This window comes from Pseudarthrobacter sp. MEB009 (assembly GCF_030208875.1).
Classification (GTDB): Bacteria; Actinomycetota; Actinomycetes; order Actinomycetales; family Micrococcaceae; genus Arthrobacter.
On the sequence record NZ_JARVTC010000003.1, the window covers coordinates 1 to 177,234 of the forward strand.

The 177,234-nt window shown below is 67.2% G+C and carries 157 protein-coding genes, 5 tRNA genes, 1 other RNA gene and 1 pseudogene; 84 read left to right on the forward strand and 80 right to left on the reverse strand.

Annotated features, from left to right (window positions below):
* Positions 1–164 precede the first annotated feature (164 nt).
* Complete coding sequence (locus QRN07_RS01150; RefSeq protein WP_285240241.1) at positions 165–962, forward strand: ABC transporter permease; 798 nt, start codon at positions 165–167, stop codon at positions 960–962.
* Between the two features lie 17 nt (positions 963–979).
* Here the strand turns inward: QRN07_RS01150 and QRN07_RS01155 are convergent, their stop codons facing one another.
* From QRN07_RS01155 to QRN07_RS01170, 4 genes are all read right to left on the reverse strand, one after another.
* On the reverse strand, positions 980–1,900 hold the full coding sequence (locus QRN07_RS01155) for a cation diffusion facilitator family transporter (protein ID WP_050684945.1): 921 nt from the start codon (positions 1,898–1,900) through the stop codon (positions 980–982).
* 10 nt (positions 1,901–1,910) lie between these two features.
* A complete protein-coding gene (locus QRN07_RS01160) occupies positions 1,911–2,339 on the reverse strand; it encodes a metallopeptidase family protein (RefSeq protein WP_056599984.1) in 429 nt (142 codons plus the stop codon).
* A 9-nt stretch (positions 2,340–2,348) separates the two neighbouring features.
* The gene (locus QRN07_RS01165; RefSeq protein ID WP_056599987.1) at positions 2,349–3,323 is read right to left on the reverse strand and encodes a DMT family transporter; all 975 of its coding nucleotides are present in this window, start codon (positions 3,321–3,323) and stop codon (positions 2,349–2,351) included.
* Between the two features lie 61 nt (positions 3,324–3,384).
* Positions 3,385–4,428 (reverse strand): PHP domain-containing protein, encoded by a 1,044-nt coding sequence (locus QRN07_RS01170; RefSeq protein WP_285240177.1) that lies wholly within the window; start codon positions 4,426–4,428, stop codon positions 3,385–3,387.
* Positions 4,429–4,593: 165 nt separating this feature from the next.
* On the opposite strand from QRN07_RS01170, the gene QRN07_RS01175 reads away from it, so the two are divergent.
* The 13 genes from QRN07_RS01175 to QRN07_RS01235 all read left to right on the forward strand — a co-directional run bounded on the left by QRN07_RS01175 (position 4,594) and on the right by QRN07_RS01235 (position 14,108).
* A tRNA-Glu gene (locus QRN07_RS01175) sits at positions 4,594–4,666 on the forward strand.
* 91 nt (positions 4,667–4,757) lie between these two features.
* Positions 4,758–4,831 (forward strand) — tRNA-Asp (locus QRN07_RS01180).
* A 48-nt stretch (positions 4,832–4,879) separates the two neighbouring features.
* Positions 4,880–4,955 (forward strand) — tRNA-Phe (locus QRN07_RS01185).
* Positions 4,956–5,172: 217 nt separating this feature from the next.
* Positions 5,173–7,017 carry a BCCT family transporter gene (locus QRN07_RS01190; protein WP_082178233.1) on the forward strand — a complete coding sequence of 615 codons (1,845 nt, stop codon included), beginning with the start codon at positions 5,173–5,175 and terminating at the stop codon, positions 7,015–7,017.
* 108 nt (positions 7,018–7,125) lie between these two features.
* Complete coding sequence (locus QRN07_RS01195; RefSeq protein WP_050684941.1) at positions 7,126–7,587, forward strand: Asp23/Gls24 family envelope stress response protein; 462 nt, start codon at positions 7,126–7,128, stop codon at positions 7,585–7,587.
* A complete protein-coding gene (locus tag QRN07_RS01200) occupies positions 7,584–7,775 on the forward strand; it encodes a hypothetical protein (protein ID WP_050684940.1) in 192 nt (63 codons plus the stop codon). Before QRN07_RS01195 ends, QRN07_RS01200 begins: the two co-directional genes overlap by 4 nt.
* Complete coding sequence (locus tag QRN07_RS01205) at positions 7,772–8,152, forward strand: hypothetical protein (RefSeq protein WP_050684939.1); 381 nt, start codon at positions 7,772–7,774, stop codon at positions 8,150–8,152. The genes QRN07_RS01200 and QRN07_RS01205 overlap by 4 nt, the downstream gene beginning before the upstream one ends.
* A complete protein-coding gene (locus QRN07_RS01210; protein ID WP_050684938.1) occupies positions 8,149–8,802 on the forward strand; it encodes an Asp23/Gls24 family envelope stress response protein in 654 nt (217 codons plus the stop codon). Before QRN07_RS01205 ends, QRN07_RS01210 begins: the two co-directional genes overlap by 4 nt.
* Complete coding sequence (locus QRN07_RS01215; protein ID WP_056599993.1) at positions 8,799–9,410, forward strand: hypothetical protein; 612 nt, start codon at positions 8,799–8,801, stop codon at positions 9,408–9,410. Before QRN07_RS01210 ends, QRN07_RS01215 begins: the two co-directional genes overlap by 4 nt.
* A 143-nt stretch (positions 9,411–9,553) precedes the next feature.
* Positions 9,554–10,891, forward strand: a complete 1,338-nt coding sequence (locus QRN07_RS01220; RefSeq protein WP_285240178.1) for an ABC transporter substrate-binding protein — start codon at positions 9,554–9,556, stop codon at positions 10,889–10,891.
* Positions 10,892–10,989: 98 nt separating this feature from the next.
* On the forward strand, positions 10,990–11,955 hold the full coding sequence (locus QRN07_RS01225) for a carbohydrate ABC transporter permease (protein ID WP_050684935.1): 966 nt from the start codon (positions 10,990–10,992) through the stop codon (positions 11,953–11,955).
* Positions 11,952–12,932, forward strand: coding sequence for a carbohydrate ABC transporter permease (locus QRN07_RS01230; protein WP_050684934.1), 981 nt, complete (start codon positions 11,952–11,954; stop codon positions 12,930–12,932). Before QRN07_RS01225 ends, QRN07_RS01230 begins: the two co-directional genes overlap by 4 nt.
* Before the next feature lie 123 nt (positions 12,933–13,055).
* Positions 13,056–14,108, forward strand: a complete 1,053-nt coding sequence (locus tag QRN07_RS01235; RefSeq protein WP_050684933.1) for a LacI family DNA-binding transcriptional regulator — start codon at positions 13,056–13,058, stop codon at positions 14,106–14,108.
* Between the two features lie 39 nt (positions 14,109–14,147).
* Here QRN07_RS01235 and QRN07_RS01240 read toward each other — a convergent pair whose 3' ends face one another.
* The gene (locus QRN07_RS01240; RefSeq protein WP_050684932.1) at positions 14,148–15,050 is read right to left on the reverse strand and encodes a DUF8083 family protein; all 903 of its coding nucleotides are present in this window, start codon (positions 15,048–15,050) and stop codon (positions 14,148–14,150) included.
* A 34-nt stretch (positions 15,051–15,084) separates the two neighbouring features.
* Positions 15,085–15,891 (reverse strand): exodeoxyribonuclease III, encoded by an 807-nt coding sequence (locus QRN07_RS01245; RefSeq protein ID WP_050684931.1) that lies wholly within the window; start codon positions 15,889–15,891, stop codon positions 15,085–15,087.
* 225 nt (positions 15,892–16,116) lie between these two features.
* Between QRN07_RS01245 and QRN07_RS01250 the strand changes: the two genes are divergently transcribed.
* The 3 genes from QRN07_RS01250 to QRN07_RS01260 are packed head-to-tail and all read left to right on the forward strand — an operon-like array spanning position 16,117 to position 18,991.
* The gene (locus tag QRN07_RS01250; RefSeq protein WP_285240179.1) at positions 16,117–17,259 is read left to right on the forward strand and encodes an enoyl-CoA hydratase/isomerase family protein; all 1,143 of its coding nucleotides are present in this window, start codon (positions 16,117–16,119) and stop codon (positions 17,257–17,259) included.
* Between the two features lie 2 nt (positions 17,260–17,261).
* Entirely contained in the window at positions 17,262–18,218 is a 957-nt protein-coding gene (mmsB, locus tag QRN07_RS01255; RefSeq protein WP_285240180.1) for a 3-hydroxyisobutyrate dehydrogenase, read from the forward strand.
* Entirely contained in the window at positions 18,215–18,991 is a 777-nt protein-coding gene (locus tag QRN07_RS01260; protein WP_056600002.1) for an enoyl-CoA hydratase, read from the forward strand. Before mmsB ends, QRN07_RS01260 begins: the two co-directional genes overlap by 4 nt.
* Here QRN07_RS01260 and QRN07_RS01265 read toward each other — a convergent pair.
* Positions 18,978–19,955: an NAD(P)/FAD-dependent oxidoreductase gene (locus QRN07_RS01265; RefSeq protein ID WP_285240181.1), complete on the reverse strand. Its 978-nt coding sequence runs from the start codon at positions 19,953–19,955 to the stop codon at positions 18,978–18,980. The two genes, QRN07_RS01260 and QRN07_RS01265, sit on opposite strands and share 14 nt — an antisense overlap.
* Positions 19,956–20,021: 66 nt before the next feature.
* Here QRN07_RS01265 and QRN07_RS01270 point away from each other — a divergent pair, with 66 nt between their 5' ends.
* Both QRN07_RS01270 and QRN07_RS01275 read left to right on the forward strand, forming a co-directional pair.
* Complete coding sequence (locus tag QRN07_RS01270) at positions 20,022–20,627, forward strand: helix-turn-helix domain-containing protein (RefSeq protein ID WP_050684927.1); 606 nt, start codon at positions 20,022–20,024, stop codon at positions 20,625–20,627.
* A 61-nt stretch (positions 20,628–20,688) separates the two neighbouring features.
* Complete coding sequence (locus QRN07_RS01275) at positions 20,689–21,342, forward strand: DedA family protein (protein ID WP_050684926.1); 654 nt, start codon at positions 20,689–20,691, stop codon at positions 21,340–21,342.
* A 48-nt stretch (positions 21,343–21,390) separates the two neighbouring features.
* On the opposite strand, the gene QRN07_RS01280 is transcribed toward QRN07_RS01275, so the two are convergent.
* From QRN07_RS01280 to QRN07_RS01300, 5 genes are all read right to left on the reverse strand, one after another.
* A complete protein-coding gene (locus QRN07_RS01280; protein ID WP_285240182.1) occupies positions 21,391–22,197 on the reverse strand; it encodes a MerR family transcriptional regulator in 807 nt (268 codons plus the stop codon).
* A gap of 68 nt (positions 22,198–22,265) precedes the next feature.
* On the reverse strand, positions 22,266–22,586 hold the full coding sequence (locus QRN07_RS01285) for a hypothetical protein (protein WP_050684924.1): 321 nt from the start codon (positions 22,584–22,586) through the stop codon (positions 22,266–22,268).
* 122 nt (positions 22,587–22,708) lie between these two features.
* Entirely contained in the window at positions 22,709–22,912 is a 204-nt protein-coding gene (locus tag QRN07_RS01290; RefSeq protein ID WP_013599688.1) for a cold-shock protein, read from the reverse strand.
* 130 nt (positions 22,913–23,042) lie between these two features.
* On the reverse strand, positions 23,043–23,669 hold the full coding sequence (locus tag QRN07_RS01295) for a response regulator (protein ID WP_285240183.1): 627 nt from the start codon (positions 23,667–23,669) through the stop codon (positions 23,043–23,045).
* The gene (locus QRN07_RS01300; RefSeq protein WP_285240184.1) at positions 23,666–24,865 is read right to left on the reverse strand and encodes a sensor histidine kinase; all 1,200 of its coding nucleotides are present in this window, start codon (positions 24,863–24,865) and stop codon (positions 23,666–23,668) included. The genes QRN07_RS01295 and QRN07_RS01300 overlap by 4 nt, the downstream gene beginning before the upstream one ends.
* Before the next feature lie 197 nt (positions 24,866–25,062).
* On the opposite strand from QRN07_RS01300, the gene QRN07_RS01305 reads away from it, so the two are divergent.
* A complete protein-coding gene (locus QRN07_RS01305) occupies positions 25,063–25,665 on the forward strand; it encodes a GlcG/HbpS family heme-binding protein (protein ID WP_050684921.1) in 603 nt (200 codons plus the stop codon).
* A gap of 10 nt (positions 25,666–25,675) precedes the next feature.
* Positions 25,676–26,416: an ankyrin repeat domain-containing protein gene (locus QRN07_RS01310; RefSeq protein WP_056600024.1), complete on the forward strand. Its 741-nt coding sequence runs from the start codon at positions 25,676–25,678 to the stop codon at positions 26,414–26,416.
* A gap of 125 nt (positions 26,417–26,541) precedes the next feature.
* Here QRN07_RS01310 and QRN07_RS01315 read toward each other — a convergent pair whose 3' ends face one another.
* Genes QRN07_RS01315 through QRN07_RS01325 form a run of 3 tightly spaced genes read right to left on the reverse strand, consistent with a single transcriptional unit; the run spans position 26,542 to position 29,159 of the window.
* Positions 26,542–27,735, reverse strand: coding sequence for an acetyl-CoA acetyltransferase (locus QRN07_RS01315; protein ID WP_050687849.1), 1,194 nt, complete (start codon positions 27,733–27,735; stop codon positions 26,542–26,544).
* Positions 27,732–28,406, reverse strand: a complete 675-nt coding sequence (locus QRN07_RS01320) for a 3-oxoacid CoA-transferase subunit B (protein ID WP_050687848.1) — start codon at positions 28,404–28,406, stop codon at positions 27,732–27,734. Before QRN07_RS01320 ends, QRN07_RS01315 begins: the two co-directional genes overlap by 4 nt.
* Positions 28,407–28,442: 36 nt before the next feature.
* Complete coding sequence (locus QRN07_RS01325) at positions 28,443–29,159, reverse strand: CoA transferase subunit A (protein ID WP_050687847.1); 717 nt, start codon at positions 29,157–29,159, stop codon at positions 28,443–28,445.
* Positions 29,160–29,332: 173 nt separating this feature from the next.
* Here QRN07_RS01325 and QRN07_RS01330 point away from each other — a divergent pair, with 173 nt between their 5' ends.
* Positions 29,333–30,127: an IclR family transcriptional regulator gene (locus QRN07_RS01330; RefSeq protein WP_050687846.1), complete on the forward strand. Its 795-nt coding sequence runs from the start codon at positions 29,333–29,335 to the stop codon at positions 30,125–30,127.
* A gap of 107 nt (positions 30,128–30,234) precedes the next feature.
* Here QRN07_RS01330 and nadE read toward each other — a convergent pair whose 3' ends face one another.
* Positions 30,235–31,059, reverse strand: coding sequence for an NAD(+) synthase (gene nadE, locus QRN07_RS01335; protein WP_050687845.1), 825 nt, complete (start codon positions 31,057–31,059; stop codon positions 30,235–30,237).
* A 74-nt stretch (positions 31,060–31,133) separates the two neighbouring features.
* Here nadE and pyrE point away from each other — a divergent pair, with 74 nt between their 5' ends.
* The 4 genes from pyrE (at position 31,134) to QRN07_RS01355 (ending at position 34,399) form a co-directional block, all read left to right on the forward strand.
* Positions 31,134–31,718, forward strand: a complete 585-nt coding sequence (gene pyrE, locus QRN07_RS01340) for an orotate phosphoribosyltransferase (RefSeq protein WP_285240185.1) — start codon at positions 31,134–31,136, stop codon at positions 31,716–31,718.
* A 106-nt stretch (positions 31,719–31,824) separates the two neighbouring features.
* The gene (locus tag QRN07_RS01345; RefSeq protein ID WP_050687843.1) at positions 31,825–32,589 is read left to right on the forward strand and encodes a GAF and ANTAR domain-containing protein; all 765 of its coding nucleotides are present in this window, start codon (positions 31,825–31,827) and stop codon (positions 32,587–32,589) included.
* 86 nt (positions 32,590–32,675) lie between these two features.
* On the forward strand, positions 32,676–33,290 hold the full coding sequence (locus tag QRN07_RS01350) for a hypothetical protein (RefSeq protein ID WP_285240186.1): 615 nt from the start codon (positions 32,676–32,678) through the stop codon (positions 33,288–33,290).
* A gap of 68 nt (positions 33,291–33,358) precedes the next feature.
* Positions 33,359–34,399 (forward strand): alpha/beta fold hydrolase, encoded by a 1,041-nt coding sequence (locus tag QRN07_RS01355; RefSeq protein ID WP_285240187.1) that lies wholly within the window; start codon positions 33,359–33,361, stop codon positions 34,397–34,399.
* On the opposite strand, the gene QRN07_RS01360 is transcribed toward QRN07_RS01355, so the two are convergent.
* Positions 34,396–35,226, reverse strand: a complete 831-nt coding sequence (locus QRN07_RS01360; RefSeq protein ID WP_050687840.1) for an HAD-IIA family hydrolase — start codon at positions 35,224–35,226, stop codon at positions 34,396–34,398. The genes QRN07_RS01355 and QRN07_RS01360 overlap by 4 nt on opposite strands.
* A gap of 62 nt (positions 35,227–35,288) precedes the next feature.
* On the opposite strand from QRN07_RS01360, the gene QRN07_RS01365 reads away from it, so the two are divergent.
* The 4 genes from QRN07_RS01365 to QRN07_RS01380 all read left to right on the forward strand — a co-directional run bounded on the left by QRN07_RS01365 (position 35,289) and on the right by QRN07_RS01380 (position 38,645).
* The gene (locus QRN07_RS01365) at positions 35,289–35,954 is read left to right on the forward strand and encodes a TrmH family RNA methyltransferase (protein WP_050687839.1); all 666 of its coding nucleotides are present in this window, start codon (positions 35,289–35,291) and stop codon (positions 35,952–35,954) included.
* A gap of 243 nt (positions 35,955–36,197) precedes the next feature.
* The gene (locus QRN07_RS01370; protein ID WP_285240188.1) at positions 36,198–37,031 is read left to right on the forward strand and encodes a putative endonuclease domain-containing protein; all 834 of its coding nucleotides are present in this window, start codon (positions 36,198–36,200) and stop codon (positions 37,029–37,031) included.
* 171 nt (positions 37,032–37,202) lie between these two features.
* Positions 37,203–38,222 carry a class II fructose-bisphosphate aldolase gene (gene fbaA, locus QRN07_RS01375; RefSeq protein WP_050687837.1) on the forward strand — a complete coding sequence of 340 codons (1,020 nt, stop codon included), beginning with the start codon at positions 37,203–37,205 and terminating at the stop codon, positions 38,220–38,222.
* Positions 38,223–38,645, forward strand: coding sequence for a DUF3151 domain-containing protein (locus tag QRN07_RS01380; protein WP_285240189.1), 423 nt, complete (start codon positions 38,223–38,225; stop codon positions 38,643–38,645).
* A 138-nt stretch (positions 38,646–38,783) separates the two neighbouring features.
* Here QRN07_RS01380 and QRN07_RS01385 read toward each other — a convergent pair whose 3' ends face one another.
* On the reverse strand, positions 38,784–39,413 hold the full coding sequence (locus QRN07_RS01385) for a uracil-DNA glycosylase family protein (RefSeq protein ID WP_050687928.1): 630 nt from the start codon (positions 39,411–39,413) through the stop codon (positions 38,784–38,786).
* Between the two features lie 378 nt (positions 39,414–39,791).
* Here QRN07_RS01385 and QRN07_RS01390 point away from each other — a divergent pair, with 378 nt between their 5' ends.
* The 5 genes from QRN07_RS01390 to QRN07_RS01410 all read left to right on the forward strand — a co-directional run bounded on the left by QRN07_RS01390 (position 39,792) and on the right by QRN07_RS01410 (position 43,758).
* Positions 39,792–41,081, forward strand: a complete 1,290-nt coding sequence (locus QRN07_RS01390; RefSeq protein ID WP_050687929.1) for an adenylosuccinate synthase — start codon at positions 39,792–39,794, stop codon at positions 41,079–41,081.
* Between the two features lie 235 nt (positions 41,082–41,316).
* Complete coding sequence (locus tag QRN07_RS01395) at positions 41,317–41,652, forward strand: YegP family protein (protein ID WP_285240190.1); 336 nt, start codon at positions 41,317–41,319, stop codon at positions 41,650–41,652.
* Positions 41,653–41,837: 185 nt separating this feature from the next.
* Entirely contained in the window at positions 41,838–42,389 is a 552-nt protein-coding gene (locus QRN07_RS01400; RefSeq protein ID WP_285240191.1) for an RNA polymerase sigma factor, read from the forward strand.
* Positions 42,386–43,288, forward strand: coding sequence for a hypothetical protein (locus QRN07_RS01405; protein ID WP_285240192.1), 903 nt, complete (start codon positions 42,386–42,388; stop codon positions 43,286–43,288). Before QRN07_RS01400 ends, QRN07_RS01405 begins: the two co-directional genes overlap by 4 nt.
* 44 nt (positions 43,289–43,332) lie before the next feature.
* Positions 43,333–43,758 carry a CoA-binding protein gene (locus QRN07_RS01410; protein WP_050687933.1) on the forward strand — a complete coding sequence of 142 codons (426 nt, stop codon included), beginning with the start codon at positions 43,333–43,335 and terminating at the stop codon, positions 43,756–43,758.
* A 34-nt stretch (positions 43,759–43,792) separates the two neighbouring features.
* Here the strand turns inward: QRN07_RS01410 and QRN07_RS01415 are convergent, their stop codons facing one another.
* Positions 43,793–44,821 (reverse strand): isopenicillin N synthase family dioxygenase, encoded by a 1,029-nt coding sequence (locus QRN07_RS01415; RefSeq protein ID WP_056595475.1) that lies wholly within the window; start codon positions 44,819–44,821, stop codon positions 43,793–43,795.
* A gap of 45 nt (positions 44,822–44,866) precedes the next feature.
* On the opposite strand from QRN07_RS01415, the gene QRN07_RS01420 reads away from it, so the two are divergent.
* Genes QRN07_RS01420 through QRN07_RS01435 form a run of 4 tightly spaced genes read left to right on the forward strand, consistent with a single transcriptional unit; the run spans position 44,867 to position 46,454 of the window.
* Positions 44,867–45,274, forward strand: coding sequence for an MmcQ/YjbR family DNA-binding protein (locus QRN07_RS01420; RefSeq protein ID WP_050687935.1), 408 nt, complete (start codon positions 44,867–44,869; stop codon positions 45,272–45,274).
* Positions 45,267–45,809, forward strand: coding sequence for a DUF1990 domain-containing protein (locus QRN07_RS01425; protein ID WP_285240193.1), 543 nt, complete (start codon positions 45,267–45,269; stop codon positions 45,807–45,809). Before QRN07_RS01420 ends, QRN07_RS01425 begins: the two co-directional genes overlap by 8 nt.
* The gene (locus QRN07_RS01430; RefSeq protein WP_050687937.1) at positions 45,806–46,123 is read left to right on the forward strand and encodes a putative quinol monooxygenase; all 318 of its coding nucleotides are present in this window, start codon (positions 45,806–45,808) and stop codon (positions 46,121–46,123) included. The genes QRN07_RS01425 and QRN07_RS01430 overlap by 4 nt, the downstream gene beginning before the upstream one ends.
* Positions 46,124–46,160: 37 nt before the next feature.
* Positions 46,161–46,454: a DUF503 domain-containing protein gene (locus QRN07_RS01435; protein WP_285240194.1), complete on the forward strand. Its 294-nt coding sequence runs from the start codon at positions 46,161–46,163 to the stop codon at positions 46,452–46,454.
* A gap of 93 nt (positions 46,455–46,547) precedes the next feature.
* Here the strand turns inward: QRN07_RS01435 and purL are convergent, their stop codons facing one another.
* The 3 genes from purL to purS are packed head-to-tail and all read right to left on the reverse strand — an operon-like array spanning position 46,548 to position 49,880.
* Positions 46,548–48,857, reverse strand: a complete 2,310-nt coding sequence (gene purL / locus QRN07_RS01440) for a phosphoribosylformylglycinamidine synthase subunit PurL (RefSeq protein WP_285240195.1) — start codon at positions 48,855–48,857, stop codon at positions 46,548–46,550.
* Positions 48,854–49,627, reverse strand: coding sequence for a phosphoribosylformylglycinamidine synthase subunit PurQ (gene purQ / locus QRN07_RS01445; protein WP_050686717.1), 774 nt, complete (start codon positions 49,625–49,627; stop codon positions 48,854–48,856). The genes purL and purQ overlap by 4 nt, the downstream gene beginning before the upstream one ends.
* Position 49,628: 1 nt before the next feature.
* Complete coding sequence (purS, locus tag QRN07_RS01450; protein WP_050686715.1) at positions 49,629–49,880, reverse strand: phosphoribosylformylglycinamidine synthase subunit PurS; 252 nt, start codon at positions 49,878–49,880, stop codon at positions 49,629–49,631.
* Between the two features lie 255 nt (positions 49,881–50,135).
* Here purS and QRN07_RS01455 point away from each other — a divergent pair, with 255 nt between their 5' ends.
* Positions 50,136–50,318 (forward strand): hypothetical protein, encoded by a 183-nt coding sequence (locus QRN07_RS01455; RefSeq protein ID WP_050686714.1) that lies wholly within the window; start codon positions 50,136–50,138, stop codon positions 50,316–50,318.
* A gap of 456 nt (positions 50,319–50,774) precedes the next feature.
* Complete coding sequence (locus tag QRN07_RS01460; RefSeq protein ID WP_285240196.1) at positions 50,775–53,867, forward strand: S8 family serine peptidase; 3,093 nt, start codon at positions 50,775–50,777, stop codon at positions 53,865–53,867.
* 114 nt (positions 53,868–53,981) lie between these two features.
* Here the strand turns inward: QRN07_RS01460 and QRN07_RS01465 are convergent, their stop codons facing one another.
* The 4 genes from QRN07_RS01465 to QRN07_RS01480 are packed head-to-tail and all read right to left on the reverse strand — an operon-like array spanning position 53,982 to position 56,326.
* A complete protein-coding gene (locus QRN07_RS01465) occupies positions 53,982–54,329 on the reverse strand; it encodes a hypothetical protein (RefSeq protein WP_050686711.1) in 348 nt (115 codons plus the stop codon).
* Positions 54,313–55,260 carry a 3-methyladenine DNA glycosylase gene (locus QRN07_RS01470; RefSeq protein ID WP_285240197.1) on the reverse strand — a complete coding sequence of 316 codons (948 nt, stop codon included), beginning with the start codon at positions 55,258–55,260 and terminating at the stop codon, positions 54,313–54,315. Before QRN07_RS01470 ends, QRN07_RS01465 begins: the two co-directional genes overlap by 17 nt.
* Complete coding sequence (locus tag QRN07_RS01475; protein WP_285240198.1) at positions 55,247–55,825, reverse strand: SSI family serine proteinase inhibitor; 579 nt, start codon at positions 55,823–55,825, stop codon at positions 55,247–55,249. Before QRN07_RS01475 ends, QRN07_RS01470 begins: the two co-directional genes overlap by 14 nt.
* 15 nt (positions 55,826–55,840) lie before the next feature.
* Entirely contained in the window at positions 55,841–56,326 is a 486-nt protein-coding gene (locus QRN07_RS01480) for a MarR family winged helix-turn-helix transcriptional regulator (RefSeq protein WP_056595454.1), read from the reverse strand.
* 79 nt (positions 56,327–56,405) lie between these two features.
* Between QRN07_RS01480 and QRN07_RS01485 the strand changes: the two genes are divergently transcribed.
* Entirely contained in the window at positions 56,406–56,648 is a 243-nt protein-coding gene (locus QRN07_RS01485) for a hypothetical protein (protein ID WP_050686706.1), read from the forward strand.
* A gap of 140 nt (positions 56,649–56,788) precedes the next feature.
* The gene (locus QRN07_RS01490) at positions 56,789–57,004 is read left to right on the forward strand and encodes a hypothetical protein (RefSeq protein ID WP_050686730.1); all 216 of its coding nucleotides are present in this window, start codon (positions 56,789–56,791) and stop codon (positions 57,002–57,004) included.
* Between the two features lie 41 nt (positions 57,005–57,045).
* Here QRN07_RS01490 and QRN07_RS01495 read toward each other — a convergent pair whose 3' ends face one another.
* Complete coding sequence (locus tag QRN07_RS01495; RefSeq protein ID WP_050686704.1) at positions 57,046–58,404, reverse strand: aspartate kinase; 1,359 nt, start codon at positions 58,402–58,404, stop codon at positions 57,046–57,048.
* A 217-nt stretch (positions 58,405–58,621) separates the two neighbouring features.
* Between QRN07_RS01495 and QRN07_RS01500 the strand changes: the two genes are divergently transcribed.
* A complete protein-coding gene (locus QRN07_RS01500; RefSeq protein WP_285240199.1) occupies positions 58,622–59,404 on the forward strand; it encodes an IclR family transcriptional regulator in 783 nt (260 codons plus the stop codon).
* 63 nt (positions 59,405–59,467) lie between these two features.
* Here the strand turns inward: QRN07_RS01500 and QRN07_RS01505 are convergent, their stop codons facing one another.
* Positions 59,468–60,262 (reverse strand): IclR family transcriptional regulator, encoded by a 795-nt coding sequence (locus QRN07_RS01505; RefSeq protein ID WP_285240200.1) that lies wholly within the window; start codon positions 60,260–60,262, stop codon positions 59,468–59,470.
* Positions 60,263–60,463: 201 nt separating this feature from the next.
* On the opposite strand from QRN07_RS01505, the gene QRN07_RS01510 reads away from it, so the two are divergent.
* A complete protein-coding gene (locus tag QRN07_RS01510) occupies positions 60,464–61,537 on the forward strand; it encodes a hypothetical protein (protein ID WP_285240201.1) in 1,074 nt (357 codons plus the stop codon).
* 39 nt (positions 61,538–61,576) lie between these two features.
* Here the strand turns inward: QRN07_RS01510 and recR are convergent, their stop codons facing one another.
* From recR to ffs, 3 genes are all read right to left on the reverse strand, one after another.
* Complete coding sequence (gene recR / locus QRN07_RS01515) at positions 61,577–62,176, reverse strand: recombination mediator RecR (protein ID WP_050686699.1); 600 nt, start codon at positions 62,174–62,176, stop codon at positions 61,577–61,579.
* A gap of 60 nt (positions 62,177–62,236) precedes the next feature.
* Positions 62,237–65,833, reverse strand: coding sequence for a DNA polymerase III subunit gamma and tau (locus QRN07_RS01520; RefSeq protein ID WP_285240202.1), 3,597 nt, complete (start codon positions 65,831–65,833; stop codon positions 62,237–62,239).
* A gap of 51 nt (positions 65,834–65,884) precedes the next feature.
* Positions 65,885–65,981, reverse strand: an RNA gene (gene ffs / locus QRN07_RS01525) — signal recognition particle sRNA small type.
* Between the two features lie 361 nt (positions 65,982–66,342).
* Between ffs and QRN07_RS01530 the strand changes: the two genes are divergently transcribed.
* Both QRN07_RS01530 and QRN07_RS01535 read left to right on the forward strand, forming a co-directional pair.
* Positions 66,343–66,427: transfer RNA gene (locus QRN07_RS01530), tRNA-Ser, on the forward strand.
* 171 nt (positions 66,428–66,598) lie between these two features.
* Positions 66,599–67,042, forward strand: coding sequence for a hypothetical protein (locus tag QRN07_RS01535; protein WP_285240203.1), 444 nt, complete (start codon positions 66,599–66,601; stop codon positions 67,040–67,042).
* 44 nt (positions 67,043–67,086) lie between these two features.
* Here the strand turns inward: QRN07_RS01535 and QRN07_RS01540 are convergent, their stop codons facing one another.
* The gene (locus QRN07_RS01540; RefSeq protein WP_050686728.1) at positions 67,087–68,010 is read right to left on the reverse strand and encodes an oxygenase MpaB family protein; all 924 of its coding nucleotides are present in this window, start codon (positions 68,008–68,010) and stop codon (positions 67,087–67,089) included.
* Positions 68,011–68,648: 638 nt separating this feature from the next.
* Between QRN07_RS01540 and QRN07_RS01545 the strand changes: the two genes are divergently transcribed.
* The 3 genes from QRN07_RS01545 (at position 68,649) to QRN07_RS01555 (ending at position 71,433) form a co-directional block, all read left to right on the forward strand.
* On the forward strand, positions 68,649–69,710 hold the full coding sequence (locus QRN07_RS01545; protein ID WP_285240204.1) for a M23 family metallopeptidase: 1,062 nt from the start codon (positions 68,649–68,651) through the stop codon (positions 69,708–69,710).
* A gap of 140 nt (positions 69,711–69,850) precedes the next feature.
* Entirely contained in the window at positions 69,851–70,336 is a 486-nt protein-coding gene (locus QRN07_RS01550; protein ID WP_050686694.1) for a glutathione peroxidase, read from the forward strand.
* 164 nt (positions 70,337–70,500) lie between these two features.
* Positions 70,501–71,433, forward strand: coding sequence for a phosphodiesterase (locus tag QRN07_RS01555; RefSeq protein WP_056595437.1), 933 nt, complete (start codon positions 70,501–70,503; stop codon positions 71,431–71,433).
* 95 nt (positions 71,434–71,528) lie between these two features.
* Here QRN07_RS01555 and QRN07_RS01560 read toward each other — a convergent pair whose 3' ends face one another.
* Together QRN07_RS01560 and QRN07_RS01565 are read right to left on the reverse strand one after the other, a co-directional pair.
* Complete coding sequence (locus tag QRN07_RS01560; protein WP_082178353.1) at positions 71,529–73,139, reverse strand: stealth family protein; 1,611 nt, start codon at positions 73,137–73,139, stop codon at positions 71,529–71,531.
* Between the two features lie 93 nt (positions 73,140–73,232).
* On the reverse strand, positions 73,233–74,162 hold the full coding sequence (locus QRN07_RS01565; RefSeq protein ID WP_285240205.1) for a Cof-type HAD-IIB family hydrolase: 930 nt from the start codon (positions 74,160–74,162) through the stop codon (positions 73,233–73,235).
* A 149-nt stretch (positions 74,163–74,311) separates the two neighbouring features.
* Between QRN07_RS01565 and QRN07_RS01570 the strand changes: the two genes are divergently transcribed.
* Both QRN07_RS01570 and QRN07_RS01575 read left to right on the forward strand, forming a co-directional pair.
* Complete coding sequence (locus QRN07_RS01570; protein WP_197273594.1) at positions 74,312–74,611, forward strand: type II toxin-antitoxin system VapB family antitoxin; 300 nt, start codon at positions 74,312–74,314, stop codon at positions 74,609–74,611.
* Complete coding sequence (locus QRN07_RS01575) at positions 74,604–75,272, forward strand: LytR C-terminal domain-containing protein (RefSeq protein ID WP_050686686.1); 669 nt, start codon at positions 74,604–74,606, stop codon at positions 75,270–75,272. The genes QRN07_RS01570 and QRN07_RS01575 overlap by 8 nt, the downstream gene beginning before the upstream one ends.
* Before the next feature lie 75 nt (positions 75,273–75,347).
* Here the strand turns inward: QRN07_RS01575 and QRN07_RS01580 are convergent, their stop codons facing one another.
* Genes QRN07_RS01580 through QRN07_RS01595 form a run of 4 tightly spaced genes read right to left on the reverse strand, consistent with a single transcriptional unit; the run spans position 75,348 to position 78,313 of the window.
* On the reverse strand, positions 75,348–75,998 hold the full coding sequence (locus QRN07_RS01580; RefSeq protein WP_050686685.1) for a TetR/AcrR family transcriptional regulator: 651 nt from the start codon (positions 75,996–75,998) through the stop codon (positions 75,348–75,350).
* Positions 75,999–76,032: 34 nt separating this feature from the next.
* A complete protein-coding gene (locus QRN07_RS01585; protein ID WP_050686724.1) occupies positions 76,033–76,737 on the reverse strand; it encodes a DsbA family oxidoreductase in 705 nt (234 codons plus the stop codon).
* Between the two features lie 28 nt (positions 76,738–76,765).
* Positions 76,766–77,341 (reverse strand): GNAT family N-acetyltransferase, encoded by a 576-nt coding sequence (locus QRN07_RS01590; protein ID WP_285240206.1) that lies wholly within the window; start codon positions 77,339–77,341, stop codon positions 76,766–76,768.
* A gap of 12 nt (positions 77,342–77,353) precedes the next feature.
* Complete coding sequence (locus QRN07_RS01595; protein ID WP_285240207.1) at positions 77,354–78,313, reverse strand: D-2-hydroxyacid dehydrogenase family protein; 960 nt, start codon at positions 78,311–78,313, stop codon at positions 77,354–77,356.
* Positions 78,314–78,449: 136 nt separating this feature from the next.
* On the opposite strand from QRN07_RS01595, the gene QRN07_RS01600 reads away from it, so the two are divergent.
* Positions 78,450–79,643, forward strand: a complete 1,194-nt coding sequence (locus QRN07_RS01600; RefSeq protein WP_056595418.1) for an MFS transporter — start codon at positions 78,450–78,452, stop codon at positions 79,641–79,643.
* A 164-nt stretch (positions 79,644–79,807) separates the two neighbouring features.
* Here QRN07_RS01600 and aceB read toward each other — a convergent pair whose 3' ends face one another.
* Positions 79,808–81,460 (reverse strand): malate synthase A, encoded by a 1,653-nt coding sequence (gene aceB / locus QRN07_RS01605; protein WP_050686678.1) that lies wholly within the window; start codon positions 81,458–81,460, stop codon positions 79,808–79,810.
* Positions 81,461–81,571: 111 nt separating this feature from the next.
* Positions 81,572–82,888, reverse strand: coding sequence for an isocitrate lyase (gene aceA / locus QRN07_RS01610; protein ID WP_285240208.1), 1,317 nt, complete (start codon positions 82,886–82,888; stop codon positions 81,572–81,574).
* 177 nt (positions 82,889–83,065) lie between these two features.
* Between aceA and QRN07_RS01615 the strand changes: the two genes are divergently transcribed.
* Positions 83,066–84,553, forward strand: a complete 1,488-nt coding sequence (locus QRN07_RS01615) for an XRE family transcriptional regulator (protein WP_050686675.1) — start codon at positions 83,066–83,068, stop codon at positions 84,551–84,553.
* Positions 84,554–84,559: 6 nt separating this feature from the next.
* Here QRN07_RS01615 and QRN07_RS01620 read toward each other — a convergent pair whose 3' ends face one another.
* From QRN07_RS01620 to QRN07_RS01635, 4 genes and pseudogenes are all read right to left on the reverse strand, one after another.
* The gene (locus QRN07_RS01620) at positions 84,560–85,051 is read right to left on the reverse strand and encodes a hypothetical protein (RefSeq protein WP_285240209.1); all 492 of its coding nucleotides are present in this window, start codon (positions 85,049–85,051) and stop codon (positions 84,560–84,562) included.
* A 111-nt stretch (positions 85,052–85,162) separates the two neighbouring features.
* Positions 85,163–86,121: pseudogene (locus QRN07_RS01625) on the reverse strand (TAXI family TRAP transporter solute-binding subunit).
* 25 nt (positions 86,122–86,146) lie between these two features.
* A complete protein-coding gene (locus QRN07_RS01630) occupies positions 86,147–87,616 on the reverse strand; it encodes a sensor histidine kinase (protein ID WP_285240210.1) in 1,470 nt (489 codons plus the stop codon).
* Positions 87,613–88,281, reverse strand: coding sequence for a response regulator transcription factor (locus tag QRN07_RS01635; protein WP_285240211.1), 669 nt, complete (start codon positions 88,279–88,281; stop codon positions 87,613–87,615). Before QRN07_RS01635 ends, QRN07_RS01630 begins: the two co-directional genes overlap by 4 nt.
* A gap of 242 nt (positions 88,282–88,523) precedes the next feature.
* Here QRN07_RS01635 and QRN07_RS01640 point away from each other — a divergent pair, with 242 nt between their 5' ends.
* Positions 88,524–89,915, forward strand: a complete 1,392-nt coding sequence (locus tag QRN07_RS01640; protein WP_056595406.1) for an MFS transporter — start codon at positions 88,524–88,526, stop codon at positions 89,913–89,915.
* Between the two features lie 122 nt (positions 89,916–90,037).
* Here the strand turns inward: QRN07_RS01640 and QRN07_RS01645 are convergent, their stop codons facing one another.
* Positions 90,038–90,325, reverse strand: a complete 288-nt coding sequence (locus QRN07_RS01645; protein ID WP_056595404.1) for a putative antibiotic biosynthesis monooxygenase — start codon at positions 90,323–90,325, stop codon at positions 90,038–90,040.
* 100 nt (positions 90,326–90,425) lie between these two features.
* On the opposite strand from QRN07_RS01645, the gene QRN07_RS01650 reads away from it, so the two are divergent.
* From QRN07_RS01650 to QRN07_RS01660, 3 genes are all read left to right on the forward strand, one after another.
* On the forward strand, positions 90,426–91,043 hold the full coding sequence (locus QRN07_RS01650) for a TetR/AcrR family transcriptional regulator (protein WP_056595487.1): 618 nt from the start codon (positions 90,426–90,428) through the stop codon (positions 91,041–91,043).
* A gap of 157 nt (positions 91,044–91,200) precedes the next feature.
* Positions 91,201–93,663, forward strand: coding sequence for a carboxypeptidase regulatory-like domain-containing protein (locus QRN07_RS01655; RefSeq protein WP_285240212.1), 2,463 nt, complete (start codon positions 91,201–91,203; stop codon positions 93,661–93,663).
* Positions 93,664–93,829: 166 nt separating this feature from the next.
* Positions 93,830–95,578, forward strand: a complete 1,749-nt coding sequence (locus tag QRN07_RS01660) for a pyruvate dehydrogenase (RefSeq protein ID WP_285240213.1) — start codon at positions 93,830–93,832, stop codon at positions 95,576–95,578.
* An 84-nt stretch (positions 95,579–95,662) separates the two neighbouring features.
* Here QRN07_RS01660 and QRN07_RS01665 read toward each other — a convergent pair whose 3' ends face one another.
* A complete protein-coding gene (locus tag QRN07_RS01665) occupies positions 95,663–96,517 on the reverse strand; it encodes a hydroxymethylpyrimidine/phosphomethylpyrimidine kinase (RefSeq protein ID WP_056598134.1) in 855 nt (284 codons plus the stop codon).
* A gap of 188 nt (positions 96,518–96,705) precedes the next feature.
* Between QRN07_RS01665 and QRN07_RS01670 the strand changes: the two genes are divergently transcribed.
* The gene (locus tag QRN07_RS01670; protein ID WP_285240214.1) at positions 96,706–97,431 is read left to right on the forward strand and encodes a queuosine precursor transporter; all 726 of its coding nucleotides are present in this window, start codon (positions 96,706–96,708) and stop codon (positions 97,429–97,431) included.
* Positions 97,432–97,543: 112 nt separating this feature from the next.
* On the opposite strand, the gene QRN07_RS01675 is transcribed toward QRN07_RS01670, so the two are convergent.
* The 6 genes from QRN07_RS01675 to QRN07_RS01700 all read right to left on the reverse strand — a co-directional run bounded on the left by QRN07_RS01675 (position 97,544) and on the right by QRN07_RS01700 (position 103,256).
* Complete coding sequence (locus QRN07_RS01675; protein ID WP_285240215.1) at positions 97,544–98,467, reverse strand: hypothetical protein; 924 nt, start codon at positions 98,465–98,467, stop codon at positions 97,544–97,546.
* A 143-nt stretch (positions 98,468–98,610) separates the two neighbouring features.
* Positions 98,611–99,933, reverse strand: a complete 1,323-nt coding sequence (tgt, locus tag QRN07_RS01680) for a tRNA guanosine(34) transglycosylase Tgt (protein WP_502934773.1) — start codon at positions 99,931–99,933, stop codon at positions 98,611–98,613.
* 33 nt (positions 99,934–99,966) lie between these two features.
* Positions 99,967–100,692, reverse strand: a complete 726-nt coding sequence (locus QRN07_RS01685; RefSeq protein ID WP_050684484.1) for an SRPBCC family protein — start codon at positions 100,690–100,692, stop codon at positions 99,967–99,969.
* Positions 100,693–100,774: 82 nt separating this feature from the next.
* On the reverse strand, positions 100,775–101,773 hold the full coding sequence (locus tag QRN07_RS01690; protein ID WP_056598127.1) for a DUF6707 family protein: 999 nt from the start codon (positions 101,771–101,773) through the stop codon (positions 100,775–100,777).
* 88 nt (positions 101,774–101,861) lie between these two features.
* Positions 101,862–102,401 (reverse strand): NUDIX hydrolase family protein, encoded by a 540-nt coding sequence (locus tag QRN07_RS01695; protein ID WP_050684486.1) that lies wholly within the window; start codon positions 102,399–102,401, stop codon positions 101,862–101,864.
* A 9-nt stretch (positions 102,402–102,410) separates the two neighbouring features.
* Positions 102,411–103,256, reverse strand: a complete 846-nt coding sequence (locus QRN07_RS01700) for a VOC family protein (protein WP_200933636.1) — start codon at positions 103,254–103,256, stop codon at positions 102,411–102,413.
* Positions 103,257–103,435: 179 nt separating this feature from the next.
* On the opposite strand from QRN07_RS01700, the gene QRN07_RS01705 reads away from it, so the two are divergent.
* Positions 103,436–104,035, forward strand: a complete 600-nt coding sequence (locus QRN07_RS01705; RefSeq protein ID WP_050684487.1) for a YdeI/OmpD-associated family protein — start codon at positions 103,436–103,438, stop codon at positions 104,033–104,035.
* A gap of 15 nt (positions 104,036–104,050) precedes the next feature.
* Here the strand turns inward: QRN07_RS01705 and QRN07_RS01710 are convergent, their stop codons facing one another.
* The 4 genes from QRN07_RS01710 to QRN07_RS01725 form a co-directional block, all read right to left on the reverse strand.
* Entirely contained in the window at positions 104,051–105,208 is a 1,158-nt protein-coding gene (locus QRN07_RS01710) for an ABC transporter ATP-binding protein (protein WP_285240216.1), read from the reverse strand.
* Positions 105,205–106,794 carry an ABC transporter permease gene (locus tag QRN07_RS01715; protein ID WP_082484173.1) on the reverse strand — a complete coding sequence of 530 codons (1,590 nt, stop codon included), beginning with the start codon at positions 106,792–106,794 and terminating at the stop codon, positions 105,205–105,207. Before QRN07_RS01715 ends, QRN07_RS01710 begins: the two co-directional genes overlap by 4 nt.
* Positions 106,795–106,799: 5 nt before the next feature.
* Positions 106,800–107,855: an iron ABC transporter substrate-binding protein gene (locus QRN07_RS01720; RefSeq protein WP_050684488.1), complete on the reverse strand. Its 1,056-nt coding sequence runs from the start codon at positions 107,853–107,855 to the stop codon at positions 106,800–106,802.
* 166 nt (positions 107,856–108,021) lie between these two features.
* A complete protein-coding gene (locus tag QRN07_RS01725) occupies positions 108,022–109,356 on the reverse strand; it encodes a glycoside hydrolase family 76 protein (protein WP_056598121.1) in 1,335 nt (444 codons plus the stop codon).
* 144 nt (positions 109,357–109,500) lie between these two features.
* Between QRN07_RS01725 and QRN07_RS01730 the strand changes: the two genes are divergently transcribed.
* Both QRN07_RS01730 and QRN07_RS01735 read left to right on the forward strand, forming a co-directional pair.
* A complete protein-coding gene (locus QRN07_RS01730; protein ID WP_050684490.1) occupies positions 109,501–110,292 on the forward strand; it encodes an SDR family NAD(P)-dependent oxidoreductase in 792 nt (263 codons plus the stop codon).
* Positions 110,289–111,512: an acyl-CoA dehydrogenase family protein gene (locus QRN07_RS01735; RefSeq protein ID WP_056598119.1), complete on the forward strand. Its 1,224-nt coding sequence runs from the start codon at positions 110,289–110,291 to the stop codon at positions 111,510–111,512. The genes QRN07_RS01730 and QRN07_RS01735 overlap by 4 nt, the downstream gene beginning before the upstream one ends.
* Positions 111,513–111,522: 10 nt before the next feature.
* Here the strand turns inward: QRN07_RS01735 and QRN07_RS01740 are convergent, their stop codons facing one another.
* The gene (locus tag QRN07_RS01740; protein ID WP_056598117.1) at positions 111,523–112,404 is read right to left on the reverse strand and encodes a DUF1684 domain-containing protein; all 882 of its coding nucleotides are present in this window, start codon (positions 112,402–112,404) and stop codon (positions 111,523–111,525) included.
* Positions 112,405–112,629: 225 nt separating this feature from the next.
* On the opposite strand from QRN07_RS01740, the gene ppc reads away from it, so the two are divergent.
* Together ppc and QRN07_RS01750 are read left to right on the forward strand one after the other, a co-directional pair.
* On the forward strand, positions 112,630–115,440 hold the full coding sequence (gene ppc / locus QRN07_RS01745; protein ID WP_050684492.1) for a phosphoenolpyruvate carboxylase: 2,811 nt from the start codon (positions 112,630–112,632) through the stop codon (positions 115,438–115,440).
* Between the two features lie 104 nt (positions 115,441–115,544).
* Positions 115,545–115,850, forward strand: a complete 306-nt coding sequence (locus QRN07_RS01750; protein WP_056598116.1) for a hypothetical protein — start codon at positions 115,545–115,547, stop codon at positions 115,848–115,850.
* Between the two features lie 13 nt (positions 115,851–115,863).
* On the opposite strand, the gene QRN07_RS01755 is transcribed toward QRN07_RS01750, so the two are convergent.
* A complete protein-coding gene (locus QRN07_RS01755) occupies positions 115,864–116,481 on the reverse strand; it encodes a DedA family protein (protein ID WP_056598114.1) in 618 nt (205 codons plus the stop codon).
* Entirely contained in the window at positions 116,462–117,439 is a 978-nt protein-coding gene (locus tag QRN07_RS01760) for an RluA family pseudouridine synthase (RefSeq protein ID WP_285240243.1), read from the reverse strand. Before QRN07_RS01760 ends, QRN07_RS01755 begins: the two co-directional genes overlap by 20 nt.
* Before the next feature lie 88 nt (positions 117,440–117,527).
* On the opposite strand from QRN07_RS01760, the gene QRN07_RS01765 reads away from it, so the two are divergent.
* Together QRN07_RS01765 and QRN07_RS01770 are read left to right on the forward strand one after the other, a co-directional pair.
* Positions 117,528–118,145 carry an ArsR/SmtB family transcription factor gene (locus tag QRN07_RS01765; protein ID WP_050684496.1) on the forward strand — a complete coding sequence of 206 codons (618 nt, stop codon included), beginning with the start codon at positions 117,528–117,530 and terminating at the stop codon, positions 118,143–118,145.
* On the forward strand, positions 118,138–118,830 hold the full coding sequence (locus QRN07_RS01770) for an SRPBCC family protein (protein WP_050684497.1): 693 nt from the start codon (positions 118,138–118,140) through the stop codon (positions 118,828–118,830). The genes QRN07_RS01765 and QRN07_RS01770 overlap by 8 nt, the downstream gene beginning before the upstream one ends.
* A 49-nt stretch (positions 118,831–118,879) precedes the next feature.
* On the opposite strand, the gene yczR is transcribed toward QRN07_RS01770, so the two are convergent.
* The gene (yczR, locus tag QRN07_RS01775; RefSeq protein WP_050684498.1) at positions 118,880–120,337 is read right to left on the reverse strand and encodes a MocR-like transcription factor YczR; all 1,458 of its coding nucleotides are present in this window, start codon (positions 120,335–120,337) and stop codon (positions 118,880–118,882) included.
* Between the two features lie 60 nt (positions 120,338–120,397).
* On the opposite strand from yczR, the gene yczE reads away from it, so the two are divergent.
* A complete protein-coding gene (gene yczE / locus QRN07_RS01780) occupies positions 120,398–121,087 on the forward strand; it encodes a membrane protein YczE (RefSeq protein WP_082178197.1) in 690 nt (229 codons plus the stop codon).
* Positions 121,088–121,094: 7 nt separating this feature from the next.
* Here the strand turns inward: yczE and QRN07_RS01785 are convergent, their stop codons facing one another.
* The 6 genes from QRN07_RS01785 to QRN07_RS01810 form a co-directional block, all read right to left on the reverse strand.
* Positions 121,095–121,964, reverse strand: a complete 870-nt coding sequence (locus QRN07_RS01785; protein WP_056598108.1) for an Fpg/Nei family DNA glycosylase — start codon at positions 121,962–121,964, stop codon at positions 121,095–121,097.
* A complete protein-coding gene (locus QRN07_RS01790) occupies positions 121,957–127,116 on the reverse strand; it encodes an ATP-dependent helicase (protein ID WP_285240217.1) in 5,160 nt (1,719 codons plus the stop codon). The genes QRN07_RS01785 and QRN07_RS01790 overlap by 8 nt, the downstream gene beginning before the upstream one ends.
* A gap of 45 nt (positions 127,117–127,161) precedes the next feature.
* Positions 127,162–127,812, reverse strand: a complete 651-nt coding sequence (locus QRN07_RS01795; RefSeq protein WP_082178198.1) for a DUF4232 domain-containing protein — start codon at positions 127,810–127,812, stop codon at positions 127,162–127,164.
* 101 nt (positions 127,813–127,913) lie between these two features.
* A complete protein-coding gene (locus tag QRN07_RS01800; protein ID WP_050684503.1) occupies positions 127,914–128,648 on the reverse strand; it encodes a YcnI family copper-binding membrane protein in 735 nt (244 codons plus the stop codon).
* 84 nt (positions 128,649–128,732) lie between these two features.
* Complete coding sequence (locus QRN07_RS01805) at positions 128,733–129,365, reverse strand: hypothetical protein (RefSeq protein WP_285240218.1); 633 nt, start codon at positions 129,363–129,365, stop codon at positions 128,733–128,735.
* A gap of 90 nt (positions 129,366–129,455) precedes the next feature.
* Positions 129,456–130,529, reverse strand: a complete 1,074-nt coding sequence (locus tag QRN07_RS01810) for an NAD(P)H-dependent flavin oxidoreductase (RefSeq protein WP_285240219.1) — start codon at positions 130,527–130,529, stop codon at positions 129,456–129,458.
* Between the two features lie 163 nt (positions 130,530–130,692).
* Between QRN07_RS01810 and QRN07_RS01815 the strand changes: the two genes are divergently transcribed.
* The 11 genes from QRN07_RS01815 (at position 130,693) to QRN07_RS01865 (ending at position 143,403) form a co-directional block, all read left to right on the forward strand.
* A complete protein-coding gene (locus QRN07_RS01815; RefSeq protein WP_285240220.1) occupies positions 130,693–131,037 on the forward strand; it encodes a hypothetical protein in 345 nt (114 codons plus the stop codon).
* A gap of 175 nt (positions 131,038–131,212) precedes the next feature.
* A complete protein-coding gene (locus tag QRN07_RS01820) occupies positions 131,213–132,256 on the forward strand; it encodes a DUF6226 family protein (RefSeq protein WP_285240221.1) in 1,044 nt (347 codons plus the stop codon).
* A gap of 143 nt (positions 132,257–132,399) precedes the next feature.
* Entirely contained in the window at positions 132,400–132,729 is a 330-nt protein-coding gene (locus tag QRN07_RS01825; RefSeq protein WP_050684508.1) for a GYD domain-containing protein, read from the forward strand.
* 57 nt (positions 132,730–132,786) lie between these two features.
* Entirely contained in the window at positions 132,787–133,278 is a 492-nt protein-coding gene (locus QRN07_RS01830; protein ID WP_050684509.1) for a MarR family winged helix-turn-helix transcriptional regulator, read from the forward strand.
* 83 nt (positions 133,279–133,361) lie between these two features.
* Complete coding sequence (locus QRN07_RS01835) at positions 133,362–134,834, forward strand: MFS transporter (RefSeq protein WP_285240222.1); 1,473 nt, start codon at positions 133,362–133,364, stop codon at positions 134,832–134,834.
* A 114-nt stretch (positions 134,835–134,948) separates the two neighbouring features.
* Complete coding sequence (locus QRN07_RS01840) at positions 134,949–136,010, forward strand: LacI family DNA-binding transcriptional regulator (protein WP_285240223.1); 1,062 nt, start codon at positions 134,949–134,951, stop codon at positions 136,008–136,010.
* 77 nt (positions 136,011–136,087) lie between these two features.
* Positions 136,088–137,512: a glucuronate isomerase gene (uxaC, locus tag QRN07_RS01845; protein ID WP_285240224.1), complete on the forward strand. Its 1,425-nt coding sequence runs from the start codon at positions 136,088–136,090 to the stop codon at positions 137,510–137,512.
* A 98-nt stretch (positions 137,513–137,610) separates the two neighbouring features.
* Positions 137,611–138,933 carry a mannitol dehydrogenase family protein gene (locus QRN07_RS01850; protein WP_285240225.1) on the forward strand — a complete coding sequence of 441 codons (1,323 nt, stop codon included), beginning with the start codon at positions 137,611–137,613 and terminating at the stop codon, positions 138,931–138,933.
* 97 nt (positions 138,934–139,030) lie between these two features.
* Positions 139,031–140,260: a D-mannonate dehydratase ManD gene (gene manD, locus QRN07_RS01855; protein ID WP_050684512.1), complete on the forward strand. Its 1,230-nt coding sequence runs from the start codon at positions 139,031–139,033 to the stop codon at positions 140,258–140,260.
* Positions 140,250–142,514: a gluconokinase, GntK/IdnK-type gene (locus QRN07_RS01860; protein ID WP_285240226.1), complete on the forward strand. Its 2,265-nt coding sequence runs from the start codon at positions 140,250–140,252 to the stop codon at positions 142,512–142,514. The genes manD and QRN07_RS01860 overlap by 11 nt, the downstream gene beginning before the upstream one ends.
* Positions 142,515–142,671: 157 nt before the next feature.
* Positions 142,672–143,403, forward strand: a complete 732-nt coding sequence (locus QRN07_RS01865; RefSeq protein WP_050684514.1) for a FadR/GntR family transcriptional regulator — start codon at positions 142,672–142,674, stop codon at positions 143,401–143,403.
* Positions 143,404–143,425: 22 nt separating this feature from the next.
* Here QRN07_RS01865 and QRN07_RS01870 read toward each other — a convergent pair whose 3' ends face one another.
* From QRN07_RS01870 to QRN07_RS01905, 8 genes are all read right to left on the reverse strand, one after another.
* Complete coding sequence (locus QRN07_RS01870; RefSeq protein WP_285240227.1) at positions 143,426–144,112, reverse strand: N-acetylmannosamine-6-phosphate 2-epimerase; 687 nt, start codon at positions 144,110–144,112, stop codon at positions 143,426–143,428.
* Between the two features lie 20 nt (positions 144,113–144,132).
* The gene (locus QRN07_RS01875) at positions 144,133–145,077 is read right to left on the reverse strand and encodes an ROK family protein (RefSeq protein ID WP_285240228.1); all 945 of its coding nucleotides are present in this window, start codon (positions 145,075–145,077) and stop codon (positions 144,133–144,135) included.
* A 142-nt stretch (positions 145,078–145,219) separates the two neighbouring features.
* Entirely contained in the window at positions 145,220–146,134 is a 915-nt protein-coding gene (locus QRN07_RS01880) for a dihydrodipicolinate synthase family protein (RefSeq protein WP_285240229.1), read from the reverse strand.
* A gap of 38 nt (positions 146,135–146,172) precedes the next feature.
* Positions 146,173–146,979 (reverse strand): ATP-binding cassette domain-containing protein, encoded by an 807-nt coding sequence (locus QRN07_RS01885; RefSeq protein ID WP_056598090.1) that lies wholly within the window; start codon positions 146,977–146,979, stop codon positions 146,173–146,175.
* Entirely contained in the window at positions 146,976–149,147 is a 2,172-nt protein-coding gene (locus tag QRN07_RS01890; protein WP_285240230.1) for a dipeptide/oligopeptide/nickel ABC transporter permease/ATP-binding protein, read from the reverse strand. The genes QRN07_RS01885 and QRN07_RS01890 overlap by 4 nt, the downstream gene beginning before the upstream one ends.
* A 3-nt stretch (positions 149,148–149,150) precedes the next feature.
* Positions 149,151–150,107 (reverse strand): ABC transporter permease, encoded by a 957-nt coding sequence (locus QRN07_RS01895; protein ID WP_124091717.1) that lies wholly within the window; start codon positions 150,105–150,107, stop codon positions 149,151–149,153.
* A 20-nt stretch (positions 150,108–150,127) separates the two neighbouring features.
* On the reverse strand, positions 150,128–151,768 hold the full coding sequence (locus QRN07_RS01900; RefSeq protein ID WP_050684521.1) for an ABC transporter substrate-binding protein: 1,641 nt from the start codon (positions 151,766–151,768) through the stop codon (positions 150,128–150,130).
* A 71-nt stretch (positions 151,769–151,839) separates the two neighbouring features.
* Positions 151,840–153,534 carry a sialidase family protein gene (locus QRN07_RS01905; RefSeq protein WP_285240231.1) on the reverse strand — a complete coding sequence of 565 codons (1,695 nt, stop codon included), beginning with the start codon at positions 153,532–153,534 and terminating at the stop codon, positions 151,840–151,842.
* Positions 153,535–153,676: 142 nt separating this feature from the next.
* Between QRN07_RS01905 and QRN07_RS01910 the strand changes: the two genes are divergently transcribed.
* On the forward strand, positions 153,677–156,628 hold the full coding sequence (locus QRN07_RS01910) for an exo-alpha-sialidase (protein ID WP_285240232.1): 2,952 nt from the start codon (positions 153,677–153,679) through the stop codon (positions 156,626–156,628).
* A gap of 64 nt (positions 156,629–156,692) precedes the next feature.
* Here the strand turns inward: QRN07_RS01910 and QRN07_RS01915 are convergent, their stop codons facing one another.
* The 4 genes from QRN07_RS01915 to QRN07_RS01930 form a co-directional block, all read right to left on the reverse strand.
* A complete protein-coding gene (locus tag QRN07_RS01915) occupies positions 156,693–158,669 on the reverse strand; it encodes a serine/threonine-protein kinase (protein ID WP_050684537.1) in 1,977 nt (658 codons plus the stop codon).
* Positions 158,670–158,768: 99 nt separating this feature from the next.
* Positions 158,769–163,160, reverse strand: a complete 4,392-nt coding sequence (locus tag QRN07_RS01920) for a type VII secretion EssC family protein (protein ID WP_285240233.1) — start codon at positions 163,158–163,160, stop codon at positions 158,769–158,771.
* A 62-nt stretch (positions 163,161–163,222) separates the two neighbouring features.
* Complete coding sequence (locus tag QRN07_RS01925; protein WP_285240234.1) at positions 163,223–164,566, reverse strand: hypothetical protein; 1,344 nt, start codon at positions 164,564–164,566, stop codon at positions 163,223–163,225.
* Complete coding sequence (locus QRN07_RS01930) at positions 164,563–167,418, reverse strand: hypothetical protein (protein ID WP_285240235.1); 2,856 nt, start codon at positions 167,416–167,418, stop codon at positions 164,563–164,565. The genes QRN07_RS01925 and QRN07_RS01930 overlap by 4 nt, the downstream gene beginning before the upstream one ends.
* Positions 167,419–167,665: 247 nt before the next feature.
* On the opposite strand from QRN07_RS01930, the gene QRN07_RS01935 reads away from it, so the two are divergent.
* From QRN07_RS01935 to QRN07_RS01945, 3 genes are all read left to right on the forward strand, one after another.
* Positions 167,666–167,938 (forward strand): pyrophosphorylase, encoded by a 273-nt coding sequence (locus tag QRN07_RS01935; protein ID WP_231686007.1) that lies wholly within the window; start codon positions 167,666–167,668, stop codon positions 167,936–167,938.
* Between the two features lie 239 nt (positions 167,939–168,177).
* Positions 168,178–173,934: a DUF6531 domain-containing protein gene (locus tag QRN07_RS01940; RefSeq protein ID WP_285240236.1), complete on the forward strand. Its 5,757-nt coding sequence runs from the start codon at positions 168,178–168,180 to the stop codon at positions 173,932–173,934.
* Entirely contained in the window at positions 173,928–174,353 is a 426-nt protein-coding gene (locus QRN07_RS01945; protein ID WP_285240237.1) for a hypothetical protein, read from the forward strand. The genes QRN07_RS01940 and QRN07_RS01945 overlap by 7 nt, the downstream gene beginning before the upstream one ends.
* 810 nt (positions 174,354–175,163) lie before the next feature.
* Here QRN07_RS01945 and QRN07_RS01950 read toward each other — a convergent pair.
* Positions 175,164–175,415 carry a hypothetical protein gene (locus QRN07_RS01950; RefSeq protein WP_285240238.1) on the reverse strand — a complete coding sequence of 84 codons (252 nt, stop codon included), beginning with the start codon at positions 175,413–175,415 and terminating at the stop codon, positions 175,164–175,166.
* Between the two features lie 70 nt (positions 175,416–175,485).
* Here QRN07_RS01950 and QRN07_RS01955 point away from each other — a divergent pair, with 70 nt between their 5' ends.
* On the forward strand, positions 175,486–176,133 hold the full coding sequence (locus tag QRN07_RS01955) for a hypothetical protein (RefSeq protein ID WP_285240239.1): 648 nt from the start codon (positions 175,486–175,488) through the stop codon (positions 176,131–176,133).
* A 31-nt stretch (positions 176,134–176,164) separates the two neighbouring features.
* Complete coding sequence (locus tag QRN07_RS01960) at positions 176,165–176,677, forward strand: hypothetical protein (RefSeq protein WP_285240240.1); 513 nt, start codon at positions 176,165–176,167, stop codon at positions 176,675–176,677.
* A gap of 91 nt (positions 176,678–176,768) precedes the next feature.
* Here the strand turns inward: QRN07_RS01960 and QRN07_RS01965 are convergent.
* Positions 176,769–176,858: transfer RNA gene (locus tag QRN07_RS01965), tRNA-Ser, on the reverse strand.
* Between the last annotated feature and the right edge of the window lie 376 nt (positions 176,859–177,234).

The following is a 177,234-nucleotide window of genomic DNA, read 5'->3' on the forward strand; positions in this document are numbered from 1 at the left end:
CGGGAAACCAAGGCGCCGGCAGCCCCGACGCGGGAAACCAAGGCGCCGGCAGCCCCGACGCGGGAAACCAAGGCGCCGGCAGCCCTGGCACGGACCGCCGGAATGCCGCCGGCCCGGCCGCAGTCGCCACTGCCAAGCCCCCGCGCGGCTCCGCGTGGTCCCTCCTGGGCTCCGAGCTCAAAGTGCTCTTTGGCCGGCGGCGGACGTGGGCCCTGCTTCTGGCACTGGCAGCCATTCCGGTGCTCATTGCCGTGGCCGTCAGGCTTTCCTCCACCGTTCCCGCGGGGCGGGGACCGGCCTTCCTTGACCGGATCTCGCAGAACGGCCTTTTTGTGGCCTTCACGGCCATGCTGGTTTCCGTTCCGCTGTTCCTGCCGCTCACGGTGGGGGTGGTGGCCGGCGACACGATCGCGGGTGAAGCAAGCCACGGGACGCTGCGCTACCTCCTGGTGGCGCCAGCGGGCCGGATCCGGCTGCTCCTGGTCAAATACGCGGGGGCGCTGGCTTTCTGCGTTGTGGCCCCGCTGGCCGTGGCCCTGGCCGGCGGCGCCATCGGGGCTGCGCTGTTCCCGGTGGGGCCCGTCACGCTGTTGTCCGGTGACGTGATCCAGCCGCCGGAGGCTGCCCTGCGGATCCTCCTGATCGCCGCCTACCTGGCCGTATCGCTGGCGGGGCTGTCAGCGATCGGGTTGTTCCTGTCCACCTTGACCGTGGTCCCCGTGGGCGCCATGGCCGCCACCGTGGTGGTTTCGGTGGTGTCCCAGATCCTGGGCCAGCTGCCCCAGCTCGAGTGGCTGCATCCGTGGCTGTTCAGCCACTACTGGCTGGGGTTCGGTGACATCCTGCGGCAGCCGGTGCTGTGGGATTCCTTCGCCTCGAACGCGGTGCTGCAGGCAGGGTACGTGGCGGTGTTCGGAGCCCTGGCCTACGGCCGGTTCGCCACCAAGGACATCCTGAGCTGAGCCGTCCGGGCGTACAGCTAGGCGTGCTGGTTAGCCTCGTGTTCGGAGTGGCTGGCCGGTTCGAGCTGGAAGGTGCAGTGTTCGGTGTCGAAGTGGGAGCCCAGGCAGGTGGTGAGCTGGTCCAGGATCTGGTCGGCGCCGTGCGCATTAAGCACACCGTCCTCCACCACCACATGGGCTGAAAAGACCGGAACACCGGACGTAATGGTCCAGATGTGGATGTCGTGGACATCCGTGACGCCGTGCACGGACAGGATGTGCTCGCGGATCATCTGGACCTCCACGCCCTTGGGGGTGGCTTCCAGCAGCACATCCACCACGTCCCGCAGCAGGCTCCAGGCCCTGGGCAGGATCATCAGGGCGATGACCACCGAGGCGATGGTGTCCGCGGCCTGGAACCCGGTGACCATGATGACCACTGCCGCGACGATCACGGCGAAGGAGCCCAGGAGGTCACCCAGGACCTCGAGGTAGGCGCCGCGCACGTTGAGGCTGTGCTCCTGCGCGCCGCGGAGGATCAGCAGCGAGACCAGGTTTGCCGCAGCGCCCAGGATGGCGGCGAACAGCATGATGTCCGTCTGCACTTCCGGGGCGGTGCCGATCCGGCGGATGGCCTCGGTGAAGATGATGACGGAAATGACGATCAGGATCAGGGCGTTGGCCAGTGCTGCCAGCACTTCTGCGCGCTGGTAGCCGTAGGTCCGCTGGTCACTGGCCGGGCGGCCTGCGATCCACGCGGCCAGCAACGCAATGGTTACCCCGGCGGCGTCGGAAAGCATGTGCCCGGCGTCCGCCAGCAGCGACAGCGAGCCGGAAAGGAACGCGCCCACCAGTTGGATCAACACCACGGACAGGGTGATCACCAGGACCGCCACCAGGCGTTTCCGGTGCCGGCCCGTTGCGGTCAGGCCATGTGTGTGGCTGTGGTCGTGTCCCATGCTCCTAAGGCTATCCCCAGCCGAGCTCGTGCAGCCTGTCATCGGAGATGCCGAAGTGGTGGGCCACCTCGTGGACCACTGTCACGGCGACTTCGTGGATGACGTCTTCCCGGGAGGAGCAGATCTCCAGGATGGGCCCGCGGTAGATGGTGATCCGGTCCGGCAACGAACCGGCATCCCACCAGGAATCCCGTTCGGTCAGCGGCACACCCTCGTAGAGTCCCAGCAGGACCGTATCCGGGTCTTCCCCGGGACCCGGCACGTAGTCGTCCTCGATGAAAACGGCCACGTTGTCCATGGCCTCTGCCAGCTTGGCCGGGATGCTGTCCAGGGCGTCCTGGACAGCGGCCTCGAATTCGTCGGCGGCCATGCTGAAGCCATAGGGCTCGTGCGGGCCGTCGGGAATGATGGGAAGGCCGGGCGGGAGGCTGGCGTGCATCCTTCGACCTTAGCGCTGAACGGCGGCAGCCGTAACGTGCTTGTTCCGGGTCCGGCGCCGGGTCAATGCCACCCCCACCAGGCAGATCAGCCCGCCCACCAGGCCCCACACCGTGGGAATTTCGGCGAGCAGGAACCACGAGATCAGCACGGTGGTCCCGGGTACCAGGTACGTGGTGGCCGCCAGCTTGCCGGCGTCGATGAGCGAGAGGGCATAAGCCCAGGTGGTGAACGCGATGGCAGTGGGGAACACCCCGAGGTAGGCAAGGCCCCAGGTGGCCTCCGGCGGAGCGGCCTGCAGTTCGTCGACCAGCTGGCCGGTGAACGGCAGGCAGCAGAGCGCCCCCACCAGGATGCCGAACCAGGTGGCCTGGGCCGCCGGAAACTTCCGCAGGACCGGCTTCTGGATGATGACGCTGACGGCGGCGAGCACGGCGGCAAGGAGGCAAAGCGCCACACCCGCCATGTCCGCCGTCGGCCGGTTCCCGCCGCCGGACCCTTGGCCGGACCCGAGCGCAATCACTGCCACGCCGGCGAACGCGACAGTGCTGCCGATCAGCAGCCAACGCGGAAAGCCCTCCTTGAGGAAGATACCGGCCATCACGGCCACCAAAATGGGGTTGACGTTGATGAGGAGGGCACTGGTTCCGGCATCCAGGACATGTTCCGCCGCGTTCAGCGCCACGTTGTAGCCGCCGAACCACATCACGCCGTACGCCAGGATGGGCAGCCATTCCCTGCCGTGGGGGAGGAGCCTGCTCTTCATGAGTTGCGGGACCACCAGCAGGCCCAGGACGACCGCGGCAACCGCCAGCCGGCCCAGCGTCAGCGGCCCGGGTGAAAAGTGCGGGCCGATGGCCCGGATCCCCACAAACGCCGACGCCCACAGCACCACCGTCACCACCATGGCGGCGATGCCCAGCGCTTTGAGTGGGGCCTGGGCGGTGGGCGGTGCGGGTGTGCTGGCGGGACCTGTGGTTGGCATACAGCAAATCTAGCCGTGCCGACGGGGCAGGGGCTCGCGGAAAACGGTCACGTCACGGCGGCTACCCGTCGGGGGCAGCCCAGGCCAGCAGTTCCGCCAACGGCCAGGTGGTGATGATGCGTTCTGCCGGGACGCCGTTGCTGGCGGCCCGTTCGGCCCCGTACTGGAGGAAATCGAGCTGGCCGGGGGCGTGGGCATCGCTGTCGATCGAAAACAGGCAACCGGCGTCCATCGCGAGCTGGATCAGGGCGTCCGGCGGGTCCTGCCGTTCCGGCCGGGAGTTGATTTCCACGGCGACACCGTATTCGGCGCAGGCAGCAAAGACTTCCTTGGCGTCGAAGTCCGACGGCGGCCGGGTTCCGCGGGAGCCTTCCACCAGCCGGCCGGTGCAGTGGCCCAGCACATTGGTGTGCGGGTCCCGGATGCCGCCCAGCATGCGCCGGGTCATGGTTTTACCGTCGGCCCGGAGCTTCGAGTGGACGCTGGCCACCACGATGTCCAGGCGGTCCAGCAGTTCCGGCGCCTGGTCCAGGCTGCCGTCCTCGAGGATGTCCACCTCGATGCCGGCGAGGAGCCGCGGGGGCACCTTCTTGCCAGCGGACCCGTCCGGGCCGCCGGTGTTGATGGCGGCCACCACCTCCAGCTGCTCGGTAAGGCGTTCGGCGGAGAGCCCGTTGGCGATGGTCAGGTTCGGCGAATGGTCCGTCAATGCCAGGTATTCGCGGCCCAGGATTCCGGCGGCGGCCACCATCAGGTCGATGGGGGATCCGCCGTCGGACCAGTCACTGTGGCTGTGCAGGTCGCCGCGGAGCGCCTGCCGCAGCTCGTGGCCGCCGGATACCAGCGGCTGGGCCCCTTTGTCCCGCAGGTCCGCAAGATACTCCGGCACCCCGCCCGCCAGTGCTTCCTGGATGACCTGGTGGGTCCGGTCGCCGATGCCCTTCATGGATTTGAGCCGGCCTGTCCTGGCCCGTGCCGCAAGTTCGGCCGGCTCCAGCGGCCCGATGGCGGCGGCTGCCTTCCGGAAGGCCTGGACCTTGAACGTGGCGGCCCGGCTCCGTTCCAGCCAGAAGGCAATTTCGGACAGTGCTGCAACGGCATCCATCACTCCATCTTGGCCCAACCAGGCGCCAGGAGGCGGGGTTTGTGCCGATTTTGGTTAAATCGAAACTAGGCCCTATAGTTTTAGAGTCCAGTTCGGAGACAACGCAAACGATAAAGACTAAAAGCCTCGGCTCGAAGCCTTTTCTTTTGTTCCGAACGGGTTCTGGCCCCCATCGTCTAGCGGCCTAGGACACCGCCCTTTCACGGCGGCGGCACGGGTTCGAATCCCGTTGGGGGTACGCAAGGAACTGGTCAAGCAGGCAGAAATTGTCTGGTAAGCTTGAAGCCTTGAAAAAAACGGTAGCGATGCCGTAAAAGCAAGAAACGCAAGGCCCTGTAGCGCAGTTGGTTAGCGCGCCGCCCTGTCACGGCGGAGGTCGCGGGTTCAAGTCCCGTCAGGGTCGCTCTGATTGTTGGAAGTAATTCCGGCTCTCAAGGTGACTAGTCACCTAGGCTCTGTAGCTCAGTTGGTAGAGCGTTCGACTGAAAATCGAAAGGTCACCGGATCGACGCCGGTCGGAGCCACCACTGGGAAGCATCAGTTCTTCGGAACTGATGCTTTTCTTCTTTAACAAGCCGTTCCCCGCGCCGCCGGATGGCCGAAGAACGTATCAATCCCGCATCGTTGTGCCAACGGATCCTGCCTTCCCGGCCGCGCTGCGCCCACGGTCAGTAAACTTGCAGGCTGCACGTTGAACCTCGAAGAGCAGTCTGAGCATTGCACAGCGCATAAGGAGCAACCTGAATGTCCGCCACACCAGGCGCAAGGACCACCAGCCAACCACAAAAGGGCAATCCGCCGGGAGCGGAGAAAGCGGCTTCCCAGCCGCCCGGAGGTGGTGGCCAGAAAATTGCCACCTGGGTCTTTTGGCCCGCCGCGGCCGTCATTTTCCTTTTTGTCCTGTTCGCGACGCTCTTCCCCGGCACAGCCACCGAGGCCTTCGGGGCCATCCAGACCAACGTCATTAAATGGTTCGGCTGGTACTACGTTGCAGCCATCGCCGTTTTTGTGGCGTTTGCCCTGTGGATCGGGCTGAGTCGCTACGGCGACATCAAACTCGGCAAGGACGACGATGAGCCCGAATTTTCGGTCGTGTCCTGGTTCTCCCTGCTCTTCGCCGCAGGCATGGGCATCGGGCTTGTTTTCTTCGGCGTGGCCGAACCCCTGAACCACTTCGCCGCGCCGAGGCCCGGTGTTGAAGGAACCCCGGTGGCGCTGGCGCAGCAGGCGCTGACCCAGACCTACCTGCACTGGGGGCTGCACGCCTGGGCCATCTACGTGGTGGTGGGTGTCTCCATCGCCTACGCGGTGCACCGCAAAAACCGGCCCATCTCCATCCGCTGGACCCTTGAACCGCTGCTGGGGCACAAGCGCGTTGCCGGCGGCTGGGGCAACCTGATCGACGTGATCGCCCTGGTGGGCACCCTCTTCGGCGTCGCCACCTCCCTGGGCCTGGGCGTCCTGCAGATTTCGGCGGGCCTGGAACACGCCAACATAGCGCAGGCCACCACGATGACCCAGATCGGCCTGATCCTCTGCATCATCACCTTGACGATCCTTTCGGTGGTCTCCGGCGTGGGCAAGGGCATGAAATGGCTCTCCAACACGAACCTGCTGCTCGCCGGGGCGCTGATGATCGTGGTGCTGTTCACCGGGCCCACGCTGTTCCTGCTCCGCGAGTTCGTCCAGTCGATCGGCAACTACCTGCAGAACGTGGTGGGGCTGACCTTTAACACGCTGGCATTTTCCGGCGCCGAAGGCGAAGCCTGGCAGGCCGCCTGGACCACGTTTTACTGGGGCTGGTGGATTTCGTGGGCACCGTTTGTGGGCATCTTCATCGCCCGCATCTCCAAGGGCCGCACCGTACGCCAGTTCGTCGCCGGCGTGCTGCTGGTCCCCACCATGATGGGCTTCCTGTGGTTCTCCGTCCTGGGCGGCGCCGCCATCCACCGCGAACTCTTCGGTGCCGGCGGGCTGGTCAGCGCTGACGGCACAGTGGACACCGAGGGGGCGCTGTTCTCCCTGCTGGGCAGCCTTCCGGGCGGGATGGTCCTCACCATCGGGGCGATTGTCCTGATCGCCATCTTCTTTGTCACCTCGGCAGACTCCGGCGCGCTGGTCATGGGCATGATTTCCACCGGCGGGAACGTGGAGCCGAAGAACTGGATCCGCATCTTCTGGGCGCTGGCCGCAGCGGCAGCAGCCATCGCGCTCCTGCTGGCCGACGGGCTGCAGGCGATCCAAACGGCCGCCATCCTCACCGCGGTGCCCTTCAGCGTGGTGATTCTGTTGATGTGCGTGGCCACGGCCAAGGCATTCCACCAGGAACACGCGGCGCTGATGCGGGCCCAACGGAAGCTGGCCCGCGAACAGATGACCGCCCACGTGACGGAAAAGGTGCAGGACTCCGTGAACGATTCCGTCCAGGAGCACTACCAGGAACACCTGGCGGACCAGGTATCGGACCAGGTGGCGGAGGCCGTCCAGGCGCAATTCACCGAACACCTGGCCCACGGTGACGAGGCCGGTGCGGAACATGTCACGCACGACGCCGACAAGGCCGGTTCTGGCGCGAAGGGAACCCGCTAGCCCGGCCGCCTGCATCGGGGGCGCTTCAAGTCCCCGACGCAGGCCCGTTCCAGCACATCGGCGCGGGCTAGGGATAGGGTAATGAACAACAGAAGGGGGAGTTCTTCGATGGAGTACCAGAACCCGCAGCCCGGCCAGGGCGGCCTGGGCCCTGCCCCGTTGGTTCCTGCCGCAGGGGCAGGGTCGGGCAGGACTGTCATTTCCGAAACCGCCGTGGCGAAAGTGGCCGGTATTGCCGCCCGCGCCGTCCCCGGCGTCTATTCGCTGGGGTCCGGCCCGTCCAGGGCCCTCGGCGCGATCCGTGATGCCGTGGGCAGCACGGACCATGCCACCGGCGTCCATGCCGAGGTGGGCGAAACCCAGGTGGCGGTGGACATCAACCTCGTCGCCTCCTACGGCACACCCCTGCATTCGCTTGCCAACCAGGTGCGTGCCGCTGTTTACGGGGCCATCGAGGAACTCGTGGGCCTGCAGGTCATCGAGGTGAACGTGGAAATCACGGACGTCTTTGTTCCGCCGCCCGTCAAACCAACGGCATCCGGCACCACCGAACGGGAGGCGCTGCTGTGAACCTCACTCTCGCAGGAACGGCACTTGGCGCGTTCGTGGCGTTTATGTCCCTGCAGTTCGGCCTGTGGGGCTTCCTGATCTCGCTCCTGTTTATGGCCATTGGCGCCGTGCTGGGCCGGGCAGCGGAGGGCAAACTTGATCTGCGCGGTGTGCTGGACGCCATCACCGGCCGGCGCTCATCCTCATGAACCCGGGCGCGCCGGCCGTTTCCGGGCAGGTGCTCAGCGGCCACAACCGGATTAGCACCCAGGCCCTGACCAGCCTGGCGAAAGCCGCAGCGGCGCAGGCCCTGGGATGCGATGCCCAGGACGTGCGGGCCGACTGGGCGGACGACGGCGGCCTGCTGGCGCTATCGCTCGTGGCGCCCATCAGCATCCCGCCGCTGCGCGCGGCCGCGGCTGATCCGGCCAGGCTTCAGGCCTTCGGCGGCTCCATCTGGGAACGAACCGTCACGGCGAAAGCCCGGATCCTTGCCACGGTCACCGAACTCAGCGGTGCCCAGCTGAGCCGGGTTGACATCAGGATCAGCGGAGCCAGGATCAGCGAAGGAGGACGGGTCAAGTGACCACCGTCGACACCGGTCCTGAGGGGACCCGCAAAGCCAAACGGCACGGTGCCGCGGAACCGGACCCCGTCCTGCGCAGGATTGTGCACCGCGAAACCCACTCAAACCGGGCGGGCATTGCCATCTTTGCTGCCGTGCTGGTGGCCGGCCTGGCCGCGTACGGCCTGCTTGAAGCAGCCGTGCACGCCATCGGACAGCCCGCCTGGCTGATCGAGCCCCAGGTGGCAGCCGAACGGCTGGTCGACCTGCCGGCGGGGATCACTCCGCTGCTCCTGGGCGCCATCGGCGCGGTGATCGCCATGGCCGGCCTGATCTTCTTCCTTAACGGTGTCCTGCCCGGGCGCCGGGCCCGGCATCCGCTGGCCCTGCCAGGCCGCCATGCGGGCCACCATGCCGTGGTGGTGGATGACGAGGTCATCGCCTCATCGTTGGCCCGGCGCGCCCGGCTGGCCGCCAATGTCACCCCGGGACAGGTGATGGTGGTGGTCTCGCACCGGCAGGTCCTGGTCAACGTCCGCCCCACCTCCGGCGTGCCGGTGGAACAGGACGCCATCCTGGCGGCCGTGGCGGACGAGCTTGAGCAGATGGACCTGCAACCGGCCCCTGAGGTCCGCATCAACCTGACCCCGTCCGGAGTGATCGGCGCATGAACAGCACCCCCGGAACATTAAACCGGATCCTCATCACCCTCCTGGGCCTCGCGATGCTGGCTTTGGGCCTGCTGCTGGTGCTCCTGGCCGCAGTGCCTGCCGTGGCGTCCTGGTGGCATCCCTGGGCGGACGGAACCTGGAGCTCCGTCAACACCGCCTTCAACGCCACGCGTTTCCCGGGCCGCGCGGAAAGCTGGCTGTGGCTCCTGGTGGCCCTGGCATTGCTGGTCCTGATCGGCCTGATGGTGGCGTGGATCGCGCAGCAGGGCAAAGGCAGGTCCAACCTCCTCGCCTCCGAATACGATCCAGGCGAGGTCGCGGGAGATATCCGCATCGGCGGGGGAGTGGCGGAGCAGGCCCTTAGGCAGGCCCTCGCAGGGCGGCCGGACCTGGCAGGAGCCACGGTGGCGACCTACAACGTCAAGGGCATGCCCGCCCTGAAGGTCAAGCTCCTGCCGCGCCAGGGTGTTGCCCCGCACCTGCTGGCTGCCGAAATCTCTGACCTCCTCGGCGCGCTGGACGCCGTGGTGGGCCGCGAAACACCCGTGCTGATCCACATCGGCGCAGGCGCCCGGACCCGGTTTGGACGGGCGGAACGGGTCCGCTGAGGGGGCCGGTCCGGCGTTTGATCACCAATTGGACACAGCTGGTGTAAACGCTTGCATTTCTTGCTGGGAGTCCACTACTGTGATGGTCACCACGTCAATCGCACCAGGCGTAAGGTCCGTAACTCAGCGAGGAGTCACCAGTAATGAAGAACCGCAAATACCTGCTGCCGATTGCAGCCACCGGAATTGTGGCCCTGGCACTCACAGGATGCAGTAGCTCGGACAGTGGATCCGGAGACGCTTCCGTCGATTGTGCAAAGTATGAAAGCTACGGCAAGCATGACGGAAAGACCGTTTCCGTCTATTCCACGATCGTTGACCTTGAAGCCACCAACCTTGAAAAGACCTGGGCCGCTTTCGAGCAGTGCACGGGTGCAACCATCAAGTATGAGGGCAGCAAGGAATTCGAGACCCAGATCGGTGTCCGCGCGAAAGCCGGAAACGCCCCCAACATTGCCATCTTCCCGCAGCCCGGCCTGATGGCGGACCAGGCCCGCGCCGGCAACCTCAAGAAAGCACCGCAGGCCGTCTCGGACGCCGTGGACAAGAACTGGTCAGCGGACTGGAAGAAATACGGCACCGTGGACGGTGTCTTCTACACCGCTCCCATGCTCGCCAACGTCAAGGGCTACGTCTGGTACGCACCGAAAACGTTCGAGGATAAAGGCTGGACCGTCCCCAAAACGTGGGACGAAATGATGGACCTCTCCAAGGAGATCGCCGATGAAGGCGCCATGAAGCCTTGGTGTGCCGGTTTCGAGTCAGGTGAAGCCACGGGCTGGCCCGGCACGGACTGGATCGAGGACGTTGTCCTCCGCGCACAGGGACCGGAGGTTTACGACCAGTGGGTCAGCCACGGAATTCCCTTCAACGACCCCAAAATCGTTGACGCCTTTGATAAGGCAGGCGACATCCTGCTCGATGACAAGATGGTCAACGGCGGCTTCGGCGACGTCCGTTCCATCCTGACCACCGGATTCGCCCAGGCCGGCCAGCCGGTACTTGACGGCCAGTGCGCAATGCACCACCAGGCCAACTTCCAGGCCTCCAACTGGCCCGAAGGCACCTCCGTTGCACCCGACGGCGACGTCTGGGCGTTTATGACGCCACCGATCGACGAGTCCAAGGGCCAGGCCATCACCGGCGGCGGCGAAATGGTCGGCGCTTACAGCGACGCCCCCGAAGTCCAGGCTTTCCAGGCCTACCTGGCGAGCTCTGAATTCGCCAACGACCGCGTGAAGCTCGGCGGCGTCATCAGCGCGAACAAGGGCCTGGACCCGGCCAACGCGCAGACCGAGCTGGATAAGCTCTCCATCCAGCTCCTGCAGGACGAGAACACCGTCTTCCGCTTCGACGGTTCGGACCTCATGCCGGGCGCAGTAGGATCCAACTCCTTCTGGAAGGGCATCGTTTCGTGGATCAACGGCACCCCCGCCAAGCAGGTTGCCGACAGCATCGAAGGCAGCTGGCCCAAGAGCTGACCTCCCAGCTGTACGCTGCGCCCCAGCCACCGGTAGGTGCTGGGGCGCAGTGCTCCCCACTCTTCATTCTGATCCACGCACACCCCGGAGGTTGAGCCTTGGAATTCATCGGAGGAAAGCTCCTTCAGGTCGTGATCGCGCTGGCCATTTTTGCCGCGATCATTGGACTACTCATGTTGTTGGTGGACAGGGCCCCCAAGTCCGCCAAAGATAAGGTCACGGTGATCGGGTTCCTCGCACCGGCCGCGATCCTGCTGCTGGTTGGCCTGGTTTACCCGGCAGCCCAGACATCATTCCTGGCGTTCACGGATTCCGGGGGAAAGCTGAACGGCGTCGATAACTTCGTCTGGATGTTTACCCAACCGGAGGCCCTCGCCACGCTTCGCAATACCGTCATCTGGACCATCCTGGTCCCGTTGCTTTCCACCGTTTTTGGCCTTGCCTACGCCGTCTTCATTGACAAGGCCCGCGGCGAAAAGGTCCTGAAGGCCCTGGTCTTTATGCCTATGGCCATTTCGTTTGTCGGTGCCGGCATCATCTGGAAGCTGGTGTACGACTACCGCGGCCCTGGCATTGAACAGACCGGTGTGCTGAACGCACTCCGCGTTGCGTTGGGCCTGGACCCCAAGCAGTTCCTGCTGGACGCGCCGGGAAACACGATCTTCCTCATCATCGTTATGGTCTGGATCCAAACCGGGTTCGCCATGGTGATCCTTTCGGCCGCCATCAAGGGCGTCCCCGCTGAAATCGTCGAAGCCGCCCGCCTGGACGGTGCCAACCCGTGGCAGCAGTTCCGGAACGTCACCATCCCCGGCATCCGTGGCTCCCTTGTTGTGGTCCTAACCACCATTACCATCGCCACGCTCAAGGTCTTCGATATTGTGCGGACCATGACAGCCGGCAACTACGACACCTCGGTTGTTGCCAATGAAATGTATACGCAGGCGTTCCGCGCCGGTGAACCTGGCAGGGGTGCGGCCCTCGCGCTGATCCTCTTTATCCTGGTTCTGCCTATCGTGATCTACAACGCCCGCGTCCTCCGCCAGCAGAAGGAAATCCGATGACCGTCATGCCAGCGCCGGATGAGGCGGCGAAAAACACCCGCACCGCGACCAAAGCCAAGAGTGGTGGCCGGCCCTTGGATCCGGAAGATACCGGCCCCATCATGCGGCGGGTCAAGAACAGGCTGACGTCCCGCTGGGCCACCGCCGCGGCGGTGATCATCGCCGTTATCTGGACCATTCCCACCTTCGGTTTGCTGGTGTCATCGGTCCGGCCCGCGGCGAAGCAGGTGGGTCCACGCTCAGACGGCTGGTGGAACTTCTTCTCCGACTGGGACTTCACCTTCAAGAACTACGTGGACGTCACTGCTGCAGCTGGTTCGCAGTCCGCCAACCTCTCGCAGTACTTCGTCAACTCGCTGGCAATCGTTGTGCCCGTCACCGTGTTTGTCCTGGTGCTGGCCTCCATGGCGGCCTACATCTTCGCGTGGGGCAACTTCCGGGGCCGGGAAGCAGGATTCATCTTCGTCTTCGCGCTCCAGATCATCCCGCTCCAGATGGCGTTGATCCCGCTGCTCCAGTTGTTCACCCAGGTGCTGCAGATTCCGCCGGGCTCCTACACCCAGCTGTGGATCGCGCACACCATCTTTGGGCTGCCGCTCGGTATCTTCCTGCTGCATAACTTCATCTCGGAAATTCCGGGCGAAGTCATCGAGGCAGCCAAGGTCGATGGCGCCGGACACACCACCATTTTCTGGCGGATCATCCTGCCGCTGTCCGTCCCCGCTTTGGCGTCACTGGCCATCTTCCAGTTCCTCTGGGTCTGGAACGACCTGCTGGTTGCGTTGGTGTTCTCCGGCGGCACAGCGGACGTTGCACCGATCACCCAGCGGTTGGCTGAGATCTCGGGTACCCGCGGAAACCGGGACTACCTGAACCCGGCCGCCGCATTCGTGTCCATCATTGTGCCGCTGGCCGTGTTCTTCGGCCTCCAGCGCTACTTCGTCCGCGGTCTGATGGCCGGCGGGCTCAAGGGCTGACAAGAAGGTAGTGCTGCCATCCGGCGGGTGCGCACGTAACAGTGCGCCTCCGCCGGGCGGCCCTGCTATAACGTGGCGGGTGGCGGGGGCCTGGTAATCGTTAGGGACCGAAGAGGATATACAGTGGCAGGCAGTTCTGAGAGGTCGCAGCGAGGCGGCCATACGGGCATCAGCATCGAGGATGTGGCCGCCGCAGCCGGGGTATCAACCGCAACGGTGTCCAGGGCCGTCCGTGGACTTCCCAAAGTCTCTCCGGTTACCAGGCAAAAGATCCTTGAGGTCGCAGCCAGCCTGGGCTACGTGGCGTCGTCATCGGCTTCCGGCCTGGCCACCGGCCGCACCAGGACCATTGGCATCCTGGCGCCGTTTGTGAGCCGCTGGTTTTTCTCCAAAGCCATCGAAGGCGCCGACCGCGAGCTTTACGCCCGGAACTACAACCTGTCCCTTTACAACCTGGGTGGGCACGGCGGGAACAGGGTAAGGCTCTTCGACAAGACGATGGTCTACAAACAGATCGATGCGCTCTTGGTTCTCTGCATGGCGCTGAGCCACGAGGAACTGGAACATCTGCATAAAATCGAGATCCCCCTGATTGTGGTGGGCGGACACGTCGAGGAATGTTCCTACATCGGAATCGATGACTACGCCGCGGCATCCGTTGCCGTGCAGCACCTGGTGGACCTTGGCCACAGGGACATCGCCCTGGTCCACGGTGACAACCAGACGGACCTGAACTTCGATGTCCCGCGGGTCAGGATCCTTGCCTACCACGATGTGATGCGCAAGGCCGGCCTGGACCCACAGCCCGGGTGGGAACAGTGGGGCGACTTCACCCTGCTGAGCGGCCAGGACGCGTTCCGAAGAATCTGGAACCTGCCCGGCCGGAAGCCCACCGCCATCTTTTGTGCATCGGATGAGATGGCCATGGGGGTGATATTCGAGGCCGCCCGCGCCGGCGTGAACGTACCCGGCGAGCTGTCGGTGATAGGGATAGATGACCACGACTTCTCTGAAGCCATGGGCCTGACGACGGTTGCCCAACGGCCTGACGAGCAGGCGGAGCTGGCCACCAAAATGCTTCTCGATGAACTTGACGGCCACGTGGGTGCCGTGAAATCCGCCGTCGCACGCCATGAACTGATCCTCAGGGCAACCACAGCTCCCCCGCGGGCCTAAGGTCGAGGCGGCCAGCCGTACCGGCGGCCGGGGAGAAGCTCAGGAAGCCCGGGCCAACTGGCGGATGGGGATCCAGCGGGATGCCAACCGCCGGTAGGCGGCTGCGGCGCCGGTCATGTCGCCTTCCGCCAGGCATTCGATGCCAAGCCGGATATCCATGGGCGAATCGTCCGGGTACACCTTGTCCGCTACGGCGCCGTAGTCCAGTTCCACCATGGACCCCACGTGGAACAGCTCCAGCCATTCGGTCAGCTGCGCCAGGTCATCCAGCATGTCCAGGTCCGGGGCCGCCAGCGTCAGGTTGGCCACCGCGTACCGGGCGCGCTCCAGCGCCTCCGTAATGGGCGCCCAGACCCGCACCGTCAGGATCCGCCCGGCAGATTCCACCACATCCTTGTGGTCAGACTCCGAAAACAGCGAAAACCAGCTGAACGGGATGCCCCACGTGGAAGCCCGGGTATGGACCCGGATGGACCCGTCCCTGGCCTTCACCTGGTCGATGCGCTCCTGGTGCCGGTCGCGCTGCTGCTCGGGAATCAGCAGTTCGGCGAGCGGCCCATGGATGCCTTCCATCAATGCGTTGGCCGCAAGGCCCGCCCGCAGGACCAGCTGGCTGGGGCAGTAGAGGAGTGCCGGGCCGGCGGCGTCTTCCGGAGCGGCGGCCGCACCCGACGGTTCACCGGTCCGGGGCGCGGCGGGCGCCGTCGTCACCCGGACGGTGTCAGTCCTGCCCGTGGGGAAAGGATCCCCGCCGGTCCGCGTGATGCGGCCCAGGGAGGCCAGCAGTTCGGCGTTTTCGACGGCGGCTCGCGAGGCGGTGCGCGCCCCGGCCGACTGGATGGCCGGGCGTTGTTCCGGCGGGAACGCGGACAGGGGCTCGTAGACCCGCAGGGTGGAGGAAAAGGGCAGCCCGGCTTGGCCCCGGTAGAGATTTCCGGTCACAGTGGCCTCCTGCGGCGGCTCCGGGGCTGGCTCATCAGTCCGCCAGGTCCACCAGGACGGGCGCGTGGTCCGAAGCGCCCTTGCCCTTGCGCTCCTCGCGGTCGATCGCCGCTCCGGTGACGCGGGAGGCCAAGGCGGGGGAGGCGAGGACAAAGTCGATGCGCATGCCTTCCTTCTTGGGGAAGCGGAGCTGGGTGTAATCCCAGTACGTGTACACGCCAGGGCCCGGGGTATAGGGCCGCACCACGTCCGTGAAGCCGGCGGTTTCAAAGGCGTGGAAGGCTTCCCGCTCCGGGGGGCTGACATGCGTGAAGTTGTTGTTGACGAACAGGTCGATGTCCCAGACATCGTCGTCGAACGGGGCGATGTTCCAGTCGCCCATCAGCGCCACCTGGGCCTGCGGATCCTGGTCAACGAGGTCCTGGGCGTGGGTTTTGAGGCTTTCGAGCCACTTGAGTTTGTACGGCATATGCTCGTCGTCCAGGGACCGGCCGTTGGGGACGTAGAGGCTCCAGATCCTGACGCCGCCGCAGGTGGCGGCGATGGCGCGGGCCTCCTGGACGGGGTCCTTGCCGGCTTTGCCGAACGCGGGCTGGTCCAGGAAGGTCCGCTCCACGTCGGCCAGGCCCACCCGGGAAGCAATGGCCACGCCGTTCCACTGGCTGAGCCCGAAGTGGGCCACCTCGTAGCCCATCCGCTCAAACAGCTCCCAGGGAAAGTTTTCGTCCTTGCACTTGGTCTCCTGGATGGCCAGGACATCGCAGTCGCTGCGCTGGAGCCAGGCTTCAACACGGTCGGCACGGGCACGGAGCGAATTTACATTCCAGGTAGCGATCTTCACACCCCTAACTTACCTTGGCGGTGCGGAGGCCGGTATTGACCCGCCGTCCCGTCCGCGCCGGCCTGCCGCGGCGGATGGTTGCGCGGCGCCGGCGGCGGGTATATTCGCAACCAGACATGACCTGGATCACCTGCTGCGCCTCGGCGGCCATGGTTCCCCGGCCCCGGAAGGCACCGGAGCCGGGCCAGTCCGGCGGTGCAGCGCCGCCACGTTGGAAGGAAACAGATGACGGACAGCCCCAGCAGGACGGACCAAGGCGCAGTTCCGGCGGGTGCCGCGGCAGCCGCGGCGCAGCCCGAAGCGGCCGCAGAGGTGCTCTTCGAACGCCGGGGCTCCCTCGCGGTGGCAACGCTCAACCGGCCGCGGGCCGTCAACGCCCTCACGGCCGGCATGGTGGCGGAGCTCCTGGAAACCCTCGCCGGATGGGCAACGGACGACGCCGTAGCCACGGTCCTGATCCAGGGCGCCGGTGGGCGCGGGCTCTGCGCCGGCGGGGACATCGTTGCGATCTACGAGGACATGCTGCACGGCGGCAACCGGACAGCGGACTTCTGGCAAACGGAGTACCGGCTCAACGCCCTGATCGCAGCGTATCCCAAACCCTACGTGGCGCTGATGGACGGGCTGGTCCTGGGCGGCGGCGTGGGGATCTCCGCCCACGGGTCCGTCCGCGTGGTCACCGAGCGGACGCGCATGGGCATGCCGGAAACCACCATCGGTTTTGTCCCGGACGTGGGCGGTACCCTGCTCCTGGCCCGTGCCCCCGGCGAAACAGGAACCCACGCAGGCCTGACCGGCGCCCACCTGGACGCGGCCGACGCCCTGTTCCTGGGCCTGGCCGACCACTTTGTCCCCTCAACCAGCCTGCCCGGGCTCGTGGCGGCGCTGGAACACGAACCCGCGGCAGCCGCCGTCGGACGCTTCACGACGGAGGCGCCGCCCTCGGTGCTGGCCGGGCAGCGCGGCTGGATCGATACCTGCTATGCCGGAACGGATGCGGTGGAGATTGTCCGCAGCCTGCGCACTTACGCCAAGGACGGGGACGGGGACGCGGCTGCCGCGGCGGATGCCATCGAGTCCAAGTCGCCCACCGCGGTCGCCGTCACCCTGGCCGCCCTGCGGCGGGCCCGCGGCCTGGACCTGGCGGAAACCCTGGCCCAGGAATACCGGGTAGGCCTGCGTTTCCTGACGGCACCTGACTTCCGCGAGGGCATCCGGGCCCAGGTGGTGGACAAGGACCGGAACCCGCAATGGAAGCCGTCCACCCTGGCAGAGGTCCACCCGGACCGGGTGGACCGGTTCTTCGCGCCCCTGCCGGGGGCGGAACTGGACCTGCAGCCGGTCCCGTCAGACCGCAGGAGAGCCTGATCATGCCGGAATACCGCAGCATCGCCTTCCTGGGCCTGGGCCACATGGGCACGCCCATGGCCGCCAACCTGGTTAAGGCCGGCCACCGGGTGGCCGGGTTCGATGTGGTGCCGGCCGCCCGCGACGCGGCCCGCGCGGCCGGGATCCCCGTCAGCGGCAGCCCCCGCGAAGCCGTAGCCGGTGCGGACGTGGTGCTGACCATGTTCCCCAGCGGAGAGCACGTGCTGGCCGCCTACCAGGGTATTGACGGGGAGCCGGGGCTGCTGGCCGCCGCAGCGCCGGGCACGGTCTTCCTGGACTGCTCCACCATCAACGTCGCGGAGGCCCGGGAAGCTGCAGCGCTGACCGGCGCGGCGGGCCACACCTTTGTGGACGCGCCGGTGTCCGGGGGCGTGGTGGGTGCCGGAGCCGGAACCCTGACCTTCATGGTGGGGGCCCCGGCTGCCGGCTTCGCGGACATCCTGCCGCTGCTGGAGGTCATGGGCAAGCGTGTGGTCCACTGCGGGGACCACGGCGCCGGGCAGGCCGCCAAGATCTGCAACAACCTCATCCTGGGGGTGTCCATGATCGCCGTCAGTGAAGCGTTTGTGCTGGGGGAGGAGCTGGGCCTGAGCCACCAGGCCTTGTTTGATGTGGCATCCGCAGCCTCCGGGCAGTGCTGGGCCCTGACCACCAACTGTCCCGTCCCGGGGCCTGTCCCCGGCAGCCCAGCCAACCGGGACTACCTGCCCGGGTTCGCCGGATCCCTCATGGCCAAGGACCTCAACCTGGCCGTCAACGCGCTCCGCAGCACCGGGGTGGCCGGCCGGCTGGGACCACTGGCGGCGGAAATCTACGATACGTTTGCCGCAGAAGGCGGTGCCTCCCGGGACTTCTCCGCGATCATCACGGACATCCGTGCCCGCTCGGAGCAGGAGCGTGGCGCCGCACCGGCACACCACGACGGGAGCCCTGAATGAGCGAATACAACAACATCCTGGTGGAACAGCGGGGCCGGGTTGGCTTGGTCACCCTCAACCGGCCGGAGGCGTTGAACGCCCTGGACAAGGCCACCATGGATGAACTGGTGGCGGCGGTGTCAGCCATGGATGCGGACCCCGGTACCGGTGCCGTGGTGATCACCGGCTCCGGCAAGGCCTTCGCCGCCGGCGCCGATATCAAGGAAATGGCGTCCCAGGGCTACATGGACATGTACGCGGCTGACTGGTTCCGGGGCTGGGAGGACTTCACCCGGTTGCGGATCCCCACTATCGCCGCGGTGTCAGGCTTCGCCCTGGGCGGCGGCTGTGAGCTTGCCATGATGTGCGACCTGATCATTGCCGGCGACAACGCGAAGTTCGGCCAGCCGGAAATCAACCTGGGCGTGCTGCCCGGCATGGGCGGGTCCCAGCGGCTCACCCGGGCCGTGGGGAAGGCCAAAGCCATGGACCTGATCCTGACTGGAAGGTTCATCGACGCCGCGGAGGCTGACCGCTGCGGCCTGGTGTCCCGCGTGGTCCCGGCCGGCGACGTGCTGGCTGAAGCCCTCAAGACGGCCGACCTGATAGCGGCCAAGTCCAAACCCGTCGCCATGGCCGCCAAGGAGGCCGTGAATGCCGCCTTCGAAACAGGCCTCGCCCAGGGTGTCCTGTTCGAGCGCCGGCTCTTCCACTCCCTGTTCGCCACGGAGGACCAGAAGGAGGGCATGGCGGCATTCACGGAGAAGCGGCAGCCGGAGTTCAGGCACCGGTAAGGGCTAACGCCTCCCGGTACGCGCGGAGGTCGCGGTCCATTTCGTCGGCCATCAGGGAGTTGTTGATCACGACGGCGGTCCACGCAGCCGCTGCGGCCGACGCCATCACCTGCGCCTTGATGTTCGTGACGTTCCCGGCCGCCCAGACGCCGGGGACGGCGGTGGCCCCCTCGGCATCGGCCGGGAGGTAATCGCCGATCCCCATCGGATGCGGCTCCGCCGCCAGGCCCAGCCCCGTAAACCCGTCAAGGCGGGCGTGAACCCTGGCACCCACCACCAGGGCGTCCACCGCAACTTCCGGCCCGCCGGCCAGGGCAACCCCCTTGAGCGCATCGTCCGCCACCCGGAGCGACTCCACCGGACCGGCCACGAGCTTGATGCCCCGGGCGGCCAGCTGCTCCAGCTCCGTGTCCGTAGGGGTGACGGTGTTGTTGAGGAACAGTGTGACGTTGCTGCTCCACTGCCGGAACAGCAGGCTTTGGTGCACGGACCAGGGCCCGGCGCCCAGCACTCCGATGGCCCGGTCCCGGACTTCCCAGCCGTGGCAGAACGGGCAGTGCAGCACATCCTTGCCCCAGCGTTCGCGGAGCCCTTGGAGCTCCGGCAGTTCGTCCACCAGCCCTGTGGCAATCAGGAGCCGACGGCCGCGGAGCCGCTCGCCGCCGTCGAGCTCCACGTCGAAGCCCTGCTCCAGCCCACCGGCTGCGGACACCACCGCGCCGCGGACAATCCGGGCGCCATAGTTTTCGGCTTCCGCCCGTCCGGCGGCCAGCAGCTCCGCGGGGCTGACGCCGTCGCGGGCCAGGAAGCCGTGCACTCCCGCAGCCGGAGCGTTGCGCGGCTCCCCGCTGTCCACCACCGCCACGGACCGCCGGGTGCGGCCCAGCATCTGCGCGGCGCTCAGGCCGGCGGCGCCCCCGCCCACAATCACAACGTCATACATTGGGTTCTCTTGATTCGTCATGTTCCAAGGCTCCCGTCGCCCGGGCCGTTATGGCAAGCTTCGTTGCTGGTATGGCAAAATAGGCCCATGGGAGAGAACACGGAAGAGAGCCTCGATGATGTCCTGGCCGCGGTGGGCCCCCGGCTCAAGGCCCTGCGGCTCAGCCGCGACGTCACGCTGGCCGCGCTCGCCGACATTACGGGGATCTCCGTCAGCACCCTTTCCCGGCTGGAATCCGGCCAGCGCCGGCCCAACCTTGAGCTGTTGCTGCCGCTGGCCAAGGCGCACCAGGTTCCACTGGACGAACTGGTGGGCGCCCCGGCGACGGGCGACCCGCGCGTGCACCTGCGGCCCATCGAGGCGTACGGCATGACCATCATTCCGCTGACCCGGAAGCCCGGCGGCATCCAGGCCTACAAACACATTCTTCCCGCAGGCCCGATGCTGGCGCCCACCCCGCAGGTCCACGAGGGCTACGAGTGGCTGTACGTCCTCAACGGCAGGCTCCGGATGGTGCTGGGTGCACGCGACCTGGTGCTGGGGCCGGGCGAAGCCGTGGAGTTCGACACCCGGGTGCCGCACTGGTTCGGCCGGGCGGACGGCCGCGCGGTGGAATTCCTGAGCCTCTTCGGTACCCAGGGGGAACGCATCCACATCCGGGCCAAGCCTGCCAGCAAACAGCCAGCCACGTGAGGTAGAAAGGAGCAGGCGCGCATCGCGCCCCAGCCGCAGACCCAGGGGGAGCTCTTTTAGAATGTGGGCAGCAGCAGCCGTAGGATCCAGCGCCACTGACGGCCTCACCGGGATTGTGGGCGTCGCTGCCCGGGCCATCGAGAGCCTCGGGGAATGGGGTGTTGGCGCGTTCACCCTCGCCGAGACGGTGGTTCCACCCATCCCCAGCGAAGTGATCCTTCCCCTGGCCGGCTTCCTCGCCAAGCAGGGTTCGCTGAACCTGCTGCTGGTTTTCCTCACCAGCACCCTGGGCGCCTACCTCGGGGCGCTCCTGCTGTACTGGCTGGGCGCCAAGCTGGGGCTGGAACGGTCAATCCGGGGGCTGTCCCGGCTGCCGCTGGTGGACCGCGAAGACTTCGAACACGCCGCCGGCTGGTTCCGCCGCCACGGCCGGTCCTCCATCTTTTTTGGCAGGCTCCTCCCCGGCGTGCGGAGCCTCATCTCGCTGCCGGCAGGAGCCGCCGCGATGCCGCTGGGCACCTTCAGCCTGTTCACCCTGGCCGGCAGCGGCCTGTGGAACGGGGCCCTGATCGGACTGGGCTACCTGTTGGGAACCCAGTACCACCTCATTGAGCAATACTCGAAGTTCCTCAACTACGCTGTCTACGCCGCCATCGCCGTGGCGCTGGCACTGCTGATCATCCGGCGGGTCAGGCGCGCCCGGGCGAAAAGCTGACAGGCGCCGCGAGATCAACTCTCTCCTGGTGGGCCGGGCCGTGACCGGCTACTCGGCCTTTCCCTGACCGGACCCTGCCCCGGGCAGGTGCGCCCCGGCGTAGATCCGCAGCGCATCCCGGACGAAGGCGGCGCCTGCAGTGCCGCCGTAGTTCGCAGCAAAGCGCGGATCCGCCACGTACATGTCCGCCAGTCCCAGCACGTAGCCGCGGGTATCGCCGCCGTCGTCCGACGCCGGTGTGCCCGGGATCGACGTCAGCCAGGCCACGTGCCGCCGGGCCAGGTCCTGCGCACCGGCGCTGCCCGGGTCCACTCCGCCGGTTGCCGCGGCAATCCAATCCCTGCCGAGGCCGGCAACCCTGGCTTTCCAGGCCTGCTGTTCAGCCGGGCCCATGCCCCGCCACCAGGCGTCACTGCGGGCATAGGTGTCCTTGCCCCAGCGCTCCTCCACCTCGTCCTTGTACTGCGTATGGTCAAAGCCGTCAAACATTTCTTCCGCCACCGGGTCGCCTCCTGTTGATACTGTCCTGATCGTTTTCCTGACGGATGCCATCTGCCGGGCCAACCGCTCCTGCTCCTGGCCCAGCCACTCCAGGTGCCGGCCCAGGGCCGTCACGGTGTCCGTCTGGTTCCGGAAGACCTCCGCGATGGCAGGCAACCCCAGCCCCAGTTCGCGCAGCAGGAGGATCCGCTGCAGCGCAAGGAGAGCGTCGCCGTCGTAATAGCGGTACCCGTTGCTGCCCACCCTGCTGGGTTTCAGCAGCCCCACATCGTCGTAGTGGCGAAGGGTGCGGCTGGTGGTGCCGGCCAGTTTTGCGATGTCCTGGATGGGCCAGTCCCGCCGGAGTGCTTCCATGCTCTGAGCGTACGGGTTGACGCTGCGTCAACGTCAAGAACTCTTTTTCCGGAAGTTCCCGCAGGCGCTCAGCGCCGGTGCCGGCGGCGTGCCTGGCGGGCCAGCCGGGTGAAGGAAAAAACGAAAACTGCCTCAATCAGGACCATCAGCCCGGCCGGCAGCCACTGGCCCATGGCGACGAAGAAGATGAAGCCCGTAAGCACCAGCGCGGTACCCAGCGCCAGCGTGTAAATGGCGAAGCCCAGCGCCACCCTGCCGCTGCGGACGCCCGTCCGGAAACCGAAGCCGTGGGGTTCGCCGCCGGGCTGGCCGGGCACACGGTCGGGAACGGCAGGCCCCAGCCTGTCGAACTCCTCCCACGGGTCCCTTTCCGGGTCCTGTCCGGTCATGCTCCGATTATTGCAAACCGGGGCTGGTGGTGTGCCGGGCACAAAAAAGCGGCCCCGCCAACGTGATGTTGACGGAGCCGCCTGACGGGCGTGCCCCGGCCGGAGCCGGGAGTACCTAAGTCTTAGAGCGGGCGGATGTTCTCTGCCTGCGGGCCCTTGGGGCCCTGGGTCACATCGAATTCGACCTTCTGGTTTTCGTCCAGTGAGCGGTAACCGCTGCTGGCGATTGCCGAGTAGTGTGCGAAAACGTCAGCGGACCCGTCATCGGGGGCAATGAAGCCAAAACCCTTTTCGGCGTTGAACCATTTAACTGTGCCTGTTGCCATGGCTGCATTCCTTCATGTGACTCTGATTCTCTCTCCGGGTATCAACCCGAAGTGTGCGGAGAACGTCCCCCGCCATCCCAACGTACGGGGCGGAAGGCCTGCGTGCAAGGGTTTGACGTGTTTGGCGTCGTCAACGCATGCCTTCGCGGCGGATTGCGGTGGCAATCGCAGCGGCCCGGGTGTCCACTCCGAGCTTGCCGTAGATGTGCGCCAGGTGCGTTTTGACGGTGGCTTCCGAGATAAAAAGCCGCTTGCCCAGCTCCCGGTTGCTCAGGCCTTCGGTGAGCAGGCTGAGCAGCTCGGCCTCCCGCGGCGTCAGGATCTCCCCGGGGTTGCGCAGCTGCTGGAACAGCCGCGACGCCACCGGGGGACTCATCACGCTTTTACCCTCGACGGCGCCGCGGACGGCTGCAAAAATTTCACCCGGTGCCGCGTCCTTGAGCAGGTAGCCCATGGCGCCGGCGTCCACCGCCCGGACAATATCCGCATCCGAGTCATATGTGGTGAAAACCAGGATGGCCTGCTGGGGGTTGGACGCACGGAGCTGCCGGATGGCCTCGATGCCGTCCATGCCCGCGCCCATTGCCAGGTCCATCACCACCACCGCAGGCTGGAGTTCCGGCACCAGGGCCAGGGCTTCCTCCCCGGACGCCGCTTCACCCACCACCTCGATGCCGGGCTGGGTTCCCAGCAACGCCCGCAGTCCGCGGCGCACCACAAGGTGGTCGTCCACCAGCAGCACCCGGATGGCCGTCACAAGGCACCGCCCCGGTTTTGCTCTGCCAGCGGGGCGGCCGGCAGCTGGGCTGCGACGATTGTGCCTTCCCCGGGGCCGCTTTCCACTGCGAAAACGCCGCCCAGCTGCTCCACCCGTTGCCGCATGGCGCGCAGGCCGTACCCGCCCGCGTCCGACGGCGGTGCTGCCGCCAGCGGATCGAAGCCCGCTCCGTCGTCGTAAATGTCCAGCGTGACGGCCCCGGGCAGGTAACCGAGGGTCACGGTTGCTGCCGTGGCGCCCGCGTGCAGGCGGGTGTTGGCAGCTGCGCTCTGCACCACGCGCAGGAGGGCGTGGCGGACCTCTGCCGGGACCTCCCGCTGGTCTCCGGTGACCAGTAGCCGGGCCGCGGGCATGTACTGGCGGGCCGCGATCAGCAGGGCCTCGGGCAGGGGCGAAGTGTCCAGGCCGGGGGACGCCAGTTCATGGACCAGGCTGCGGGTCTCGGAGAGGTTGCTTCGCAGCAGGCCGGTGGCCTGGTGCAGGCCCGCTTTCGCCGCAGGGTCGGGCCAGGCCCGGTCCGCGGCTTCAAGCAGCAGCAGGCTGCTGGCCAGGCCCTGCGTCACGGTGTCGTGGATCTCCCGGGAGACGCGCTCCCGTTCGGCGATGGTGCCGGCACGGCGCTCGCTGGCCGCCAGGCCCGCCTGCGCCTGCGAAATTTCCGCGTGCAGGCGAACCTGTTCGTTGGCATCATGCGCGATCCTGTCGTGGACAAGCGTGAGCATCAGGCCCACGGCCAGCGGGCCCAAAACCATTGCCGGATCCGTGCCGTCGCTGAGCCGGAAGAGCCCCGCGGCCGTGGCAAACGCCGTGGCGCCGGCCGCGACGTACGCAGCGGTGCCGGTCAAAGCCCGGCGGGCCAGGAAAAAGAGCGCAAAGGAGCACCAGGCGAAGCTGGGCGCCGCGATAACCAGGCCGGACCAGACGGCCACGAGTGCGAACATCCACGCCATACCGGGCCGGCCGCGTTCGGCCAGGACGGCGACGGCCGCGTAGAGCAGGCACGCAGCGGCCGCCAGTCCCAGGACCAGGACGTTGTCCGTGGCGCTGTGCCGCATAAGATACCGCACCGCGGAGGCCACCAGCAGCACAGCGAAACCAAGATGCACGGCCGCGCCGATGCTGCCCCAGCGGGTGCCGGGAGTGCCGGCGGAGCCGGTGCTGGGGAAGGGAGCCATGAGGTTTTCCGATGCTGTTGCGGGACGTCCCCTCCATGCTAGGGCGCCGGGTCCGCCCGGGTCTCTCAGCCATTTGGCTGATTCCAGGCGCCATAAGTGGCAGCCTGCCACAGACCAACGCCCGATGGCAGGCGTCCGATGCGCCGGAAGGATTGAAGCCAGCACCCGCTCCTCCTCCTCCGACCAAGGGAAACACCATGAAAAAGTCCACAAAAACGTTTGCGGTCGCAGCCACGGCACTGCTGCTGGCCACCGCCGGCGCCACGGCCGCCGCCAACGCCGGTGCCACCGCGGGGCCCGCTGCAGCCGGGGCCGTTGCCGGCGCTGCAACTGTTCCCGCGGCCCTCCCGGCGGCTGACGTCCAGCCGGTCCCCGCCAACGCGGTGCAGCAGGACCGGATCACGGCCGGTGCCTCAGCTGCGGCGGTGGGCGCTGCCCTGGCCAAGTGCCAGGCGGACAAGCTCCCGTTTGTGACGGTGGCGCTGGTGGACCGGTTCGGGACCGTCCAGGCGGTGCTACGGGGCGATAACGCCGCGGCGCACACCATCGAGGCCGCCAAGCAGAAGGCCTACACCGCCGCCGCGTTCGGTGCCCCCACCAGTGAACTGGCCCGGCGCATCAACGGCCCCGGCCCGTCCATTGCGGACCTGCCCGGCACGCTCTTCCTGGCCGGCGGCGTGCCACTGAAGGTCAACGGGGTTTCTGTTGCCGGCATCGGCGTGGGCGGCGCTCCGGACGGTGCGCTGGATGAGGCCTGCGCATCCGCCGGGGCAGCGGTGCTGGCCGGAACCGGCAAGTAGGCTGGGCGGCATGCGGCACTACCTGACCTGGACCCGGCCCCTGGCCTTCGCCCCGCTGGTGGCCGCCGCCGGGCTGGTTTTGTGCCTGTCCGGCTGCGAGGCGGGTTCCTCCTCGCCCGGTACCCCGTCGCCCGGTGCCGCCACGGCGGAGCCCACAGCCACCCGCCCGGTTCCAGCAGTGCCGGCCCCCTCAGCGGCTGATTCCGGCACTGCGGCTGCACCCGTCACCACTGCGCCGGTGCGCTCGCCCGACGCCCAGGCGCAGCTGGACCGGGACCTGATTACAGCGGCCAAGGCCAACAACGCGCCCCTGGTGCAGGAACTCATCGGCCGAGGAGGAAACGTCAATGCCAAGGATGACATCTCGGATTCGGCGTTCCTCTACGCCGGCGCCGAGGGGTTCAACGAGGTGCTCCAGCTGACCCTTGCTGCAGGGGCCGATGTGGCCAGCACCAACAGGTACGGCGGCACAGCCCTGATCCCGGCCAGCGAGCACGGCCATGTGGAGACGGTGCAACTTCTGCTCGCCGCCGGGGTCCCCGTCAACCATGTGAACAACCTGGGCTGGACCGCCATGCAGGAAGCGATCCTGCTCAACTCCGGCGGCCCCAACCAGCAGGAAGTGGTGCGGCTGCTCCTCGCGGCAGGCGCCGACCCCAACATCCGGGATCCGGAAGGCCGCACCGCCCTGCAGAACGCCGAGCGGCTGGGCTTTGGGCAGATTGCAGCCCTGCTCCGGCCGGCTTCCTAGCAGCCGCCCGCCCCGCTGACGTTACCCATCTTTGCCGGCCCACGACGGCGGTGCGCCGCCTTTTGAAGGCGGCGCGCCGCCGTCGTGCTCCCAAGGTGGGGAAGTCCAGTGGCAGGTGCGGACGCTCAGGTGGCTTCGAGGACGCTGACGTAGTTGGCGATGCCAACCCCGCCCATGTTCTGCACGGCAGCCCGGCGAGGGGTCGCCAGCTGCATGCCGCCGGCCGTCCCGGTGAGCTGCATGGCGGCGATGACGTGCTGGGACACGCCGGTGGCGCCCACCGGATGGCCCTTCGCCTTCAGCCCGCCGGAGACGTTGATGGGCAGTTTGCCGTCTTTGTGGACCCAGCCCTCCCGGACGGCGCGGGCGCCCTGGCCGGGTTCGGTGAGGCCCATGGCCTCGTACATGATGAGCTCGGCGATGGTGAAGCAGTCGTGGACTTCGGCGAAATCCAGGTCCTCAAGTCCGACGCCGGCCATCCCCAGGGCGCGCTGCCAGGACATCCGGGTCGCTTCGAAAGCCGTGGGGTCGCGGCGGTCGGCAGGGAAGAAGTCGTTGGCCTGGCCGAAGCCTGCCAGCCGGACAGGGTCCGTGGCTCCTCCCGTGGGTGCCGTGGACAGGACCACGGCGGCGGCACCGTCCGAGACGGGGGAGCAGTCGGTGCGGCGCAGCGGATCGGCCACCATGGGGTTGCGGTCCGAGACGGTGCGGCAGAACTCCTCGCCGAGGTCCTTCCGGAGCTGCGCGTACGGGTTGTCCACACCGTTGCGGTGGTTCTTCGCGGCGATGGAACCCAGGACGTCACCCAGGTTGCCTGCCTCGCCGTAACGCTTCCCGTAGTGCTTGGCCACCTCCGCAAACAAGCCGGTGAAGCCCGTGCTGGAAGCCTTACCTGCCATGTCATAGTCCGCGCCGAGGAGGGCCGCGCCCACCACGTCAGCGCCGGCATGGGTCATCTTTTCAGCGCCGATCACCAGCACCGTCTTCGCCGTTCCGGCCAGCAGGGACTTGGTGCCCTGCTGGAACGCCGCCGAGCCCGAGGCGCATGCGTTTTCCACCCGGGTGGCGGGGACGTTGGCCAGCTGGTCCGAAACCTGCAGGGCCAGCGAGGACGGGAACGCCAGCGGCATCATGCCGGAGTTGAACTGGCCCAGGTAGATCTCATCGATCCGGCCGGGCTCGATGCCTGCAGTGGTGATCGCCTCGGTGGCCACCTGGACGATGAGGGACTCAAGCGTCTGGTCGGTGAGTTTGCCGAACTGGCTGTGGCCCCACCCGGTGAGGAGGACGTCCTTGCCGAACTGTTCCTGCAGGCTCATGCCGGGACTCCTTCACTGTCCAGCGCCACGGCGAAGTCCGCCCCCGTCTTTTCCCGGATCCCGGCCACGGTGACCCCCGGCGCCAGCCGGGTGAGCGTGAGGAGCCGCCCGCCGCCGTCGTCCGCTGCCGGCAGGTCAAAGACGGCGAGGTCGCTGATGATCCGGTCCACGCACGCCAGCCCGGTCAGCGGCAGGGTGCATTCCGGCACGATCTTGGCGGTACCGTCCTTGGCGTTGTGTTCGGTCAGGACCACCACGCGCGGCGTCCCGGCGACCAGGTCCATGGCCCCGCCCATGCCTTTGACCATCTTGCCGGGGATGGTCCAGTTGGCCAGGTCCCCGGCGGCGGAGACCTGCATGGCCCCGAGGATGGCGACCTTCACGTGGCCGCCCCGGATCATGCCGAAGGAGGTGGCGGAGTCGAAGATGCTGCCGCCCGGGAGCACTGTCACCGTCTGCTTGCCGGCGTTGATGAGGTCCGCGTCCTCCTCGCCCTCGAACGGGAACGGGCCCATGCCCAGCAGGCCGTTTTCACTTTGCAGGACCACCCGCACGCCCTCGGGCAGGTTGTTGGCCACCAGCGTGGGGATGCCGATGCCCAGGTTCACGTAGTCGCCGTCGTTCAATTCTTCGGCCGCAATCGCAGCCATCTCATCCCTGGTCCAGGCCATGGGGTCTCCTTTTGTGTGGGTGGAAGCGGGTGTTGTTCAGGCGGGGACGGCTGCGGCGGCGCGTGTCCTGACGGTGCGCTGCTCGATGTCCTTGACCCGGTTGGCGGCCTGCACCAGGTGCTGGACAAAAACGCCGGGCGTCACAACGTGGTTGGGATCGAGGGCGCCCGGTTCCACCACCACTTCCGCCTCTGCGATGGTCACCAGCCCTGCTGTGGCCACCACGGGGTTGAAGTTCCGGGCCGTGTAGCGGTACACGAGGTTGCCGTCGGTGTCCGCGGTGTGCGCGTGGACCAGGGCCACGTCCGCCCGGATGGCGAGCTCGCGGACATAGGTGGCGCCGTCGAAATCCTCCAGCGGTTTGCCCTCGGCCACAAGCGTGCCCACGCCGGTCCGGGTGTAGAACGCCGGGATGCCCGCGCCGCCGGCGCGAAGCCGCTCCGCGAGGGTTCCCTGCGGGGTGAACTCCACCTCGAGCCGGCCGGCCAGGTACTGCTCGGCGAAAAGCTTGTTTTCGCCCACGTAGGAGGCAATAACCTTCCGGACCTGGCCGGATTCGATCAGGATACCCAGCCCCTTCCCGTCCACGCCCATGTTGTTGGACACCACCGTCAGGTCCCGGACGCCGGAATCCCTGACGGCCTCAATCAGGTCAGCGGGAATACCGCTGAGCCCAAACCCGCCCACGGCCACGGTGATCCCGTCCTGCAGGACCCCCGCCAGGGCAGCGGCGGCGGATGTTTGAAGTTTCATGGCGTCTCCTCATTGAGAATGGGTATCCATTTTATGGACATTTCGTCTGGAGATGGACGCTACGGGCCGGGCTGAAGCGCTGTCAAGGATGCCAGAAGCCTATTCAGAGCCAGTTTTTACAGTGTGGACGCTACACTGACAACTATCCATATTGTGGACAGAAAGTTGGATTTATGAGTAACGGACCCGTGCAGGGAGCCCAGGTTGTCGGCCGGGTCGCCGGACTGCTCCGGCTGGCCGGACGCAGTGCGGGGGGCATGTCCCTCGCCGGTATGGTCCGGGAATCCGGACTGACCCGGCCAACCGTGCACCGGCTGCTGTCCTCGCTGGCCGCCGAAGGGCTGCTGGACCACGACCCCGCCACCGGCAACTGGACGCTGGGGCCGGAAATCCTGCTGATGGGTTCGGTGGCTGCGACCCGATTCCCGTTGGAGGACCTGGCCCGCCCCGGCCTGCGCCGGCTGGCCGAGGCCACGGGGGAGAGTGCGTTCTTCTCCATCCGGCGGGGCACGGAAACTGTGTGCCTGCTGCGGGAGGAAGGCAGCTTCCCGGTCCGCTCCTTTGTGCTGCATGAGGGCGTCCGGTTCCCGTTGGGGGTGGCATCGGCCGGGACGGCGATCATGGCCTTCCTCCCCGAATCCGAGCAGGCGGAGCTGCTGGGAAACTGGCCCGCCCACGCAGGAACGTTCGCCGACCACCACACTCCGGCGGTGGTCCGGGACAACCTGGCCAGGACCCGGCAGGCCGGCTATTCGGTCAATCCCGGGCTGGTCCTGGAAGGCAGCTGGGGCATGGGAGCGGCCGTCTTCGACAGGTCCGGCCAGCCTGCGTGGGCGTTATCCCTGACCGGCATTGAGCAGCGGTTCCGCAGCGGGCGCCAGGAGGAACTGGGCGGACTGTTGATGGCGGAGGCGCACCGGATCAGCCAGCAGCTCGCCGGCGGGGACCCCGGCCAGCCGCCCCGCTGAGTCTCCCCGGCTTTGCCGGCCCCCGACGGCGGCGTGCCGGCTTATCGGGCCAACCCGCCGCCGTCGGGCACCAAAGATGGGGAATCCAGCGGCAAGTCAGCCCTGGCCTACTGCTTCCACCAGGAGTCGAAGATGGTCACAGGAACGGTGCGCTTGTGGCGGGTCCGCAGGTACTTCTGCTCGATGGCCTCCGCCGCCGCTTCCGGAATCTCCCGGCCCTCAAGGTAGTCATCGATCTGGTCATAGGTCAGGCCCAGTTCGTCCTCGTCGGTACGGCCGGGAGTGCCGTCCAGCAGGTCCGCGGTGGGCACCTTTTCCCAGACCCGCGCCGGGGCGCCGAGCTCGGCCAGCAGTGCCCGGTTCTGCCGTTTGTTCAGGCCGAACAGCGGCAGGATGTCAGCCCCGCCGTCGCCGTACTTGGTGAAGAACCCGGTGACGGACTCGGCGCCGTGGTCAGTGCCGATCACCAGGTAGTTGTGCTCACCGGCCAGGGCATACTGGGCGATCATCCGGGTCCGGGCCTTGGTGTTGCCCTTGTGGAAGTCGGAAATTCCACTTCCCACCGTCTTTTCGAACTCATCCTCGAAGCCGTCCACGGCCGCGGAAATGTTGAAGGTCCACTCCGTTTTGGCCTTGATGAAGTCCAACGCAGCCTGCGCGTCCGCCTCGTCATGCTGGACACCGTAGGGGAGCCTGACCGCCACAAAATTGGCTTCCAGGCCCTCGGCCTCAAGTTCCTGGACGGCCAACTGCGCCAGCCGGCCCGCCAGCGACGAGTCCAGCCCGCCGGAAATGCCGAGCACAAAGCCCTTGGTGGAGGTGGCGCGGAGGTATTCCTTCAGGAACGTCACGCGCCGGCGCACCTCCCCGGCGGGATCAATCCGGGGCAGCACGCCCATTTCTTCGATGATGGTGGCCTGGAGTTCGCGCATGCCACCCAGCCTAGCCAGCAATGTCAACAGCACCCAACCTCCTGCACCGGCCGGCCCCGACTAAACTGGAGCCCATGACTTCACCCCGTGACACTGCCGCAGACGCTGCCGCCGCCCGCACCCGCCTCCTCGAACTGATCAAGGAACTCGCCGTGGTCCGCGGCAAGGTGATCCTCTCCAGCGGCGCCGAAGCCGACTACTACATCGACCTGCGCCGCATTACCCTGCACCACGAGGCCGCCAAGCTGGTGGGCCAGGTCATGCTGGGCCTGGTGGACGACGCCGGCATCAGCTTCGAGTGCGCCGGTGGCCTGACCATGGGCGCCGACCCCGTGGGCACCGCCGTGATGCACTCCGCCGTTGACGCGGGACGCAACGTCGACGCGTTTGTGGTCCGCAAGGCGCAGAAGTCCTATGGCATGGGCCGGCAGGTGGAAGGCCCCTCAGTGGAAGGCCGGAACGTGCTGGTACTTGAGGACACCTCCACCACCGGCGGGTCGGCGCTGGCCGCCGTCGAGGGTGTGCGGAAGGCCGGCGGCAACGTGGTGGCAGTCGCCGTCATCGTGGACCGGGACACCGGCGCCAAGGAAAAGATCGAAGCCGAAACCGGCGTCCCTTACCTGTTCGCGTTCGGCAAGGACGAGCTGGGACTTTCCTAGCCGGCGCCGGCCGGGCACTACGTTGCCCGCCCGGCGGGGTTGGCCTGGGGCTGCCCGCTGATTTATCATGTGCTTTACCCGTGCGTAGCCCTTGGAGAACGTGACCATGCCCAGCCCCCAACAGCCTTTGACTGCCAATGACCAGGTTCAGAACCTCATCCTGGACAGCGCGGATTTTGAGGACTTCCTCAACGAACTGGCACGCTTTTCAGCACACCAGGTAGCCGGCACCGGCGACGACGCACTGTGCGGCATCACCCTGCTCCGGGACCGCAAAGCCGCCACCATCGGCTGGAGCAGCGATTCCGCACGCGAAGTGGACGAAATCCAGTACTCCCTTTCCCAGGGCCCGTGCCTCACGGCGGCCAAGGAGGAACGCGAAGTCCACGTCCCCGACCTCCACCGCGAAAACCGCTGGGGCCCCGATTACGCCACGGCGGTGGCCTCCCACGGGCTGCGTTCCGTCCTGTCCGTGCCGTTCAACCTGCAGGGCGAAGCCAAGGCAGCCCTGAACCTGTACTCCGACGTGCCCAACAAGTTTGATGAAAAAGCCACCGCCAAGGCCCGCGGCTTCACCCGGGAAATTTCCCAGGCGCTGCGGCTGGCCGTCCGCTTCTCGCTGCACACGGACAGCGCCGCGAACCTCCGGGCCACCCTGGAATCGCGGACCATCATCGACATCGCCGTTGGCATCGTGATGGCCCAGAACCGCTGCAGCCAGAAAGCAGCGGTCACCATCCTCACCGAGGCGGCCAGCAACAGCAACACCAAGCTGCGGGACATCGCCCGGTCCCTGGTGGACTCCGTGGGTGGCATGGGGACGCGCACCCACTTCCAGGAGCCGGGCCTGCAGGCGGACCAGCCGGCCTGACCTGTGAGGTTGTGCCCGGCTGCGCCGGAGGGTTACGCTTACCGAGGTTGAGCCGTCGGCCATAGACACCCTTTTTTGGAGTACCTATGGACCGTTCCCTCGACGCCCTCGTTAATCTGGACGTCCCCGCTGACCTCGTCCGCATCGAGATATGCGGCAGCCTCAACCAGGATTCCCGCGCCGACCTTGTCCACATGATCCGGCGGGTCCGCCGCATGGGCATCCGCTCGCACATCCGCGTGGACCTTTCCCGTGCCATCATCGTGGAGTCCTCGGCCCTGGCCGGACTCCGCAGCGACCTCAACTCGCTGGAGTCCAACGCCTTGACGGGGACCGCCGGCTCAGGCGTGGCTTTGCATCTCACCCCAGCCGCCGAGGACTGGACCGGCGGACAGCACAGGACGCCCCTGACCGTGGTGGACGACGACGTCCCCACCCCCACGGACGGGCCGGACTTTTCGGGCGCCTTCAGGGTCCCCGTCGAGCGGTTGGAAGGGCTGTACGGCCGGAATTTGGCGGAATATTCGAACGACGAGCTGCTGGCCGCCAGCGATTCCCTTTTCGCACTGCTGGACGTCCCGCAGGCGTTTTCCGGCTCCGACCTGCTGGGCAGATACGACGACATCTGCGCGGAGCTGCAGCGGCGGCAGGAAGACCACGATTCCCGGGTCCCGGCCGTGGAGAGCCAAAGCGCCAGCTGACCCGCACGCCGCGGCCTGATAGCCCTCCCTATGGCGTCGGCATCGCAGGGTGTGACTACGGTAGAAGTGTGCCGTATGAGGGGGAGGTCAATCCGCAGGACAGGCGTGGGTCCGCAGCGGCCCGCTACCTGGCGGAGGCCGCTGCCCTGAAACGCTTCTCCCGGCGCGGGTTTTTCGCCGGCGCCGGCGCCTCCGGCGTGCTGGCGGCGGACATGCTCTTCACCAGGCAGGTCCAGTCCCAGCGCCGCGTCAACAAGATCCTGGGCGTCCCAGACGACTTTGCGGACGCCTACTATCCGGATGCCGGCTGGTTCCTCTTTCCCGGCTACAAAACCAGCTGGGAGGAAGCCCAGTGGATCCTCAATGTCCTCCGGGGAGCGTTGAATAAACGGGCCCGGCTGGCCGCCGTCGGCTATTCGAACGTCGGGCTGGACATCAACGACGTGGTCATCGCCGTCATCGAATACGTCCGGGCCCGGAAACTGACCAAGCTTTTCTTCTACGGGCACAGCTTCGGCGGGATGGTGGCCACCCAGGTGGCGGCCCGGCTGCTGGAGATCCACGGTGTGCAGGTGGAGTTCATCCTGCTGGACTCCAGCCCCTTTAACCGGACGGACGTGCTGGACCAAAGCTGGTTCGACGGCGTTGTGTACCTCTACGAGCACGGCTTCCGGTTCCCGTCGGCCCTGCGCGGCAGCTACGAGCTGGGGGAGCGGGTCATCCACAAGAACGAACGGAGCTGGCGCCAGATCCTGGACCAGACGCTGGAGCAGCTGTCGCCGATCGCACCCTCCAGCGTCCTGGTGCAGACCGAATCGGCGTACATCTACCACTTCGACGGCACCAGGTTCGCCGGGAAGCTGGGCACCGCGAAGATGGCCTTCATCGGCAGCCCGGGCGACCGGACCGTTCGCTACCAGACCGCGGTGGCCAGTTGGGCTTCGGTGTTCCGGGACAACATGGTTTCGTCCGGCCTGCAGACGGTGGGCGCCGCCCCCGCCCACGCCAGCCCGGGGTGGAACCCCAACATCTACCGCCCCATCATCACGGAGCTGCTGGACAGCAACTTTCCGCTGCCGCGGGGCGGCGGACGCGTCTCCGTGTTCTAGATCTGGTCCTTCAGGTCCGCCACGGAATTGAGGACCTGGTTGGGCCGGAAGGGGTAGGCGGCGATTTCGTCGCGCTGGGTGATGCCGCTGAGCACCAGGACCGTGTGCAGGCCGGCTTCCATCCCGGCGATGATGTCCGTGTCCATCCGGTCCCCGATCATGGCTGTGGTCTCGGAGTGGGCGTCGATCTGGTTCATGGCGGACCGGAACATCATGGGGTTGGGCTTGCCCACCACATAGGGCTCCCGGCCCGTGGCCTTGGTGATGAGGGCTGCGATCGCCCCGGTGGCCGGCATGGGACCGTCCTTGGACGGACCGGTGGCATCGGGATTGGTGGCGATGAAGCGCGCTCCGGCCAGGATCAGGCGGATGGCCATGGTGATGGCCTCGAAGGAATACGTGCGTGTCTCGCCGAGGACCACAAAGTCCGGGTCCTGGTCGGTAAGGATAAAGCCTGCCTCATGCAGCGCCGTCGTCAGCCCTGCCTCACCGATCGTGTAGGCGCGGTTGCCGGACCCGGAACCCTGCACCTGGTCCTTGAGGAACTGGGCGGTGGCCAGGGCCGAGGTCCAGATGTTTTCCTCAGGGACGTGCAGCCCCGACGCGTGCAGCCGTGCCGCCAGGTCGCGGGGCGTAAAAATGGAGTTGTTGGTCAGCACCAGGAAGCGCTTGGACGTGTCCACCCAGCGCTGGATCAGCTCGGCGGCCCCCGGAACCGCCTGGTTCTCGTGCACCAGCACCCCGTCCATGTCCGTGAGCCAGCACTCGATTTCCAGGCCGTTGCGATACACCGCCGGTGATCCCTTGACCTCGTCCGCTTCTGCCATGCCTAACCTCCGAATGTGATGGAACCCCGAAAGGTCCAGTCTAGTGTTGAGGGGTGAATCAAATGCCCGGTACCACCGGCGGACCCCAGCCCGAACCAGAGGACACGCACGAGGCCAAGGCGGAGGTCGGCGTCGGGCCCTGGGAAGGTGAGCTGCCCGACGGGGACCACTGGGACCCTGACCTCCTGGCGGACGGCGACCGCCGTAACGTCCTGGACAAGTACCGGTACTGGAAGCACGAGGCCATCGTGGCGGAGCTGGACTCCCGGCGCCACAACTTCCACGTGGCCATCGAGAACTGGCAGCACGACCTGAACATCGGGACTGTGGTGCGCACCGCGAACGCGTTCCTGGCCAAGGAAGTGCACATCATCGGGCGGCGCCGGTGGAACCGGCGGGGCGCCATGGTCACCGACCGGTACCAGCACGTCCGGCACCACCCCACCGTTGACGACTTTGTGGCCTGGGCGCAGGGCGAGGGCCTGGCCATCATCGGCGTGGACATTTTTCCGGACTCCGTGCCGCTGGAAACCTACGAGCTGCCGCGCGACTGCGTGCTGGTCTTCGGCCAGGAGGGCCCGGGCCTGACCCCCGAAGTTCACGAGGCCGCCGTCGCCACCCTTTCGATCGAACAGTTCGGTTCCACCCGGTCCATCAACGCGGCCTCGGCGGCCGCCATCGCCATGCACGCGTGGGTTCGCCGGCACGTGTTTGGCCAGCCCACCTGACAACCGATCCCCCGCGAGATGGCACTTCGCGGCAGTCGCAGCGCCCGGGACTGCCGCGAAGTGCCATCTCGCGGTGCTGGCGACGGCTTGGGCTGTGGATAACTCAGGCACTTTGCTTTGGGCAGGCCACAATGAGGCATGCGCAGGGTCCCGCTTCCAGCCCATCTGACCACAGGTTCCTTTTCACTGCGGGCTTCGGACAAGGCTGGAGTGACCCGCACGCGTACGGCTGCGGGAGACTTGGTGACCGTTTCCCGGGGCGTCCGGGTTCCGTTGCTTTCGGCAGTGGCCGGAGCGGCAGCACTGCGCGCCTACACGGACCTGGACGACACCTCGATCCTCGTCTCTCTTTCCGCAGCGCACGTGTGGGGTGCACCGCTCCCGCCCGGCTGCGGTGCTGATTGGCGCATCCATCTTGCCCGGCGCCGCGGCTTCAGTTTTCCGCGGCGGGTCAACGTGGTGGGACACGTGCTGACGTTCCTGCCCGGGGAAGTGGTGGAGTACGACGGCGTCCGCCTCACCTCGCCTGCCAGGACCTGGCTTGACCTGGCTGCCCTGCTGTCGCTGGAAGACCTTGTGGCCGTGGGCGATTTCCTTGTGTGTGCCCACGGGAAAAGCTTCCCCGTACCCCGGGACGCCATCTGCAGCGCCGAGGACCTGCGCGCCATCGCCGCCCGGCACCCGGGGATGCGGGGCATCAAGACTGCCCGGGCGGCGCTGGACATGGTGCGGGTGGGCGCCGACTCCGCGGCGGAAACCAGGATGCGGCTGGCACTGGTGGAGGCCGGGCTTCCTGAGCCGACCCTTAATCACGTCCTCTGGGGTCCGCGGGGCGCGCCCGAGGTGTGGCCGGACGCTGCCTACCCGGAGTGGGGTATCGCCCTGCAGTATGACGGCTCGCACCACGCCGGCCGGGAACAGTACCTGCGGGACCTGGTCCGGCACGATCGGACGGTTGCCTTGGGCTGGATCGAAGTCCGTGTGGGGCGCCACCACCTTGAAGGCGAGCGTCCCGCCGTCGTTCCCTTGGTCCGGCGTGCGCTCCAAAGCCGCGGCTGGGCGCGAGATGGCAGTTAACGGCAGTCCCTGACGCAGCGACTGCCGCGAAGTGCCATCTCGCGAGGGAGTGTTACCGGAGCCGGACCCGAAACGTTGCGCCGGAGCGGATATCGCTAGGATGGTGCCTAGCCGTAAGCGGTCTACTCCAGGGCCATCGGCCCATAGACGAATCACAGCATAGGAGTCAGCATGCCCATTGCAACCCCAGAGATCTATTCCGAGATGATCGACCGTGCAAAGGCGGGCGGCTTCGCGTTCCCCGCCGTCAACGTGACGTCCTCGCAGACGCTGAACGCCGCCCTCCGCGGCTTCGCTGACGCCGAGTCTGATGGCATCATCCAGGTCTCCACCGGCGGTGCCGCGTACTGGTCCGGCGCTTCCACCAAGGACATGGTTGCCGGTTCCCTGGGCTTTGCGGCGTTCGCCCGCGAAGTGGCCAAGAACTACGGCGTCAACGTGGCCCTGCACACCGACCACTGCCCCAAGGACAAGCTGGACGGCTTTGTGCTGCCGCTGCTGGCTGCTTCCGAAGCTGAGGTCAAGGCCGGCCGGAACCCGCTGTTCAACTCCCATATGTGGGACGGCTCCGCTGAAACCCTGCAGGAAAACCTGCGGATCGCACGCGAACTGCTGGAGCGCACCGCTGCCGCGAAGATGATCCTCGAAGTTGAAATCGGCACCGTTGGTGGCGAGGAAGACGGTGTGGAGAACGAGATCAACGAAAAGCTCTACACCACGGTTGAGGACGCACTGGCCACCGTTGAGGCGCTGGGCGCCGGCGAGCACGGCCGCTACATTACCGCCCTGACGTTCGGCAACGTCCATGGCGTCTACAAGCCCGGTGGCGTAAAGCTGCGCCCGGAGATCCTCAAGGACATCCAGGCCCAGGTGGGTGCACGGATCGGCAAGGAAAACCCGTTCGACCTGGTGTTCCACGGCGGTTCCGGCTCCTCGGACCAGGAAATCGCGGACGCCGTCTCCTACGGCACCATCAAGATGAACATCGACACGGACACCCAGTACGCCTTCACGCGTCCCGTGGCGGGCCACATGCTCAGCAACTACGACGGCGTCCTGAAGGTCGACGGCGAAGTCGGCAACAAAAAGACCTACGACCCCCGCGTCTGGGGCGCTGCCGCCGAAGCCGGCCTCGCTGCCCGCGTGGTCGAAGCGACCAAGCAGCTCGGTTCGGCCGGGAAGACCTTCTAAATGTCGGATGAGTTCCGCCGCAACCTCATGGGCCCCGAGCCCACGCTGCTGCCTGCCGAGACCGAGGTCAACGAGCAGCTGGCGGCCGGCCACGAAGCGCTGGACCTGGTGGCGCAGCACCCCACGTCGTCGCTGCTGTGGGCCGTCCTGGCCGAGGAGGCGTGGGCCGAAGGGCGCACCATCGACTCCTACGCCTACTCGCGGGTGGGCTACCACCGCGGGCTGGACACGCTGCGCCGCAACGGCTGGCGCGGGGTGGGCCCCATCCCGTGGGAGCACGAGCCCAACCGCGGTTTCCTGCGGGCCCTGCACTCACTGGGCCGGGCCTCGGCTGCCATCGGCGAAGCCGAGGAGCCGGAGCGGATCGCGAAGTTCCTGACGGACTCGGACCCCACAGCGAAGGCTGCCATCGAGGGCAAGTAAGCAAAAACCAGGCGCGGAGCCCTCAGGGGCTCCGCGTTTCGGCGTTAAAGAGTACGACGGCGGGCGGTGACCTTTGGAAATCAAGGTCACCGCCCGCCGTCGTGCGTTCGAAACTGCCAGCCGAAGCGGCGGGTGGGATTAGGCCTTGGCCAGTCCCGTGCGCGCCATGGCGTCCGCGTAAGCAACACGCATGTCTTCTAGGAACTCCTCCTGGCGGACCGGGGACCCGGCAAACGCGCGGCCGGACAGGGATCGGACCTTGTAGGTCTTCAGGCCGCGGCGCCAGATCATGGGCACTTCGGTCTTCAGCAGCAGGTTGGCCAGCCGGTTGGCTTCGGTGCCATGCGCCACGATCACGGAGGCGCGGGGAACCAGGGCCAGGAACTTCAGCAGCGGCTTCAGGCCCGCCGAGATCTGGTCCGGGGTGAACTTGCCGTTGGGCTCGCCCGCTGTGTGCCACGGGTGGACGTTCCACGGCATCACGAACTCGGGGCGCAGGCCCAGCTTCCACTGGATGCCCAGCATGCGGGTGGCGGCGTCACTGTCGCCGGGGGTGATGAAACCCGTCCCGTCAGCCTCGCCGATGTTGGAGTAAAGGCTGATGATGCGGCACTCGTCCACATCGTGCATGGGATCCACGTAGGGGACCATGGTGCCGGGCTTGGCCGCCTGCAGGGTGTCGCACAGTTCGTTGACAACCGCCACGTTGGGTTCGTAGCGGCGGCTCAGGAGCTGTTCGTGGAATGATTCGGGGGCCAGGGCTGTCATAAAGGGCTGGATCTCCTGCAGGGATTGGCGTTGCTGCCGCCAGCCGGCGCGGGCGCAGGGAAGCGCACACGCCGGAAGCGGTTGAAATGGGGTGGACCGGCTCCTGGCCGATCCTGTCCAGTCTACCAAGCCCGGAGGAACGAAACGCCGGTGGGTTGTGGGCAATCTGCCGGGGCCCGCACCCGTATTGCCCCGCAGGTCAGCCAGCGAGTGGACAAACGCCCCGATCGGCTAAACTTGGGTGGTAAGAGCCCCGGAACTCTTGCGCCGGCGTGCCGCCGGCACCTGTCCATCCGGGGCGTTCTCATGAACGGCGCCGCGCCGGGACCGCCACCTTGTGGCGGCACGGGGCTGCCCGAACGAATGGGGGAGGATCCCATGCCAGCAATCGTGATCGTAGGAGCCCAGTGGGGCGACGAAGGAAAAGGCAAAGCGACCGACCTTCTGGGCGGCCGCGTTGACTACGTCGTCAAGCCCAACGGCGGCAACAACGCCGGGCACACCGTCGTCGTAGGCGGTGAAAAGTACGAGCTCAAGCTCCTGCCGGCAGGCATTCTCAGCCCCAACGCCATCCCCATCATCGGCAATGGCTGCGTGGTCAACCTCGAGGCGCTCTTCCAGGAAATCGAAGGCCTCCAGGCCCGTGGCGCCGACACCTCCAAACTGCGGGTCTCGGCGAACGCACACCTCGTGGCGCCGTACCACCAGGTCCTGGACAAAGTCACCGAGCGTTTCCTCGGCAGCCGCGCGATCGGCACCACCGGCCGCGGGATCGGCCCCGCCTACATGGACAAGGTGGCCCGGCTGGGCATCCGCGTCCAGGACGTTTTTGACGAGTCCATCCTCCGCCAGAAGGTGGAAGGGTCCCTGCGCCAGAAGAACGAACTCCTGGTCAAGATTTACAACCGCCGCAGCGTGGTGGTGGACGAGATCGTGGAATACTTCCTGTCCTTCGCCGACCGGCTGCGCCCCCTGGTCATTGACAGCACCCTGGTGCTGAACACCGCCCTGGACGAGGGCAAGGTTGTGCTGATGGAAGGCGGCCAGGCCACGTTCCTGGACGTGGACCACGGCACCTACCCGTTCGTCACCTCATCCAACCCCACCGCTGGCGGCGCGTCGGTGGGTTCCGGCATCGGCCCCACCCGGATCTCACGCTCCATCGGCATCATCAAGGCGTACACCACCCGCGTGGGCGCAGGTCCGTTCCCCACCGAACTCTTCGATGACATGGGCATGTACCTGCAGAAGACCGGCGGCGAATTCGGCGTCAACACCGGCCGGCCCCGCCGTTGCGGCTGGTACGACGCCGTCCTGGCCCGCCACGCCTCCCGCGTCAACGGTTTCACGGACTACTTCGTCACCAAGCTGGACGTCCTGACCGGCATCGAGCAGATCCCCGTCTGCGTGGCCTACGACGTTGACGGTGTGCGCCACGACGAAATGCCCATGACGCAGACCGAGTTCCACCACGCCAAGCCCATCTTCGAGTACTTCGAAGGCTGGACCGAGGACATCACCGGCGCACGGACGCTCAGCGACCTGCCGGAGAACGCCCGCAACTACGTGCTGGCCCTGGAGAAGCTTTCCGGCACCCGGTTCTCCGCCATCGGCGTGGGCCCGGACCGGGACCAGACCATCGTGGTGAACGACCTCATCAACGACTAATACCTGGGCCCACGCCCGCAGGGTTCCCTGGCCGAGCTTGCGAGGCTGGGGAGCGGGTGGGGACGACGGCGGCGGCTCACCTTTGGGTGGGCCGCCGCCGTCGTCTGCCCAGGCCGCCGGCCCGCTGTTGACATGCAATTTACACAGGGTTAACCGCGCGGCTCTTGTTGGTGTCTTCCGCGTCGGGGAGGGTTGGAGGACCAGTTGAGGGGCAAGGATGCCAGGAGGATTTGTGATGGCGGGCAATTTCGAGGTTTTTGTTGATCCAGAGTCGATGTACAGGTTCCGGCTGCTGGCTGCTGACGGGACGGTGATGGCGGTCTCCGGAGCATTTGCTGACAAACCAGCCGTAGCTGCCGGCATAGCCGCGGTCCGTGAGTGCGCCGGCACCGGCCTCGTGACGGACCTGAGCCGCCGGCCAACCGCCCCGCAGGTCCCGGCCCTGCCGGTCGAAGCGCCGCGCGCTGCCGTCGACACTACCCGCGCCCTCCGGGGCCACGTGTTCCGGGTGGCGCTGGGACCGGGCGCACCGGCCCGGAAACCGCGCTGGATTGTGGCAGCGGGCCGCTGAGCCTGAAAGTTTTTCCAGCGTCTGCGTAACCCCGGGAAGCCCCTGGACGATTACCCCTTTGTAGAGCCGGCCCGGAACTTGTCCCCCATCACGTTCCGGACCGGCTCTTCCCTGTCCCGGAACCATGGTTACCGGCGGGTAAAGTAGGCACGGAAAAAGCCCTCCTGACCGAAAGCGCTGCGTCCGTGACTGATGCCCTGACCGATGAGCTGCTCCCGGAGAGCGCCAGCGGGACCAATGCCTTCAGCCTGGTTTACCGGACCTACGCCCCGCAGGTGCTGGGATACCTGGTGGCCCGCGGCGTGGAGGACCCGGAGGCGGCCATGCAGGAAGTCTTCCTGGCGGTGCTGCCCCGGCTGGAATCGGTGCACGGCGGGGCGGCCGGGCTGCGGACTTTCATCTTCTCCGTGGCGCACGCCCGCATGGTGGATGACCACCGGCGGCAAAGCCGGGCGCCCGTCACCCTGCCGTTCGACGCGGACCTGGACCAGCGGTCCACCGCCTCCGCTGAAGCTGCCGCCCTGGACCGCATGGCGCCCCGCGAGGTTGTGGCACTGCTCAACGTGCTGCCGGCAGACCAGCGTGAAGTGCTGGCACTGCGCCTGGTGGCCGGACTTTCCGTGGACCAGGCCGCCAAAGTGATGGGCAGGTCCGCCGGCGCAGTGAAGCAACTGCAGCGGCGGGCGCTCCTTAAACTGCGGGAAACCACTGACGTGAAGGAGTACCTCAAGCCATGAGCGCCCACGACGGAAACCTTCGCCGCACCGTGGCGGAACTGCTGGACGACTCCGGCCAGCAGGACAATGAGGCCCTCGAGGCTGCCCTGATGTCCCTGGGCGGGCTGGCCCACACGCCGGCTCCGGCCCCCGGGCCTGGCCTGGCAGCCCTCCTTTCCGACGTCCCGGACGAAGTGGCCCGCCACCGCAGGCTGGGCCGCGGCAAATCAACGATCGTTGGACTGGCCGTCATCGCCGGCATGGGACTCGGCGCCACAGGCGTGGCCGCCAGCACCGGCGGACACGCAGGAACAGGCAGCTTCTCCGTCCAGCAGCTACTGGGTCCGTGGGTGACAGGCCCGGCTAACCCTGCCCCTGCACCCATTCCTGATCCTGCGTCCGTGCCTGTGCCTGCGCCTGCGCCTGCGCCGCAGCCCGGGCACGTCACGGCCGGTGAACCAGGCGGCCCGTCAGGCGGGGACAGCACCCGGCAATCCGCATCAACTCCCGGGTCCGTGCCTGCGCCGTCCCCGGTTCCGCCTGCCGTCGCTGATGCTGGTGCAGATTCCGGTGCCGCGGTGCCGGCCCCGGCGGCTGCAGCAGCGGGAGCCGGGAGCCTGGGGCTGCCGGACGCCGTCCAAGGCAACGGCCCCGGTGCGGCCGGAACCGAAGCGCGTGAACCCGCCGCCCCGGCGCTGCCGGCCCCGGCGGCACCACCCCGGGCAGCGCCAGCCGCGTCCCCGCCTGCCGCCGCGTCCCCACCGGGGGACTCCCCGAAATCCGCAGAGTCGCCAGGCACCGCCCGGAAAGCCGACGGCACCCACCCCAGGGACCAGCGCCGGGTCAAACAAAAAGACGGCGAGAGGCTCCAAGCCCCTGCCGGCAAGGACAAGCCGGGGCCCGGCGGTCCGCGCGGCTAAGCCGGGTCCGCAGGCGTACGCGCCCACCGGCGTAGGCTGGGGCAATGAGCCACACCAACGACCCCGCAGTGATTGAGCGCCTCATGAGGACCAAGGGGCGGTGGGCCATCGTGGGCCTCACCACCAATGAATGGCGCGCAGCTTATGAAACTTCGTTGTTTATCCGGGACAGGCTGGGAATGGAGATCATCCCCGTCAACGTGCCGGGCGATCCGGTGCACGGCGAAACCGGGTACAGCACCCTGGCCGGCATTCCTGCGGACAAGCAGCCCATCGACGTGGTGGACTGTTTCGTCAATTCGGAAAAGGTCGGCGCCGTGGTTGACCAGGCCATCGCTGTGGGCGCAAAGGCCGTGTGGCTGCAACTGGGCGTTATTGACGAGGCAGCGGCGCAGCGCGCCAAGGACGCGGGCCTGGATGTGGTGATGAATACCTGCCCTGCTCAGCAGGCGTGGAAATTCGACCTCTGAAACCCGGGTCCCGGCGTCGTGCTGCTCAAGCGTCTCAGCCCGCCCGCAGCTCCGGATAGTGGCGCTCTGTCACGTCCGGGTGGGCCCGCATCCGGCCCTTGAGCATGTTGCGGCCAAACGAGGCCAGCAGGGGATTATCGGGATTGTCCGTGATGCCCCGCGCCGCGGCCTTGAGCTCCGGCGGAAGGGGTACGGGCCCGATGACAGCGTCCAGCCTTGGCGACCAGAAAAACGGGACGGAGTAGCGGTCCACGCCCGGCGGCGGGGCCTGCACCCGGTGGATGGTGGCCGCCAGATACCCTTCGGTAGCCACTTCCAGCATCTCGCCGAGGTTCACCACCAGCGCCCCGGGCAGGGGCTCCACGGGGAGCCATTCCGCCGTGCCGGGCGGCAGCACTTCGAGCCCGCCCACATCGTCCTGGAGCAGAAGGGTGACAAACCCGTAGTCAGCGTGCGAGCCCACCCCCTGGTTTCCCGCGGCCGTCACCACCCCGCCCACGTAGTGGACCAGCTTCCCCATCCAGGCCGGGGTCCCGTGGAACGGTTCGTCGAAGTAGTCCTCCGGCTGGTGCAGGGACACAGCGATGGCGCGCAGCAGGTCCATGCCCACGGACGACATCAGCTCCGCCCAGGCCATGGCAGCCGGTTTCAGGCCGGGAAAGCCCTGGTCCGGCCAGAGGTTGGGGCCCTGCAGCAGCCAATACGGTTCATCGGCGGGGTGCCCGGTGGCCGGTTCCCGCTCGGGGGAGTAGTCGATCTGCTCCCGCGCGTCCGCCCTGCCCTGGGTCACTTCAGTGCCCATCCTGGTATACCCGCGGAAATGGGGGGACAACCGGTTATCCAGTTTCATCCGTTCCGCCAGCGGGAGGTTGAAGAAGTCCCGGATGACGGACAGCAGGTGTTCGGCCTGGCCGGGGGCGGCGCCGTAGCCGGTGACCTGGAAGAAGCCGATGTCGTGGGTGGCGTGCCGGAGCTGTTCAATGAATTCCGGATTGAACGTCCCGCCGGGCAGCCGGGCTGTGGTGAGGTCCAGAACGGGGATGGCTCCCGGATCGTGTGCCATGTCCGCAGACTAGCACCGCCCGGTCCGGCTTTGTAGGGTCTAGGTATGGATCCAGCCTACTTACGGAAAATCTGCCTGGCGTTCCCGGGGAGCTACGAGGACTACCCCTTCGGGCCGGAGACGGCGGTGTTCAAAGTCCGGGCCCACATTGCCGGTGGCGCAACCCACGAGTCGCGGCTTTTTGCGCTGTCTTCCCTCGATGCGGCCGACTTTTACGTGAACCTGAAATGCGAGCCGGCGCTGGCAGAGCAGTTGCGCGCCGCCCACCCGGAAATCACCGGTGCCTGGCACATGAACAAAACCCACTGGAACGGGGTCCGGCTGGACGGCGCTCTGCCGGACGGCATGGTCAAGGACATGGTGGAGGATTCGTACGACCTGGTGGTGGCACGGTTCAACCGGAAGCAGCGGGAACAGCTGGGCTGGGCCGGACTTGCAGGTGGCAATGAGTAAGCGCGGCACGCTGGACTATCCGGGCGTCGGTGGGACTGAACATGGTGTTGCGCCTGCCGGCTACCACCAGGTCCTGAAGGAAGTAAGGCTGGGCAGCGGCCAGGACCTGTACCGGCACGTTGCCGCGGGAATCCTTTCCTGGGAGCTGCAGCGGCGGGCCGGACTCCGGGTCCGGGCCGACGTCCCAACCGTCCGGCCGGGCGCACGGGTGGTGAGCGGATTCGGCGTCGGGCCCTTCCGCATCAACGCGCCGTGCGAGGTGGTGTGGGTCCGCGAAGCCGTGCCGGGCGGCTCCCCGCAGTCGGCCGGATTCGGCTACGGGACCCTGCCGGGCCATCCGGAGCGCGGCGAGGAGTCCTTCGAGGTGCTGATCGACGCCGCCGGGGCCGTGCACCTGCGGATCCGGGCCTTCAGCAAGCCCGCCAACTGGTTCTATACCGCAGGTGCAGTGGTGGCCGGCGCTGCCCAGCGGTACGTGACCGCCCGGTACATTGAAGGGGCAAAAGCACTCGCCACGGAAGGAACACCCCAGTGATATTCATTGTCGTCAAGTTCAAGGTCAAGCCCGACTGGTCGGACCGCTGGCTCGACCTGGTGGACGGCTTCACCACGGCAACCCGCCAGGAACCCGGCAACCTCTGGTTCGACTGGTCCCGCAGCACCTCGGACGCCAACGAGTTTGTCCTGGTGGAGGCCTTCAAGGACGACGCCGCCGGCGACCACGTCAACAGCGCCCACTTCCAGCAGGCCATGGTGGACATGCGCCAGGCCCTGGTGGAAACGCCGCGGATCATCAGCCGCCAGGTTGACGGCGAGGGCTGGGACACCATGGGCGAACTCAGCATCTGAGCCGCTCCGCCGGATCAGGCGGCCGTTACGATGAGGCATGTGGATCGGCTGGATCGAGTTCGACATTCTCCTGGGCGATGTTCACAGCCTGAAGGAAAAACGCTCCGTGATCAGGCCGCTGCTGGCCGAGACCAAACGACGTTTCGAGGTGTCGGTTGCGGAAGTCGGGGACCACGACCAGTACCGGCGCTCCCGTATGGGGGCCGGGCTGGTGGCGGCTGACCGGGCGCACCTCGTGGCGGTGCTTGACGCCGTCGAACGTTTTGTGGCGTACCGCCCGGAGATTGAGGTGCTGGGGGTCCGCCGGCGGGATCTGCACAGTGAGGACTGAGTCCCCGCTCGTAACAGCAGCGCGGGGCCACCTCCGGCCCGGTCCCGAAGGACCGGTGGGCCGGAGGCGACCCCGCGCTGGCGGTGTTACGGTTCAGCCGAAGTACTTCGGCAGGGTCGCTTCGTGGGCTTCGCGGAGTGCGTCGAGCGCCAGTTCGTCCACGCCGTTGATGGCAAGGGTTCCGCTGTCCGCGTCCACCACGCCGATCCGGGTGTGCGCGAAACCGCGGGCGGTGCACATGTCCGTGAAGCGGACTTCCTCGGAGCGGGGGACGCCCACCACGGCGCGGCCCTGGGTTTCGGAGAAGAGCGCCGTGAACAGGTCCACGCCGTCCCGGTCCATAACATCCTGCAGGGCGATGCGGGCGCCCACGCCGTAACGCAGCGAGGACTCCACCAGGGCGGCTGCGAGGCCACCTTCGGAGAGGTCGTGCGCGGAGTCGACCATGCCGTCGCGGGAGGCGTTGATCAGGATCTCGCCCAGCGCCCGTTCGGCGCCGAGGTCAACCTTGGGCGGCAGGCCGCCCAGGTGGCCGCGCATGTTGGCCCATTCCGAACCGTCCAGCTCCGCGGCCGTGGTGCCCAGCAGGTAGATGGCCTGGCCGTCTTCCCGCCAGCCCGACGGCGTGCGGCGGGCGACATCGTCGAGCTTGCCCAGCACAGCCACCACCGGTGAGGGGTGGATCGGCGTGGTGCCGGTCTGGTTGTACAGCGAAACGTTGCCGCCGGTGACCGGGATGCCCAGCACCATGCAGGCGTCGGACAGGCCGCGGATGGCTTCGGCAAGCTGCCACATCACGTCCGGGTCCTCCGGGGACCCGAAGTTCAGGCAGTCGCTGACGGCCATGGGGACGGCGCCGGAGGTGGCGACGTTGCGGTAGGCCTCGGCCAGGGCCAGCTGGGCGCCGTGGTACGGATCGAGGTAGGTGTAGCGGCCGTTGGCGTCCGTGGCCAGGGCAACGCCCAGGCCGGATTCCTCGTCCACGCGGACCACGCCTGCATCGTCCGGGAACGCCATGGCGGTGTTGCCGCCCACGTACCGGTCGTACTGGTTGGTGATCCAGGCCTTGGAACACATGTTGGGGGACGCCACCAGTTCGGTGACTGCCGCCGCAAGCTGGGCCGGGGCGGCGGGCCGCCCGGCGTCCTGCACGGACCCGGTGAACAGGTCAGCCTGGACGGCGTCCTGCCAGTCGGGACGGGCAAACGGGCGGTCGTAGACCGGGCCGTCGTGCGCCACGGTACGGGGGTCGACGTCGACAATCACCTCGCCCTCCCACGTGATGATGAGGCGGCCGCTGTCGGTCACTTCACCCAGCCAGGCGTATTCCACGGCCCACTTGTCCATCACGGCTTCGAAGGCCGCGACGTTCTCCGGGGTGACCACTGCCATCATGCGTTCCTGCGACTCTGACATCAGGATTTCGCCCGGGGTCAGCGTGGGGTCGCGGAGCAGCACCGATGTCAGCTCGACGGCCATGCCGCCATCGCCGTTGGAGGCCAGTTCCGAGGTGGCGCAGGAGATGCCGGCTGCGCCCAGGTCCTGGATGCCTTCCACGAGGGAGCCCTTGAAAAGTTCAAGGCAGCACTCGATGAGGACCTTCTCCGCGAAGGGGTCGCCCACCTGCACGGCGGGCCGCTTGGAGGGTTTGGTGTCGTCGAAGGACTCGGAGGCCAGCACCGAGGCGCCGCCAATGCCGTCGCCGCCGGTGCGTGCACCGAACAGGACCACCTTGTTGCCCTTGCCGGACGCGTTGGCCAGGCGGATGTCCTCGTGGCGCATCACGCCCACGGCGAGGGCATTGACCAGCGGGTTGCCCTGGTAAACGGCGTCGAACACCATTTCGCCGCCGATGTTTGGCAGGCCCAGGGAGTTGCCGTAGCCGCCGATGCCGGCCACGGCGCCGTGCATAACGCGTGCGGTGTCCGGGTGGTCGATGGCGCCGAAGCGCAGCGGATCCATCACGGCAACGGGCCGGGCGCCCATCGAGATGATGTCGCGGACAATCCCGCCGATGCCGGTTGCGGCGCCCTGGTAGGGCTCCACGAACGACGGCGAGTTGTGCGATTCGATCTTGAAGGTCACGGCCCAGCCGTCCCCGAGGTTGGTCACGCCGGCGTTCTCGCCGATACCCACCAGCATGTCCTTCTTCATCTCCGGGGTCACCTTCTCGCCGAACTGGCGCAGGTGGTTCTTGGAGGATTTGTAGGAGCAGTGCTCGCTCCACATGACCGAGTACATGGCCAGTTCCGCGCCGGTGGGGCGGCGGCCCAGGACCTTGAGGATGTCATCGAACTCGTTCTGCTTCAGGCCCAGCTCGGCCCAGGGCAGCTCGGTGTCCGGCGTCTTTTCGGCGTTCGCCACCGTGTCGATGTTGAACTTCTTGGTGGTTTCGGTGCTCACTTGTCGCCTCCCACAATCTTGGTCAAAACGGAGGTAAAGAAGCCCAGCCCGTCCGTGTCCGCGCCGCCGATGCCGTCCAGCGACTCGGGGCCGAAGCCGGTTTCCACTGCGTGCTCCGGGTGCGGCATCAGGCCCACCACGTTGCCGGCCGCGTTGGAGATGCCGGCGATGTCCCGGCGGGAGCCGTTCGGGTTGAAACCCACGTAGCGGAACACCACGCGGTTTTCGGCCTCCAGGGCGTCCAGCGTCTTTTCATCGGCGAGGTACTGGCCGTCTTGGTTCTTCAGCGGAACGGTGATTTCCTGGCCCGCCTGGTAGTCAAGCGTCCAGGCGGTGTTGCTGTTTTCGACCCGCAGCACCTGGTCGCGGCAGAGGAACTTCAGGTGGTCGTTCTTGATCATGGAACCGGGCAGCAGGTGCGACTCGGTCAGGATCTGGAAGCCGTTGCAGATGCCCAGGACGGGGAGCTTCGCATCGGAGTTGGCGGCGTCGATGATCTTTGACATCAGCGGCGCGAACCGGGCGATCGCACCGGCGCGCAGGTAATCGCCGTAGGAGAAGCCGCCGGGAATCACGACGGCGTCCACGTCACCGAGGGCGGTGTCGGCATGCCACAGCGGGACGGCGGTTCCGCCGGCCAGCCGGACGGCGCGGGCGGCATCGCGGTCATCAAGGGTGCCGGGGAACGTGACGACGCCGATCCGGGCGCCTGCCAGGCGCGGCACCGCTGCGACGGCGACGGCTTCGCCGATGAGGGGAAGTTCAGTCATGTCAGGCCTCGACGACCTCGACGTTGACAACGTCCTCAATAACGGGGTTGGAGAGCAGCGTCGCGGCGGCATCGCGTGCCTGGGCCAGGATCTCCTCGGTCACCTCGCCGTCCACCGTCAGTTCGAACCGCTTGCCCTGGCGGACAGAGCTGAAGCTGGTGAAGCCCAGCCGGGGGAGGGCGCCTACGATTGCCTTCCCCTGCGGGTCCAGAATCTCGGGCTTGGGCATGACGTCAACAACGATCCGGGGCATCCGGCAACTCCTGTGCGTGAGCTTGGGTAAGGGCGCAGCGGAGTGATGCCGTCTCACGCCGTTCCGAAGGTGGGATCTGCCGGCAATGGACAGTGAGGACGGGCGCTCCGCGAGCTTGCGTACCTATTCTACCGGCCGCAGCGCCCCGTTCCGCATCCGGCTGCTTCCGCCGGCCGGCCCGTGACGGCCGCCTCGTTTCCGGCGCAGCGACTGTTGGGTCTGGAGTTGTTGCAGGGCCTTCATTAGGATGGCTGGATGGCCGAGAAATCGAAGTCGCTCCTCCTGCCCGTGATGGCAGCAGCCGTGTTTGCCGGGCTGGGACGGATGGTGCTGCAGAAGGTCAAAGCGGACCGTCTGTCCCGGGACAGCAAGCTGGCTGGCCCCGTTGACGAGAAGACCCGCCAATGGATCAGCGACGTGGTGCGCACTCCGCGCTAAGGCACCTTCCGGCAATCAGGCCCCGGCCCCGCCTTCACGGCACGCTGAGGACCGGCTGGCCGCGGCCTGCCCGGCGTATGCCGGCGGCCGCTTACGCAAGCCCTGACCCCTCTCCGGCCTGCAACCGTGCCCGGGCCCGCCGCAGGAGACTACGCCCACCGGCTGTGTAAAGGCTGTGTAAATTCACGTGACACCGTATGAATCTTGCGTGTTACCTATGTCATATTTAGCTCTCAGTCTGTAGTGTGAGTTCGGCCAGCCTCGGGAAAAGGCCGACAAAATCTGTCACATCGTCAGGCTGGCTTCGTGTGCCCGGCACCGCCGGGAGCGTTCCTTTAGGAAAGGTTCAAACCACCCGTGAAATCAGCAGGCAAGAGCTTCCTTCGAAGCCCAGGGGTCCGGAGGGCGGCGGCGCTCTCCATCGGCATTCCATTACTCCTCACATCAGTAGCCGTCATGCCGGCCACCGCGGCCCCCGCCGCGGGACAGGTCCCGTCCGTCCAGCAGAAAAACGTTGACCCGAAGGACTACCAGGCGGGCCGGTACATCGTAGTGCTGGCCGAAAAGCCGGCGGCCACCTACGATGGCGGCACCGACGGGCTCAGCGCAACCAAGCCCCAGACCGGCAAAAAGCTGGACGCTTCCAAGCCCGAGGTCCAGCGGTACCAGCAGCACCTGGAAACCCGGCAGAAGGAAGTGGCCAAGGACGAAAGCGTCCAGATCAAGCGCACGTTCACCGCGGCCATCAACGGGTTCACCGCCGACCTGTCCGCGGATCAGGCGCTGAACCTGGCCAAGGACCCCAAAGTCCTGATGGTGGCACCGGACACCGAAAACGCCCCTGACTACTCCACCACCGACTTCCTCCAGTTGTCCGGTCCACAGGGCATCTGGAACACGTCATTCGGCGGTACGGAGAACGCCGGCAAGGGCGTGGTGGTCGGTGTCATCGATTCCGGCTACACGCCCTCCAACCCCTTCTTCGCGGGCGCTGACGTCAAGCCGCTCGAGGGCGCACCCGTCGTCGGGATTCCCTACCGCAACGGCGACGGCAACATCGCCATGCTGAAGTCCGACGGCGACACGTTCGTTGGCGAGTGCCAAAAGGGTGAGGGCACCGGCGCTGACTTTGACGGCAGCGCCTGCAACTCCAAGGTCCTGAGCGCCCGCTACTTCGCTGACGACTTCAAGGCCTACGTCCCGGTCGAGGACCGAGCACCTGAAGAAGTCCTGTCGCCCGTTGACGTGGGAAGCCACGGCACCCACACCGCCAGCACTGCGGCCGGCAACGCCAATGTCCGGGCCAACCTGGGAGCCCGCGACATGGGCATCACCGGCGGCGTGGCCCCTGCCGCCAAGCTGTCCATCTACAAGGTCTGCTGGGAAGACACGGATCCCAACACCGGCGGCTGCTACAGCTCCGCTTCCGTGGCCGCCATCAACCAGGCGATCCTGGACGGCGTGGATGTATTGAACTACTCCATCTCCGGCAGCACCTCCACAACCACCGACCCGGTGGCGCTGGCGTTCCTCTCGGCAGCCTCGGCCGGCGTGTTCGTCTCTGCCTCCGCAGGCAACTCCGGCCCCACGGCCAGCACCGTGAACCACGGTGCTCCGTGGCTCACCACAGTCGCCGCAAGCTCCTTCTCCACTGAGCTGCAGGGAACCGTCGAATTCGCCGACGGCACCAAGTTCCGCGGCGCCAGCCTGATGGCCAACAACGTCCCGGCCAGCCGGCTGGTCCTGGCCGCCAACGCTGCTGCCGCAGGCGCAGCCAGCCCGGAACTGTGCGGACCCAACACCCTGGACCCCGCCAAAGCGACGGGCCGGATTGTGGTCTGCGACCGCGGGGTAGTGGACCGCGTCGCCAAGAGCTCCGAGGTCAAGCGTGCGGGTGGTGTGGGCATGATCCTGGTCAACGTCACTGCATCCTCCGAGGACGTGGACCAGCACGCAGTACCCACCGTGCACGTGAACCCGCCGGCAACCCAGCAGATCAAGGACAAGCTGGCGGCCAATCCGGAGATCACGGCGGCCCTGGTTAATAAGGACACCACCGGACTGCCGCAGGCACCCCAGCCGCAGATCGCCGGGTTCTCCTCACGCGGACCGCTGCTGGCCACCGGTTCGGATCTGCTCAAGCCTGACGTTGCCGCTCCCGGCGTCGCTGTCCTGGCTGGCGTTTCACCCATCGCCGAAGGCGGCGCTCAGTTTGGCATGATGTCCGGCACCTCAATGGCCGCCCCGCATGTGGCCGGTTTCGGTGCCTTGGTCCTGGCCAAGAACCCCACCTGGTCACCGGCCACCGTGAAGTCGGCAATGATGACCACGGCCGCTGACGTCAAGAACGCGGACGGCAGCAAAAACACTGACGTCTTCGCCACCGGCGCCGGCCAGGTCTCCGTGGCCAAGGTCCTCGATCCGGGCCTGGTGTACGACGCCAACGAAAACGACTACCTCAAGTTCATCCAGGGCACAGGCCTCGACCTGGGCATCCCGGACCTGGGGAGCACCGCTCCGCGGGACATGAACGTGGCATCCTTCGCCCTCGGCGCACTGACCGGCAAAACCGAAGTGACCCGGACCGTCACCGCCCTGACCCCGGGCCTCTACCGGGCGCAAGCCAATGTGCCGGGCGTCAAGGTGACCGTCACGCCGTCGATCCTGAACTTCAGCGCCGCCGGCGAAAAGCGGACGTTCAAGGTCAAGTTCGAAAACACCTCAGCACCCACCGGCCAGTTCGCCATGGGCAGCCTGGTGTGGCAGGGCGCCGGCAAGAACGTCGCATCCCCGGTGGCCGTCCGGCCGCAGTCGGCAGTGGCCCCGGCCAACGCCGCCTTCAGCTCGGTGGGTGGCAATGGACAGGGGAAGATCCCCGTGGTGTCCGGCACCAACGCGCCGATCAGCATGACCGTGGATGGGCTGTCCAAGGCGGACTCCACCGCCATTGAACTGGTCCCCGGCCCGCTGGCCCTGGCCAACAACCCGGCCAACGCCGTGAAGCAGGTTACTGTGGCTGCAGGGTCTCCGCTGGCCAAGTTCTCCGTATTCTCATCGGACGAGACCGCTGACTTCGACCTGCTGGTCTTCGCCCCGGACGGACGGCAGCTTGCCGCCCAGACGGTGTCCGCCAGCGAGTCCGTGTCCGTCGTCAACCCGCCGGCAGGTGTCTACACCATGTTCGCCAATCTCTATGCAAGCCCCAACGGGCAGCCCACCAAGGCTTCCCTGGACGCTGCGGTGCTGGGCGCCAACGTGGGTAACGCAACGGTGAGCCCCAACCCGCTCCGGCTGGCCAACGGTTCCGCCGGTGAGGTGACGCTGGACTGGAAGAACCTGGCACCGGGTTCCTACATCGGCCGCGTGAACTACTCCGGCGGCGCCCAGCCCACCTTCGTTTCCGTGGTGGTTACCCCGGGTGCACCGGTTGTCGTCCCTGACGACGAGCAGACGGACCCGTCCAAGAAGGACAAAAAGGACAAGGTCAAAAAGGAGAAGAAGAAGCAGGAGCTGCCGGAGAATTCCGGCAACGCAGACCTGGGGGTGTAGGCGGCACTGACCGCTGAAATTCCCCAGCTTCGCCAGTGAACACCAACGGCGCGCCGCATTTTCCAAGCGGTGCGCCGTTGCTGTTCCCTCGAAGGCGGGGAGATTCGGCGGAGCCTAGGTGGCGGTTCCGCCCAGCAGGGGCGCCAGGGCACGCCACCGCGCAATTTCGCAGCCGTCCGTCAGGGAGAGCTCGGTGTGGACCTGCCGGCCCCCGAACGTGCCGGTGATAACGGCCCGCTGTGGGCCGCCGTACTGCTGGGTGCAGATCCTGGGCGGTCCCGGCTTGGGAAAGAAAATACCTTCGCCGTACCGGAGCACCGCCGCGAGGGCTGCCTGCGGATCCGGGACGGTGGAGCCGTCGGCCAGCACTCCCTCGCTGGCCACCAGAGAGAAGTCATGGTGCGGGCCGTCAGGGGTGTCACTGAGGCGGATGGCCAAACGAAGCTCAAGCGGTGCGGGCATGGTCAACGTCCCTTTCCCCGACGGCCGTTGCCGTGTGGAGGGCGGCAGCCAGCCTGCTGCGGAGGACAGCTGCCTCCTGGGCAAAAGCGCGCTGCCGGGCCACGTAGTCCGCCTTGCCGTCAGGTGTTTCGATCCGGATGGGCGGGTAGCCCCACTCGGCCAGATCGTATGGGGAAGCCTTCATGTCCATGGCCCGCACCCGCCAGGACAGTTCGAAGCAGTCCATGACCAGCTCGCTGGGCAAGGCCGGCGTCAGCTTGTACGCCCATTTGTAGAGGTCCATGTTGGCGTGCAGGCAGCCGGGCTGTTCCAGCTGCCGCTGGTTTTCCCGGGTCGGTTCGAGCTCGTTGAGCGGCGTGGCATCAGGGGTGTAGAACCGGAACGCGTCAAAGTGCGTGCAGCGGATCCGGTTGTCCTCCACCACCTTGTCCGTACCTTTGGAGCCGAGCCGGAGCTGCAGGTACTCGTGGCGCAGGTCAAACCTGTCCTGGTGGTACACCATCGCCCATTCATGCAGGCCGAAGCAGCCGAACTGGGCGGGCCGGGCAGCGGTGCCCCGCAGGATGACGTCCGCGAACACCACAGCGTCCCTGCGGTCGGCCAGGAAGGCGGCCCGGTCCATGGTGACAGCGCTGGTTCCGGCGGCAAGCCCCAGCCCGGCGAGTTCGCCGTCGTCAAGCGTCCGGTAATGCTTCCAGCTGCTGCGGGCAGCAGCCGGTGGGCCGAGCAGCACGGTGCCCGCGCCGGGATGCCAGCGGCGCAGCTGGCCCGGCTTCTGGGTGTAATAAGTGAAAAGGAAGTCCTCCACGGGATGCTTCCGGCCCGCGGACCGGCGGGCAAGGTAGGGGTCGGCGTAGCGGCTGACGCGGTCCTGGTGGCTGCGCTCCAGCGCCTGCCATTGGTCCGGCGCCAGGACGCTAAACTGCTCCACCGGCGGGACCCAGGATGCTGCGGGCGGCGTTCCAGGCGCCAATGGCGCAGCCGTCGTTGCGGCTGTAAGCGGTGTCAACGGGCACGCCGTCCACCACCCCGGTCACGGTGGCCTTCTGGGGGCCGCCGTACTCTTGGGTGCAGCCCACCGCGGCCGTGGGTTTCGGCGGACTGAGCAGCGCCGCGTTGGCCTTCAACGCGGCGCAGGCGGCCTGGGCAGTGGGATGGCTGCTCTCGGCGGCCGGAACTCCCGCCCGGCACACCAGGGTGTAGTTCACGGGTTCCTGGCCCACGTCAGGAACCACGGAAATGGCAAGTTCCGCGTCGCCCTGCCCTGGGCCGGCCGACGGCGGCGGGCTGGCTTCCGGCGACGGCGCAGGTACTGTGCTCCCGGGATCAGGCAGCGGGTCAGGGTCTGCTGGAGCTGAGGCTGAGGCTGAGGCTGAGGCTGAGGCTGAAGCGGCAGGAGCTGACGACGGGGCGGCCGTGCCAGGACCGCCGGAGCAGGACGCCAGCAGGCCCGCAGCCAGCACCAAGAGTGCCAGGTGCCACCGCGCGCTACGCATCTGCAGGTACTTCCGTCATTGTTCAATTCTAGCGGTGCGCGCCTCCGGCGAACCGGCCGTGGCGGCGATGAGGCCCATCATGGACGCGTGCAGGCCTGCCACCTCGCTGCGGGTCAGGCCCAGCCTGTCCATCATGGTGCCCGGGACCTTGAGCGCTTCGGTCCGGAGGTCCGCGCCCGCGGGCGTGAGGTCGACGGCCAGGGCACGTTCATTGCCGTCGGCGCGGCGTCGGGTGATCAGGCCGGCGGCCTCAAGCCGCCGCAGGAGCGGTGAAATGGTGGCGGGTTCCTGGGCCAGGGCGTCGCTGATGTTCCTGACCGTACGCGGACTGGCCTCCCACAGGCACAGCATCACCAGGTACTGCGGGTGGGTGAGGTTCAGTTTCTCCAGCACGGGTTTATAGGCCCCCACCACACTCCGGGCGGCAACTGTCAGCGCGAAGCACAATTGCTGTTCCAGGAGCAGGTCATCCTCAGCCGGGGCGTCGGCGCGGTTGGTCATCAGACCTCCAATTGTTAGTGCACTAATTATTAGCCTACACTGGGATTAGGTAGTCGGTGGATGAAAGGAATCCAGGTCCATGGGTAAGTCCAGCCCCGAAGGCAGGGAAAACGCCTCGCAGCGGTTCATGCGGGCCACCGGAAAGCTCCGGGCCGTGTTCGGCCCGGCAAACCGTTCGTCGCTGGGCCACGCCATGACGGAGGACAACCGGAAGCTGCTGGCCGAACGCCAGGCGGAGAGCCAGCAATGGGAAACGCTGACCCGGCCGGATGGCAGCACCTACGTGGTACCCCGAAACCCGGACGACAAATCCCTCCGGTGACAGCCTGAGGTCCCCCCTCCCGGCGTCTTCCGGCCGAGAGAAGCCCGGTCCTTTTCGCTGGTCCAAGCGTAAAATGGGATCACTGGCTCGCCCATGATGGCGGCCTCGCGTCCTACCCTGCAGGGAAGGGGGTGGAAACAGTGGCACACGCACTCAAGGGGTTTATGGGCCTCACCGACAGGCTCCGGTTCGTTTTCGGTCCCGCCACCAGGCTCGACGCCGATACACCGGTGGTGCACCGGCACGACGAATTCGAGCAGGCCTCGGAAGAGGACCTGTCGCATTTTGTTGTGGAATCAGATTCAACCGGACATCACTACGCCGTCCGGCGCGAGGACACCGGCGGGACCCGCTGACTGCCCGGTTGCCGGGCCGCCAACGGGTCAACGCCGCAGCGTCAGCGTCCGGTGCCGCCGTAAACGGTGGCTTCGCTGTCGCTGTCCAGGTCGAAGGCGTTGTGGATGACGCGCACGGCCTCATCCAGCAGGTCCGCGTGGGTCACCACGGAGATGCGGATCTCCGACGTTGAGATCATGTTGATGTTGATCCCGGCGTCGGAGAGCGCCTTGAAGAACGTCGCGGAAACGCCGGGATGTGAGCGCATGCCGGCTCCGATCAGGGACAGCTTGCCGATCTGCTCGTTGTACTCGATGGTCTCGAAGCCGATCTGGTCGTGCGCCGCATGCAGCGCAGCCAGCGCGTCGGCGCCTTCCACGATGGGCAGCGTGAAGGAGATGTCCGTCCGGCCGGTGCCGTGGGTGGACACGTTCTGCACAATCATGTCGATGTTCGAGTGTGCGTCGGCGATGACCTGGAAGATCGCTGCGGCCTTGCCGGGAATGTCCGGGACGCCAACAACGGTGACCTTGGCTTCGGAACGGTCATGTGCAACGCCGGAGATGATTGGCTGCTCCAAGGCAACTCCCTCTTGAGTGGTGATCTTGTCTTCGGCGCTGGGAATGACCCAGGTGCCTTCGTGCTGGCTGAATGAGGATCGGACGTGCAGCGGAACGCCGAACCGGCGTGCGTACTCAACACACCGCAGATGCAGGATCTTGGCGCCTGACGCTGCCAGTTCCAGCATCTCCTCGCTGGAGATGGTGTCGATTTTCTGGGCGGAGGGAACCACGCGGGGATCGGCGGTGTAGATGCCGTCGACGTCGGTGTAGATCTCGCAGACATCGGCTTCCAGTGCTGCGGCCAAGGCCACAGCCGTGGTGTCGGAGCCGCCGCGGCCCAGGGTGGTGATTTCGTTGGTGGTGCGGCTCATGCCCTGGAAACCGGCGACGATGGCGATGTTGCCCTTGTCCAGGGCGGTCCGGATGCGGTGCGGATCGACGTCGATGATCCGGGCCTTGCCGTGGATGCCGTCGGTGATCATGCCCGCCTGCGAACCGGTGAACGACTGGGCAGAGGCGCCGAGTTTGTTGATGGCCATGGCCAGCAGCGCCATGGAGATCCGTTCGCCGGCAGAAAGGAGCATGTCCATTTCGCGGGCGGGAGCGGAATCGGTGACCTGTGAGGCGAGGTCCAGGAGCTCGTCAGTGGTGTCGCCCATCGCGGAGACCACCACCACAACCTCGTTGCCGGCGGCCTGGGCGTCCACCACGCGTTTGGCCACGCGCTTCACGCCGGCTGCGTCGGAGACTGAAGAGCCACCGAATTTCTGCACGATGAGCTGTTTGGTCACCGCACGGCCGGTGGGCAGCACTTGCTGCTCGGTTGCGTTGTGCACTTCGGTAGTGGGCGTACTCATGCGCATACCTTCACTGGATCAGTTGGAATTCTGGAGGCCTGGCAGCCTGACGCCGGCATGGCGCGACTTCCTCCGACAGTTTATCGCCGCCCGCAACGCGGCGGACAATTGTGACCGCATCCCGGCCATCGGGCCTTTCCGCGGTCACGGAAGTGCCGGATTCCGGCCCGGGCGCGAGGGCATTCCGGCGACGCAGTGCGGGGCTAGAATCGGAGCCATGCCTACGACATCCAGCATGGGACGGGGGATCATGGCCGTCCTGGCGGTCGGTGCCCGCGCCGCCAAGGGCTTTCCCGGCGGAACGGTCGCCGGCGTAGCCGCGGATCTGGGCAAGGATCGAAGCCAGGTCTCCCGGAGCCTGCGCGGTGCGCAGCAGGAAGGCTTCCTGGAGCGCCGGGATCAACGGTCCTACGCCTTGGACTGGTCGCTTTTCACCGACGCCCAACTGCTGACTGAACAGCGGCTGCAGACGGACGGTGCCATCGCCTTGGAAGGCCTGGCCCGGGAGACGGATGAAGGATGTTTCCTGGGAGTGCTGCATGGGGACAGCACCGTGACCATCGGCGAAAATGTTCCGGCAAGCAGCAACATGGTGGGCTCCTGGCTGGGCCGGCCGTACCCCGCCTACTGCAGCGACGCGGGCCAGGCTTTGCTGTGGGAAGCCTCGGATACCGAGGTCCGGACCGTGCTCGCCGCAGCCGACTTCGTTCGGCACGGCCCCAGCACACCCGTGGACGCCGAGGATTTCCTCAGCCGGCTGCGGGAAGCGCGGGCCCGAGGGTACGCCGTGGTCGACGAAGAAGCCGAGCCAGGCCTCTATTCCCTGGCTGTTCCGATCCGGGATTTCAAGGGCGAGGTGGTGGCTGCGCTGCAGATCGTGGGGTCCAAAACACGGCTTGAGCCGCGGCGGGAGGCCTGCGCGGCGGCTCTGATTTCGTGGGGAAAGTGGCTTGAGTCTGCGCTTGGCCATGTGATGCCGGAGCAGGCCGAAGCACAATGATAAGCGCCGGGGGATGACCCGTGAGCTGGTGGATGCCCGCGCGCGCCGGGCAAGGAACGCGGTTCAGTCAGACGCCGGGCCGGCGCCGTCCAGGGTAGGGCTGGCACCGGATCCCAGCCGTTCGGCGGCCACCAGCAGGGCGCCGGCGAGGCGGCCGGTGCTGTCGTGGAGCGCGGGACCGCTGCCGAGGACGCTGAGCGAGGCAAGGATGATGCCCTCAGGATTCCGGACGGGAACTGCCAGTTCATGGATGCCGTGCTCGAATTCTTCGGCAGCCGTGACGAAGCCGCGGGGCCTGTCACGTTTCATCAGTCCCCAGACTTCGTCCGGCGAATGCGCCGCACCCGGACCGCCGATGCCGATGAAGTTCACCCCGCGGAGCAGGTCCGCAACCGCTGCCTGTCCGTGGTCCCAGAGCAGTGCCCGGCCCGCTCCGGTACACCAGACGGGTGTCACCATGCCCGGCTTCACAAAGCTTCCGGGCAGCGCATCGTTGCTGGACGTCCGCAGCAGAACCACACGGTAGCCATCACGCACGGAAATTCTGAACCTGAACCCGGACATGGCCACGAGGGCCTCCAGCTCGGTCCGGGCTCCGCGAATCCAACCGGTGTTGAGCGAGGCTGCCAGCGTGAAGAACCGCGGCCCCGTCCGGAATGGTCCTCTCTCTACGCGTTCCAGCAGCCCCAGTTCACATAGTTCCTGGGCCAGCCGGGAGACGCGGCTTGGCTCCATGTGAAGCTCCGCGGCGAGCTGGGAAACGCCCAGCAGCCGCCTGCCCCGTTTTTCCCGATCCGCCACCATGCGGACGATCCGAAGGCCTTGGGCCATGGACGAAGATTCCGAAGGTACTTCCACTGCCGGTGCTCCTTCCATCCGCTGGCCACGCCCATTCTCACATGCCGCCAGGGCGCGCCAGGACCCGCTGTGGTCCGCCCGGCCGGTATGGCATCTGCCGGTACTGGACACGGACACCACAGCGGATCACGATTGGAACAGCCAGTGGGACGGCCATCTAAAAAGTGGGTTGGGCCTGTCCAACCGGGAGGGAGGGGCACCATGACTGACGGTGACAACCCGGCTGCCAGTGAGCCCCGGTACGAGCCGATCGGGGATGGCAGTCCCGGCGTTGGTGACGCTGACGACGTCAGCGGCGGGCCGCCGTCGCCCGCGGCACCCCATATCTGGTTCCTCCTGCGTCGTGGTTTCGCTGCCGGACTCAAGGGCACCCGTTCGCGCTGGTTTTGGGGGTGGAGCGCGGCCGTCCTCGCCGTGTGCTGCTGCGCGGGCGCCTTGCTGGTGAGCGCCGCACTTGCCATCGGTGGCCTGCCACCGGATTCCCACGGCTGGACCTACATCCTGACCGCCGCAGCCCTGGTGGTGGCGTGCTGCGTGCTGGCCATCAGGTGGGGTGCGGTTCCGGTGCTACCCGGGCCGCCCGACGGCCGGGCCGATGGTCCGTGGCGGGGCTGGGCCCAGGCAACGGTCAAAGGAACAGTGTTTGCTGCAGCCGCCGGGCTGCTCCTTACAGTGTTTGCGGCCTTGACGGGCTCCGGCCCTGCCGTCGCCGCAGTTTCGTTTGGACTGATGGTGGTGGAAGCAGTGGTTTTCGCCGGTATTGGTGCCGGCGCCGCGTGCTGGTTCGAGGACTGGCGAGGCCGGGCCTTAGCCTGGGGGATGGCGGGACTGCTCCTGGTCGGAAACGTCGGAGCGGTTGTGGCGTTGTTGCCCACGGTCCGGGCGGAGGAATTGGTCCTGGTGACCATCAATATCCAGCGGGATGAGCTGGGGCGGGTCACATCGTACAGCTGCTCTTCCGAGGTAAGCGGCACCAGCGTGGTTGACCATACGGAACGGATAATGTGGCTGGCCACAAGCCACCCGGTGGTGCTCCTGGCACTGCTGGCAGGGGAAACCGATCCTCGCGTGGATGCCATCAACTGGGTGCCGGGGGAGTTGCAGGCCGCCGCGGAGGGCACGCAGGTTCCGTGCGTGGCGGGGAACGACGGCGAGGAGGCCGGTAGCGGGGTGCCCCTGGCTCCGGTGGGGTTTGGGACGCAGTTGGCCGCCGCAGGTGTCGTGCTGGCGGCCGGCCAGCGGGCGGCGGGACGCAGCCGGAAGCTTCCGGTCTGAGGAATCGGCTCAGTCCTGTGCTTCGCCAACCAGGTGTTGCTACGTCAGGGCGTTCCGGCGGCCCTCGAAGGCGCGTCCCAGCGTGACCTCATCGGCGTACTCCAGGTCGCCGCCCACCGGCAGGCCAGATGCCAGCCGCGTTACGGCGATACCGATGGTTTTCAGCATCCTGGCAAGGTAGGTGGCGGTGGCCTCGCCTTCCAGATTGGGGTCCGTGGCGATGATGACTTCCTGGATGGCGCCATCGTTGAGCCGGGTCAGCAGTTCCCGGATCCGCAGCTGTTCCGGGCCTACGCCGGCGATGGGGTTGATGGCCCCGCCCAGGACGTGGTACCGGCCCCGGAAGGAACGCGTGCGCTCCACGGCGAGGACGTCCTTGGATTCCTCAACCACGCAGATCATCGCGGGGTCCCGGCGGGGGTCCCTGCAGATGTTGCAAAGTTCCTGCTCCGTGACGTTGCCGCACACTGTGCAGAACTTGACCCGTTCCTTCACCGTTGTGATCGCCTCCACCAGCCGTTTCATGTCCTGCGGGTCGGCTTCAAGGATGTGGAAGGCCAGCCGCTGCGCGGATTTGGGGCCCACGCCGGGAAGGCGTCCGAGCTCATCGATCAGCTCCTGGACAGCACCTTCGTACACGATTTCCTCTTAACTTGGTGTGGATTGTGGTCAGCCGGCCCGCGGCCAAACCGTGCGGGGTCAGTATCTTGGTGCGATGGGGCTGCCATCGGCTGAGCGCTCTTCAATGAGTTTGCCGCCCAGGATGCGTTCCACTGCGGCCCGGCCAAATACCCCGGACTCTTCGATGGTCTCATCATCTGCGCTGGGGACATCCTGGACGTAGGTGGCGGTGGCCACTGCGCGTGCCGGCGCCTTGGCCCGGCCGGCCTCGGCTTCCGGACTGTTGGACAGCCGCTGGTAGAGGCTTTGCCGGGTTTCGACGGCGGCCGGTGACTGGGCCTGGGCCGCAGTTGCAGCTGCAGTCGAAGTCGGGGCCGCAGCTGCCGCGGCCATTGCGTAGGCGGGTTCGCGCCGCTCGGACACGGCTGGAGCGGCGGCAGCGGACGGCGCGGCAGGAGGTATGGGTGCAGGCTCTGCCTCCGGAGCGGACGCAGACGCACGCGCCGAAGCGCTCGCCGGTTCAGTGGCCGGCGCAGGCGCCGGCGCCTGACCCGGCGCCGGGTCAGAGCCCGTGACAGCGCCCCATTCCGGCCCTGATGATGTTCCCGGCAGGCCAGCTGGAATTGAGGGTGGAACAGAAGCGGTTGCAGGCTCGTAGTGCGGCTGCGGGTCCGAGGTGCCCGATGCCGAAGTACCCGGTGCCGAAGTGCCCGGTGCCGAAGCGCCGGATTCCGAAGTACCCGATCCCGGACTTCCCGGTTCGGAGGTTTCCGCGGTGGCGCCCACATTACTGGTGTCGCCCACCACCCAGACTCCGGGGGCCTGCTCCACGGCGCGGGCCCAGGGGTCGCGGGCCAAGGGGTCTGTCCCGCTGTCAGCCTGGGCGGACTGCTGTGCCGAAGATTTGTTCTGTGAGCGATCCGGAGCATCCGCGATCGGTGCCCTGCCGCGACCGGTACCTGAGCCGGAGCTGGCGGCAGCAGCGGACGCCGGGGGCGTGGACTGGCGCGGCGGCGCCCAGTCCATGGGCGGCTCCTCCTCCAGCGGGGGAGCGTCCTCATCCCGGGGCGGTCCCCAGTCGTCGTCGGAGTACGAATAGTCGCCTGCCACGCCGTGGGTGTCCTGTTGCACCGGCTGAGGCGATTCCGGAACAGGGGTCGCTGCCGCCGCGGTGCGTCCGGTTGGCAGCTCCTGAGCGGCCGCCGCTGTCCCGGCAGGACCTTCCGGGGCAGCAGTTGCCGTGGCAGCATTGGCCCCAGTCGCTACCGTAGGATCCGCAGGTGTCGGCTGATTGGTGGAAGCGGTGTCATCGGGGCGTGAAAGATCCTGGCTGGTGACTGGCCAGCCTGACAGGCCGTTCGCTGAACCGGCGCTGCCTCCCGCCGCGGGTGAATCTGCCGGCGCGGCAGGTCCCGTTGCTGCCGCGCCGGTAGGCCCGGTGTGGTCTGGTGCAGTTGCAGGTGCCTGGGCAGGTCCCGCTGTGTGCGGCTCCTCCACAGGGGCAGCCGCAGACGTAGATACAGGCGCAGCCGCCGACACCTCCGCTGCAGTTGGAGCGGGTTCCGCGCCCGGTGCGGGCGCAGGTGCCAGGCCCCAGGCGACGTCAGCCGAGCTGGCGGCCGCCGGGGTACTGGGGGTGGCCGGGGGCGTTGCCTTGGCCGGTGCTTTTGGGTTTGGGTCAGAGCTCGACTGTCCGCCGCCGGCAACAGCGGTGATCTGGCAGTCGATGCCCAAGGTCTTGTGAATGGCCTGGCGCAGGTTTTCCGCGTGGTCCGCACGCCCGAAGGCGCCGGCCAGTCCCTGCGTGGAGAACGAGAGCGTCAGGATGGTGCCATCGAAGGCGCTGACCTGTGCGTTGGGTTCGACCAGCGCCCACGTGCTGCGCTTGATCTTCGACAGTGCCTGAAGCACTTCAGGCCAGGCCCGGCGCAGCACTTCGACGTCGCCCAATCCGGAGGGCGCACTGCGGGACACGGTGGGCGCCGAATCCCCGCTGCCGGTGCCGCCGCTGCCAGCCGCCACGCTGGCGTCGCGGGTACTGCCTGCGCTGGTGCCACTGGTGGACGGGGATGCGGGGGATGCCTCGGTGGCCTGGGGCCGGCGGCCAGCTGTGTCCTCGACGGGCCAGTCGGCGGTGCTGACCCTGGGTGGTGTCAGCGGCTGCCGGGTTGCACCTTCAGCCTCATCCGGGTTGGCGGACGAAGGTTCCGGGGCGGCCGTCCCGGCGTTGGTGTCCGGGGCTGCCGGCTGCCCAGCTTGGGCTGCGGACTGCCCAGCCTGGGCCGACGGCGCGGTTGCTGCCGGCGGCGTGGCCCGCGGGGTGGAGTTGGCGGACGGGCCTGCCAGGGAGGTCGAAGACGGGGCCGGACCCGGAGTCGCGGGCGGAGCCGTGGCGGCTGCAGCCCTGGGCGCTGCCGCTGCCGGGGCAGAGCCGCTCGGGCCCGCGGCAGGGGCAGTTGCGGTGCCGTCCGGACCCGCGGTGGCGGCAGCCCCGACGTCGTTCCCGGCGTAATTGAGGCGGCGTTCCACCCTGTCGATCCGCGCGGCCATGCCGCGTTCGTTCTGTTCGGAACTGGGCAGAAGGATCCGGGCGCATAGCAGTTCGAGGTGCAGGCGCGGGGACGTGGCCCCGGTCATTTCGGTCAGGGCGGTGTTGGTGACGTCAGCCGCGCGGGACAGTTCAGCTGCACCCAGGTTGTGGGCCTGGTTCTGCAGCCGGGCAATCTGGTCCGCAGGCATTCCCCGAAGAATGGTCTGCGCACTTTCGGGCATGGCCTGGACAATGATGAGGTCGCGGAAGCGCTCCAGCAGGTCCTCAACGAAACGGCGGGGGTCGTGCCCGGTCTGGATGACCCGGTCCACTGCGCGGAAGACGGTAGCTGAGTCAGATGCCGCCACCGCTTCCACAACGTCGTCAAGCAGCGATGCGTGGGTGTAACCCAGCAAGGCAACAGCCAGTTCGTAGTCCAGGCCGTTGGGGCCGGCTCCGGCCATTAGCTGGTCCAGGACGGACAGCGAGTCCCTGACGGAGCCGCCACCGGCCCTGATCACCAGGGAGAGGACGCCGGGGGCCACGGGCACGTTCTCCTGGTTGCAGAGCAGTTCAAGGTAGGCCATCAGCGGTTCTGGCGGAACCAGGCGGAACGGATAGTGGTGGGTCCGTGACCGGATGGTGCCGATCACCTTGTCCGGTTCCGTGGTGGCGAAGATGAACTTGATGTGTTCCGGCGGCTCTTCGACGATTTTCAGCAGCGCGTTGAAGCCGGCCGACGTGACCATGTGGGCCTCGTCAATGATGAATATCTTGTAGCGGTCGCGGACCGGGGCGTAGGTGGCCCGCTCGCGAAGATCGCGCGCATCGTCAACGCCACCATGGCTCGCCGCATCGATTTCGATGACATCAAGCGATCCGGAGCCGCCCCGGGCCAGTTCGACGCAGCTGGGACAGGTGCCACAGGGGGTGTCCGTGGGGCCTTTGGCGCAGTTGAGGCAGCGGGCCAGGATGCGCGCAGAGGTGGTCTTGCCGCAGCCGCGGGGGCCGGAGAAAAGATAGGCGTGATTGACGCGGTTCTTACGCAGGGCCGTCATGAGCGGCTCCGTGACGTGTTCCTGCCCGATAACGTCTGCAAAGGAATCCGGACGGTATCTGCGGTAGAGGGCGGTAGTAACTGTCACAGAGAAAACCCTACCAATCCGGGCCGACAACCTGCCGCCCTGTGGGGGAAAAGTAAAGACCCCCCATGCACCCGCCAGAGCCCATTTACCCTTGCTACCTTCCGGTCCTGGGGGAGTTCAACAGGATGACGCCACATGAGGGGCCGCCAGTTACTTTACCCGAACATCCGGCGTGACTCGAATCGGCGGGCGCGGGCCCCGGTGGCGGCTGCTGAGTCCGGCCAATCAGCGAATTTGATTGCTTATCCCCCCGCCACCCCCGATCATGGGTATGTACACCGATTGGGGCAATCTCAAGGTTGTGAGCTGCGGGGCCTGGGAGAACGGGGCCGGACCCGGCAGCTCAACGGTGGCACACGGGAATGGGCGCATTGGGGGCGTCCATTTCGGTTTTAAGCGCCGGCCCTCCGGACACTGCCAGGCCCCGTACGCAAACCGGAAAAGGCGCCAATTGGGCGATGGGGAAAAGTTCAGGTAATCTAGTATCTGCTTTTGATTCAGAAGCAGTTGGAGAATTCGCCTAGCGGCCTATGGCGCACGCCTGGAACGCGTGTTGGGTTAACGCCCTCGGGGGTTCAAATCCCCCATTCTCCGCCGAACGGAAATCCGGTCCCATCATGATGGGGCCGGATTTCCTGGTTTAACCGCCCCGCGGCTTACGAGGCCTATGCGGCTTGGCCGCTCAGGCCTTCCCGCGTATGGCAAGACCTGCCGATAGCCGTGCGCTAGCATCCTTGGCAAGGTAACTAACGGGGGAGACAGGCGATGAAGCTCAAACCAGCGGCAGCGATGGCAATACTGACGGTTCCACTGCTGCTCGGAGGCTGCGCCGGCGACGGGTCAGGTATTGCTGCACTGACAACTCCTGCCGGACCTGAAGACGAACTCCCAAGCGATGCGCACTTTCAGTTTCCTGAACACATTGATGCCACAACCCTGCGGTTCCTGGTCGAAGATAACGGCCGGCAGTTCTTTGCAGCGCAGAGTACCGATGGCGCCCAGGCATGCCTGGCGGTGGTCAATGCCGATGGGCACGTCACCGATTACGCGGGATGCGCAGCTGCAGCCGGCAGCTCCAGCAACAAGATCGTGACCGTGACCGGGTCAGACAGGAGACCGGCCGTCCTGGCGCGGGACAACGCGGACGCCGCCCAACTCGAGTCTGAAGGCTTGAAGCGGGTTCACCAGAACGTGTACGTAGGCAAATGAGCGGAAGGGCCGGCCGGAGATACCCCCGGTGCTTCCGGGGCCCATTACGGCCGGTCCGCCGCCGGGGAGCCCAGCCGGCGCAGCCGCTGCCGGGCAGAGACTTCGCTTGGACCCATGGGTCCCAGGGCAAGGCGGACGACGCCGAGAACGGCTTTGGTGGCCAGCTTTACCGGCAGGGGGAACGGCCCTAGCCGGGGAACAGTCAGGCCCAGCATCCGGCGGTATTCGGGCTCCAGGCTGTAGACCGCGCCGGCAAACAGAATCCGGTATCCGGGCCGGAGCATGGGATGCAGTGGTGCATCACGGATGAAGGCAACAGTTTCCTGGACCCTGGCATCCACGCGGAGGTCGCCGTTACGGTGCCATGTGTCGAGTTGGCGCCGCATGTCGGCTTCTGTGCGGGGCGGATGTTCCACTCCCATCAGCGTTCCTGCCTGTGACCACTCCCGGACGTAGGCGTCGGCGCCGCCAGGGATGGGGCCGCCCCAGAGCTTGTGGGCCGCGAGGAATCCGTCCGTGAAGGCGATGTGGATCCAGTTGGCAAGATCCGGATCGTTGGCGCTGTAGCTTTGGCTGGCACCCTGGTTGTCCTGGTAGCTGCCCTGCACCGGTTCATGCAGTCGCCGTACCCGTCGGGACGCTTCCCGGGCGGCTGCCTGCGACCCGTAGGTGACCGTGAAGATCCATCGGATGGTGTTTGCCAGCCGGCCCAGCGGGTCTTCCCTGAAATTTGAGTGCTCGTGGACGCCGGCCAGCGCGCCAGGATGCAGGGACTGCATCAGCAGCGTCCGGATGCCCCCGACAATGGGGGACATGGAACCATGTACTGCCCAGACTGCCGACCCCGGCAGGTGGTAGCCCGGATCATCGCCGTCGGCCAGGCGCAGCGTCCATTCCGGTGGCGCCCCGGACTTGCCCGAGAAGGTTTTCCGGACTTCGTCACGCCATTCGCTGAAGAAATTCCGCATGCCCCATTGTTGCCCAGCCGCGGGCGAATGCGGCGGTTGGACCCAGGACAGGGTGGTGTTGGTCCGCGTGGAACCGGCGGGGGTGGCGTATTTCCACAATTATTGCCACACCTCAGCCCATCAGGGTTCACACGCCGCCGGAGGTGTGTTCCCATGGGAGAACGCGCAAGGGCAACATGCGCTGGATCACCATCGGAGTCGATCTATTGGGCAAGCATTGGGGCGCCGGAAACGGCCAGGAACGTCGACGTTCCTTCCGCGCTGCCAGTCGTGCTGCCGCAGGTTCTGCCGTGTTGGCCGCTGTGGTGTGTGTGGTCAGCCAGTCGGGCGCCCCTGCCGGCGGCCCCAACCTTCGTGACGCGGCGGCCCTGTCCCGCGGGTCCGTTGACCCGGCCGCGAGTTTCAATGGAGCCGCTACGGGCGCTTTTGGTTCTCCCGGCTCCGGCGCTGCAACCGGTGACTCCGGCCAGCCCGCCTCCGGCACCGTGGGCGCGGGTGCGCTTGCGCCGGTCATTTTTTCGGATCCCACTGCGGCAGTACCCTTCACCAGATCGCCGATCACCGGCCAAAGCACCGCCGGCATCTTGCCTTCGGCCATCGGCACGAGCGGAGTCGGACGCCCTCCAGCGGGTTTCCTCATGGCTCCGCTTGCGGCGCTTAGCCCCAGTTCGCCCTTCGGCTTCAGGGTCAGTCCGCTCACCGGCGGAGGCGGCGATTTCCACCTGGGCCAGGACTACGCCGCGGCCTGCGGAACCCCGGTGTACGCGGCCGACCGGGGTGTGGTCCGCGCTGCCGGCTGGCACCCGTGGGGCGGCGGCAACCGCGTGGAGATCGACCACGGCAACGGGCTCGTCACCACGTACAACCATCTGCAGTCCATCTCGGTTCGCGCCGGAGATCCGGTCCGGATGGGCCAGGCCATCGCACACGTTGGTTCCACCGGCTGGTCCACCGGATGCCACCTGCATTTCGAAACGATCGTCAACGGAAAATACGTGAATCCGCAGACGTGGGGCCTGGTTCCGCTGAGTGCGGTGACGGGCGGCGACTCCACCCCGGCGCAGTCGTATCTTCCCGGCAGCGGTCCAGCCACCGGCGGATCCATCATCTGGACCATTCCCGGCGGGCAGGCTGCCGCGATTCCGTCCACAAGTGAGGAACCCGGCGACGAAGACGTGACCGGGCCGTCGGGCAGCACTTCGCCGTCGCCGGCAGTCATTCCGACGCCCAGCCCCTCGCCGTCGCCGACAGTTACACCGCCGCCCAGCCCTTCACCAAGGCCAACGCCGACAGTTACACCGACGCCCAGCCCTTCACCGACGCCGACAGTTACTCCGACGCCCAGCCCTTCACCGACGCCGACGCCGACAAAACCGACGCCGACTCCTACTCCGACCCCGACAAAACCGTCGCCGTCGCCCACTGCAACTCCGGCGCCAAGCGCTACTTCCACGTCTTCACCTACGCCTTCATCCACGGCAACGCCGACCCCCACTCCAACGAAGGCGGCGGTGCCGGCGACATTGCCGGCCCCAACCCCGCCGGCAACTGCCACGGCCACGACTACGCCGACCACAACGCCACCTCCCGCGCTGAAACAGGCCGTCACGCCGTCGTCGGCCCCTGCCCGCTCGGAAACTGAACCAGCTGCAACGCCGGGGCCAACACTGACGCCGACGCTACGTCCCACGCTCGGGTAACTGCGCCCCTGCTGCCCCGCCTCCCGCAACGGTCCTTCGCCGCACCGAATTCCGCGTACAGGAAACCACCAGCACCCACCAGTACGTTGGGTCTTTGGTAACGAACACCCTGTATGGACAACTTTCTGAGGACGAGACCCGTGGCATCTTTGTACCCGATCCCGCTGACCCTTAACGACGGAACCGAGACCGAATTCGGCAGGTTCAAAGGCAACGTGGTGATGGTGGTCAATGTGGCCTCGAACTGCGGCTTCACCCCCCAGTACGCTGGCCTTGAGGCGCTCTATGGGAAGTTCCAGGACCGCGGCTTCGAGATCCTGGGCGTCCCCTGCAACCAGTTCGCCGGACAAGAGCCCGGATCGGACAGCGAGATCGCCGAGTTTTGCGAGCGCAACTTCGGCGTCACCTTCCCGCTGACGGTCAAGGCTGATGTCCGCGGCAAGAGCCAGCACCCGCTTTACTCGGAGCTCACCACGTTCAAGAAGGGCCTGTTGCCGGGGATGGTGAAGTGGAACTTTGAGAAGTTCCTGGTCAACCGCGACGGCGAGATTGTGGACAGGTTCGCCCCCACCACGGAACCGGACTCGGCGGAGGTCATTGACGCCGTCGAAAAGGCCTTGGGATAAGAAAAACCGCGCGTTCCGCGAATTTGCGGCGCAGAAGCGCAGTTTTTTTACCTTTTTCCACATGGGCGTCGGCGATTTGCCCAAAGTTTGCCGGATGTCTGGTTGGATAAACGTTACTGAAGGTAGAAGGGAAACGCCGTTTCCCACCGACCACAGAGGCAGCAATGGAGCACATCGAGGCCGAACATCCCCGGCCACGCCACTTCCTTCTCCACCTGAGCGATCCCCACTTGTTGGGAGGACCGGACCCCCTTTATGGCGTCGTTGACAGCGAAGCCAGGCTGATTCAACTTTTTGAAGAGGTCAAGGCATCAGGGGCGCGGCCGGAGGCGGTCATCTTCACCGGTGACCTTGCAGATAAAGGCGATCCTGACGCCTATACAAAGTTGCGGGCCATCGTTGAACCCGCGTGTGAAGAACTGGGCGCCAAGATCATCTGGGCCATGGGCAACCATGACAACAGGGCTAACTTCCGGCGCGGACTGCTGGACCAGCCCGGGACGGATGAGCCGGTTGATCACAGCTACTTCATCGAAGGCCTGCGGGTCATCACCATGGACACCACGGTGCCAGGTTTCCATCACGGAGAACTAAGCCCCGATCAACTGGACTGGTTGGCCCGGGAGCTGGAAACGCCGGCACCGGATGGGACCATATTGGCGTTGCATCACCCGCCCGTCCCGTCGGTGCTGGATCTGTCGGTGCTGGTGGAGTTGCGGGACCAGGCCTCACTGGCGGCCGTGGTGCGGAACTCGGACGTCCGGACCATCCTCGCCGGGCACCTGCACTACTCCACCACCGCCAGCTTCGCCGGGGTACCGGTTTCGGTGGCATCGGCCAGCTGCTACACGCAGGACCTGAATGTCCCTGTCGGCGGCACCCGGGGCCAGGACAAGGGGCAGTCCTTCAACCTGGTCCATGTCTACGAGCACACCATTGTGCACTCGGTGGTGCCGTTGGGCAGCGCCGCGACGGTGGGCGAATACGTTCCTGCGGCCGAGACAGCCAGGCGGCTGGCCGCCGCGGGCGTCCGGATCCCGGAGACCCGCAAGCAGGCGGTCGGCCCCAAACTCGGCCAGCCATCCCGGTTCACGTAGTTCCCCGGCAGGTCCGGCGCAACAGTCCCGATTGGAAGAAAGAGGCCGGCACCCAGGTGCCGGCCTCTTGGGTTAAACGGAGGGACGACCAGCGGTTACTTCTCCCACGGTGCCTTGATGGGGTAGTACTTCTCCAGGAAGTCCGTCACCAGCTGCGCGCGCTCATCGGAGCTTACTTCGGGGAAACTGCCATCGTTCAGGCAGAAGAAGTCCATGTTGCGCTTGGACAGGAGTTTGGGCAGGTAGTTCAGCCCGCTCCGCATGGTGGTATCCACGTAGCGGACCTTCGCCGCGGTCTGCGTCACCGCACGCCCGGTGAGCAGGGCGTAATAGTGGTAAAACGAGTTGGTGACCGAGATGTTGTCGGCGGCCCGGAACCGGCTGGCCGCTGTTTTGCGGAACTCGTCCGGGAACTCCTTCTCCATCCGGGAGACTACGCTGCGGCGCAGCGGAGCAGCGGTGTGTTCCAGGTGCCGGGTGGTGATCCGCCCGAACCTGTTCCACAGGAGCTTCCTGTTGACCCTCGCGGCGTTCTCGAAACCGCTGCGTTCGGCGGCGTTGTCGCCCAGGCCGATCCGGGTTTCGGCTTCGATGAACTTGGTGATGCCGCCGGGCGTGAAGAAGAGGTCAGGGCTGACGGCACGGCCGAAGAACATGTCGTCGTTGGAGTACAGGAAGTGCTCCGACAAGCCATCGATATTGTGCAGCTGGGACTCCACGGCCTGCGAATTGTGCGTGGGCAGGACCGACGGGTCGGAGAAGAACTCCTCACTGCGGACAATGGTCACTGCCGGGTGCTCCTCCGCCAGCCATGACGGCGCGGGGGAGTCGGTGGCGATGAAGATCCGGCGGATCCAGGGCGCAAACATGTACACCGAGCGCAGCGCGTATTTGAGCTCGTTGATCTGCCGGAAGCGGGCCTCGTGGTCGTCGCCTTCGCCCAGCACCACGTCCTTCTGCTGGGAGCGACGCGCCGCGATGTATTCGGGGGAACTGCCGTCCACCCAGGAGAACACCAGGTCAATGTCGAAGCTGATGTCGCTGGCGTGGTCGGCAAACATGTTCTCGATGGTGGGCCAGGAGTGGCCGTAACGCTCCACCGTGCCGCGGACCGCGTCCTGGCGCAGGAGGGTGCGGCGGGTGAGCGAGTTCTCGATGGGCAGGGTGAGCTCTTCCCCTTCGAAGGACCACAGCTCAATCTGGACGCCCGCGGAAGCGCCGAACTCGAAGCCGCCCACGGGTTCCACCCGGGGCCGGTACAGGCGGAAGATCCGGGCCTGCCGGTTGGAGGACAGTTCCCCGTCAGCCACCAGGACCGACGTTTTCTTTTTGGCGTCCACCGTCATGGAGTAGAACGGCTCGTCCCGGCAGGATTCAACCAGCGCCGCCCGCAGCTTCTTCCGGTCTTTCCAGTCCAGGGCGATGACGGGGCGGTGGTTGTTGCCACGGACCAGCAGATAGGCCAGTCCGGCGTCGGTGAGCACGTTGCGCAGGAAGACCAGATCCTCCACCATGGCCTGGTAAGGCGTCCTGGTGTCGTTGATCAGGGCGTAGCGGCCCTTATGCCGGACAACATCGGGGCGGTGTTTCAGGCGCTGCTGCGCCTCGGCCGATGTGACCTCTGCATGGAATTCTTCTGCTGCCGACGCCTGTCCACCGTAGTAGACCTCGTCCTGAACCGTTGCTTCTGTAATGGTTGTCTCCATGCTGGTATATGTTGCGTTCCTACCTGCATGATAGTCCTGCCGGGCTAACGCAATGTTTACCGGACCGATCCTGACTGCCCGGGGCCACCCGGTTCAGCGGCTGGATTCCTCCCGCCAGCTGCGCAGGAATGCTCCGCCGGCGTCGTCGTGGATGACGTCTTCGGCAAGTCCCAGGTCCGCCGCGGTAAGCACTGTGTACGGTTTGACCGGGACGCCGTCTGCGGGGCGGACATCAACGTGTTTTACGGCATGGCCGTTGTGGTGCAGCCAGTCGGCCATGGCGTAGTCCGTGCGGGAATCGCCCACTGTCCGCCAGGCCTGCGGCGTGATGCCCTGCGCGGCCAGCAGCTCCACCGCCCGGCTGGCGCCCAGGTCCTTCCCAAGCCGGACCGACTCGATGTCGGTGGAAATGATGGTGGGGTCCACCCGGTAGTCCACTGCATCATCGGAATCGGGGACGTGGTGGTCCAACCGGACCACACCCAGGCCATGGCGCGTCATCAAATCCATGGCATCGGCGTCGAACAGCTTCTGCTCGGCCAGGTAGTCAGCGCTGGCCACCCCGATGTGCTGCTCCACGGACACCATGGCCCGCTTTGTTTCATCAAAGAACATGTGTTCCGCGTATTTGTCAGCCACCAGGGTCCTGACGTCGTTGCCGTAGGCGGCAGGCACGGCAAGTTCGTGGTCCACATGCAGGGGGCCCGCACCGGCCGCCGTGTACGTGAACCACACGGCTCCCTTCTCGCAGATGGCATGGATCAGGGTGCCGGCCGGGATGCCGGCCTGGATCATGGGGTCCATAACCTGCTCGCGGATAAAGGCGTCCGACCGTCCCGTGTTGAAGATGACGGGGATGCCCGCGGCGGCCAGCGCCAGCAGGTCGTTGATGATTTCCGGTTTGACCGAGCGCGTGACGGGGCTGGCCACGGGCCCGTCGACGTCGAGCAAAAGCGCCAGCGGCGGCGCTGCCGGGTGGTGGGCTTCGGCGGTGGGCACGGCGGGGGACTGGAAACCTGTCATGGGTCCCATTCTGTCAGGCGGGCGGCGCCGGGCAGGCCCCCGTTACGGGCCCGCCCGGGACGTGGCCAATGGTTGCTTTTTGGCTACAACCTGCCCGCCGCCGGCGCTGGAGACTTTCGCTGGGCTGGCAGGATGCCTAGGGTGGCATGGTGATATTCAAAGCTGTGGGCGAGGGCCGCCCGTACCCCGACCATGGTTACACCACGCCCAAGGAGTGGGCTTCGCTTCCGCCCCGCCCGGTCCGGCTGGACGAGCTGGTGACCACCAAACGCACCCTGGACCTCGAAGCCCTGCTGGCCGAGGACTCCACGTTCTTTGGCGACCTTTTCCCGCACGTGGTGCAGTACCAGGGGATCCTTTACCTTGAGGACGGCCTGCACCGGGCCGTCCGGACGGCACTGCACCAGCGCACCGCGATCCACGCCAGGGTCCTGGTGCTCGATGGCTAGGAGAAAGCCGCAAGACACCACGGTCCTGCACGGCCATCATGTGGTCAGCGGACCGGAGCTTCGTGCCGCGCTGGATGCGGTCCGGGACGACGACGGCACCGCCAAGGTGCGTCGCCGCGCGGTGCACGGGGCAGTGCTGGTGCTCCTCGTCGGCATGATCGCGGCAGCCATCATCACCGCCATGGCCATCATGAACGGACAGCTCAAGATCCCGGCGGCCGAGGCAGCCAGGGAAACTGCTGCCACCTGTCCTCCCGCCACCTTTGACTACGCGCCCAACGAGACCATCAACGTCAACGTGTACAACTCCACCAGCCGCCCCGGCCTGGCCCGCGCCGTGGCGGATGAGCTCCTGGCCCGGAAGTTCGTGGTGGGCGCCGTGGCCAACATCGACGCCGGCTACCGGGGCATCGCCGCCGTGGTCTCCGGCCCCACCGGCCAGTCCTCGGCCTTCAGCATCCAGCGCAACCTGCCGGGCTCGGACTACTTCCAGGACGGCAGGACCGATGGCAGCGTGGACGTGATCCTGTCCCAGGCCTACAGCGCACTGACTGCGCCGGAGGTTGTGGACCAGACGCCCGGCCGGCTCAGCTGCCCGCGGGACAGCCGCCGGATCGCCGACGACGATAAGTCACCCGTCGTCCCGTCCGCCGCTCCCTAGGCCCCCGCCCTCGCGTTGAGCTATCAGTCCTGGTCGTTAAACCGGGGCGATGGGGACCACATCTGATAGCGCAAGTCAGGGGAGGGGTGCGGGGTCCAGCCCCTGGCGGACGGGCCGGCCGCCGTCGTCAAACCTGGCGCCGGCACCGAGCTGGATGAAGCGCACCGTCCGGGCCACGCGTGCCTCCAGTTCCGCGGCCTCGTCGCTGCCGCGGGCCGCGCTGGAGGACAGCGTCCCCAGGATCAGCTGCGCCTGCTGGCTGATGTCCGCGGCCGGCAGGAAGCCCTGCTCCATGCCGTCGCGCAGGATGCCCTGCAGCAGCACGCTGAGGTCGCCCACGTGATGGGCCAGTTTGGCAAAGGACGACGGCGACAGCACAGCGCCCATGGCAGGGCCCGGCGGGAGGTGGCGGCGGGAGAGGTCCACCACCTGGGCGCGCACGTACAGTGCCAGCCGGTCCACGGGGTTCTCGAGCGTGGCCAGCGAGTCACGGAGCTCGGTGAGGAACTTCTCCGTCTCATCCAGCGCGTACGCGATCAGCAGTTCCTCGATGTCCGCGTAATAGTTGTACACGGCGGTGCGGCCAACCCCGGCGTGCCGGGCCACATCCGTCATGGTCAGGCCGGGCAGGCCGTGGGAAAACAGGAGCTCACCGAACGCCGTCTGGATCCGGCGCTGCGTGTCCGCGCGCTGGTCTGCGTTGCTGGCGGCTGTAATCCGTGGCATACAGACACTTTACCCCGATGTGTCAGTAAAACGGTCAGTTGGTGGCGCAGCCGTCCGGCCCGCAGGCTTCCCCGGCGTTGGCAGCGTCTACCAGCACCAGCGGGTTGGCGTCCTCCCAGGCGCGGGTCAGCGCCTCCGTGAACGTGGCCGCGGGCTGGGCGCCGGACAGTCCGAACTTCCGGTCGATCACGAAGAACGGCACACCGCTGATGCCCAGGGCCCGGGCTTCCTCGAAGTCGAAGCGGACGTCCGCTGCGTACTTGTCCGAGGTGAAGAGTTCCGCCACCTCAGCCTGGGGCAGGCCAAGGTCGTGGCCCAGTGCGGCCAGGTAGTCCTGGTTGCCGATGTCCCTGCCGTGCTCGAAATGGTCGCTGAGCAGGCGCTCCTTGGCGGCATCCTGGACGCCCTGCGTGGCGGCGAGATGGATGAGCCGGTGGGCGGTGAAGCTGTTGGCCACCACCACCGAGTCGAAGTCATACGCCAGGCCTTCGCCCTTGGCCACCTCGGTGACATGGCTGAACATCTGCTGTACCTGGTCCGGCGCCATACCCTTGCGGGTGCTCAGGTAGTCCTGTTCGGTGCCGTCGTAGTGTTCCGGCAGTGCCGGATCCAGCTGGTAGCTGCGCCACTGGACGTCCACCGCGGCACGGTGCGGGAACTCGGCCAGCGCGGCCTCGAAGCGGCGCTTGCCAATAAAACACCAGGGACAAGCAACGTCTGACCAGATCTCTACCTTCATGGTGGGCACAACCGCACGGCAGCGGCGGCTATTCCTCCTGCCGCTGTTGGATATCCCACACCGGCGGTTCAGGGGTGAGGGCACGCTCCAGGACGAAGTCGTGTTCCAGGGTGGTGCCCAGCCGGAACGACTTGGTTCCCACTTGCCGGAAACCTGACTTGGTGTAGAACCGGAGCGCCCGCTCATTCTGGTTGTTGACACCCAGCCAGATGCCCGCAGCGCCGGTAGCGGCGGCTGCGGCCAGCGTGGCGCACATCAGTTCGGCGGCGGCGCCGAGGCCGTGCTGGGCCGGATGGACGTAGCACTTGCTCAGCTCCACCGAAGGGTGCAGGGTCAGGGCGGCCGCCACGTCGGGGTCGGTGGCGGGCCGGGCCACCAGGAGGCTGTAGCCGTCCAGCGCACCCTCGGAGTCAATCACCGTGATGGTGATGTCCGGGTCCGCGAGGTAGTCGTCGAAGCAGGCTTCGCTGAGGGTCGCCGCGAGGTGCGCGGCGATGTCAACAGCCGACGACGACGGCGGGCAGGCCAACGGAAAGGTGACGGCCGCCAGCTCCGCCAGCGCGCCGGCGTCGTCCGCTGTTGCCTGCCGAAGGAGGTGGCTCATGGGATCTTCCTGTCAGGCGGTGATGGTGCGGACGGGCGAACCGGCCAGCCAGGCGGTGACGTCCTCGAAGGCGCCGCCGTAAAACTGGCGGTAGCTTTCCGTGGTGACGTAGCCAAGGTGCGGGGAGAGGACGGTGTTGGGTGCGGTGAGGAGCGGGTGGCCCGCCTGCAGGGGTTCCTGGTCGAAGACGTCGAGGGCGGCGCCGCGGATCCAGCCGCCGTTCAGCGCCCTGACCAGCGCGTCCTGGTTGACCAGCGGCCCCCTGGCGGTGTTGACCAGGAGCCCTTCCGGCCCCAGGAGCCGCAGTTCCGGTTCGTCCACAACGTTCTCGGAACGGGCTGAGAGCCTCAGGTGCAGGGTGGCCACGTCTGCGGCGCGGAACAGTTCCTCCTTGCTGACCAGCCGGGCACCGGCGGACGCAGCAGCCTCTGCCGTCAGGTTCTGGCTCCAGGCCACCACGTCCATGCCGAAGGCCTTGCCGTAGCCGGCCATCCTGCGGCCAATCTTGCCCAGGCCCACAATCCCCAGGGTCTTGCCGGCGAGTTCGAAGCCCACCGTGGACTGCCAGGTGCCGGCACGGAGTGAACGCTCCTCCGCGGGCAGGTGCCGTGCGAGGGCAAGCAGCAGCCCCCAGGTCAGCTCCGGCGCGGCGGCAGGGGAGCCCGGCGTCCCGCACACGGTGATGCCGAGGTCGGCTGCGGCCCCGGTGTCGATTGCGGCGTTTGCCATGCCGGTGGTGACCAGCAGTTTCAGCGCCGGGAGCTGTTCCAGGACCTCGTGGGGGAATGCGGTCCGCTCGCGCATGGCGATGACAATTGTTATGCCGGCCAGCGCCGACACCAGGGCCTCCGGGGACGCGAACGGCTTGCGGAACGTGGTGACCGTGATGCCTTGGGCTTCGAGCGCGGCCCAGTCGGCGAAACCGGAGGCCACGTCCTGGTAGTCGTCGAGGATGGCTAGGCGGTGCTTCATGGCGGTGTCCTTTGTCCCGGAATGGCGTGATGTTCATCGTAAAGCAGGCCCTCACGGGGCAACACTCTGAAGCGGGGAAGGGCGCCGTGATAGCAATGGGGGTGATGATTTTTCGGCCCCGACCCGCCCGCCGCCCATGACCGGCCGGCTTTCCGCCAGGATTCCTGCCGGCTGGATCCTGCTGGCATGCATTGGCCTGCTGGCGCTGAACCTGCGCGGGCCGTTTGTGGCCGTAGCGCCTGTGGTGGACCTGATGCAGGCGGAACTGGCGTTCTCACCGGTGATGCTTGGGCTGCTGACCAGCATCCCCGTGCTCTGCTTCTCGCTCGCGGCGCCGCTGGCATCCCTCGCGGCCAGAAAATTCGGGGCCGAGTTCGCGGTGACGCTGACCATCCTGGGGGTCCTGGCCGGTGTGCTGCTGCGGTCCGCCGGGGGGCCGGTGCTGGTGGTGGCCGGCACCGTGCTGATCGGCGTGGCCATCACGGTGGGCAACATTGCGGCGCCGTTGATCATCCGGCGTGATTTTGCTCCCGGCCGGCAAGGCACCGCTATGGGCATCTACACGGCCGCCCTGAACGTGGGGTCCTTTCTGACGTCCGTGGTGACCGCCCCGCTGGCAGCCGCGGCAGGATGGCGGACGGCGCTCGCGGCCGTGGCGGTCCTGGCCGTCCTCGCCATCGTGGGGTGGACGCTGGCGGTGGGACCGCGGAACGCCTTCCTGGTGTCCGGCCAGGTGCCTGCAGTTGCGCCGTTGCCGCCGGTGAAGGGCGCGGGCTGGGTCACGGCAGGCCTGACTGCCGGCTTTGCAGGCCAGGCTTTCTCTTATTACGGGGTGACCGCCTGGCTGCCCAGCTACCTGCACGACGAACTCGGCATGTCCGCGTCCGGAGCCGGCGCGGCCTCCTCGATTTTCCAGATCCTGGCCATCGTGGGCGGCCTGGGCGTTCCGTTTGCCGCCAAGTACTGGAGCATGAAAACGGTGGCCATCACCCTGGGAGTGCTGTGGGTCGCGGTTCCTGTCGGGTTGCTGCTGGCGCCTGGGCTGTGGTGGCTGTGGAGCGTTTCCGGCGGTATCGCCCAGGGCGGCGGCATCACTGTCGTGTTCATCGCCGTCATCCGGCTGGCCCGGGACCAGGCGTCCGCCGGGCGGATGTCCGCCACGGTGCAGGGCCTGGGCTACTGCTTCGCGGCCCTCGCGCCGCCCCTGGTGGGCTTCGTCCATGATGCGTCCGGTTCCTGGACCCTGCCCCTGCTGCTGATCCTTGGTTCCGTACTGGTCTTCTTCGCCGGCACCACCTTGTCCGTGCGCCAGGTGCCGCGGGGCCGCTGAGCCGGGTGCCGCCGTCGTACGCGACCCCGAACGCCCGCCAGCAAAACGGGATTGTCCCACCCACTCAGGGAGGGGGTGGGACGGGGGTTCCGTGCCGGCCCGGCGCCCCGGATTTCGGGGTGCCTTGTTGCGAGGGGCGTGCCGGGCCGGCGGACGGAAGGATGTCAGGCCGCGGCGAGTTCCTCCACGGTGGCCTTTTCGCGGGTCTCGGTGAGGTAGCGGGCGTAGGCGGGCAGCGTCAGGAAGGACGGGAAATCCTGGGCCAGGGTGACCTCTTCGAAGATGTCCCGGGCATCCTCGAAACGGTCGCCGTCGAAGCGCTCCAGGCGGGCGAATTCCTCATCGAGGAGTTCCTCCACCCACTGCTGGGTGATGATCTCGCCCTGGTCCGTGATGGCGTGGGCGTACATCCACTGCCACAGCTGGGAACGGGAGATTTCGGCGGTGGCGGCGTCTTCCATGAGGTTGTGGATGGCCACGGCGCCATTGCCGCGGAGCCAGGATTCGATGTAGCGGATGCCCACTTCGATGTTGATCCTGATGCCGTGTTCGGTGATGGTCCCTTCCGTGGCGGCCACGTTGATCAGGGCCCGGTCATCGGGGGTGACGTCCGCCCGGAGCCGGTCCAGCTGGTTGGGCTTGCTGCCGAGGGCTTCGTCAAAGACCTCGCGGCAGACCGGAACGAGGTCCGGGTGGGCCACCCAGGAGCCGTCGAACCCGTCAGCGGCTTCGCGTGCCTTGTCGGCACGGACCTTTTCGAAGGTGATGCTGTTGGCGGCCTCGTCCTTGCGGTTGGGCACTGCTGCCGCCATCCCGCCGATGGCCATGGCGCCGCGCTTGTGGCAGGCACGGACCAGTTGCTCCGTGTAGGCCCGCATGAACGGCTGCGTCATGGTCACCTGGGCCCGGTCCGGGAGGACGAACCGGGGGCCGCGGGTGCGGAAGTTCTTGATGAGGGAGAAGATGTAGTCCCAGCGGCCGGCGTTCAGGCCGGCGGCGTGGTCCCGCAGTTCATAGAGGATCTCCTCCATTTCGAAGGCGGCGGTGATGGTTTCGATCAGCACGGTGGCACGGATGGTGCCCTGCGGGATGCCCAGCAGGTCCTGGGCCAGGATAAAGATGTCGTTCCAGAGCCGGGCCTCGAGGTGGTTCTCGATCTTGGGCAGGTAGAAGTAGGGGCCTTTGCCCTGGGCGAGCAGGCGGCGGGCGTTGTGGAAGAAGAACAGCCCGAAGTCCACGATTCCGCCGGCGATGGGGGTGCCGTCGACCAGCATGTGCTTTTCCGGCAGGTGCCAGCCCCGTGGCCGGACCACCATGGTGGGCAGCTCGGTGGCGGGGCGGAGCCGGTATTCCTTGCCTTCCTCCGAGGTGAAGTCGATGCGGCGCTCCAGGGCGTCGGTCAGGTTCAGCTGGCCCTTGATGACGTTGCGCCAGGTGGGGGTGGAGGAGTCCTCCATGTCCGCCAGCCAGACCTTGGCACCTGAGTTCAGGGCGTTGATGGTCATCTTTTTGTCCACCGGGCCGGTGATTTCCACGCGGCGGTCCTCCAGGCCGGGGGCCGGGGGAGCCACCCGCCAGGTGGGGTCGTTGCGGATGTCCTCGGTTTCGCGGAGGAACCTCGGGTCCTGTCCTGCTGCGATTCCGGCGCGGCGTGCCCGGCGGGCCTGGAGCAGTTCCTGGCGGCGTCCCGCCGTGGCCCGGTGGAGCCTGGCGAGGAACGCCAGCGCGTCAGGGGTGAGGACCTCGTCCTGCCGGCACACGGGCTGCGCGGTCAGGGTGATTCCGTTGATGCTGAAGTTGTCGGTGAAAGTGTTCATGGGAGTTGCTCCTTGGCTGTCCACCCCGTTGCCCTATCACTTATGGCTCCCAACAGCTGTCGATAGGGACCATAGGTGATAGGGCAAGTGGGTGGGAAAGGCGGCTGGGGATTAGTGGAACTGGCCTTCTTCTGTGGATCCCACGAGGGCGAGTGTTGACGCGTTCGGGTTGAGCGCGGTGGCGATGCTGTCGAAGTAGCCGGTGCCGACTTCGCGCTGGTGTTTCGTTGCGGTGTAGCCGCGGGACTCGGAGGCGAATTCCTTTTCCTGGAGCTCGACGTAAGCGCTCATGCCGTCCCGGGCGTAACCGTGGGCAAGGTCGAACATCGAGTAGTTCAGGGCGTGGAATCCGGCCAGGGTGATGAACTGGAAGGTGAAACCCATGGCGCCGAGTTCACGCTGGAACTTGGCGATGGTGTCGTCATCCAAGTGCTTGCGCCAGTTGAAGGAGGGCGAGCAGTTGTAGGAGAGCATCTGGTCCGGGAAGTCGGCTTTGACGGCTTCGGCGAATTTGCGGGCCAGGTCCAGGTCCGGGGTGCCGGTTTCCATCCAGATCAGGTCCGAGTAGGGGGCGTAGGCCTTGGCGCGGGCAATGCAGGGTTCGATGCCGTTGCGGACCTTGTAGAAGCCTTCGGCCGTGCGTTCGCCGGTGATGAATTCCTGGTCGCGTTCGTCGACGTCCGAGGTGATGAGGGTGGCGGCCTCGGCGTCGGTGCGGGCGATGACCACGGTGGGGGTGCCGGCGACGTCGGCGGCGAGCCGGGCAGCGTTCAGGGTGCGGACGTGCTGCTGGCTGGGGATCAAGACCTTGCCGCCCAGGTGGCCGCATTTCTTTTCAGAGGCGAGCTGGTCTTCCCAGTGCACGCCGGCCGCGCCCGCCTGGATCATGGATTTCATGAGTTCGTAGGCGTTCAGCGGCCCGCCGAAGCCTGCCTCGGCGTCGGCCACGATGGGCACCAGCCAGTCCTCGACGGTCTGGATGCCTTCGGAGAACTCGATCTGGTCCGCCCGGAGCAGGGCGTTGTTGATCCGGCGCACCACGGTGGGGACCGAGTTGGCCGGGTACAGGGACTGGTCCGGGTAGGTGTGCCCGGAGTTGTTGGCGTCCGCGGCGACCTGCCAGCCGGAGAGGTAGATGGCGCGCAGCCCGGCCTTGACCTGCTGCACGGCCTGGTTGCCGGTGAGTGCGCCGAGGGCGTTGGTGTAGCCGCAGGTCTGGCGCTCTTCCGTGAGCTGCTTCCACAACTTTTCCGAACCGCGACGGGCCAGGGTCTGCTCTTCGGTGACCCGGCCGCGGAGCTTGACGACGTCGGAGGCTGAGTAGTCGCGGGTCACGCCTTCCCAGCGGGGGTTGGCAGCCCACTCAAGTTCCAGGGCCGCTGCCTGCTGGCCGGGCGTCTGCTGGGCGGGCTCAAAAGCTGCAGTCATCGTTGTCTCCTCGTTTATGCGCCGGGGTTCCGGCCGCCGGGCCGCTTCGCTGCGGTTGCCGGCGGGCCGGTACGGTGGTGCAAATCTTTTCCGTGAACAACACTTTTCCGTAGTTGCAATCCGGAAAATAGATCAAAAGACTGGAAAGAAATGCGTTTCTTCGCTTATCCTGCATAAATGCCGCCTACCAGCTGGAACCGCAACGTTGCGCCGTCCACCGTCCCCGCCGCCGTCCCCGAACTGGACGTCATCAGCCTGGGCCGCAGGGTCCGCCACCTGCGGAAAGCTGCAGGCCTGACCCTTGACGGCCTGGGTGCCGCGGTGGGAACCGCGCCAAGCCAGCTGAGCCTGATCGAGAACGGCAAGCGGGAACCCAAACTCGGGATGCTGCAGCAGCTCGCCGCTGCCCTGGGGGTGGGGATCGAACAGCTGCTTGGGGCCGAACCGCCAAGCCGCCGGGCGGCCCTGGAGATCGAGCTGGAACGCTACCAGCGGGGGCCCTTGTATGAGACCTTGAACATCCCCAAAATCCGCATCAGCTCAAGGCTTCCGCTGGATGTGCTGGAAGCCCAGGTGGGGCTGCTGCACGAGCTGGAACGCAAGCTGAACGAACAGGTGGCAACCCCCGAGGAGGCCCGGCGGGCCAACGGCGGATTGCGGGCCATGATGCGCGAGCGCGGCAACTACTTCCCGGAGTACGAGGCGGAGGCGAAGAAGGTGCTGGCCGCCGTGGGGTACACCTCCGGTCCGTTGTCCCAGCACGTCATCGCGGACATCGCGGAGAACCTGGGTTTCAGCCTCCACCACGTAGGGGACCTGCCGCATTCCACCCGGTCGGTGACGGACCTGAAGAACCGCCGAATTTACCTGACGCAAAGCCAACGGCAGGACCATGACCCCCGTTCCGTGCTGCTGCAGGCCTTGGGCCACTACGTGCTGGGGCACGAGACGCCGAAAAACTACGGTGATTTCCTGGCCCAGCGCGTGGCCACGAACTATTTCGCGGCGGCGCTGCTCCTGCCTGAGCAGACGACGGTGGACTTCCTGCAGAAGGCCAAGGCGGCGAAGGAGATCGCTGTTGAGGATATCCGGGACGCGTTTGCGGTTTCCTACGAGACGGCCGCGCACCGTTTCACCAACCTCGCCACCCGGCATCTGGGGATCACCACCCATTTCCAGAAGACCCACCAAAGCGGCATCATCTACAAGGCCTATGAGAACGACGGCGTGACGTTCCCGCAGGACCATACCGGCGCCATCGAGGGCCAACCGTCGTGCAAGGCGTGGACGTCGCGGGCCGTCTTCGATGTGCCCGACAAGTTCAGTGCCTACAGCCAGTACACGGACACGCCGTCCGGCACGTACTGGTGCACAGCGCGGACGGAGCGCTCCGCCAACGGCGAGTTCTCCCTGTCCATCGGGGTGCCGTACCAGCACGTGAAGTGGTTCCGCGGACGGGAGACCACCGCACGGGAAAAGTCGCTGTGCCCGGACCCCAACTGCTGCAAGCGGCCGCCGGCGGCGCTGGCGTCCGAATGGGCGGGAAACGCCTGGCCGTCCGCCCGCGCCCACTCGCACCTGCTGGCCGCGATGCCGCCCGGCGCGTTCCCCGGCGTGGACGAAACCGAGGTGTACAGCTTCCTGCAGGCGCATTCGGGAAGCTGAGCCGGCTTAGCCGCGGCGTACTGCCCTGTCCAGGCTTTGGCGCGCCGCCCTGAGATCGATGCAGATGAAATCGGTAAGGAGCCCGTGGACTGCCCGGAACGATTCCTGGTCGCCGGTCCACCGGCTGGAATCGCGGAGAAATTCCACAAAGTGCATCAAACAGTACATGGCCACAATTCCTTCCTGGACCGTATGCAGAAGGAGCGAAGCCATCTTCGCGGCCACATCCCCCGGATGCAATGCAGTGATGGAGGATGTTTCTTCGTCCCGCGGGTAAAAGCGAAAGAAGAAGGCCAGATGCTCGACGACAAACGTCGCGTCAGGATTACCGGGGCCCGCCCGGAACCAGCGGATAAAGGCCGGAGTGAGGGCTTCCAGTTCGCGTACATTAGCGGGCGAGGGCAGAACCACGTGTTGGTCTGCGTTGACGAAGGGGTTTCCCGGCTGACACCTGGCATGATGCCGTTGACCCCTCGCGTTGCGTGATTTTGTGGCCATCGTTTCCTCTCCTGCGCTGTCAGCATTGACAGGCTGTGCTCCAAAGCTAGGCCCGAAGATATCCGGCAGCCACGACCCATCGGACGTATGTGGAAAACACCGCGAAACGCCCTAGCCGTGCAACTCCCGGTACGCGGCAGCGGCCGCCGGATGCAGGGTGATGCCGGCCGTGTTGATTCCGGGCTGAGGAACTGCACCCCGAGGCTTGATTCCGGGATCAGCTCACTGGCGTTGTCCACCAGCAGTTTCACGGTCCGCTGCACTGTTGCGGCGTCCAGGTCGGGCCGGCACAGCAACAGGTTCGCGGCGCCCACGGTCCACGCCGCCGGCACGCCCGGGTAGCTGTCGGCGGGGATCAGCACCCTGTCGTACACCGCCCCGTGCTGCCGGCGGAGCTCCGGGAGCACCGCGGACAGGTCCAGCAGCCCGAGCGCCACGTCCTGCCCCGCAACGGCGATGGCCGCCGTGGGCACACCGCCGGACCAGAACAAGGCGTCCACGGAGCCAGCCCGCAGGGCGGCCAGTCCCTCGTTGAGCCCCAGGTTGAGGACGACGACGGTCCCCGCCTTCGATGCCGCACCTTCCGGCGAGGCGGACAGGCCGGCAGCCGCAAGGATCCTTGGTGTGGTCAGGGAGGTGCCGGAGCCCGGCTGGCCCACGGCGATCCGGCGGCCGGCCAGCTGGCCGAGTGCACTGATGCCGCTGTCCCGCCGCACCACGCAATGAACGTAGTTTTCATAAACCCGGCCCAGGGCAGCAAGATCCGTCCCGGCCTCAACCGGCGTTCCGGTGCCCGCGGCGTCCGCCAGGGCCACGGCAAACGTGGCCCGGCCCGCCCGCAGTTCCGCCAGGTTGTCCAGGCTGCCGCCGGTGGGGACGGCAGTGGCTTTGCCGGCCACCCCGTGCCGCTCCAGCGCAGCGGCCAGGAGGGCAGCGAACTCAAGGTAGAAGCCGCCAGGCTCACCACCGGCAACGGTGACCAGATCAGGGCGGCCGGCACCTGTGCAGCCGGCCAGCGCAGCCGGCAGTCCCAGGGCGAGTCCTGCGGCAAGCCCGCCCCGCAGGACCATCCGCCGTGAAAGCCCCGCACCGGCGTCAGCCACGCCTGGCTCCCGGGTCCGTGGCCAGCCGCTGATCCGGCAGCACCGGGAACTCCAGCCGCACCGCCAGGCCATGGGGTTCGACCGCGGCCAGCACCAACCGGCCGCCGTTGGCTGCCGCCAGCTCACCCACAATAGTGATCCCCAGCCCCGTCCCCCGGACCGCGGAGTGCTGCGCCGTCCCCCGGACCGCGGAGTGCTGCGCCGCCCGCCAGAACCTGGTGGCGGCGGCGGCCCGGTCCGGCGCGGAAAGCCCTGGACCGTCGTCGGAAATTTCCACCACTGCAGTGCCGGGGTCAACTTGGAGGCTCGCTGTGACCGTTGCAGTCGGCGCATACTTGACGGCGTTGTTCAGCAACTCAGCCACCATCTGCGCGAGTTCCGCCGGATGGCAGCCCACCAACGCGCTGGGCGCCGGCGGCGGGGCCAGCACCAGGCGGCAGCCCGCCCGCTCCGCCGCCGGCAGGGCCCGCTCCACTTCCCCCTGCAGGACCGGGTACGGGTCCATGGTCTGGGCCGGCGGCCGGGCCGGACCGCTGAACGGCCGGGCGGCGTCCTCGGATGACCGGTGCTCGGCGGCGGCAAGCTTAAGCACGCCGTCCAGGATTTCCTCCACACGTTCCAGCTCCACCATGACACTGTCCGCGGCGCCGCGTTCCCGGGCCGTTGCCAACTCCAGTTGGAGCAGGTCCATCCGCAGCCGCAGGGCTCCCACGGGATTCCGGAGCTGGTGGGATGTGTCGGCGATCAGCTGGCGTTGGGAGTCGAGGCTGGCCGTCAGCGTCCCGGCCATGGCAGTGAAGGACCTGCCCAGCTGGCGGAGCTCCGGCGGGCCGTCCTCCGGCAGCCTGCCTGCCCGGCCTGTCCGTTCCAGCTCGGTCACGGCGGAATCCAGCCGCAGGACGGGCCGCAGGACCCAGCCGGTCAGCCGTGCGGCCCCCAGCAGCAGGACGGCTGCCAGCGCCAGTGCGGCAGCTCCCACCAGCAGCCAGCGTTCCCGGAGTTTTTGGCGGGCGGCGTCCAGGTCAACTTCCAGGACCACCGCCCCCAGCACTTGGCTGGCACTTCCGAAGGGCCGGAACATGAGCTGGGAACCGGCACCGAACGGCTCAATCGGCGCCAGCGAGGTGCCGTTTACGTTGAGCCTGGCCTGCGACAACGCAGCAGCGACGTCCGCCCGGTCTCCGTCCAGGCCGCCGGACCGCAGCGTGGACTGCTGGACCCGGACCACAATGCCCTCCCCGTACAACCCCGAGTACGTGTCCATGTCGCGCTGCAGCCGGGCGGTGTCGCCGTCGGACGAGGCATCGAAGGCCACCTGCGCCAGCCGGTTCAGCGAGGCTGCGCGGTTGATCTGCAGTTCCTGGGTCAGCTCCCGGGACGCCGAGGTCAGGATGGTCCCGGTGACCAGGAAAACCACTGCCAGGCACAGCACGCTCAGGATGCCCAGGACCCGGATCCTCACGCCGGATCAGCCTCCACCCGATAGCCCACCCCACGCACGTTGATGATAAAGCCGGGCTTCTGCAGCTTGGCCCGCAGCCCGGTAAGGTGCACGTCGAGCGACCGGGACGAGGCCAGGAACGCATCGCCCCACAGCGCGTCCAGGATCTGTTCCCGGGTGACCACGGATCCGGCATGGCGGGCCAGCAGGGCCAGCAGGTCGAACTCCGTGGCCGTCAGCGGCAGGACCGCGCCGTCGCGGGTGGCGGACCGCCGGTTCACGTCGATCTCCAGCCCGGCCAGGGAAATGGTGGCCGGCGCGCTGTCCCGGGCGCGCCCTGCCCGGCGGGTCACCGCCTCGATCCTGGCCAACAACTCCACCAACTTGACGGGTTTGACCAGGTAGTCGTCCGCGCCGGAGCGCAGGCCCAGGACCACACTGCGTTCATCATCGCGGGCGGTCAGGATCAGGATGGGGCAGTCCGTGACCTGGCGGAGCTTCCGCAGGACCTCCAGCCCGTCCATGTCCGGCAGCCCCAGGTCCAGGAGAATCACCTGGAAGTTCCGGTGCAAGAGCAGGGCGTCGGCTCCGCGGGAGACCCGGGTGGTATGCAGTCCGGCTGAGCCAACCGCGGCGGTCAGGGCAGCGGCCATGGCGTCGTCGTCCTCGACGATCAGCACATCCATTGCCTGTCCTTTTCTGCGCTGCCGGGTGGAAGCGTCACTGGAGACTATCGCGTGCGGGCCGGAATTACCCGGGGCGGGCCATTGCCGGATACCTGCGGCGGCATGGGCGGGGCCCGGCTGGGCGAATCCTAAGGAAGTGTTAGGAAAGCCGTCCCGGCGTTGGTTGTGCGCCGCATCACCCCTAACTTGGTGGAAGTCCTCCAACCGTTCGGGAGACTGTCCACGCCAAGGAAGGTTCACTGATGAGCACCCAACACGCAACGCCGCGTAACGAGGCGGCCCAGACCCGGAGGGCCGTGGGCAACATCCTGAAAGGATCCGCCGGCAACCTCGTTGAATGGTACGACCTCTACGTCTACACCGTCTTCGCCGCCTACTTCCAGTCCCACTTCTTCAGCTCCGAAAGTGACCTCCAGGCGGGCCTTGAGGCCATGGCGGTGTTTTCCACGACCTTCCTGATGCGGCCCATCGGAGCCTGGTTCTTCGGCCGGTACGCCGACCGGAAGGGACGCAAGGCCGCCCTGACCCTGAGCGTGACCATGATGTCCGCCGGCTCGTTCGCCATCGCCATCCTGCCCACCAAGGACGTCATCGGGATCTGGGCGCTCATCATCCTCGTGTTCATCCGCCTGGTACAGGGTTTCTCCGTCGGTGGCGAGTACGGCACCAGCGCAACCTACATGTCGGAAGCGGCAACGTCCCGCCGTCGTGGGTTCTTCTCCAGCTTCCAGTACGTGACCCTGGTGGGCGGCCAGATGCTGGCGCTGCTGGTCCTGATCATCCTGCAGAACAGCATGGGCGGCACCGTGCTTACCGAATGGGGCTGGCGGATCCCGTTCGCGATCGGCGGGGTGGCGGCACTGGTGGTTCTCTGGCTCCGGCGCTCCATGGAGGAGACGCTGTCCTCCGACCAGCTGCGCGCCGCACACGTGAAGGTTGCCGGCGAGGCCCAGCCCGGAACGATGCGCCTCCTGCTGACCAAGCACCTCAAGCCATTGCTGATCTGCATCGGCATCACGCTGGGCGGCACCGTTGCCTTCTACACGTACACCAACTTCATCCTGAAGTTCATGAACGATACCTCCGGCATCGCCAAGACCGAGACGTCCGTGATCAACTTCTGGGCGCTGCTGATCTTTATGTGCCTGCAGCCGGTCTACGGCATCATCTCCGACAAGGTGGGCCGCAAGCCGCTGCTGCTGTGGTTCGGAATCACCGGCGTCCTGTTTACGTGGCCGCTGCTGTCCGCGCTGGGCGGGACCCGGGATCCTTTCACGGCCTTCCTGCTGATGCTCGGCGGCCTGGTCATTGTGGGCGGCTACACGTCCATCAACGCACTGGTGAAGGCCGAACTCTTCCCGGCCTCCATCCGCGCCCTCGGCGTGGGCCTGGGGTACGCCATCGCCAACTCCCTGTTTGGTGGAACGGTTCCCCTGATTGGCGCGGCGCTGCAGAAGGCCGGCAACATCGAGCTCTTCTTCACCTACGTCACGGTGGCCATTGCCTTGTCGCTGCTGGTGTACATTTTCGCGCTGAAAAACAAGAAGCCCACCCAGCTGGATGAGGAACAGGGCCACGCCTGGGACGTTGCCAAGTCCGACGACGGCGCCGACCTCCTCGAGGCAAGGCGCTAGTTCACGCCCGGTTGCCCCAGCCGGGGTTACCGGAAGATGCAGGAAAAGGTGCGGTGCCGGCTTTCGCCGGCACCGCACCTTTGGCGTTTACGGCACCGCACCTTTGGCGTTTACGGCAGCTGTCAGCGTGCCGCGCGGCGACTTGCCAGGGCCCCGTGCAGCCGGAAGAACCGGGGGAGCACCACGTAAACGGCGCACGGAACCACCAGAAGGGTCAGCCCCATGGCCCGGAGCACCGGGTGCCAGCTGTCCATCAGCGGACCGAGGACCAGCATGCCGATGGAAACGAGCGGAAAGATGGCCAGCCAGGTCATGACGGCGCGGGTGTGGATGGACGGCGGTGCGGGCGGCAGAGGCGTCAGGGCAGCCGCGGGAGGGGTGTCGGTGGCGGGCTGTGGCACGGCAGTCATCGAAATCTCCAACTGGTTAGTTGCTTATGTTGATGGCGACACTACGGGGACGTCCGGCCAATTGCAACTACTTGGTTGGAAATTGCGTAGGATGGGTGCCATGGCCTGGAATACCGAACGCACCAAAGAGCTGCTGCTGGCTGCCGCCACCGCGGAATTCAGCGCCAACGGACTCGCCGGAGCCCGGGTGGACCGGATCGCCGCCGCCGCGGGCGTCAACAAGGAGCGCATCTACCAATACTTCGGCAAAAAGGATGACCTGTTCGATGCCGTCCTGGCCGCCGAAATGATCCGGGTGATGACCGAGGTTCCCATCCGCGGCTCCGGCCCGGAAGCCTTTGGCGATTATGCGGGCCGGCTGTTCGACAGGCACACCACGGACGGCGTGCTGCCCCGGCTGGTGTTCTGGGAAGGGCTGGAACGCGGGCGGGAAACCGTCAGCAGAGCCACCCGCACCGATCATTGCGCCATCAAGGTGGGGCAGGTGATGGACGTTTTGCCGGGCGTGGACCGCGAGGACGCGGCGGACCTGCTGATCACCGTTGTCACGCTGTGCGATGGCTGGCCGGTGCTGCCACAGATCGACGCCCTCCTGGCCGGGAGCGCGCCGGACCGGGCCGTCCGGCGCCGGGCAGCGATTGTGCGGACGGCCACGCTGATGGCCGGTGCCCTGCTCACTGATGCCAGGGCTAAGGAAGCCGCGCACCCAGGAGTCTGAACCTGAACTCCCGGGTGCGCGCCGCCGTCGTCCGTTCACGCCACGCTGCCGCGACGCCGGGCAGAACTCCCCATGGCGCTGCTGCGGACCGGCGCCTACGATGGCAGCGGACCGCTCGGTCCCTTCTGTCACTTTCTTGGGGAAAAGGACCTTACCCATGCCGTTGCCGCGATCTGCCGCCGACCATCCGATCCAAAGACCATGGCAGGGGGTGTGGGCGTGGCCCTGGGCTGTCCTGGCGGCGGTGGTGCTGGTGGCCGCCGGCCTCTTCGCCGGCGCCGTTCCTGCCTCGGCCGCGACCTATACCTTCAAGGGCGTTGTTAAGGGGAAGCTGAGCGCCACGGCAACGGCCACGCCGCTGGGGGATGTGTGGGTGGGGGCCTACACCAACAACTCCGCGGCCTCCTCCGTGGCCGGCGCGTGGACAGCGGCCGACGGGTCCTACAGCTTCACCGTACCGGCAGCCGGCAGCTACAAGATGTGGACCACCTGCAGCAGCGGGCCCTGCTCGGCAACCTACGCCAGCGAGTGGAACAACAATGAGTCGGGCTCCTACAACTCGACGCCCGTGGCCGTGACCGATGCTGCCCCCACCACCACGTTCAACCCGCAGCTGGAGGCGTACGGCACCATCAGCGGCCGGATCACCAACCAGGCAGGGCAGCCGCTGACAGCCGTTTCCGTCGAGGCGTCGCCCGCCGGCGGTGGGCAGGTCAGCAGCACCAAACCCGATGCCAACGGGTATTACACGCTTGGCAAGGTCCCGCCCAACAAGGCCTACATCAGCGTCAGGGACGAGTCCGGGCAGCGGCTTTACCTGGAGAAGTACTGGAACGGGACCGCTGCCGTGGACACCTACACCACAGCCACTGTTCCTGCCGGGGTTAAGTGGACCAACGCCAATTTTGTGATGAGTAATGAAACGCTGATCGAAGCAACCGTTACGGGCCCCGACGGCGCCCCCATTGCCGACGTCGGTTACGTCCCGTGGGTCTACAACGACGCAACCGGCGCCTGGGACGGCCCCCAGATGGGGCCACTGACCTCGGACGCCAACGGCAAGATCTACTGGCGCATGACTGTGGGCAAAAAATACAAGCTCTGCGTTTCCGATACGGTCTACGGCGGCGCACCCCGGGAGTACCGGTACAAGCCCGAGTGCTACAACAACGTCGCCACCATGGAAGCCGCTTCCATCCTGACCGCAACGTCAGCCGGGCAGCGGGTGCCCGCAGCAATCCAGCTGGAGCGGGACGGCCTGTCGATGGCTCCGGGCAGGCCCTACGTTTACGGATCGGCGCAGGCAGGACAGACACTCACAGTTGATCCCGGCGCATGGGGACCCGCTCCGGTGGCTCTGGCCTACCAGTGGCAGCGCTCCAAGGAAGGTGCCCAGCTCCAGGACATAGCCGGCGCCACAGCCACCACGTATGTGCCCACTGCCGCCGATGCCGGATATGACATCTGGGCAAAGGTCACGGGGACCAAGGCCGGGTATTCGTCCTACTCCGAGACCGTGCACGCCGGTGCATCGGGCGCCGAGGCCGTCACTGCATCGGCCCCGTTCACCATTTCGGGCACACCCAGCGCGGGAAACACCCTGACCGTCAACCACGGAACACTCAGCCCCGTCCCCGATTTCGGTCCCTACTACGACTGGTTCGTGAATGGCGTCCAGGACTACAGGTCCAATCAGCGGACGTTCCTTCTGCAGACTTCAGACGCCGGCAAAAAAGTCACCGCCCGGCTCAGCGTTTATGACTGGCCGCTCCAGCCGTACCACGGCCAAGCGTCCGTCACTGTTGCTGCCGGGACGTTGTCTGCGCCGGTGCCGACGGTGTCCGGGACGGCGAAGGTTGGTTCGGTGTTGACGGCTGTTCCGGGTGCGTGGGGTCCGGCGCCGGTGACGCTGGCGTATCAGTGGTTCCGGGCGGGTGTTGCGGTGACGGGTGCGACGTCGTCGGCGTATACGCTGGCTGCTGCCGATCAGGGCAAGGCCATGACGGTTCGGGTGACGGGGTCCAAGGCCGGGTTTACGACGGCGGCGAAGACTTCTGCTGCGACGGCGGCTGTCGCGGTGGGAACGTTGTCTGCGCCGGTTCCGACGGTTTCCGGTACGGCGAAGGTTGGTTCGGTGTTGACTGCTGTTCCGGGTGCGTGGGGTCCGGCGCCGGTGACGCTGGCGTATCAGTGGTTCCGGGCGGGGGTTGCGGTGTCGGGTGCGACGTCGTCGGCGTATACGCTGGCTGCTGCTGATCAGGGCAAGGCCATGACGGTTCGGGTGACGGGGGCCAAGGCCGGGTTTACGACGGCGGCGAAGACTTCTGCTGCGACGGCGGCTGTCGCGGTGGGAACCCTGTCTGCGCCGGTTCCGACGGTGTCCGGGACGGCGAAGGTTGGTTCGGTGTTGACGGCTGTTCCGGGTGCGTGGGGTCCGGCGCCGGTGACGCTGGCTTACCAGTGGTACCGCGGCAGCACTGCCATCACCGGCGCCACCGGACCGACTTACAAGCTGGTGGCAGCGGACAAGGGAGCTGCCATCAAAATGCGCGTGACCGGCACCAAAACGGCCTACACCGCCCTGGCCCGCTACTCAGCGGCCACCGCACTGATCGGCTGATCCGCCTGTCCGGGGCCACCTGGAACGGCATTGCGGTAACCACCGGCCCCCTTTCCTATCCCGGGAAGGGGGCCGGTGGCGTTAAGGGGCCAACGGGAAAGTACCCAGCCTGGCGGACTATATTGGGCCTGTCAGCCCATCAATTCGATTGCGGGAGTGTGCACGCATGGCCAAGGAAATCGCCACCCAACTTATTGAACAGCTGCAGGCTGCCGGAGTGCAGCGGATTTACGGGATTGTGGGCGACAGCCTGAACCCCATCGTGGACGCTGTCCGCAAGACCGGGGGCGCCAGCCAGGGCGGCATCGACTGGGTCCATGTGCGGCATGAGGAGGCCGCCGCTTTCGCAGCCGCGGCCGAAGCGCAACTGACCGGCAAACTCGCCGTTTGCGCCGGCTCCTGCGGCCCCGGAAACCTGCACCTGATCAACGGCCTTTACGATGCCAACCGGTCCGGCGCGCCCGTCCTGGCCATCGCCTCGCACATCCCCAGCAAGCAGATCGGCAGCAGCTTCTTCCAGGAGACCCACCCGGACCGGCTGTTCAATGAATGCTCCGTCTACTCGGAACTGGTCAGCACCGCCGAACAGGCACCGCGCGTAATGCACAGCGCCATCCAGCATGCCGTGGGCCTGGGCGGCGTCGCCGTCGTCACCTTGCCCGGTGACGTGGCCGGGCTCGAAGCCACCACCCCCACGCCGCTGCCGGCAACTTTCCGGCGGGCCAGCCTGGTGCCGGATCCGGCCAGTGTGCAGGAACTCGCGGATGCCATTAATGACGCCGGGAAAGTCGCCATTTTCGCCGGCGCGGGGGTTGAGGGGGCCCACAGCGAGCTGATCACCCTTGCCGAGCGTGTGCATGCGCCCATCGGCCACTCACTCCGCGGCAAGGACTTTGTCCAGTACAACAACCCCTATGACATCGGCATGACCGGGCTACTGGGCTACGGCGCTGCGGCAGAAGGCATCGACGACGCGGACCTGCTGGTCCTCCTGGGCACGGACTTTCCCTACGATCAGTTCCTGCCCGGTACCCGGACCGCGCAGGTGGACCGGGCAGCGCACAAGATAGGCCGCAGGACCGACGTCGACGTCGCCGTGCACGGCGACGTGCTGCCCACCCTGGCTGCCCTCCTGCCACTCCTGAAGCAGAAGAAGAGCCGCCGCTTCCTGGACCAGATGCTGAAAAAGCACGACCGGCTGATGAACAAAGCCGTGGGTGCCTACACCCGGAAGGTGGAGAAAAAACAGCCCATCCACCCCGAATACGCGGCATCGCTCCTGGACCAGCTGGCCGCTGAGGACGCCATCTTCACGGCCGATACCGGCATGTGCAACGTGTGGACGGCCCGGTACATCAACCCGCTGGGCACCCGCCGGCTGATCGGTTCGTACCTGCACGGCTCCATGGCCAACGCCCTCCCGCACGCCATCGGCGCGCAGGCCGCGTTCCCAGGACGGCAGGTCGTCTCCGTGTCCGGCGACGGCGGCCTCTCCATGCTGATGGGTGAACTCATCACTGTTGCGGCGCACAAACTGCCGGTCAAGGTGGTGGTGTTCAACAACTCCACCCTGGGCATGGTCAAGCTGGAGATGCTGGTGGACGGGCTGCCGGACTTCGGTGTGGACGTCCCCGATGCGAACTACGCAGAGGTTGCCCGGGCCCTGGGGTTCCACTCCGAACGGGTCACGGACCCGGCCCGGATCGAGTCCGCCTACCGCGAAGCCTTTGCCCACCCAGGCCCGGCGTTGGTGGAGCTCATCACCGATCCGAACGCGCTGTCCATCCCGCCAAAGATCTCCGGCTCGCAGGTGCTGGGCTTCGCCACCGCCATGTCCAAGGTGGTCCTGAACCGCGGCGCCGGGGAAGCGGTGAGCATGGCCCGGAGCAACCTTAGGAACATCCCGCGCCGCTAGGGCCCGCATTCCCTGGTCGAGGAGATACCAACGCCCCCGCACCGATGTGCGGGGGCGTTGGAGTTTCCAGCCGGTGCGGCCTGGCTAGCGGGCGCCGCCCTGCCAGAGCGCGTCGAACGGCGCTCCGGAGGCAACCCGGTTTTTGATGCCGGCCGTGACGAAGGCTTTGGCCGTCCGAGCCGCTGCCAGGGGCGAGGCACCCTTGGCGAGTTCAGCGGTGACAGCTGCGGCCAGGGAGCAGCCGGCGCCGGACACCGCCACCTCACCGACTTTGGGGGCGCTGAGCACTTCGAGGGTGGACCCGTCGTAGAAGACATCCACGGCGTCCGCACCGGCCAGGCGCACTCCGCCCTTGGCCAGGACTGCTGCGCCGCTGATTTCGTGGATGCGGATGGCGGCGGCCTTGAGGGACTCGACGTCGGTGATCACCAGGCCGGACAGCGACTCCGCCTCGAAATGGTTGGGCGTCACAAACGTGGCCAGCGGCAGGATATGGGCCTTCAGCGCCTGGTCGGTGTCAAGCGCGTGTCCCGGCTCCTGGCCCTTGCAGATCAGCACCGGGTCCAGCACCACATGGCGGAAAGCGTTGGCCTTCAAGGCGCCGGCAACCGTGGCGATGGTGGCCGGGCTGCCCAGCATGCCGATCTTCACGCTGTCCAGCACAGACGGCGCGCCCGACGCCGGGCCGTACGCCGCCGTCGTCGCCTCCAGTTGGTCAGCAATCACCTGCTGGTCCACGGGCACAAAGCGGTGGTTCCAGTTGTCCGTCGGATCGAAGGAGACAATGCAGGTCAGGTTGGCGATGCCGAAGACGCCCAGTTCCTGGAAGGTCTTCAGGTCCGCCTGCGCGCCGGCGCCGCCGGTGGCTTCGGATCCTGCGATGGTCAGGACAACTGCGGGGGCAGCGGGCTGTGTTGCGTCAGCGGAAACGGAAGTCATGGCACCATCCTGCCACCCGGCGTCGTCCGTTTTCCTTGTGTTTCTGAACAGGGCACTCCGGCAGTGTGTGTTCACCGTTACAACGGGCGGCAGCCGGGCCCGGCCAATGGGAGAATTGGGCGACAGTGCTAATACAGCCGGCCCGCGAAGCATCCGCGACCGAGCGAACCACTTTGAACGGACCTCCCATGCCTTCTGCCCCGGGCCCTGACGCCCTCCCCACCCACGCGCGCGGCGCAGCCCCAGGCCAAACGGCCAGGTTCGCTTCGATCGGCTCGCCGTACTTCGGGATCCTGCTCGCAGCCATGGCGGTCATCCTGATCCTGTCCAACATTGGCGCGTCCAAGGGCGTGGCATTCGGCCCCATCATCACCGACGCCGGCTTTTTCCTTTTCCCGCTGGCCTACATCCTGGGCGACGTGATCAGCGAGGTCTACGGCTTCAAAGTGGCCCGCAAAGCCATCCTCACCACTTTCGCGCTGTCCGTCTTCGCATCGTTGAGCTACTGGGTGATCATCGCGCTGCCGGGATTCGACGACGACTTCGGCGCGTCCAAGCAGGCTGCGCTGGAAGGCGCGCTGGGACCCGTCCCGCAGATCGTGCTGGCCTCGCTGCTGGCGTTCCTGGCCGGGCAGACCATCAACTCATGGATCCTGGTCCGGATGAAGGCCCGCTCCGGCGAGAAGTCGCTGTGGGCCCGGCTGATGGGCTCCTCCGGCGCCGGCGAGTTCGTGGACACCCTGATCTTCTGCAGCATCGCGGCCTCGGTCATCGGCATCACGGACTTCGGCATGTTTGTGAATTACGTGGTGGTGGGGTTTGTCTACAAGACCCTGGTGGAATTCCTGTTTGTGCCGGTCACCGCCGTGGTGATCGGCTGGATCAAGAAACGCGAGCCCAGCTACCTGGCCTAGGCCCATGTCACCCGAAACGCTGGAACGGTGTGGGGACGCTGTTCCGGGTCAGCGTCCCCACACCGTTCCAGCGATTTCGACGCCGGGAGGCCGACCGGGCACGGAAACAGGACTAGCGTCTTAGGGCTGTGAGCACGCGTTGTTTGAACTCCTGCTCCCGGAACAGGTCCTTCCATTCCACCCGGACAAAGAACCAGCCGTCCTCGGTGAGCGCCTTTTCGCGGCGCCGCTCCTGGAACAGGACTTCGGCAGTGGGCTTGTAGTCGAAGTACTTGACCTTTCCGTCGAATTCGAGGGCCACTTTCTTGTCCTTCCAGGCGAAATCGAGCCGGTGCCAGCCCGCGCGGCTCCGGACCTCCACCTGGGCCTCGGGTTTGGGGAGCTGCAGGCGGGTAATGAGTTCGCGGGTCAGCGTTTCCCCGGCCGACTCGGCGCTGGCATCTGCGTTGGCCAAAGCCGCCCGGAGGTTGCGTATCCCGCGCTGCCCTGCCAGCCCGTCCGCCGCTGCCTGCATGAGGGAGGTATCCGCGCCGAGCCGCAGCGCGTTGTCCATAATGATCAGCGACTGGCGGTAGCTGAGCATCAAGGCGCAGTCCACCGTTGTGCGCTCAAGGGTGGTAACGCGGAGCGTGGCCCGGGTTATGACCTCTGCGTCTGAATAGGGCCGGGTGTGGCCACGGATGTCCTTGCCGAGGCGCTCACAGGACGGCCGCACCCGGAACAGCAGGTGGATCAGGTCGTCAACATTCCAAAGGAAAAGGCCATGGAGCCTTGCAGCCGAGGTGTGGCTGTACACGAAGCCGCCAGTCGACGTCGTCAACGTCCCGTAAGCATGGGCATGGATCAGCTGCACACTGCGAAGCGAAGCGGACTGCTTTTCCCATAGAGCGCCCCGGATGTAGCAGCCGTACCGGAGCCGGACCAGTCCGCCGCTGCTGACGAGCTGGCGTACGGCCCGGGAGTTCAGTCCCGCGGCCCGCAGCTGGCCGGTCCGCCAAAGGTTGCCTGCTGCGGGGAGCGGCGGGAGCTGTGTCATCCATCCAGCTTCGGATGGGCTCCGCGCGTGGGCCAGGTTCCGCCGTCGTTATGTGGAAAACAACCGGGACGCTGGAACGGTGCGGGGACGCTGTCCCGGTTCGGCGTCCCCGCACCGTTCCGGCGATTCCGACGGCGTCGGGCTCAGGAGTAGTACTGCCCCAGCGTCTCGTCTTTGAAGTCGAAGAAGGTGCCGGCCTCGATGGCCAGCCTGGCGTCGTCCACCATCTTCACCACAAAGCGCTCGTTGTGGATGGAGATCAGGGTTGCGGAGATCATTTCCTTGGCCTTGAACAGGTGGTGGATGTACGCGCGGGAGTAGTTGACGCAGGTGTAGCAGTCGCAGCCGTCCTGCAGCGGGCCGAAGTCGCGTTTGTATTTTGCGCCGGAGAGGTTGAACCGGCCTTGCGGTGTGTAGAAGGCGGAGTTGCGGGCCACCCGGGTGGGGGAGACGCAGTCGAAGGTGTCCGCGCCGTTCTCGATGGCCGTGAAGATGTCGTCCGGCTCGGAGATCCCCAGCAGGTGCCGTGGTTTGTCCTCCGGCAGCTCCTCATTGCACCAGCGGACAATCGTGCCCAGGTTCTCCTTCTCCAGCGCCCCGCCGATGCCGAATCCGTCAAAGGGCATGGCGCCCAGGTCGCGGCAGGCCTGGCGGCGGAGGTCCTCGTACTGCGCGCCCTGGATGACGCCGAACAGCGCCTGGTACGGTTTCCCGACGCGGGTGGAGGTGAGCCGGAAGTGCTCCTCGATGCAGCGCAGCGCCCACAGCCGGGTGCGTTCCAGCGACTCCACCTGGTAGCCACGGGAGTTCTGCAGGGTGGTGAGCTCGTCGAAGGCGAACATGATGTCCGCCCCGATCCGGTGCTGGACCTGCATGGAGATTTCCGGGGAGAACCGGTGCCGGTCGCCGTTGAGGTGGCTCTTGAACCAGACGCCGTCGTCGTCGATATGGGCGAGGCGTTCCTTGCCGGGCGCCACGGCGTCGTCAGGTCCGGAGGAATCAACGGACTTCATGTCGATGACCTTCTTGAAGCCAGAGCCCAGGCTCATGACCTGGAACCCGCCGGAATCGGTGAACGTGGGGCCGGGCCAGTTCATAAACGCGCCGAGGCCGCCTGCTTCGTCCAGGATGTCAGCGCCCGGTTGCAGGTAAAGGTGGTAGGCGTTGGCCAGGAGCGCCTGCGCCCCAAGGTCCGCCATGGATTCGGGCAGGACGGCTTTGACCGTCGCCTTGGTTCCGACGGCGATGAACGCCGGCGTGCGGATCTCACCGTGCGGGGTGGAGATGCTGCCGGTGCGGCCCAGGAATTCACCGCCGTTTTCCGAGACCTGGGCGCCGGAAGGACTGCAGGAGTCCGACAGCCGGGTACCCACTTGGAAGCCGAACTCGGCCTGGACGGCAGGCTGCCCGGCCGTACCGTCAGTGGCGGCTTGCTGGGACGGGGCAGGGGCGGGGAATGCTGGCACCGTACCAGTGTGCCAGCATTCCCCGCCGCTCCGTCAGCTGGCCGGTTCCGATGTGGGGTAGTTCTCAGCGCGCCAGTTGTCCCACCCCGTACGGATCGACTCCAGCCGGTGGGCGCCCAGCCCGTACGTTGAGGCAATCACCAGGGACCCGCCGTCGGGCCGGATGTCCTCGATGACCGGCTGGTCCGTGACCACCAGGAGGCCCTCGCCGTGGTCGGCGTAGTCATGGACCGTGAGCCCCACCTGGTGGTTGGACCGGTACCAGACCTTCCCGGAGATCTCCTCGCCGGTTCCCAGCGTGAGCCGGTAGTCCCCGCCCGGCGCCGGGACGTCGGCCAGGCCCAGCTTTTCGATGGCGGAGCCCGGACCGCCGGGGAGGTTCAGGAACAGTGTGTGGCGGGAGCCGCGGGGGTGGCGCTCCAGCACGAACCGGAGCTGCTCGAGGAACGTGAGCCAGCCCTGGGTGATGTCCTCGTCCCAGGCAGCCCATTCGGAGTTGTGGTCCAGCGCGGCGCGGGTCACGCTGACCCGGGTCCCCGTGGGCACGGGGTGGAGCTCAAAGACGTCCCCGCCGTGAACAGTGAGGCTGGTGTGGTCCGGTGCTTCCTGCACGTCGTCGGAGAAGTAGATCTCTTTGATTTCGGCGTCCAGGTCCTCGGCCTGCCAGCCGTGCCACTGGGCAACTTTGGCGGGTTCGCGCAGCATGGTCCAGACCTGCGGCGCATCGGCGTTGATCACTACGCTCAGATTGTTGGTCATGCCCCGAATGTACAACTCCCGCCCCGTCCCGGGTAGGGGGCAGTTGCCGGCCGGCGCTGTCCCGCGCCGGCCGGGTGGATCCTCAGGCGCGGACGGCCTCAAGTTCGTTGCTGATGCGCCGCTTAAGTTCGCTGCCGCCGATGGTTTCCGAACCGCCGTGCGCGCGCAGGAACAGCAGTGATTCGAGCCGCAGCAGCCGCCATTCCCGTTCGGCGTCGTGGTTGGAATTGTCGATGGCCCGGAAAATTTCCTTGTCGTACAGGTTGGGCTCATTGAGCGAACGCTGCCGCACCTTGGCCGCCATCCGGGCCTTGAACGGGTCGGTTTCCTGGTTCTCGGGAGTCCGGATCAGCTGCTCGTAGACGGCGGCCCGGCGGTCCTGGCCATCCTGCCGGCAGATGTAGCTGGCCAGGGCGAGGGCCGCTTCCACGGACGTCCAGCGGCCGGGGTTGCCGTCAAAAGGCAGGACCGTGATGAGGTCCGCGACGAGGAGCGCGTTCTCGGCGTCCTTCAGGGCCACAAACAGTTCCTGGGCGAGGTCGCTGAGGTCCTTCAGGCAGCTGCCCGACTTGAAGTTCACGCCCTTGGCCAGCCGGTCCGCCAGCAGCATCACGCCGATGGCATCCGGGTGCGCCTCCGCCGCGGCTTCCACAACGGACTCCGGGGTGCCGGCGGCGGTGGGGATCAGGGCGAGTTCCTCGTCGCTGGGTCCCTTGATGGCCGGTGGTACGGGCGGCAGCGGGGGAACCACGACGGCGGGCGCCGCTGCGGCGGGCGCAGCAGTTCCGGCGGGCTGCTGCTGCCGTGCTTCAGCTGGTTGTCCGGCCGCCTCGGGAAGGCGGGTGACGGCGTCGGCATGCTGGTCCACCACGGTGACGCTGGTGCCCACGGCGATGCGCAGGGTGCCGCCGCCGGAAAGGCTGGCGAGGACCAGGGCGGGCGCCCCGAAATCGTCGCGCTCCACCTCGATCTGATGGATTTCTGCGGTCCCCCGGCCGTCCGGCAGCAGGATGTGGTGTCCGCTGCCCAGAGATCCAGCCTGCTGTTCGCTGTGGCGCCGTGCGGCTGGTGTTTCGGTCATGGAAGTCCTTAAATTCTTGTGCGGTCCGCCCAACAGTCTACAAAGGCGGGCACCGGAAATCGGGGACCCGGCGGGTGGGGTGCGGGTGTCAGTAGCCCACGCCGGCGAAGGCCAGGGCCTGCCGGATGAGCCCGCCGCGGCCGCCGACGAACTCCAGCTGCACGCCGGGGCTGAGGACCTCGTCCGGGGTCATCCAGGTCAGTTCCAGGGCATCCTGCCTCGGTTCGCACTCGCCCGTGACCGGGATGACGTACGCCAGGGACACCGCGTGTTGGCGTTCGTCGGTGAACCCCGTCTGCGACGGTGCGGGGAAGTATTCGGCCACGGTGAAGGGCACCGGGCTGATGGGCAGCTGCGGGAAGGCCAGCGGACCGAGGTCCTTTTCCATGTGTCGGAGCAGGGCGGCGCGGATGGTTTCGCGGTAGATGACGCGGCCCGATACAAGCGACCGGACCATGGTGCCGTCCTCGTCCGCTTGCAGGAGGGTCCCCACCTCGTTGACGAAGCCCAGCGGGTCCAGCCGAACGGGCACCGCCTCGACGTACACCATGGGCAGCCGCCCGCGGGCCTCAAAAAGGTCTTCTTCGGAAAGCCAGCCGGGATTCGGGTCAGGTGTGCGCACGTTCATGGTTAAGTTCTACCCCATGGGAGGGCGCCGGGTGATCCACAGCTCTCCGGGGGCAGGGGTGGCGGTTCCGTCGACGGCGCCGCCCGCCGTACTTTCGCCGGCCCCTTGTCCGGCTGTAGCATCCGTCCCGGGCGCGGCGTTCCCACCGGCGCCAGGCACGGTGCCCTTCCCGGGGTCCTGCCCGGCGTCCGGGTGTGGAACCCGCAGGAGGCTGCCCGGTCCGTCCGGTCCCTGGCCGGCCAGGGCAGCGGCGAAGCCGGCGGCCTGGAGCCGCCCGCACAGGGCGGCCAGGTCGCCGTCGTACTCAAAACCAAGGCCGGAGCGGGCCGGGCCGTGTCCCGGCCTGACCAGGATGACGCCGCCGTTTTTGGCCGTGAACGCAGAGGCGTCGGCGGCGGCATGACCGGTCCTGGGCCGGGCACCGATCCAGCCCAGGGTCCGGGCCGCTGCGGATGGGTCTTCCGTGAACCAGAGTCCCACAACGGCCAGAGCCGGATCCGCGCCCACTGTGGGTACGGCAGGGTTGGCGGTCGCCGCCAGGAAGGAAAAGCCGTCCGGGGCGCTGATGCCGCAGCTGGCGCCGTCGCCGGACATTACTGCCGGGATCCGGCCGTCGCCCTGGGCGTCGAGGTTGGTGCGGCGGGCAAACTCGGCCAGGACGCGCACCTCGAAGCCGAGCTCAGCCCGCCCGGCCAGGCCGGGGAGGGCAGGGTGGGCAGGCTGCAGCGAGATCCTGCCGGATCCTGCGTCGAACGTGCGGCCGTTACCCGTGGCGGGGACCATGCCCAGGGCAACGAGCAACCGTTGCCACTCCAGGAGCCTGGCGGTGTGCTGAAAGGGCCGGACGCGGAGCATGGCGGATCCTTGGGGTGCTGGCGGATGGTGACGGGACGCCGTGCCCGGCTGGGCGGTGGGCCGGAGACCGGGCGGCAAAGCTCCCGGTGCCCCCAAGCCATCCTGTCACGGGCGGGACGTGGCTGCGGCGGGTGGCGTTGATGGTGTCGCAGCGATGGTCTGCACGGCAGAATGGTGCCATGGCGATCGAACTCGAGGAACTGCTGGTGCCCGACGCTGCCGCCTGGCGGTCCTGGCTCGAGGCGAACCACGCTGACAGTCCCGGGGTGTGGCTGGTCCTGCACAAAAAGGGCGGGACGGTGACTGGGATCAACTACGCCGCGGCGTTGGATGAAGCCCTGTGTTTCGGCTGGATTGACGGCCAGGCCAGGAAGCGCGACGCCGAAAGTTCGTTCCAGCGGATGACACCCCGCGGCCGCCGCAGCGTCTGGTCCGCCCGGAACGTCACCTACGTGGCCCGGCTGGAGGAGGAAGGCAAAATGACCGGCGCAGGCAGGGCCGCCGTCGACGCCGCCAAAGCGGACGGCCGCTGGGCCGCTGCCTATGCCGGGCAGGCAACCGCGGAAGTTCCGGCTGACCTGGCCGCTGCGATCGCCGCCGTTCCCGCCGCCCAGGCCATGTTTGACGTCCTCACCAGGTCCAACCGGTTTGCCCTGATCAACCGCACCAACAGCGTTAAACTGGCCGCCACCCGCGAGCGGAAGATCGCTGGTTTTGTGGAGATGCTGGCCCGGAGCGAAGCGCCGTACCCGCAGAAGAAGCGCCCCGGCGACGCCTGAACGGCGCCCGGTCGCTTACGTGTCGGCCGGAAACGCGACGCCCTCGCCCACAACGCGCAGGCACAGTTCCATGCCGGGCCGGGCAATGGACGCGTTCCAGTGCCGGATGGTGATGACTTCGCCGCCGCCGGGATACCGGTGGTCGGACGTGCCTGCGAGCCCCGGCGGGACGGCCAGTTTCAGCCGGACGGTGGTTTCTGGGCCGAAGTAGTCGGTATCCACCACAACGCCGCGGATGGGACCGTCCTCGGCGATGCGGATCTGTTCCGGCCGCAGCATCAGCTGCACCCGGCCCTGGGCCGGCGGCCTGCGGACGGGGATCCCGCCGAGCGAGCAGGTGGCCAGGGAGCCTTCCAGCCAGGCGTCGAGGATCACGGCGTCGCCCAGGAACTCGGCGGTGGCCCGGTCTGCGGGCCGGGTATAGACCACAAACGGGTTCCCGATCTGCGCCAGTTTCCCGCCGCGCATCACCGCCACCTGGTCGGCGAAGGACAGGGCCTCGGCCTGGTCGTGGGTGACCAGGATGGTGGTGACGCCGGCGTCGCCCAGCACCTTGGCCACGGCCCGGCGGGTGGCCACCCGGAGGCCCGCGTCCAGCGCGGAGAACGGTTCGTCCAGGAGCATCAGGCTGGGTTCGCGGGCCAGCGCCCGGGCCAGGGCAACTCGCTGCTGCTGGCCGCCGGAAAGCTGGTGCGGGCGCCGTTTGGCCATGGCCGGGTCCAGGGAAACCATCTCCAGGAGGTCGCTGACCCTTCCGGCCACCGCGGTCCGGCCGCCCTGCAGGCAGGCCGGGTCAAGGCCGAACGCCACGTTCCGGCCCACGCTGAGGTGCGGGAAGAGCGCACCGTCCTGTGCCACGTAGCCCACGTGCCGTTTGTGCGCGGGAATCCAGACCCCGTCGCCGGCAACCTGGCTGCCGGCCAGCGTGATGCTGCCGGTGGCGGGGTGTTCGAAGCCGGCGATCAACCGCAGCAAAGTGGTCTTGCCAGATCCTGAGGGTCCCACAATCGCGGTGGTGCCGCCCCGGGCCACCGATAGGTTGACGCCCTTCAGGACCGCCTGGAACCCGAAGTTTTTGGTCACGTCCGCCACCACCAGGTGGCTGTTGGTGCTGGATGCGACGGACGATGCGATCCGCGGTTCCGGCAACCGGGAGGGGGCTTGTTCTGTCACTGTCCGGCTACTTTCTTGGACTGCTGGAAGAGCAGGTAGGTCATCGGGGCGGAGAGCAGGATCATCAGCAGCGCGTAGGGGGCGGCGCCTGCGTAATCGATTTCGCTGCTTTTGCTCCAGAATTCGGTGGCGAGCGTCCGCGTGCCGTTGGGCGAGAGCAGGAGGGTTGCCGTGAGCTCGTTGGTGATGGCCAGGAACACCAGTGCGGCTCCACCGGCGGCGGCAGGGGCCATCAGCCGCAGCGTGACCTGGACAAAGGCCGTCAGCGGCGGCTTTCCCAGGGCCTGCGCCGCCTCATCCAGTTCCTTGGGGGCCTGGGCCAGTCCGGCGCGGAGGTTAACCAGCGCGCGGGGCAGGAACAGCAGGACGTAAGCCGCCACCAGCACCCCGGCGCTTTGGTACACGCCCGGCACCAGCCGGATGCTGACGGTGACGAAGGCCAGCCCCACCACAATGCCGGGCAAGGAACTGGTGATGTAGTTGGAAAGCTCCAGGGTCTTGCTGAACCAGCCCGGGTGCCGCACCGCGAGATAGGCCATGGGGAAGGCCACCACAATCGTGGCCGCGGCGCCGGCCAGGCCGTAGCCCAGCGTGGCAGCAAGGGCCGGAACAAATTCCGCGGCGGCCCAGACGTCCGGGCCGCCGGCCGCCACCCAGCGCAGCACCAGGAACAGCGGCAGGCCGAACGCCAGCACCGTCAGCGCCAGCAGGAAAAGCTGGGCCGGCAGCTGGTACCCGCGCAGCGGCAGGCGCAGGGCCCGCGCCTGGGCACCGGGACCAATCCGCGCGTAGCGGGCTGATCCCCGGGTCCGGACCTCCGCGAGCAGCAGGAGCAGGCAAAAGAACACCAGGACGCTGGCCAGCATGTTGCCGGCGGCACCGTTGAAGGTGGACTGGAACTGGACCATGATGGCGGTGGTGAACGTGTCGAACCGGATCATGGCGAACGCGCCGTATTCAGCCAGCAGGTGCAGGGCAACCAGCAGCCCGCCGCCAGTGAGGGCGATCCGCAGCTGGGGCAGAACCACCCGGAAGAAGGTGCGCCAGGCGCCCAGCCCCAGGGACGCCGCCGACTGTTCGATCGCCGGGTCCAGGCGGCTCAGCGCCGCAGCGGCCGGGATGTACACCAGCGGAAAGTAGGAGAGCGTGGCGATCAGGACGCCCGAGCCCAGGCCGGCCAGGGACGGGACGGCAGACACCCACGCGTAGCTGTTGACAAACGCCGGGATGGCCAGCGGCGCTGCCAGGAGCACCGCCCACGTCCTGCGCCCGCGCAGCGCCGTGCGCTCCACCAGCCAGGCGCCCGCCACCCCCAGCACCAGGCAGAGCGGAACGGTGATCACGGTCAGCAGGACGGTGTTCAGCAGCAGCTCGGCCACGCGGGGCCTGAAGATGAGCCCGACGGCGGTGTCCCACCCGGTTGCCACGCTCATGTAAAGCACGTACCCCAGCGGCACCAGGGAGAAAAGCGCAATCAGGACCGCCAGCACGGATACTGCGGAAACGCCGAAAGGCGGGCGGGGGCTGCTGCCCCGGCCCGCCGCCGTCGTGCGTCCCTTGGGGGAGGCCGAAAGTCCGGGTGTCACGGAAATTAGAGGAGTCCGGCCCCGGTCATCAGTTCGGTGACCTTTTCGGAGTTGAGCTTGGCCGGATCAACGGTGGGTGCCTGCAGGTCCGTGAGGGGGACCAGCTTCTCGTTGGCCGGGATGTCGGAGGCGATGGCGTACTCGAAGGAGGTGCCGTCCTTGAGGACTTCCTGGCCCTTTGCTCCGGTGACGAACTTCAGGAACGCCTGTGCCGCTGCGGCGTTCTTCGCGGTCTTCAACACGCCGCCGCCCGAAACGGAGACAAACGCGCCCGGGTCCTGGTTCTTGAAGTAGTACGGCGTGACGTTTTTGGAGTTTTCGCCGGTCTTGGCCTGGTCGCCGTAGTAGTAGTAGTGGTAGATCAGGGCAGCGTCCACTTCGCCGGCATTGACGGCTTTCATGGCTGTGCTGTTGCCCTTGTAGGCGGTGAAGTTTTCCTTCATGCCGGCCAGCCACTCCTTGGTGGCGTCCTCGCCCTTGAGCTCAAGGAGGGCTGAGACGATGGCCTGGAAGTCAGCGCCGGTGGGCGACGCTGCCCACTTGCCCTTCCACTCCGGCTTGGCCAGGTCCAGCATGGACTTGGGCAGCTGGTCCGCGGACAGCTTGTTCTGGTCATAAACCAGCACGGTGGAGCGCGCGGCGATGCCGGTCCACTTGCCGGTGGAGGGCCGGAATTCTTCGGGGACCTGCTCCTGGGTAGCTTTGTCCACGTCGGCGAAGAGGCCTGCGTTCTCCACCTGCGCCATGGCCGGGGAGTTTTCGGTGAGGAAAACGTCCGCCGGTGAGGCCTGGCCTTCCTGGACGATCTGGTTGGACAGCTCGGTGTCCGAGCCCTGCCGCAGGGTGACCTTGACGCCGGTTTCGGCAGTGAAGGCATCCACCCATTCCTGGGTCAGGCTCTCGTGCTGGGCGTTGTAGACCGTGATTTCGCCGGAGACCGGCTGGCCGGCGGCCGACGAGCCGGACGTGGTGGGGGCGGAACTGCCGCCGCAGGCGGACAGGCCGAGGGCTGCGGTGGCGGCAAGTGCGATGCCGGCCAGCGCGCGGGTGCGGATCTTCATGGCGGAACTGCTTTCTGGGGTAAGGCGGGGGAGCTGCCTATGGGCCGGGGATGCCCACCTGACGAACTTTAGGCCAGCCAATCCTAACCAACAGTCGCGAAAACGGTTAAAGTGATGAGGCTCACACGTATTTGCCGGAGTGTTGCGCGAAGCAGCGGCCGCCGCCTCAGCTCCCCGCAGCCACGTCCGCCGCTGCCGCCAGGACCATCCAGGCCTGCAGTTGCGTGGAAAGTTCGACGGCGGTGCCCGGGGGATACGTGTCGGCTGCCGGTTGCGCGGCATGTTGGGAGAAGACGCTGGCGCCCGGGTGCCCGGCCGCGCCGTTGCCTGCTGTGCTGTGGCCTGCTGCGCCGCGGCCCGGCACCGCGCTGCGGCCGGCCCAGAACGCGGCCGCAGTGTCGGTGACGAGCCGGGCTGCGGTGGTCCGGGCTTCCCCGGGCAGCCTGCCGTCCGTGGCTGCGAGGGCCAGGTAGCGGCACAGGATTCCGGTGAAGAGCCCGGCGTCGCCCGCTCCGTCGCACCGCAGCACTTTCGTCCCGTGGTTCGCGTCCGGACCGCTGGGTGCGGCCGGAGTGCGGGTCAGCACCCGGTCCACGGCGGCTATCAGGACGGCCGCGCGGGCCAGGTTCGCGGTGCCGCCCAATTCCAGCAAGGCACCGAGGATGGGGCCCTGGTTGTAGGTGTAGATGTTCCGCTCCACCTGCACCGCACCGTCCGCACCCCGGCGGGCGCCGTCCAGGTACAGGCTCTGGCCGGCGTCGAAAAGGGTGCCGTCCAGCCAGTCCACCAGCCCCTGGGCTTTGGCGGGCTGGCCGGTCCTGGCGTAGAAGAGTGCCACGGGGGCAGTGGCAGGGGTGTTTTTGAAGTCCCGCTGCTTGCTCCAGAAGACGCCGCCGCCCAGGTCGTCGCTGCAGGCGGCATCAAACTGCCGGGACAGGGACTTCCGCACCCCGGCGTAACGTCGCCGCCCCGGCTTGCCGGTGTCTTCTGCCAGCCGGGCCAGCCTGAGGGTGGCCAGGGCCAGCCAGGCCATGTCGTCGTAGTAGTTGTTGACGAACGTAAAAGTGTTGCGGAGCCGGATGCCGCGGAGCAGCCGGGAGGCGAGCTTTCCGGCGCTGGCGTGGTCCGGGCCGTTGAAGCGGGCCGCAGGGGTGGCGCCGGCCGCCAACTCCTGGCGGCCGGCGTCCACCAGGCAGTCAAGGTAGTGGGCCTGCCACCAGTAGTGCCAGGGGTCCAGCAGGCTGCCGCGGAGGCGGCGCGCGGGGCCGGACAAGCCACGCCACAGGGCGCCGGAGCCGGGTCCTGGGCCCTGGCCGGCCCCGCCGTCCTGGGCTGCAGCTCCGTCCGTATCCCTTGAATCGGGCAGGCCGGACCAGCTGACCGCGGCGAGGTGCGTGCCCGGAAGGTGCAGCAGCCGCCGGCCGAACAGCGCGGTGACGGAACGGGCCGCATGCGTGGCGCGCTGGTTCCAGTCCGGCAAGGCATCGTCCGCTGTGGTCATGGACTCCAGCTTAGGCGTGGGCTTGGCGCCGCGGGCAGACCGGCACCGGTGCGGGTGGTGCACGCGGCGGCAATTTCAGTTAACATTCACTAACTGATGAACCGCTGTCCTTCCGCGGTCCGCAGCACGCATCAAGGAGGATGTATGGACGTCAACGGCTCTGTTGCCCTGATTACCGGGGGCGCTTCCGGGCTGGGGGCCGCCACCGCCCGCCAGCTCTTCCGGGCAGGCGCCTCCGTGGTGCTGGTGGACCTTCCCTCCTCCGCGGGGGCCGCGTTTGCTGCGGAACTTGCCGGTACCGCCGAAGGCCAGTCCGCAGTCTTTGTCCCCGCTGACGTGACGGACGCGGCCCAGGTGCAGGCCGCCGTCGACACCGCCGTGGGACTGGGCCCGCTCCGGATCGTGGTCAACTGTGCCGGGATCGCCACCCCCGGAAAGGTGCTGGGGCGAACGGGGGTCCTCCCGCTGGCGGACTTCAACCGCGTCATCCAGGTCAACCTGATTGGCACATTCAACGTGCTCCGCCTGGCCGCCGCGGCCATGGTGGAAACCGAACCGGCGGAAACTCCGCTGGGTGGGCCGGAGCGTGGCGTTATCATCAACACTGCTTCGGTGGCCGCGTTCGACGGCCAGATCGGCCAGCCCGCCTACGCCGCCTCGAAGGGTGCTGTGGCGGCCATGACGCTGCCGCTGGCCCGGGAGCTGGCACGCTCGCTGGTCCGTGTGGTCACCATTGCCCCCGGCATCTTCGAAACACCCATGATGGCAGGGTTGCCGCAGGAGGCGCAGGATTCCCTCGGGGCGCAGGTTCCGCACCCTTCCCGGCTGGGTAAACCGGATGAGTACGCCAAGCTGGTGGCCCATATTGTGGACAACGCCATGCTCAACGGCGAAACCATCCGCCTGGACGGCGCCATCCGGATGGCACCGAAGTGACCGGCCCGGCCCCCGAACTGCCCACGGCAGACTTTTTCGGCTACGAATCACAGCTCAGCCGGCCCGAGCAGGCCAAGCTGGCCGAACTTCGGGATTTCCTGGCCGCGGAAATCGCCCCCTACGCGGGGGACTGGTGGAACAAGGCGGAATTCCCGGCGCATATCCTGCCCAAACTCGCAGCACTGGAGCTCAGCACGCCTGCCCAGCGGGGCTACAGCCACCTCTTCGCCGGGTTGGTCATCGCCGAGATGACCCGCGTGGACACGTCCATCGCCACGTTTTTCCTGGTCCACCACGACCTCTTTGTGGAATCCCTGTACTCCTTCGGCTCGGCGGAACAGAAGGAACGTTTCCTGGCGGCCGCGTCGGAACTGCGCATCACCGGGGCCTTCGCCCTGACCGAACCACAGCACGGTTCGGATGTGGCCGGTGGCATGGAAACCCGGGCCCGGCGGGTCCCGGCGCAGCCCGGGACAGGGGCGGGAACCCTGGAGGGAGCGGCCGGCGGCGGCGACACGTGGGTGCTCAACGGCGCCAAGCGCTGGATCGGCAACGGAACGTTCTGCGACTACATGCTGGTGTGGGCGCGGGATGAAGCCGACGGGGCCGTGCGTGGCTTTATTGTGGACGCCACCCTGCCGGGTGTCAGCCGCACCCGGATCGAGAACAAAATCGCCCTCCGCACCGTGCAGAACGCCGACATCGTGTTCCGGGACGTCCAGGTGGCGGAAGCTGACCGGTTTGCCGGCATCAACTCCTTCGAGGACACCAAGGAACTGCTGCGCGGGTCACGCATCATGGTGGCTTGGCAGGCCGTGGGCCAGCAGCTGGCGGCCTTCGACGTGGCCCGGCAATACGCGGTGGACCGACACCAGTTCGGCCGGCCGCTGGCACAGTTCCAGCTGATCCAGCAGCAGCTGGTCACCATGCTGGGCAACGCCGTGGCCAGCATGGCCATGATGGCAGGGCTGGCCCGGCTGCAGGACGACGGCGCCGCGGACATGGCGCGGGTGGCCCTGGCCAAGTCCTACCTCAGCGCCCGGATGCGCGAAACCGTGGCGATGGGCCGGTCCATCCTCGGCGGGAACGGCATCGTCACGGACTACCGCATGGCCCGGATCTTTTCCGACGCCGAGGCCATCTACACCTACGAGGGCTCCTTCGAGATCAATACCCTGATTGTGGGCCGCGCGGTGACGGGGATGTCCGCCATCGCCTGAGGCGCTGGCCTTAGGCTTCCCGGCCCTGGCCTTCCGGTTCGGCTGCGGCCGGTGCCGTGTCGGGCGGGAACGGCAGTTTCTCGCCGGCCTCCACCCGGACGTCGAGGCTGTTGTTGCGGACGGGCATGGGGCAGGTGCCGTACGGGCTGAAGGCGCTGGGGTAGTTGATGGCCCGGTTGAAGTCCAGGACCACGGTGGCTGTGCCATCAGCCCCGGGCCGTGGCCGGGGTGCGGACAGTTTCCGCCAGTCGTCCGTGGTGTCGCCGTTGGTGCCGTCGTGGAACGTCAGGGTGAGCGCCCCAAGCTGTTCCTCTTCAGCCTGCAGCCGGAACTCGTGGCCGCTTCCCGGAACCCGGAACACCACCTCGCCGGCAGTCCGGTGCACCCCGTCCACCAGCGGGTTGGCGGTGGCGATCGGCACATCCACCGGCTCGGGGTAGGGGTGGTAGGTCGCGGTGATTTCCCAGGCCGGGTTGTAGGCGTAGGTGGGAACGCCGCGGAAGCCGGTGAAAACCGGGGAGGCCGCGTCCCTGGTGCGGATGGCGTACTTCCCTGCCCGTTTCGCCAGCTCCACCACCACCTGGTCCCCGTCAGCGCCCCCGGACCTTACCCACAGGAGGGATTCCTCGTCGTCGAGCGTTGCCGTGATGGTCCCCGCCACCGGTTCACCGGAATCCACCAGCGACAGCCCGTCGGCGGGCACCGCGGTGAGTTCCGCCGTCGTGCCGTCCGCTGACCACAATCCCGGGGCCAGATCGACGGCGGCGGGGGAGTCCGCCAGCCACTGGAAGGATGTCAGGGTGAGCCAGCCGTGCGGGGCCGCGAGGGCTGTGTCGCGGTTGGCGCGGAAACGCTGCCAGCGTTCCAGTTTGGCGGCGGGGGTGGTGGCCATGGTTCCTTCCGATGGTGCCTGCCACGGTACAACGGTGGCAGGCGGGGTTTTCATCCCGCCGGGAACCCGGCATACCGGGCTGCGGGGTCCTATTGGAAGCGACACTATCTGAGACGGATTGCCACGTCCCGCCGCGCTGCGGGTAGCATCTATAGGCAGTAACGTGGCTCACAGTATCCAGCGCAGTGTACGAGCCAAGTCCGAACCCTCGAAAGATACGCTTCCATGGCTCACACTGCAGCACATCCCGAATCCGATCTTGCCTCCGAACTCAGGGCAGACGTCCGCCGGGTGTCCACCCTCCTGGGCGAATCGCTGGTCCGCCAGCACGGCCCCGAGCTCCTCGACCTCGTGGAGCAGGTCCGCCTGCTGACCAAGGAATCCAAGGAAGCGGCCCGCGGCGGAGCCGACGCCACCGGCCCGTGGAGCGCCCATGACGTGGTGGCCCAGGTCCGCGAACTCCTGGGCTCGCTGCCCATTGAGCAGGCCACCGACCTGGTGCGCGCCTTCGCGTTCTACTTCCACCTGGCCAACGCCGCCGAGCAGGTCCACCGCGTCCGCGGCCTCCGGACCCGGGCGGAAAAGGACGGCTGGCTGGCCAAGGCCGTCAATGACATCGCCGGCCAGGCCGGTCCGGAGGTACTGCAGGACGTGGTGAACGGGCTGGATGTCCGCCCCATCTTCACCGCCCACCCCACCGAAGCGTCCCGGCGCTCGGTCCTGGACAAGATCCGCAAGCTGTCGGACGTGCTGGCCGAGCACACCACCGAGGGCACCACGGCACGCCGGCGGCAGGACCGCCAACTGGCAGAGGTGATCGACCAGATGTGGCAGACCGATGAGCTCCGCCAGGTCCGGCCCACCCCCGTGGACGAAGCCCGCAACGCCATCTATTACCTGGGCAGCATCCTGACGGACGCCATGCCCGAAATGCTGACCGAATTCTCGGAGCTGCTGGGCGAGCACGGCGTCAGCCTTGCCGCCAAGGACGCCCCCATCCGCTTCGGCTCCTGGATTGGCGGTGACCGGGACGGCAACCCCAACGTCACCGCCGGGGTGACCCGGGAAATCCTCCAGATCCAGAACCAGCATGCGGTCCGGATCAGCATCGGCATGATCGACGAGCTGATCTCCATCCTTTCCAACTCCACGGCGCTGGCCGGGGCGGACAAGGAACTCCTGGATTCCATCGACGCAGACCTCGCGAAGCTGCCCGGCCTGGACAAGCGGGTCCTGGAACTGAACGCCCAGGAGCCTTACCGGCTCAAGCTGACCTGCATCAAAGCCAAGCTGATAAACACCGGCAAGCGGGTTGCGGCCGGGTCGAACCACGAACACGGCCGGGACTACAGCGGTACCGACGAGCTCCTGGCGGACCTTGACCTGCTGGAACTCTCGCTCCGGAACCACTCGGCCACCCTTGCCGCTGACGGTGCCCTGGCCCGCGTCCGCCGCGCCATTGCCTCCTTCGGCCTGCACCTGGCCACCCTGGACATCCGCGAACACGCGGACCACCACCACGACGCCGTGGGCCAGCTGATGGACCGGCTGGGCGGGCCCGGGGTCCGGTACGCCGAACTGAGCCGCGAAGAGCGGTTCGAGGTGCTCGGCTCCGAGCTGGCGTCCCGCCGGCCGCTGTCGGGTCACCCGATCAAGCTCGACGGCGCCGCCGACGGGACCTACGACGTCTTCCGCGAGGTCCGTCGCGCGCTGAAGACCTACGGGCCCGACGTCATCGAGACCTACATCATCTCCATGACCCGGGGCGCTGACGATGTCCTGGCCGCCGCAGTCCTGGCCCGGGAAGCCGGCCTGGTGAACCTTTTCGGGGAGAATCCGTACGCCAAGATCGGCTTCGCGCCGCTGCTGGAGACCGTTGAGGAACTGCGGGCCTCCGCCGAGATCATCGACCAGCTGCTCTCCGTCCCCTCCTACCGCGACCTGGTGCGGCTGCGCGGCGACGTGCAGGAAGTCATGCTGGGCTACTCGGACTCCAACAAGGAATCCGGCGTCATGACCAGCCAGTGGGAGATCCACAAGACCCAGCGGAAGCTGCGCGACATTGCCGCCAAGCACGGGGTGCGGGTCCGCCTGTTCCACGGCCGCGGCGGATCAGTGGGCCGCGGCGGCGGGCCCACCTATGATGCCATCCTGGCCCAGCCCAACGGCGTCCTGGAAGGCGAAATCAAGTTCACCGAACAGGGTGAGGTCATCGCGGACAAATACTCCCTGCCCGAGCTGGCCCGGGAAAACCTGGAACTGTCCCTCGCCGCGGTGCTCCAGGGTTCGGCCCTGCACCGGGATCCCCGGACGTCCGCCGGGCAACGCGAACGCTACGGCCAGGTGATGGAAACCGTCTCCGACGCAGCGTTCGAGCGGTACCGGAAGCTTGTGGACCACCCGGACCTGCCCGCCTACTTCATGGCCTCCACCCCCGTGGAGCAGCTGGGTTCCCTGAACATCGGCTCCCGCCCGTCCAAGCGGCCCGACTCCGGCGCCGGCCTGGGTGGCCTCCGCGCCATCCCGTGGGTGTTCGGCTGGACGCAGTCCAGGCAGATTGTGCCCGGCTGGTTCGGGGTGGGCTCCGGCCTCAAAGCTGCCCGGGAGGCAGGAAATGCCGGGCACCTGGTGGAAATGATGGAGCACTGGCACTTCTTCCGTTCAGTGCTGTCGAACGTGGAGATGACCCTGGCCAAGACGGACCTGGACATCGCCGGCTACTACGTGGCCACCCTGGTTCCGGAAGAGCTGCACCACATCTTCCGCACCATCCGGGAGGAATACGAGCTCACGGTGGCCGAGATCCAGATCCTCACCGGCGAGCACCTGCTCCTGGACGCCCAGCCCACGCTCAAGCGCTCCCTCGAGATCCGGGACCAGTACCTGGACCCCATCAGCTACCTGCAGGTGGAACTGCTGCGCCGAGTCCGGGCCGAAGCCGGCACCATCAGCGGCGCGGAAATCGACGAACGCCTCCAGCGGGCCATGCTCATCACCGTCAACGGTGTTGCAGCGGGCCTGCGCAACACGGGCTAACGCTAACCCCCCACCCCTCCCGTTGCGCTATCACCTATGGTCCCCATCCGGGTCGGATAGGGACCGTAGGTGATAGCGCAACGGGGGTTGGATAGGGTTGGGGCATGCCTTCGTTCCAGACCCGCCTCAAGATCACCGGGCTCCGGCCAGGGAACCCGCCGGAGGCCGTGATGGACGCCGCCGTGGAGGCGCTGGGCACCCGCCACCACGTGGAATCGCACCAGCTGCAATTGGCCGGAGGCGTTCCGCAGCTGCACCTGCGGTTCCTGGTGGAGCCCACCGAATACAGCGGCGAGAACCAGCAGGCGCTGCAGTCGGCCGCCATGATGCGCGACGCCGTCGAACGCGTGGCGCTGACCGGTGCGCTGCTGGTGCTCCGGCGCAACCGCGGCCGCTGGGCGCCCGTCTGACGCGCCGCCCGGATCAGGCCAAGGGGCCGGTTTCCTCCACGGGGGAGCGGTCGCCGCGCCGCCGGGTCACAATGATGCCGACGACGGCGCCGATCACCAGGCCCAGCGCTACACCGATCAGCGAACTTGCCCAGAACGGCAGGCGCGTGGCCGAACCCGTGAAATAGCCCAGGCCCACCAGCCAGAACGCCCACACGATGGCGCCCAGGCCTGCGCACAGGCTGAAGCCCCGCAGCGACACGTTGGCGATGCCTGCCGCCGCGCACGTGGCCAGCCTGCCGCCAGGGAGGAACCTGGCGCCGATGATGGTGCCGTAGGTGGAGGACCGGCCGGCTTTCGCCAGGCCCTGGTGGATGCCGCGGTGGACCTTCCGGCCCCACTTCCAGCGGTCCAGGATGTGGCTGAGCCGCCGGCGGAACAGCTGGAACACCACCATGTCGCCCACCCAGGATGCCAGGGCGGACAGGGCGGTAATCAGGAAGAAGTTGGCGCGGCCGTCAGCCGAGAGGGCACCGGCGGTGATCACCACCATCTCGGAAGGGATGGGCGGGAAGATGGCGTCGCCAAGCACCGCGGGGATGATCCAGAAGTAGATCGCCGCCCCCCAGCTGTCAGCGCTGCCGAAGTCCATTGCCACAAGGTACCGCACTTTGGCGGACTGCCTCGCTGAGTTCGCGGCCGCTGCGGTATTCCACTGCTTTGGCGGTGATGGGATCCACGAACCGGATGCCCCGGGCCAGGAGCTGCAGGGGCCGGGAGTAGTCATCCGGTGCCTTGTCCAGCAGGTCAGGGTAGAAGGAGTCGTTCACGATGCCCAGTCCCAGCGAGGCCATGTGGACCCGGAGCTGGTGGGTCTTTCCGGTGTGCGGCTCGAGCCGGTATCTGGCCAGCGGCGCACTTCCGGGGGTGCCGCCGTCGAACGTTTCCAGCTTTTCGATGCGGGTTTCCGCGTTCGGTTCGCCGTCAACAACCTCGGCCAGGAGGTAGCTGCGGGACTTGGTCATCCGGTTGCGGACCACCACGGGAAAGCCGACGTCGGGATGGCCCGGCGCCGGCTGGGCCGCGGACACACACTCGTAGTCCTTCTGCACCTGCCGCTTTTCGAAGAGGACCTGGTACTTGCCGCGGGTGTCCGGGTTGGTGGAAAAGAGCAGCACCCCGGCCGTCATCCGGTCCAGCCGGTGCATGGGGATCAGGTCCGGCAGGTCCAGCTGGTTCCGCAGGCGCACCAGCGCCGACTCCTGGATGTAGGTGCCGCCGGGAGTGGTGGGGAGGAAATGCGGCTTGTCCACCACCAGCAGGTGCCCGTCCTGGTGCAGGATGTCCAGCTCCACAGGAATCCGGGTCTCCGGCGGGAGCGTGCGGTAGTACCAGATGAAGGTGTGGTCCCGAAGCGGCGTGGTCCGGTCCAGCGGAACGCCCCCCTCGCCGACGATTTCGCCGGCGTCGAACCTGTCCTCGATGCCCTGCGGGTCGATGTGGCCCCACCGGTGCATCATGTAGTCCATGGCGGTCTCCCACGGGCCCCCGTCCGGGAGGCGCAGGCGGGTCGCGTTGACGCCGTCGCGCACGGGGAGGGGGGATTGCATCACCTGTCCATTCTACCGGCGGGCCAGGCCGTTACCGAACAGAAAAAAGTTCTTGACAATAAAAGTTGTCGGAAGGCATGCTGGAACCATGCTGGACATAGCAGTGATCGAGGACCCGGCAACCGCCGAAGTGTCACTGGACCCCATCCGGACGCGGATCCTCCATGAGCTGGCCGAGCCGGGCTCCGCCACGCAGCTGGCCGGCAAGGTGGGGCTGCCCCGGCAGAAGGTCAACTACCACCTCAAGGCCCTGGAGCGGCACGGGCTGGTGGAGCTCGTGGCGGAGCGGCGCAAGGGCAACGTGACCGAGCGGGTGTTCCAGGCCACGGCCGCCTCATACCTGATCTCGCCCCAGGCGCTGGCCGCCGTGGCCCCGGATCCGCGGCGTTTCACCGACCACTTCTCGGCGTTCTGGCTCCTGGCGCTCGCCGGGCGGATGGTTGAGGAGACCGGCAAGCTGATCGCCGGCGCCGCCGCCGCCCGCCAGGCCCTGCCAACCTTCGCGATCGACGGCGAGATCACCTTCCGGTCCGCCGCCGACCGTGCCGCCTTCGCGGCGGACCTCGGGGTGGCGGTCACCGCGCTGGTGGACAAATACCACGACGGCGGGACCTCGCCGCGGGGGCGCCGGCACCGGCTGGTGGTGGCCCTCCATCCGGCACTCAAGACAACTGAAAACCCAGGCAAGGAGCCGAACAATGACTGATGACCGCAGCTTTGAAATTATCCAGGATACTGAACTTCCCGGCACGCCGGAGCGGGTCTGGGAAGCCGTGACCGCAGGGACGTCTGCTTGGATGTTCCCCACAGAGCAGTGGCCGGCGGTAAAAACGGTTGAGGAGCATCCCACCCGACTGGTGTCCCGCATGGACGGGCCGGATGGCTGGTTCAACCAGCTGGAACACGTCCTGGCGCCGCTGGCGGGCGGCCGCGCCAGCCTGCACTACGTCCACAGCGGCATCTTCGCCGACAACTGGGATGAGCAGTATGACGGCGCCAGCCGCCATACGGAGTTCTACCTCCACACCCTGGGCCAGTACCTGAAGCACTTCGACGGCAGGGCCGTGGTGTTCACGGACATCCAGGGCCCGGCGGAGTCCATCACCCCGGACGGCTTTGAGCGGCTGCGCTCGGCGCTCGGAGTGGACGCCGCCGGACCGGGTGGGCGCGTGGACGTGGAGCTCGACGGCGTCGGCCGGCTTTCTGCGGAGGTGGACTTTGCCAATGAGCATTTCCTGGGCCTGCGGACGTCCGACGCGTTGTACCGGTTCTTCGGCCGCAACGCCTGGGGTGCCCCGGTGGGCATGACGGTGCATGACTTCAGCGGGAGCGCGGACACCGGGGCCACCGCGGCGGTTTGGGGCAAGTTCCTGGCGACGGTTTACGCCTGAAAAGACGTGGCTGCGGGCTGGCACTAGGTCCGCTCTTGGCCGCTCCGGACTAGGCGATGGCCACCCGGGGCGGCTCCGGCAGGGCCCGCCGCAGCTGCGGGGCAGCCTCCAATTGGTTCTGGGCTGACCGCAGCGCCCGGACAGCGGTTTCGAGGCTTCCGGGGTCAAGTGTGTAAGGGATCCGGACGTAGTGTTCGAAGGCCCCGCCAACTCCGAAGCGTGGTCCGGCGGCCAGGCGGACGCCGAACCCGGGTGCAATGACGGTCAAGGCCGTGCTGATGGGTGCCGGCAGCCGGCACCAAAGGGTCAGTCCGCCGTCGGGCGCCGCAGCCTGCCAGGTGGGCAGGTGCTCCGCCAGCAGCTCCTGAAGGGTGCCCCGCTGATCCCGGAGTGCTGCCAGCCGGGCCGGCAGTGGCTCCTCGAAATGCGCCATCAGATGCGCCGCGGCCAGTTGCTCGGTCAGGGGACCGCCCAGGTCCAGGGTGGTCCGTTGGGCGGCGTACCGCCGGATCTGCTCCCTGCCGGCACGGATCCACCCTGTCCGGAGGCCGGCCCAGTGCGACTTGCTGAGCGAACCGACGGATACGCAGGAGCCGAACGCTGCCACATGCTGCGAGTCCAGGCCGTTGAGGTTCAAATCGCGCAGCGTTTCATCGATGACCAGGACGGTTCCGGCGGCGGCAGCGGCCCGCACCAGGCGGCGCCGCTGCGGATCCGGCATCAGTTTGCCGGTGGGGTTGTGGAAGTCGGGCACCAGGTAGGCGACGGCGGGACGGTGCTGCTGCAGCGTTGCCTCCACGGCGTCCAGGTCCCAATGCGGCTGGCCGGGTCCGCCCACGGCGACGGGCAGCGCCCGCGCACCCGACCCGGCAATGGCGTCCAGCGCGTTCGGATAGCTGGGGTGCTCCACCAGGACTTTGGCAGGCCTGCCATGCCGGGGTCCGGCTTCAGCCCGGAGGATGATGTTCAGCGCGTGCTGCGCTCCGGAAGTAATCAGGATCTGGTCCGCTGTGGTGGGTACCCCGGCCGCGGTGTACCGGGCTGCCACTGCTTCGCGCAGGACGGGCAGGCCCAGGACCTCGTAGCCGAAGCCGGGCAGCAGCGCGGGCAGGTCGTTTAAGGCGGCCGAAAAAGCCCTGTGTACCACTTCGCCGCTCGCCGGCAGCGACGCGTAGGCCAGGTCCAGGAGACCGTCCGGGGCGGACATGCCCGGTGCTGCCACCCCGGCGGCAGACCGGGGCAGCCGGGTGCGGCCCTTGGCGCCCTGTCCGCTGCTGAGGAACCCCTGCTCCCGCAGCAGGGCGTAGGCGGCGGTGACGGTGGTGCGGGACATGCCCAGGGTCTCCGACAGCGAGCGTTCGCTGGGCAGGGGTGTGTCCAGGGGCAGGCGGCCATCAAGGACCAGCAGCCGGACAACGTCCGCCAGTTCGCGGTAGGCGGGGCCGGCGGCGCTCTGCCAGGGGCCCATCAACCGGGCAAGGGCGGCGGGATTCATGGCTCCTGGCATCAGGCCAGTATCGCAGACTGGCTATGGAATACAAGGCCAGTGCCAGACGAGGATGGGTCAATGATGATTCGCAGACTCCTTCAACTCTTTATCGGCCTGGCCATGTACGGCTTCTCTCTGGCCCTGTTTATCCGCTCAGCCCTGGGCACTGCGCCGTGGGATGTGCTGCATCAGGGCCTGGCTGCCAGGACCGGGCTCAGCCTGGGAGCCGTGGTGATCATTGTCAGTTTTGCCGTGCTGCTGCTGTGGATCCCGCTCAAGCAGTGGCCCGGTTTTGGTACGCTGTGCAACGCCATCCTGGTGGGTGTCTTCGCTGATCTCGGGTTGGCCCTTGTTCCGCAGTTCTCCCACCTCGGCGGTCAGACTGCGGTGCTTGCCGGGGCGGTTCTCCTGAATGCCGTGGCCTCGGCCTGCTACATCGGGGCCCGCTTCGGACCCGGCGCCCGCGACGGGCTGATGACGGGCCTCGCCCGGCGGACCGGGTGGTCCGTGCGTGTGTCCCGGACCCTCATCGAAGTGGTGGTCCTGGCCGCCGGTTGGCTTCTGGGCGGCGCGGCAGGTGTGGGCACTGCCGTGTACGCGCTGGCCATCGGCCCGCTGGTGCAACTCATGATGCCGTTCTTCACCGTTCCCGAAAAGACACCCGCGAGTGTGACCCTTGCCGGGCATACCGCAGCGTCACCCGGCGCGCTGCCCCCGGCCGAACCCGGATCCGGCACACCGGCGACGGCACACCAGGCGCACGGGTGAACCAGGGTCAGGGTATTGCCGGTCCCGGGTCGGGGCCGGCAACGGGCGCAGGCTGGCATTTGGGGCAGAAGTAGATGTCCCGTTCCTCGTCGCCGTTGAGTTTGCCCAGGACAGCGTGTTCGATGGGGGTGCGGCATTTGAGGCAGGGCTGGTGCTCACGCCGGTACACCCAGTAGCCGGGCCGGCCTGCGGCGCGGCCCACCGGGACGCCGCGTGCGTTGAGGATGGTGACGCGCCGGCCGGGGCCCAGGTTGGCCTCCAGCAGGATTTTGGCGCTGGCCATCATTTCCCGCAGGGAGACCAAGGCAGGCACGTCGCCGGCGCGGACCGTGGGATGCACGCCGGCCAGGAACAGGGTTTCGCAGCGGTAGATGTTGCCGATGCCTGCCAGGTTCCGCTGGTCCAGAAGGGCAACACCGATGGGGACATCCGGCGCGCTGAGGATGCGGCGTTCGGCTTCGTCCGGATCCCACCCTGGCCCCAGCAGGTCCGGGCCCAGGTGCCCCACCACCGAGTCCTCGTCCTCGGTTTTGACCACATCCAGCACCCCCAGGGAGAACCCCACGGCATCAGCCGAGGCGGTCCGCAGGACGCAGCGGGCCGTGAAGCCGGGTTTCCGCCAGCGGCCGCCCGGAGGATAGACCTGCCAACTGCCTTCCATCTTCAGGTGCGAGTGGATGGTCAGTCCCCGCCCCTCCGGGCTGACCACCCGGATCAGCAGGTGTTTTCCGCGCGGCACTACCTCGCTGACCGTCCAGCCCGTGACGTTGAGCGTGGCAAAACGCGGCACGCGGAAGTCGGAGGCCGTGAGGACCTGGCCTGCCAGGGCGGCATGCAGCTGCGCGGTGGCCCGGAACACCGAATCACCCTCAGGCACGGATCCTCAACCCCTTCGGTGTGGAATAGGCGCCAGCGGCACTGAGCGCGGCAGCGACGGGTGTGTCCAGGATTCCATGCCCGTTGACCTTCTCCATGATGAGTTTGTCCACCGCGCCCCGGGTCACCACCCCCACCAGGGCGGCTCCCGCCGCGGCCAGGACGGTTTCATCGGGGCTGAAAACCAGCAGGGTCTTGCCACCCCGCTCGACATAAAGGACCAGCGCGCCGTCCACCAGCACCACCATGGCCCCGGCTTTCCGGCCCGGCCGGTGACCGGTGCCGGCGTCGTCGTTCACGCCGGGCCAGGACAGCGCCGCCCCGTAGGGGTTGGCGGGGTCCGTTGCGGCCAGCGCCAGGGCCACGGGCTCGGGTTTGGCCAGCTGGGAGTCCTCGGAGAAGGACCGCAACCGGTCCACCGTGGCCGGCACGGCGAACTGGGCCGCGCCGAGGTGTTCGATGAAATACCCGCGCCGGCAGCGGCCGGCCTCTTCCAGCCGGGCCAGTACCTTATACATCAGCCCGAAGCCGCCCAGGATCTGTTCGGCCATCACCGAGCCGCGGGTCACCACGCCGTATCGGTCCAGCAGAAGCTCCGCGGTGGCCCGCGCGTGGATGGTGGCGTCCAGTTCGGGAGCGGGCAGCGCGGACCAGCGCCCGGCGGCCATGGGCGGCGTGGCGACGGCGCCGGAGGTGCCGTACCGGCCGCCACCGGCCGCCCCGATCAGGCCGCTGCCGGAACGGCCCAGCCTGCTCAGCCGGGGCGCCCGGGCCCTTGGGGTCCGAGCCACTTGCCGGTGGGCGGTGTGGCCGCCCGCGATCAGCGACCGCACCGGCGCGAAGGTATCGCCCGTGATCCGGCCGGCCCAAACAAGGTCCCACAGGGCGGACACCACATCCTGGTCGCCCAGGACTGCGTCCATGCCGCCGGCGATGTCCGTCAGCTGCCTGAAGAAGTACCCGCCGCCGTTGGTGCGCAGGTGGTCCAGGAGCCGCAGCTGGGCGTCGCCGGGTTCGTAGTCGACGGCGGGATTCAGGGTCAGTTCCGCGGAATCGGCCAGGTGCAGGCTGATCCAGCCGTCGTTGCCGGGGAGCGAGCCGGCACCGGACCACAGGACTTCACCGGCGGCCATAAGTTCGTCGAGCATGGCCGGCCGGTAGTCGGACACCCGGCTGGCCAGGATGAGCGGCTCCCAGGCGGAGGCCGGGATGGGGACGCCGGAGAGCTGGTCCACGGCGGTGATGATGCCGTCCAGCCCTCGGAGCGACGGCTGCCCGCGGCCCCCGCCCGGGACCCGGACGTGCTGCCAGGCCGGCAGGAAACGCCCGTAGGCGGAGGCGTCCACGGGTTCGACTTCGGCGCGCAGGGCTGCCAGCGAGCGGCGCCGCAGCTTGCGGAGGACCTCGGCGTCACACCATTCGCTGGTTGCCGGCTGCGGAGCCGCCACCCCGGCCGGGCCGGCAGCCTGGGCGCGCGCCGCGGCATCCGCCCTGGCAGCCTGCGCCTCCGGATCGGCGTCCTCGGCCACGTTCCCGTCGTCGTCCAGCTCTGCGACGTCCGCGGGATCGGTGTCATCGTCGTCCGGACCGGCCGGCAGCAGGGCCTCGTCCGGCCCGCTGCCGTTGGGAGTTGGCGACTGCGCCGCGTCGCCGCCGGCGTGCGGGCGGAACTCACCCTCCACCACACGGCCATCGGCGGCGAGCCGCTTCAGCGCCGTGCCCACCACCGCCACGCCCAGGCCCAGCCGGGCAGCGGCCTCCGCGGACGTGAACGGCCCGTGCGTCCGGGCGTACCGGGATACCAGGTCGCCCAGCGGATCGGCCACGGGTTCAATGAACGCCAGCGGCACACCCATGGGCAGCGGCACCCCGATGGCATCCCGGAGCCTGGCGGCGTCCTCCACCGCGGCAAACCGCTCCCCCCCGCCGATGTTGACTTTGATGGCGCGGTTGGCACGCTGCAGGGCCTGGAGGTGGCCGGCGGCGGATGCCACACTGGCGGCGTCCTGCTCGGGATCGGGTTCGCCCTGGAGGCGCGCCGCGGCCTCGTCCGGCGTCAGCGGTCCCAGCAGCCGGAGCAGGTCCGCTGTCCCTTCCAGGCCGCGGGCCCGGCGGTCCGGCAGCAGCCGCTGCAGTTCCCGTTCGGTGGACTCGATGACCTTGGGGTCCAGGAGTTCGCGCAGTTCCACCCGGCCCAGCAGCTCGTTCAGGAGTGTGGAGTCCAGGGCCAGCGCCGCGGCCCGGCGCTCGGCCAGCGGTGAGTCGCCCTCGTACAGGAACTGGGCCACATAGCCGAACAGGAGGGACTTGGCGAACGGTGAGGGCTGGCTGGTGGTGGTTTCCACCACCCGCAGCTCGCGGCGTTCCACGGACGCTGCAATGTCTTTCAACGCGGGAAGGTCGTAGACATCCTGCAGGCATTCACGCACCGTCTCCAGCACGATGGGGAATGTAGGGTACTTCCGGGCAACGTCCAGCAGCTGCGCTGACCGCTGCCGCTGCTGCCACAGCGGCTGGCGTTTCCCGGGGGTCTGGCGGGGGAGCAGCAGGGCGCGGGCCGCGCATTCACGGAACCGCGAGGCGAACAGGGCGCTGCCGCCCACTTCGGCGGTGACAATCTGTTCCAGTTCCTCCGGATCGAACAGGAACAGCTCCGCCCCCGGTGGTTCGTCTTCCATCATGGGAACCCGGAGCACAATGCCGTCGTCAGCGGCCATCGCCGAGCCGTCCAGCCCATACCGCTGGTGCAGCCGTTGCCCCACGGCCAGGGCCCAAGGGGCGTGCACCGGCATCCCGAACGGGCTGTGCAGGATCACCCGCCAGTCGCCCAGCTCGTCGTGGAACCGTTCCACCACCAGCGTGGTGTCGCTGGGGACCACTTCGGTGGCCTGTTTTTGTTCCCGGATGTACTGGATCAGGTTGTTGGCGGCGAAGTCGTCCAAACCGCTGGCTTTGCACCGTTCCAGGGCGGGACCGGAATCGGACGCTGCCAGTTCGCGGACGAACGCCCCCAGGGCCCGGCCCAGGTCCACTGGCCGTCCCAGCGAGTCGCCCTTCCAGAACGGCAGCTTTCCGGGCTGGCCAAACGCGGGCGAGACCAGGACGCGGTCGTGAGTGATGTCCTCGATCTTCCAGCTGGTGGCGCCGAGCGCGAACACATCGCCCACCCGGGATTCGTAGACCATTTCCTCGTCCAGTTCGCCCACCCGCCGGCCGCCCTTGGGCGCGGGGGAGGGCTTTCCGTCCGCAGCCGGGGACGCAGAGCCTTCCGTTTCGGTGCCGATGATGTACACGCCGAACAGGCCGCGGTCCGGGATGGTGCCGCCGGAGGTGACGGCGAGGCGCTGCGCTCCGGGGCGGCCTTCGATGGTCCCCGCGTTGCGGTCCCAGATGATCCGGGGGCGCAGCTCTGCGAACTCGTCCGACGGGTACCGGCCGGCCAGCAGGTCCAGAGTGGCTTCGAACGCCGAGCGGGGGAGCGACGCGAACGGGGCGGAGCGCCGGACCGTGGCAAACCACTCCTCCACATCGATGCTGCCCAGGGCCGCGGCGGCGACGGTCTGCTGGGCCAGGATGTCCAGCGGGTTGGCCGGCACGTACAGGCGCTCGATTTTGCCGTCCAGCATCCGTTCCACGGTGATGGCGGTGTGCACCAGGTCCGCACGGTGTTTCGGGAACAGGACACCCTGGGAGACTTCGCCCACCTGGTGCCCGGCGCGGCCCACGCGCTGCAGCCCGCTGGCCACCGACGGCGGCGATTCCACCTGGACCACCAAATCCACGGCGCCCATGTCGATGCCCAGTTCCAGCGAGGACGTGGCCACCACGCACCGCAGCCGTCCCGATTTGAGGTCGTCCTCGATCAGGGCGCGCTGGTCCTTGGACACGGATCCGTGGTGCGCCCGCGCCAGCACCGGGTCCGCGCCGGCGGAACTGCCGGCCTGCGCCATCATCTGGGCGGGGGTTGAGGCGGGAAGGCCCGACGCCGGCCCGCCCGGACGGCGGTCAGATCCAGGTGCGCCGTCCCCCTCCGCGGCCGGGGTTCCGTCCCAGCCGCCGCCCACCGCAACCAGCTGGCGCTCCGCGTAGATTTCGTTCAACCGGGCCGTGAGCCGCTCCGAAAGCCGCCGGGAATTGGCGAAGACGATGGTGGACTGGTTGGCCAGCACCAGGTCCACGATCTTTTCCTCAACATGCGGCCAGATGGAAGCCTGCGGCTGGAGCCCTGAGGCCGGGCCGGAGTCGAACGCGCCGGCCGCGCCCTGCAGGTCCGACATGTCCTCCACAGGCACTGAAACGGTGAGGTCCCAGGTCTTGGACGCCGGCGGGGCAACGATCTCCACCGGCGCCGAACCGGCCAGAAACTGGGCCACCAGCTCCTTGGGCTCCACGGTGGCTGAGAGCCCGATCCGCTGGGCGGGCTTGGGCAGCAGGGCGTCCAGCCGTTCGAGCGAGACGGCGAGGTGGGCGCCGCGCTTGGTCCCGGCCACGGCATGGACCTCATCGATGATGATGGTGTCCACCTCCGCCAGGGTCTCGCGGGCCTTCGAGGTCAGCATCAGGAACAGGGATTCCGGGGTGGTGATGAGGATATCGGGCGGAGTGGTCAGCAAAGACCTGCGGTCCGCGGTGGTGGTGTCCCCGGACCGGACACCCACGGTGATCAAGGGCGCCGGCAGGTCAAGGCGCTTGGCGGTCTGGGTGATGCCGATCAGCGGGGCGCGGAGGTTCCGTTCCACGTCCACCCCCAGGGCCTTCAGGGGTGAGATGTAGAGGACCCGGGTTTTCCGCTTGGGCGCGCGCGGGCGCCTGCCCTTGCCCGCGGCCTGGCCGGTGACCTTGCCCGTGGATCCGGCCCCAACCCCCGGGAGCGTGTCCTGGCCTGCGACGGGATCCGCGGCATCGGGCCCGGGGGTGGAGGTCAGGAGCCGGTCCAGGGCCCAGAGGAAGGCCGCCAGCGTCTTTCCGGAGCCGGTGGGGGCCACCACCAAGGCATGCGAGCCGGAGGAAATGGCGTTCCAGGCCCCGGCCTGGGCAGGGGTGGGGCCGCTGAAGGCACCCAGGAACCAGTCGCGGGTGGGCCGGCTGAACTGGCCCATGGGTGCTGCTGCACCGGAATCCTTGGCGCCCGCGACGGGCTGTTCCTGCGTCATGCCTCCATCATGCCGCACACCACCGACAGGACAGCTGACCGCGGCCTACGATGGTTGGAAAGCGCCGATGCTCAGCAGGTTGATGCCGGCGTTGCTGCAGGCGTTGGTGGGGTCGGGCAGGAAAAGCGATGCGGTGTCCTCCGGCGGGTACACGCGGTAGCCGCCGGCCCGCACCTGGGCGCAGTCGGGGAAATTGCCGGCCTGGACGTAGCGCAGCACCGCCGTCCCGGTCTCCCCTGGGGCAAGCAGGACCTCCGTTTCGGGTGTTGTGACGTCCCGGGCGGCAGCGGCGCCGATGGGGTCGCCGGCAGCATCGGCGGTCAGCGACACGCCGGCGTAACCCTTGAGCAGGCAAGGCTCGGTGCCGGTGTTGGTGAGGTTCAGCTTCATGTAAACGCTGCCGGCAGCACCGCCACCGGAAGGGTCGGTTTCCGCAACGAGCCCCGACGCCTTGCAGAGGGCGGTGGCAGCCGGTGTGGTGGCCGGTGCCGACGTGGCGGGCGCCGTGGTGGCCGGCGCACTGGGCGTGGGCGACGCCGATGCGCTGGCCGGTGCCGACGTTGCTGAACCGGAGTTGGACGCCGACGTCGTGGGTTCCGCCTGCGGATCGCCTCCACCGCACGCGGTGAGCAGCAGGGCAGCCGCAGCGGCCGCCGTCGTAATGGTAAACGCCTGGGAAATTCGCTGAGACCTCATCGCACCACCTTTACGCCAGAGGTTGCCCGCGTCAACAAAGCCACCAGCCCGGAAGGCAACTGATGCCCGGATCGTGATGATCCGGGCATCAGGCGTGCAGGCTATTTCGCGTCAGCTGCGGCCTTGCGCCGGGCGCCGCTGCGTACCAGTGCCGCCGCGCCGAGGGCCAGGCCGCCGACGCCCGCCACCAGGCCGGCCCAGCTCCGAGCGTCGGCGCCGCTGTCCGTTACTGCCGCCACCTGCTCGGTGGCCGCTGTTTCGGCGTGACCGTCCCCGTGGCCCTCGGCGGCCACGTCAGTGATGGTGATCGACGGCGCCGGGGCATCGAGGGAATGCGGGTCCTGGCCTTCCTTGGCGATTTCGGACCAGTCAGTCTGCCCGGTTTCACAGGTCTGCAGGGTGGGGAAGTTCAGCGTGGTGCCGGCAAGGTCCGGCAGTTTCACGGACAGGACCAGGGTGTCCCGGAGTTCGTGCTCCAGCGGGGTCTTGGCGGTGTACACGATCTGGCTGGTCCGCTTGGTGATGGCGGTGCCGTCAGCCAGCTTCCGGGGTTCGGCCAGCTGCTCGGTGACCTTTTCGACGGTCCAGTTGGGGTTGACGGTGGGTTGCGCGTCGTTGAGTTCCTGGGGCAGCGTGATGGCAACCTTGGTGGTGTTCGACTCCTCGCAGCCATGCGGCACGGCGAAGGTCAGGAGCGCGTACGAGTTGGCTGACGTTTTGTCCGGGGTGACGCCCACGTGGGCGGAGGCGCCGACGGCTCCGGAGAGCAGGAGCGCGGCTGCGCCGCCCGTGGCAGCTGCGGTGGTGAGGGTGCGGCGAAGGAGGGTGCTGGTCATGGGATTGCCTTTCTGGCGCACCCCAAACAAGGGGGTGCAGGGTGTATGGGACCCGGCGCCGGAAAGGATTGTCCGGTTCGCCGGTCAGGCGGGATTCACGACGGCGGAAGGCGGGCCGCGCCGGCTGTCCCACCGGAGGTTCCGCCACGGCTGCCGGGCAGGCCAGGCAGGCCGGCTTTCCGCCGGCACCGACGGAACGGTGTGGAGGGCGGCGGCCCGGGGCAGGCCGGCCAGCGGCCGGAGCCAGCCGGCGAGGGCCCACAAGGCAGCCTCGCCCCTGGCCAGCAGGAGCGCGCAGCCTACGGTGGCCAACGCATGGGCGGCAAGCATCAGGGGACCGCTGGCGCCGGGCTGGTGCAGGTGCCCGGCCAGCGGGGCCAGGCCGGCATAGGCCTGGAGTTCCGCGGCAGGATCGTGGTGGTGCCCAGCGGGCGCAACGTTTGCCGCCGCGGTGACGGTGCCGCTGAAGGCGTTGAACAGTCCGTGGAGCACCACCTGCCCGCCGCCCAGCAGCGCGGCCATGGCGGGAAAGCCCAGGCGCAGGCGTGTGGCGGTGGTGCTGGCCAGTACGGTCAGGGCCAGAACCGCCAGCATGATGCCCGGCGCGGGAAGCTCGCCGCCACCGGCAAGGTGGGCCCCTGCTGCGAGCGCGAGGATGCCGGTTGCCACTGCCGAGGATCGGAGCACGTGGAAAGGAGTGTGTGGGTGTGCTGGCACAGCTCCTCCTTTCCGGTCCCGCATGGCGGTCTAGATTCTACCGGTGATTCGAGGCATGGTTGGCCCCGGATGGGCGGCGGCCGTGCCGGATCAGGGTGCGCCGGCAAGCAGTTCGGCGAGGACCTCAGCGGCGGTGCCATGGCGCAGCAGCGGGGCGGCCTGTCCGGCCCACAAGGACATCAGGTCCGTGTTGCCCGCAGCAGCAGCCTGGGGCCGGAATTTCCCGGTCAGCCAGTTCTGGATGGGGAAGGGGGCCACGAGGGCCGCATCCTCGAGTTCGGCCGTGACCCGGTTGGGGAGGCCCCGCGCCAGCCGGCCGCTCATGGCCCGGGTCAGGACGGTGGTCCCGGCGGCAGGACTGCGCAGCAATGACCGGTAGGCGGGCACGGCAGCCGATTCCCCGGTGGCCAGGAACGCGGTGCCCACCTGCACGCCGTCGGCGCCCAGCGCGAAGGCGGCGGCCACCCCGCGGCGGTCCGCGATGCCGCCGGCAGCGATCACCGGAATGTGGATGGCGTCCGCCACCTGAGGCACCAGCGCAAACGTGCCCACCAGGGATTCGCCGGCCGGCGCCAAAAAGGACACCCGGTGGCCGCCGGACTCCATTCCGCTGGCCACCACGGCATCCACGCCGCCGGCCTCCAGCGCCACGGCTTCGGCCACGGTGGTTGCGGTCCCCAGGACCTTGATGCCCAGCCGGTGCGCCGCCTCCACCACCTCAGGCGCAGGGACGCCGAAGACAAAGCTCACGACGGCGGGACGGGCAGCCAGGGTTGCCGCCACCTGCTCGCCATAGTCCGGCAGGTACCGGTCCGGCATGTCCGGCAGCGGCAGGTCCAGTTGGTCAAAGTAGGGCTTGAGGATCCCAACATAGCGCTGGAAATCCGCCACCGACAGGTCCGTCGGCTCGGTTCCCGTGGGGACCCAGAGGTTCAGGGCAAAGGGCCGGGCGGTGGCCGCCCGCAGGGCAGCTGCCGTCTTTTCGATGGCAGCCGCATCGAACCCGTACAGCCCGAACGAACCCAGCCCGCCGCCGTCGCTCACTGCTGCCGTCAGCGCCACCGACGAGACGCCGCCGAAGGGTCCCAGGACCACGGGGGCCTCGATTTCCAGCAGGTCCGTAAGGCGGGCGGTCCCGGCCTGGCCGGTGCGCGGGTGGTTCATGGCGGTCTCCTGGGTCCGGGAAATGCTGGCCCGGCCAGTCTTTCAGGCCCGGCGCCCGGGCCCAAGAACCCGTTCCGGAAAGGGGCCCGGCAACGGCAGTATCGGCCGGAACAGCCGGGCGTTAGACTGCGGAGACAATCTTCTGCGACGTAAGGAGCTGTTCATGGAATACACCGGAGCGCAGTCAGAGCGGGGCGTCCCGGCAGGCGAGCTGGACCGCAGCCACATCGGCCAGACGGTCAGTTTCCAGCCCAATGAATTCACTGTGGTGTTCGGCCGGATCGCGGGGATCGCGCGCACCGAAGCCATGGTCTACCTGTCCCTGGACGGGGTCGCCGGCGGGACGCACCTGAAGGACGAGTACGACCTTCCGTCCAACCATGAGGTGTACCTGCAGGTGGACGTGATCACCAACGCCGAGTCCACCATCAAGGACCTGTTCGGCAAGGTCCAGGACAACCTGCGCGGTTCCGGGCACAGGGGTGAGGACCGCACCGACCGGTTGTAGCAACAAAAATGGTACGCCTGACGGCGGCCAACCAGGCATGCCGCACCACAGGATCCAAGGTGATGGAGTGGAAGACCTTTTCGTAGGACCGCCAGGTGTCTTGCCCGCGGGCGTGTCCTTGGGTCAGGCCAGGTACGGACCGCTCACGGACGGGCAATCTGGTCAGGTCAGGCATGTGGGCGGCTATGCCGTGTTCGCCCGGTACTGCGAAGCTGCGGGCGCCGTCCCGGCGGAGCTGGCCGCTGATCCCGCTGCGCTCGCCGGCTTCCTCCAGGCGCACGGGCCAACCATCAGGGCCAATTCGGACAGGCTGGCTGCCGCCGCGGTTTTTACAGGTAACACCATTGCAGGCCTGCGGCCGGATGCATCGTGGACCGTCGGTCCAGGTGGCGCCGAGGTGGGGAACCATGAGGCGCGGTTCGTGGTCCGGGCTGTGGTTGAGGGGCTCTGCGGCGCAGGCGACGAAATGGTACAGGCGTTTGCGGCCAAGCTGCGGGGATGGGCCCAGGAGGACCTTGGCGGGCCCGCGGGGCCCCTGCCGGTACCGGCTTCGGGGCACCCCGTCTACATCCGTCCCAGCCTGCCGGACGTTCGTTACTTTTCCGGTGCGGATGCCAGACGGTACGGCGGGCGTTGGGATGGCGGCGGTCCGCCGCAGGAAGCCTATGAAGTGGTCAGCAATCCGGGCCGGTTCGCCGGCCTCCACGCCATTGCCGATGCTTTGATCAGCCACCTGGAAGGAACCTACGCCATCGATGTCCGGGAGGATCCGGCACTGGCCGGGGACCTCCTGCTGCCCCACCCGGATGTCCGGCGGGCCGTCAGGCTTACCCCGCACCACGCCGGGGCCGCGCCCCTCACCTTCGTCTTTACGGGCTTTCCCGGCGTCATCGTCCACGCCGGGGTGCTGCACGATTTCCCGTTTCCGGCCTGCGGATGCGACGCGTGCGACGAAACGTCGGAATCAACGGCAGACCGCCTGGAAATGCTCGTTCTCGGCGTGGCCGCGGGCGGGTACGCCGAACGCTACCCCGTAGGCAGGCGACACCAGCTTGAGTACGTGCTTGCCGCGGCCGATGGTTCAGGCTCGGAAAGCGGATGCGGTGCGCCTGGACCCATTGACGGCGGACGCCTGGGTGAAGCTGCGGCCAGGCTGCGGGATGTCGCCGTCGGCTGGGGCGCTTGGCCGTTACGGAAGGCGGGGCGGATGGTTACCTAGCAGCGGCAGCAGCAGCGGACGACGGCGGCGGGACATTCCGTTGCCTCCGCCCACCGGGCTTGCCACGCGGGCATTGCTGCCGGTGCCCCGCAGTGCCATTCTGGGGTTATCCGCAGTTTGGCCGCGACGGACAGGACAGGTCAATGCCGCTCTATCTCTCAAAATTCAGCTACACGCCGGAAACCTGGGCCAGGCTGATCAGCCACCCGGAGGACAGGCGCAAGGCGGCGCAGCAGTACATCGAATCGGTGGGGGGAAAGCTGCACGGATTCTGGTACGGATTCGGCGCCCACGACGGCTACAACCTGTGGGAGGCGCCGGACAACGTATCCATGGCCGCGGTGGCGCTCGCCATCAGCGGCGGCGGGGCCCTGGCCTCGTTTGAGACAACTGTGCTGCTCACGGTCGAGGAAACCCTGGACGCCCTCCGGACTGCCGGCGAAATTGCCTACCGCAGCCCGGGCGCCGAATAAGCCGCAGCGTCCGGACAGGCCGCGGGGCCCGGCCCCCGGCTCTCCTATGCTTGGGGAATGGATCCTGCCAAGACCCGCCGCGAAGCTGCACTGCCTCCGGTGGCCAGCCCCTTTAACCATCGGCCCCTGGCCGTGGCCGTCCTGGACATCTCCTTCGAAGTGCGCCGGAAAAGCCACGAGGGGACGGGTGTGCTGCCGCTGTCCAGCGGGGTGCTGGACGTCATCCGCGTCATCGAACGGCATCCCGGGATCACGGTGGCCGAGGTGGCAGCCAGGCTCGGCAGGCAACTAAGCAACGTCAGCGCGCAACTGCGGGAACTGGTGGCACTGGGCCTGGTCACCCGCACCCGGGACGCGGCGGACAAGCGTTATGTGGCACTCCACGCCACCGCCGAGTCGCGCCGGATCAAGTCCCTGCTTGAAGGAGCCTGGGCCGGTGCCCTCGCCACGGCCACCGACAAGCTGACCGCGGATGACCTGGCGCGCCTCGCGGCGGCGCTGCCCGCATTGGAACGGCTTGCCGCCATCCTCCACGAACCCGACGCCTGAGCCTGAACATGGCCCGTTTGGTGCCTGCCGGATAGATACTTATACTTATGTAAGTATTACTTTTGAAGAAGCGGAGATTTTTGGTGGCAACACAAACAGCAACCCCGGCGGTTTTGGCGGAGCGCGCGGAGGGGCGGGCGAGCGGCGGCAAGTGGTGGGCGCTGGTCTTCCTGGCGCTCGCCCAGTTCATGGTGGTCCTCGATGGCACCATCGTGAACCTGGCCCTGCCCCGGCTGCAGGTGGAGATGGGCATTAGCGACTCCACCCGGGCGTGGGTGGTCACCGCCTACGCCCTGGCGCTGGGCGCGTTCCTCCTCCTGGGCGGCCGCATCGCGGATTTCTGGGGCCGCAAGCGTGCGTTTATGACGGCGGCCACGGGGTTCGCCGTGGCGTCGCTGCTGGGCGGCCTGGCCCAGGCGCCGTGGGAACTGATCGGCGCCCGGGCCCTGCAGGGATTGTTCGCAGCCTTGCTGGCACCCGCCGCGCTGGCGCTGCTGACAGTTTCCTTCCCGGGTGGCCGGGAACGCGGCACGGCGTTCGCGGTGTTCGGCTCCATCAGCGGCGTGGGCGCCGCGGTGGGGGTGCTGCTGGGCGGCTTCCTGACGGACTACGTTTCGTGGCGCTGGTGTTTCCTCGTTAACGTGCCCATCGCCGTCGTCGCCCTGCTGGGTGTCTGGAAGCGGGTTGCGGAAAGCAAGGCAGGCGGCGTTCCCCGGTACGACTGGCCCGGCGTGGTCCTTGCGGCCCTGGGCCTTGGCGCCCTGGTTTACGGCTTCACCAACGCCGAACACGGCTGGGCCACCCCCGGCGCGTGGGGCTTTATCCTGGCCGGCGTGGTGCTGATAGCGCTGTTCATCGCCGTCGAAAAGCGTGTGGCCCACCCCCTGCTTCCGTTGCGGGTGGCCACGGAACGCAACCGGGCGGCAGCCTTCCTGGCGTCCTTCCTGGCCGGTGCCGTGCTGATCGGCGGCATCCTGTTCATCAACTTCTACATCCAGATTGTGCTGGGCTTCGCGCCGTTTATTGCCGGGTTGGCCTCGCTGCCCATGACGGTGGTCCTCATCATCACGGCTGCGATCGTGGCCAAAAACCTGCCCACCCTTGGCGCCCGCATCCCCACCGCAGTGGGCCCGGCGTTTATGGCGGCCGCCATGCTGTGGCTCACGCAGGTGACTCCTGATGGCAATTACGCCGTGGTTATGCTGCCGGCGCTGATCCTGCTGGGCATCGGCCTGGGGATGGTGTTTGTTCCCATGCAGAACCTGGCGCTCTTTGGCGTGGACAAGGACGACGCCGGCGTGGCAAGTGCCCTGGTCAACGCCTCACAGCAGATCGGCGGCTCCCTCGGAATCGCGTTGTTCAGCACCATCGCCGCTGCTGCCACGGCAACGGCCGGCGGGGCACCCCTAGCAGCGCTGTCCAGCGGATACGCAGCTGTTTTCTGGTGGGCTGCAGGCGTGGCGATCCTGATCGCCCCCATCGCACTGGTGCTGATCGACATCAGCCGGAAGACGTTCAGCGGCGCCGCGCCGGACGCTCCGGCTGTCCACCTGTAGGCTGCCGGGCTGATCCTGCCCCCCTCCCAACTGACTCGCAGTTGTTGTCGTTTTCGACCCTCAAAACGACAACAACTGCGAGTCAGTTGGGAGGGGCGTCGTTAGGATGAAGCCGTGACTGAACCCAACCCCAAGGACCCCGCCGCGATCCCTGATGCTGCCAAAAGGCCGGGGCGGGACGGCAAGTCGAATGCCACCATCTACGACATCGCCAAGTTGGCCGGTGTGAACCCCTCCACGGTGTCCCGGGCGCTCAGCAAGCCGGGCAGGGTCAGCGCCAAGACGCAGAAACTCATCGAGGACGCCGCCGCGGAGTTGCGCTACCAGGTCAATCCGTTTGCCCGGGCCCTGCCCACCGGCCGGACCAACACCATCGGCCTGATCGTCGCCGATATCACCAACCCCACCTTCTTCGACATCATCCGCGGCGCCCAGGCCACCGCGACGCTGCGGGACTACACCCTGGTGCTGGCCGAGTCCGCCGAATCCGGCGTCACCGAGCTCACCGCCGCGCGGCGCATGATGGCCACCGCCGACGGCCTGATCCTGGCCAGCCCGCGCATGGACGACAACGACATTCGCGCACTGGCAGCAGATAAGCCCGTGGTGGTCATCAACCGCGAGGTCGACGGCGTGCCCTGCGTCATCCCGGACGTCGGCAAGGGCATCAGCGAAGCAGTCCGGTCGCTGGCCGCCAACGGCCACCGCAAACTGGCGTTTGTGGCGGGCCCGCCCCAGTCCTGGATGTCGGCGCGCCGCTGGGAAGGAGTCCAGGCGGCCTGCGAATGGTCGCGGGTCACTCCTGTGCGGCTGGAATCCAGCAGGCCAACGGTCGACGGCGGCCGGCAGGTGGCGCGCGACGTCCTGGCCAGCGGGGCAACCGCCGTTATGACCTACAACGACCTCCTGGCCATCGGCCTGATGCAGGAACTGCAGGCCGGCGGCATGGCCGTACCGGACCGGATCAGCATTGTGGGCTTCGATGACATCTTCGGTGCCGATTTCACCACGCCGCCGCTGACCACTGTCCGGTCGCCGCTTGGGGAGTGTGGCACCGCCGCAACCACCCGGCTCCTGGACCTGCTGGCCGGCGAGGGCGGGGACGCCGGCACCCTCCGCGTGGAGACGGAGCTGGTGCTGCGCGGCTCCAGCGGGCGGGTCGTGCGGCAGGGCTGATAAATGCGGGTCAGCAGCCAATGGCAACTTTTGGCAACCGGTTGACAAGATGGCTGACGGACCCGGACCATTGACTTATGTCACAGTCGATTGCCGTCAACCCGGACAGGCTCCTGCCCGCCGATCCCGGAACCCGCAGGATTGCCAGGGATCTTTTTCAGCGAGTCAAGGACCTGCCCATCATTTCCCCGCACGGCCACGTTGATGCCGCGGTCATTGAACACAACACGCCGTTTCCGGACCCTGCGGTGCTGCTGGTCAGTCCGGACCACTACGTCACCCGGCTGGTCCACTCCGCGGGCGTGGACCAGAACCTCCTGCGGCCCCAGGCCGGCAGCCACGGCAACCCCGGCGCCGCCCCGGATTCCCGCACCGTATGGCGCGAGTTCTGCAAGGCCTGGCCCCTGTTCGAAGGGACCGCGTCCGGCTACTGGCTGCGCAACCAGTTCCAGAGCGTGTTCGGCCTGCACAGCGAGCCCTCCGCAACCGAACCGGATGCCAGCTTCGACGCCATCAGCGCCCGGCTCCAGGAACCCGGCTTCCGGCCCCGCCAGCTCTTCAAGGACTTCAACATCGAGGTCCTCGCCACCACCGATGACCCCCTGGATGACCTGGCCAGCCACAAGGCCATCGCCGGGGACCCCACCTTCCACGGCCGCGTCCTGCCGACCTTCCGGCCGGACCAGTACCTGAACATCGCGCACCCGGAGTGGGCCGGTAACGTGGAGCGCCTGATTGCAGCAGCGGGCGACGGCGGCACGGGCTACGCGGGCTACCTCACCGCGCTGGAAAACCGGCGGCAGTACTTCATTGAGCACGGCGCCGTCTCCGCAGACCATGGCGTGCGGACGCCCCGCACGCTCAAGCTCGAGGCCGCCGACGCGGCCAGGCTGTTTGACCGCGCCAGGGCCGGCCAGGCCAGCGCCGCGGACCGCGAGGACTTCGAAGCGCACATGATGTACCAGATGGCTCGGATGTCAGTAGCGGACGGCCTGGTCATGACCATCCACCCCGGCTCCTACCGGAACCATCACGAACCCACGTTCAACACCTTCGGGGCGGACAGCGGGCACGACATTCCGTTCGCCATCGACTACACCGAAAGCATCCGTCCCGTCCTGCAGGACTTCGGCAACGCCAAGGACTTCCACCTGGTGCTGTTCGCCATGGACGAGACAGTCTTTTCCCGCGAACTGGCGCCTTTGGCCGGCTTCTACCCGGCCGTCTACCTTGGCGCCCCGTGGTGGTTCCTGGACGCCCCGGACGCCATGCTGCGGTTCCGTTCCGCCGTCACCGAAACCGCCGGCTTCTCCCGGTCCTCGGGGTTCATCGACGACACCAGGGCCTTCTGCTCCATCCCGGCCCGGCACGATGCCTCCCGCCGGATCGAGGCGTCCTTCCTGGCCCGCCTTGTGGCCGAGCACCGCGTCTCCGAGGACAGGGCCCACGAGCTCATCGTGGACCTGGTGGACGGCTCGCCGCGCCGGGTCTTCAAGCTGTGAGCGCCGGCCTGCAGGACAGAGCCCAAGGCAAAGAGTCCGCCGCCGGACTGCCCCGGCTTACCCGGGAGCTCCGGAATGCGCCCAAGGCGCCGGTACGGATGGTCCACCTGGGCCTGGGCGCCTTCCACCGCTCGCACCAGGCCTGGTATACCCAGCAGGCCGGCGATGCGGCGCAATGGGGAATCGCCGCGTTCACGGGCAGGCGTCCGGACGCAGCCCTCGCGCTGGCAGCCCAGGACGGCCTCTTCACCGTGGTGGAGCGGGCCGACGCGGGTGACTCGTTCAGCGTGGTTGGCAGCATCGTCGAAGCGGTGGACGGTGCCGACGTCGACCGGCTTGCCGCGCTGCTGGCCGCGCGGGCAACGGCCGTGGTCACGCTCACCATCACCGAAGCCGGGTACCTGGCCACCGCCGATGGCGGGTTCGACGCTGCCGCGCCGGAGGTGGCCGCGGACCTCGCGGCCCTGCGCGGTACGGGCCGGCCGGTGACGCCGCTGGGCCGCCTGGTCCTTGGCCTCGCCGCCCGCCGGGCAGCGGCGGCGGGACCCCTGGCAGTGGTCTGCTGCGACAACCTTTCGCACAACGGGACCGTGGCCCGCAATGCCGTACTGGGCATGGCCGGGGCCTGGGAGCCGGCGCTGGCGGAGTGGATCCGTGACGCAGTCAGCTTCGTCAGCACGTCCGTGGACCGGATCACGCCCCGGACCACGGCAGCGGACCTTGAAGCTGTGGCATCCGCCTGCGGCTACCGGGACTCCTCTCCGGTGGTGGCCGAACCCTTCTCCAGCTGGGTCCTGAGCGGGGAATTCCCCGCGGGCAGGCCGCGCTGGGAAGACGCCGGAGCGCTCTTTGTCGAAGACATCGAACCTTATGAGAACCGGAAGCTCTGGCTGCTGAACGGCGCCCACTCGCTGCTGGCCTATGCCGGCCAGGTCCGCGGACACGCCACCGTGGCCCAGGCCCTGGCCGACCCCGCATGCCGGCACGCCGTGGAGGCGTTCTGGGATGAAGCGGAGGCCAACCTGCCCGCCGAAGGCCTGGACGTACCCGCCTACCGGGCTGCCTTGCTGGCGCGGTTCGGCAACGCCAGGATCGCCCACCATCTGGCGCAGATCGCCATGGACGGGACCACCAAGCTCAGGATGCGCGCCGTCCCCGTCCTGCGCGCCGAGCGGGCGGCCGGCAGGACCGGTGCCGCGGCCGCCCTGATGATTGCTGCCTGGCTGGAATGCACGGCCCAGTTGCCGCCTGCCCAGGATCCATTGGCGGCCGGAGTCGAGGCGGCCAATGCCCTGGCTGGAACCGAACGGCTCCGCGCCTTGCTTGAACTGGTGGACGCGGACCTCGCGGCGGATGCCGCCGTTGTGGAGCTGATCGGGGGCCTCACCGGGAGGGTGGCCGCATCCCCGGCCCCCGGCTGACACGTGCCAAAACCGTCCGGTCACCCCGGTTTCCGCTGGCCTTCCCATCCACTCCCGAACCACCCCCAACTGCCCCGTCCGCCTGAAAGGACCAGCTGTGAAAATCATTGCCGCCGAAGTCTTCGTGACAAGCCCCTCGCGCAACTTCGTGACCCTGCGCATCACCACCGAGGACGGAGTCACCGGCATCGGCGACGCCACCCTCAACGGCCGCGAACTCGCGGTGGCCGCGTACCTCAAGGAGCATGTGGCGCAACTGCTGATCGGAAAGGACCCGCACCGGATTGAGGACACCTGGCAGTTCCTTTACCGGTCCTCGTATTGGCGGCGCGGGCCGGTGACGATGGCCGCGATCGCCGCAGTGGACATGGCCCTGTGGGACATCAAGGGCAAACTGGCCGGCATGCCCGTGTACCAGCTGTTGGGCGGCGCCTCGCGGAACGGGCTGCGCGCCTACGGCCACGCCTCCGGCGCGGACATCCCTTCGCTGTTTGATTCGGTCCGCGAGCACCTGGAACTGGGCTACAAATCGGTGCGGATCCAGACCGCGGTCCCCGGCATCAAGGCTGTCTACGGGGTAGCCGCCCAGGCCCAGGCCTCGGGTGAACGCTACGACTACGAGCCCGCCGGCCGGGGCGCGTTCCCTGTGGAGGAAGACTGGGACACCCGCGCGTACCTGCGCCACCTGCCCACCGTGTTCGAAGCCGTGCGCAACGAGTTCGGCCCGGAACTGCCGCTGCTCCACGACGGGCACCACCGGATGACACCCATCCAGGCCGCCAAGCTGGGCAAGGCCCTGGAGCCTTACGACCTCTTCTGGCTTGAGGACTGCACCCCGGCGGAGAACCAGGAAGCGCTCCGCCTGGTCCGCCAGCACACCACCACGCCGCTGGCAATCGGCGAAATCTTCAACACCGTGTACGACTACCAGACCATCATCAAGGAACAGCTGATCGACTACGTCCGGGCCGCCTCCACCCACTTCGGCGGCATTTCCCCGCTGAAGAAGGTGATGGACTTCGCCGCGCAGTACCAGATCAAGTCCGGCTTCCACGGCCCTACGGACATTTCCCCGGTGGGCTTCGCCGCGCAGCTGCACGTGGGCCTGGCCATCCATAACTACGGGATCCAGGAATACATGCAGCACTCGGACAAGACCAACGAGGTCTTCCAGCAGTCCATGACATTCAAGGACGGCTACCTGCACCCGGGCAACGAGCCAGGCATCGGCGTCGAATTCAACGAGGAGGCCGCCGCCGCGTTCCCGTACCAGCAGGCCTACCTGCCGTACAACCGCCTGGTGGACGGTACCGTCCATGACTGGTAAACAAGCCCCGGCCCACATTGTGGTGATGGGCGTGACCAGCTGCGGCAAAAGCACTGTGGGCGCAGCCCTCGCCGAACGCCTTGGCGCAATCTTCGTCGACGGCGATTCGCTGCATCCGCAGTCCAACATCGACAAGATGGCTGCCGGAACTCCATTGGACGACGCCGACCGCGCACCGTGGCTGGCTGAAATCGGCAGCCGCTTCTCGGCGTCGGACGCGGGCCTGGTGATTGCGTGCAGCGCGCTCAAACGCCGCTACCGCGACCTGATCCGCAGCGGCGACGCGTCCGTGGTGTTTGTCCACCTGCACGGCGGCCGGGACCTCCTGGCCGGCCGGATGGCGGCCCGGCCGGGACACTTTATGCCCCTGTCGCTGCTGGACTCCCAGCTGGACACGCTCGAGGAGCTGCAGCCGGATGAGGCGGGTGTGGTGGTGGACATCGCCTTGCCGGTGGACCAACAGGTGGACCGGGCGCTGGCCGCCCTGGGGCCGGCCGGTGCCGGACGACGGCAGTTCGACGTGGACCTCACCGCGGCGCCGTTCACGCTCGACGCCGAGGCCATCGCCTGGGTGGAGGGCACCCTCTCCGCGATGACGCTGGAGGAGAAGATCGGCCAGCTGTTCATCAACCACAACAACAGCTACGCCCCCCGGTACCTGGACGAGGTCCTGGACACGTACCACGTGGGCGGCATGCGCTACCGGCCGGGCCCCTCGGCAGCCGTCCAGGAACACATCCGGTATGCCCAGTCGCGGTCGCGGATTCCGCTGCTGGTGGCCTCAAACCCGGAAATGGGTGGCGCCGGCAGCTGCGACGACGGAACCTTCGTGAGCACGCACCTGCAGGCCGGCTCCCATCCGGACAAAGGGATTGCCCGGCGGATGGGCCAGGTGGCAGGCGTGGAAACGGCGGCCCTGGGGTGCAACTGGGCTTTCGCACCCATCGTGGACATCCACTACAACTGGCGGAACACCGTGGTCTCCACCCGGTCCTTCGGCAATACGCCGGAGGTCGTGGTGGAGCGGGCCAAGGAGTACTTCGACGGCATCAGCGAATCGCCCACCGTCTGCGCCATGAAGCACTTCCCGGGCGACGGCATGGACGAACGGGACCAGCACGTGGTCACGTCATACAACACCCTGGGCTACGGGGACTGGAACCGGACCTACGGGCACGTCTACCGGGAGCTGATTGGGCACGGCGTGCAGTCCATCATGGCCGGGCACATCGGGGCGCCGGAACTGTCACGGCATTTCCGGCCGGGAATCGGGGACCGCGACATCCTGCCGGCCACGCTGGCACCGGAACTGCTGCAGGACCTGCTCCGCGGCGAACTGGGCTTCAACGGGCTCATCCTGACCGACGCATCGTTGATGGTGGGACTTACGCAGGCCATGAAGCGCAGCGACCTGGTCCCCGCCACCATCGCCGCAGGCTGCGACATGTTCCTCTTCTTCCGCAACCCGGCAGAGGATTTCGGCTACATGCTGGAGGGGTACAAGTCGGGGGTCCTCACCGAGCAACGGCTGCACGATGCCCTGCGCCGGATCCTCGGCCTGAAGGCCAGCCTCGGCCTGCACCGCAGGAACGCGACGGACCTGGTGCCGCCGGCAGCCGCTCTCGAAGTGATCGGCGGCGAGGCGCACCGCGCCATTGCCGCGGACATCGCGGACAAAACGGTCACCCTGGTCAAGGACACCGCCGGCAACCTGCCCATCACACCCGCGACGCATAAGCGGATCCGCCTGTACGGCGTTTCCGGCGGTGCGGACTTCACCCGCGCCGATCCGCTGGCCTACCTCGATACCGTCCGCGAGGAGCTCGAAGCCGCCGGATTCGAGGTGCACCTGTTCCGGACCGCGGAGCAGCGGGAGGCCGCGGGCGAGGAAGACGTGAACTTCATGTCTGTGCTGGCCGAGGAAGCCACGGACGACTATCCCGCCAGATACGACGCCGCCTTTGTGTTTGCCAACGTGAAGGGCTTCGCACAGGAGGCCGCCATCCGGATCAAGTGGTCCAGCCCCATGGCCGCAGAGATCCCGTGGTACAGCACCGAGGTTCCCACGGTGTTTGTGTCCCTCAACCAGCCCAACCACCTGATTGACGTGCCCATGGTCCGGACTGCCATCCATGCCCACGCCGGCAGTCGCGAGGCGATCCGTGCCGCGGTGCAGAAGATCCAGGGCAAGTCGGAATTCACCGGCACGTTCAACGAGAACGTGTTTTGCGGGTCCTTCGACACCAGGCTCTAGCCTGGGCTTTACCCACAAGAAACGGCGCCATTCCAGCCGGAGAAATTCCGGCGGGAATGGCGTTTTTCTTTGGCCAAAGCAGACAGGGGACGTCCCATCTCCTGTATACTAGGAGAAGAGAAAAGGCCGCCACCCGACGGCTGCCTAAGGAGATATCGTGACCACAGCGCCTGCAGGAGTTTCGCCAGCCCGATTCAGTGCCCAGCTCCGCTCCCAGGCCCTGCAGACACGGATCATGGATCTTATCCTAGAGCGCGGACTGGACGTGGGCGATGCACTGCCCACCGAGAGCGAGTTGTCAACGGAACTCGGCGTTGGCCGGAACACGGTCCGGGAGTCCCTCAAGGTGCTCCAGGCCCTGGGCGTCATCGAGATCCGGCACGGCTTCGGCATGTTTGTGGCTCCGAACAACTTCACGGCGTTGGTGGCTGGACTGACCTTCCGTGGCCGCCTCTCGCTGCGCCACAAGGGCGAAGAGGCCATGGAGCTGGTGGACGTGCGCCAGGCCCTGGAATCCGGCCTGATCGGCTCGGCCATCGATGTGCTGACCGAGGAACACCTCGCAGAGCTTAAGGCCGTGATGCAGGGCATGCAGGAAGCTGCCAGCCGCGGCGAAATGCTGGTGGAGCACGACGCCGAATTCCACCGCCGCCTGTACGCGCCCCTCAACAACGAGCTGCTGACCAGCCTGGTCGACGTGTTCTGGCAGGTGTACCGCCAGATCCACCTGGCGCTCGGCACCGGAACCGTCAACCTGGAGCAGCAGGCCCAGGACCACTGGGACATCTACGACGCCGTGGCCAACCGGGACAAGGCCCTGGCCGCCGAACGCCTGCAAAGGCACTTCGACGGCATCAGGCTCAAGCTCAAGGACGTTGCGGGGGAGTAGGCCGCCCCTGCCGCGAGGCAGGTCAGGCGTCCAGGGCGCCTTTGAACCAGCCGGTGATGCTGGCCGGATGCGTGATGGCAGTCCCCACCACAACCGCAAACGCACCGGCATTCAGGGCTTGCCTGGCCTGCGCCGGAGTGTGGATCCGGCCCTCGGCGATCAAGGGTGCGGCGAGCCCGGCGGCAGCAATCAGGCTCAGGAGTTCCAGGTCCGGGCCGGCAGTTTTTGGCCGCTCCCCGGAATAGCCGGACAGGGTGGTGCCGATCAGGTCCGCGCCGGCATCGGCGGCGGCCAGCGCATCATCGAGGGAGCCGCAGTCGGCCATGACCAGGGCGAGCGACCCGGCGTGGATCCCGGCGACGGTGGCTGCGAAACTCAGGCCGTCCGGGCGGGCCCGGCGCGTGCCGTCGATGGCCACCACGTGGGCGCCGGCGTTCGCCACGGCCAGGGCGTGCCGCAGGGTAGGGGTGATGAATACGCCGTCGTGGCCGTCCTTCCAGAGCCCAATGACGGGAACGTCGACGGCGGTCCTGGTGAACTCAATGTCAGCCAGGCCCTGGACGCGGATCGCCGCAGCCCCGCCGATCACCGCCGACGCGGCGACCTGGCCGGTGGTGCGTGGATCCCGCATGGGCTCGCCGGGGTACGCCTGGCAGGAAACGATCAATTGGGAGCGGAGGGCCTCAAGGCCTTCGGGAGTGAGGATCATGGGTTCTCCTGCGAGTAGTTTCAGCATGGTTTCAGAACGAGTTTTCCTGCGCCCACAATGGCGGCTGTGTTGCCCAGGGCTGCCCGCAGCACCGGCACGTCCGCCAGCGGGGCCAGGAGTTCGGCCCTCAGCGCGCGTTCCATGGGGCGCCACCAGAGGTCGCCGGCATCGGCCAGTCCACCGGAAACCACCACCACGGCAGGGTCCAGGATGTTGGCCAGGCCGCCCACGGCCTGGCCCGCCGCACCCGCGCCGATGCCGATCGCCTTGATGGCGGCAGCGTCGCCGTCGTGCGCCAAGGAAAAGACGGCCCGGGTGTCCCGGACCTGGGGTGGGCCGCCGAAGCGGCGGAAGGATTCGAGGATGGCCGGTCCGGAGGAGATGGCCTCGACGTGGCCCGTGTGGCCGCAGACGCAGGGGAGCGCGGCACCGTTGTGGTAGGCATAGGGCGAGGCGACGTGGCCCACGTGCCCGCCCACGTGGCGATGGCCCAGGACGGGAGTGCCGGCCAGGACAAAGCTGCCGCCGACGCCCGTTCCGAACGCCACCAGGAGCGAACTCGCCGTTCCGGCGGCGGAGCCGGTCCAGGCCTCGCCGAGCGCATGGGCGTGGACGTCGTTTACGGCCCGCACGGACGACGGCGGCAACCCCAGCCGCGAGGCCAGCCCGGCAGTCAGGTCCGTCCCGGCCCAGCCGAGGATCGCGTCGGTAGCCGAAACCACCACCCCGCGCGATGCATCGATCACCCCGGCAGAACCAGCCCCGACGCGGTCGACGGTGATCCCGGCAGCAGCGGCCCGGGAAATGAGCCCCGAAACCAGCGCAGCAGTAGCATCCAGGATCGCCGCGCCGCCGCCGCGGTTCAGCGTAGGAATGGTCTCCGAAAACAGGACCTTCCCGGCTCCGGAAACAACCCCGGCAGCAGTCTTGGTGCCACCCAGGTCAACACCGATCGCGTACATCAATTTCTTCCTCACAGGGGATCGCGGGGGAGCCGGACTACGGGAGGCGGCGTTGGACGCCCATCTTTTGCGTAGGTTGCGTCAAAAGCGCGAGGAACGAGCGCAGCAACCGGCAAAAGATGGGTGCCCAACACCCCAGTAGAACCTAGACCAGGCCGTTACGCGCCAGGATCAGCTTGATGGCGGCGGTCTCGGAGTCGTTCAGTGCCGGCATGGGCACGCTCATGGTGTTGGACTCGATGACGCCCATGATCTGCAGCGCGGTCTTGAACGCACCCAGTCCCGCAGCGCCCCCGGAGACCCGGCCGTTGGGGGTGAAGACGATTTCGAAGACGTCAGCCAGGCGGTCCTGCTCGCGGCGTGCGCCGGCCCAGTCGCCGGCCTGGGAAGCATCGAACAGGCGGCGGTAGCCGGCCGGGTCAACGTTGCCGAGGCCCGGGACCACGCCGTGCGCCCCGCCCAGGAGGGCGCCGTCCACCACCACCTCGTGGCCGGTGAAGATGCTCAGCCCGGGGTTGTCCTTGGTGGCCAGCAGCAGCTGGCGGAAGCCAACATCGTCGCCGGAGGAGTCCTTGACGCCGGTGATGACGCCGTCGCGGCCCAGCCGTGCCAGCAGGTCAACGGGGAGCTTGAAGTGCGTCCGGACGGGAACGTCGTAGGCGAAGATGGGCTTGTCGACGGCGGCGTGGACGGCCCGGAAGTGCGTCTCGGTCTCGGCGGCGTTGCCAATGGCGTAGTACATGGAGGTGACAACGATCGCGTCAGCGCCCAGGTCGATGACCTTCCTGGCCTCGTCGATCACACGGTTGGTGGTTTGTTCGTTGGCGCCCACAATCAGCGGCACGGCGCCGGCATTGGCCTCGGCGATGGTGCTGACCACCAGGGCGCGCTCGGCATCCGTCATGTAGGGCACCTCAGCGGAGGAGCCGAGGACAAACAGACCGGAGACGCCGCCGTCGAGCAGATGCTTGGTGACGTTCTTCAGGGAATCTGTGTCGATGCTGCCATCGGTGTGGCGGGGAGTGACGACGGGCGGGATGACGCCGGAAAACTGGGGCATGGGGTAACTCCAATGGTTGAAAAGCGAAGCGGGAAAATTCAGGTGTGCAGCAGGCTGGGAGCGGCGCCCAGCAGCTTGCGGGTGTAGTCGTTGCTGGGGGTGTCGAAGACCTGCGCGGCGGGGCCCTGTTCAACGATGTTGCCGAAGTACATAACGCAGATGCGGTCCGAGACATAGCGGACGGTCTGGATATCGTGCGAGATGAACACCAGGCCCAGGTTCAGCCGGGTCTTCAGGTCGGAGAGGAGGTTCAGCACCTGGGCCCGCACCGAAACATCCAGCGCGGAGGTGGGCTCGTCCGCCACAATGATGTCCGGGTCCAGGGCCAGTGCCCGGGCGATTGCCACGCGCTGGCGCTGGCCGCCCGAAACCTGCGACGGCGTGACCCCGGCTGCCGAGGCCGGCAGGCCAACCAGCGCCAGCAGTTCGTCCACCTTGGCAGCGCGGGACGCTGCGGTGCCGATCCCGTGGATCTGGAGCGGGTCCGTCAGGATATCCGCAATGGTCATCCGGGGATTCAAGGCCGTTGCCGGGTCCTGGAAGACCACCGAAACGGAGCGGCCAAATTCCTTGCGCATGGCGGCGTTCCGCTTGATGGCGGGCTTGCCGTGGAACAGTACCTCACCGGATGTGGGCGGCTGCAGGCCCACCAGCACGGCGGCCAGGGTGGACTTGCCGCAACCGGATTCGCCCACGATGCCGACGGTTTCACCACGGCTGATGCTGAAATCCACGCCATCCACCGCTTTGACGATGGTGGGCTTGAACAGCGATCCGGAGCGGGCTCGGTGATGGACCTTGACGTTCTTGAGTTCAATGACGGGGGTGCCGGTGGCGGCGTTCATTTCGCGTCCTCCTTGAGGTGGCTGGCCCAGAAGTGTTCTGCATCCGAAGCCCCGGTGGAGGTGGCAGGTTCGGCAGCAGCCGGGGAACCGGCAGGAACCCTTGAACCGGCGGACACCGGGGTGAGGACCAGGCGTTGGTTGGGATCGGCGTCGGCCCGCAGGGACCGGGGCGCGAAACGGTCGCCGGGGGCGAAGTCCTGCGGGGAGGGGACCGTGCCGGGGATCTGGTGCAGCCGGGTGGCGTCCGCCTCGATGGAGAGGACAGCGCCCAGGAGGCCGCGGGTGTACTCGTGGCGGGGATCCTGCAGCAGCGCGGAGGTCTGCGCAGATTCCACCACCTGGCCCGCGTACATAACGGTGACCCGGTGTGCCAGCGAAGCCACCAGGGCCAGGTCGTGGCTGACGAACACCATGGCGAAGCCAAGCTCTTCGCGGAGGTCGTTGAGCAGGTCAACCACCTGTTTCTGCACGGTGACGTCCAGGGCGGTGGTGGGCTCATCGGCCACCACGATCCTGGGCGAACGGGACAGTGCCATGGCGATCAGGACGCGCTGGCGTTGCCCGCCGGACAGCTCATGCGGGTAGCTTGCCAGCGTCCGGACCGGGTCCAGCTTGACCATTTCCAGCAGCTCGGTGGGCGTCTTCCGACCGCCCCGCCGGGTCAACTGGGTCATCTGGTCCTTGATCTTCATGGACGGGTTCAGCGAGCTCAACGCGTCCTGGTAGACCATGGCGATCTGCTCCCCGCGAAGGCCCTGGTAAGCCTTGATGCTGCTGTGCTTGCGGGCGGGATCCAGCAGTTCCTTGCCGTCGAAGGTGATGGAGCCGGTGATCTCCGCCGTTTTGGCCAACAACCCCATGATGGCCAGGGAGGTGATGGACTTTCCGCAACCGGATTCGCCCACCAGCGCCATGGTTTCGCCTTCCTTCACGGTGAAGGAGACATTGTCCACGATGGCCGTGGCGCCGAACCGGCCCGGGAATTTGATGGACAGGTTGGTCACCTCGAGCACTGTGCGCGCATCGGCCGGAACCTGGGGCAGCCGGTCGGTCCGGGTGGCTTCCACTGCGGCCAGGCGCAGGAGTTCTTCGTCCAGCCGGGCGTTCGGGTTCGCCGAGATCACGGCGGCGCCGTGATCCGGCACGCCGGCACCTGCTCCCATGCCGTCGTCGGACAGGCTGTGCCGCGGCGCGGCCTGCACCGCGTCAAGTTCGTGTTGCTCCACGACGGAGCCCTGGGCAACTGAGGTGCCCACCACGGCGTCGACGGCGGTGAGGGCGGCAGCGCCGTCGTCGTCCTTGACCGCCGGTGCGCGCCGCAGCTTGGGGTTGACCATGGCATCCGTGAGGCCTTCGGCGAGGATGTTCAGGGCCAGCACCGTGAGCAGGATGGTGAGGCCGGCGAAGGTAGTGGCCCACCAGCCGCCCGAGAGCACCAGATTGCGGCCATAGGAGATCACGTTGCCCCAGGACGGTGCCGGATCCTGGACGCCGGCGCCGAGGAAGGACAGCGACGCTTCGAGGATGATGGCGTCAGCCACCATGACCGTGGCGAACACCAGCACCGGGGCGGCGGTGTTGCGGACAATGTGCTTGAGCAGGATGTAGAAGCGGCCGGCGCCGATGACCCGCTCGGCACGGACGTAATCCTCGCCGTACTGCGAGAGCACGTTGGCGCGGACCACCCGGGCCAGTTGCGGTGTGTAGATGATGGCGATCGCCAGGATGATGGTGGGCACGGAGTTGCCGAATGCTGCCAGCAGCACAGCGGCCAAAGCGATGCCGGGGAAGGCCATCAGGATGTCCATGATGCGCATGATCAGCTCATTGACGGTCTTGCTGGACGTGGCTGCCAGGGATCCCAGCAGCGCTCCCACCAGGACAGCGAGGGCCACGGCGCCGAGGCCGATCAGCAGCGAGGACTGCGAACCGAACAGCAGCCGGGAGAAGATGTCGCGGCCCAGCCGGTCGGTGCCGAAGAGGTGCTCGCCGCCGGGAGGGGTGGCCGGGGTGAAGGATTCCAGGGGATCGTGCGGCGCAAGAACGGGGGCGAAGATGGCGGCCGCGGCAATGATCACAAGGAAGACGAGGGCCAGGCGGGAGCTCCAGGGCAGGGCCTTGAAGCGGAGTCCGGGGGCGCTCAGGCGTTCAGCGAGTTTGCTGCGCATGGGTCACACGGTCCTGATTCGGGGGTTGATGAGCAGGTAGAGAAGGTCCACGGCGATGTTCACCAGGACGAATGTGACGGAAATGGTGAGCACCACGCCCTGCACCAGGTTGACGTCCAGGTTGGTGATGCCGTTGAGGATCAGCTGACCCATGCCCGGCAGCGCGAAGATCATTTCGATCACGACGGCGCCGCCCAGCAGGTAGCCAACGCGCAGGCCCAGCACGGTCACCGGAGTCACCAGGGCGTTGCGCAGGACGTTCTTGGAGACCACTTCGCGGTACGGCACGCCGTTGCCGACGGCCGTCCGGACGTAGTCGCGGTCCAGTTCCTCCACCATCGAGGTGCGGACCACCCGGATGAGGGAAGCGGAGACCGGGATGCCCAGTGCCAGGGCCGGCAGGGCCATGGAGTTGAGCCAGCCGCCAAAGCCGGATTCGGGCGTCGCGATTCCACCGGACGGGAAGAGCGGGTTGCTGCCCAGGGCGAACCACTGGATCAGCAGGATACCCAGCCAGAACGACGGTGTTGCTACCGCCGCGATGGAGAAGACACGAACCACCTGGTCCTGCCACTTATCCCGGTACAGGGCGCCGATGATGCCGAAGACCAGCGAGACCACCACGGCGATGATGACGCCTAGGAAGGTCAGCTGCAGCGTCAGGGGAAACGCCGTGGCGATCATGCCGGCAACCGGTTTGGCCGGGGGAGTGGTGACGCCAAGGTCGAACTGCAGGAGCCTGCCCAGGAAACTGATGTACTGCAGGGGCAAGGGGTCGTTGAGCCCGTTGGACTCCCGGTACTGTTCCTTGGCCTCTTCGCTGGCACCTTCGCCCAGGGCACTGCTGGCCTGGTCGCCCGGTGCTGCCTGCAGGACCAGGAACACCAGCAGCGTGATGCCCAGGATCATGAGGGGCAACGCTGCGAGCCGTCTGCCCAGCAGTCGCAATATGGTGGTCAATGTCTTCTCCGTTGATCAGGTCAGGATGTGCGGCCCACACCAACGAAGGAAACTCCGGTGGTGGGGAGGGGCGCGAAGCCGCTGAGCCTGGTGGAATCCCAGGCGCTGGGGAGCTGGCGGTGGAACATCGGGTAGAGGGGAACTTCCTCGGAAACCAGGTCAACGATCTGGCCGGTCAGTGCCTTGGCTTCCGACGACGACGCGCGGCCGGCTTTGGACATCAGGTCCACCAGGGCGGCGCGCTCCGGAGTGGTGGCCCAGAAGGCGCGGTTCTTCATCCAGGTGTCACCGGCGTAGAACCAGCTGAGCAGCAGGTCAGCGTCGTTGCCGAAGACGGATGGATCGCCGGGGGCGGCAACCACTGTGTAGTCACCCTTTGCCACGCGGTCTGAATACAACGCACCGGACTGGAGGTTCTTCAAGGTGACCTTGACGCCGGGGATCTTGTTCCAGGACTCGAGCATCAGCGGAGCTACGTCCTTGACCCAGGCGGTGTCGGTGGTGAGGAGCTCGAACTCGAGGCTGGTAACACCGGCCTCCTTGAGCAGGTCGGCCGCCTTCTGGGCGTCGTAGCCGTAGACGTTCTTGGCCTTGACGTAGTCCGGGTGGCCTTCCTGGAAGTACGACGATGCCGGCTTGGCGTTGCCGAACAGGGCCTTCTTGATGATGGCGTCCTTGTCCAGGCCGTAGTGCAGTGCCTGGCGCACTTTTTTGTTGTCGAACGGGGCAGCGGAGCAGTTGAACATCAGGAACATCAGGCCAAAGGACTGCACCGACTCCACGCTGGACTTGGCTTTCAGGCCATCAACGTCCAGGTAGGGGACATCTTCAATGGCCTGCACGCGGCCTGACTGCATGGCGGTCACGCGGGCCGCGGCGTCGGAGAGCAGGAGCCAGGTCATGCCCTTGGCGAGTGCCGGCATGGGGCCGTTGTAGGCGCTGTTGGCTTCAAAGATGATCTTGTCGTCCTTGACGGCGGAGATCAGCTTGTAGGGGCCGGTGCCAACGGGGGCGGCGTCGAAAGCCTTCAGCTGGTCGGAGCCCACCGGGAAGTTAGTGAGTGCCTTGGGGACGATCTTCACCACGGAGATGCGGGGACCGAAGCCCGGGAAGCCGTACTTGAGGGTGAACTCCACGGTCTTGGCGTCGACCGCCTTGACCTCCTGGATAAAGGGAATGAACTGGGAGAACAGGGACTTGTTGGCCGGGTCCATCACGCGGGTGAAGGAAAAGACAACATCCTCTGTGGTGACGGGGGAGCCATTGTGGAACATGGCACCGTCGCGGAGAGTGACCCGGTAGGTGGTCTCGTTGACCATGGTGGGGTCCGACGCGGCGAGGGCGTTGTACGGCTTGCGTGTTGCCGGGTGGAGTTCCACCAGGCCTTCGAAGACGTGCAGGTTGGCCGCCATGGGTGTGGCGCCGGAGGAGGAGATCGGATCGAAGCCGGTGGACAGGGCGTAGGAGATGCCTGCCTCGATGGTGAGGTCCTTGTTGACGGCTGCCGTGTTGGTGGCGGAGCCGGTGGTGGTGGCCGCGGGACCGCCGCAGGCTGCAACGGAGGTGGTGATGGCTGCTGCGATGCCCATAACACCGGAGATCTTGAGGAAATTGCGGCGGCTGGCGTCATTGACCAGCGGCAGGTGCTTGAGGGTGTTCATGAGGGCCTCACCATGTGAAAGGGTTTATCGGATGTAGGATGTCCGAGCTCGTAAGAAAACTGTAAGGGCCATCACAGGGGTTCGTCAAGGGGCGCCGGGTTTGCGCCCGGTTGCGGAGCCTGCAGCAGGCTGTCACTGTCCAGCAGGCGCTCGAGGATCTCACCGGTGCTGGTGTTGCAGGCAAACTCCTTGCCTGTCCGGACACGTCCTGCTCCCACTGTGGCCGTCAGCACATAAGTGACAGTGGCCGTTCCCGCTGCCACGTCGGCTTCCGTGACGGTGTAGGTGGGGGTGAAAAAACGGGCTTCGTGGCCGGTCTTGAGGTCCGTGGGTTCGAAGGCGTCGGCGCCGGGCCCGTGGAGTGTTACCAGTGCCGCGTGTGCCGGGCCGTTGTTGCTGGCCCGCCCGGTGAAGGCGAAGATATCACCCGCTTTGTAGCCCGCGCTGATGGGGCCGTAATTCAGGTCCTGGGCTTCCCTGCTGCCGAGGATCTGCTGGGCGCCATATCCGTGGCCGATCTCTTTCCAGGTGTGGGTGTCCCAGCCGGCATCGTTGGCCGGGAGTGCGTGCGACTCGCCAACGTCCTGCCAATCTGCCGGCCTGCCCGGGGTGATGGAGCGCAGCTCCATCTCGAAGCCGAGGCTGGCGTTGCGTTCCGGGGGCTCTGCTGACGGTTGCGCGGCCAGCAGGTTTGCTGTCGGCACTGACGCAAAAACAATGTCGCGGTACCCCTGGCGCTCATACAGCACGCCAACACTGCCGTCCGGCAGCCGGCAGGCGGTGGAATAGGCGGAGCTGCCGGGGCACAGGACCAGCTTCCGGGGCCACGTGGCGCCGTTGTCCGTGGAGAGGCTGAGGGTGGTGTTCCGCCGGAGCAGGGTGTCGTTGTTGTTCGTGGCCAGCAGCCAGCCATCGGTTTCCTGCCTGGCATGCCCGGTCACCGCCGGCAACCCGTCGAACCGTGCCAGGGAACCGTTGTCGCTGGGGTCCGGGAGGTCCGGGACCGGAGCCAGATCGCTCCAGGAGGCCCCGCCGTCGTCCGAGTGCGCGGCGAGCCGGGCCGGAGTGGCCCTGGAGTGCAGGAGGAGGCGCCCATCGTGCAAAGCCACCACTTTGTTTTCGTTGGGATTGATCCCATGCGGCCCCGGTCCCAGAAGCGCCCCCAGGGTCCATGAGTCGCCATGGTCGTCGCTGTAGGCCGAGGCTGCCATGATCTGGCCGGTCACCAAAAGGACAAACTGCTGCACCAGGCGGCCGGTGAAGGGGCCGGTGTGGATCTGGATGCCTTGACCGGCGGCGGCGAAAAGGCCGGTGACGCCCGGGACTTTAAGTTGGTCGGTGATCCTGCGGTGCCGCCAGGTGCGGCCGTCATCGTCAGAGAAGCTGAGGTCGGCGTGCTGGACTGCATCGTCCGGCTCGAGTCCTTCCACCGCTTCGAAGAAGCCTGCGTGCGTACCGGCGGCGTGGAACATAAAGATCCGCCCGGTGTGGCTGTCCACCAGCAGGCTGGGGTCGCCGAATCCCTGCAGTCCGACGCCGGAACGCACCACCTGCTGGTCGGTCCAGGTCTGTCCGCTGTCGGAGCTGCGTCGCAGCAGCAGATCGATCGGGTTGGGCAGGTCGTCAAGGTTGGGCCGCCCGTCGTAGGCGGCCAGCAGGGTGCCGGTCCTTGTGACGGCCAAGGCGGGAATGCGGTACTGCCGGTAGCCGCCGACGCCACGGGTTGCCAGTACCTGCTCACGGATGGGTTGGAGATGGGATGTCATACCTTCATCCTAGGGACTGGGGTGCGGAGGCGGTAGAGGGCTAGCCAGGCGCTGACTTCCAACGTATGTTGTAGGACGTTGTATCTATGAGCTACAACACACGCCTACCCGATCTCACCGTCGCAGACGAGAGGACCCCGGCATGAAAAACCAAAGACCAAAACTTCGAGGCGCGGCGCGGACCCTCGGCGCCGGCGCCGCCGGGCTGGCGTTGCTGGCCGCCAGCGTCCTTCCAGCCAATGCCGCACCCATCCCTTCGCCCAACCCAGCCACCCCACCGGGCAGCTTCGCGGAACAGAACCTCGGCGCCGATCGCACGGCGGCCAACTTCTTCTACCGCATTCCGGCCCTGACGTACCTTGGCAACAACGTGGTCCTCGCAGCGTGGGACGGCCGGCCGGGCAGTGCCGCCGATGCTCCCAACGCCAACTCGATTGTGCAGCGCCGCAGCACGGACGGCGGCGCCACGTGGGGGCCGATGCAGACCATCGCCGCAGGCCAGCCGAGCGATGCAAGCAGCCCGAAGTACGGTTACAGCGACCCCTCCTACATTTTCGATGCCGAGGCAGGCAAGGTCTTCGCTTTCTTCGTCTATTCAAAGGACCAGGGCTTCGGCGGGAGCCAGTTCGGCAACAGCGATGCTGACCGCAATGTCATCTCGTCAGCCGTGATCGAATCCGCTGATGGCGGCGTGACATGGAGCCAGCCGCGGCTCATCACCAACGTAACCAAGCCCGGCACCAGCAAAACGAGCCCCGTGGCGGGTGACGTCCGGTCCAACTTCGCGTCCTCGGGTGAGGGCATCCAGCTCAAGTACGGTGCCCACAAGGGCCGGCTGATCCAGCAATACGCCGGCGACATCCGGCAGGCAGATGGCGGCAACAAAATCCAGGCCTATAGCGTCTACTCGGACGACCACGGCCTCACGTGGCAGAAAGGCGCCAACGTGGGCGACCGGATGGACGAAAACAAGACCGTGGAACTCTCCGATGGCCGCGTCCTGCTGAACTCCCGCGACAATGCCAACCAGGGATACCGCAAGGTGGCGGTGTCCACTGACGGCGGCGCAACATACGGGCCGGTCAGCCAGGACACGGAACTGCCGGACCCGGCCAACAACGGGTCCATCGCGAGGATGTTCCCTAACGCCGCGCAGGGTTCCGCGGACGCCAAAAAGCTCGTGTTCACCAACTCGAATTCCAGGACAGCCCGCGAAAACGTTTCGGTGCGGGTGTCCTGCGATGACGGTGCAACCTGGCCGGGCGTGCGGACCGTGCGTTCAGGATTCTCGGCTTACTCGACCATCAGCCGGTTGCAGGACGGCGCATTCGGCCTGCTCTACGAGGGCAACTACACGGACAACATGCAGTTCGCGTCCTTCAACGATGCCTGGCTGAACTACGCCTGCGCACCGCTGGCCGTCCCGGGCACTGCCGTGGCCGGTGGGGCAACCACCCAGGTGCCAGTCACCGTCACCAATCAAGAGGCGGCCACGCTGACCGGTGCAACGGCGACTGTCTACACGCCCGACGGCTGGTCGGCAACCACCGTACCGGTCCCCGCCGTCGCGCCCGGAGCTTCGGCCACCGTCAACGTGGCACTGACCGCCCCGGCGGGCGCCAGCGGCGTGCAGAACCTCAACGCTGCGTTCACGACGGCGGATGGCCGGGTATCGCAGTCGACGTTTGCGGCCACGGCTCCCGTCAATGCCCAGGTGGGGCTGGCCATCAGCGGAACGGCTCCGGGCAGGGACGTGCAGGCCAATCCCTATGCCGTGGGGGAGACCATCACCTACACCCTGACGGTCAAAAGCACCTCCACTGTGACGGCGAACGCTGTGCCGGTGTCCGGGACGTTCGACTCGGGGTTCCTGCCGCCGTCAGCCCCCAACTGCCGGTACAACAACCTGGCAGCCGGGGCCTCCTATACGTGCGCCACGGCCAGGCACGTGGTCACGGCGGCAGACGTGGAGCGCGGCTACTTCGTCCCCACGGCGGGTTTTACTGTCACGGCCAGTGCCACCCCGTCGCTGACCCGGACGGTGTCCTTCGCGGGCGCCGCGATTGCCCTGCGCGACGGCCTGGTGAGCGCCGATATCAGGGGTGCCAGGGCCGACGTCGGGCGCGACCTGGCAACCCAGCCATACGCTGCGGGCAGCCAGGTGCCGTATTCGTTTGCGGTGTCCAACACCAGCCCGTTGGTGACCAAAGTGGTTCCCACCAGCGGTAACTTCAGTCCATTCCTGCCCGAAGGGGCCGGTAACTGCCGCTACTCCGTGCTGCCGGCCGGACAGTCGTACACCTGCGCCACGCCGCGCCACACGGTGACCGCCGCTGAGGCCGAACAAGGCTACTTCACGCCGGCCACGACCTGGGAGGTGTCTGCCGCAGGGCAGACGGCCAAAACCTACACGGTCGACGGCGGCGAGGTGGATCTGAAGGTCCGCGAGGCCAGGCTCGACGGCACGGTCACCGCGGCATGGGCAGATTCCGACGGCGACCGCTACGCCAGCGCCGGGGACCTTGTCACCTACACGTACACGGTGGGGAACGCGGGCAACGTGCCGCTGACCGGCCTGGCCGCAGATGCCGCGGGGATCACAACGGCGGCGCTCGCCGTTGGCGAATCCGTGTCTGCCGCCCGCGAATACCGCCTGACGGCCGCCGATGTGGCGGCAGGCACCCTGGCGCCGGTGTCCTTCGAGGCCACGGCGGACAACGGTTTGCAGCCTGCAGCACTAACGGTGAGCGGAGAAGCGCTGGTGCTCAATCGTCAACCGGCTAAACCGGTTTCCGAGCCGTCTGCCGGGACGCTGAAGCTGGTAAGCGCTGCGTCGCCCATCGACCTGCAGATCGGGTCCAAGTACGCACCGGGGGAGAAAGTGGTGCTGCAGGGATTGGAGGACGGCCAGTGGTACTACGTGTACCTGAACAAGAAGGCAGACCGGATCGGCTGGCTGTTCCCCACCATGGCCAATACGCTGGAGTTCATCCTGCCCGCGGGCGTGGGCAATGGCCGCGACGACGTGGTGGTGCTTGATACGGCCGGCGCCGTGGTGGCCTTTGACCGGCTGCAGGTGACGCCGAAGGGCTGACCCGGCTGCTGCTTGTGCTGACCCGGGGTGGCCCGCAACGGGCCCACGCTCCGGCGCCTTCGGGTCAGTTGCCGGAGCTTTCGCGCGACGTGATGCCAAAAGCCTGTGACTGCAGGTCGGTGAAGTTGCCAACCGTTGCGCGCACAGTGCACTGGGGCGTGATCTGCAGGGCCGTTACGGTGAGGCCGGAGCTGTCCACTGCCAGGGCGCCGCCGCAGCCGTCGGAGAAACGCACCCCCTTCTCGCCGGCTGCCACGGCATCAAGCATCTGGGACGGGCGGCCCGACGCGGGGCTGACGTAGAGCGGGTTGAGTTCGTCGGCCCCGCCCGCCCACACGGGCACCACCGTGATGGTCAGGGGGCTGGGCGTTACCACACGGGCGGGGGTGCGGACCTCCACGCCCTGCAGCCGCTGGACGGGATAGGCGGTGCCTTTGACCGCAGGATCCGCGGTGGCGTCGCGGGTCCCCTCGGAGCCGCTGCGGAGCCACGCATCGAGCGCCTGCTGGTCCGCCGGAGCCACCGGCACCTTGGCGGTCACCTGCTTGGAGCCGCCGGCGGGAATGTCCAGTCCCGAGACCTTCCAGCCGCAGCTGACGTCCAGGCCCGTGATCGAGGCCTGGTTCCGGCTGACGGACCCGCCGTCCCAGGTGGCGGCCGGGCAGGTGCTGCTGCCGGCCAGGCCCGGAATGACCTCGAGGAAGTCGCCGGAAAGTGGCGCTTTCTGCGCCGCGTAGGAAACCGTCAGGCGGACCTCTCCGGTGGCGGGTTCGAAGGCTGCTGACCGTGAGATGGTCAGCCCGGTTGGCAGCGCCGGGTCCTGCAGCTGCGCCGACAGGGACTGGCCCGCGACGGCCGGCGCCGCCTCCTGCGCAGCCGGGGCCAGCACCACAAACCCCACCACCATGCCCACCAGCAGGACAGCAGCGCTTCCGCCGAGGATCAGCGCCTTTCGGGTGCGCCAGAACGGAGTGCCGGCCTCGGCTGCCGGTGCCTGCTCAGCGGGGGCCCGGACGTCCCGGCGGGGCATCGAGCGGACGATTGTGGCGCTGCCTGCCTCGCCGAGTTCGGGAACCTCACCTTCCACGGCCGGGGCGGCGGCAAACGCCGCCAGCTCGTCGTCGGTAAAGGCGCCGCGCACCACCGTGGCGGGACGTTCGACGTCGGCGAAGTCCTCGGGTGCGCCGGTGCGGTCCAGCGGGCTGGCGCCGGCAAGTCCCGGCGCCAGCCGCCGGAGGGTCGAGGCCGCCTCCCTGGCGGTGGGCCGCTGGGCCGGGTCCTTGGACAACAGGCTGTCCAGGACCTCCCAGACGGCGTCGGCCACCGGAATCCGCGGCGGGCGGGAGGAAACGTGGCGGTAGGCCACGCTGAAATCCGTCCCGGGCCCGGCAAACGGCGTGCGGCCAGCCAGGAGTTCGTACAGCAGGACCCCGGTGGAATACACGTCGCCGGCTGGGCCGGACCTGCCCTGGCTGATGAGCTCCGGCGGCATGTACTGGGGTGTGCCGATCAGGCCGGTGGTCTGCCGGATCCGCTCGCCCACAACATCGGAGATGCCGAAGTCGGAAACCCGGACATCGCCCTGTTCACGCTCGGCCCAGGGCCGGGCCAGGAGCACGTTGTCCGGTTTGATGTCGCGGTGGGTCACGCCGCGTGCATGCGCGGCGGCCAGGGCGTCGAAGATCTCGGCGGTGACGTTAAGGGCATCGGCGGGGCCAAGCGTTCCTGCCGCCTTCACGGCGTCCCGCAGCGAGCCGCCGGGGACGTAGTCCATCACGATGGCCAGCCGCTGGCCCTCCACCACCATGTCGCGCACGGTCACGATGTGCGGGTCCTGCAGGCCCAGCAGCACAGACCGTTCCCGGACAAACCGCTCCACCAGGGAGGGATCATCTGCATGCTCGGGGCGCAGGACCTTGGCGGCCAGTGTGCGGCCGTCCGCGGCGGTGATGGTCCAAACCTCGCCTACGGCACCTGAGCCCACCCGTTCGCCGAAGCGGTAGGAGGCCCCCAGTGCCTCACCCGTTTGTGCGAATTGCATTCCGTACTCCCCAACGCTGTCGATCCGGTTCCCCAGGGCCACCGTTCCGGCCACCCTGCCATCGTAGGCGCCGCCGCTGCATCGTCGGCGCCGCCCGTATCAGCCGTCGGCGCTCATGGACTGGATGAGCGCCATCTGGCCCCCTACGCTCAGGTAGCCGCGCCCGGCAGTCAACGCCACGGGAGCCTTCCGCGGCACCACCGCACCCAGCAACTCGCCGTCGTAATTGACGTCCGGCTGCAACAGGACGCCCAGCCGTGACTTGCGCACTGTTTTGGACCAGTGGCTGTACAGGCTGCGGAGGTCCGCCGCCCTGCCGGAGGCGATGATGCACAGGCCCGGCTGCCCGGAGGCCACCACCCCGGCGATGGACTGGTCGCCGTCGTCGAAGCGTTCGGCGTCGTCGATCAGCAGGAACACCGTTCCGCGTTCCAGCCGCAGGGAGGCCAGCAGCGCCGGCACCTCGTCGGCGCCCACCGCCACCCGGTCCAGGCCGGCGCCGGCGAGGGCCAGGGGTGAGCGCCGATCGCAGATGGCCCAGACCTGCGCGGGGCCGCGGGACGTTGGCTTGCCCCGGACGGCCCCGGCCAGGGCCAGCAGCAGCGTTGACTTCCCGGACCGTGCGGGGCCGGCCACCAGTGCGTGCTCACCTTCGTAGATCTCCAGGAACGCGGGGGACAGGTCCGCTTCCTGCAGTCCCACCGGCACCAGCCAGGGTTCTGCGTCGAGGCGGGGTTCCACGGCCAGTTCCTGCAGCGTGACGTTGGAGGGCAGGCGCCGGATGGCGGGTGCCTTGGCCGGTGCCTGCGCCCAGCCCTGCCGCACCTGCTCAACGGCCGCCGCCATCCCGATGCCGGGAGTGGCCACGTGCATCTGCAGCGCGGTGCGGGGGTCCACGCAGCGCCCGGGCAGCGGGGCCGGGATCTCCTTGCCGCGGACACCGAGTGAAGAGTAGTCGTACGTGTCAGCGAGGCGGAAGAGCCACTTTTGCAGGGTCACCTCGTTCATGGCTGAAGGCACGGCCTTGGCCCGGGTGGTGGACACCGCGAAGGAGAGGCCCAGCGCCGGTCCGTCGGCGTAGGCGCGGTACAACAGGGCCATCATCTGCTGGCCTTCGAAGTCCTGGAACTCGTCCCGAAGCGAGGCCAGTCCATCCAGCAGCACCACGGTGCGCCGGCCCCTGTCCGGGTTTGCGCGCCGGTTTTCCAGCTCGGTGTCCAGGTGCCGGAGGAAGCGGGCCTGCTGTTCCTTGGCGCCGGCGCCGGTCCCCACATAGGCCACCGTATGCGGCAGGTCCTTCAGCGGCTCAAGTTCGCGGGAGCCCATGTCCAGGATCATCAGGTCAAGGCTGGCGGGATCGGTGTCCTTGGCCAGGGCCAGGGCGATCGAAGCCAGCGTGGTGCTGGTGCCGGATCCGGCCACCCCCATCAGCATCAGGTTGCCCACGGACATGTCCCAGCCCGACGGCGACTGGCGCTGCAGGTCGGGTTCATCCACCACGGTGACCAGCACGGTGTTTCCCTGGACTGAACCCACCTGGGGCAGGGCGGCTGCCAACGGTTGCGCCGCCGTCGCTTCCGCCGCTGTCCCGTCCGCAACTGTCCCGTCCGGCGAGGGCCCGCCCGCCGAGGGCCCGCCCGATGCCGGCTCCGCGGAAGTGCCGGCATCCGGCCGGGCCAGGAAGCCTGCCAGTTCCACGCGTTCGCCCAGCGCTTCCGGCCACACCTGGCGCGGCGCCGCGTAGCCGGCCTCGGTGTTGGCCTGCACCACGGCATCAATCAGGAGGTCCAGGTCGTTCTCGTCAGAGGCGGCGGAGCGGGCCGGCGCTGCCGACGGGGCGGGAACGCCGAACCGGCGCACTTCCCGCACGTCCACTGCGGGTCCGCCGCCCACCAGCGCCTGCCCCGTCACCAGGGCCGTCTGCACGGGGGTGATGTCGTCCTGGCCCAGCTTCACGAAGGCCCGGCCCATCTGGGCGCGGCCGATCGCCGAGGCGGCCGGCACGCCGATCACGTTGTTGGAGTCCTCTCGGCTCTGGACCCGCAGCGCTACCCGGAGGTTGGTGTTGGCCAGGATGTCGTCGCTGACCACCCCTGCGGGGCGCTGCGTGGCAAGGATCATGTGCACGCCCAGGGTGCGGCCCACGGCGCCCACACTGACCAGGGCCTTAAGCACGTCGGGGAAGTCCTTGGCGAGCATGGCGAACTCGTCAATCACCAGCAGGAGCCGGGGCATGGGCTCGGCTGGGTTGGTGGCGAGGTAGGCGGACAGGTTGTCGACGCCCTCTCCGGCTGCGGCGAACACCCGCTGGCGGCGTTCCATTTCGGCTTCCAGCGCACGCAGGGCGCGGTCGGCGAGCTGCTCATCCAGGTTGGAGATGGTGCCGATGGTGTGCGGGAGCCGTTCGCAGGCCTTGAACGCGGCCCCGCCCTTGAAGTCGACCAGGATGAAGTTCAGCCGGGTGGGATCGTTGCGGGCGGCGAGGCCCGCCACCAGCGAGCGGAGGAACTCGGACTTGCCGGATCCGGTGGTGCCGCCCACCAGGCCGTGCGGGCCGTCCTTGACCAGGTCCAGGGTGAGGATCCCGTTCTCGCCGGTGCCGATCGGCGTCGAAATTCCGGTGGCCGCCTGCCAGAGCCGGCTGATGGTGGCAGCATCCGGGCGGTCGTAGTCCAGCAGTTCCGGAAGCCGGACCAGCGGGGGGAGGGAGGCGCCGGGAACGCTCAGTTCGGGGTCGTCGAAGTGCGCCACGCGCATGGCGCAGCTGAGCGCTTCCTCCTCGTCGAGGCCGGCCAGGATGACATCCTCCACCCGGGTCAGGTCCTCCGGCTGTTCCACCGTCGCCGCGGCGTCCGCACCCACCCGGATGATGGTGGTGCACGAGGCCGGCAGCTGCTCTTCGGACGTGGCGATGACAATGCCCGCCACCCGCGGAGGGCGCTGCTGCGGGTTGACGTAGCCGCCCGGGGCAGAGCGGCCCATGCCCAGCAGCGCCCGGGCGGGGGCGTCCCTGCCTTCGGTGAGGACTTCTGAGTCCAGCACCACCAGGAGCGCGGGAGTGGGCAGTTCCGCCACGCTGTCCTTCAACGAGCGCAGCATAGCCACGCCCGTCTCCCGGTGCGCTGACATCCACCGTTCGCCGGTGCTGCTGCCGGTCTGGCGGGTGTGGGGCAGCCATGAGGCCCATTCCCACTCGTCCGCGCGGCCAGCGTCGCAGAAGACGCCGATGGTCAGGTCCGCGGGGCCCACATGCACGGCCGCCTGGGCCACCAGGGAACGGGCCAGAGCCAGAGTGCCCTCGCGCGGGCCCACCATGCCCACCACACCGGCGTCGGTCAGGTCCACCAGTACCGGTGCTGCCTGCAGCCGCGCTGCCGCCAGGGAGTCCTTGACCTCGCTGTCGAGGCGGGTGCTCGCGGAGCGGTCCAGTTCAGGCCGCCAGGGAACGTCGCCGGTGCCGGCGTGCAGGGCCAGGAAGTCGTCGGCGTCCGCCCGGCGCTGCCACAGGGACGTGGCGGGCAGCGCCGGGCGGCGTACCACGGTGGCCGGATCGGGGATCATCCGGTGCCGCCGGGCGGTTTCCTCCGCGGCGGCCTGCCGGATCTGTTCTTCGAATTCCTCGAGGGCGCCTGCGAAGCGGGCGTCCTCCTCCTTAAGGTTGCGGGCGTAGCGGCGTTTTTGCTCGAACCACATGCCTACGGCCATGACCGGGCTGAGCATCGCGAACATGGCGAACCGCATGTCCCGCAGGATCAGCACCATCGCGGCCGCCATCACCAGCGGTGCCAGGACCGTGATGACACTGAACTTGCCGGCGGGCGGTACGTCTTTGCGGCTCGGCGGAACCAGCGGGTCTCCGGCGGGCGCGCGGCCGGGGCGGGGTGGCCGGTTAAACGGTGCCGTGGCGGCCGGTGTGAGGTTGTGCAGGCTGCCGGGCGCGGGAGCCGGTGATTCCTCCAGTGCAGGGCGCAACAGGAGTACCGTCCCGCCGGCGGTGATGGTGGCTGTTCCCGTGACCAGGACGCCGGCTTCGCCCACACGCTCCCCGTTCACCAGCGTCCCGTTGGTGGATCCGCCGTCGAGCACCCGCAACCCGTCGTCCTCCCGGCGCAGCCGGCAGTGGTCCCAGGAAGCGCTCTCGGTGGGCAGGGTCAGGTCCGCCTGCGGCGAACGGCCAATCAGCATCTCGCGGCCCTGGGGTACGTCAACCACTCCGCCGGTGCGCTGCCCGCCGGCCAGCGTCACGCTCCAGCCGGGCACCCGGTGCGGGACCTGCCAGGGCCTGCGGGAGATGCGGCTGCCTTCGAGGAGGACCAGTTCGGACACCGGAGTTGAACCGCGCACCTCCGCCTCGTTGACGTACACCGCCTCGTCCGGAGCCAGGTGGGGTCCGCCTGCGGCCGCCACGAGGTCTGTCAGTGTGGTGGCCGCTGCGGCGCGGGCCACCTCGCATTCAAAGCGGCGTTCGTCCAGGTCGATCAGCACACGCATCGGGGCGGTCCTTCCGTAGTCAGGTGGTGGCGGTCCGCGCCGGGCGGGTCAGGGCAGGTGGGTCAGGAACCCGCGGGGGCGGGTACCCAGACAACGCGCGGCGCTGCCTCGTCCGGTGGCCGGAGCCCCAGGTCCTGGGCGGAGGCGTAGGCGGGAACCGCCGGTGCCGTCAAGGCTGCGGGGCGGGAGAAGTCGAGGGCCGGGCCGGCCAGGCCCTCACCGGGTCCAAAGGACAGGGTGCCCAGGGCCGCCCCAACCTTGGCGGGCTCACTGCTTCCGGCCAGGGCCGCGGCCCGGACAAGGGCGACAATGGCGTCGTGGCTGCGGGCGTCTGCTGCCCACGCATCGGCGGAGAAGGGGGCATCTCCGGTCAAATTGGTGATGGTTGTGTTGCCGGCCGTCAGGCGGACGGCGGACAGGAACGCGGACATGCCGCGGCCCTGGGCGTCCTGTTGCAGGGCCGTGGCGTCGCCTGCAGCGGGGGTAACGGTGACGAGTTGGCCTGAGGCGGTGCCGTCCAGTTCCGCGAGGGTAGTGGCGAATGCGGGTGTGGCGGCGCCGGCGGGCAGGACCATCGGGACGGATACGTCGCGGGATTGCAGGGCCTGGACGAGGCGGGCGAGGCGCTGCGGGGTTGCCGCGGAGACCACCAGGGCGTCTGCCGGTTCGGCGACCCTGACCGGTTCGGTGCCTTCCGGGGCGTCTTCGGCCAGCGGCCGGAACTGGTCGCCGGTCTGGACGGCGGCTTCCTGGGCAAGCTCCGCGACGTCAGCAAAGTTTTCAAGGTTCAGTGCCTGCACGCTCCGGACCGATGCCGGGGCAGCCGCGCCGTCCGCGACGATCAGCACCCTGGTTTTTCCCGCCAGCGCGCTTTGCAGGGCAGTGTCCACGGCGGTTGCCGTGGGTCCGGTGGTCCAGGTGGTGGGCGCGGCGGCGGACGGTTCGGTGTAGGGCAGGATTGCCGGGAGGCCAAGCTCCGCAGCTTTCTGCGCCGCGGCCTGGGCCTGCGGCCCGGTGCTGGTGATCACGACGCCGGACACCCCCTGCCCGGACAGGGCCTGGACTGCGGCGCGGGCGCCGTCCTCCGTGCCCCTGTCATTCTCGGCCCGGAGGGCCACCGGAGTGCCGCCCTGCGCAAAACGCTGTGCAGCCACCACTGCACCCTGGGCTGCCCGGTTGTATTCCGACCCGGGCTCGCCGGACTGGCCCAGGGTGAGGATGACGCCCACAGAGGCGTCCTTGGGCAGTCCATCGGCCTGTAGCGCAACGGGAACCGTCGCAGCTACCGGGTCAGGCAGCGGGGTTTCCTTGGGTCGGGTCAGCACCAGGGACAGGACGACGGCGGCCACCACAACCACAGCGGCGCCGGCGGCAATCAGGGCAATGAGCCTGCTGCGCGAACTCATGCGGTGCCGCCGATCTTCAGGGTGTAGAGGGTTTGCGACGTGGCGCCGGCAGGAACTTCCAAGTGGAACGGCGGCAGTTCGTCCACCGCGGTGAGGGAGGCTTTGAACTGGGCCTGGCGCAGCAGGAGCCCTGCCACGTCCCGGGACCGGATGTTGGCGTAGCCTTCGGCGTTCTGGGAAGCCAAGGCCAGCTGGTAGTCAGCGGTGTCCGCTTTGGCGGCGCTGGTGGCCATTGAGCCCAGGAGGCCCGAACCGTTCACCGACCTGTCGCCGAGGTCCAGCATGACCCTGTTGAGGCTGGAGGACAGCAATGCGCTGGCACCTTCAACGTCGCGGGTGGAACCGGACGTGCTGGAGGCGATGCGTTCCAGCGAAGCTTCGGTGCCTTTGGCCAGCGAAGCCGCAAGCGCTGACTCCTGTTCCTGCAGTTCCCCGCGCTGCTTGTCCACCGTGGCCCCGGCATCCTTGACCACTTCGTCAGAGGTGGTTTTCAGCCCGGCAATGGAGCGGTTGAAGGCCGTCACCACAGAGGTGGAGCCGGCGTCGCCGATTTCAGCGACCTGGCGGACCTGTTCGTCCACCAGCTTCTGAACCTGTGCGGTGGTGCTTTTGAAGGTGTCGCCGAACGACTTGGTGATCTTGTCGCCAAGCCCGTCCTGCTGTTCCTTCAGCTTTCCCAGCGTTGTACCCACCTGCGCCGAGGAGCCGATGGCTTCGTCGAAGGCTTTGGCGAGGGACTCGAGGTCTTCCCTGGTTCCGTCGACGCCTCCCGTGGCGGCGCCGTCGAGCGCCTGCACAGCCATTTCGACGGCGTCCAGCCCGGCGTTGGTGCCGGCGGCTGCCTCCTCAATGGCGGCGAAAGCCTGGCCGATTTCTGCGTCCACAGACGAGGTGTCCGTAGCGGTCAGGACTTCGTCCCACGCATCGGACTGGTCTTCCAACCGCGCATCAAGCGGCGCCTCGAAGCCGTCCGGCAGCCCGATCTTCCCCGGTACGATTTTTTCGTCCTCGGTTTTACACGGAACGTCCGTCAGGTAGGAGCGCAGGCGTTCCACCTGTCCGGCGGCAAGCCGGCCGCCGCGGGGGAAGTTGCCGTCAGCCATCTCGCACAGTTGATCGGCAAGCTGCTGGACCTGGAGGCTCATCGAGCCCTCAAGCAACGTTCCGTCCGCGTATTCGCTGCGGGCGTCCGCGGCGGTTTCGCTGATGGCCACCAGCTTGTCGCGCAGGGCATTGACTTTGCCGCGGGCTGTTCCTGTTGCGTCCAGCGTGGCAGTCACGGACTTACGGGCGGCCTTCAGTTCGTTGTCCACGGTTTTGAGGGCCGCCTTGTAATCCTGCGGGGTGGTGGCCCCGGCCAGGACGGCGGTGACGTTGGCGCGGACTTCTTTGAGGGTGGCCGTGGACGCTGCCTGGTCCTTGATGGCGTTTTCCACCAGTTGCGGCTGCAGTCCGGCCACCAGCTCATCACCCTTGGCCACCAGGCCCAGGAGGGCGCCGGTTACGGTGATGGCGGAGCCCAGCAGCGAGCAGGTCATGGAACCCTGCTCGGCGCAGTCTTCGATGGTGGGGTTCTCCGGGCCCATCGTTGCCTTGATGGCCCCGGCCACCAGGTCCCGGCAGTCCGTGCTGACCTTGGCGTAGGCATCCAGCTGGGAGGCCATGGTCTGGATGCTGGAATAGACCGTGGCGGACGAGCCGGATTTGGCGACATCGGCAGTGCAGCCCTCGCCTGTGATGGGTGTTGTTGGCGGTACCGTCGTGGTGTCGCCCAGCATTGCGTCGACGGCGGCTACCGTCACCTTCAGTTGTGCCGAGGTGGTGGACTGCGTTGATTTGGTGGCGGACTCCAGGTCGGTGCCGAGCCGCTGCAGCTGTCCCTTGAGGTCCACCATGGTGTCGGCCAGGGCTTTGGAGTTGGTGCTCAGTTCGCCGGCGGTCTTGGCACCCAGGGTCTGGGAGGTCACCTGGAGGTTCCGGCGGACGTCGGTGATGGTGGAGCCGGCCTTGGTCAGGACCGTGTTGACGTCCGAGACCAGCGAGATGGTGCGGCGCTGCAGCTCAAGCTCGGAGCCGGTCCCGGAGGAGAAAGCGCCGGCAAGGACGCCGTCCGCGCTGAGGTCGGTGTTGAGGCCCGGCTGGACCGCAACATCGAAGGTGGGGACCTGGAAATCCCGGACATCAGCCACCAGGCGCAGTGTGGTGCTGGCGCCGGACCGCGGCGGTGCCAGTACGGTGGCCCACTGGACCACTGTGGCACCATCCCCGGTGCTGCTCAGAACGCCGTTGGTACCGGACGCCCCGTCCGCGGACCCTGCAGTGACGTCGTCGGCCCGCACTCCTGCGAGCTTCGTGGCGGCCGCGATGGTCAGCGGCGCCCCCACCAACGCGGTATCGGTGCGGGCCTGGCCCGCTGCGTCGTACTGGACCTGCCGGGGCTTAACCGTGAGGTTTTCCAACGTCAGGTTGATCTCCACGGGACCGGTGTGTCCCTGCAGCTCGGAAAGGTCGGAACCGGATTTCTCGCCGGCCCGGTACTGCAGGCTGACGCGGACCGGCAGTTCGCCCACCACGTCGGCAGCCTTGTACGTTGTGTCCGCCGCGGACGAGTCGCCGGCTGCGGACACCGAAATGGTGGTGCCCTCAATCGTTTGCACCCCTGCCGCCGCGGAAAGGCCCACGCGGACGCTTTGCAGGAGCTTGACCGGGTTGGCTACCGGTTCCGGTTCGGGCGGCGGTGTGCAGGACGCTGTGGCAATGAGCCCCAAGGTGACAAGCAGTGCCCCCAACGTCCGGCCCGGCGCCATGCGCCGTTCCCTGTTTCGCTGGTCAGTATTGGTCCATCTGGGCATGATTGTCCCCTCAATCGTTCACGGTGCCAACAAGAAGGATATACGGGGTTGCGCTTGCGAATGGACTAATCTGGGATCCGCCGGCTGTGTGCTCAGCCTACTGCCGTCATGACCTGCAACATTTGTTTGTTCTTTTGTTGGATTTAATGGCGTGAATTGGTAGCGTCATGCTGTCTGGTCGCCGGACTTTGTGGCCGGCGATGTCCTGGTTAATTTTTTTTGGGGAGGAAAATTTCTTATGTCGCGTGTGTTGTCTACTGAGCAAGCGAAGGCTGCCATCGGGCAGGTCCAGTCGATCATCAACGGCGGTTTCACGGACCAGATTTCCGCGCTGGATGCGCAGGGCCGGGTTCTGTCCGACCCGAACATCTGGGACGGTCCGCTCGCCGCGCAGTTCCGCGGGTCCACTTGGCCGGAGACGAAGGCCGCCCTGGATAAGGCCAAGGAAGAGCTGGAGCAGCTGCGGGGGCAGCTGGAGAAGATCTCCCAGGACATCTTCTCAGCCGGCGGCGGGGCTTAGCCTGCAAATTCGGGCGTGATGGCCGGGCCGGGGTTCCACTGAATGGGATCTCCGCCCGGCCGTTGCGCCGGTCCCGTGTGATTTTTGGTTTGCTGTAGTCCGGTCCTGGGTTGTCCTGGTCCGGTTTTTGGGTTTAGGGGACCGCTTTCGCTGCCTGGTGATTTGTCCCGGGCAGGTCAGCGTTTTCTGTCCTGTCAATGATTATTGTTTCTGTTCTGGCTCAGTGGGGGGCGTTGGTTGTGACCGAATTCGTTGAGGTGCCGCTGTTGCCGGCGTCGGATGCGTCCAACGGCGGGCGGTTCAGCTACGCCGTGGCCGAAGGTGTGCAGTCGGTTTTCGAATCTGCGGCGTCGCGGGTTGAGGGGCAGGCCGGATCGCGGGCCTCGTATGTTTCCACGGCAAAAGCTGAGTTCAGGGGTCACTTCTCGGAGCTGTTCGCGGCAAACGCCACAACGGCGGCCGGGGACGCGGAAGCCTTGGCTGCGGCCATGCGGACCGTCGCCGGCTATGTGGGACAGATGATCGACGCCGCACGCGACGAAGACGACCGCCGGCGGCGGAACAATGAATGGGTCCGGGAACACAACGACCGTAACGGTTTTGAACAGGCCCGTGACTGGCTTTTTGGCGAGGAGGAACGGCCCAACGCCGACCCCGGCCCGGCGCCCACCTTCGGCTCAGCGTCCGCGAACCTGGGCTCCCGGGACAACCCGGCTCCCGGCGGCGGGTACGGCGGTGGCACCTCCTCGGCCAAGCCCGAGGACCTGCGCTCCTTCGCAGCCGGATCCAGGGGCCTGGACGATTCGCTGGCAGCAGAGCCGGGCTCACTGGACGGGCAGATGTCCTCCTTCGCATCCGCCTGCTATTGGGGCTCCATCGACGCCTCCGGCGTGATCAGCGCCTACCGCCGGTACCTGCAGGCCAATGAAAACGATGCCATCTGGGCCACCACGGTGGCGGATGCTTTTGCGGCCGCGGGCGGCGAGGGTGCCGTTTCCACCGTGTCGGATGCGGCAGTGAACGAGGCCTTGGCCGCTGCCGGCGTGAGCGCCACCCGTTCCTCGCTGGCGATCGACCCGCCCACAGCGGCCGGCGCCATGCCCACCAGCGGGTACGCCAACGATCCCGTGAACACCGCCACCGGCAACTTCATCGAGCCGGAGTCGGATCTGGCGTTTGCCGGTGCGTCGTCGAACCTGGCGCTGGCCAGGATGTACAACTCGCTTGGCTCCGGCCTGGAGCGGGACGGGGTGTTTGGCCCCGGGTGGGCCTCTGTCCTGGACCAGCACCTGGCGCTGTCCAATGAGGGTTGCCGTTGGGTGATGGCTGATGGCCGCGCCGTGGATTTCCCCCGCGAGGGCGCCGGGTGGAGCCGGGGTGTGGGGGAGAACTACTGGCTCACCACCGAGCCCGCCGCAGCCGCAGCCTTTGCGGAGTTGGGCTCCGTGCCTGCGGGCACCTCCGAACTTCTGGTGGTCCGCGATAACCAGGGCACCTGGTGGGCACACAGCCTTGCCGGCACATGGCTGGGCACTGGTTCCGGGCCGGGCCGGACTGTTTCGGTCCATCGGGAAGTACCGGCCGACGGCGCCGGCACCGGCCCGGTGACCAGGCTTGACCACGTGCGGGGCCGCTTCCTCGAAGTTGACTACGCGGCGGGACGCGCCGCCGTCGTGCGTGGTTCTGATGGCCGCCGGGTCGAATACGGATACGACGCCCATGGCCGTTTGGTCAGCGTCGGCACGGAGGCCGGCACCAGGACGTACCGGTGGAACGAGGCCGGCCTGATCGATGCCGTCTACTCCGCAGCCGGTGTCCTGGAAGCGGAAAACACGTACGATGCCTCCGGCCGGGTGGTCCTGCAGGTCACCCAGCACGGGCGCCGCGTCCGGTTTGCGTACCTGCCGGGCCGGGTCACTGTGGTCTCGGATGAGGACGGTACCCGCTCCAACTCCTGGATTGCGGATGCGAAGGGCCGCCTGGTGGGGGTGCTGGATTCCCATGACCAGCGCCAGTCGATGGCGTACGACGCGCACGGAAACCTGGTGTCGTTCACCGAGCGCGACGGCGCAGTGACGGTGCACGCGTATGACGACCGGGGCCGCAAGACCCGCACCGTCACGGCGGAAGGCGCGGACCTGACCTACGGCTGGGATGACCGGGACCGGATCTCCACGTTGGTGACTGCCTCGGGCGCTGTGGTGTCATACGAGTACGCTGATGAGCTGTCCCGGGATCCTGCAGTGGTCCTGGATCCCTTGGGCGGCCGCACCGAGCTGGAGTGGCAGGACGGCCAGCTGGCGCAGGTCACCGACCCGGTGGGGGTCCAGATCGGGTTTGAGTACGACTCCTTCGGGGACTTGGTGGCCACCCGCAACGCGGCGGGCGATGTTGCCCGGATCGTCCGGGACCAGGCAGGGCGGCCGGTGAAGGCGGTAACCCCTTCGGGCGCCGAAACCCGTTTCAGCTACAACGATGCCGGCATGCTGATCCGGCGGGAGGACCCGGACGGGGCCGTGTGGGCCTTCGAGCATGATCCCGCCGGGCGTGTCACGGCGTCCGTGGCCCCGGATGGCGGCCGGACCGAACTGGAGTACGCCGCGAACGGTGAACTGATCCGCACCATAGACCCCCTGGGCCGGACTGTTGAGCGGGTTTTTGATGAACTGGGGAACGTTACCTCAGCGGTGTTGCCCGACGGCGCATCCTGGGGTTTCACGCATGACGCGCTTTCCCGGCTGACAGGTGTTACCGATCCGGCCGGACACGACTGGACCCGGGAGTATGACAAGGTCGGCGCGCTGACCGCGGTGGTGGACCCAACAGGTGTCCGCACCGACGCGGCCACTGACCGCAAAGCGGGCACCGCGACCCTGACGGAGGCCTTTGGCGCCGCCACCATCCGCTTTGACGAGTTCGGCCGGCCCACCAAATTGGAAGCCGCTGACGGTTCAGCGGAGCTGGTCACGTACGACGCCGCCGGCAACCCGGTGGAGCTGGTGGACGGTAACGGTGGGCTGACGGTCCTGGGCCGGGACATCGCCGGCAAGGTCACCTCGGTCACCTCACCCGGTGGCGCCGTCACCCGGTACGAATACGATGGCTGCGGCCGTCCCTGGCGCACCACCGACCCGCTCGGCGCGGTCACGGAGTTGGCCTACGACGAGGACCAGCGGATCAGTTCCCGGACCCTGCCCACGGGCGAGGTGGAGAGTTTTGAGTACGACGCCGGCGGGCGGCTGATTGCGCGGCGCACCCCGGGCCAGGGGCTTTCCCGTTATGGCTACGACTCCTGCGGGCGGCTCACCTTCTCACAGGACACCTGGTACGGCACCCGCAGGTTCAAATACAACGTCGCCGGTGAGCTTACTGAGTCCGTAAACGGCGTGGGCGGGCGGACCCTGTTCGAGTACGACGTCCGCGGCAGGCTGGTCCGGATCACCGACCCGTTGGGTGGGGTGACCACCAGGACCTACACGGTCACGGACCTTGTCGATTCGGTAACGGACCCGCTGGGCCGCGTGGCCACGGCCACGTACGACCCTGCCGGCAGGCAGCTCTCGCAAACGGATGCGGAGGGCCACACCACCACGTGGACCTACGACGCCGCGGGCCGTGAAGCCAGCACCTCGGTGGACGGGAAGCTGATCTCCACCATCAGCCGCGACCTGTTGCGGCGCCGCGCTGTAATTACCGATTACACCGGACCGGACGGGCTCGCCGTCGAGCATGAGCTTGGCTTTGACCGGTGCGGGCGGCTGACCTCCCGGACCCGTGGTTCCCAGGGCCTGTCCTGGGAATACGATGCTGACGGGCACCGGACCAGCTTCACCGACGCCTACGGGACCACCACAACGTACGCCCGTGATGCTGCCGGGCAGATCACGGCTGTTGGTAATCCGTTGCTGGGGGAGGCGTCCTTCAGCTACGACGCTGCGGGCCGGATGAATTCCGCAACGGCAGGGGACCTGGTGCAGGAGTGGGCCTACCGCAACGGTGCGCTGTCCGAGCACATCAGGCGTGACCGGTCGGGTGACGGTGCCCCTGATGTGACGATGATCGGCCGCGATGGTGATGGCAGGATCACGGGACTGACGCGGTCCGGTGCGGTCACCCGGTACGGGTACGACGGCGCCGGGCAGATGGTCTCCGCCGCCACCAACCGTGCCGGAAAACCTGAGTCCCCCGCTGAGGTTTTGGCGTGGGAGTACGACGACGGTGGGCGGCTTCTGCGTGAAACCGTCCCGGGTGGATCCCGGATTTATGGTTATGACGCTGCTGGGCAGTTGCTGTCCGTGGCGGAACCTGACGGGTCCCGGACCGAGTATGTCCATGATGGTTTGGGCCGGCGGACGCGTTTGATTGGTCCGGATGGTTCCTGGACCGACTACGCGTGGGGTCCCACCGGGCTGCTGAGTGGTTCTGTGGTCCGGGACCGTGACGGGGCTGAGGTGTCGCGGCACTCGTTGTGGGTTGATGCGCTGGGTGAGCTTGCCGCCGTCGACCGTTGTGATTTGTGGTGGGATACGGCCAATCCGGTTCCTGCGCTGGCTGGGATTGGTGGCGGGCAGGTTCTTTCGCTGCCGGGCGGTGTGACGGGTGTGGGGGAGGCTTGGGCTGCTCCGGGCTGGCGGGCTGCACGGCCCACGGATCAGGCTGATCCGTGGGCTGTAGTGGGGGCTCCGGCCGTTCCGGATCCCATTCCTGGAAATGCCGCGGGCGGTCTTGCGGGTGCGCTGCCTGCCGGCGTCACGCTGACCGGCAGCGGCGGTGTGGATATTGCCGGGCTGGAGTGGCTTGGCGCCCGGGCCTATGATCCTGCGAGCCGTGGGTTCCTTTCGACGGATCCGTTGGCTCCGGTTCTTGGTGCCGGGTGGGATGGGAACCCATACGCGTATGCGGGCAACAACCCCCTGAACACGACGGACCCCACGGGGCTCAGGCCGTTGACGGACGATGAGCTGAATGCGTACGACAGTTCCACTCGTGGGGCGATGGCGGCTGCCGGGGACTTCATGGCCGATAACTGGGAGTATTTCGCCGGCGGTGCCATGGTGATTGCCGGTGGCGTGCTGATGGCCACTGGCGTGGGGGGACCTGTGGGCATGGCACTGATTGGGGCGGGCGCCGACACGATTATCCAGAAGGCGACCACGGGTTCCGTGAATTGGGGCCAGGTCGCTTTGACGGGTGCCGTTGGAATCGTTGCCGGTCCGTTGGCCGGCAAAGTCAGCAGTGCTGTGGCATCGGGTGTCGGCCGCGTGGGGACAGCTTTGAGTACCCGTGTGCTGCCGGCCCTGGGACGTGCGGGTTCAGCGGCGCTGGCTAATGCCGGCAGGGCCGGTTCTGCGGTCTCGGCCGTCGGTACGAGGGTTGGTTCGGCCATGGCGTCCGGTGCGAGCAGGGCAGGAACGGCTGTTGCCAGTGCGGGGACGAGGGTTGGAACTGCAGTGACATCAGGTATTTCCCGGGTCAGCTCAACCGCCGGAGGTTACGTGTCCCAACTGCCGGGTCAGCAGATGGTCCGGGCCGGAGTCACCAACGGCGTTTCGGGTGGCCTGGGAAACACTGGAATGTACTTTGTCACTAATCCCCGTGATGAATGGTCGTTGGCAGGTGTCGGCGGGGCGGCTACGAACGGCTTCGTAAGTGGCGCCGTGAGTTCCCAAGCGGGATATCTGGCCGGGCCTATTACTCAGCGACTCGAGTCGCACCTGGTTCAATATGCGGTGGCTTCTGGTGGCTCCATTGCCGGGGGTGCCTTGGATAACGTCATAACGGGTGAGGACTACGGCCTTGCGGAGATGCTATTTGACGGTACCGCCGGCGCGGCCACATCCCACTTCCCAGGAGCTTCAGAAATGGCTCCCAATCCGAGTTGGATGACGCACAGTCTTTCTGCGTATGGGGGCGCCCACGTGGGAGCTATCGTTGAAAGCGTGAAGTTTGTCAGCGGCGAAGTGGTCAATCAAGGAACTGGAGCGAGCCCGTGGTGAGTGGAAATAAAGGTTCCGGTATTGCGGACGCTTTTGATGGAAGTAATTTCAGTGCGGACCAGCTCAAAGTCAGTAAGAAAGATGCCACCAATCTGAGTCTCATGTGCATTTGTGCCATTTTAGCGTGTCTTGGAATAGCTGTTTTTGTTTTTATGAATGTACCTTGGGAAACGCGTATGCCGTATGACGGAAAATACAATCGAAGCGGCAATGGTATCCCGATGCAAATTGCAATGGCTCCTGTTTTAGTACCAATTTTCGGTATATGGCGGGCGGTAAGCAGGCCGGATAAGAATCCGCGAACTAAAGCAGGCCGGATCCGGGGATACGTACTCGCAGTAGCTTTTCTTTTAATTTGCATTTTGGTTCAGTGGACTATGGCTAATGCGATTCTTGTGGCTGGTGGATACCAGAGTTAATGGTTTGCTCAGTCATTGATGACTGAGCTGGGACGGCACAATCGGTGAAATAAAAAGACAGTTTGAACCGTCAACCAGGGAGTCCCGCAAATCGCAGTTGGATGACTCACTCCTTCGCGGCATATGGTCCGGTGTGCTGGTGAGCTTGCAAACGAAACTGTTCGAGGCCTCCCCAATTGGCACAAGCGGAAGCCTCGATTAGTCGTGTCCCAATAATTGCTACTATTTGCAGGATTAATGACTTCTAAGACGAAATTTGATCCGGATGGGCCCGCCAGAAGGCCGACGTTGAAATGGTACTGGAGTCTGGCCGGCGGGCTGGTACTCCTAGCTGGTCTCTTTGTAATGCTTATGCCGTTTTGGGAGTCCGTTGGAATTGAGAGTGTTCGCTGTGAGGTTACTTCGGTCAAACCCAACACAAATTCTGGTGGATCCAGAGGGTCGGCCTCAAGCGCGGGAATCCTGGTTGAAACGACGGACTGTGGAAAAATATCAGTGTTCAACGGATTGACATTTAACAATAAAGATGCAATAGCGGCTTCATTCAAAGTCGGAAGTATGTACGAATTCGAAATCGGATGGTACTCGCGTGTGATTTTGCGGGACATTCAGCAAGCCATTCCTACTGCCCAGAAATATAGGTTGGTCGACTAGGTTCGTGCGCCTTCCCGTCTGTGTAGGAGCAGTCTCTATTGGCAATTGGGGAATTGGTCAGTCGGCTTGCGCAGCTCAATCCCAGCCACTGGAGCTTCCGGAATGTCATCAGGTCCGGCACGAATGACGCACAGTCGCGCAACGTATGGAGCACACTTAGGGGATGCCGTTCAAAGCATAAAAGTTCCATGCGGGAAACTTTTCGATCAGGAGATGGGGAGGCTGTGCAGTGAGCGACGGGGATACTTCTGAGACGCGGCGAAAATCGACCAAAATTTCTTCTGCTGAGGAATTAGCGATGGGTAGCTTGCTGACTAAGTGCTGCAAAACTTTGTGGATCATCGACGTTGTTTGACGCCGGGTCGGCAGGTAATCACTGCCTCTACCGTCAGGCGTTGGATCGACCAATGCCGAGATGCTTCGCCCGCGCCGGTGGGGGTGACCCAGGACGGTTTGTAGATCGAATAGTGTAAAGACCATGCAACGTGTAAAAGAAACCCGCTCTACTTCCTTCCGCCGCACTTTTGCAGGCGGTGCACTCGCTTTGGCGGCACTGCTTACGTTTTCCGCGTGCGCGTCCCCCGCCAAGGAAACGCCGGCAGCCGAACCGGCCACGGCGCCTGCAGCCGCCCCCACGCCTGAACCGGTTTGGCCAAAGGGCGATAAGGAGGGGACACTGGCAAACCCATACAGTATCGGTGAAGAAATGACCGACGGCGACTGGTCCTTGGTGATCGACAGCGTCAATCTCGATGCTAACGCGGAGATCAAAGCCATGGACAGCATTGCCTCCAAGGTGGCGCCGGATCCGGGCAACACCTGGGTGACGTTCACGGCAACCTGGAAGTACAACGGTGCAACGCCTGAGAAAGGTGGAACACAGTTCTCCGTGGTGAACAAGAACTGGGACGGTACCTTCGGTACTGATGACGAGTACGGGACCACTTTTAACAACGTATCCACCTTGCCCAAGGGCGCCTCGACTGCGCCTCCCGCGGAGAAGGGCTTTTCTGTAACCGACAAAGTGATCCTCCAAATGCCCGTCGAGCACGCGAACCCGTCGAGCATGATCGTCGCCAACTTCAACGCTGCCGATTACAACCAGTTCCTCGTCAAGCTCTCGTAAGTGCCGCTGACCGTCGTGGAGGAATCAGCCCGTGCCTGAACCCGCGGAAGTCGTCGTTGCTGTACGTGCCACGGCTGTGATTGAGCCGTCAAGGTGGCTGCGGCGGCCGGTGCGGCTGATTCGCTACGATGCCATCCGGACATCCGGACAATTGGATTTCGACGAGCGGCTTCCCCAGGTGATGTACCGGGGCCAACCGGCTGACTTCGCGACCGTTAGTGACGCAGTCCATGCGCACTGCCCGGAGGTAGGGCCCGGGCTTTGGATTGACCAGGCCGGGCGGGTCGTCGACGGACCCACGCGCACAAATCCGGACCCGCCGAAGTCCAGGGGAGTGCCCCGTAAATATGGGGTTTCGACCCGGGTGGCGGATGCAAGAGCCATAAGTGCCTGGCGGCTGGGCGGAGGTGCGGCCGGCCTCAGCCTTGGGCTTGTCCTGATCGCCGGGCCGATGGGTAAAGGTTTCGGCGGCTTCCTGGGGGCGCTCTGCGTGCTGATTGGCCTGGCGGCCTTTGCCGGCTTGGCTCGCAGCAAACGCAAGTGACGGTACCTTAGCCCGGATTCCTTGCCTGACCCCCGCTATAGAGAAAGGCCCTGATTCCCACTGTTTGTAAAGGAATCAGGGCCTTGCTCACTGGCGGTGACGGTGGGATTTGAACCCACGTTGGCTTTTACACCAAACAACATTTCGAGTGTTGCACCTTCGGCCGCTCGGACACGTCACCAACCTGAATAGGCTACCGGAGTCAGGGGCGCAACCCCAAAACGGCTGCCCGAGAGCGGACGACGGCGGCTGCGGCTTTGGTGGCCGTCACCAGTGAGGGGCGCACTAGTAAGCAGTAGTTGCCATCCTTAAACACTCACCATGCGGACCAGCCTTGCTGGACTGGAACAGGCGCGAGAATGCTCGATTTCTGATGGTTATGCACATAGCCCCCGTCCCGTCGGAAATTGTCGTACCCCCTTCCTATGCTGGGGTTATGGACAGTAAGGAAGCTCCAGAGACGGACGGGACGGGCCCGGTTCCGGCTGCCGTTTCCGGGGCTGTTGCGGGGCCAGTGGGTGTGGTGGTTGGCTCGCTCGCGGACGCCATGACGGAAC

Coding starts and splice junctions, on each gene's coding strand:
- QRN07_RS01155 (WP_050684945.1), bottom strand. CDS start 1,900: ATGGGACACGACCACAGCCACACACATGGCCTGACCGCAACGGGCCGG.
- QRN07_RS01160 (WP_056599984.1), bottom strand. CDS start 2,339: ATGCACGCCAGCCTCCCGCCCGGCCTTCCCATCATTCCCGACGGCCCG.
- QRN07_RS01165 (WP_056599987.1), bottom strand. CDS start 3,323: ATGCCAACCACAGGTCCCGCCAGCACACCCGCACCGCCCACCGCCCAG.
- QRN07_RS01170 (WP_285240177.1), bottom strand. CDS start 4,428: ATGGATGCCGTTGCAGCACTGTCCGAAATTGCCTTCTGGCTGGAACGG.
- QRN07_RS01190 (WP_082178233.1), top strand. CDS start 5,173: ATGTCCGCCACACCAGGCGCAAGGACCACCAGCCAACCACAAAAGGGC.
- QRN07_RS01195 (WP_050684941.1), top strand. CDS start 7,126: ATGGAGTACCAGAACCCGCAGCCCGGCCAGGGCGGCCTGGGCCCTGCC.
- QRN07_RS01205 (WP_050684939.1), top strand. CDS start 7,772: ATGAACCCGGGCGCGCCGGCCGTTTCCGGGCAGGTGCTCAGCGGCCAC.
- QRN07_RS01215 (WP_056599993.1), top strand. CDS start 8,799: ATGAACAGCACCCCCGGAACATTAAACCGGATCCTCATCACCCTCCTG.
- QRN07_RS01220 (WP_285240178.1), top strand. CDS start 9,554: ATGAAGAACCGCAAATACCTGCTGCCGATTGCAGCCACCGGAATTGTG.
- QRN07_RS01230 (WP_050684934.1), top strand. CDS start 11,952: ATGACCGTCATGCCAGCGCCGGATGAGGCGGCGAAAAACACCCGCACC.
- QRN07_RS01250 (WP_285240179.1), top strand. CDS start 16,117: ATGACGGACAGCCCCAGCAGGACGGACCAAGGCGCAGTTCCGGCGGGT.
- mmsB (WP_285240180.1), top strand. CDS start 17,262: ATGCCGGAATACCGCAGCATCGCCTTCCTGGGCCTGGGCCACATGGGC.
- QRN07_RS01260 (WP_056600002.1), top strand. CDS start 18,215: ATGAGCGAATACAACAACATCCTGGTGGAACAGCGGGGCCGGGTTGGC.
- QRN07_RS01265 (WP_285240181.1), bottom strand. CDS start 19,955: ATGACGAATCAAGAGAACCCAATGTATGACGTTGTGATTGTGGGCGGG.
- QRN07_RS01270 (WP_050684927.1), top strand. CDS start 20,022: ATGGGAGAGAACACGGAAGAGAGCCTCGATGATGTCCTGGCCGCGGTG.
- QRN07_RS01275 (WP_050684926.1), top strand. CDS start 20,689: ATGTGGGCAGCAGCAGCCGTAGGATCCAGCGCCACTGACGGCCTCACC.
- QRN07_RS01280 (WP_285240182.1), bottom strand. CDS start 22,197: ATGGAAGCACTCCGGCGGGACTGGCCCATCCAGGACATCGCAAAACTG.
- QRN07_RS01285 (WP_050684924.1), bottom strand. CDS start 22,586: ATGACCGGACAGGACCCGGAAAGGGACCCGTGGGAGGAGTTCGACAGG.
- QRN07_RS01290 (WP_013599688.1), bottom strand. CDS start 22,912: ATGGCAACAGGCACAGTTAAATGGTTCAACGCCGAAAAGGGTTTTGGC.
- QRN07_RS01300 (WP_285240184.1), bottom strand. CDS start 24,865: ATGGCTCCCTTCCCCAGCACCGGCTCCGCCGGCACTCCCGGCACCCGC.
- QRN07_RS01305 (WP_050684921.1), top strand. CDS start 25,063: ATGAAAAAGTCCACAAAAACGTTTGCGGTCGCAGCCACGGCACTGCTG.
- QRN07_RS01310 (WP_056600024.1), top strand. CDS start 25,676: ATGCGGCACTACCTGACCTGGACCCGGCCCCTGGCCTTCGCCCCGCTG.
- QRN07_RS01315 (WP_050687849.1), bottom strand. CDS start 27,735: ATGAGCCTGCAGGAACAGTTCGGCAAGGACGTCCTCCTCACCGGGTGG.
- QRN07_RS01320 (WP_050687848.1), bottom strand. CDS start 28,406: ATGGCCTGGACCAGGGATGAGATGGCTGCGATTGCGGCCGAAGAATTG.
- QRN07_RS01325 (WP_050687847.1), bottom strand. CDS start 29,159: ATGAAACTTCAAACATCCGCCGCCGCTGCCCTGGCGGGGGTCCTGCAG.
- QRN07_RS01330 (WP_050687846.1), top strand. CDS start 29,333: ATGAGTAACGGACCCGTGCAGGGAGCCCAGGTTGTCGGCCGGGTCGCC.
- nadE (WP_050687845.1), bottom strand. CDS start 31,059: ATGCGCGAACTCCAGGCCACCATCATCGAAGAAATGGGCGTGCTGCCC.
- pyrE (WP_285240185.1), top strand. CDS start 31,134: ATGACTTCACCCCGTGACACTGCCGCAGACGCTGCCGCCGCCCGCACC.
- QRN07_RS01345 (WP_050687843.1), top strand. CDS start 31,825: ATGCCCAGCCCCCAACAGCCTTTGACTGCCAATGACCAGGTTCAGAAC.
- QRN07_RS01350 (WP_285240186.1), top strand. CDS start 32,676: ATGGACCGTTCCCTCGACGCCCTCGTTAATCTGGACGTCCCCGCTGAC.
- QRN07_RS01360 (WP_050687840.1), bottom strand. CDS start 35,226: ATGGCAGAAGCGGACGAGGTCAAGGGATCACCGGCGGTGTATCGCAAC.
- QRN07_RS01365 (WP_050687839.1), top strand. CDS start 35,289: ATGCCCGGTACCACCGGCGGACCCCAGCCCGAACCAGAGGACACGCAC.
- fbaA (WP_050687837.1), top strand. CDS start 37,203: ATGCCCATTGCAACCCCAGAGATCTATTCCGAGATGATCGACCGTGCA.
- QRN07_RS01380 (WP_285240189.1), top strand. CDS start 38,223: ATGTCGGATGAGTTCCGCCGCAACCTCATGGGCCCCGAGCCCACGCTG.
- QRN07_RS01385 (WP_050687928.1), bottom strand. CDS start 39,413: ATGACAGCCCTGGCCCCCGAATCATTCCACGAACAGCTCCTGAGCCGC.
- QRN07_RS01390 (WP_050687929.1), top strand. CDS start 39,792: ATGCCAGCAATCGTGATCGTAGGAGCCCAGTGGGGCGACGAAGGAAAA.
- QRN07_RS01395 (WP_285240190.1), top strand. CDS start 41,317: ATGGCGGGCAATTTCGAGGTTTTTGTTGATCCAGAGTCGATGTACAGG.
- QRN07_RS01405 (WP_285240192.1), top strand. CDS start 42,386: ATGAGCGCCCACGACGGAAACCTTCGCCGCACCGTGGCGGAACTGCTG.
- QRN07_RS01410 (WP_050687933.1), top strand. CDS start 43,333: ATGAGCCACACCAACGACCCCGCAGTGATTGAGCGCCTCATGAGGACC.
- QRN07_RS01415 (WP_056595475.1), bottom strand. CDS start 44,821: ATGGCACACGATCCGGGAGCCATCCCCGTTCTGGACCTCACCACAGCC.
- QRN07_RS01420 (WP_050687935.1), top strand. CDS start 44,867: ATGGATCCAGCCTACTTACGGAAAATCTGCCTGGCGTTCCCGGGGAGC.
- QRN07_RS01425 (WP_285240193.1), top strand. CDS start 45,267: ATGAGTAAGCGCGGCACGCTGGACTATCCGGGCGTCGGTGGGACTGAA.
- QRN07_RS01435 (WP_285240194.1), top strand. CDS start 46,161: ATGTGGATCGGCTGGATCGAGTTCGACATTCTCCTGGGCGATGTTCAC.
- purQ (WP_050686717.1), bottom strand. CDS start 49,627: ATGACTGAACTTCCCCTCATCGGCGAAGCCGTCGCCGTCGCAGCGGTG.
- purS (WP_050686715.1), bottom strand. CDS start 49,880: ATGCCCCGGATCGTTGTTGACGTCATGCCCAAGCCCGAGATTCTGGAC.
- QRN07_RS01455 (WP_050686714.1), top strand. CDS start 50,136: ATGGCCGAGAAATCGAAGTCGCTCCTCCTGCCCGTGATGGCAGCAGCC.
- QRN07_RS01460 (WP_285240196.1), top strand. CDS start 50,775: ATGCCGGCCACCGCGGCCCCCGCCGCGGGACAGGTCCCGTCCGTCCAG.
- QRN07_RS01465 (WP_050686711.1), bottom strand. CDS start 54,329: ATGCCCGCACCGCTTGAGCTTCGTTTGGCCATCCGCCTCAGTGACACC.
- QRN07_RS01475 (WP_285240198.1), bottom strand. CDS start 55,825: ATGCGTAGCGCGCGGTGGCACCTGGCACTCTTGGTGCTGGCTGCGGGC.
- QRN07_RS01480 (WP_056595454.1), bottom strand. CDS start 56,326: ATGACCAACCGCGCCGACGCCCCGGCTGAGGATGACCTGCTCCTGGAA.
- QRN07_RS01485 (WP_050686706.1), top strand. CDS start 56,406: ATGGGTAAGTCCAGCCCCGAAGGCAGGGAAAACGCCTCGCAGCGGTTC.
- QRN07_RS01495 (WP_050686704.1), bottom strand. CDS start 58,404: ATGAGTACGCCCACTACCGAAGTGCACAACGCAACCGAGCAGCAAGTG.
- QRN07_RS01500 (WP_285240199.1), top strand. CDS start 58,622: ATGCCTACGACATCCAGCATGGGACGGGGGATCATGGCCGTCCTGGCG.
- QRN07_RS01510 (WP_285240201.1), top strand. CDS start 60,464: ATGACTGACGGTGACAACCCGGCTGCCAGTGAGCCCCGGTACGAGCCG.
- QRN07_RS01535 (WP_285240203.1), top strand. CDS start 66,599: ATGAAGCTCAAACCAGCGGCAGCGATGGCAATACTGACGGTTCCACTG.
- QRN07_RS01540 (WP_050686728.1), bottom strand. CDS start 68,010: ATGCGGAATTTCTTCAGCGAATGGCGTGACGAAGTCCGGAAAACCTTC.
- QRN07_RS01545 (WP_285240204.1), top strand. CDS start 68,649: ATGGCTCCGCTTGCGGCGCTTAGCCCCAGTTCGCCCTTCGGCTTCAGG.
- QRN07_RS01555 (WP_056595437.1), top strand. CDS start 70,501: ATGGAGCACATCGAGGCCGAACATCCCCGGCCACGCCACTTCCTTCTC.
- QRN07_RS01560 (WP_082178353.1), bottom strand. CDS start 73,139: ATGGAGACAACCATTACAGAAGCAACGGTTCAGGACGAGGTCTACTAC.
- QRN07_RS01565 (WP_285240205.1), bottom strand. CDS start 74,162: ATGACAGGTTTCCAGTCCCCCGCCGTGCCCACCGCCGAAGCCCACCAC.
- QRN07_RS01575 (WP_050686686.1), top strand. CDS start 74,604: ATGGCTAGGAGAAAGCCGCAAGACACCACGGTCCTGCACGGCCATCAT.
- QRN07_RS01580 (WP_050686685.1), bottom strand. CDS start 75,998: ATGCCACGGATTACAGCCGCCAGCAACGCAGACCAGCGCGCGGACACG.
- QRN07_RS01585 (WP_050686724.1), bottom strand. CDS start 76,737: ATGAAGGTAGAGATCTGGTCAGACGTTGCTTGTCCCTGGTGTTTTATT.
- QRN07_RS01590 (WP_285240206.1), bottom strand. CDS start 77,341: ATGAGCCACCTCCTTCGGCAGGCAACAGCGGACGACGCCGGCGCGCTG.
- QRN07_RS01595 (WP_285240207.1), bottom strand. CDS start 78,313: ATGAAGCACCGCCTAGCCATCCTCGACGACTACCAGGACGTGGCCTCC.
- QRN07_RS01600 (WP_056595418.1), top strand. CDS start 78,450: ATGACCGGCCGGCTTTCCGCCAGGATTCCTGCCGGCTGGATCCTGCTG.
- aceB (WP_050686678.1), bottom strand. CDS start 81,460: ATGAACACTTTCACCGACAACTTCAGCATCAACGGAATCACCCTGACC.
- aceA (WP_285240208.1), bottom strand. CDS start 82,888: ATGACTGCAGCTTTTGAGCCCGCCCAGCAGACGCCCGGCCAGCAGGCA.
- QRN07_RS01615 (WP_050686675.1), top strand. CDS start 83,066: ATGCCGCCTACCAGCTGGAACCGCAACGTTGCGCCGTCCACCGTCCCC.
- QRN07_RS01620 (WP_285240209.1), bottom strand. CDS start 85,051: ATGGCCACAAAATCACGCAACGCGAGGGGTCAACGGCATCATGCCAGG.
- QRN07_RS01635 (WP_285240211.1), bottom strand. CDS start 88,281: ATGGATGTGCTGATCGTCGAGGACGACGACGCCATGGCCGCTGCCCTG.
- QRN07_RS01640 (WP_056595406.1), top strand. CDS start 88,524: ATGAGCACCCAACACGCAACGCCGCGTAACGAGGCGGCCCAGACCCGG.
- QRN07_RS01645 (WP_056595404.1), bottom strand. CDS start 90,325: ATGACTGCCGTGCCACAGCCCGCCACCGACACCCCTCCCGCGGCTGCC.
- QRN07_RS01650 (WP_056595487.1), top strand. CDS start 90,426: ATGGCCTGGAATACCGAACGCACCAAAGAGCTGCTGCTGGCTGCCGCC.
- QRN07_RS01655 (WP_285240212.1), top strand. CDS start 91,201: ATGCCGTTGCCGCGATCTGCCGCCGACCATCCGATCCAAAGACCATGG.
- QRN07_RS01660 (WP_285240213.1), top strand. CDS start 93,830: ATGGCCAAGGAAATCGCCACCCAACTTATTGAACAGCTGCAGGCTGCC.
- QRN07_RS01665 (WP_056598134.1), bottom strand. CDS start 96,517: ATGACTTCCGTTTCCGCTGACGCAACACAGCCCGCTGCCCCCGCAGTT.
- QRN07_RS01670 (WP_285240214.1), top strand. CDS start 96,706: ATGCCTTCTGCCCCGGGCCCTGACGCCCTCCCCACCCACGCGCGCGGC.
- QRN07_RS01675 (WP_285240215.1), bottom strand. CDS start 98,467: ATGACACAGCTCCCGCCGCTCCCCGCAGCAGGCAACCTTTGGCGGACC.
- QRN07_RS01685 (WP_050684484.1), bottom strand. CDS start 100,692: ATGACCAACAATCTGAGCGTAGTGATCAACGCCGATGCGCCGCAGGTC.
- QRN07_RS01690 (WP_056598127.1), bottom strand. CDS start 101,773: ATGACCGAAACACCAGCCGCACGGCGCCACAGCGAACAGCAGGCTGGA.
- QRN07_RS01695 (WP_050684486.1), bottom strand. CDS start 102,401: ATGAACGTGCGCACACCTGACCCGAATCCCGGCTGGCTTTCCGAAGAA.
- QRN07_RS01700 (WP_200933636.1), bottom strand. CDS start 103,256: ATGCTCCGCGTCCGGCCCTTTCAGCACACCGCCAGGCTCCTGGAGTGG.
- QRN07_RS01705 (WP_050684487.1), top strand. CDS start 103,436: ATGGCGATCGAACTCGAGGAACTGCTGGTGCCCGACGCTGCCGCCTGG.
- QRN07_RS01720 (WP_050684488.1), bottom strand. CDS start 107,855: ATGAAGATCCGCACCCGCGCGCTGGCCGGCATCGCACTTGCCGCCACC.
- QRN07_RS01725 (WP_056598121.1), bottom strand. CDS start 109,356: ATGACCACAGCGGACGATGCCTTGCCGGACTGGAACCAGCGCGCCACG.
- QRN07_RS01730 (WP_050684490.1), top strand. CDS start 109,501: ATGGACGTCAACGGCTCTGTTGCCCTGATTACCGGGGGCGCTTCCGGG.
- QRN07_RS01740 (WP_056598117.1), bottom strand. CDS start 112,404: ATGGCCACCACCCCCGCCGCCAAACTGGAACGCTGGCAGCGTTTCCGC.
- ppc (WP_050684492.1), top strand. CDS start 112,630: ATGGCTCACACTGCAGCACATCCCGAATCCGATCTTGCCTCCGAACTC.
- QRN07_RS01750 (WP_056598116.1), top strand. CDS start 115,545: ATGCCTTCGTTCCAGACCCGCCTCAAGATCACCGGGCTCCGGCCAGGG.
- QRN07_RS01755 (WP_056598114.1), bottom strand. CDS start 116,481: ATGGACTTCGGCAGCGCTGACAGCTGGGGGGCGGCGATCTACTTCTGG.
- QRN07_RS01760 (WP_285240243.1), bottom strand. CDS start 117,439: ATGCAATCCCCCCTCCCCGTGCGCGACGGCGTCAACGCGACCCGCCTG.
- QRN07_RS01765 (WP_050684496.1), top strand. CDS start 117,528: ATGCTGGACATAGCAGTGATCGAGGACCCGGCAACCGCCGAAGTGTCA.
- QRN07_RS01770 (WP_050684497.1), top strand. CDS start 118,138: ATGACTGATGACCGCAGCTTTGAAATTATCCAGGATACTGAACTTCCC.
- yczR (WP_050684498.1), bottom strand. CDS start 120,337: ATGCCAGGAGCCATGAATCCCGCCGCCCTTGCCCGGTTGATGGGCCCC.
- yczE (WP_082178197.1), top strand. CDS start 120,398: ATGATGATTCGCAGACTCCTTCAACTCTTTATCGGCCTGGCCATGTAC.
- QRN07_RS01790 (WP_285240217.1), bottom strand. CDS start 127,116: ATGACGCAGGAACAGCCCGTCGCGGGCGCCAAGGATTCCGGTGCAGCA.
- QRN07_RS01795 (WP_082178198.1), bottom strand. CDS start 127,812: ATGAGGTCTCAGCGAATTTCCCAGGCGTTTACCATTACGACGGCGGCC.
- QRN07_RS01800 (WP_050684503.1), bottom strand. CDS start 128,648: ATGACCAGCACCCTCCTTCGCCGCACCCTCACCACCGCAGCTGCCACG.
- QRN07_RS01810 (WP_285240219.1), bottom strand. CDS start 130,529: ATGAACCACCCGCGCACCGGCCAGGCCGGGACCGCCCGCCTTACGGAC.
- QRN07_RS01815 (WP_285240220.1), top strand. CDS start 130,693: ATGGAATACACCGGAGCGCAGTCAGAGCGGGGCGTCCCGGCAGGCGAG.
- QRN07_RS01825 (WP_050684508.1), top strand. CDS start 132,400: ATGCCGCTCTATCTCTCAAAATTCAGCTACACGCCGGAAACCTGGGCC.
- QRN07_RS01830 (WP_050684509.1), top strand. CDS start 132,787: ATGGATCCTGCCAAGACCCGCCGCGAAGCTGCACTGCCTCCGGTGGCC.
- uxaC (WP_285240224.1), top strand. CDS start 136,088: ATGTCACAGTCGATTGCCGTCAACCCGGACAGGCTCCTGCCCGCCGAT.
- QRN07_RS01850 (WP_285240225.1), top strand. CDS start 137,611: ATGGTCCACCTGGGCCTGGGCGCCTTCCACCGCTCGCACCAGGCCTGG.
- QRN07_RS01860 (WP_285240226.1), top strand. CDS start 140,250: ATGACTGGTAAACAAGCCCCGGCCCACATTGTGGTGATGGGCGTGACC.
- QRN07_RS01870 (WP_285240227.1), bottom strand. CDS start 144,112: ATGATCCTCACTCCCGAAGGCCTTGAGGCCCTCCGCTCCCAATTGATC.
- QRN07_RS01880 (WP_285240229.1), bottom strand. CDS start 146,134: ATGCCCCAGTTTTCCGGCGTCATCCCGCCCGTCGTCACTCCCCGCCAC.
- QRN07_RS01885 (WP_056598090.1), bottom strand. CDS start 146,979: ATGAACGCCGCCACCGGCACCCCCGTCATTGAACTCAAGAACGTCAAG.
- QRN07_RS01890 (WP_285240230.1), bottom strand. CDS start 149,147: ATGCGCAGCAAACTCGCTGAACGCCTGAGCGCCCCCGGACTCCGCTTC.
- QRN07_RS01900 (WP_050684521.1), bottom strand. CDS start 151,768: ATGAACACCCTCAAGCACCTGCCGCTGGTCAATGACGCCAGCCGCCGC.
- QRN07_RS01905 (WP_285240231.1), bottom strand. CDS start 153,534: ATGACATCCCATCTCCAACCCATCCGTGAGCAGGTACTGGCAACCCGT.
- QRN07_RS01910 (WP_285240232.1), top strand. CDS start 153,677: ATGAAAAACCAAAGACCAAAACTTCGAGGCGCGGCGCGGACCCTCGGC.
- QRN07_RS01915 (WP_050684537.1), bottom strand. CDS start 158,669: ATGCAATTCGCACAAACGGGTGAGGCACTGGGGGCCTCCTACCGCTTC.
- QRN07_RS01920 (WP_285240233.1), bottom strand. CDS start 163,160: ATGCGTGTGCTGATCGACCTGGACGAACGCCGCTTTGAATGCGAGGTG.
- QRN07_RS01925 (WP_285240234.1), bottom strand. CDS start 164,566: ATGAGTTCGCGCAGCAGGCTCATTGCCCTGATTGCCGCCGGCGCCGCT.
- QRN07_RS01930 (WP_285240235.1), bottom strand. CDS start 167,418: ATGCCCAGATGGACCAATACTGACCAGCGAAACAGGGAACGGCGCATG.
- QRN07_RS01955 (WP_285240239.1), top strand. CDS start 175,486: ATGCAACGTGTAAAAGAAACCCGCTCTACTTCCTTCCGCCGCACTTTT.